The organism is Gordonia sp. 135, assembly GCF_009720185.1.
GTDB classification, from domain to species: Bacteria; Actinomycetota; Actinomycetes; order Mycobacteriales; family Mycobacteriaceae; genus Gordonia; species Gordonia alkanivorans.
Genome location: NZ_CP046257.1, coordinates 1669568 through 1900253, shown reverse-complemented (window position 1 = coordinate 1900253; position 230686 = coordinate 1669568). Strand labels below are relative to the sequence as shown.

The following is a 230686-nucleotide window of genomic DNA, read 5'->3' as shown; positions in this document are numbered from 1 at the left end:
TGTTCGCCACGGTACTCACCGTCGGCGGACCGTGCCGCCACATGTGGCGTGACCGTGCCCGCACGCAACGTCTCAGCTTATCCGAGTCAGACAACGACGCACGTCGACTCGTGGTTCCCCGGCTCCGCGGACGAGTTGTCCGAGGTGAGGCGTCCGACTATCGACCGACGCGGAGCGGCATGTCAGTTGTGCGCCCCGATGGCGACGGAACGGCTGCTGGTGTGCCCCTGGGCGGCGAGGGCGTCGCGGATGCTCTGCCGGCCACGGTGGATGCGGCTGCGGACGGTGCCGAGCTTGACGCCCAGCGTCGCGGCGATCTCTTCGTAGGACAGCCCCTCGATGTCACAGAGGACGACCGCGGCGCGGAAGTCGGGCGCGAGCGAGTCGAGGGCGAGCTGCAGATCGGGATCGAGGTTGGTGGCGTCGAAGATCTGCTGCGGGTCGGGGGTGTCGGCCGGCACGCGGTCGTACTCCTCGGGCAGCGCCTCCATGCGGATCTTGCTGCGGCGGCGGACCATGTCGAGGAACAGGTTGGTGGTGATGCGGTGCAGCCAGCCCTCGAAGGTCCCGGGGCGGTAGTTCGACAGCGATCGGAACACCCGGATGAAGGTCTCCTGGGTGAGGTCCTCGGCGTCGTGCTGGTTTCCCGACAGCCGGTAGGCCAGGCGGTAGACGCGGTCGGCGTGCTCGCGTACCAGTTCGTCCCATGACGGCATCAGCAGTTCGTCGCCGGTGGCGTCGAAACCGGCGGTGCCCGCCGGAACGGCAGGCACGTCGTCGATGGAATCGCGGGAATCGGTCATGGTGGGTGGTCGGTTCCTCTCTCGTGAACACAGCCCGGTGACCCAGAGCACTCACCGTGTGGAACAACGTCGCACCGATCGGGTATTCCCCATTCGGCCGACGTTCACACCGACCTGGAACGGAGATACCGTCAACCGGACGCCCTTACCCTCTCCTACCGGAGTGTGGTCGCCGTATGAGTCGGCTGAGTGTTCCCTGAGGATGTGGAGCGACCCGGATTCGCGCAGGTCGGCGTGCCATGTCCGGGTTGGCCCGACCGGCGGTTAACCTCGACGCGTGACCGAGTCAACCCCGTCCGCCGGCCCCGATCTGATCGCCTACGCCGAGTCGGCGATCGTCGAGGACGATGCCGTCATCGCCGCCCGTGCCCGCGCCGAGGAACTGGGCGCCACGCCCGTGAGCCCTGCGGTCGGTGCGCTGCTCGCGCTTCTGGCCCGTACCGCGGATGCCAAGGCGGTCGCCGAGATCGGGACCGGCACCGGCGTCAGCGGCCTGTGGCTTCTCAACGGCATGGCCGCCGACGGCGTCCTGACCACCATCGACCCCGAGCCCGAACACCACCGCGCCGCGCGGGCGTCGTTCGCCGGGGCCGACATCTCGCCCGGCCGGACACGACTCATCAACGGCACGCCCACCGACGTGCTGCCGCGCCTCTCCGACTCGTCGTACGACCTGGTCTTCATCGACGGCCCGCTGCTGGATCTCCCGCGTTTCGTGACCGAGGCGGTCCGCATGCTGCGCGACGGCGGCGTCGTCGTGGTGCACAACGCGACCGCCGACGGCACGGTGGGCGACCCGTCCCGCACCGACCCGCCCACCGCCGCTGCCCGCGAGGCGGCCCTGCTGATCGCCGACGACGAGCGCCTGCTGCCGGTCGTGATCCCACTCGGGCCCGGCGTGCTGGCCGCCGTCAAGACGCGCTGACCCGGACACGAACCGGGTTCTGGGGCCTCAGACGTCCGTCGAGAAGCGAATTCCGTTGTCGGGGATCTCGATTCCGGGCCACACGCGGGCGCCGCGCAGGAGTTCGCAGCGCGCACCGATGTCCGCGCCGTCGCCGACGACGGTGTCGCGGATCAGTGCCCGCGGGCCGATGCGTGCGCCGAAACCGATGATCGAACGTTCGACGACCGCGCCGGCCTCGATGACCGCGCCGTCGAAGACCACCGCGCCGTCGAGGCGTGCGCGGGGGCCGACCTCGGCACCGCGGCCGACGACGGTGCCGCCGATGAGCAGGGCACCCGGGCCGACGCCCGCACCCTCGTGGACCAGCGACTCACCGCGCCGGTCGCCGAGTGCCGGTGACGGGGCGATGCCGCGAACCAGGTCGGCCGAGCCGCGGACGAAGTCCTCGGGGGTGCCCATGTCGCGCCAGTAGGCGTGGTCGACGTGGGCGTGGACGTGCTTGCCCTCGGTGAGCAGACGCGGGAACACCTCGCGCTCCACCGAGACGGGCACACCGTACGGGATCGATTCGATGATCTCGCGCTTGAAGACGTAGGTGCCGGCGTTGATCTGGTCGGTCGGCGGGTCCTGCGTCTTCTCCAGGAAGGCTGTGACCCGACCGTCGGCGTCGGTCGGCACGCAGCCGAACGCGCGCGGATCGCTGACCCGCACGAGGTGGATGGTCACGTCGGCGTCGGCCTTGCGGTGGCTCTCGATGACGTCGCGGACGTCGGTGCCGCCGAGTACGTCGCCGTTGAAGACGACGATGGTGTCGGCGGTCAGCTCGTCGAGCACGTTGCGGATGCCGCCGCCCGTGCCGAGCGGCTCGTCCTCGGTGACGTAGCGCAGGCTCAGTCCGAGCTTGGAGCCGTCGCCGTAGTACTCGCTGAACGTCTCGGCTTTGAAGGAGGTGCTGAGGACGACGTCGCGGATGCCGGCGGCGTGGATTCGCGACAGCAGGTGGGTGAGGAAGGGCAGGCCCGCGGTGGGCAGCATCGGCTTGGGCGCCGAGAGGGTGAGCGGACGGAGCCGAGTGCCCTTGCCGCCGACGAGGACGACCGCCTGGACGTCCCCGGCGACCGGACCCGATCCCCCGACGGATTCACTCCCCACCGAGTCGCGCACGGTGTACTGATCCACTTGATCGGTCCCTTCTTCGTGATGATTCGGTACTCACTTCAGCACCTATCCGTTGTTTTCGCTCGTCGGGGTGTTCTGAGCCGACAATGCTCGGCGGGCGGCCCGTACTGCGAGGCGGGAGCGCACGGCCAACCCGGCCCGCAGCGCGAGCCGCAGCGGAGCGCGTAGGACGCCGGTGTTGCGGTCGGCCTGGAACCGGTATGCGCTCTCGTGGTGCGCGGGCAGCATCTTCTCCGGGTGCCGGCCCGCGCTGTGGCCCTTGGTGTGCACGATCTCCGCCGAGGGGACGTAGACGTTCTGCCACCCGGCCTTGCCGAGGCGGTCGCCGAGGTCGACGTCCTCCATGTACATGAAGTAGCGCGGGTCGAAACCGCCGACGGCGTCGAAGGCCTTGCGGCGCATCAACAGGCACGAGCCGGAGAGCCAGCCGACGGCCCGTTCCGACGGGGCCTCGTCGTCGGCGCGATAGGCCGCGGTCCACGGGTTGGACTTCCACACCGTGCCGAGGATGGCGTGACCGGTGCCGGAGACGAGGTCCGGGACGCGACGCGCCGACGGGTAGACGGTGCCGTCGGGTTCGCGGATCAGCGGTCCGAGGGACCCGGCACGCGGCCAGCGCTGCGCGGCGGCGAGCAACTCGTCGATCGAGCCGGGCTTCCACTCGACGTCGGGGTTGGCGATGAGCACGAACTCGATGCCGGGATCGAGTTCGGCGACCCCGCGGTTCATCGCACGCCCGTAGCCGAGGTTGCCGCCGGTGCGGACCAGCGTGACGGACTCGTAGTCCTGCTCGGCCTTCTCGGGTGCGCCGTCGTCGGAGCCGTTGTCGGCGATGATGACCTGCGGCATCACGTCGGTCACGGCGTCGAGACTGCGGAGGAATGTCGCGAGGTGATCACCGGAGGAGTAGGTCACCGTGACGACGGCTAGCTGAGCGGGCACCGGCTCAGGGTAACGAACCCTCTGACTCGGCGATCGACGCGTGCAGCGCGGCACGCCAGTCCCGCAGCGGGGTCAGCCCTGCCGCGGCCCAGGAACGCCCGGACAGCACCGAGTAGGCCGGGCGCGGTGCCGGGCGCGGGAACTCCGCCGTGGTCGTGGGCAGTACGCGTGACCGTTCGGCGCCGACCTCCTCGAAGACGGCCGCGGCCACGTCGAACCAGGTCGCGCGGCCCGCGTTGGTGGCGTGCAGGACGGCTCCGGCGACCTCGGCGCGGGGCCCGGCGGCCACGAGTTCCCACAACCCGTCGGCGAGGTCGATGCAATAGGTGGGTGAACCGAGCTGGTCGTCGACGACCGACACGGTCTCGCGCGCCTGCTCGAGACGCCGCATCGTCCCCACGAAGTCGCGGCTCTCGGGCCCGCCGGTGTACACCCAGGCGGTGCGCACGACGGTGGCGCGCGGGTCCGCATCGAGGACGGCGCGTTCGCCCGCGAGTTTGGTGGCCCCGTAGACGGTGGCCGGTTCGCCGCTCACGTCGTCGGGTTCGTAGCCATCGGGACGGTCTGAGGCGGGTGCGGCACCCGGGAACACGTAGTCGGTGGAGACGTGGATCAGCCATGCCCCCGCGGCGGCGGTGTGGGCCGCGAGCACGGCGGGACCGGTGGCGTTGACGCGGCGGGCGCCGTCGACGTCCGACTCGGCGCCGTCGACGTCGGTGTAGGCGGCGCAGTTGACGACGACGTCATCGGGCCCGAGGTCGCCGAGCGCGGCCGCAACCGACGGCTCGTCGGCGATGTCGATGTCGGCGGAGGTCAGGGGTCGACACACCACGGAGTCGGGCGCCTGGGCCGACCTCCCCTGGAGTGCGGTGCCGAGCTGACCGCCGGCGCCGACGATGTACACGGTGGGGGTGCTGGGCGTGACGCGCATGCGCACCATCGTGCCGCAGACCCTGGTGGGCCACGACTCCACGGTCATCCACGTGACGACCGCTACTCGACTCCTCGGCGTTGCGTTCTCGGATTCCCGAATCACTTCAGTAGCCTGACGACAGCACAACACCAACTTTCACTTCTGCACCGACAATCCCATGGCGCGGACCTACCGGCGCCACCGTCGAGCAGCATGACGAACTCGAAAGGGACCGCTGACCAGTGGATTCACCATCCGACGGCGCACGTGGGCGGCCGCGTCCCCGGCGTGCGGTACCGCCGGAGCCGGGCAGCCGGCGCACTCCGGATGCCGACAACGGCCGACGGCCGGTGCGCGGCGAACGCGCTGGTGAACCGGGGCGGCCTCCCCACGGTGCCCGCCCGCGTCCCGTGGACGCCGAGGCGGCCGGTCCCCGACGCCGCGTGGTTCGGCGTGCTCCCGAGGCACCGACGCGTGCCGATTCCGCGGAGCGGGCGCGACGCCAGCCACCTCCGGAACGTATCCCCGCCCGCGACGCCGAGGGCATGCCCCGACGACGCCCCGGCGAGGAGCGTGATCCTCGCCGGCGTGTCCCACCGCAGGATCCTGCGTCCCCCCGCCGTCCGCGTCGTGCCGACGAGCCTCTCGGTCGACGCTCGTCCGGCGAGATCCACACGCGCTCGAAGCCCGCCGAACGCCGGCGACCCGCACCTGAGGACCCCACACCTCGGGACACCGCCCGCAAGCGTCGACCCCGTCCCGACCCCGGGCAGGCTCCCGCGAAGAAGAGCGCCGCGAAGAAGGCAGCCCCGACGAAGGCAGCCGGACCGCGGAAGGCAGCGTCGCCGAAGTCGCCCGCCCGGAAGGCAGCCTCTCCCAAGGCGACTGCCGGTGAGGGCACGGTCGGGACCGGCTCCCCCGAGAAGGGCGCGCCGAAGTCCGGAACACCGAGGACGGGCGCACCGGCGACGCCGCCGACCGCACCGCCCGGCACCTCGACGCGCCCTCGCGCCGGTTGGGCGTCCGGAGCCGGCTGGGGCCGCGCGCTGATCGCGATCGCATCGGTCGCCGTGCTGCTGTGCACCGGCTACGCCTGGAACACGATGTCCGATCTGGAGACTCGCATCACGCAGCTCGGTGGACTCGGCCTGGGCGGCGCGAAGGACGGCGCCGTCGACATCCTGTTGGTGGGCACCGACTCCCGCACCGACGCGAAGGGCAACCCGCTCTCGCCGGAGGAGATCAAGCTCCTCCGTTCGGGCGAGGAGGTCGCCACCAACACCGACACCATCCTGTTGGTGCGCATCCCCGAAGACGGTTCGTCGGCCACCGCGATCTCGATCCCGCGTGACTCGTACGTCGACGTTCCCGGAATCGGCATGAGCAAGATCAACGCCGCCTACGGCACCACCCGCGAAGGCGTGCGCGCCCGTGCCGTCGAAGCCGGGCAGTCACCTGAGGAAGCGGAGAAGGAAGGCACGCTCGCGGGCCGGAAGGCGTTGGTGGACACCGTCGCCAACCTCACCGGCGTCCAGGTCGACCACTACGCGGAGGTCGGTCTGCTCGGTTTCGTCCTGCTGACCAATGCGGTCGGCGGCATCGACGTCTGCCTCAACGCACCGGTTCGGGATCCGTTGAGCGGCGCCCGATTCCGCAAGGGTGTCCAGACGCTCAACGGCCCCCGCGCGCTGAGCTTCGTGCGCCAGCGCCACGGACTCCCCCGCGGCGACCTCGACCGCATCACCCGTCAGCAGGCCTTCATGGCCTCGCTGACCCAGAAGGTGCTGTCCGCAGGCACTCTCACCGACCCGGGCAAGCTCTCCGAGATGCAGAACGCGGTGGCGCGCTCCATCGTGATCGACGACGGCTGGAACATCATCAGCTTCGCCGAGCAGCTGAAGGACCTCAGCGGCGGGCGGGTGAAGTTCGCGACGATCCCGATCGTCACCGAACAGGGCTGGAGCGAGGACGGTCTGCAGTCCGTCGTCGAGGTCGACCCGCAGGCGGTGAAGACCTACACCAGCGATCTCCTCACGCCCAAGCAGACGGGCGGTGACACCCAGCGCGGCGACTTCAAGGTCGACGTCGTCAACGCCGGCACGATCGACGGACTCGGGTCCAATGTGGCGAACATCCTGACCAACAAGGGTTATCAGTCCGGTGAGACCTCCAGCGGCAAGGCCGACACCAAGGACTCGGTGGTCTACGCCAAGGAGAACGGTGACGCCGCCCGGCTGCTCGCCAAGGATCTCGGCGGCGTGAAGGTCGTCGAGGACCCGAAGCTCGCCGACGACCGACTCAAGGTGATCCTCACCAACACCTACGCCGGTCCGGGCGGGCTCGGCGACACCGGTGACCAGACCGACAACACCCCGGCCAGTGAGCGCGTCGGCAACAAGCGGCCGCCGATCACCGCCGGGAACGAGGGGCCGATGTGCGTGAACTGAGCACTTACGACACCGTCGCCGACGCGATCTTCGGTGCGGTGACCGATCATTCGCGTCCGCTGCTGACCTACTACGACGAGGCGACGGGCGAGCGCACCGAGCTGTCGGCGGCCACCCTCGGCAACTGGGCGGCCAAGACCGCCAACTATCTGGTGGACGAGATCGGCGTGGACGCCGGGGATGTCGTCGTGGTGGACCTGCCCGAGCACTGGCAGACCGCCGGAATCCTGCTCGGCGCACTGTGGTCCGGCGCCGATGTCCGCATCCCGGGACCGGACGCCACCGCGGCCGCGTCGGAACCGCTGGTGGTCTTCACCTCTCGCGACCGTCTCGACGACCATCCCGATGCCGACGAGGTCGTGGTGGCATCACTCGATCCGTTCGCGCTGCCCCTGCGGGATCTCCCGCCCGGGGTCGGCGACTACGGCAGCGTCGTGCGGGTGCACGGCGACCAGTTCGTCTCGCGGTCCCCCGCCGTCGAGGCGCTCGACGGCACCCCGACGGCCGAGGTGATCTCCGAAGCCCGCACGGTCGCCGAGCGCGACGGCATCGCCGCCGGTACCCGCGTGGTGTCGACGCGCCCCTGGCACACCGCATCAGGCGTTCTCGCCCACCTGCTCGCACCGATGATCGCCGGAGGCAGTCTCGTGCACGTCGCCAACGCGACCGCGGAGCGGGTGACCGCGATCGCCGAGGTCGAGAAGGCCGGCGTCGTCTTCGCCGAATAGCCGCAAATCCCGCACGGCCCGCAAGATCGGAGCTGATACGGCACAGTGGGGACATGCGACTACCTGACGCACTGGCCCGATTCAACAAGATCGTCACCAATCCGATACAGCGGATGTGGGCACCTCACCTGCCACCGTTCGCCATGGTCGAGCACGTCGGCCGCAAGTCCGGGAAGACGTATTCGATCCCGGTGCTGGCCTGGGTCGACCGGGACAAGCTCACCATCGTTCTCACGTACGGCAGGCACACCGACTGGGTGCGCAACGTGCAGGCGGCCGGTTCCTTCGCCATCGTCCGCAAGGACAAGCGTTATCGGGTCACCGGGCCCCGCGTCGTGCCGTCGGACTCCCCCGACCTCGCCGGCGGCGCCAAGATCTTCGCGATGCCCTTCGAGTCGGCGCTCCTCGGCACCCTCCACAAGGACTGACCCGCGATGGCCGACGATCCGCTCGACGACTTCACCGCGGAGGACGTAGCGCTGCGCGGTGACACCCGCCGCGTCTACCGCAAGGGCACGGGCCCCGCGGTCATCGTGATCGCCGAGATGCCGGGCATCAGCCCGAAGGTCGCGAATGTGGCCCGACGCATCGCAGATCTCGGCGCAACGGCCGTCATGCCGTCGCTGTTCGGCGTCGACGGTCAGGACCCGCGACCGGACAATCTCGGCCGTGTGGGAGCGGTGCGCAACATGCTGGGCACCATCGCCAAGACCTGCATCACCCGCGAATTCACCATCCTCGCAACGGGAAAGACATCACCGGTCGCAGCATGGCTGCGCGAACTCGCCGCCCGCGAGCACGACCGCTGCGGCGGCCCCGGGGTGGGCGCGGTCGGGATGTGTTTCACCGGCGGCTTCGCGCTCGCGATGGCGACCGACGAACGGATGCTGGCGCCGGTGCTCTCGCAGCCGTCGTTGCCGTTCGCGGTGCTTCCCGGGCGCGCCCGCGCGATCGACGTCGACGCCGCCGATCTCGCCAAGGTGCAGGCGCGGTGCGCTCGCGGTCTCGAGGTGATGGGTCTGCGCTTCGCCGGCGATCAACTCTCGCCGCGGTCGCGATTCGCCTATCTCCAAGAGCTTCTCGGCGACTCGTTCATCGGGATCGAACTCCCCGACGACGCGGCGAACCCGGATTCGATGTTCCCCCGGCCGCATTCGGTGCTGACCGAGGACCTCTACGACGAACCCGGACAACCCACCAGGGAGGCGTTCGACCGGGTGCTGCACTTCTTCACCGACAAACTCGGTCTGCAGCCCACCACTCCGGAATCGCCTGCCGGACAGGGCTAGTCGCCGAGCAGTTCCTGCTGCAGGGCGGCATCCTTGTCGAGGACAATCTGCTCGAGGCCCTTCTGGAAGGACACCATCCGTTCCTGCAGGGCGGGGTCGGACGAGGCGAGGATGCGCACGGCGAGCAGACCTGCGTTGCGCGCGCCGCCGACCGAGACGGTCGCGACGGGCACGCCTGCGGGCATCTGCACGATCGACAGCAGCGAGTCGAGTCCGTCGAGGTGACGCAGCGGCACCGGCACACCGATGACCGGGAGCGGGGTCGCCGAGGCGACCATGCCCGGAAGATGCGCTGCCCCACCGGCTCCCGCGATGATGACCTCGATGCCGTTGGCGGCGGCGCCGGCGGCGTAGTCGAGCATCCGCTGCGGGGTGCGGTGCGCGGAGACGACACCCACCTGGAACGGCACGTCGAATTCGGCGAGCGCCTCCGCGGCGGCCTTCATCGTCGGCCAGTCGGAGTCGCTGCCCATGATCAGGCCCACGCGGGGACCCCGGAACTCTGCGGTCTCACTCATGAATGCACATCCCATCCGTCGGTCCACGTCGCGTGCGACATCCACTGCGCGGCACGCTCGGCGCGCTCACGCACCGATTCCATCGATTCACCCTGGCGGCCGACGACGTTCACGTGGCCGATCTTCCGGTCGCGACGCTCGCCCTTGCCGTACAGATGCACCTTCGCCTCGGGCATGCGCGCCATCAGGTGGTGAAGACGTTCGTCCATGGACATCTCCGGGGCGGTCGGCGCGCCCAGGATGTTGGCCATCACGGTCAGCGGCGAGGTCGGTGCGGTGTTGCCCAGCGGGTAGTCGAGGACGGCACGCAGATGCTGCTCGAACTGCGAGGTGACCGCGCCGTCCATCGTCCAGTGACCGCTGTTGTGCGGACGCATCGCGAGTTCGTTGACGACGAGTTCGCCGTCGACGGTCTCGAAGAGTTCCATCGCCATGACGCCGACCACACCGAGTTCGTCGGCGAGCCGCAATGCCATCTGCTGTGCCTGCTCGGCGACCGCGTCGGAGAGATCCGGTGCGGGTGCGAGGACGACGGCGCACTGGCCGTGACGCTGGATCGTTTCCACGACCGGCCACGCCGCGCCCTGCCCGAACGGGGACCGGGCGATCATCGCCGACAGTTCGCGCCGCATCGGCACCTTCTGCTCGGCCAGCAGCGCCGGAGCATCGGACGGGTACTCGTCGAAGACCGCGAGCGCCTCGTCGGCGCCGTCGACCAGCCAGACCCCACGGCCGTCGTAGCCGCCACGGACCGCCTTGATGACGATCTCCCAGTTGTTGGCCTCGCCGAACTCGATGAGACGCGCGCGGGCGGCGGCATGGTCGCCGGCGAGATCGGCGAACGCCGGTACCGGCAGACCCAGCTCGGCCAGGCGAACGCGCATGGCCAGCTTGTCCTGGGCGAAGTGCAGCGCCTTCGACGGCGGCAGGACCGCCACCCCTTCGGCTTCGAGTGCCTCCAGGTGGCGCAGCGGCACACCCTCGTGGTCGAAGGTCAGCGCGGCGGCACCCGCGGCCGCGCGGCGGAGGTCGTCGAGTTCGTCGTGCGAGCCGAGGACGATGTCGGCGCTCACCTGTGCGGCGGGATCGGACTCGGATGCGGCCAGGACACGCAGACACTGTCCGAGGGCGATCGCCGCCTGATGGGTCATCCGGGCGAGTTGTCCGCCACCGATCATCGTGACCTTCGGCATACCCGACGCCGCCCCGGCAGTGCGCGCCGTTTCAGGAGTGGGTGGCACCGTGGAATTCGAGGTCACAGGCCCGGGCACAGGCGCTCCATCCGGCTCGCGTGGATTCACGCGAACCATCGTGGCACGTCGGGTCGGTCATCCGCACAACCGCCCGGAGAACTGTCCCCGGTGTTTTGTTTCGTACACTCAGATCTTGTGCCATTGATCGACGAGCTGATCGCTCGCCTCCCAGCGCCGGTCCGACGGCTCGTGATGCGGCACCACGAACTCATCAAGTTCGCGATGGTCGGCGGCACCACGTTCATCTTCGACCTCGCCATCTTCTACAGCCTGAGCCTCACGATCCTCGAGACCAAGCCGGTGATCGCCAAGGTCATCGCCGGTGTGCTGGCGACGATCCTCAGCTACATCCTCAACCGCGAGTGGGCCTTCAAGAACCGCGGCGGCCGGGAACGGCACCACGAGGCGCTGCTGTTCTTCATCATCAGCGGGATCGGCGTCATCCTCCAGGCCGCACCGTTGTTCGTCGGGAACAACGTGTTCGACATGCGGTCCAACCTGAGTGTGTCCGAGGTCGTGGTCGTCGACTTCATCCTCGGTTACGTCATCGGCAACCTGATGCAGATGGCCTTCCGGTTCTGGGCGTTGCGCAAGTTCGCGTTCCCGGAGGAGCTCCTGCGCGGCGGCGATGCCGGGTCCACCGGCCTGCACCCGACGCTCGCCGAACTCAACGATGAGGAACTCGGTCACGCGTGACGTCGGTGTCCGAGTCGTCCTGACCCGGATCCTCCTGCTCGCCCGGCTCCTCGCCGTACCCGCTGGCATACCGGGCCGGGACGACGATCGCGAAGACCGGGGGACGTCGCACGGTGAGTTCCAGTCGTCCTCCGTCGGCCTCGATCAGCGCCCGCGCCAGAGACAGTCCGACGCCGCTGCGACCGGCGCCCGGCCGCTTCCCTGCCGAGAAACCGCGCCGGAAGATGTGCGCGGAGATCTCGTCGGCCACCCCCTCGCCCTCGTCGGCGACCGTGATACGGACCAGTTCGCCGGCCTGCAGCGTGCTCACGTCGATCCGACACATCCCGCGGCCGTGCTGTAGGGCGTTGTCGACCAGCACGCTGACCGCCTCGCGAAGCCGCCCGGACTGCGAGGTGAGTGCCTGCGGCGCCCCGTCGACCTCGACGGTCAGCTGACGGCCCTGTGCCTCGAAGGCGTGGCGGAAATCCTCGACCAGCGTGGTGAGCATCTCCCCGACGTCGATGAAGTGCGGTGCCGGTTCGTCGGCGCGCGAGGCCTCCACCAGTTCGTCGAGTTCGGTGGCGAGTCGTTCGACCTGATCGAGCGCGGCCTCCGCCTCGGTGACCACTGCCGGGTCGTCGTGCAGCGTCAGCTCCTCGAGTCGCAGCTGGATGGCGGTCAGCCGGCTGCGCAGCTGATGCGATGCGTCGCCGGCGATCTCGCGTTCCCGCTCGAGTCGCAGTGCTTGCGCGGTGTTGGCGTCGGCGAGCGCCCGAGACACCCGGTCGAGTTCGGCGATGCCGTACATCTTCCATTCGGTGCGGAAGTCGGCGCGCCCGAGTGTCGCCGCCCGGTCGGCGAGATCGGTCAGGGGGTCGACGATCCGGCCGGCGGTCACCGCGGCCACCACCGAACCGCCGATCACCGAGGTGAGGACGACCAGCAGGACGATCCCCGTCGCGGTCAGCTGGTCGTCGCGGACCTTGTCGCGCGGGATGGACAGGGTCAGCGTGCCGGCAGCGCCCAGGCCGATGGATTCCGACAGCCGGGGACCCCCGATGTCAGCACCCACGACCATCCGCTGACTCGTGCCCTCCAGATCGGGATAGGTGATCGTCAGGCGGCCGTTCGGCGGCAGGAGCAATTCGAACGACTCCCGGTTGACGGAGTCGCGCGGGATACGACCGTCGGCGCCCTCCTCGCGGATGAGCTGATCGGCGATGATCTTGAGCCGGTTGTCCAGATCCTGGTGGGCGTTCTCGGCGACCCACCACCAGGCCACCACGCTCAAGGGAATGCCGAGCAGACAGCCGACCGCGATCAGGACGGCGATCATCGTGGTGAGCAGGCGTCGGCGCATGGAAGCCGGGTGGCGCATCGAAGGCGGTCGGATGGGCATCGGCTCAGGGGTCGAAACGGAAACCGACACCGCGCACCGTCACGATGTGCCGCGGGCGACTGTGACGGTCGTCGCCGATCTTCCGGCGCAGCCACGAGATGTGCATGTCGAGGGTCTTCGACGACCGCAGATCCGCCGACCCCCAGACCTCAGTGAGGATCTCCTCGCGCGTCACGACCTCACCGGCACGCTCCATCAGGAATCGCAGAAGGTCGAATTCGCGGTTCGCCAGGGTGAGGTCCTGTCCGTCGGCGAGAACGCGGCGTGCCCGGGCATCCAGCCGGATCTCACCGCCCTCGAGCACCTCGTCACCGTCGCCGGGCTGGCGGCGCCGCAGTAGGGCGCGTACGCGGGCGAGGAGTTCGGCAAGCCGGAAGGGTTTGCCCACGTAGTCGTCCGCGCCGGCGTCGAGGCCGACGACGAAGTCCACCTCGTCGGTGCGCGCGGTGAGCATGAGGACCGCGAGTGCGGGCCGCTGGGCGCGTACCCGCCGGCAGACCTCGAGTCCGTCGAGGACCGGTAGCCCGAGGTCGAGGATGAGGAGTTCGTAACGGCTGTCGAGCGCCTTCTCGAGCGCGTCGGCGCCGGTGCTCACGACCTCGCACCCGTATCCCTCACGGGTCAGCGCGCGCGCGAGCGGTTCGGCGATCGCGGCGTCGTCCTCGGCGAGCAGCACGTTGGTCAACGCTCCCGCGCCCCTCTGTTCTCGGGACGGTCGGCGGGTCCGTCCGGGTCGCCGTAGCCGTCGTCGGGGTGATCGTCGTCGGCGTACATCTCGAGCACCTCGTGGTAGAGCAGCGAGTGGACCTTCTCCACCTGTGGGATGTCGTCGAAGGACAGCGGTTCGTCGGAGGCCGACTCGATGACCAGCGTGCCGGTCCGCAGCATCCGGTCGATGACGCCGTGGCGGAATTCGACGGTGTTGATGCGCCGGATCGGGATGTCGATCCCGGAGCGCGTGAGGATTCCGTTGCGGAACATCACCCGGCGGTCGGTCAGCACGAAGTGCGTTGTCTTCCAGGACAGCAGCGGCCGGACGAAGTACCAGGCGAGGCCGAGCGCCCACGCCACGCCGACGACGATCAGCAGCACCGTCCGCGGGGTCGGGCCCAGCGACGATCCGGTGATCACGCCGGCCAGGACACCCGCGGCCGCGGTGATGATCGCGAACAGCAGGAACGGGCCGAGCAGACACTTCCAGTGTGGGTGCCGGTGGAGAACCACACGTTCACCGGGCGCCAGGTTCTCCCGCGGGTAAGCCATGCGGCTCAGCATAATCGGGACGGGCGTGCCCGGGGGGCACGCTGAGTAGACTGCGAGGCACCAGTACCGATCGACTGCCGGGCACGTTGGGGCGGTCGGCGAGGAGAATGTGATGACCTACCAGGACCCGCGGGGCCCGCACCGCGATCCCGATCCCCGGACCGCCCGCTACGAGTCCGGCTACAACCCCGATTCGCGTGCCTACAGCCAGCAGGGTGCGCCCTACGAGGAACCGTCTCGCGACCAGTACCCCGCCGAGCCGTACGGCGGCGGGTACGCCGAGCAGCCGCGGCCGGACCGGGCGCCGCGACGCGGACCCGACGTCAACCCGGTGACCTTCGCCGGCGGGGTGGTGATGACCGGTGTGGTCACCGGCCTGGCGGCCTGGCTGGTCGCGTGGATCATCTCGGCCTTCGTCGAGAAGGTGAACGAGTCCGGCAAGCTCGGGGTGTGGAATCCGGTGGCGGCCAGCGAGATCTGGTTCGGCGTCGTGGGATTCCTGTGCGCACTCGCCGCGGGCGCCCTCTGGTACGTGCTGCAGCTGATCACGCCGGCGCCCAACCAGTTCTACCGGTGGATCGTCGGCCTGCTGCTGGTCGCCGCGGTGCTGATCCCGATCCTCACCTATCAGCAGACCTCGGTCGGCATCGAGACCGCGATCCTGCACTTCGTCATCGGCCTGCCACCGCTGACGATCATCCCCGCGATGGGCATCAAGAGCCTGCAACGCTAGGTCCCGCCTGTCGCCGGCTGAGCCCCGTCGAAGTCAGACCGGCCGCAGGTGCGTGACGTCGCCGGCGGCCGCGATCACCTGCCGCCCGTCGGCGTCGACGACGATCCGCCCGGATGCGTCGACGCCGGTCGCGGTGCCGACGACCTCCTCGTCGCCGGGCAGCACCAGACGTACTCGGCGCCCGATGGTGTCGCTGTCCTCCCGATACCGCGCCGCGAGTCCGTCGACGTCGTGCGGCCAGAGGTCGAGGAGCTCCGACAACGCCCGCAGGTACGACGCCGCGAGTTCGGTGAGCGGTATGTCCTTGCCGGTCACCAGCTGCAACGACGTCGCGGTCGGGACCGGCACCTGGTCCTGCGTCATCGTCGTGTTGAGGCCGGTGCCGATGACCGCCACTCCCCCGTCCCCGCCGCGGGTGTGGGGCGAACGCGTGTACTCCGACAGGATTCCGGCGGTCTTGCGCCCGTCGATCAGGACGTCGTTGGGCCACTTGAGGGTCGGCCGCACGTCCACCGCCTCGCCGATGCCCTGAACGGCGGCGAGCCCGGCCAGGAGCGACAGCCAGCCGAGGTGTTCGGTGTGCTCACCGACCTCGACCGCCGCCGACATCGCCAGCTGGGTCCCGCGCGGTGCGGTCCACGTCCGAGCGTGACGTCCGCGGCCCGCGGTCTGGTCGGTGGTCAGGCGCACCGTTCCGTCGATGGATTCGGTGGCCGCGCGTGTCACGAGATCGGCGTTGGTCGACCCCGTCGCGTCGACCACCTCGATCCGGTGCCAGCGCGTGTCGGCGAGTCGAGTCCGGAGCAGCTCGGCGTCGAGGGTCATGCCTGAAGAACCTACTGGGTGTTCGGCGTGGTGATGACCGCCGATGTGCGCCCCTCCGTGCCGCAGCCGGGTGAGACGAATCGCGCTGGACACGCGGGCCGATGGTCACGTGCAACCGTGCAGGCCGATCCCCACCGACCGATCGCTCGGGAACCTGAGGGATATCTCACGTTGATCCGGTTGACGTGGCTCACACTCAGGTAGTTAGCATCGACAGTCATGACCACAGCTTCACGCGACGATTCCGCCGCTCCCGACATCCACACGACAGCGGGGAAGCTCGCCGATCTGCGCAATCGTCTCGAAGAGGCGAAGCACCCCGTGGGCGAGGCCGCCGTCGAGAAGACCCATGCGAAGGGCAAGCTGACCGCCCGCGAGCGGATCACCCACCTGCTCGACGAGGGATCGTTCGTCGAACTCGACGCGCTCGCCAAGCACCGCAGCACCAACTTCGGTCTCGCCGAGCGTCGACCTGTCGGAGACGGTGTGGTCACCGGTTACGGCACGATCGACGGCCGCGAGGTCTGCATCTTCTCGCAGGACGCCACCGTCTTCGGCGGCAGCCTCGGTGAGGTCTACGGCGAGAAGATCGTCAAGGTCATGGATCTGGCCATCAAGACCGGCCGCCCGCTGATCGGCATCAACGACGGCGCCGGCGCCCGTATCCAGGAGGGCGTGGTCTCCCTCGGCCTGTACGGCGAGATCTTCCACCGCAACGTCCGCGCCTCGGGTGTCATCCCCCAGATCTCGCTGATCATGGGTGCCGCCGCCGGCGGCCATGTGTACTCGCCCGCACTGACCGACTTCGTGGTCATGGTCGACAAGACCAGCCAGATGTTCATCACCGGCCCGGACGTCATCAAGACCGTCACCGGTGAAGAGGTCACGCAGGAAGAACTCGGCGGCGCGACCACCCACATGGCAAAGTCGGGCACCGCGCACTACGTCGCCTCCGACGAGGAGGACGCGCTCGAGTACGTCAAGGAGCTCCTGAGCTACCTGCCGAGCAACAACCGCGCCGACGCACCTCGCCTGCCGGTCGCGCAGCCGGCCGCCGGGTCCATCGAGGACACCCTGAACGACGAGGACCTCGAGCTCGACACGCTCATCCCGGACTCGCCGAACCAGCCGTACGACATGCACGAGGTCATCCGTCGCATCCTCGACGACGACGAATTCCTCGAGATCCAGGCCGATTACGCGAAGAACATCATCGTCGGTTACGGCCGCGTCGACGGACGCAGCGTCGGCATCGTCGCCAACCAGCCGACCCAGTTCGCCGGCTGCCTCGACATCGACGCCTCGGAGAAGGCCGCCCGCTTCGTGCGCACCTGCGACGCCTTCAACATCCCGATCGTCACCCTGGTGGACGTGCCCGGCTTCCTGCCCGGTACCGACCAGGAGTACCGCGGCATCATCCGACGCGGCGCCAAGCTGCTCTACGCCTACGGCGAGGCAACGGTCGGCAAGATCACCGTCATCACCCGCAAGGCCTACGGCGGCGCATACGACGTCATGGGCTCCAAGCACATGGGCGCCGACGTGAACCTCGCGTGGCCGACCGCGCAGATCGCCGTCATGGGCGCCTCCGGCGCCGTCGGCTTCGTCTACCGCAACCAGCTCAAGGAAGCCGCCGCGAAGGGCGAGGACGTCGACGCACTGCGCCTCGAGCTGCAGCAGGAGTACGAGGACACCCTCGTCAACCCGTACGTCGCCGCGGCCCGCGGATACGTCGACGCGGTCATCCCGCCGAGCCACACCCGCGGCCAGATCGCGACCGCGCTCAAGCTGCTCGAGCGCAAGATGGTCAACCTGCCGCCGAAGAAGCACGGGAACATCCCCCTGTGAGCGAGAGCGGCGTGAGTGAGGCATCCGTGAACGAGAGCACCGAGAAGGCGGCCGAGAAGCCGTTCCTGACCGTCGTCAACGGCAATCCGACCGCCGAGGACCTCGCCGTGCTGGTGAGCGTCCTGGCCGGCGCGGGTGCCGGCGGTGGCGAGCCGGAACCGGAGATCCGCAACGACTGGGGTCGCCCCGTCGATCGTCTGCGTCCGCAGTGGGGCGCACCGTCGAGCTTCACCAACCTGCGCTACTGACACGTGCCTGATTCCCTGATCGGGTCGAGTACACACGAGACCGGGCCGGCCACCGCCGGCCCGGTCTTCGTGCTCGGGTCGGCGTCCCCGGCCCGCCTCCGGGTGCTGCGCGCCGCGGGCGTCGAACCGGTGGTCCGTGTCTCGGACGTCGACGAGGACGCGGTGCTTGCCCACTTGCCGCCCGGCACCCCCGCCGATGCCGTGGTCGCCGCCTTGGCGCGGGCGAAGGCCGAGGCCGTCGCCTCGCTCCCGGAGATCGCCGGTGCGGCCCAGAACGGCGAGACGGTCGTGGTCATCGGCTGTGACTCGATGCTCCTTCTCGGTGACCGCCTCCTCGGCAAACCGCACACCCCCGAACGTGCGCTGGCCCAGTGGGCCGAGATGCGCGGACGCAGCGCCGACCTACTCACCGGCCATCACCTCATCCGGCTGAACCCCACCACCGGGTCCGCCACCGCGACCGGGACCTCCTCCACCACAATCCATTTCACCGACGCCCACGACGACGTGATCGCGCGCTACGTGGACAGCGGCGAACCGTTGCAGGTCGCGGGTGCGTTCACCCTCGACGGCCTCGGCGGCTGGCTCGTCGAGCGCATCGACGGCGACCCGTCGTCGGTGATCGGGATCGGCCTACCGCTGGTGCAACGCCTGCTGACCGAGGTCGGGCTGTCGGTCACCGACTTCTGGCTGCACTGAGCTGATCGACCTCGAAGAACCCCGGCCGGTACCGCCCGGCGTGCTCGCGAAATTCGTCCCCGTGAGCACCCTCGGAGGGCACATTGCCCCCGTAAGCCCCTGAGGGGGACGAGATTTACGCCCCGCCGTGTGCAATCCCCCGAGGCCCGCTGCACGGCGGCCCAGGTTGACGTCGCGCGCGACCTCAACCTGTGGGAACGACGTCGGCCGAGGTCGAACAGCCGGGCCGATGTCGCATGCGATCTCATTCCGCCCGAGCCTCGAAGGGTCAGCTCACCTCGAAGAACTCCGGCCAGTACCGCTGGAGGCAGTCCACCGGCTGCCCCTGCCGATTGAACTGCGGGCCGGTGAGTCCGATGGTCAGCGCCCGCGCCCGTTCGACCGCCGATCCGTGGCCCATCGCGCCGCCGGTGTCACCGATGATCGGAAGAAGCGTCGCGACCTGCAGGATCTCCTTGGGTCCCAACCCGTCACGCTGGTAGGCGGTGGCAGCCCAGTTCGCGGCCAGGCAGTCGGCGAACAGCTCGCTGTTCTTGCCCTGCGGCAGGCGTCGTTCCGGGATGTCGAAGGCCTCGGTCATCCGGAAGACGACGTTGTGCCCGTACTCGTGGGCGACGACGATGGCCGCGGTGAAGTCGCCGACGATCGGCGACGGCACCCCGAAGACGTTCCCGTCCCAGATGGCGGCGAAGGTGTCGACCGGCAGCACGATGCTGCCCTCGGTCTCCTGCCCCTGCCCGTTGGGTTCCTCGTCCACACCGCAGAAGAAGGCGTTGGCCTCGTCGGACGGGATCCGGTTCGACGCCCCGTCCTCGTCGATGCACTCGGTGGCGAACGAGGTGCCCGACTCGATCAGCACGCGTCCCGGTGCGGGGTCACCCCAGCCGAGTTCGCCGAACCATCCGCCCCAGGTCGCATCGAGGTCGTCGAGCAGCGTGGTGAGGTACTTCGGTACCGCGGTGTCGACGTTGGACGAGTTCACCCCGCTGGTCATGAGTTCCGCCGACGGCGTCGCCAGCTCAGGGCAGTCGTCCGGACTGCAGCGAGTGGGGTCGGCGTTGCTCGGCGTCGACGACGTGATCCTCGACCGCGACGGCGAACTCGGGGTCGGCGACCCGGATGAGGAGGTCGATGCCGACGACGAGGGCGCCGGGCTCGACGAGTCGTCAGAGGAGATGAGCGAACACCCGCTCGTCGCGGCGAGCACCGCCACCGCCAGCGGGACGCCCCACCGCACCAGTCGCGAGACACTCCGGCACTCCACGCGAGCCCCACGTCGATCGATCATTGGGCGAACTTAGCAGGCAACCACCCCACTGACCTGCGGTTTGTCATCCAACCGAAGCACGCCGACACCGGGCGCGACAAACCGCAGCCGATCTGCCACCGGGCAGTCCCACACGGCCATGCCCTACCCTTTGTATCCGGGACCGGTCACGGTCCGCGCGATGAATGTCGAGACGCCCGAACGCACCAAGCTGGAGAACAGACCGTGAGTGTTGAAACCGACCCGAATCCGGCCTTCGCCGAGTACGCCCACCCCGAGCGGTTGGTGACCACTCAGTGGCTGTCGGCTCATCTCGGCTCCAAGGGCCTCAAGATCATCGAATCCGATGAGGACGTGTTGCTCTACGACATCGGCCACATCCCCACCGCGCAGAAGATCGACTGGCACCTGCACCTCAACGACCCGGTCACCCGCGACTACATCAACGGCGAGCAGTTCGCAGAATTGATGCGCAGCAAGGGAATCGAGCGCGACGACACCATCGTCATCTACGGCGACAAGTCCAACTGGTGGGCGGCTTACGCTCTCTGGGTGTTCACGCTGTTCGGTCACGAGGACGTGCGTCTGCTCGACGGCGGCCGCGACGCGTGGATGGCCGAGGACCGCGACACCTCCTTCGACGTCCCCGAGTACCCGCGGTCGGACTACCCCGTCGTCGAGCGTGACGACACCAAGATCCGCGCCTTCGCCCCGCAGGTTCTCGAGGTGCTCGGCACCGAGCCGCTCGTCGACGTCCGCTCGCCGCAGGAGTACACCGGCGAACGCACCCACATGCCCGACTACCCCGAAGAGGGCGCGCTGCGTGGCGGTCACATCCCCACCGCGGTGTCGATCCCGTGGGCCAAGGCGGCGGCTCCGGACGGCCGGTTCCGTTCCCGCGCCGAGCTCGACGAGATCTACGGCGACCTCGACAAGGACACCCCGACCATCGCCTACTGCCGCATCGGCGAGCGGTCCAGCCACACCTGGTTCGTCCTCACGCATCTGTTGGGGTACACCAAGGTTCGCAACTACGACGGATCGTGGACCGAGTGGGGCAACGCGGTTCGCGTACCCATCGCGGTCGGCGACACCCCGGGTGCCGCACCCGGCTCCAAGTGAGCCCTGATCGACGATGAGTTTGCCCCCAGCCCTGGCAGAGATCGTCGACGACTTTGCCGCGCTTGGTGATTCGGACAAGATCACCTTGCTCCTGGAGTTCGCCGACGAACTCCCCGACCTCCCTGAGCATCTACAGCAGGAGGCGATGGAACCGGTACCCGAGTGCCAGTCGCCGGTGTTCCTGTCCGTCGACGCCGGTGATCCGGGATCGGTGCGCCTGTACTTCACCGCACCGCGCGAGGCACCGACCACACGCGGCTTCGCGGCGATCCTGCACCAAGGACTCGACACCGCCTCGGCACAGGAGATCCTCGACGTCCCGTCGGACTTCTACTACGACCTCGGTCTGGGCAGCGTGGTCAGCATGCTCCGCCTCCGGGGTATGGCGGGCATGCTCGGCCGGATCAAGGCGCAGGTTCGCAATCAGACTTCCGATTCCGGGTCCGACACACCCGGGGCATGAAGTTCATCCAGATCCGCGATGAGCCCATCGCCCCGGGAGGGCTCGTCGAGTGGACTCCCTATGTCCCCGGCGGATTGGGCGCGTGGAACCACGACTCCCGCCTGACCTCGCACAACCACGAGCAGCACCTGCGTGCTGCCTTCGAGTACCGCGTGCAGACGCAGCGGGAGGGCGGGCGGGAGGCGTGGCTGGGACTGTCGATCGAGTTCGACGAGCCGTTGTCGATCCCGGCGATCCGCTCGGTGCTGACCCAGTGGATAGACCGCCATGAGGTGCTGCGCAGCCACGTGGTCATCAAGGGCACCGGTCTGCAGCGGCTCACCACCGACCCGGGCACCGTGAAACTCAAGATGGGCCGGATCGGCTGGTTCCGTGAGTCGGGGCCGCTCGTCGAGCAGCTCGGCGGCTCCTTCGACCGCGCCACCGCGCCGCTGCACTGGCCCGCCTACCTGTTCGCGACGGTGGGACGGGCCGATTCGTTCACCCTGCTGTTCGCCGCGGACCATTCGCTCGTCGACGGTTATTCGCTGATCATGGCCCAGCAGGAGCTCGTCTCGCTGTACCGCGCCGCGAGGGAGCACCGGAGTGCCAACCTGCCCGAGGTCGGCAGCTACGTCGACTTCAGCGCCGAGGAACGACGCCTGTCCGACCAGACCGGCGGCGACCATCCGGCGGTCGCCCTGTGGACGGAGTTCCTGCGCACGGGCGCCGGCGACATGCCCGCGCTGCTGCGGTCGCACGGCGGTGACGCCGAGGACGCCGATCGGCAGTACGTCGAAGAGACGACGATCCCGCAGGAATCGCTGTGGGGTGTCATCGCCGACGACGAGACGGCCAACCGCTTCACCGCGATCTGCTCGGAGGCCGGCGGCACCCTGACCGCGGGCATCCTCGCCGCGTTCGCGATGGTCCACCACGAGATGACCGGCGACGCGGACTTCCGTTGCGTGCTGCCCCGGCACACCCGCAACGACACCCAGTGGCTCACCGCCCTGGGGTGGTTCGTCGGCGTCGCGCCGTTCTGGGTGGACATGTCCGACTCCCCGACCTTCGACCAGGCGGTCAGCCGATCCACCGCCGTCCTGAAGCGGGGCCGTCAGGGCGCCGCGCTGCCGTTCCTGAGGGTGGCCGAGCTCATCGGCCATCGGGGGGAGCCGCGGTTCGTGATCTCGTTCATCGACACCCGGTACGCACCCGGCGCCGGAGCGGCCGATGCCGGCCGCGCGAAAGTGATCCGCAGTCGCAGCTACTCACCGCACGAGGTCTACATCTGGATCAACCGGACGCCGTCCGGTTTGCGCTATTCGGCCAGGTTTCCGCGAGAATCCCCGCTCCGCGACTTCGGCGTCGACGAGTCGTCGACCGACATGCCCGCAACCGGAGCGCCGCTGCCTGGTGCGTCACCTTTCCCTCGTGATTCCCAGGCGACCGACATCGATCCGACCGTCGGTCCCGTCCACGCCTACCTGCGCAGTTTCGCCTTACTGGTGCGTCACCTCGGTGACGCGAGCACGTTCTCTCCGGCGTTGTGACCCACGGCTCCACCGAACGATTGCTCGGTGGGCTACTGTATTTGCCGGAAGGTCGCGACGCCCGGACTCCCGGCGTCGTCCGCGCCCTCACCGTCCGCATCCCGGCCGGCGAAGGCTGCACCCCCGTCTTGACCGTTGTCCGACAACCGTGTCGCACGCGCCACCGCGCGTCGTGAGCACCTGAGTACGAGTAAGGCCCAGGAGAACAAGTGCCCAGTACCGCAATCAGCAAGGTCCTCATCGCCAATCGAGGCGAGATCGCTGTCCGTGTGATCCGCGCAGCCCGGGATGCGGGCCTCGCGAGCGTCGCCGTGTACGCCGAGCCCGACGCGGACGCACTGTTCGTCAAGCTCGCCGACGAGGCTTTCGCACTGGGCGGCCAGACCTCGGCCGAGTCGTACCTGGTTTTCGACAAGATCCTCGACGCCGCCGCCAAGTCGGGCGCCGACGCGATCCACCCCGGTTACGGCTTCCTGTCCGAGAACGCCGACTTCGCCCAGGCCGTCATCGACGCCGGGCTGATCTGGATCGGACCGTCACCCCAGTCGATCCGCGACCTCGGCGACAAGGTCACCGCCCGTCACATCGCGCTGAAGGCCGACGCCCCGATGGCGCCCGGCACCAAGGACCCGGTCAAGGACGCCGACGAGGTCGTCGCCTTCGCCGAGGAGCACGGCGTGCCCGTCGCGATCAAGGCCGCCTTCGGCGGTGGCGGTCGCGGCATGAAGGTCGCCTACACCATCGAGGAGATCCCCGAGCTGTTCGAGTCGGCGACCCGTGAGGCCGTCGCCGCGTTCGGTCGTGGTGAGTGCTTCGTGGAGCGCTACCTGGACAAGGCCCGCCACGTCGAGGCCCAGGTCATCGCCGACCAGCACGGCAACGTCATCGTCGCCGGCACCCGCGACTGCTCGCTGCAGCGTCGTTTCCAGAAGCTCGTCGAGGAGGCCCCGGCGCCGTTCCTGACCGCCGAGCAGCGCACCAAGATCCACGAGTCCGCCAAGGCCATCTGCCGCGAGGCCGGCTACTACGGCGCGGGCACCGTCGAGTTCCTGGTGGGCAACGACGGCCTGGTCTCGTTCCTCGAGGTCAACACCCGCCTGCAGGTGGAGCACCCGGTCACCGAGGAGACCGTCGGCATCGACCTCGTGCGTCAGCAGTTCCGCATCGCCAACGGCGAGAAGCTCGAGTTCACCGAGGACCCGGCCCCGCGCGGCCACGCTTTCGAGTTCCGCATCAACGGTGAGGACGCCGGCCGCAACTTCCTGCCGGCCCCCGGCCCCGTCACCGTCTACAAGGAGCCGACCGGCCCCGGCGTGCGCGTCGACTCCGGCGTGGTCGAGGGCGACGTCATCGGCGGCCAGTTCGACTCGATGCTGGCCAAGCTGATCGTCACCGGCGAGACCCGCGAGCAGGCGCTCGAGCGTTCGCGTCGCGCACTGGCCGAGTTCCAGGTCGAGGGCCTGGCCACGGTCATCCCGTTCCACCGCCACATCGTCTCCAATCCGGCGTTCATCGGCGACGGAGAGAAGTTCGACGTCTACACCAAGTGGATCGAGACCGATTGGGAGAACCCGATCGAGCCGTACACCGGTGGACAGCCGATCGAGGAGGACGACGCCGCACCGCGCCAGAAGGTCGTGGTCGAGGTCGGCGGACGCCGCGTCGAGGTCTCGCTGCCGGGCGATCTCGCCCTCGGTGGCGGCGGCGGTTCGACCAACGGTGTCATCCGCAAGAAGCCGAAGGCCCGCTCGCGCAAGAAGGGCGGCGGCGCAGCCGTTTCCGGTGACGCCGTGGCCGCCCCGATGCAGGGCACCGTCGTCAAGGTCGCCGTGGAAGAAGGCCAGGAGGTCGCCGCGGGCGATCTGGTCGTCGTCCTCGAGGCCATGAAGATGGAGAACCCGGTCACCGCCCACAAGGACGGCGTGGTCACCGGTCTGGCCATCGAGGCCGGTGCCGCGGTCACCCAGGGCACCGTGCTGCTCGAGCTGAAGTAACCCCCCGCCGCCTTCAGGAGCGAGGAACCACCCCCGCCGCCTTCAGGAGCGAGGAACCACCCCCGCCGCCTTCAGGAGCGAGGAACCACCCCCGCCGCCTTCAGGAGCGAGGAACCACCCTTGCTGCCTGAGGTGCGAGGTGCGATAGCGACGAGCCACGAAGGCCTGGTGAGGCAGCCTCGCCGACCTTCGTGGCTTCGCTCCCTGAGTAGCGAGCTTGCGAGCCACCCGCTCCCTGAGTAGCGAGCTTGCGAGCGTATCGAAGGGACATCGTGCAACCAGTCGAGATCAACGCCGGGTCGTGGTATCTGCGTTCGCTTCGTGCGGACGACCGGATCACCGACGTCCCGGCGTTGTCTCTTCTCGGGGTCGACTCCCCCGCCGATTACGTCGAGGCAGCCAACTCCGACTGGGACACCGAGACGCGTTTCGTGTGGGCGATCTGCATCCCCACGACCGGTGAACTCATCGCGTTGATCGGAGTCACGCCGGACGGCGCCGCCGGCCATCTGTGGGGTCAGGCGCGCGACGGCTACGACGCGACGCTCGACGCTGCGATCGGGCCGGTGTCGCGGTTCGCGGAGGGCGCACTGAATCTCGCTGTCGCCGAATCCCTCTCGCGATCCATCAACTGAGACCGATTAGCAGAGCGCCCAGGCGCCGTATTCGGATCGGTCCTCGTCGCGTTCTGCGATGCCACCGTTGATCCAGATCGCGCAGTACACGTAGCTCGCGTTGTCATTCTGGATGCTTGCCGAGATGTACTGCCCGTACTCCTTGTACTCGGTGAAGCTAGACGATCCACACCAGAGCCCATTGTTGCGCTCCGACAACTGAACTCTTTGGTCGTAGTGGCTGTTACCGCGGTCGTACTCGACCTCGTTCCCGTAGCGCTCGGTCGAACAGAACACCGTCTTCACGCGGTCGTACTGGTCGGTGATCACGGCGTGGGCGGGGATCGCCAACCCGAGCGCCGGTGCCGCCACGCTCGCGGCGATGGTGGTCAAGCGGATGAGAGTGCGCATGTATAGCTCCTTCAAAGAAAGCGCGCTGATCACTTCGATTGCACATAGTTCTGAGAACCGCTAGGGCGAGTCGGATGCAGACTCCTCTGCACGACCGACGCGGGCGGAGGAAAGTTCGTCCGAATGGGTGACGCCGCTACGGTCCGAAACAGTTCGACTTACGGTTCGGAGCAGAGCCCGCAAACCGCCCAGATACCCGCTGGGCTCTGCCGCACCTGTCCACGGCGGCCGCAGAACTCACATATGGTGCTCGACTCGTCGACGTTCGCGTCGACAAGTCGTTCACACACACCTCTCGTGAAGCTGTCGACGGTGTCGCCGTAGACGACATGGCACCGGAGAGTTCCGGCCTCTCTCCGGATATCCGCATACGCGAAGTCGGTGGTCACAGTGGAAAGCTGGCTGTGGAGCCGAGCCAGCAACGGGAACCATCCCCGCCCGATGGTCTGGTCGACGGCCGGGGCCATCGCAGCGGGGTAACCGGATGGCGCCGCAGGTCATCACGCCACACCTCGCTCCTGAGCTTCCGTGGACTCCGCAACCGCTGCATCGGAGTCCACTCCCGCGAGCGCGTTCAGTGCGTCGGCGAGCAGTCGATTAATGCTGGTGAAAATGGCGCCGCACGAGTTTTCGATCTTCCGTACGTTGTTCTGAATCGAGCCGGCCGCCTTCTTGATCTCCTCGATTTTGCCGAGCTCTTCGACGGCGGCGGTGATCTTCTCTTCGGCGGTCGCGATCTCGTGGGCGCCACTTCTGCCGGCTGCGGCGAGCGCGGATGTCCGGAGAAGCATCAGGGCTGCTCGGACGAGATCGGGATCGTCCGCGCCCGGATCGAAGGCAAGGACGATGCGCCGTTTGCCGAGGACCCGAATCGTCTCGCCGCAGTTCTGCTCAACCGTACGAACCAGGCCGATCGCGGCTTCGGCCTTGCGGTTGCGTTCCGCTTCGTCGAAGTACGCACCCCATCCGTCGCGCTTGGAGTCGGTCACCTCGACGACAACTCGTGCCGCACCACCCTCGGCGATGAGAACGCCATCCCCCTTCTTGGAGCGAGCGACCGCACCGACAGTCGTCCCGGTCTCCGCGTACTCATCCCCGAGTCCCGAAGCAATCGTCTGAAGAACCTCGTGAATCTCGGACTCATAGGCCCCACCTTTGATCGGCGACACCTTGGTGACCGAGGCTTTCGCCTCGGCGATCTTCAGGGCAGTGACCACCACGTCAAGTCGTTCGGTCAACTCCGCGTGCTGTTTTCCCATCTGTTCGGTCAGGGCCTCCTGTCGCTTCGTCAAGTCAGCCGTGTGCTTGGCCACCGGAGACGACGGATCGGTCGGGTCGAACTGTCTGGCTGCCTTCGTCAGAAGCTCAGATGTGTTGGCAGACGCCCGTTTGTCGAGGTTCGCGGCGAACTGTTCGAGCAACGGAGCGAAGCGATCTATGACTTCGGGGTCGGTGCCGCCGAAGAGTCGCTTGAGTTCGGCTTCTGTCTCGCGCTTCATCCCGGCTATTGCCTCGGTGAGCGCCTTGCGGGTCGCTTCATCCGCCTCCCGAAAGGCCTTCTGCGCGTCGGCTGCAGCCTTGCTTACCGACTCCGAGGCCGCCTTGACGCTGCGGTCGGTCATAGCCGCTGCTTCGGCGGTAGAAGTCGCAGCCTTCTCGCCGAGCTCGGCGATCATCCGCTCCAAGACCTGCGCTTCCTGTGCTTGTCCGGTAGCCGACAGCGCGTGCGCGCCGATCGTGATCGCCTTGGTGACAAACTGACCGAGGTCCGCTGCAGCAAGCGCCGATGCGTCGTCGACGACGCCACCGCGCTCTCCGGTTGCCCAGCGTTGCGCTTCCCGGACGACGTCCTTGTCGGCAACCGTCAGACCATCGATCACTACGGCTGTGCACGCCTCATTGAAGCGGGCGGCCGGGTGCGTGCTGCTCATACCCAACTCCTTGTGGTTCCGGCGACCGCGGGTCCGGCTGCCGATAGCCACATTCCCAGCACTACCCCGACTGCGCGACGTGGATCACTGTTAAGGCGGCTTAACAGTGATCCGAGTACGCGACGAGGACCCGGCCACTATGGTGTGAGAGTCAGCTGATCGCGCCGAGGAGGTGACGCCCGATGGGAACTCTGACCATGCAGGACGTCGCCGACCTAGCGAGGGTATCGCGGCCGGCGGTCAGCCAGTGGCGTAACCGACCCATCGTGCGCGGCGAGTCGATGCCGTTCCCCCCGCCGGTCGCCACAGTCAGCGGCGTCGAGCACTTCGACGAGCAGGAAGTCGTCGATTGGTTGCAGCGAACACGCCGAGGCAATAATCGTGACGAGCAACATCTCGACGTCGGTGCAGTGGCTGTTCCCCATGGCGTTCGGTATGACGACGTCCTCTGCCTCCTCGCCTTGTACGCACTCTCGGGAGTCGAACTTTCTTCTGCTACAGCCCAATCGCTCATCGATGTAGCGACAGAGGTCGACCCGGACGATCTATCGATACTCAGCGAGATCCGGGTGCTCGACGCCTCGGAGGACCTGGTGCACTTCACCGACCAACTCATCGACGCGTCGTTGGGGACCCCAGACGCCCTCGACCGCCTGGAGAAGGGACGACTGGGACGTTCACGCGGAGTCAGAGACCTCAAGCGTGAAGGATTCGAGGTTGTTCGCAGTATCGTCGGCGCCGCGCTTGCACATCTCGATGCCGATGACGTTGCGATCGTCCCGGCAGGTGATCCGACGTTGGCTCTGGCGTGCGTGAACGCCGAGGAGCAATGCGCGATCGGCGCCCACGTCGCAGATATCCGTAATCTACGGCGGCGTGCGGCAATCTGCCGCACTGAACTGCTTGACACTGCACCCGATGCCTCCGTGACGGTTGCATCCTTCGTCGGGTGTCCGGTGGCCGACGCCCTCGATGCGGTCGACAGCATTGTCCTGGATCTGCGAGACGGTGAGGTCGCCGTCGTCATGGCTTCGGCTAAAGCGTTGACCGATCATCTCGCCGGTGAACTTCAACTGCGCCGTTCGGAAACTCTCAAGATTGGCAATGTCGTGTGCGCCCTGCGCCTTCCACGAGGACTGTGGCGGGAGGCCCACCGGCAGAGTCAAGCTCTGTGGATCTGCCAGGGTGGCGCCGAGGCCGACCACGTCGCAGTCGCCGACCTCGACGCTGTCGGTTCCGCGGATCTAGACGACCTGGCCACAGACGTTTCCGCGGTGCTCGATCAGAATCGCGGCCGCGCACACCGATTCGTCCGCCGCCGCGACCTGCTCGACATCCGTGCAAGCGGAACTGTCGTTCCGCGCGGCGCCAACGCACCGAAGCTGCGGTCCCGCGCGCAGGACACTCACGCGGACCGCGTTCATCGTGCAACCTTGGAGACTTCGGCACCCATCCGGACGGTGGACATACTCATCGCACCGGCCTCGGGCCGGTTTCGGACACAGGACCATTCGCTCGCCGAACTGGTCGAACGGAAGATGATCACCGTGAACGGCGGCAGCCGTATCGATCCGCGCGACGCCAACGATGCCGGTACGGTCCGAGTACTTCCCGACGACGTACTGCGCCTGGACCCCTTCGACGCCGCCAAGTGCTATCCACGAGCGAGGCGCACCGAGCCCGGCGACATCGTCTTCGTCGAGAAACCCGCACCGAGAGCAGTGATCGATCCGGTCGGCGGATCGTTGGTGGGCGCACCTGCAAAGCTCCTCCGAATCGACCAGCGGGCACCCTTCAGGCCGCTGGTTCTCGCCGCCATCATCAACACCCGCTGCGAACCGGGAAGCGAGTGGCAGACCTGGCGCATCCCGGGCTTCACCCCAGAAGAATCGCAGCAACTCGAGAAGGCACTGGCCGAGATCGCCGACTATCAACGAGCGGTCGAAGCGAAAACGGCTGCAGCCCAAGACCTCGCGCTTGCGCTCATCGACGGCATTGCGGCCGGTGACATCTCGCTCGACGCGAACGAGACGACCCCGGGCATCGCCGCCGTGACCACGACCGTAACCACCAGATAGCACCAGAGACTCGGCCGAGGGCACGCCCCTCGCGTCCACCCATGAGAGAGGATTCACCACCGATGGCCGCAAGGCGCAAGACGGCGGAGCCGACCGCTCCGTCGACAATGAAAGAGCTCAAAGACACGCTGTGGAAGGCCGCAGACAAGTTGCGCGGATCACTGTCGGCGAGTCAGTACAAAGACGTGATCTTGGGCCTCGTCTTCCTCAAGTACGTTTCCGATGCATATGACGAACGGCGTGAGGAGATCCGGAACGAACTCGTCGCCGATGGGTTCGACGAGTCACAGATCGCAGATGTTATCGACGACGCCGGCGAGTACCAGGGTGCGGGCGTGTTCGTGGTGCCGCCGATCGCCCGATGGACGTACCTGGCCGAGAATGCCAAGGGTAAGCCCTCTGACGATGGCGGACCGGGCAAGAACGTCGGCCAATTGATCGACGAGGCGATCGACGCCGTCATCGCGGCCAACAAGTCCCTCGCCGGCACTCTTCCGCGAATCTACAACCGCGACAACATCGATCAGCGACGCCTGGGTGAGCTTGTCGACCTGTTCAACAGCGCACGATTCAGCCGTCAGGGCGAGCACAAAGCGCGAGATCTCATGGGCGAGGTCTACGAATACTTCCTCGGCAACTTCGCTCGCGCGGAGGGCAAACGGGGTGGCGAGTTCTTCACTCCGCGCAGCGTCGTCCGAGTGATCGTCGAGGTTCTCGAGCCCACCAAGGGACGTGTCTACGACCCATGCTGCGGTTCGGGTGGCATGTTCGTGCAGACCGAGCAGTTCATCTACGAACACGACGGCGATCCCAAACAGGTGTCGATCTATGGCCAGGAAGCCATTGAAGAGACCTGGCGGATGGCGAAGATGAACCTCGCGATCCACGGCATCGACAACAACGGGCTTGGAGCGAGGTGGGGCGACACCTTTGCGCGGGATCAACATGCCGACGTCCAAATGGATTACGTGATGGCCAACCCGCCGTTCAACATCAAGGACTGGGCGCGTAACGAGGAAGACGCACGCTGGCGCTTCGGGGTACCGCCTGCGCGCAATGCGAACTACGCGTGGCTGCAGCACATCCTGTACAAGCTGGCGCCGGGCGGCAAGGCCGGCGTGGTGCTGGCGAACGGGTCGATGTCGTCGAACAGCAACGGCGAGGGTGATATTCGGGCCGAGATCGTCGACGCAGACCTCGTGTCGTGCATGATCGCGCTACCCACCCAGCTCTTCCGCAGTACGGGCATCCCCGTGTGTTTGTGGTTCTTTGCCAAGGACAAGACCAAGGGGGTACAGGGCTCGGTCGATCGGACCGGTCAGGTCCTTTTCATCGACGCTCGCGATATGGGCTACATGGTGGACCGCGCCGAACGTGCGCTGACCGACGAGGAAATCGTCAAGATCGGCGACACATTCCGCGCGTGGCGCGGGTCGGCCTCGGCCGCAAAGAAGGGCATTACGTACGAAGACGTACCGGGTTTCTGTAAGTCGGCCACGCTGGAGGAGATCAAGGCTGCGGGCTATGCGTTGACTCCAGGGCGGTACGTGGGCGCACCAGAAGTCGAGGACGACGGTGAACCCATCGACGAGAAGATCGCCCGCCTGAAGTCGGAACTGTTTGCAGCGCTCGATGAGTCAGCACGGTTGGAAAAGGTTGTGCGTCAGCAGATGGAGCGGGTCGATGAGTGAATGGCATTACCGTCGACTAGGTGACGTGGTAGAGCTCCGGAGGGGCTTTGACCTTCCAGCTCGTCTTCGTGTAGGTGGACCGTTTCCAGTACTGTCAGCAGGAGCGACTGCTGGCTGGCACGACCAGGGCCCGGTGAAGGGTCCAGGCTTCGTCATCGGGCGTGCTACAAACTTGGGGCAGCCTACGTGGTCAGACATCGATTTCTGGCCGCTCAACACGACCCTCTATGCTGCCGACTTCAAGGGGAACTCACCTCGATTCCTGTTCCACCTATTCGAGTTCACGGACTTGGCGGGCTTCGACTCTGGCAGCGTTCAGCCGATGTTGAATCGCAACTACATTGCTGACGTACCGGTACTCATTCCGTCACTCTCAACTCAATGCGCGATCGCCGAAGTCCTCGGCGCCCTCGACGACAAGATCGCGGCAAACGAGCGGGTCGTGGTCGTGGGCGAGCAGCTCGTACAAGAACTTGTCGGGCGAGTTGGGGATCGAGTGGCACTCGAAGAACTAGCGACGCGGTCCAAGCAGTCCACCAAACCGGACCCGGCTGAGCATGTCACTCACTTCAGCCTTCCCGCTTTCGATGATGGTCAGTCTCCCAGCAGTGAGCGAGGCGAGGACATTAAGAGCAGCAAGTTCTTGCTCAACAGCCCGTGCGTTCTGATGTCAAAACTCAATCCTCGGATCTCGCGGGTGTGGAACGTCAGCGAGCTTCCCGAAGGTACCTGCATCGCGAGTACCGAGTTCGTTGTTCTGGTACCTCAAGTGGTGAGCACTCATGCTTTGTGGGCAACTCTTACGCATCCCCGGGTCAGGGACGAACTGATGGGTAGAGTCGCCGGCACATCGGGGAGTCATCAACGTGTGAAACCAGAGGAGATACTCGCACTCGATGTCACAGACGTTCGTTCACTGTCGGACACGAGCCGCGATCAAGTCGACGCAGTCGGCGCCTTGGGGCACCAGTTACGCGTCGAAAGCCGCACCCTTGCCCAAACCCGCGACCAACTCCTCCCCCTCCTGATGTCCGGCAAAGTGACAATCAAGGAAGCGGAGAACGAGATCGCCGATCTAGTGTGACGCGACACGGTAGCCAGACCACTTCAGAATGCCCAGAACCCGAAGGACCAACGCATGAGCGCAATTCCAGAAGCCGAGTGGGAGAACCTGGCTCTCGAGTGGCTGGCCGACCAGGAATGGCAACCCCTGAAGGGCTCCGACATCGCACCCGGCGTCGAAAACGGTCGTACCAGGTGGGATGACATCGTCCTCCCGGACCGGCTGCTCGCAAAGGTGCGGGAGTTGAATCCCGGTGTCCCCTATGAGTATCTCGTGCAGGCGCGGGCTGCGATCCTCGCACCCGAGTCGCAAGACCCGCTCGCCGAGAACCATCGGCTGCACGAGATCCTCGTCAAGGGGTACCGGGGTATCACGTATGTCGATCATGACGGCCTCGAACAGACACCGACCATCCTTCTGGTCGGAAATCGGCCGGAGGACAACGAGCTACTCGCCGTCCAGCAGGTCACGGTCCGCAACTCAGAACACCAGCGCAGATGCGATGTGGTGCTCTACCTCAACGGCCTGCCTGTGGCCTTCTTCGAGCTGAAGCAGGCAGGCGCCGCTCAGGCCGATCTCGCTTCAGCCCACGCACAACTGGGAACGTACCTGCGCGAGTTCCCACTGGTGTTCCGCTTCGCGGTGGTCTCCGTCGTCAGCGATGTCCTCAGCGCGCGATACGGCACACCGTTCACTCCGCTCGAGCACTACGCCCCGTGGAACGTCGATGACGACGGTAAGCCCCTCAGCATGGGCCATCCCACCGACCCGGCACAGCTGGGACTCGAACTCGAGTACCTCATCGACGGAGTGTTCAATCCCGAACGCTTTCTCCAGATCCTGCGCAACTTCACAGCCTTCGACGCGGGTGCCGACGGTTACGTCAAGCGAATCGCCAAGCCCCATCAGTACTTCGCGGTCACGAAAGCCGTCGGCAACACCGTCGCCGCTGCGGAGAGCAACGGCAAGGCCGGCGTCGTCTGGCACACACAGGGTTCGGGCAAGTCGATGGAGATGGAGCTCTACGCCCATCTCGTCGCGCGGCAGCCGAAGCTTAAGAACCCCACGATCGTGGTCGTGACTGACCGCCGCGAACTCGACGGACAGCTCTTCGAGACATTCAACCGTTCCGAGCTTCTCGACGAGTCACCGGTGAAAGTCACAACACGTGAGCAGCTGCGGGACGAACTGTCCAACCGCACCACCGGTGGCATCTACTTCACCACGCTCCAAAAGTTCAGCCGCACCCAAGCGGAGCGGGACGCCGGCGCCGACCATCCGCTCCTCACCGATCGCCGCAACGTCATCGTCGTTGTCGACGAGGCACATCGCAGTCACTACGACGACCTCGACGGCTACGCTCGCCACCTCGCGGATGCGGTTCCCAACGCCACCCTCATCGCGTTCACCGGCACTCCTATCTCGTTTGCCGAACGCAACACCCGCGAGGTGTTCGGCCCCTATATCGACATCTACGATCTCACCCGTGCCGTCGATGACGGCGCCACGGTGCCGGTCTATTTCGAGCCGCGTCTCATCCAGGTGACCCTCGCCGATGAGGTGACCGAAGACGATCTCGACAGAGCAGCCGACGAGGCGACCAAAGGTCTCGACGATGCCGAACGCGCACAGATCGAGAAGTCCGTGGCGGTCATCAACGCCGTGTATGGCGCTCCGGAACGCGTCAAGGCCCTCGCGAAGGACATCGTCGAGCACTGGGATGGCCGTTCGAAATCGTTGGAGACCTTCATCTCCACACCGGGAAAGGCCTTCATCGTCGCGGCCACTCGCGATATCGCGGCCCGGCTCTACGAGGAGATCGTTGCGCTGCGACCTGGCTGGCACGACGAGGCCGTCGACAAGGGCGTTATCAAGGTCGTCTACTCCGGCAGCGCGAAAGACCAAGGGCTCATCGCCAAACACGTCCGGCGCGACGCTCAGAACAAGATCATCCAGAAGCGGCTCAAGGACCCCGACGACGAACTGCAGATCGTCATCGTCAAGGACATGATGCTCACCGGCTTCGACGCGCCGCCACTGCACACCCTGTACCTGGACCGACCGCTCAAGGGCGCCCTCTTGATGCAGACCCTGGCGCGGGTCAACAGAACCTTCCGCGGCAAACCGTCGGGCCTCCTCGTCGCCTATGCACCGCTCGTCGACAACCTGCAGCAGGCGTTGGCCGAGTACACCGAGACAGACCAGGCCAGCCAACCGGTCGGCCGCAACATCGACGAAGCGGTGGCGCTGACGCAACAGCTGATCTCACAGCTGGACGATCTCTGCAGTGGGTACGACTGGCGCACGAAGGCGAAAGAGGCTGATCGAGGTTGGATTCGCGCGGCGATCGGTCTCACCGAATACCTTCGGTCACCGGAGACTCCAGGTAACAGCGTGCCGGAAGGCGAGGAAACGCTGGGCGGGCGATTCCGAACGCTCGCCGCACATCTCGCCAAAGCCTGGGCGCTTGCCGGCGGCAAGGACACCCTGGAAGAACTCCGCCCGACCGTGCAGTTCTACGAAGAGGTCCGGGTATGGATGGGCAAGTTCGACGCCGCGGACCGGCAAGCTGAGGGCCGACCCGTTCCCGAAGAGATCAAGAGACTCCTGTCCTCCTTGGTCGCGACCTCGACCGCCACCGGCCAGATCGTGGACATCTACGATGCTGCCGGGCTGCCCAAGCCGTCTCTCGCCGATCTCGGGCCCGACTTCGAGGCAAAGGCCAAAGCTGCGACGAATCCGCACCTCGCGATCGAGGCTCTGCGAGCGACGCTGACCGAGGAATCGGCACGTGCCACGCGTAACAACGTCGTCCGACAACGAGAGTTCTCGGAGCGCATCACCGAGCTCATGAACCGCTACACCAACCAACAAATCACCTCTGCCGAGGTGATCGCCGAACTCATCGCAATGGCGAAAGAGGTCGCCGCGGAAGGCGGCCGCGGGCAGAAGTTCTCCCCTCCATTGAACGACGACGAACTCGCTTTCTACGACGCCGTCGCCACAAACGAGTCAGCAGTCGAGTTCCAAGGCGACGACGTACTCGCCCAGATCGCGCGTGATCTCGTCCGGATCATGCAGCGTGACACCAAGTTCGACTGGACGGTCCGCGATGATGTCCGGGCGAAGCTGCGGTCGTCCATCAAGCGGCTGCTGGTGAAGTACAAGTACCCGCCAGACAAGCAACCCGCCGCGATCACGACAGTGTTCGAACAGATGGAGATGATGGCCCCGCGGTTTGCCGAAACCACCGCACCCGACGATCTGACCGCCGCACACTGAGCGAGGGTCGAGTTCAAATCCCCGCCCACTTGACTCGAACATATTTTCGAGTACTGTGGTGTCATGGCGCGGGGGGGGGCGAGCATCGAATCCACGGATTCGGCAAGCGTTGCTGACCACTCTGTCGAGCCCCGCCTTCGTCCCGATGCCGAGCTCTCGGCCACTGAGCTGATCGAGGTGTTGAACCACACCGCCGGACTCGCGGCGGCGACCGCCCACCGAATGATGACTGTTGCCAGCCTCATTCACGACGAGCGCGAGCTCGACTACGCCCAGCGTCGGGCCGAGATCCACGACGGACAACTCGACTCGATCGAGGCGTTCGACGACCTGGCCACCCGTGTCGCAGTCGGCGAGGACCCGTACGCCGAGTTCGGGCCGGACGGGCTCGAACAGGCCATCGCGGAGGTCGGTGCGACGCTGACCATCACGGCCGCGGAGGCCCGAGAACTCATCAGCGCCGGAGACGCCCTGCGCTACCGGTTGTCGTTCACGGGTCACGCCTTGGCGTGTGGACGCATCGACAAGCGGCGATTCCTCATCGCGCTCAAGCGAACCGAGCTCGTGACCGACCCCGACGAGATGCAGACCGTCGATGCCCACCTGGCGGAGGCGATCTTCGCTCGCGCACCGATGTCGACAACGCGGTTCACCGCAATGGTCGACACCATCGTTGCGAAGTGGGCACCAGACGCTGTCCGGAGGCGCAGAGAGCGAGCCACCGACGACCGCAAGGTCAACGTCGGACCCGATCGGTTCAACCCCGGGCAGTCACGTGTTTCCGGGTCGCTACCGGTTGCCGACGCCGCCGCGTTCGACGCACGTCTGTCTGCGATGGCCGCCGACGTTCATGCTGCCGACCCGCGCACGGTGGCACAGCGTCGCGCCGATGCGCTGGTTGCATTAGCGCGCGACGAGAACTCACTGTCCTGTGCGTGCGAAGCCTGCCTCTGCGCGACAACAGAAGTCGTCGAGAACGCTGCCCACGCTGACACCGGAGATGCGCCGTGCTCCTGCACCACAGACAAGAAAGCTCCGCACGCGTCCTACTACATCGTCGCCAACCTCTCCACCCTCATCGGCCTCGACAACGATCCGGCGTTTATCGACGGCCAGGGCATCGTCGATGCCGAGACCGCCCGGGCCCTGCTCGCCGACGCCCAACGCTCCTATCTGCATCCCACCACCGCACCCACCCCCGAATCGGCGCTGCGCTACGCCCCGTCGAAGAAGCTGCAAGCCCTGGTGCGGGCCGGCGAACTGTGCTGCACCTTCCCAGGATGCAATGCGCCGGTGTGGCAGATCGACCTCGATCACACCCGGCCGTGCGACCATCGGCATCCCGACCGTGGTGGACGCACCCTCGAACGCAATCTGAAACCACTCTGCCGGTTTCACCACCGGATCAAGACCTTCACCAGCTGGCAGGACTACCAGGACGAGTTCCTGACCGCCTGGTTCACCACGCCCACCGGACACGTGTTCGTCGGCAACGCCTACAACGGCCGTGACCTGTTCGGCCATCTCACGCCGATTCGCTCACCCGATCATCCGGCGCGCATCCGGCACGCCATGCAACGCAGCACCGACTCACGCCTGACCCGGCGCGCCGAACACCGGTGGAACCAGGCCAACCCACCACCGTTCTGATGGGCAGGTGACTGTTAGCCTGCCAGACTGATCGGCTGACGCGCGCCGCGGGTGGCGACCTCAGCGAGTGAGCCCACCACCCCGACCCGACCTAGGTCGTCGCGTTGGCGAACGCATCGAGATTGCCGGTCGCCTCGATGTACTCGGTCACCCAGCGTGCGATGACTGCCGAGGTCTTCTCGACCTTCTTGAACTGCCCGACGACCTGGCCGACGGGGTTGAACGCGACGTCGATGCTCTCGTCGGGATGCTTGTGCGTCGCGGCGACCGCCATACCGGAGACCATGTACTGCAACGGCATTCCCAGCGGATCGGGGTTCTCGGGATTCTCCCACGCCTCGGTCCAGTCGTTTTTCAGCATGCGGCACGGCTTGCCGGTGAACGAGCGGCTGCGCACTGTGTCACGGCTCGAGGCGTCGATGTAGGTCTGCTGCTGAACGGGGGTGTTCTCGGCCTCCTCGACCATCAGCCACTGCGAACCACTCCACGCACCCTGCGCACCAAGCGCGAGTGCGGCCGCGATCTGCTCACCGCTGCCGATGCCACCGGCAGCCAGAACCGGCACGGGTGCAACCTCTTTGACGACCTGCGGCCACAGCACGATCGAACCGACCTCACCGCAGTGACCACCGCCCTCGCCGCCCTGGGCGATGATGATGTCGACACCGGCGTCGGCGTGCTTGCGCGCCTGCTTCGGCGAGCCGCACAGCGCTGCGACCTTGCGTCCCGCGGCCTGGATCTTCGCGATCATGTCCTGCGGCGGCGTGCCGAGCGCGTTGGCGATCAGCGTGACCTTCGGGTGCTGCAGCGCGATCTCGACCTGCGGCGTCGCGGTCGCCTCGGTCCAGCCGAGCAGCTGCAGCGAGTTGTCGTCGCCGTCGGCGAGCGGCACCCCGTGGTCGAGGAGCAGCTTGCGGCCGAACTCCAGGGTCTCGTTCGGCACCATCGACTGCAGCAGCTTGGCCAGCTCCTCGCCCGACATGTTCGAGTCCATGCCCTCGTACTTGTTCGGGATGACGATGTCGACGCCGTACGGGTGATCGCCGATGTGCTCGTCGATCCAGTTCAGCTCGATCTCGAGCTGCTCCGGCGTGAAGCCCACCGCGCCGAGCACTCCGTAGCCACCCGCCTTGCTGACCGCGACCACGACGTCACGACAGTGGGTGAACGCGAAGATCGGGAACTCGATACCGAGTTCATCGCAGATCGGGGTGTGCATACAGACTCCTCGCCAGTGTCAGAATTAGAACGTGTTCTAATCTGGATACCAGGCTGCGCGTCGTCGGACAAGCGTTCCGCGGAACACTCGTCCCGGACCCAGGGCCAGCGACCGGCGAACCTCAACCCGACTCCCAGACTTCGATCGAGGTCTGGGAGTCGAGTTGAGGTTCGCCGGACGACAGCGCTTCCGGCCAAACTGTCGTACCCCTGCCCTATCGTGGCGAATGTCAGGTGATCCTCCCGGTTCCGGTGAGGCACCTTCCGCCCCGACTCGGGGCACTCCACACCGAACGCGCCGCCCCTGCGGCGCCGCACTACGTTCGAGAGGGCCAACAATGACAGACCACATTGCGAGACAACCCAAGAAGATTCTCTACATCGACATGGACAACACCCTCGTCGACTTCAAGTCCGGGATCGCCAAGCTCAGCGATGCCGAGCGCAAGCGTTTCGAGGGCGACCTCGACGACGTCCCCGGCATCTTCTCCCTGATGGACCCGATGGACGGCGCCATCGCGGCGTACCGCGAGTTGGCCGAACTCTTCGACACCTACATCCTCTCGACCGCCCCCTGGGACAACCCCCTGGCATGGACCGAGAAGTTGCTGTGGGTCAAGATGCACCTCGGCCGCGACGAGGACTCCCCCGCCTACAAGCGGGTCATCCTGTCGCACCATAAGAATCTCAACCGAGGCGACTTCATCATCGACGACCGAACCGCGCGCGGAGTCGACCAATTCGAGGGCGAACACATCCACTTCGAACAGCCCGGCTTCGAGAACTGGGGGAAGGTCGTCGCATACCTACGCGAGAAGGCCTGATCGCCCGTCGGACCGGAGACGACCTTCCGCGATCCAGCCGGCAACGAGGTGGGCGTCGGCGGCGGGCCGACGCCCGAGACCTTCTGACTAGTTCTGACTAGTTCGCCTCCCGGCGCGCGTACGGCGTCCTCGCGGTCTCGGTGTCGCCGTAGATGATCGCCCGCTCCCGGCGTGAGTCGGTCAGCAACGTTGCGCCCCAGGTCATCACGGTGCCCAGCCGGTTGCGGATTCCGGCCAGGAAGGCGATGTGGATGACGCCCCAGGCGACCCAGCCCGGGAACCCCGACATCTGGAACCGACCGGACTGCACGATGGCCCGACGCCGCGCGATGTAGGCGGCGGTGCCGAGGTCGCGGTACTTGAACGGCGCCCGTTCCTGCTGTCCTTCTACACTTTCGGCGATCACGCGGCCGACGTGGTGTCCGCCCTGCATAGCGACCTCGGCGACGCCGGCGAGGTCCTTGTACGCCATCATGTCGCCGGCCACGAACACCTCGGGATGCCCGGGGACCGAGAGGTCCGCCTCCACCGGGATCCGCCCTGCCCGATCCTGTTCGACGCCGAGTGCGGCCGCGAGGGTGTTGGCGAAAGGGACGGCCTCGACGCCGGTGGTCCACAACGTCGTTCGCGCCGGATACCGGTCCTTGTGCTTGTCGGCCTTGCGGGTGGTCTCCACGTAGTCGTCACCGACATCGGTGACATGCACGCCGAGGTGTGTCTCCACACCGAGGTCGTCGAGAGTCCGTTGCGCACCGGCCGAGAGCCGGGCGTCGAACGACGGCAACACCCGATCCCCACCGTGCAGCAGCAGGACCCGCGCCTGAGCGGGGTCGATGGCGTCGTATTCGCGTTCCAGCGCCCGGGTGGCGAGTTCGCGGATCTGACCGGCGAGTTCCACTCCCGTCGGCCCGCCGCCGGCGACCGCGAACGTCAGCCAGGAGCGCTGTTCCTCGGGGTCGGTGATCGTCTCCGCCATCTCGAAGGCGGCCATGATCTTGCGGCGGATCGTCAGCGCGTCGTCGAGGGTCTTCATCCCCGGTGCGTACTTCGCGAACTGGTCGTTGCCCCGGTACGCGGTCCGCATCCCGGTCCCGACCACGAGGTAGTCGTAGGGCAGGCGGAACGACGACCGGTCGAGACGGTCGACGACGATCTCACGCGTCGCGACGTCGATGTCGGCGGCCTCCCCCAGGACGACGTCGAGGTTGCGCTGGCGACGGGTCAGGTGCCGGATCGGGCTCGAGATCGCGCCTTCGGACAGCAACCCGGTGGCGCACTGGTAGAGCAGCGGCTGGAAGACGTGGCTGGTGCTGCGATCGACCAGCGTCACGTCGACCGCGGCCTTCCGCAACCGCCGGACGCAGTGCATGCCCGCGAATCCTGCTCCGATGACGACGACTCTGGGTCTCGAGGGGGCCATTCCGCCGATTGTTCCAGACGAATAGAGACCCGTGGGATTGGTTTGGGCTTCGCGTCGCCGGGTATCCGCGCCCTGTGGAAACCAGGGTTTCTCTCTCGGTCAACGGTGTGGCACACGACGTCGTCGTCGACACCCGCACCACCCTCCTGGACGGTCTACGTGACCGCCTCGGCATCTTCTCGCCCAAGAAGGGATGCGACCACGGCCAGTGCGGCTCATGCACGGTCCTCGTCGACGGCCGGCGCATCATCAGCTGCCTGTCGTTCGCGGTCAGCTACGAGGGCTCCGAGATCGTCACCGCGGAAGGACTCGCCGAACCCGGCGATCTCCATCCCCTCCAGCAGGCGTTCATCGACCAGGACGCCTTCCAGTGCGGGTACTGCACACCCGGCCAGGTGTGCTCGGCCGTCGGCATGCTCGACGAGGCGAAGAACGGCCACCCCAGTCACGCCACCGACGACCTCGATCCCGACGCGGCGGACGAGGCCCTCAGCGACGACGAGATCCGGGAGCGGATGAGCGGCAACCTGTGTCGCTGCGCGGCCTACCCCAACATCGTCGCGGCGATCCGGCAGGCGGCGGAAGGATGATCCCCTTCACCTACCAACGTGCCGACGACGTGGCCGGAGCTGTCGACTATCTCCGCGACCATCCCGGCGCGAAGCTGCTCGCCGGCGGCACGAACCTCGTCGACCACATGAAGCTCGGCGTCGCCAACCCGCCTGCACTCGTGGACATCTCGCGACTCCCCCTGGATCAGATCAGCGAGAACCCCGACGGCTCCCTGCGTCTCGGCGCAACGGCCCGCAATGCCGACACCGCCGCTCATCCCCTGGTTCGACGCCACTACCCGATCCTCGCCCGCGCTCTGCTCGCGGGAGCATCGCCGCAGCTGCGCAACCTGGCGACCAACGCCGGAAACCTGCTGCAGCGGACCCGATGCGTCTACTTCCAGGACGTCACGACGCCGTGCAACAAGCGCTCGCCCGGCAGCGGCTGCTCGGCGATCGGCGGTTACACCCGCCACCACGCGATCCTCGGCACTCCCGACGCCGACGCCCCGAACACGTGCGTGGCCACCCACCCGTCGGACATGGCTGTCGCGCTCACCGCATTGGACGCGCGGATCGTGGTGCAGGGTCCGGACGGCGAACGCGATCTCGACGTGCGCGCGCTGTACCGCCACCCGGGCGAACATCCCGACCGCGACACGGTTCTCGACCCACACGAGGTGATCGTCGCGATCGACCTCCCCGCACCGCCGCCCGGATCGGTGTCGACCTACCGCAAGGTCCGCGACCGGGCGTCGTATGCCTTCGCACTGGTCTCGGTCGGCGCGGAGGTCACCATGGACGGGGACACGACCGACGGGGCCACCATCGGCGAGGCGCGGATCGCCCTGGGCGGCGTCGCGCACAAACCCTGGCGCGCCGAACGCGCCGAAGCCGTCCTCCGCGGGCGGCAACCGTCGCGCGAGTTGTTCACCGAGGCAGCCGATGCCGAACTCGCCGACGCCCGGCCCCTGGACGGGAACGAGTTCAAGATCCCACTCGTCCGTCGCACCCTCAGCGCCGTCCTCGAGGAGCTGACCCGATGAGCGTCGTCGGATCGTCGCCCGCCCCCATCGGCCATGCGCGGATCGACGGCGTCGAAAAGGTCCGCGGTACAGCGCCGTACGCATACGAACACCTCACCGACGCAACCTACCTGTGGCCGATCACCGCGACCGTCGCCCGCGGCCGGGTGACCTCGATGGACACCGCCGCAGCGGAATCGACCGAAGGTGTCGTCGCGGTCCTCACCATCGACAATGCACCCCGGCTGGCCGACACCTCCGACGGCGATCTCACCATCCTGCAGACGCCGGAGGTCGCCTACCGCGGTCAACTCATCGGCGCTGTGGTCGCCGAATCTCCCGAAATCGCCCGGGAGGCAGCAGCTTCGGTGACCGTGTCCTACGACGAGGCACCCCATGACACCGAGTTCCGCGCCGACCATCCCAATCGGTACCGGCCGGAGAAGGTGAACGGCGGCTTCGAACCCACCTCCGAGAGCGGCGAACCCGACCGGATCCTCGACGACCCTCCGTCCGGTTCGGTGGTGGTCGACGAGTGGTACTCCACGCCGGAAGAGCACAACAACCCGATGGAACCACACACCGTGGTCGCGACGTGGGCGCCCGACGAGAAGCTCCTCACCCTGTACGACTCGACGCAGTCGACGCAGGGCGTGGTCTCCGCGTTGGCGCCCGTCCTTGGACTCGAACCCGCACAGATGCGGGTGATCGCGCCGCATGTCGGGGGCGGGTTCGGGTCCAAGGGTTCCCCTCATTCGCACGACGTGCTGGCCGCCATGGCCGCGATGCGGGTGCCCGGCCGGGCCGTGAAGTTCGCGGTGACGCGCCAGCACATGTTCGCCTACGTCGGCCATCGTGCGCCGACGCGTGCCCGGCTGCGCATCGCCGCGGACGGCGACGGCAACATCACCGCATTGATCCACGAGGCACACGCGCACTCCGCTCATGCGAAGGAGTTCGCCGAGCAGGCCGCCGTCTCGTCACGGATGATGTACGCCGCCCACAATCGGCGCACCGATCACCACGTGGTCCCCCTCGACGTCCCGCCGCCGTTCTGGTTCCGCGCCCCCGGCGAAGCGCCCGGGATGTTCGCCGGTGAGGTCGCGATGGACGAACTCGCCCACGCCGTCGGACTCGATCCGATCGAGCTGCGGATCCGCAACGAACCCGCCGACGACCCGGAGAGCGGGAAGCCGTGGTCGTCTCGCCAGCTCGTCCGATGCCTCCGCGAGGGCGCCGAACGGTTCGGCTGGGACCGTCGCCGCGCCGAGCCCGGCACGAACCGCGACGGGCGGCAGCTGGTCGGATTCGGCGTCGCGTCGTCGACGTACCCGCACATGGTGAACCCCGGCAACGAGGCCTCCGTCTCCTATCGGGACGGCCGTTACGCTGTGCGGATCGCGGCCACCGACATCGGTACCGGCGCCTGGACGGCACTGACGCTCATCGCCGCCGACGCGCTCGCGATCGAGCCGGAACAGGTCGACCTCCAGATCGGTGACAGCTCCCTGCCGAGCGGCTCCGTCGCGGGCGGCTCGTCGGGCACCTCGTCGTGGGGCTCGGCGATCGTCACCGCGGCACAACGATTCCGCACCCGGTTCGGCGACGATCCGGCCGACGGCGCCGAGGTCAGCGCGAAGACCGACGAGAACCCCGATCTGAAGAAGTTCCGGATCGCCTCGTTCGGCGCCCACTTCGTCGAGGTCCGCGTCGACGTCGACACCGGCGAGATCCGCATCCCCCGTATGCTCGGGGTGTTCTCGATCGGACGCGCCATCAATCCGCGCACCGTGCGATCCCAGCTCATCGGTGGGATGACGTTCGGCATCTCGATGGCGCTGCTCGAGGAGAGCGTCCGGGACCCCCGCTTCGGGCATGTCGTCACCCAGGACCTCGCCGAGTACCACGTCCCCGTCCATGCCGACATCGCCGATGTCGACGCCATCTGGCTGGACGACCCCGACGAACATGCGACGCCGATGGGATCGCGCGGTGCCGGCGAGATCGGCATCGTCGGCAGTGCCGCGGCAGTCGTCAACGCGGTCCACAACGCGACGGGTGTCCGCGTCCGGGACCTGCCCGTGCACCTCGACGACCTGCTGGAGGGTCTACCGGACCTCTGACTCAGCCGACGCCCGGATAGGTCGACCAGCCCGGGACCGCCGGCGACACCGGCCACGGCTCGTCGGCCTCGGCCGGAAGCCAATGCGGCATCCCCACCTGTCGCGTTGCCGCGCAGGCTTTCTGGTCGGTCGTCGGGGTGGGATACAGGGCGGAGAAGTCGTACCGCGAGGTGTACCAGGCGCCGAACACGTCTGTCTCCGGCGTGCGCTGACCACCCTGTGGAGCCGCCGGCGGCCGGTCGCCGATGCGCCGGATGTCGATCTCGACGGGGCGGGACGTGTCGTACCCGACCACCCACGTCCCGTCGCGTTCCACCGAGCGGTATCCCTGACGGCACAGTACGATTCGCGTCCAGTCGGCGTCGTCGACGCGGCGTAGCCCGGTATAGAACGCGGTGCCGACCTGACGTCGGGCCTCGGAGACCTCGGACGGGTAGGCGGTCACCATCTGATCGATGTTCGACGGCGAGGCCTCGGCGAACCCCGGGTATCCCCATTCGACCGACGCCCCGGCGTTGGCGATCTCGAACGACTCGACGTAGGCGCGGACAAAGGTCCCCTCATCGGACTGCGGGTCCAGCACCGGCGTGGACGACCAGCGGAAAGTGGTGTCGAAGCCGGGCGGAAGGTGGCCATCCTGGGCGGCGGGCCGCTCGGACGCGGCCTGGTCCGGCGATCCCGCGCACGCGGCCAGTCCGAGGCCCGCGGCCAGCGCGGCGACCAGCGCGACGATTCGACGGCGGTGTCCTCGCGCCACGTGATCACCTTCTTCGCCGGTGATGGTCTTCGACGGGCCCGGTTTTGCGTCGGCTCTGGCTGTACCGACGCGGGCTCTTCTCTGCACCCTATGCACGGACGATCAGCAGAAGCCGGATCCCCGTGCACCGGAACGGCGACGAGAAGGTCTCGAAATGGGCACGCCGGAGGCGGCGGCTCATTCCCTGGTGTCGATGTCCCGGCCCGTGGCCAGGTCGCCACATTCGACGCAAGTCACCTCGTGATCTCGCAGATACCGCTGCGCACCGACATCCCCGTGGATGACCTCGACTGCCGGACCGAGATGATCGGCGCCGATGTACACCGGATGCCCCCGCCGGCCGTCGAAGACCGCACGGACCAGATCCCCGCGCCGCCCTCCGGACGCGTCGACGATGCGACGCACCACCTCGGGTCCGACATCGGGCGTGTCGACCACGGTGAGCACCACGCCACCCACCCCGGGCCGGCGAGAAGCCCAGCCGAGCGCCGCCGATACCGACGCGCCGAGGCCGTCAGCCCAGTCGTCGACAACGAGCGCGGTGACGCCGACGGGTGGCGCGACGATTGCGGCCCCCATCGCGACCGCGATGTCCGCGCACCCACCGGCGCGCAGCGCGTTCGTCGACGCCTTCAGCCAGACGCCGTCGTGGGCAAGGATCTTGGGCATCCCGTACCGGCTACCCGCACCGGCGGCGAGCACCACACCGAGAACCTCACCGATCTCGCTGTCCTCACCTGACGCAGTCACTGTTCCATCTTCCACAATTCCCGGGGCCGCTGGTGACCGCCGGTCCGGACGCCGACCTCCTAGGCTGTACGCGTGCGCCCAGACGAAGACCTCGACCCCGGCGACCGAGGACAGCTCGACCGCTTCAACGTGCTGACCGCCGACGCATGTGTCGAGCGGCTCCTCGCCTGCTGCAGCTCGCCCACCTGGGCACGACGCGTCGCAGAGGAGCGGCCGTTCGCCGATCCACAAGAACTGCTGGATCGCGCCGACGAACTCCTGGTCGAGCTGACCGAGACCGATATCGACCAGGCCCTCGCCGGGCATCCCCGGATCGGGGACCGCCCGGACAATGCCTCGTCCGCCCGCGAACAGTCCGGGGTGTCCGGCGCAGACGCGGCAGTCATCGAGGAACTGAAGAAGTACAACGCGTCGTACGAGGACAAGTTCGGCCACGTCTACCTGGTCTTCGCCAACGGACGGCCGGCCGATGTGCTGCTCGGAATCCTCAAGGAACGCATGGACAACGATCCCGTGACCGAACGCCGCGTGCTGCGGGGAGAGCTGGCGAAGATCAACCGGAGCCGTCTGATCCGTATGCTGATGACACCAGACACCGACGAGGGAGCCTCCGCATGACCGGTCTGTCCACCCATGTCCTCGACGCGACGTCGGGCTCCCCGGCCGTCGGCGTGGAGGTGTTGCTGCAGGACGCATCGGGCACCGAATTGGCTTCGGGTACCACAGATTCGGACGGACGCATCGGCAAGGTCAACACCGAGGCCCTTGTCCCCGGCATCTACCACCTGGTCTTCGACACCGGGAACTGGTTCGCCGACAACGGCATCAAGGCGTTCTACCCGGAGATCGACATCTGCTTCGAGGTCGATGACGCCGACCGCCACTATCACGTCCCGGTACTGCTGAGCCCGTTCGCGTATTCGACATACCGCGGTAGCTGAACACGGATGACCGCCCCCGACGTCGCCGCGCTCCTCGAGACCGCCGACCGCGTGATGGTCGGCATCACCGGCCCGCCGGGAGCAGGAAAGACAACGCTGGCCCGGACCCTCGTCCATGAGTTCTCCACCACGCTGTGCGCCGACGCGGTCGGATACGTCCCGATGGACGGCTTCCACCTGTCGAACGCGGTACTCGAGCGACTCGGCCGCCGCGACCGCAAGGGCGCGCACGACACCTTCGACGCCGCGGGATTCGTTGCCACACTCGCACGCATCGCCCACGGCGGCGAAACCGTGTACGTCCCCGACTTCGACCACACCACCGGCGAACCGATCGCAGCGTCGCTCATCGTGCCCGCCACCGCGCGGCTCGTGGTCGTCGAGGGCAACTACCTCGGCCTCGACCAACCCGGGTGGCGCCACGTACGCCCCCTCCTCGACCGCCTGGTCTACGTCGACGCCGACGCGGAGGTCCGCCGCGAGCGGCTCCGGAAACGGCACATCGCCGCCGGTAAAACCGACGCCGAGGCGCGCGCCTGGATCGAGGCCGTCGACGAACCCAATGCGGAACTCATCGCCACGACCCGCGCGCGGGCGGACACGATCGTCGACTGACGCTCACGAATTCCGTTCCTGCGTAACCGTTTCCTTACCGCTCGCCTCTTCCTCTCGCGCTGGTGGGACATCACGAGCGAGAAGGAAATGGTGCCGCGTCAACAAATCCGCCGACTGTTCGCCATACGAAATATCTTGCAAATCATGATGATTCGCACCGTTGGTGCACACGAAAAGTGACAGCGATCGAACGTATGTTCCCGTAAAGTGGAGTCATGGCACCGCTGGACCAGATTCTCCACCAACTCATCGAGGTCACCCCACCCGCCGACGACCCGACCGGGGCAAAGACTTTCGCCCAACTCGAGACGATTCGACTGATCCGCAACGCGGCGGACCATCTACTCACCTCGCACACAGCCAATCTCGACGATCTCACAGTGGCGGAGCGACATGGTTCCACCACCGGGAGACTGTTGATCGAGATGGGTTTCCCGCCCGCCGTCGCCACACGCGCTGCCCGTATCGCCGAGAACATCGGCAACCTGGGCAAGGTCGAGGCCTACGCCGCCGACGGGCGCCTCTCAGGTGAAGTCGTCGACGCCATCGTGCGCGGACTCAGCACAATCCAGAAACGCTCACCCACAGCACTTTCCGACCACGATCGAACGATCTACGAAACCGAACCCTCACCCAGGCTCTGTCCGGTGCCACACCCGCCGAGATGCAGAAGCACGCTCGGACGATCGGCAATGCCATCGCCGACGACGATGACGGCATCCCCGCGTCCGACGACAAGTCTCTGGACACGTTGTCGCACCACACCACCGACGACAGCCGCGTCGAGATTCATGCCAACGTGACACAGGCCGTGGGCGAGAAGTTCATCGCCATGATCGACGAACGTGCTACACCACGCCCCGAACCCGACGGCGCCGACGACCGCCGCTCCGTCGATCAACGACGCGTCGACGCCCTCGAGTTCCTCCTCGACCAAGCAGCACAAGGCGCATCCCTGGACAGCATCGGTGCACCACGTACCCAGACCCTGTTGACCATCCCCGCCGACGGTGGTGATCCCGCCTTCCTACCTTGGACCGGGTCGGTTACCCAGGCCACCGCGCAGAAACTCTCCTGCGACGGCACGATCACCGAGATCATCATCGACGGCGAAACCGTGCCCCTGGAGATGGGTCGTGAACGACGCCTGTTCCCGGCACACATCCGCAAAGCCATCATCATCCGGGACAGATGTTGCATCAGTTGCGGTGCGCCGCACTCACATACCCAGGTTCATCACATCGTGCACTGGAGCGATGACGGTGAGACCGAGCTCGACAACGGCTGCCTGCTGTGCCAGCGCTGCCACACCCAGGTCCACCACAACGGGTGGGACATAATGATCGGCTTCGACCGCCACCCCTGGCTCATCCCGCCCGCCGACATCGACCCGCAACGGCGGCCACTACCTGCCTACAACCGACGCACCATGCGACTCGACGACGCCGCCTGACACACCATCAGCCGCGAAACCGCCTCGTTCTTTGACAACTCCACAGTGTGAAAGCGCTGCCGCTCACGAGTTCCGTTCCCGCTCACCCGAATCGGGTGAGCGGGAACGGAGCCGGTGAGCGAAACCCGGATGGGGTGCAGGTCAGCTGATCTCGATGAGCAGATCACCCGGCGACACCTGGGTGACCGGGCCGATCGCGACGCGCGTGACCTTGCCGCCGACGGGTGCGGTGATGGCGGCCTCCATCTTCATCGCCTCGATGGTGCCGATGGTCGCGCCGACGGCGACCTCGTCACCCACGTCGACCGACAGGGACACGACACCGGCGAACGGCGCCCCGACGTGCTTCGGGTTGGCACGGTCGGCCTTCTCTGCGCTGGCGACCGCGGAGTCGATGCTGTGGTCGCGGACCGCGATCGGACGGAGCTGACCGTTGAGCACGCACATCACGGTGCGCATGCCCTTCTCGTCGGGCTCGCTGATGGCCTCGAGACCGATCATCAGCTCAACCCCGGGCTCGAGGTTGACCCGATGCTCCTCGCCATAGCGCAGACCGTAGAAGAACTGGTTCGCCGACAACCGCGAGGTGTCACCGTAGGTCTCGTAGTGCTCCTCGAACTCCTTGGCGGGGCCGGGGAACAGCAGGTGATTGAGACGCACCTGGCGATCGCGGCCGGGCTTGTCCAGGAGCGCCTCGTCATCGGCGGTCAGCTGCTTGACCTCCGGTGCCGGCGCCCGACCCTCGAGCGCGAGGCTGCGCAGCGGCTCCGGCCAGCCACCGGGCGGGTCGCCGAGTTCGCCACGCAGGAACCCGATCACCGAATCGGGAATATCGTAGGAGCCCGGGTCGGCGGCGAAGTCCGACGCGGTGATCCCGCGACCCACCAGCGCCAGCGCCAGGTCACCGACGACCTTCGACGACGGTGTCACCTTGACCAGACGACCCAGCATCGAGTCGGCGGCGGCGTAGGCCTGCTCGACGGCCTCGAAGCGGTTGCCCAATCCCAGCGACATGGCCTGCTGACGCAGGTTCGACAGCTGACCGCCGGGGATCTCGTGCGAGTACACCCGACCGGTCGGGGCCGGGAGCCCGGACTCGAACGGCGCGTACACCTTTCGCAGCGCCTCCCAGTACGGCTCGAGGTCGCAGACACGGGCCAGGTCGATTCCGCTGTCGCGGTCGGTGTTCGCGGTCGCCGCGACGATCGCCGACAGCGGCGGCTGACTGGTCGTACCGGCCAGCGCGGCACTCGCACCGTCCACCGCGTCCGCACCGGCCTGCCAGGCAGCCATGTAAGTGGCCAGCTGACCACCCGGGGTGTCATGGGTGTGCACATGGATCGGCAGGTCGAAATTCTTGCGCAGCGCCGAGACCAGCTTGGTCGCCGCCGGCGCACGCAACAGACCGGCCATGTCCTTGATGGCCAGCACATGCGCACCGGCAGAGACGATCTGCTCGGCCAGACGCAGATAGTAGTCGAGGGTGTACAGATCCTCCGACGGCGACGACAGGTCACCTGTGTAGCTCATCGCCACCTCGGCCACCGCGGTCCCCGTCTCACGCACCGCGTCGATCGCCGGGCGCATCGCGTCGATGTTGTTGAGCGCGTCGAAGATCCGGAAGATGTCGATACCGACGTCGGTGGCCTCCTCGACGAAGGCCGTGGTGACCTTGGTCGGGTACGGCGTGTACCCCACGGTGTTGGCGCCGCGCAGCAGCATCTGCAGACAGATGTTCGGCATCGCTTCACGCAACTGCGCCAACCGATCCCACGGATCTTCCTTCAAAAAGCGCAGCGCCACATCGTAGGTCGCGCCACCCCAGCACTCCACCGACAGCAGTTCCGGGGTCAGCGCCGCGACATACGGTGCGACGTTGACCAGACCGGTGGTACGCACGCGGGTCGCCAGCAGCGACTGGTGCGCGTCACGGAACGTGGTGTCGGTGATGCCCAGACGCGGGTTCTCCCGCAGATCACGGGCGAATCCCTCCGGCCCCAACTGCAGCAGACGCTGCCGCGAACCGTCTTTCGGCGACGCGAGCACCGCGCGCTCGACGGTGGGCAGCTTGTCCCGCGGATACACCGTGGTCGGCCGCTCCCCGTGCGGCTTGTTGACCGTCACATCGGCCAGATACGACAGGATCTTGGTACCGCGGTCAGCCGACGACCGCTGGGTCAGCAGACCCGGACGCTCGTCGATGAACGACGTGGTGACCCGACCGGCACGGAAGTCCGGATCATCGAGCACGGCCTGCAGGAACGGGATGTTGGTCGCCACACCGCGGATGCGGAACTCCGCGACCGCGCGCCGGGCACGACGCACCGCGGTTGGGAAATCCCTTCCGCGACAGGTCAATTTGACCAGCATCGAGTCGAAGTGACCGCTCACCCCGGCACCGAGGTTGGCGCCACCGTCGAGGCGGACACCCGCGCCGCCCGGGCTTCGGTAGGCGGTGATCCGACCCACATCCGGGCGGAAGCCGTTGGCCGGGTCCTCGGTGGTGATGCGGCACTGCAGCGCAGCACCACGGATACGGATGGAGTCCTGCGACAGACCGAGATCATCGAGGGACTCCCCCGCCGCGATCCGCAACTGCGAACTCACCAGGTCGACATCGGTGATCTCCTCGGTCACGGTGTGCTCGACCTGGATACGCGGGTTCATCTCGATGAACACATGGCGTCCCTGCTCGTCGAGGAGGAACTCGACGGTGCCCGCGCACGTGTAACCGATGTGGCGCGCGAAGGCCACCGCGTCGGCACAGATCTTCTCCCGCAACTCATCCGACAGATTGGGTGCCGGCGCGAGCTCGATCACCTTCTGGTGACGACGCTGCAGGCTGCAGTCACGCTCATACAGGTGGATGACGTTGCCCTGGGTGTCGGCGAGGATCTGCACCTCGATGTGGCGCGGGTTGACCACGGCCTGCTCGAGGAACACCGTCGCATCACCGAACGCCGACTCCGCCTCACGAGATGCCGCGGCGATCGCCTCGGCCAGATCGGCGCGGTCGTCGACCCGACGCATACCGCGTCCGCCACCACCGGCAACGGCCTTCACGAAGACCGGGAAGTGCATGTCCTCGGCGGCGGCGAGCAACTCGTCGAGATCAGACGACGGCTCCGAACTCGCCAGCACGGGAATCCCCGCAGCCTTGGCCGCAGCCACCGCGGTGGCCTTGTTACCCGTCATCTCCAGAATGTCGGCACTGGGCCCGACGAAGGTGATACCCGCCTCGGCACAGGCGGCCGCCAACCCCGGGTTCTCCGACAGAAAACCGTAGCCGGGGTAGATCGCATCGGCGCCACACCGCACCGCTGCGGACACCACTTCCTCCACCGACAGATACGCCCGCACCGGATGGCCCGGCAGACCGATCTGATACGACTCGTCAGCCTTCAGACGATGGACCGAGTTGCGATCCTCATACGGGTACACCGCGACCGTGCGCGCCCCCAACTCGTAAGCGGCGCGGAACGCACGAATCGCGATCTCGCCTCGGTTGGCAACCAGAACCTTGTCGAACATCGGGTGTTCCCTCTTCTCCCGCAGCGGCATTTTTTTCGAATTGTCGCTGGTCCGTTCACTCGACGGACCAATGAAGTACATCACGTGATCGTACTCACGCCGCAACCCACCCCGAGCACCACCCACGACCTCCCCGAACCGCGCTGAAACAGACTGCCGGACAAGGTAACCGGAACAGATTTCGCCGGAGTTGTGAAACGCTCTCACCACAGGTGGGCAAGGTGAGAGATCACCAGCGCGAAATACGGCCGGAAACCGACCGATCGCTCTGTCGAAATCCGTTCGCGCAGAAATCCGGATTGCGAATTAATCGGTCCGATTTCCGCAATCCGGGTCGCGCTGCTGACCCGGCGCGGCAGTGACCCACGCCGCAGGCTTTGGTCCGGCGGGCCCGCCACAACTAGCGTCGATCCGGATTCGTCAGGACAGACCAGGAGGGTCAGCACCGTGGGCTTCACACGCTTCGTCGCGCTCGGGGATTCGTTCACCGAGGGCGTCGGTGACACGGACCCGACCCGGCCCAACGGTCTGCGCGGCTGGGCCGATCGCGTCGCCGAACAGCTCGCCGCACGGACCGAGGACTTCAGCTACGCGAACCTCGCGATCCGCGGCCGTCTCCTCGACGCCGTGATCGCCGAGCAGCTCGACGCGGCGGTCGCGATGAACCCCGACCTCGTCACCCTCTACGCCGGGGGCAACGACATCATGCGCCCGTCGATCGACCTCGACGCGCTGCTCGCCCGCTACGACGCCGCGCTGGGCAAACTGGTCGCCACCGGCGCCACGGTCGTCGTCTTCACCGCCTACGACACCGGCTGGGCCCCGGTGTTCCGCACGCTGCGCGGCCGCATCGCCATCTACAACGAACTGCTCCGCGAGGTCGCCGAACGGCACGACGTCGTCGTCTTCGACTACTGGCGACTCAAGGGCTACGACGACTACCGCATGTGGGACACCGACCGCCTGCACATGTCACCCCTGGGCCACACCCGCATGGCCGCCGAGGTCCTCGACCTACTCGGCATGGAGCACGACATCACGCCCGTCGAACTCGAGGCCGCGGCCGAGCTGACCCGTCGCGAACAGCGTCGACAGAACGCCGAGTGGGCGCGCACCTTTCTCGGCCCGTGGGTGATGCGGCGGGTGCGCGGCATCTCCTCCGGCGACGGCGTGACGCCGCGCTGGCCCGAACCGGTGTCCGGCGCGGATCTGCTCGCCCGCTGAGACCGCTCCACCCGGCCCCGGGGAGGACGCAAACGTTCTCTTCGGAGTGCGCCGGGATACGCTGGCCGTTCGGAGGTGTGAACCACACATGAGTACGACGGGCCGGATGAACGAGTGACCAGCAGGACCGCGACCAACGGATCGCAGGGCGAAGAGAAGCCGCACCCCGACACCTCCCCGGCCGCGACCGACGAGCACACGCATCCCCGTGCGGCCGTCGCGGTGCTCTGCCTGGCCGGCATCGTCGTCGCCCTGATGCAGACGATCATCGTCCCGCTGATCCCCCAGCTGCCGACCCTGCTGAAGGCCGACGCGTCCAACACCACCTGGGCCATCACCATCACCCTGCTGGTGGGCGCCGTCGCCACCCCGATCGGCGGTCGTATCGGCGACATGTACGGCAAACGGCTCGCCATCCTCGGCAGCCTCGGGTTCGTCGCGCTCGGCTCCGTCGCCTGCGCGCTCGCCACGTCACTTCCGGTCTTCATCCTCGGGCGCGGGCTTCAGGGCCTCGGGTTCGGCATCGTGGCGCTCGGGATCAGCGTCATGCGTGACATCGTCCCGGCGCGCTACCTCGGTTCGGCCGTCGGCACGATGAGCGCCTCCCTCGGCATCGGCGGTGCACTCGGTCTGCCGTTCGCCGCGGCGATCGCGCAGCATGTCAGCTGGCACGCCCTGTTCTGGTCCTGTGCGGCGGCCTCGGCCCTCGCGGCGGTGGGCGTCGCTCTCACCGTCCCGTCGACCACGCCCTCGTCGGGCGGGCGCTTCGACTTCCTCGGCGCGATCGGGCTCACTTGCGTGCTGATCTGCCTCCTGCTGCCGCTGTCGAAGGGCGCGGTGTGGGGCTGGAGCAACCCGCTCACCCTCGGTTGCTTCGCCGGGTTCGTCGTGCTGCTCGGCCTCTGGGCAGTCGTCGAACTCCGTCGTGCCAGTCCACTGATCGATCTGCGAATCCTCGGCGAGCGTCCCCTTCTCCTCACCAATCTGGCCTCGATCGCCACCGGCTTCGCCTTCTACGCGATGCAACTCATCCCGATCCAGTTGCTCATGGCGCCGACCAACAGCCCCAACGGCTTCGGTTACGACATGGTTCATGCGAGCCTGATCCTCGCGCCGAGCGGTCTGGTGATGTTCGTGTTCTCGCACATCAGCGGACGGATCAACGCCATGTTCGGCGCGCGGATCTCCCTCTCGCTGGGCGGCGTCATCATCGGCGTCGGCTACGTCGTCTTCATCGTCGGGCTGACCGGCCCCTGGGCGCTGACCTGGATTCACATGCTGGTCATCGCCTGCTGCATCGGCGCCGGCCTGGGCATCGCCTACTCCGCGATGCCGGCTCTCGTCATGCAGGCGGTGAGCGTCGAGCAGACCGGCGAGTCGAACGGCGTGAACGCCTTGATGCGGATCATCGGCACCTCGACCGCATCGGCGGTCGTCGGCATGCTCCTGACGTGGTCGATGATCGACGTCGCAGGCCCCGACGGTTCGACGATCGCGGTTCCGGCGGGCGACGGCTACCTGTGGGCCGCGGGCATCGCGCTGGCCACGTGCGTGATCGCCGCGGTGGTCGCGCTGGCCATCCCGGCCCAGCGCGGACTCGCCGAAACCCAGGTGTGACACCGGACCTCGCCGATCGCGGTCGCGGCTCTGCGACGCCGTGCACATCGAGATGCGCGGGTCGTCCGAGCCACGTAGCGTGACGCCGTGCCCCCAGCGACACTCATCGAGTACGCCGTCGTCCTCACCGTCGCGGTGTCCACCGACCCGGTCTGGGCCGGGATCGACGAGAAGACCTACTGTGCCGAGCATTTCGGTTCGGCGCCGCTCGAGTACACGGAGTCGGTCGAACTCGCGACCCGCGGCGGCGCACGGGTGTTGGGCCGCGAGGACGAGATCGGGTCGATCGAACCCGGGAAGCTCGCCGACCTCGTACTGTGGGATCCGTCCACCGTCGCCTACCGCGACACCGACGACCCGGTCGCCGACGGTGACCTGCTCACCATCGACACCGACCAGATGACCACCGCCGTCGCGACGCAGCACCGCCGCCTTCTCGACAAGGCACGCTGATGGACCTCACCGCCGTCACCCGGTACCGATTCGCGCGTTCGCGCGACGAGGTGTTCCCCGCACCCGGCGAACAGCTCGTCGCCGGCGGCACCTGGGTCTTCTCCGAGCCGCAACCGGCCACCACCGGCCTCGTCGACCTCAGCGAGATGGGTTGGCGACCGGTCGAAGACCTGCCCGACGGCGGCCTCCGCGTCGGCGCGACGTGCACCATCGCGGAGCTGGTCGCACTGCAGCCACGCCCCGGATTCCGCGCTCATCCGCTCTTCGCCCAGTGCGCGAACGCCCTTCTCGCGTCGTTCAAGATCTGGAACATGGCCACGGTCGGCGGCAACATCTGCCGGTCCTTCGCGGCCGCATCGATGGTGTCGCTGGCCGTTGCGCTCGACGCCACGGCGCACATCTGGACTCCCGACGGCGCCGATCGGGATCTGCCCGTCGCCGACCTGGTGATCGGCAACGGCATCAACATCCTGGGCCCCGGCGAGGTTCTCCGCGCCGTCGACTTCCCCGCCCACGCACTCGCCGCCGTCACCGGTTTCCGCAAGATCGCCCTCGCCGACCTGGGCCGCTCCGGTGCCGTCGTGACCGGACGCATCGATCCCGACGGCAGCACCGTCTTCGGGATCACCGCCGCCACCGAGTGGCCGACTGTGCTGCGTTATCCCCGACCGCCGGCCGCGGACCTGTTGCGTCACGACATCAGTACCGCGCCCGGCTACTACACCGACCCGCTCGGGTCGGCCGACTGGCGCCGCGGGGTGTCGGCGGTCCTCGCCGAGGAGATCCGCCTCGAACTCACAGGGACGAGGTAGACCGATGGAGTTCGAGGTCAACGGCGAGACGATCGATGCCGAACCCGCTGCGGGACAATGCCTCCGGATGCTGCTCCGCCAGCACGCGCACTTCGAGGTGAAGAAGGGGTGCGACGCAGGCGATTGCGGCGCGTGTTCGGTCCTCGTCGACGGACAACCCGTGCACTCCTGCATCTTTCCGGCGCAGCGCGTCGCCGGGAAGTCGGTGACCACGGTCGCCGGCCTCGGTACACCCGACGACCTGCACCCGGTACAGCAGTCCTTCGTCGACAGTTTCGGCTTCCAGTGCGGTTTCTGCACCGCGGGCATGATCGTCACCGCCTCGACCCTCACCCCGGACGACCTCGCCGACCTGCCACGGCGGATGAAGGGGAACATCTGCCGCTGCACCGGATACCGCTCGATCAGGGACGCGATCGGCAACGCCGTGGCGCCCGGCCGGACCCGGCCGGGCGGGAGCACCGGTGAAGCCACCGGTGTGGGCGACTCGGTGAACCCGCCCGCGGCGCGGCGCGTCGTGACCGGCACCGAGGCCTACACCTTCGACGTCCCGGTCGACGGCGCGCTGCACATCCACGTGCTCGGGTCGCCGCACCCCCACGCCCGTATCGTCTCCATCGACACGACCGACGCCTCGGCCCTCCCCGGCGTGGAGGTGATCCTGACCCACGAGAACGTCTCGACACCAAGGTTTTCCACGGGGCGCCACCAGAACCGGCTCGAAGACCCGGACGACACCCTCGTCTTCGATCGCATCGTGCGTTTCGTCGGGCAGCGCGTCGCGGCCGTCGTCGCGGCGACACCGGGAATCGCGGAACAGGCCGCCGCGCTGATCCGCGTCGACTACGAGGAACTGCCCGCGGTCTTCGACCCCGAGGAGGCACGCGCTCCCGGGGCTTCGGTCATCCACCCCGACCGCACCGCCGAAGACCGGGTGATGGATACCGAACGCAACCTCGTCGCCGCCTTCCACGAGGGCTTCGGCGGCGACGTCGACGAGGCGCTCGCCGCGGCGCCGACGACCGTGCACGGAACGTGGCGCACCGGACGGGTCACCCACGCACAGTTGGAAACCCACGGTTCGATCGCCTGGACCGATGCCACCGGACGTCTGGTCGTCCGCACGAGCACGCAGGTCCCCTTCCTGGTGCGCGACGAACTCGCCCGGCTTCTCGAGCTGCCGCCTGAGAAGGTCCGGGTGTTCAGCGGCCGCGTCGGCGGCGGTTTCGGCGGCAAACAGGAGATGCTGACCGAGGATCTCGCCGCCGTCGCCACCCTGCGTACCGGTCGCCCCTGCGTCTACGAGATGACCCGCACCGACGAGATGACGCGGACAACCTACCGCCACCCGATGCGGGTGACCGTGGATCTCGGCGCCGACGACGACGGTCTGCTCACCGCCCTCCGGGTCGACGTTCTCTCGGATACCGGCGCGTACGGCAACCACGCGATCGGCGTGATGTTCCATGCCTGCGCCGAGTCTGTCTCGGTGTACAACTGCCCGGTGAAGAGGATCGACGCCGAGGTCGTCTACACCAACAACCCGCCGTCGGGCGCCTTCCGAGGTTATGGCCTCGGACAGGTGATCTTCGCGGTCGAATCCGCGATGGACGAGCTCGCGGTCCGTCTCGGTATCGACCCCTTCGAACTCCGGCGACGCAATGCCGTCGCCGACGGCGATCCGCTCCTCATCGCACGCCCCGACCCCGAGATCGACCTGGTGTACGGCAGTTATGGTCTCGACCAGTGCCTCGACCTCGCCGAGTCCGCGATGCGCCGGGGCAACGGCGCCGTCCTCCCGCCCGCCCCGCGATGGCGGGTCGGTGAGGGAATGGCGATCTCCGCGATCGCCACGATGGCCCCGCGCGGCCATTTCGCCGACGTCACGGTGGCCGTCGACTCCGCCGGCACCTATCACGTCGGCGTGGGCACCTGCGAGTTCGGCAACGGCACCACGACGGTCCACACGCAGATCGTCGCGAGCGCACTGTCTACCGAGCCGGAGCGGGTCACGTTGTGGCACGGGGACACCGACGCCGTGCCACATGACACCGGCGCATTCGCCTCCGCGGGCACCACCGTCGCCGGAAAGGCCGTGTACAGCGCGGGTCTCGCGCTCCGCAGCATTCTCGTCGAGGCCGCGAGCCGCCTTACCGGCGCTGATCCCGACCAGGTCGAATTGGGCCCGGACGGAGCCGTCGCCGGCGACCGGCTGGTCGGTTTTCGCCACCTGATCGACGCGGTCGACGACAGTCACCGCGCGCTGTTCCCGGACGGCCCGCGGGCCGTGGCGACCGGCGAGGAACGGGGCGAGATGCGTTCCATCGCCTTCGACGTGCAGGCCTTCCGGGTCGCCGTCGACACCGAGACCGGCGCCGTCGCGATCCTGCAGTCCGTCCACGCGTCCGACGCCGGCACCGTGATGAATCCCGAGCAGTGCCGGGGACAGGTGGAAGGCGGTGTGGCGCAAGGCATCGGCGCGGCCCTCTTCGAGGAGATCATGCTCGACAACGGATCACCGGTGACCAAGGTGTTCCGCACCTATCGTGTCCCCCAGATGGCGGACATCCCGTTCACCGAGGTCTACTTCGCCGAAACCGCCGATCAACTCGGCCCTTTCGGCGCGAAGTCGATGTCGGAGTCACCCTTCAATCCTGTTGCTCCCGCGCTCGCCAATGCCATCCGGCGCGCCGTCGACGTCCGCCCCTATGAGACGCCGATGTCACGAGACCGGATCTGGCGGCTCACGCACCCTGAAGTCGTCGAGAAGGAAAGCGACGTAAAGGCGTGCCAAACATTCGACAAACAGTCGGTAAACAATTGTTTTCATCCCTAACAATCTGGCGCCCAACCTATTTCGTTTCAGCGCGCAATTCGGGACCAGATATCGAACAGTTCGCCGGAAATCCTGCGAATTCACCTGTCAGAGTCGCACACTCCTCACTATCCACTGTCCAGAGGAGGGCGTCATGACACATACTGCACCCGGAGAAGAGCGCGGAACCCTGTCTGCCAAGCAGGGAATCGCCGCCGGGACGTCCATCGGCGCGGCGATCATCCTGATCGTCGTCGGAGTCGTCCAACTCGCCCAGGGAATCGCCGCGGTAGCCGAAGACGAGGTCTTCGTCCGCGGGGTCGAATACGTCTACAAGTTCGACTTCACGACGTGGGGCTGGATTCACATCGTGCTCGGAGCCATCGCGATCATCGTCGGTGCCGGACTCGTCAGCGGGGCGGGTTGGGCCCGGTTCACCGCCATCGTCATCGCCGGCCTGTCCATCATCGCCAACTTCCTGTGGCTGCCGTACTACCCGTGGTGGTCGATCCTGATCATCGCGCTCGACGTGGTCGTCATCTGGGCCGTATCGACCTGGAACCCCCGGGCCGAGTACTGACGCCGACCGGCGCCGGCCCATGAACACGGAGAACCCTGGGCCCGATCAAGATCCCCCCGGGAGTACCGGCTCGATCAGCGCGTCGGAACGTGCCGAACTCGAGCAGTTGCGCGCCGAGGTCGCGACACTGCGCGCGAGTGCCGACACCGGTGGGACCGCACCGCCGGAGACCACCAAACGGCGCACGACCTGGCGCTGGGTCGCGGTGGGAATCTTGTGTGTCCTGGTCGCCCTGCTGGCCATCCTCTCGGTGACGTCCCGATTCGTCCGCGGCGAGATCCTCGACACCGACCGATACGTGACGACAGTCGCACCGCTGGCCTCGGATCCGGCGCTGCAGCAGGAGATCACCAACACCGTCACCGACGAAATCTTCACCCGCATCGACGTCGAGGCGCTGACCGCGTCCGCGCTCAACGCACTGACCGATGCGGTACCGGCCACGGAGACCGCCCCCCGCGTGGACCGTGCCATCGACGGATTGGCGCCCGTTCTCGCCGCTCAGGCCCGCACCTTCGTGCAGCAGACGGTGGCGTCCCTGGTCGAGAGCGACCAGTTCGAGACCCTGTGGGTGGAGGCGAACCGCCGGGGCCACACCGCCCTGGTCTCCGTGGTGACCGGTGAGGTGGGGCCGTCCTCGGTCTCCGTCGACGAGTCGGGAACGGTGAGCATCTCTCTGGGCACCGTGATCGACAACGTCAAGCAGCGTCTTCTGGACCGCGGATTCACCTTTGCCGAGAAGATCCCGGCGGTCGACAAGGAATTCGTCCTGTTCCGGTCACCCGAACTGGTTCGGGCGCAACGCGCGGTGTCCGCGCTCGACACCGCCGCCGACGTGCTGCCGTGGCTGACGATCGCCTGCGCGCTCGGGGCCGTCGCGGTGGCTCCGCGGGGTCGGCGCCTACGCTCGCTGTCCGTGGTCGGCCTCTCGCTGGTTCTCGCCATGCTGACCCTGGCCATCGCGCTGATCGTCGCGCGCGCACTCTATCTCGACAACATCCCGCCCGACATCCTCTCCCCCGACGCTGCAGCCGCCATCGCCGACACGGTCACCGGCCCCCTCCGCCTCGCGCTGCGCGCCGTGGCCGTGCTGGGCCTCGTGGTGGCGATCGGCGCCTTCCTGATCGGTGGCTCCGCATCGGCGGTCGCGGTCCGGCACGGATTCTCCGGCGGACTCGACAAACTCCAGAACCTTCGGAAATCACGACCTCCGAATGCCTTCGAGACGACCGCCTATCGTGCTCGAATCGCGTTACGGGCCGCGATCATCGGCGTCGGCGTACTGCTGCTGATGTTCTGGAACTATCCCACCGGACTGGTGGTGTTGCTCATCGTCATGTGTGGGCTGATCGCACTGCTCGTCGTGGAGATCGTGATCCGCCCGGCCCGGGCGGGCCCGGACGACGCGGCGACATGACCGAGGCTGCGGCGTCATGAACGTGGAAACGGCGGCGGCCGTCGACGAGCGTCCCGTGTCCCGACGATGGTGGGCCCGCGCCGCACTCGCGGCCGTGATCGTCGCGATCCTCCTGCCGATCGCGGTATCGGGACTGCGGGCACTCCTCACGCTTCTGCTGGTCTGCGTGATCTGCACGGTCGTCATCGTCGTAGCGGCCTACTGGTTCCTGATCAGCCGCGGCGCGGTCCGTGCACTGGCCGCTGTCGTCGTCGTCCTGCCACTCCCGTTCGTGGCGATCTACCTGATCCGCGAAGGTCAGCTCTGGGTCGTGATCGTGTCCGCGGCGCTCGTCGTCGTCGCGATCGCCTGCGCGCGGCGAGCGTTGCGACCGACTCCGGCCCAGTCGCTCATGCCGGAGCATCCGGCCCCGCCGGTGCTCCATCCCTTCCTGGTGATGAATCCGCGCTCGGGTGGCGGTAAGGTCGTCCGCTTCGACCTGCCACGCCGTGCCGAGGCACTCGGCGCCGAGGTCGCACTGCTGAGCGGGCCCGAGCATCTCGACGTCACGGAGTTGGCGGGGGACGCGGTCCGCCGGGGAGCCGACCTGTTGGGCGTGGCGGGCGGCGACGGCACGCAGGCGCTGGTCGCGGCTGTCGCAGCGGAGTACCACGTGCCGTTCCTCGTGATCAGCGCCGGCACACGTAACCACTTCGCCCTCGACCTCGGGCTGGACCGGAAGGACCCCGCACGCTGCCTGGACGCCCTCCACGACGGGGTCGAGGTGCATGTCGACCTCGGCTGGATCAACGGGCATCCATTCGTCAACAACGCGTCGTTCGGCGTCTACGCAGAGGTCGTGCAGAGTCCGCAGTACCGGGACGACAAGACCCGGACGGTCCTGCGGATGCTGCCGGACCTCCTCGGCGGCGTCACCGGCACCGGCCTGCGCGCCCGCATCGGCGACGACACCGTGACCGGGCCGCAGGCGATCCTGGTGAGCAACGGCCCCTACGCCACGAATGACGTGGCCGGCCTGGGGCGGCGCACGCGCATCGATTCCGGCCTGCTCGGTGTGGTGACGGTGTCGGTCGCCGACACCCGGCAGGCGGTGGGGCTGCTCCGACGCGGCCACGGACAGGGACTCGTACAGCGGACGGCGACCGAGGTCGTCGTCGAGGCCGACGCCGCGGAGATCCCGGTCGGCATCGACGGCGAGTCGGTGCGACTCCGGACACCGGTGCGCTGCACCATCTCCCCCGCGGCACTGCGGGTCCGTGTTCCACGCGAGCGCCCGGAGATCCGCGTCGCACCACCGCAACTGGACTGGGTCCGACTGTGGAATCTACTCCGGCCCGGAGCGGTCAGGGGTTGAGTCGGGGGCCGACCCGGGCGGCGATTGGACGCTCCGATATGCCTCGACAGCCGACTCGACCGTCGGGAAGAACCGGTCCTCGTCGAACCGGCCGTCGACGACGAAGCGGATGAGTTTGTCCTTCACCGGTCCCTTCAGCTCCGCGAACACCAGACGGATCGAGGACGATTCGAGTGCACGGTCGAGATCGATGAGCTCGTCGACGGCGGTGGTGTCGAGACCGGTGATCGGTTCGGCTGCGACGACGACCCACTTGACCGGTGGCTCGCTGTACGCCACCACATCCCGGACGTGCGCGGCGAAGATCTTGCCGTTGGCGAAGAACAGCGGTGCGTCAAAGCGGACCAGCACGAGCCCGGGAATCCGGTGTCCCTCCGGATGCCGGGTGACATCGAGAAAGCCCGTTCCCTCCAGCTCCACCAGCTCCGTACGATAGGGCTGCCAGGCCCTCGCCACCACGGCCACGAAGGACAACCCGATCGCGACCAGGATGCCCTCGAGCACACCCACGAGCGCGACGCCGACGAAAGCGGCTGCCGCCAAACCGAATTCGAGCTTGCTCAACCGCCAGATCCGGACCATGCCGGATATGTCGATGAGCGCGGTCGCCGCGACGATCACGACCGCCGCCAGCGTGGCGTCGGGTAGATAGGCGGTGACGCCGGGAGCCACGAGGACGAAGACCAGCACCGCGGCCGCCCCGACCGCTCCCGCGAGTTGCGTGCGTGCGCCGGCCTGTTCGGCGACCGGCGTACGTGAACCGCTGGCGGAGATGGGGAATCCGCCGAACAGGCCGGAGGCGATGTTGGCCGTGCCGATCGCCTTCATCTCCGTACTCCCGTCGACATCCTCACCGCGCCGGGCGGCGAATGTCCGTGAGAGCACGCCGGAGTCGGCGAAGGCGATGAGCGCGATTCCCGCGGCCGGCCCGAGAAGCGAGAGCACGTCATTCCAATCGGTCCCGCCGTACTGCGGAAGGGGCAGACCTGCCGGCAGGGCGCCGACCATGCCGATGTCGTCGTCGAGCCCGAGCACGGCCGTCACCACGATCGAACCGACCACGGCGACGAGGACACCCGGTACCCGTGCGAGCCACCGCCGGAACGCGACGATCACGACGAGACCGGCGAATCCCATCGCGGCGGCAACCGTGTCGGTCTTTCCGTCCAGCACCGAGGTGACGATCTCGCCGACCTCCTCGAACAGACCCGAGGCGTCGACCGAGAAGCCCAACAGCTTGGGCAGCTGTCCGATGACGACGATGAGCGCGATCGCGTTGAGGTACCCGAGTCTCAGCGGCTTGGAGAGGAGTTCGGTGACGAAGCCGAGCCGGAGGAATCCACCCAGGACGAGAATCGCCCCGACCAGTACGGCGAGGATCCCGGCGAGTGCCAGAGCGTCCTCCGGGTCACCGACGGCGGCCAGCGGCAGCACCGCTGCGGCGATCAGCGGCGCGAGCGACGAATCCGGGCCGAGCACAAGGATCTTCGACGGTCCGACCACGGCGTAAGCCGTCAGCGGCACGATCGTCGCCCACAGCCCCGCATACGCGGGCAGCCCGGCGGCTTCGGCGTAACCCATCCCGGCAGGGATCAGGAGCGCGGTCAGCACCAGCCCGGCGGTGACGTCTGTACGAAGCCACTCGCGTTTGTAGCTCCGGGCCGTCGCGAGCCCTGGAAGGCGCCACAACGCGGCGACGCCGCTCATGCGCGTGCCCGCCGCGGTGCGACGGCGACGCACTGATCACCGGTCATGTCACCGCTCCTAGTAGGGAGTGGGAATCCAGTGCAGCGCCTGGTCCGGCTGTCGGTAGCCGTGCGCCTTCTGCCGCTTCGGCAACGTGACCTCCGGACGTTCCAACGGGTCGTAGGGCACCTGACCGAGGAGATGGCTGATCACGTTGAGCCGACCGCGCTTTTTGTCGTCGTTGGAGGTGACATACCAAGGTGCCCAACCGGTGTCGGTGTAGCGGAACATCTCGTCGCGAGCCCGGGAGAAGTCGTACCAACGGCTGTAGGATTCGAGATCGGTCTTCGACAGCTTCCAGGTCTTGCGCGGATCGTCGATGCGACTCTGCAGGCGCTGGTTCTGCTGCTCCTGGCTGACCTCGAGCCAGTACTTCAGGAGGATGATCCCCGACTCGACCATCGCCCGCTCGACACTCGGGGTGTATTCCAGGAACTGGTGGACCTGTTCCTCCGTACAGAATCCGAGCACACGCTCGATCCCGGCACGGTTGTACCAACTCCGGTCGAAGATGACGACCTCACCCGCTGCCGGAAGGTGCGGTACATACCGCTGGAGATACAGCTGCGACTTCTCACGTTCGGACGGGACGGGCAGCGCGACGGTGCGGAACACTCGCGGGCTCACCCGCGCCGTGATCGCCTTGATGACACCCCCCTTGCCCGCCGTGTCCCGACCCTCGAAGACCACGCACACCTTGGCCCCCGACGACCTGACCCATTCCTGCATCGCCACCAGTTCGGCATGCAGGGGTTTGAGCGCCTTCCGGTATGCCTTGTCCGACATCGGACCGGCGGACCCGTCCGGTCGACCACCGACCAGCTCTCCGGTCGCTGACAGTTCGGGAGACATCTCCCGGTGCTTCTTCCCACCCATCGTTCACCTCACCATCGCGGAACGGCATGGGCAGCACAGCGAGGTCCCGAACTCCAGACACGAAGAGAAATACCGGAAACCTACGATTTGCCCGATTTGACGAATGCGACCGGAAACGAGCTTCGTCGCCACCGGATACGCGCGGTACCCACCTGCTGACATCGCCACCTCTTTCCTCGAAGGACTGGGCGAGTCACGTCGCATTGTCGACCGCCGGGCGCACGGTCACATCCGAATGCGCCGAACCGGGCCCAGAATTGCGCCGGTCCGCAATCGGGCCGTGAAAAAACGGCCCCGGCAGAGCTGCCGGGGCCGTCACCTCTCCCGGTGCATCAGCCGCGCAGCAGCCCCTTGGCGACGTGGGTCACCTGGATCTCGTTGCTGCCGGCGTAGATCATGAGCGACTTGGCATCTCGCGCGAGCTGCTCGACGCGGTACTCGGCCATGTAGCCGTTGCCGCCGAAGAGCTGGACGGCCTCCATCGCGACATCGGTGGCGGCCTTCGACGAGTAGAGCTTCATCGCCGACGCCTCCGACAGGCTCAGCGGCTTACCCGCCTTGCCGCGCTCGATCGCGCTGAAGAGCATGTTCTGCACGTTGATCCGGGCGATCTCCATCTCGGCGAGCTTGAGCTGGATGAGCTGGAACTGGGCGATCTCCTGACCCCACAGCTTGCGCGTCTTGGCGTAGTCGATCGACAGTCGTTGTGCCTCGTTGATGATGCCCAGCGAGAGCGCGGCGATGCCGACGCGTTCGGCGGTGAACCCAGCCTTGGCGCCTTCGGAGCCGCGCGAATCCTCACCGGTGTCCTCGGTCTCGCCGAGCAGACGGTCCTTGCCGACCCGGACGTTGTCGAAGAACAGCTCACCGGTCGGCGAGCTCATCATGCCCATCTTCTTGAACGGCTTGCCCTGCGTCAGGCCCGGCATCCCCTTGTCGAGGACGAAGGACAGCACCTTGCGGTCACGCATGGGGGTGCCGCTGCCGTCGTCGAGCTTCGCGAACACGACGATGGTGTCGGCGTACGGGCCGTTGGTGATGAACGTCTTCTGGCCGTTCAGGATGTAGTCGTCACCGTCGCGGCGGACGGTGGTCTTCATGCCGCCGAGAGCGTCGGAGCCCGAATCGGGTTCGGTGATCGCCCAGGCGCCGACCTTCTCCATGGTGACCAGCTCGGGCAGCCAGCGCTTCTTCTGGGCGAGCGTGCCCTTGCCCCGGATCGTCGAGGCGGTCAGGCCCATGCTCACACCGAGCGAGGCGACGAGGCCCAGGCACACACCGGCAAGCTCGATGTTGACCATCATGAACATCGAACCGCCCATGCCACCACCCTCGCCGGACGATTTCTTCTTCTCCCCGTTGGCCTCTGCCTCGAGTTCCTTTTCCAGCGCGTCCTTGGCCATCGCGTCGACCCCGAAGGTCGACAGCAGCTTGCGGGTGATGTCGTACGGAGGCAGCACGCCGGACTCGAGCTCGTCGAGATGTGGCCGGATCTCCTTGTCGATGAACGCGCGCAGCGCATCCCGCACCATCAGATCTTCATCGGACCACTCGAACATCGTCACTCTCCCCAGACAGTGCCCGCCGGGGGCGAACACGTTTCAGTTTTGCCGACTCAACTGTGTCAGGAGTCACTCACGATGTCTAGGTACGTCCGCCCGATTCTGTTTCTTCAGGGCGAATTCTCAGGGGCGGCCAGTGGTAGCAGGCCGCCGGCCGGACCTCGCACCGGAAGTATCCCGTGGCGTCGTCGCACAGAAGTGCCTGCGCGACGGGCATGGCCACGACGATCGACGCCCCGACGGTGATCGTGCGGTCGCGCCAGTCGTGCACCCGTCGCACGAACGCCTCGACACTCTCGCCGCCATGGGGCCGGGCCGCCGGATCGGTGAAGAAGGCCGCGAGCTCGCGTGGATCGATGTCCTCGGGCGCCGATCCCGCCCAGTTCCCGACATCGAGCGTGCGAAGCGCGTCGTCGACCTCGACCCGACCACCCAGGAGCCGGGCGCTCTCGAGTGTCGCGGGCTCGGGCCCGCAGAAGGACACCGGCCCGACGAGGGACGCGGCGAGCGCTTCGACGTCACGGCGGCCGCGGTCGTCCAGCGACGCGTCACCGCCGAAGCGCACCGATCGATTGGGACCGGTGCGCCCGGCGGTGATGATCTGCACAGGAATGGCAGTGCGCGGTCAGCTCTACACGGCGTCGACCGTCGGCGACGTGCTGGAGCTCTTCGACCGCGCCATCGCGCCGAGGATCAGCGCGAAGGTCACCGTCAGCACCGTCCAGAGGATCACCTGGTTGGTGATCGTGTACACGCGGAAGTCGGCGACGACGTCCGCCGGGAAGCCGGGGAACACGATCTGGCCGGCGTCGGTGCGCACCGGCTCGGGCACCTCGTCGAACGACGGCAGCAGCGCGATGGTGACGCCGACCGCGATCACGTACGCGGCACCGCCCACGACGGCCGACACCAGTCCGCCGATCCTCGGCCGCAACCACAGCTCGAGTGCGACGGCCACGATCATCAGCACGACCGACGCGATCGTGACGGTCAGGAATGCACCCGTCCGTTCCCCGATCGTGTCGTCGTCCCCGACCGCAGGCGGGTTGGCCGGGTAGGCGAAGAACGGAACACCGAAGACGGCGACGAAACCGATCGCGCCGAGCGCCCCGGCGACCGCGCGGGCATCGGTGGCCGGATACCGGTTGCCGAGGTAACTCCACAGCACGGTGAAGGCGACCCCGAAGAACGCGCCCATGCACAGGGCGAACACCAGGTTTCCGACGCCGGCGCCCAGATTCTCCTGCATGGCGCGGGTGAAGACCTCGCCGCCGTCGCCGTGCGAATGGCCGCCGACCGTATGTGCCAGCGCCTCTTCGGCTTCCGAGCGTTCACCCTCGTAGTCGACGGCCTTCGACACCACGGGTTCGAGGTAGAACCGTGCGAAGACGAACGAGATGATGCCGGCGATCAGGCCCGAGAGCAGACCTGCGCCGATGAGTTTCTTCTCCATGTGAACTTGTCCCTACGTTGTGAGAGTCAGGCCGACGCAGTGCGGTGAACGCTCAGTGGCAGGGAAAGCCGAGGAAGTGGCGGGAGTCGTGCACGAACTCGTGCACATAGGTGTTCTCCCCGAAGACCGACACGACACCTTGGTCGTAGCCGAGGAAGTAGTAGGCGAGCCCGGCCAGGAGGACCGTGAGGCTCAGCCAGAGCGCTGCGCTCGCGACCGACAGGTTCGGTACCGAAATCGCACGGGTGGGTGACTTGACTGCTTCGGCCGTACGGGGAGACGTCATGGGATTGTCCTTTCGCCGATCTCGCGTCGGTGAGTGTGTCGGATCTTTTGGCGCCGGCACGGCATCCTGACTCACGTCTTCCCCAGGCGCCGTCGAAATCCTCGACCGCGTCCGGCGTTGTCGTTCACAGTGGCGCGACCGCTCCGGATTCTCACCGGATTCCCCGTACAGGCGTGTATCGACTGTATACCCAGACCTGTCGCACATGTGAGACATAGTGGAGAGATGCCCCGCCCCTCGGTTCTCGATCGCTTCACCGCCCCCACCCGGCGATGGTTCACCGGAGCGTTCACCAAGCCGACCGCGGCCCAGAAAGGCGCCTGGACCTCGATCGCCGACGGCGCGAACACCCTGGTCATCGCCCCGACCGGGTCCGGCAAGACGCTCGCGGCATTCCTCTGGGCGCTCGACCGGCTGGCCGCCGACGCCGCCACCCGCCGTCCGGGCACGAAGGTCGTCTACATCTCGCCGCTGAAGGCGCTCGCCGTCGACGTGGAGCGCAATCTACGCGCGCCCCTCACCGGGATCACCCGTGCGGCGCAGGAATTGGACCTGCCCGAACCGAACATAACGGTCGGTGTCCGGTCCGGCGACACCTCGGCCGCTGACCGCCGCGCTCTGGTGAAGACCCCGCCCGACATCCTGATCACCACGCCCGAGTCGCTCTACCTGATGCTGACCTCCGCGGCCCGGGAGAGCCTCACGAATGTCGAGGCGATCATCGTCGACGAGGTCCATGCGGTCGCCGCCACCAAACGCGGCACACATCTGGCCCTGACCCTCGAGCGCCTCGACGAGCTGCTCGAGAAGCCCGCCCAACGGATAGGCCTGTCGGCGACCGTGCGGCCTCCCGAGGTCGTCGCCGGGTACCTGTCCGGCTCGGCGCCCTGCCAGGTCGTCAAGCCCAAGGCCGACAAGACCTTCGATCTCCGCGTCGACGTGCCGGTCGAGGACATGGCGAACATCCCGCCGGCACCCGGCCCGGACGGCGCCGACCCGGCCGAGCTCGACGACGCATTCTCCCCCACGGCCGGTTCGCTGTGGCCGTACGTGGAGGCGTCGATCGTCGACCAGATCGAGGCCAACCGGGCGACGATCGTGTTCGCGAACTCCCGTCGGCTCGCCGAGAAGCTGACCGCGCGGCTCAACGAGATCCACGCCGAGCGGCAGGGTGTCACGCCCGAGCCCACCGCCAACCCGACGGTCGCGGGCGGGGCTCCCGCGTTCGTGATGGGCAGCGGGGCGAGTTCCGGCGCCGAGGCGGTCCTCGCGCGGGCACACCACGGTTCGGTGAGCAAGGAGCAGCGCGCGCAGATCGAGGACGACCTCAAGGCCGGTCGCCTGTCCTGCGTCGTGGCGACCAGCTCGCTCGAACTCGGTATCGACATGGGTGCGGTGGATCTCGTGATCCAGGTGGAGGCCCCGCCGTCGGTGGCCAGCGGCCTGCAGCGCATCGGCCGCGCCGGCCATCAGGTGGGCGAGATCAGCCAGGGCATCCTCTATCCCAAACACCGCACCGATCTGCTGCACTGCACGGTCACCGTCGGGCGCATGCTCGACGGTGCGATCGAGGAGATCAAGGTTCCCCAGAATCCCCTCGACATCCTCGCGCAGCAGACCATCGCGGCCGCCGCCGTCGACGATCTCGAGGTCGACCACTGGTACGAGGTCGTTCGCCGGGCGGCTCCCTACCGCGACCTCGGACGCGGGGTCTTCGACGCCACCCTCGATCTCATCGCCGGGCGGTTCCCCTCAGACGAGTTCGCCGAACTCCGGCCGCGGGTCAACTGGGACCGCGACGCGGGCGTGATCACCGGCCGCCGTGGCGCCCAACGACTCGCCGTCACCTCCGGCGGGTCGATCCCCGATCGCGGACTGTTCGGCGTCTTCATGGTCGGCGAGAAGTCCACGCGCGTGGGCGAACTCGACGAGGAGATGGTGTACGAGTCGCGGGTCGGCGATGTCTTCGCCCTCGGCGCGACGAGCTGGCGCATCGAGGACATCACCCACGACCGCGTCCTGGTGTCGCCGGCCTTCGGGCAGCCCGGCAGGCTGCCGTTCTGGATCGGCGACGCGATCGGACGTCCCGCCGAACTCGGTGCGGCGATCGGCGCGTTCACCGGGGCCATCGCCGATCCCGGGAAACTCGACGCCCATGCCGAGAGGCTCGGACTCACCGAGAACGCCCGCACCAACCTGGCCACGCTCATCGCCGAACAGCGCGAGGCGACCGGTCACCTCCCCACCGACCGGACGCTCGTCGTCGAACGGTTCCGCGACGAACTCGGCGACTGGCGCGTCATCCTGCACTCCCCCTATGGCTTGCGTGTCCACGCGCCGTGGGCGAGCGCCATCTCCCAACGACTCCTCGCGACACTGGGTATCGAGGGCGCCACCACCGCCTCCGACGACGGCATCATCCTGCGTCTGCCCGACACCGACGACGCACCCCCGGGTGCCGACGTCTTCCTCCTCGATCCCGACGAGGTCGAACAGCTCGTGACCGACGGTCTCGCCGACTCGTCGATGTTCGCCTCGCGGTTCCGCGAATGTGCCGCGCGCGCACTGCTCCTGCCGCGGCGCGATCCCGGCCGGCGCGCGCCGCTGTGGCAGCAGCGGCAGCGCAGCGCCCAATTGCTCTCCGTCGCATCCAAGTTCCCGGACTTCCCGATCGTCCTCGAAGCGGTTCGCGAGTGCCTGCAGGACGTGTACGACCTCCCGGCACTGCTCGACCTGCTCGGCCGCATCCGGTCGCGCCGGATCCGCGTCGTGGAGACCGAGACCCCGAGTCCGTCGCCGTTCGCGGCGTCGCTGCTGTTCGGCTACGTCGGCGCCTTCATGTACGCCGACGACGCGCCGCTCGCCGAACGTCGAGCCGCCGCCCTGTCCCTCGACACCAGCCTCCTCGCGCAGCTGCTCGGCCGCGTCGACCTGCGTGAGCTCCTCGATCCCGGCGTCATCGCCGAGGTCATCGCCCGCCTGCAACGCCTGTCACCCGACCGCCAGGCACGCGACGCCGAGGACGTCGTCGACCTCCTCCGCTGGCTCGGACCGCTGACCACCGAAGAGGTCGAGCCGAGATATCGGGGAGAAGCGGCGGTGGCCGAGGTGCTGGCCGAGCTGCACCGCAGCGGGCAGATCATCTCGGTCAACCACAACCGGCGCGCGCTGTGGGCGTCGATCGACGACACCGCACGACTCCGCGACGCACTCGGAGTCCCTGCACCGATGGGCATCCCGGCGGCCTACCTCGAACCGGTACCCGACCCGGTCGGCGACCTCATCGGGCGCTACGCCCGCACCCACGGGCCCTTCACCGTCACCGACGCGGCGGCGTCCCTGGGCATCGCGACCGCCGTCGTCCGCGACACCCTGGCCCGCCTCGCCGCGGAACGACGCGTCGTCGAAGGTGATTTCCTGCCCGAGACCGGCACCGCCGATCCGGCCCAGGGAGCGGCACCGACCACCCAGTGGTGCCACACCGACGTCCTCGGTCAGATCCGGCGCGGGTCGCTCGCCGCGAGCCGGGCCGAGGTCGCACCGGTCGGCACCGAGGTTCTCACCCGCTTCCTCGTGGAATGGCAGCACGGTTCGCCCGGAACGCAGCTCCGCGGGGTCGACGGCCTCGCCACCGTCATCGACCAGCTGGCCGGTTACCCGCTGCCGGCGTCGGCCTGGGAGTCGCTGATATTGCCCGCGCGCGTCTCGGACTATGCCCCGTCCATGCTCGACGAGCTACTGAGCAGCGGCGAGGTCGTGTGGTCGGGGCACGGCCGCATCGGCAACGCCGACGGCTGGGTGGCCCTGCACCCCGCCGACGTGGCCGCGTTCACCATCTCCGAGGCCGACACCATCGACACCACGGCCCTGCACGATGCGATCACCACCGCACTCCACCCCGGTGGTGCACTGCGGTTCCCGCAGATCGCCGCGGACATCAGCACCGGCACCACGACGCCGGCCGCGGACATCGAATCCGCACTCTGGGACCTGGTCTGGGCGGGACAGGTCAGCAATGACACGTTCGCACCCGTCCGCGCACTGCTGCATCCCCGGCGCAGCCCGACGACGCCACGGTCGGCGCCCGCCCACCGCGCCCGCGGCAGGGCCCCACGACTCCGCGCCGGTCGCCTCTCCGCGCGCTACCTGACCGAGCACGCCTCCGGGCCGCCGGTGTCGCCGACCGCGAGCGGCCGGTGGTTCGCCCTGGACCGACCCGAGATCGACCCGACCATCGCCACGCAGGCACTGTGCGACCAACTGCTCACGCGCTACGGCGTGATCACGCGGGGCAGCGTCACCGCCGAGGAGGTGACCGGCGGATTCGCCCGGGTGTACAAGGCGCTCACCATTTTCGAGGACAACGGCCAGGTCCGCCGCGGCTACTACGTCGACGGCCTCGGCGGCGCGCAGTTCGCCTCCCCGGCCACGGTCGACGAGTTGCGGCGTCACGCTCTCCCCGACCGCAAGCCGCCGCGCGAGGCGACCATCCTCGCCGCCACCGACCCCGGCAACCCATACGGCGCGGCGCTGGAGTGGCCACGATCCCGCGACGCCGACGCGGGACACCGCCCGGGCCGCAAGCCCGGCGCCCTGGTGGTGCTCGTCGACGGCGAACTCGTGTGCTTCGTCGAGCGTGGCGGCAAGACGCTGCTGACGTTCACCGATTCGATCCCGGCGCTGGAATCCGCCGCCGGCGCGCTGGTGGCCCTGGTCCGCGCCGGCCGGATCTCCCGGCTGACCATCGACGCGATCGACTCCGAACCGGTGCGCGGCACCGATTTCGGGAAGGTGCTCGTCGAGGCCGGTTTCTCCACGACCCCGCGCGGCATCCGACTCCGGTACGGAACCCATGCCTGAGGGCGACACCGTCTTCGCCGCGGCCGCGCGGCTGCGTCAGGGGCTGGAGGGACGAACCCTCACGTCGACGCAGTTCCGCATCCCGTCGCTCGCGACGTCGGACCTGTCGGGACGGACCGTCGTCTCCGTCCGATCGAGGGGCAAGCATCTGCTCATCGACGTCGGCGAGAGCGAGCCCGGCGCGGGCGACGCGCTCAGCATCCACTCGCATCTGAAGATGGAGGGCGTTTGGCACGTGCATCGCCGGGGCCAGAAGTGGCGTCGCCCCGCCTATCAGGCGCGCGTCGTGCTGCGCACCGACGACCACGAGGCCGTCGGCTTCGACCTCGGCACGCTCGAACTGCTCGCCGACCCGGACGCCGCCCTCGCGTATCTGGGACCGGACCTGCTGGCCGACGACTTCGACCGCGAGGCGGCGATCCGACGCCTCGCCGCCGACCCCGACCAGACGATCGGCGCGGCACTCCTCGACCAGCGCCTCATGGCCGGCGTCGGCAACGTCTTCCGCAGCGAGATCTGTTATCTGCGTGGCGTTCTCCCGACCCGACCGGTCGGCGAGGTGGATCTCGGTCCGATGGTCGATCTCAGCCGACGTCTGTTGTGGGCCAACCGAATGGGCTCGGCTCGCACCACCACCGGCCAGACCTCACCGAACGGGCGGATGTGGGTCTACGGCCGCAAGGGACAGCTGTGCCGCCGCTGCGCGACGATCATCAAGCGCGGCGAGATCCCGTCGACCGGCGGCGATCGATCCATCTACTGGTGCCCGCGCTGCCAGACCTGATGCGTAAACCCAGCCCTGTTCCGTAGAGCCACCCCCGGCAAGTGGGCTGGGTTCACGGATAAGGGCTGGGTTTGCGATGGCGGCCGGGTTTGCGGAGCTCAGACGGGATAGCGCTCGGGTTCGGGCCCGAACTCGAAGCGGCGCGCGGTGATCTCCTCGACGGCGATCTCCACGTAGTTGTATTTCACCGTCGCGATCCACGGGCGCAGGGGCAGCTTGTCGGCCGCCTCGATGTCGCCGAACGACGTCAAAACGCGTGCCGTTCCCTTGGCGACGACGCTCCAGCCGCCGGTGTCGGTGTGGGCGTCGGTCTCGAACGCCACGCGGTTGTTCACGACGACTTCGGAGAGTTTCGTCCCCTCACCGGTGCGCAGCGTGATCTTGCCGTCCGCGGCGTGGTAGTTGACGGGGAAGATGTCGGGTGAACCGTTGACGCTCAACGCGATACGACCCAGCTCGGCGGAGCCGAGTAGTTCCCATGCCTCTTGCGGGCCGAGGACCTGAACCGGAGTCTCTGTCATGACCAGTCCCTTCTCTCCCCCACCCTCGATCCTGCCTCGGGGACGTCGGACCGAACAGAGGCCAACGGCCCACTCATCCGGAACACAATGTCACCGAACCGGCGAAACCGGCGATCTCACTCCGGGACGGGTACCGGCTCGAGAATCTCCGAACGCGCCTCGGGCGCGGCCGCCCGCAGTGCGTCGGCGGAATCGTCGTCGGGTTGCTGTTGCGACGCCACCTCGGCCTCGACGCGCGCGATGTAGTTGGCCACCTCGAAGTCGCGCTTCTCGGTGGTCCACCCGAGAAGGGGTGCGAGCAGATCGGCGACCTCGCCGGCGCAGTCGACGCCGCGGTGCGAGTACTCGATCGCGATCCGGGTGCGCCGGGCCAGCACGTCCTCGAGATGGAGCGCGGCCTCGGCGACCGCTGCGTACACCACTTCGACGCGCAGATACTGCGGCGCGGCGGCCAGCGGTGCGAGCAGCGACCTGTCCTCCTGCGCGTAGTAGAGCACGTCGTCGATCAGCGAGCCGTAGCGGTTGAGCAGTCGCCGAACCCGGTACGGGTGCAGGCCGTATCGCTCCCCGAGATGTTCGCACTGGTTGATCAGCGCGAAGTATCCGTCCGCACCGAGCAGCGGCACCCGCTCGGTGATCGACGGCGCCACCCGGGTGGGAATGAAGTCGTTGCACGCGTCGACGGCGTCGGCGGCCATGACCCGGTAGGTGGTGTACTTGCCACCCGCGATCGACACCAGACCCGGTGCCACGGTGGCGACGGCATGCTCACGCGAGAGCTTCGACGTCTCGTCGTCCTCGCCCGCCAGCAGCGGTCGCAAACCGGCGTAGACGCCCTCGATGTCGTCGTGGTTCAGCTTGGTGACCAGCACCTCGTTGACGCGTTCCAGGATGTAGTCGATGTCCGCCCGGGTGGCGGCCGGGTGCGCGAGGTCGAGGTTCCAATCGGTGTCGGTGGTGCCGATGATCCAATGCGTCTCCCATGGGATGACGAACAGCACCGAGTTGGCGGTGCGGAGGATGATCGCGGTCTCGCTGACGATCCGGTCGCGCGGCACCACGATGTGCACGCCCTTCGACGCGCGCACCTTGAAGTGGCCGCGCTGCTTGGACAATGCCTGCACCTCGTCGGTCCAGACCCCGGCGGCGTTGATGACGCAGTGGGCGCGCACCTCGGTGACGTCGCCGTTCTCGGTGTCGCGCACACGGACTCCGAGGACGCGGTCGGATTCGCGCAGGAAACCGATCACCTGTGTCGAAGTGCGGATGACCGCGCCGTAGTTCGCCGCGGTGCGGGCCACCGTGAGGCTGTGCCGCGCGTCGTCGACAACCGTGTCGTAGTAACGGATTCCGCCGATGAGCGAGCTGCGCTTGAGCGCCGGAGCCACGCGCAGGGCACCCGAGCGGGTCACATGTTTCTGCCCGGGGACCGATTTCGCGCCGCCCATGCGGTCGTAGAGGAAGATCCCCGCCGCGACATACGGCCGCTCCCAGACCCGCTGCGTCAGCGGGTAGAGGAACGGGAGGGGTTTCACCAGGTGCGGGGCCAGCAGCCGTAGCGAGAGTTCGCGCTCCTTGAGTGCCTCACGGACGAGCCCGAATTCGAGCTGTTCCAGGTAGCGCAGACCGCCGTGGAACATCTTCGACGACCGGCTCGACGTCCCCGAGGCGATGTCACGCGCCTCGACCAGGGCCACCCGCAGACCGCGCGTGGCGGCGTCGAGTGCGGCACCCACGCCGACCACCCCGCCGCCGATCACGACGACGTCGAACTGTTCCTCACCGAGCCGCCGCCACGCTTCGGCTCGGTAGAGCGGGCCCATGTCCGCCGGCCGGTCCGGGTTGAACTCGGTGTTCATGTTCGCCGAGCCTAATTGATCTCGGCCCGCACCACAGCGTGCGACACTGACGGCGTGGGCAGTTCAGGCAAATACGTGGCGGCGATCGACCAGGGCACCACCTCCACCCGGGCGATGATCTTCGACCACCAGGGACGCGTCGTCGGCGTCGAGCAACTCGAACACGAACAGATCTTCCCGCGGGCCGGCTGGGTCGAACACGACGCCGCCGAGATCTGGCGCAACACGCGCCGCGTGGGTGCCGCCGCGCTGGCCTCCGCCGAGCTGACCGCCAAGGACATCGTCGCCTGCGGCATCACCAATCAGCGCGAGACCACGGTGATCTGGGACCGTGAGTCCGGGAAGCCGGTCCACAACGCGATCGTCTGGCAGGACACCCGCACCGGTGACGTGTGCACGGAGCTCGCCGGCGACGTCGGCGTCGACCGTTACCGCGAACGCACCGGCCTGCCGCTGTCCACCTACTTCGCCGGACCCAAGGTCCGCTGGCTGCTCGACAACGTCGACGGTCTGCGCAACCGTGCCGAGGCGGGTGAATTGTGCTTCGGCACAATGGATTCCTGGATCGCGTGGAACATGACCGGTGGTGTCGACGGCGGGCAGCACGTCACCGACGTCACCAACGCCTCACGCACCATGCTCATGGACCTGCGGACGTTGAGCTGGGATGAGGAGATCTGCAAGGAGATGGGCATCCCGATGTCCCTGCTGCCGGAGATCCGCAGCTCGTCCGGCGAATTCGGCTCGCTGCGCGGGAACGGCCCCCTCCCCGACGTCCCGCTGACCGGCATCCTCGGCGACCAGCAGGCCGCCACCTTCGGTCAGGCGTGCCTGTCACCCGGCGAGGCCAAGAACACCTACGGGACCGGGAACTTCCTGCTGCTCAACACCGGCACCGAACCGGTCTTCAGCGAGCACGGCCTGCTGACGACGGTCTGCTACCGCATCGGCGACCAGCCGGCGCGCTACGCGCTCGAGGGGTCGATCGCGGTGACCGGGTCGCTCATCCAGTGGCTTCGGGACAATCTCGGCCTCTTTTCCGCGGCATCGGATGTCGAGAAGCTGGCCGCGGAGGTCGACGACAACGGCGGCGCGTACTTCGTACCCGCCTTCTCCGGTCTGTTCGCGCCGCGCTGGCGCTCGGATGCCCGCGGCGTGATCGTCGGCCTGACCCGCTTCGTCAACAAGGGCCACCTGGCGCGGGCGGCACTGGAGGCCAGTGCTTTCCAGACCCGCGAGGTCATCGAGGCCATGCAGGCCGACGCCGGCATGGAGCTGTCCACGCTCAAGGTCGACGGCGGGATGGTGGTCAACGAACTGCTCATGCAGTTCCAGGCAGACATCCTCGACGTCCCCGTCGTGCGTCCCGTGGTCAACGAGACCACCGCGCTGGGTGCGGCCTACGCCGCCGGTCTGGCTGTGGGGTTCTGGGAGAGCGAGGACGACATCCGCGCCAACTGGGCCGAGGACAAGCGCTGGAAGCCCACGATGGCCGAGGAGGAACGAGGCCGCCTGTACGGCGAATGGAACCGGGCCGTCGAGCACAGCTTCGGTCTGGCGTGACTCGGGCGACCGTGGTTCAGACGATGAAGTCGGCGAGAACACCGACGACGCCCGCGCTGCCACCGAGGGCAGCGGCAGCTTCGTAGGCGGCCTCCCGCAGTGCCGTGCGCGGAGCCTCGGCCGTTGTCGACACCGACATCGCGGCGAGGATGCAGTCGAGGGCCCGGGCCCGCCGGAAGCTGTCCAGCTGTGCGTCGACGTCACCGCGACGCTGATGCGCGAACGCGTCGAAGTCGTGTTGCGCGGCAACCACTCTCAGTGCGGCCACACCCGCCGGGTCGGCACTTCCCTGCTGGCGCCACTGCCTGATCACGTCGCGGATCTCGGGGGTCGACGCCCCCGTCACGTCCATCACCGTGGCGACGAGGAGGTGCAGACACCGGATGATGTCCTCGTCGGGTACGGCAGAGGCGAGCCGGGCGACGCCTCCGGGCAGCCGGTCGACCCGGTTCAGCATGTCCGGCCCCGTGTGTTCGACGACGGTTCGTCACCGCCGTCGGCGCGCGTGTCGGGAGTCCCCGGCGAACGATCCGGCGGGGTGAGCACCTCCCCCGGCGTCGGCCGGAAAGCCGGGGTCTCGGACAGGGGCGAGGCCGGGCGGGGAATCCAGTCGCCGATGACCGGCGGCCCGACGAGCGGCAGATCGCCGACGATCTCCGCGCCGTGCTCACGATTGTGCAGATAGGGTGCGGCTTTGTGCTGGTCGTCGTTCTCGGCCCCGGGTCGGCGGCCTGTCGGCGGCGCGCCGGCGGGACCCACCGGTGGTGTGATCCCGGCACGCGGTGCGGCAGCGCTCGCGGCGGGCGGCGTCGACGCCGTGGGCGTCGCAACACCCGGCGCCGACGTCGACAGCGGGAGTGGTCCGACGACCGGGCTCGGCACTGGTCCTAATCCCGACCCGGAACCTGCTCCCCCGGAACGGGATTCGTTCCCGGTTCCCGATCGTCCGGAGTCGGCGAGACCGTGCGTGCCGCTTCCCGGGGTGCCCCGGCCGCCGCGGAGAAGACCGTCGGGGTCGTCGGCACCCCCGCGGCCGGACGATCCCGACGACGACGAGGACGAGGACACCGGAGTCACCGGGGTGGGTCCGCCGCCCGCCGGGCCCGGAGCCGCCCCGGTGGTCGCGACTGGGATCGCGCCGCCACCAGAACGGCCGAAGTCCCCGGCGTCGACGGTGTTCGCGGCCTGCCCCCGGGGTGCCTCGGAACCCGAACCCGAGCCGACTCCGGCTGCCGACATGCCACCCACTCCGCGAACCATGTCGTCCGGTCCGGTGGGCTCGGGAAGCGAGTGCTGGACCCGTTGCATCGGTGACGAATACGTACCCGACATGGTCCGGTCCGCCTCGAACCGCACCGTCGGCGCGTCCTCGGGATTGTCGCGGAGGTGCTGCTGCAGTTCGCGCAGCCGTCCTTCCTGCCCCCGTGTCGCACCGACGATCCCGACCGCGCTGCTCAGTGCCTCGCCGACGACGGTTGCCGTCTCCAGGCTGCGCTGCATGGCGTCGGACAACAACTTCCCCGCCTCGAGGGCGGTGTCGGAGGCGAGGCCGCGCAGGTCGTCACCGAACATCGCCGCCATCCGCTCCGACGCACGGCGTACCGCGTCGATCGCCTTGAGGATCGTCTCGACGTCACCGGCCGCCTGTCCGGGCTCCATGGTGCGGAGGGTGTCGATGATCTCGTCGATGCCCATCCCGGCCCAGTCGGTGCGTCCGCCGCCGAAGGACGGGGCGTTCGACACGCCCCGGTTGTTCTGGGCGAACGGTCCTGTCACGACATCTCCCCCCACGTCGCGGTGTGCCCGGTTCCGGGCGGATTCTCGACGACCCTACCGTGATCGAGGGGGCTCGCCGGTTGTCAGTCCAGATCGTCGTGACGGACGAGCTGACGCGCCGCCTCGGTGATCGACCCGGACAGCGACGGGTACACCGAGAAGGTCTGTGCGAGATCGCCGACCGTCAGTTTGTTCTGCACCGCGAGGGCGAGCGGGAGGATGAGCTCGGAGGCGTTGGGGGCCACCGCGACACCACCGATGACCACGCCGGTGGCGGGGCGGCAGAAGATCTTCACGAAGCCGCGGCGCAGGCCGCTCATCTTGGCGCGCGCGTTGGTCGCCAACGGCAGCATCACGGTGCGGGCGGGGTACTCGCCGGCGTCGATGGCCTTCTGCGACACCCCGACGGTGGCGATCTCTGGACGCGTGAAGATCGCCGACGCAACGGTTTTCAACTTGATGGGGCTGACGCCCTCGCCCAGTGCGTGGTAGACCGCGATGCGGCCCTGCATGGCGGCCACCGAGGCGAGCGGTAGCAGGCCGGTGCAGTCGCCGGCGGCGTAGATGCCGGGCACCGAGGTCCGCGACACCCGGTCCACCTGGATGTAGCCGCCCTTGTCGACCTCGACACCGGCCCGCCCGAGTTCGAGGTTCGCGGTGTTGGGGATCGAGCCGACGGTCATCAGCACGTGGCTGCCGGTGACGGTGGACCCGTCGGCGAGATGCGCGGTGACGGTGTCGCCGTCGCGGACGACCTTGTCGGCGCGGGCATGCTTGACGAGTTCGACGCCCCGTTCGGCGAGGGCGTCCTCGAGCACCAGGGCGGCGTCCTCGTCCTCGTGCGGGAGCACGCGGTCGCGGCTCGACACCAGCGTCACCTTCACCCCGAGTTCGGTGTAGGCGTGGACGAACTCGGCGCCGGTGACACCCGAACCGATGACGACGAGATGCTCGGGCAGCTCCTCGAGGTCGTAGAGCTGACGCCAGGTGAGGATGCGTTCACCGTCGGGCTGGGCGTCGGGCAGGATGCGCGGCGACGCACCGGTCGCGATCAGGACGACGTCGCCGTCGAAGCGTTGGGTGCTGCCGTCGGCGAGGGTCGCGAAGACGCTGTGGGTCGAGACGCCGACCTGCGTCTCGTCGAGCACGGCGGTACCGGAGACCAGCTTGACGCCCTCGCTGACGAGTCGTGACTTGATGTCGGCGGACTGGGCGAAGGCGAGGTCGCGCACACGCTGATGGATCTGCGGAAGCGTGATCAGGGTGTCGTCGGCCTTGATGTTGATGCCGAGATCGACGGCGCGACGGACCTCGGTGCGGATGCCGGTGGAGGCGATGAAGGTCTTGGAGGGCACGCAGTCCCACAGCACACAGGCGCCACCGATGCCGTCGGAATCGATCACCGTGATGTCGGCTCCGTACGCGGCCGCGGCGAGCGCCGCCTCATATCCCGCTGGGCCACCGCCGATGATGACGATCCTGGTCACTGTGCACTCCTGTCCTTCACCGGTCTCGCCGCGGCTGCCCTCGTGGGGCACCGCGCGCCCGATGTGGTGTTGTCGAATGGGCGAACTGGCTGGCGCCGGACCGGCGGGCGTCCGACCGAATGGTGTCCGACGGCAGATCCGACTGGGTCGAGCCCCGCGGGGTGGTGCGTCGCTCTGGTGTGGCGGACCGTCGCATGGTGTCGCGCCATGTACCAACCTAGTCCGGATCGTTCCGCAACACTCAGGTGGTGGCCCCGCATGCGTCGTACGCCACTCCTTCGCCCCTGCCTGTCGCCTTCCGGAGTCGCCCCCGACCCACTAGGCTCCATCCGTGCCGATTTACGCAGCCTACGGAAGCAACATGCATCCCGAGCAGATGGCGGAACGTGCGCCACACTCGCCGATGTCGGGTACCGGATGGCTTCGCGGGTGGCGTCTGACCTTCGGTGGCGGCGACATCGGCTGGGAGGGATCCCTGGCGACGGTCACCGAGGATCGTGATGACCCCGACGCCCGTGTCTTCGTCGTCCTGTACGACGTGACCACCGAGGACGAGGAGCTGCTCGACCGCTGGGAGGGCTCCGAACTCGGCATCCACCGCAAGATCCGCGCCCGCGTCGACACCGCCGACGGCCCCGTGCTGGCCTGGCTCTACGTGCTCGACGCCTACGAGGGCGGTCTCCCCTCGGCCCGCTACCTCGGTGTCATGGCCGAGGCGGCGGAGATCGCCGGTGCCCCCGCCGACTACGTGCAGGACCTGCGGTTGCGCGAGTCGCGCAACGTCGGCCCCGGGCCGGGGCCCGTCGAATCCTGAGGCCAGGGCCCGTCGAATCCTGAGGCCAGGGCCCGTCGAATCCTGAGGCCAGGGCCCGTCGAATCCTGAGGCCAGGGCCCGTCGAATCCTGAGGCCGGGGCCCGTCGAACCCTGAGGCCTAGGGCGCGAACGGCGGCGTGAGCTCCGGCGGTTCGCCGGCGGCGCTGCGCGCGTTGAGGACGACGCCCGCGAGGGTGCGGACACCGATCGCCAGGGCACGTTCGTCGAGGTCGAAGTTCGGTGCGTGCAGATCGACCTGCGGGCCGAAACCGTCCCACACGCCGAGCCGGGCCATCGCGCCCGGCACCTGCTCGAGGTACCAGGAGAAGTCCTCGCCGCCGGGTGACTGCGGGGTGGCGGCGACGGCGTCGGGGCCGATCGCGGCGACCGCGCGTTCCAGCATGCCCACGGCGATCTCGTCGTTGACCACGGGCGGCACACCCCGGAAGTAGGAGAGGTCGTAGCGCACGCCGAGCGGCGCCAGGAGTTCGCCGACGACGCTGCGGACCAGCGGTTCGAGCGCGGCCCAGGTGTCGTGGTCGCCGGTGCGTACCGTGCCGCGCATCCTGCCTTCCTGCGGGATGGCGTTGGCGGCGCTGCCGGCGTTGGCCGCACCCCACACCATCACGGTTCCCGAGCGCGGGTCGACGCGCCGCGACAGAACCCCGGGCAGCCCGGTGATCACGGTGCCCATCGCGTAGATCAGGTCGCCGGTCAGGTGCGGGCGGGACGTGTGGCCGCCCGCGGAGTGGAGTTGCAGGTCGATGTGGTCGGCCGCCGAGGTCAGCGGACCCGACCGCAGGCCGACGGTGCCGACGGGCAGACGCGGATCGCAGTGCAGCGCGAAGATGCGTCCGAGCCCGCTGGTCACTCCGGCCTCGATGGCGTCGAGCGCACCGCCGGGCATGACCTCCTCGGCCGCCTGGAAGATCAGCCTGACCCCCACCGGGAGCGGTCCGGCCGAGGCCAGGAGCTTGGCCACGCCGATCAGGACCGCCGTGTGGGCGTCGTGTCCGCAGGAGTGGGACGCACCCTCGACCGTCGAGGTGAACGGGAGGCCGGTGTGTTCGGTGACGGGCAGCGCGTCCATGTCGGCGCGCAGGCCGATCCGCGGTTCGCCGGCCGGCCCGAGGTCGCAGACGACGCCGGTACCCAGCGGGAGCCGACGCGGGTCGAGCCCCGCGGCCGACAGCTCGGCCATCACCAGTTCGGTGGTGCGCACCTCTTGCCGGGACAGTTCGGGGTGGGCGTGGAGGTCGCGCCGCCAGGCGATCAACCGAGGACCGTGCGCGGCCAGCCATGCGTCGATGATCTTCGACGCGTCGGGCAGGCTGCCCGCCTGCGCACCGGTCACGACAGGACCCCGGCGGGAGTCGGGACGGCGAGGTCGGCGAGCAGCGGTCCGCGGAGTCCCCGCTTGATCAGCGCGAGGTTGGGACCCACCGTCGCGGCACGGGCTGTGGCGATCTCGGCGGCGCGGGCGGTCAGTCGATCCGCCTCCACCGCCTCGTCGACGATGCCGGCGGCGACCGCATCGGCGGCACCGTAGCGGCGGCTGGTGTACATCGCCTCGGTCGCGGTCCGGTCGGTGAGTCGCGTGCGCAGGAGCGTCGACATGCCGCGGGTGAACGGCATGTTCAGGGCCGCCTCGGGCAGCGACCAGAAGCCGCGCTCGGTGCGCATCACCAGGTGGTCGGCGCAGAGGGCGAGCATGGCGCCGGCGCCGAAGGCGTGCCCGTTGACGGCCGCGACCGTCGGCACCGGGAGGGTGAGGATCGTGGCGTACAGCGCGTGCACCCGGTCGAGGTATGCGGGCAGCTGATCCGGCGCGGCGAAGATGTGGTCGGTGTCGAGCCCGTTGGTGAAGAACTTGCCGGTCGCGGTCAGCACCAGCGGACGCGTCGGGTCGGCGCTCACCTCAGCGAGCAACCGTTCCACCTCGTCGAGCCATTCCAGACGGAAGCGGTTCTCGGGGTTCGACTCGTCGAGCTCGGCGCCCTTGGCCCCGAGATGGAGTTCGACGACCTCCCCGACCTCGTTGAGATATGGCATGAACTGACCTTATCGCTCCGCGGAGTCCACTCCGCGCACGGCGCTCGCACGACGCCGCAGTGCCGCACCGGCGTCGGGATCACCGTTTAGGGTTGGCGCATGGATCCCACTGCCGACGCCGACGCCGCGGCCATCGTCGCGGCCGCCACCATCGCCGCCGAGACCGACGCCGCCGCACACGATGTGGCCGTGATCCTCGGTTCCGGGTGGGCCCCGGCGGCCGACGCGTTCGGTGCACCGATCCGTTCGCTGCCGATGTCCTCGATCCCCGGCTTCACCCCGCCCAAGGCTGCCGGCCACGGTGGCGTGATCCATTCCGTGCGGGTCGGTGACCGCCGAGTCCTGTTGATGCTCGGCCGGATTCACGCCTACGAGGGTCACGACCTCGCGCGGGTCGTGCATCCGGTGCGTACCGCGGCGGCCGCCGGCGTCCACACGGTCGTGCTCACCAACGCCGCCGGTGGTCTGCGCGAGGACATGTCGGTGGGTCAGCCGGTGCTCCTCTCCGACCATCTCAACCTGACCGCGCGTTCCCCGCTGGTCGGCGCGCAGTTCGTCGACCTCGTGGACGCCTACTCCCCGCGGCTGCGCGGGATCGCCCGCCGCGTGGACCCGGCGCTCGCCGAGGGTGTTTACGCCGGCCTGCCCGGACCGCACTACGAGACCCCCGCCGAGATCCGCATGCTGCGCACGCTGGGCGCCGACCTGGTCGGCATGTCCACGGTGCACGAGACCATCGCCGCCCGGGCCGCGGGACTCGAGGTCCTCGGGGTCTCGCTGGTGACCAACCTGGCCGCCGGGATGACCGGTGAACACCTCAGTCACGCCGAGGTACTCGAGGTCGGGCGTACATCGGCGACGCGTATGGGCGAACTGCTCGCCCAGATCATCGGCGAGCTGTAGAACCGATCCCGGCGGCGATTCCTTCCCCGACGAGTCCCGACAGAACTCGAGGAGCACCATGACCTACCCACCCGACGGTTCCGGCGGTTACCCGCCCGGCGGGTACCCGGGCGCCTACGGGCCGGGTGGCCATCCGCAGGGTCCGCCGCCCCCACCGCCGCGTTCGCCGTGGACATCACCCGCGGTCCTCGTGGCCATCGGCGCCGGCATCCTGCTGGTGGTCGCGGGCGTGCTGGCCGCATTCCTGCTGATACCTGCCGACGAGGAATCGTCCGACGAGGTCGCCGCGAGTTCCACGACCTCGGAGCTCCCGACGGTCACGAGCACGGTCACCCAGTCCCCGCCGACGACCCAGACCACCATCACAACCACGCCGTCGCCGCCGACGAACCGTCCCGCCCCGCCCGTGGCGGGCGCCGATTGGCAGGGATTCGTGACCGGCCCGCGCTGCAACGCCGCCGACGACCCGGCGGTCGCGATCGGTCAGACTTCCCGGTCGCGCGTGGTCATCTGCCAGGTCGGCAACCAGACGGGTCGCTGGTACTACAAGGGGCAGGCACCCGAGGGTGGCATCGAGCTGCAGTTCCCGACCCGTGTCGGCAACACCTTCGAGGCACGCAACGGAGCCGTCCGCTACCTCGTGTCCCCGGCGAGTCTCACCATCGTGGAGGGCGGTTCGGTTCTGGCGAACGAACCGATGCTCGCCTACTGGTCGTCACTCGGCTGACCGATCACGACCGGCCGGCCCGGATCTCCGTCAGCGCGGGCCGAACTGACGGTCGCCGGCGTCGCCGAGTCCCGGCACGATGTAGTTGACGTCGTCGAGGCCCTCGTCGATCGCGGCCACGACGAGACGGCACGGATGGCCCGACTTCTCGAGCAACTCCACACCCTGGGGTGCCGCGACGACGCAGACCGCGGTGATGTCGGTGGCGTTGCGCGCGACGAGCAGTTCGATCGTGTGCAGCATCGACCCGCCGGTCGCGAGCATCGGGTCGAGGACGAAGACGGGCAGCCCGGAGAGGTCCTCGGGCAGGGACTCGAGATACGGCACCGGCTGGGCGGTCTCCTCGTCGCGGGCGATGCCCACGAAACCGACCCGGGACTCGGGCACCATCGCATGCGCCTGCTCGACCATCCCGAGGCCCGCACGCAGGACCGGGACCAGCAGCGGCGGCTTCGCCAGCCGTGATCCGGTGTGCGGGACCAGTGGCGTCTTGATCTCGAGGTCGGCACGGGGCGCGGCCGCCAGAGCCTCATAGATCAGCATCTGGGTGAGATCCGAGAGTGCCGCACGGAATCCGGCGTTGTCGGTGGTCTCGTCTCGCATCGTCGTCAGACGAGCGGCGGCGAGAGGATGGTCGACGATCAGGCGTTCCATGCCGACCAGACTATTTCCTGTGCCTCACCCACGTGCGCATTGAGGTATCGCGCAACGCCGCCGACGAGGTTCGATCGCACCCGATGGAACCGAACCGGCGCCCGCCGCGTCAGAAACCCATGAGCCCGCGATCCACGGCCCCATCCGCCGTCCTCCCCCCTCCCGGGAATGCCCGGGAAACCGTCCTGATGACGAAATCACCGGCGCTGCAGGAATTCTCGTCGACGCACCGCGCCGGGAGCGTGCTGGTCGGCGATCAGGCCCGCACCGACGAGGCGGCTCTGGTCGACCTCGCGATCACGTTCGGGATCATCGGCGCGGAGTTCCTCGCCGCGGTGGTCGAGTTCCTGCGGGTCCACCGGAGCAACCTCGAGACGACGGCGGCGCGGCAGCAACAGGTCGCGTCGGCCACCCGCCGCGCCGACGAGACCTACCTCGCCTGCGACTGCGCGGCCGCCGACCGGGGGTTCACCCTCTGATGCTCGACGCCGCGATGTTCGCCGAACCCCTACGACAGCTCGTCGCCGCGCTGGGCACCGGCGTCCTCACGCCGGGCAATCCGGCGGAGACGATCCGTGCCGCAGCGGATGCTGTCGACGCCGCACGCCGTGGATCGACCGCCGCCACCGAAGCGGTGCGCACGCACTGGGAGGGCTCCGGCGCCGCGGCGGCCGTCGACGCCACGGGACGAGTTCAGCAGAGCATGGGCATGCTGACCGACGACGCCGACGACTTCGCCCGCCTCGTCGAGAGCGCCGGCGGAAAAGTGCAGTCGGCGTCGACCCGACTCCTCGGCCTGGTGGACTCCCTCGAACGTCGGGCTCGCGCCTTCGGGAGCGAGCTGTTCACCCCGGCCGGGCTGCTGACGATGCTGCCGGTGGCGGCCGGGCATCTCGGCCGTGGTCTCGAGATCGTCGCTCGCACACGTGCCGACCTCCGCTCCGACACCGATGCGATGGAGGCCCTCGGCCGGCGGATCGCACCCGCATCGGTCACGACCACCCGCGGCCCGGCCACCGCTGAGCGACTGTCGGTGTCGCCGGTGTCCGGAGGCGTGCCGATCACGCTCCCCGACGGTTCGGTGGCGTACGCGCCGAACGAGCGGGCGGCGAAGGCAGTGCGCGCGGCACTGAGCCAGCGGGGTGTTCCTTATCTCTGGGGCGGGACGACGCCCGCCGGTTTCGACTGCAGCGGTTTCACCAGATGGGCATATCGGCAGGCCGGTCTCGATCTCCCCCGCCTGGCCCAGGATCAGGACACCGCCGGAATCCGCGTGTCACAGGCCCAACTACAGCCCGGCGATCTCGCCGTGTGGTCCGGGCACGTGGCCATGTACATCGGCAACGATCAGATGATCGAGGCCGGCGATCCGGTCGGCGTCTCACCGGTTCGGACCACGAATCTCGACCAGACCTTCGAAGGATTCTTCCGGCCCCGATGACGACTCGGCACGAAAACCGTTCGGCCTCTGTGGGGGCACTACTGGATCCACGGCGATCAATCGCTAGGCTGTGTCCCCATGGCCGGAGACATCGTCCCGATTGAGCTCGGACTCACCGACGGAAACAGCTTCACCCTGTGGGCACCCCGCTGGCGTGAGGGTGACGACGAGTGGGAGGCGTTCCTCGGTCTCGACGAGGATCTCTACGTCCTGCCCGGCGTCGCCGAGCTCGCGGCCTTCGTCCGCACCAATGACGACAACGACCTCGTCGAGCATCCGGCGTGGCCGACCATCGTCGGCGTGCAGGCCGAGGAGTTGATCCCGGACGAGCGCCACACCTACGACCTGGTGGGCGTGCCCGAGCTGGCCGCCGAGGATCCGACCCCCGAGGTCATCGCCGAACTCGAGGACGCGCTCGAGATCGTGCGCATCCTGGGTGAGGTCTGCGAACTGACCGCGATCACGAAGTTCTTCAACGGCAACCCGATCCTGGGTGCGGTCACCACCGGTACCCGCAACTTCGAGGGCCGCGAGGGCACCGACCTCTGGGTCCGCATCGGCCGTCTCATCGCCAAGCACTGGGACGACGTCCTCGACGCCATCGACGAGGTCATCACCACGCCGAAGGTCGACGCCAAGGCAGTCGAGACCGCCGAGGCCGAACTCGAGGCCGCCGCCTCCGCCGAAGACGAAGACGAACCGGACGACGACGACATCGAGATCGTCGAGACCGCGGACGACACCGTCGACGAAGACGAGGACGACGACGAAGATGACGATTACGACGACGACGATTTCTGGGCGTCGGTCGGCATCGACCCGATCAAGATCGTCACGAGCGGCAACGAGTACCTGACGCTGCGCTGCTACCTCGGCGACGACCCGGTGTTCCTGGGCGCCAAGGGCAAGATCTTCGTGTTCACCTCGGCGCGGTCGCTCTCACGTTTCCTCGCCGACGACAACGCCCACGATCTGGCCGAGCTGACGACGTTCGAGGACATCCGGACCGAGGCCACCAACGGCTCACTCGAATTCGACGTCATCGACGACAACGTCTACGTGCTGCCCGGCCTCGCCGAGGACATCGCCGACGGACCCCGCCGCATGGACCGCGATCAGCTCGACCTCGCCGTCGAACTGTTCACCGACGCAGCCGACTACGCCGGCGACGACACCGTCAACGAGGCACTGGGCACGTCGACTCCCCTCGGCTGGTTCGTCGACTACACCGTCAACCCCGACCCGAAGCGGATGGCCCCGAGCGGACCGTTCGACAACGAGGCCGAGGCCTGGCGCGCGCTCGAACACGACTTCGAGACCCGGCTCGTCAAGAAGGGCTAGCCCGAGCCGAGCAGTACCGCGTAACCCGGCTTGATCACGTCGTCGATCACATCGAGCCGTTCGTCGAAGTGGATGAACGCCGACTTCATGGCGTTGACCGTGAAGCGTTCGAAATCGGCCCAGCCGTAACCGAACTGGTCGGCGAGCAGGCCGAACTCCTTGCTCATCGTGGTGTCGCCCATGAGCCGGTTGTCGGTGTTGACGGTGACCCGGAACCGGAGTCGGGCCAGCACGTTGAACGGGTGCTCGGCGAGCGAGCTGACCGCCCCGGTCTGCACATTCGAACTCGGGCACAGCTCGAGCGGAATCCGCTTGTCGCGCACGATGTTCGCGATCAGACCGAGCTTCGCCCCGGTGAAGGAGTGCGCTGCGAGGTCGACGCCGTCGGGGAGTTCGACGTCGTCGAAGACGCGCACTCCGTGGCCGAGACGGTCCGTGCCGCAGAAGCCGATGGCCTCGTGGATCGACGGCAGGCCGAATGCCTCGCCCGCGTGGATGGTGAACGGCGCGGAGTTGGCGCGCATGTACTCGAAGGCGTCGAGATGACGGGTTGGCGGGTGACCGGCCTCGGCGCCGGCGATGTCGAAGCCGACGACGCCGCGATCGCGGTAGCGCACCGCGAGTTCGGCGATCTCCCGCGAGCGGGCCGCGTGTCGCATCGCGGTGACCAGACAGCGGACGATGATCGTCTTCCCGCGGTCGGCGGCGATCCGCTCACCGTCGGCGAATCCGCGCAGCACCGCCTCGACCACCTCGTCGAGGGTGAGCCCGGCCTCGAGATGCTGTTCGGGTGCGTAGCGGACCTCGGCGTAGACGACGTTGTCGTCGGCGAGGTCCTCCACGCACTCACGCGCCACCCGCTCGAGAGCGTCGACGGTCTGCATGACGGCGACGGTGTGGGTGAAGGTCTCCAGATATCGCTCGAGGGACCCGCTGTCGGCGGCCTCGCGGAACCAGCGGCCCAGCCCGACCGCGTCGTCGACCGGCAGTCCGTCGTAGCCGACGTCGTGCGCGAGTTCCAGGACGGTCGCCGGCCGCAGCCCGCCGTCGAGGTGGTCGTGCAGGAGCACCTTGGGCGCGAGGGTGAGATGCGCCGGATCCAGCGTCGTCATCTTGTGAACCTAACCGAATCGATGATCAGTGGCCGGTCGCCGACGCCGCTCGTGTCGCCATCGGTGTCCTCGATCCGCACCGCACCACCGAGACTCGAGCGCGCGCCCGCGATCCGGTCCTCATCCTGCGTGTGCAAGGTGAACAGCGGTTGGCCGGCGCGGACACGGTCGCCCGGTTTGGCGTGGATCATGACACCCGCCTCCGCCGAGACCGATTCACCGGGCTTGGACCGTCCACCGCCCAGTCGCCAGGCCGCGTCCCCCACCGCACGCGCGTCCATGCCGGTCACGACGCCGTCGCGGGCGGCGGTGAACACATCCTGATGCCGGGCAACCGGGAGCGGGGCATCCGGGTCGCCACCCTGCGCGGAGATCATCGACCGCCAGGCGTCCATCGCCCGGCCGTTGGCCAGATGCTCGGCGGGATCGGCGTCGGGAAGGCCTGCGGCGTCGAGCATCTCGCGAGCGAGTGCCAGGGTCAGCTCGACGACGTCGGCGGGTCCGCCGCCGGCGAGCACCTCGATCGATTCGGCGACCTCGACGGCGTTGCCGACGGTCAGGCCCAGCGGAACGCTCATGTCGGTGATCAGCGCCCGGGTGTCGACCCCGGCGTCGTGTCCGAGTTCGACCATCGTCGACGTCAGTTCGCGGGCATCGGACTCGTCGGGCAGGAAAGCGCCCGATCCGGTCTTAACATCGAGGACCAGCGCGCCGGTGCCCTCGGCGATCTTCTTGCTCATGATCGAGGTGGCGAGCAGCGGGATGGACTCGACCGTCCCGGTGACGTCACGCAGCGCGTAGAGCTTGCGGTCGGCGGGAGCGAGGTCGGCGCCGGCGGCGCAGATGACCGCGCCGACGCGTTCGAGCTGGGTGAACATCTCCTCGGTGCTCAACTCGGCCCGCCAGCCCGGGATCGATTCCAGCTTGTCGAGGGTGCCGCCGGTGTGGCCCAGACCCCGACCGGACAGCTGCGGCACCGCGACGCCGAACGACGCGACGAGCGGCGTCAGGGGCAACGTGATCTTGTCGCCGACGCCGCCCGTGGAGTGTTTGTCGACCGTGATCAGCCGACGGCCGTCTCGACGCAGGCCCGTCAGGTCCATTCGACGTCCGCTGTCGATCATGGCGCGGGTCCAGGTCGCGATCTCCCGGCGGTTCATCCCGCGTAGATAGACGGCCATCAACAACGACGACATCTGCTCCGGAGCGACCTCGCCGCGGGTGTAGCCGTCGACCATCCACGCAATCTGCGCGTCGCTGAGTTCGCCGCCCCCACGCTTGATCGCGATGACCGAGACGGCGTGGATCACCTCGTCGGCGGTCTCGATCTCCGACGTCACGACACGACCTGGGCGATGTCGTCGGGCCCGAAGGCGTCGGGCAGCAGGTCGGAGAGGAGACGCGGACCGGCGGGATGATCGACGAGGAGGTCACGGCCGCCGTGTTCGAGGAGCACCTGCCGGCACCGCCCGCACGGCATCAGGACCTTGCCGGAGGCGTCGGTGACGGTCACCGCACGCAGGGACCTGTCACCTTGTGAGATCAACTGTGCGACCAGCGAGACCTCGGCGCAGATCCCCAGACCGTATGAGACATTTTCCACATTGCAACCTGCGACGACACGCCCGTCGGAGGTGACTCCCGCGGCCCCCACGGGGTAGTGCGAGTACGGGGCGTAGGCATGGGACAGCATCTCAGTTGCTCTGTGTCGCAGGACATTCCACTGGATTTCGGTACTCACGCCCACCTCCTGGCAAATGGTGTAACCAACCGGACATGCGCAGTTCATCGGCGCAAAGGCTTGGGTAAGGCAAACCTAAGTCGTAATGTCTTGTGCCTCAAATCGGTTCGGGCAATTTATCACCGGAATGGGCATGGGTTTAGAGTCTCTTGTCATGGGTCCATGGTCGAGTCGGAGCATGCCGATTCGACGCGTCCATCGACGATGTTGGAGGCCACTTTTCCGATGAGCACCTCGACCGAAGTCGCACCTGACCCGGTGCGTCGACGTTCCCTGTATCGCGGCGACCCGGGCATGTGGTCCTGGGTTCTGCACCGCATCACGGGCGTCACCATCTTCTTCTTCTTGTTCGTACACGTGTTGGACACCGCGGTCATCCGCGTCGATCCCAACCAGTACGACCAGATCATCGAAACCTACAAGACCCCGATCATCGGTCTCATGGAGATCGCGCTGGTCGCGTGTGTCCTGTTCCACGCCTTCAACGGCGTGCGCCTGATCCTGGTGGACTTCTGGTCCAAGGGTCCCAAGTACCAGCGGCAGATGCTGTGGGTCGCCCTGACCCTGTTCGTCGTCGTGTTCGGTGCCGGCGCGATCCGCCTGCTGCAGATCCTGTTCAGCCACCTGTAGGAGACACCAGAGATGACCACCTCGGAAGCCACCGGTGTCGCCAAGACCCTCGGCAAGGAACACGACCGTCCGGCGAGCCTGGACAATCCCCGTTCGCCCCGCAAGCCCAAGGGCGGCAACTTCGAGAAGAACGCATGGATGTTCATGCGCTTCTCCGGCCTGATCCTCGTCTTCCTGACCATCGGCCACATGTTCATCATGCTGGCCTGGGACGGCGGCGTGCACCGCATCGACGCCTCGTTCGTCGCCGCTCGCTGGAGTTCACCCGGCTGGCAGATCTGGGATCTGACCATGCTGTGGCTGGCCCAGCTGCACGGCGGCAACGGTGTCCGCACCGTCATCGCCGACTACTCGCGCAAGGACTCGACCCGATTCTGGCTCAACGTGCTGCTGGCCGTGTCGATGATCCTGACCCTGGTGCTGGGCACCTACGCGATCCTCACCTTCGACGTCAACAGCGTCGGCTAAAGGAGACCAAGAACATGCAGGAACACCGCTACGACGTCGTCATCGTGGGCGCCGGCGGCGCCGGGATGCGCGCGGCGATCGAAGCCGCACCGCGTGCCCGCACCGCGGTTCTGACCAAGCTCTACCCCACCCGTAGCCACACCGGCGCGGCTCAGGGCGGCATGTGCGCCGCGCTGGCCAACGTCGAGGAGGACAACTGGGAGTGGCACACCTTCGACACCGTCAAGGGTGGTGACTACCTCGCCGATCAGGACGCCGTCGAGATCATGGCCAAGGAGGCCATCGACGCGGTGCTCGATCTGGAGAAGATGGGTCTCCCGTTCAACCGGACGCCCGAGGGCAAGATCGACCAGCGTCGCTTCGGCGGGCACACCCGCGACCACGGCAAGTCGCCCGTGCGTCGTGCCTGCTACGCCGCCGACCGCACCGGTCACATGATCCTGCAGACGCTGTACCAGAACTGCGTCAAGCACGACGTCGAGTTCTTCAACGAGTTCTATGCGCTCGACATCTGCCTCACCGAGAACGAGGACGGCGAGCAGGTCGCGACCGGTGTCGTCGCCTATGAGCTGGCCACCGGCGAGATCCACGTCTTCCACGCCAAGTCGATCGTCTTCGCGACCGGCGGCTCGGGCCGCATGTACAAGACGACGTCGAACGCGCACACGCTGACCGGCGACGGCATGGGCATCATCTTCCGCAAGGGCCTGCCGCTCGAGGACATGGAGTTCCACCAGTTCCATCCGACCGGCCTGGCCGGCCTCGGCATCCTCATCTCGGAGGCCGTCCGCGGTGAGGGCGGCATCCTGCGCAACGCCGACGGCGAGCGTTTCATGGAGCGCTACGCCCCCACCATCAAGGACCTCGCGCCCCGCGACATCGTCGCCCGCTCGATGGTTCTCGAGGTGCTCGAGGGCCGTGGCGCCGGACCGAACAAGGACTACGTCTACATCGACGTGACGCACCTCGGCGAGGACGTCCTCAACGAGAAGCTCCCGGACATCACCGAGTTCGCCCGCACCTACCTCGGCGTCGACCCGGTCACCGAGTACGTGCCGGTGTTCCCGACCTGCCACTACGTCATGGGCGGCATCCCGACCAACATCAACGGTCAGGTGTTGCGCAACAACGACGAGGTCGTCCACGGCCTGTACGCCGCCGGTGAGTGTGCCTGCGTGTCGGTGCACGGCGCCAACCGCCTCGGCACCAACTCGCTGCTCGACATCAACGTCTTCGGACGCCGCGCCGGCATCGCCGCCGCCGAGTACGCCAACAACGCCGAGTTCGCCGAGCTGCCCGAGCAGCCGACCGAGATGGTCGACAGCTGGCTCGACCTGCTCCTGTCGGATCACGGCCACGAGCGTGTCGCCGACATCCGCACCGAGCTGCAGGCGTCGATGGACAACAACGCGTCGGTGTTCCGCACCGAGGAGACCCTCAAGCAGGCACTGACCGACATCCACCGCTTCAAGGAGCGTTACGCGCACATCCGCGTCCACGACAAGGGCAAGCGTTTCAACAGCGACCTCCTCGAGGCGATCGAGCTGGGCTTCCTGCTCGAGATGGCCGAGGTCACCGTGGTGGGCGCCCTCAACCGCAAGGAGTCGCGCGGCGGACACGCCCGCGAGGACTACCCGGATCGCGACGACGTGAACTACAAGCGTCACACCATGGCGTACAAGAAGGGCACCGACCTTCTCGCGGACATCGAGTTGGACTACAAGCCAGTGGTCGAAACCCGTTACGAGCCGATGGAGCGTAAGTACTGATGACATCTGTTCTGGACAAGCCCGCACCGTCCTCCGACGAGCCGCCGCTGCCCCCGGTGCCCGAAGAGGCCACCATGGTGACGCTCAAGATCGCCCGGTTCAACCCGGAGAATCCGGATGCCCAGGGCTGGGAGAGCTTCCGCGTCCCGGCGCTCCCGACGGACCGCCTGCTCAACCTGCTGCTGTACGTGAAGGGCTACCTCGACGGCACCCTGACCTTCCGCCGCAGCTGCGCGCACGGCGTGTGCGGCTCGGACGCCATGCGCATCAACGGCGTCAACCGTCTCGCCTGCAAGCTCCTCATGAAGGACATGCTCCCCAAGGACAAGTCCAAGGAGATCACCATCACCATCGAGCCGATCCGCGGCTTGCCGGTGGAGAAGGATCTCGTGGTCGACATGGAGCCGTTCTTCGACGCCTACCGCGCCATCAAGCCGTTCCTGATGACCACGGGCAACGAGCCGACCCGCGAGCGCATCCAGAGCCAGAGCGACCGCGCCCGCTTCGACGACACCACCAAGTGCATCCTCTGTGCCTGCTGCACCACGAGCTGCCCGGTGTTCTGGACCGAGGGTTCCTACTTCGGCCCGGCCGCGATCGTCAACGCGCACCGCTTCATCTTCGACAGCCGTGACGAGGGCGCCGTCGAGCGTCTCGACATCCTCAACGACGTCGACGGCGTGTGGCGCTGCCGCACGACCTTCAACTGCACCGACGCATGCCCCCGCGGCATCCAGGTCACGCAGGCGATCTCGGAGGTCAAGCGCGCACTCATGTTCTCGCGCTAATCGATTCTGCTTTCTCTGCAGCCCGGCAACGGCCCGCACCGATTTCGGTGCGGGCCGTTGTTCGTCGACGCCTCGCCCTGGAAGATCCCCGCGATGATCGAGTCCACCAGCGCCGCTTCTTCCTCGGGAGCCGCCGGCCAGAGCAACATCGTCAGGACTGACCGGATCGCGAACCGTGCGGCGACGGCGTCGTCGGGGTCGATGCCGATGAGTTCCGCGGCGACGGCCAGCACGGTCGGTGAGGCGAGCACGGTCGGTGTCGTCGCGATCAGACTTCCCGGCCGGAGGAACTGGCGGATCACCCGGTCTGCACGCAGGGCGCCGACCGCCGCGGTGATCGCGATCCGTGCGCGCTCATCCCCTGTCGTGCCGGCGGCCTCCTCGCGGATCGATTCCAGGACCGGGGCGGCGGTCATCGACAGCACCGCCTCGATCAGCTGGGCACGGCCGCCCGCATGGCGGTAGATCGTCGCTCGTGAGCAGTGCGCTCGGACGGCCAGTTCGTCGACGCTGAACGCGTCGAGTCCACGGGAGGCGATCAGCGCCGCGGCCTGGGAGACGAGCCTCCTCCGTGCCGCGTCGCCACGATCGCCGCCCACGAGCCAGTCAGCCATGCACGCCCTCCGTCGTCGAATCTCATCATGAGACAAGGAACAGCTGGCTGGGTGCGTTTTCTGGCAGGTCAAGAAGGGTTCGTGAGACATCGAATCCCGGCGCCACGATCTCCCCGTGTCGACTTCGGCGAGAACCGTTGTCCCCGCCGCGCCCCGTCGGAGACGCTGGGTGCATGCTCGCACTCGACGACCCCGCCTTCCTCTCGCGTTTCCACACCGGGTCCCCGGTGCAGCAGGTCGGCGACTCCCCGTTCTTCGCCGTTGGTTCCTGGGAGCTCATCGCCGAGGTGGTGCGACGACCCGGGGACTTCTCGTCGAACCTGACCGCCACGATGGTCTGCCACGACGACGGGTCGGTGTCGGAGTTCCCGGTCGCCGGACTCGGCGATGCGATGCACGTCCTGGCCACCGCCGACGGCCCGCGCCACCGCCTCCACCGGTCGCTGGTCATGCCGTCGCTGACACCTGCTCGCATCCGGGCCCTGGAGCCCTTTGTCGCCGAGGTCGTGGACACCGCCTGGTCCGAGGGACTCGACGGCGACACAATCGACTGGACAACAGCTGTGGCACAACGTGTCCCGATCACCGTGGTCACCGGGCTGCTCGGCCTGCCACACGAGGACATCGACGATCTCGCCCGCTGGGCCGGTGCGACCAACGTGCTGATCGACGGCGTCATCACCCCCGGCCAACTCACCACCGCGATCACGGCGGTCGCCGAACTCACCGCCTATCTCGGCGACGCGCTGGACTCGGCGCTACGGAACGAACGGGAGGGCACGCCGGGACGAGGGGTCCTCGACGACATCGCGTCGGCCGTGGCCCGGGCCGACCTGGACCGTCCGGCGGCGGTGATGATTCTCCTGCAACTCGTCGCGGCGGGGTCCGACTCCACTGTCAGCCTGCTGACCGATGCGGTCCGGCTTCTGGCGCGACACCCCGAGGTCGCCGCACGGTTGCGCCACGCGCCCGACCTCATCCCGGCCTTCGTCGAGGAGGCCCTGCGCCTGGAATCCCCGTTCCGGGGCCACTTCCGGCACGTCGTCGCCGACACCACGCTGGGTGACGCCCGCCTCCCGGCCGGCTCGCACATCTTTCTCATGTGGCGCGTGGGCAACCGAGATCCCGAGCACTTCGACGCCGCGCCGGCCATCGACCTCGACCGTGCGACCGCGCGGTCCGGGCACGGCTCGCACCTGGCGTTCGGCAAGGGACTGCACCTGTGCGTGGGAGCCGGCCTGGCCCGCCTGCAGGGTCGTCTGGCGATCGCCCGGTTACTCGGCGCCGCAACGGATTTCCGGCAGACCGCGACCCGCGAACTGACACTCGTCCGATGACCCGGGGAACCGATCGGCACCCAGCTGCGTCCAAGAAGGACCCAGTCACCCCGCCGAACGGAGCGCCGTCGTGGTCCGAATCCTGTACCTCCGCCTACTCCTCACCCTCCTGACCGGCACCGCCCTGTGTCTGGCGGTGTTCTCACCCGCCACGGCGGCACCGGCCCCCGCCCCCGAGCCCCAACGGATCACGATCACCCTGACCTCGGACCGGCAGCAAAACGGCGCCGCCGTATGGTTCGACGCAGCCGCCCGTCTCCGCACCCAGACCCACGTCCCGCTCACGCACCAGGACGGCCACACGAGGTTGTGGTCGGCATCGCTGGTGTACACGAGACATTCGCCGGGCGAACCACTCGACGCGCTATTCCAGTCCGGCGGAGGCTTTTCCAGATGTCAGATCTGGGTTGAGTCCGAACTCGTCGCCGAGGATTCCGCCCGCGGACACGAACCGACGAGCAGGTGCCGAGCGCGCAATTGAGCCGGGTTTCGTACTTGCAGGGAGGAATCGGGAGCAGAATCGTACTCTGTCTTTCGTCGTGATCATGTGAGCGGAGAACCAGCATGGCGGAGCGCATCGAGACCGAGGCGGTCGGAGGCGGCGGCGAGGCCGGCCTCGTGGGCGATCCCGGCAACAAGGGCCTGCGTCTCGGTTCGATCGGGCTGATGGGCAACGTCATCATCGGCTTGTCCGCCGTCGCACCGGCTTACAGCCTCGCTGCCACTCTCGGTTTCGTGGTCGACAGCGTCGGCGCAAAGGCCCCGGCGATGTTCGTCCTCGCCTTCATCCCGATGTTGCTCGTGGCCTTCGCCTATCGCGAACTGTCCCGCGACACCCCGGACTGCGGCACGACGTTCACTTGGGGCACAAAGGCTTTCGGGCCGTGGATCGGCTGGATTGGCGGGTGGGGCCTGGCCGTGTCGGCGATCATCGTGCTCGCCAACGTTTCCGAGATCGCCGCGCTGTACCTGTTCAAGTTCCTCGGCCTCCACGGCCTGGCCGACAGCCTGCTGGCGAAGATCCTGCTCGGCAGTTTCTTCATCATCGCCATGACCTGGATCAGCATCCGCGGCATCGTCATCAGCGAACGCATGCAGGCGATCCTGATGTTCGTCCAGTTCGCCGTGCTCATCATCGCGAGCGTGATCGCGCTGGTGAAGGTCGGCGCGGGCCGGGCCGGCGAGCAGGCGGTCACACCGGAGTGGTCCTGGTTGTGGCCCAGTGGTCTCGACCAGTCGCAGATCGCTGCGGCGGTCATCCTGTGCATCTTCATCTACTGGGGCTGGGATGCGTGCCTGGCGATCAGCGAGGAGACCAAGGACCCCGACAAGACCCCGGGCCGAGCCGCCCTTCTCACGTGCGTGATCCTGGTCGCCACCTACGTGTTGGTCGCCTACGCGGTCCAGTCGTTCGCCGGGTTCGGCGACACCGGGATCGGACTGGGGAACGACGCGAACGACGAGGACGTCCTGACGATCCTGGGAGACCCGGTAGCGGGCGCGGTCTTGTCGTCGGCACTTCTGTTGACGGTCTGCGTCTCCGCGCTGTCCTCGACCCAGTCCACGATCCTGCCCACCGCACGCGGCAGCCTGTCGATGGCCGTCTACAAGGCACTGCCCGAGAAGTTCGCCTCGATCCACCCGCGCTACATGACCCCCGCCTTCGGTACCGGCGTCATGGGTGCCGCGGCCCTCACCTTCTACCTGGTCCTGTCACTGCTCAGCCAGGACACCCTCGCCGACTCCATCGCGTCTCTCGGGCTCGCGGTCGCCTTCTACTACGGGATCACCGCCTTCGCCTGCGTGTGGTACTTCCGCTCGAGCCTGTTCGCCTCCGCACGGAACTTCTTCCTGCGCGGCCTCTTCCCGTTCCTCGGCGGCCTCGCAATGGCGGCGGCCTTCATCCGCTCGGCGATCGACATGATCTCGCCGGACTACGGCGCCACCTCGGTCGGCGGGATCGGTGGCGTCTTCGTCCTCGGGGTGGGCATGCTGGTTCTCGGAATCCCGCTGATGCTCGCCTGTTTCGCCCACAACAGCGACTTCTTCCGGGGCAAGACACTGACCGCGACCACCGAGGTGAAGGTTCCCGATGTCTACTGAGACCGCCGCAACCCGCCCTGACGCAGAGACGCCCATCGACCCGACCGACGATCCGGGCACTCCCCGGCTCACCGTCGGATACCTCGCGACCCCCTCGGGCGCCGACGGGGTCGTCCTCGCCGTGGCGCTCGCCCGGGTCACCGGCGCGGCCATCGACCTGGTGTGCGTGGTTCGCCCGACGCCCTACGACGGCCAGCCCGGGCTCGCCCAGTATCAACAGCGCATCGAGGCGCAGGCCGCCGACTGGCTCCGCGAGGGCGCCGAGCTGATCCCCGCCGGCTTCTCCTATCGCACCGTCGTCACGGTCAACGAGTCCTTTGCCGACGGGCTCGCCTCCCACGCGGTCGACACCGAGGCCAAGATGATCGTCGTCGGCGGCACGGGCGACGGGTTGCTGAGTCGCCACACGCTCGGCACCGTCAGCAACGAACTCGTCCACTCCTCGCCTGTTCCGGTCGCGTTGGCGCCGCGCGGATATGCGGATCGGGTGGACGCGGTCCTCGACATGGTGACCGTCGCCGTCCCGGTCAGACCCGGCGAAGACAATCCGCTCCCGTTCGCCGAGAAGCTGGCCGAACGCGCCAAGCTCGACCTCCGACTGCTCTCGCTGGTCTCCATCGAATCGCCCTTCGACGACGACTCGTCGAGGGACATCCGCGCCGCCCAGATCGCCGTCGCGCGTGAACTCCTCGAGAAGACCCGCTCCGAGGTGAATCCCGAACTCGAGGTCGACGTCCTCGTCGCCGACGGCACAACGCTCGACGAGGCGCTGGCCAATCTCCCCTGGGACGCCAACGACATCGTCGCCATCGGCTCCGGTCACCTCGGATCACCCAACCGGGTCTTCCTCGGCAGCACCGCCTCTCGTATCCTCCGGTGGACGACGGCACCGGTTATCGTGGTCCCCAAGAGCGGCTGACCGAACCCGCACCGACCACGGAGACCGACACCGACTTGACCGACCAACGTGCGCGAGTGCTCGAGATCCGCCATGCCGACTCCGAGCCTCCGGGTTTCTACGGCCCACCGCTGACCGACCTCGCGGACGTCACCACCTTGCGGATCTGGCGCGAACCAGTACCCACCGACCTGACCGGATTCGACGCCGTAGTGACCCTCGGCGGCGCCATGGGAGTCGGCGACGCCCAACGCATTCCGTGGATAGACGACGAGATCGCGCTCCTGCGCCGGGCGCTCGACCTGGACATCCCGATCTGGGGCGTATGTCTCGGCGCCCAGATGCTGGCCGCCGCGCTGGACGCCGACGTGTACACGGCCTCCTCACCGGAGGTCGGCATCCACACCGTCACATTGAACGATGCGGGCGCCGCCGATCCGGTCTGGGGCACCGCGCGCGACGACACGTCCGGAACGGTGCCGCCGGAATTCGACGTCGTGCAATGGCATTTCGACACATTCACACTCCCGCCGGGGGCCACGCTGCTGGCGTCGTTGTCGACGTGTGTCAATCAGTTGTACCGCCACGGGAAGTCGTACGGCGTGCAATTCCACCTCGAGGCCGGCGGTGAGCTCGTCGGCGAATGGCTCGACTCCACCGAGTCACGATCGCTGATCACCGAGACCATCGGCGCCGAGGCCACCGATCGTTTCCCCGGCGTCGCCGCAGCCACCGAACCCGTCACCATCCCGCTCGCGCGCACCGTGCTGACCCGGTGGCTGACCGGAGTGGTCCGCGGCTGACGGCATCAGCTGTCGAATCCCAGTCCGATCCGGTCCAGCAGCGTGAGCCATGCGCCACGGCGACCGTTGCGACGTTCGCTGCGCGCCATCTGATGTCGGGTGAAGGCTATTCCGGCCCAGCGGATCGGTTCCGGCGGGAACGGTAAGGGCTTGCGGCGCACCATCTCCAGGGCGGTGCGTTCGGTTCGTAGGCCGTCGACGAGGTCGAGTGCGGTGGCAGCCGCGAAATGCGAGGCGCCGACGCCGAGTCCGGTGAATCCGACCGCCGTCACCACGCGCCCACCGTGGGAGGTGTCCCAGAAGGCGCAGAACCGCGAGCAGGTGTCGATCACCCCGCCCCAGGTGTGCGTCGCAGTGATCCCGTCGAGCTGCGGAAACATCTGCAGGAGATGCTCACCGAGCAGCGCCCATTCACCGGGTTGGTGGGCGCGGCGGGGGTCGTCGTCGGACCCGAAGTGATACGGGGCATCCCAACCGCCGAACAGCATCCGGTTGTCGGCGGTGAGCCGAAAGTAGTGGAAGCGTGGACCACTGTCGGCGAGTCCCTCGCGCCCGGCCCAGCCCAGGGAGGCGAGCTGATCGTCGGACAGCGGTTCGGTCATCAGTGCGTAGTCCCACACCGGGACCGTGTAGAGGCGCAGTCTGCGGACCAGCGATCGGCTCGCCGACGTCGCGACGACGACCCGACCGGCGCGAACGTGCCCGAAATCCGTCCGGGCGCAGATCTCGTCACCCGACGAATCCGAGGTCAGATCCAGAACCTCGGTGCTCTCGAAGATCTGCACGCCGAGCCGTTCGGCTGCCTCGGCGAGGCCGAACGCGAGTTTGGCGGGGTCGAGGATCGAGACATGCGGGTCGTAGAGGGCGCCGCGGACCATCGGGGAGTTGACGCGTTCCCGGGCCGCGGATGCGTCGAGCAGGACGAGATCCTCGCCGAGTGCCTGCCCGGCGGCCGCGGTCTCGGCGAGATCGTCGAACTGCCAGTCGGTGGTCGCGAGGTCGAGTTCCCCGGTGTGCTCGACGTCGGCGTCGATGCCCAGACGTGTCAACGTGTCCTGGATGGCGTCGAGTGTCTCGCGACCCATGCGCAGCAGCGTGGGCATCTCGTCGGGGAACCGCTGCAACCCGTTGCCGAGTCCGTGCGTGAGGCTGGCGGCACAGAAGCCGCCGTTGCGTCCGGAAGCATGTTCGGCGATGCGGTCACGTTCGACGAGCACGATCGATCGGGACGGATTCCGTTCCGCGGCCTGCACCGCCGCCCACAGGCCGGTGAAGCCGCCGCCGATCACCAGCAGATCGGCACCGGTCTCGCCGACGAGTCGGGGCCGGGGTTCGGGACGCAGGTCGCGGTCGAGCCAGTAGGGGCGGGCCGCGGCCTGCGCGACCATCTCGACGCCCCGGTCGGTCGGCCGCGAGGCCCACGTCCGGCCGGTCACGCCGTCGGGCCGTCCAGGCTGAAGATCGTTCGGTGCCATTCCTTTTCGGCGACGCCGTGGATGTCGCTCATGACGTGCTTGATCAGCAGGTACTCGTCGAGCGAGTAGGTCGACATGTCCTTGCCGAAGCCGGAGGCACCGAATCCGCCGTGCGGCATCTCGCTGATGATCGGGATGTGGTCGTTGATCCAGACGCACCCGGCGTGAATCTCACGCGAAGCACGTTGCGCGCGATACACATCGCGCGTCCATGCCGACGCCGCGAGGCCGTACGGGGTGTCGTTGGCGCGACGGATCGCGTCGTCGTCATCGGTGAAACGACTGACCGCGAGCACCGGCCCGAACACCTCGTCGCGGTAGATCTCCGAGTCCTCGGCCACGTCGGCGACGAGCGTGGGCGGGTAGAAGGCGCCCGGACCGTCGGGGACGCCACCGCCGGTGACCACACGCGCGCCGGCCGCCCGCGCACGGTCCACCATCCCGGCCACCTTGTCGCGGTGCCGCCGGGAGATGAGGGAGCCCAGATCGGTTGCCGGGTCGGTCGGATCGCCGATGACAACCCGCGACATCAGGTCTGCGACGCCGCCGACGAAGTCGTCGTAGAGCGCGGGCGCGACGATCGCGCGGGTGGCCGCGGTGCAGTCCTGACCGCCGTTGATGATCGAGCCCGCGACCGCACCGTGGATCGCGGCCTGCAGGTCGGCGTCGTCGAAGACGACGAACGGCGCCTTGCCGCCGAGTTCGAGCTGGATGCGGGCCCCGTTGGTGGCGGCCTGCGCCATCACCTGCCGGCCGACCGCGCTCGAGCCGGTGAAGGTCACCATGTCGACGTCGGGATGCCCGGCGAGATGGGCGCCGGCTTCCGGTCCGGTGCCGACGACGATGTTGAGGACACCGTCGGGCAGTCCGGCCTCGGTGGCGATGCGGGCCATCGTCAGCGTGGTCAGCGGCGTGATCTCGGCGGGTTTCAGCACCACCGCACAGCCGGCGGCGAGTGCCGGGATGACCTTCCACACCGCCATCTGCAGCGGATAGTTCCACGGCGTGATGGTGCCGACGACCCCGACGGGTTCCCGGCGGATCGACGAGGTGTGGTCACCTGAGTATTCCCCGCTCGCCTTGCCCTCGAGATTCCGTGCGACTCCGGCGAAGAAGTCGACGTTGTCGATCGATCCGGGGATGTCGAACTCGGTCGCGAGCCGAACCGGTTTACCGGTGTGGGCGACCTCTTCGGCGATCAGCAGGTCGGACTCGGCGTCGAGCGCCCTGGCCAACGCGAGCAGGACTCCCGCCCGTTCGGCCGGGGTCGCACGACCCCAGGCGGGCTGCGCGGCGCGAGCACTGGCCACCGCGGTATCGACGTCACCGCGACCTGCGAGTTTCACGGCCGCGACCGGCTCATCCGTGGCAGGATTGATCACGATGTGATCGGCACCGGTCGAGTGATGGGGCTTTCCGTCGATCCAGCCGGACGGAATGCTGGTTGGAGAGGACATACCCCCAGATCCTACCGCCGCCGTTGCGGATTCACGTGTCGAAATCCGGTTTCGTTGCGGATTCAGTCGTCTGTGTTGCGGTCCGCTGCGGAATCCGTCACGATCATGGGGTGGCTGACCCTGCATCCACACAGTTGGACGCAACTGCGAAGAAGATCATCGAACTCCTGCAGGCCGATGGTCGGAGTAGCTATGCCTCCATCGGCAAGGAAGTCGGCCTGTCCGAGGCCGCCGTCCGCAACCGGGTCCAGAAGCTCAGCGAGAGCGGACTCATGCAGATCGTCGCGGTCACCGATCCCCTCAAGCTCGGGTTCGCCCGCCAGGCGATGATCGGAATCCGCTGTGTGGGTGACACCCAGGCTCTGGCGCAACACCTCGCCGAACACCCCGAGATCGACTACGTCCTGCTGACCGCGGGATCGTTCGACATCCTGATCGAGGTCGTCTGCGAGAACGACGACCATCTCCTGGAGATCCTGAACAAGAAGGTGCGCGTGCACCCGGAGGTCGTCGGCACCGAGACCCTCGTCTATCTCAAACTCGTCAAACAGCAATACAACTGGGGAACCAGATGACCGACTGGAAGTCACGATGACACTGACCGCACCCTCGACACCACCCGATTCCGCCCGGTCGCTCGGCGAGCGCAGTGCGGCGCACCTCTGGGGACACTTCGCCCGGCACGGCGACGCCATCACGCCGCCGGTGATCACCCGCGGCGAGGGTATGCGCATCTTCGACGATCAGGGACGCAGCTACCTCGATGCGCTCGCCGGACTATTCGTCGTGCAAGTGGGTCACGGTCGGGAGGAACTGGCCGAGGCCGCCGCCAGGCAGGCCAAGGATCTCGCGTTCTTCCCGTTGTGGTCGTACGCGACTCCCCCGGCGATCGAACTCGCCGAACGCCTCGCCGCCTATGCACCCGGCGACCTCAACCGAGTCTTCTTCACCACCGGTGGCGGCGAAGCCGTCGAGAGCGCTTGGAAGCTGGCCAAGCAGTACTTCAAGCTCGTCGGGAAACCCGGTAAGCACAAGGTGATCTCGCGTGCGGTCGCCTACCACGGCACACCGCAGGGCGCGCTCGCCATCACCGGTGTGCCGGCCCTCAAGGAGGCCTTCGAGCCGTTGACGCCCGGGGCCTTCCGCGTGCCGAACACCAACATCTACCGGGCGGCCGACGACATGTCCGCCGACCCGAAGAAGTTCGGCCGCTGGGCCGCCGACCGCATCGCCGAGGCGATCGAGTTCGAGGGCCCGGACACGGTGGCGGCGGTCTTCCTCGAGCCCGTCCAGAACGCCGGCGGGTGCTTCCCGCCGCCGCCCGGCTATTTCGAGCGGGTCCGCGAGATCTGCGACGAGTACGACGTTCTCTTGGTCTCCGACGAGGTGATCTGCGCGTTCGGCCGCATCGGGTCGATGTTCGCCTGCGACGACTTCGGTTATGTCCCCGACATCATCACCTGCGCCAAGGGCATGACATCGGGCTACTCCCCGATCGGCGCGATGATCGCCAGCGACCGCCTGTTCGAACCGTTCCGCGACGGCACCACGACGTTCGCCCACGGTTACACCTTCGGCGGGCACCCGGTGTCGGCGGCAGTCGCGCTGGCCAACCTCGACATCTTCGAGCGCGAGGGCCTCAACGAGCACGTCAAGACCCAGGCACCGGCGTTCCGGACGACCCTCGAGAAGCTCCACGACCTGCCGATCGTCGGCGACGTACGCGGCGAGGGGTACTTCTACGGGATCGAACTCGTGAAGGACAAGGCCACCAAGGAGACGTTCACGGCGGCCGAGTCCGAGCGCATCCTGCGCGGATTCCTCTCCACCGCACTGTTCGACGCAGGGCTCTACTGCCGCGCCGACGACCGCGGCGACCCCGTCGTGCAGCTCGCCCCACCGCTCATCGCGGGCCAGGCCGAGTTCGACGAGATCGAGCAGATCCTGCGGTCGGTACTGGGCCAGGCGTACTCGCTGCTGTAGTCCACGCGGCCGAACGTCTGACACGGCCGCTCCGCGCGTCCTGAGCCTGCGCGGTTGCGCTGGTAATTTGCGGTCGGTGACCTCGGGGTGGACTCGCCGGACCTCATCGGCGCTCGTCGCCGCCCTGCTCGGGCTACTACTGTGCGTGATCGCCGCAGGTCCGACAAGTGTCGGACGAGCCGGCGCGGTTCCCGTCCCGACCGGTGCACCGCCGGCCTTCACGACGCCCGTCACCGACCACTGTCCGCACAAGACCGGCACCCCACCGGCCGTCGACGAGTCCGAGGTCGTCGCACCCGGTTCGACGACCCCGCCCCCGCTGCCGGTCCCCACTCCGCCGATCGGGGGCGAGGACCTCGGGTACTGCGGCGTCGTCGCCGATCCCGCCGCGGGTCCGGTTCCCCCTCGGCTCACCTCGGCCGGGTGGCTGATCGCCGACCTCGACTCCGGCAATGTCATCGCGGCCAAGGATCCGCACGGGCGGTACCGGCCGGCGTCGACGATCAAGGTGCTGCTCGCGCTCATCGTGCTCGACGAGCTCGATCTCGACGCGACGGTCGTCCCGACCGCCGAGGACTGGAGCACCGAGGGCGACTCCTGCGGGATGGGGCCCGGCGGTCGCTACTCCGTCCGCGACCTGCTGACCGGACTGCTCATGGTGTCGGGCAACGACTGCGCCAACGCCCTCGCGCGCGAACTCGGCGGTGTGGAGACCACGCTGGAAAAGATGAACGAACGCGCCCGCGAGCTGGGCGCCGCCGACACCCGCGCGGCCAGCCCGTCGGGTCTCGACGCCGCCGGGATGTCCTCCTCGCCGTACGACCTCGCCCTGATCTACCGGGAAGCGATGGCACAGGGGACCTTCCGTGAGTTGATCGCCAAGCCCACGTTCCGGTTCCCCGGTTATCCCCGCCGACCCGACGTTCCCGGCGACAAGGACCATCCGCCGTACGACATGTACAGCAGCAACCGCCTTCTGGTGGACGGCTACCCGGGCATGCTCGGTGGCAAGACCGGGTACACCGACGATGCACGGAAGACCTTCGTCGGCGCGGCGGAGCGCGACGGAAGACGCATCCTCGTCGTCCAGATGTACGGACTGTCGGTCGAGGGCGACATGTACTGGGATCAGGCGCGGGAGATGTTCGAGTACGGATTCCGGGCCGGGCCGGAGATCACCGTCGGACGTCTCGTCGAATCGTCCGGTGAGGCGGCCGAAACCACCGCACCGCGCGCCGCATCGTCGGCGGACTCCCACCTCGCGAGCACCGGTTCCGACGCCGCCTCCCCCATCTCGGTCCGCATCCTCATCGGACTCCTCGCAGCACTCGCCGCCGTGGTCCTGTTGCTGCTGGGATTGAGGCTCTTCGGGCGTAGGTGACGGATCAGATCCGTTCCCACTCAGCGCGCTCGACTCGACAACCATCCGATCAGCACGCTGATCCCCGCACCAACGCCCGCGGCGGCTGCGAGTGCCGCGGGCCGTGGCGTCGGATTGACCTCGACGGTCGGTGAGATGACCACAGGCCGACGCAGTTCCGCGTCCGGGTCCTCCTCGACCTGGAACCCGGCGTTCGCCGGGTCGGTCGCACACCAGGCGGCGGCGTAGAGCACGATGCGTGACGCGAGGTAGGCGAACACCATGACACCGAGGATCGGGCCGAAGGCCACTCCGGCGGGGCTGCTCAACACCGACTGGAGGTAGAGCCCGCCGACCGTCTTGACGATCTCGAAAGCGACCGCGGTGATCAGACCAGCTTTCAGGGTGTTGCGGAATGGCAACTGCACCAAGGGAAGCCGCGCCATGATGAATGTGAACAACGCCCAGGTGGCAAGGATCGAAACCGCGATGGACACCAGTCGGACGAGGACCGGCGCCCACGACGCATCGTCGAGGCCGACCCATCCGAGCACGGTCCGCGTGAGACCCGAATTTCCCAGGGCGGTAAGGGCCATCGTCACTGCGAACGCGACACCGAGTCCGGCGAAGGTCACCAGGTCCCAGACCTTCGACATCACCGCGTTGCGTTGCACCCGGCCGCCCCACATCTCGGTCATGCCGGTGCGTACACCGGAGATCCAGCCGATGCCGGTGAACGCGGCACCGAGCAGACCGACCACACCCACCGTGGTGCGGGAGTCGATGGCCGAGGTGATGATGTCGGATACCTGGTCGCCGAGCTGCCCCGGCATCTTCTCGACGACGGCGTCCTGGATGCTCTGCAACAACTCGGGCTGCCGGGCCAGCACGAAGCCGGCCACCGCGAACGCGACCATGATGATCGGGACGAGCGCGAGGATGCCGTTGAAGCTGATGCTCGCGGCATACAGGTTGCCGCGACGGTCGTTGTAGCGATCGACCGTCCGGAGAAGATGGTCGAGCCACGTCCAGCGTTCGCGCCGGTCCTCGTAGATCGACTTCGCCCGGGTGACGAGCGACTTCCCCGAATCGACCACCGAACTCACCGCACGCCTCCTCGTCGGGTCGCCGAGGGCGCCGGACTCTCGCAGACCGTGTCAGCGCCTCGGTGACAGGAAACCCACCTTGTCATAGACCGACTCCAGGGTCGCCGAGGCCACCGCCCGGGCGCGCTCCGCGCCACGCGCGAGGATCACGTCGAGCTGGGCGGGGTCGTTCATGTACTCGGTGACGCGGCCGCGTAGCGGCGTGACGAACTCGGCGAGGACGTCGGCGGTCTCGACCTTCAGATCGCCGTATCCCTTGCCCTGGTACTTGTCGACGAGGACGTCCACCGGGGTGCCGCTCAACGCCGACTGGATGGTCAGCAGGTTGCTGACACCGGGCTTGTTCTCCGGGTCGAAGCGGATCTCGGTCTCGGTGTCGGTCACCGCGGAACGAATCTTCTTGGCGGACCTCTTCGGCTCGTCGAGCAGATTGATGAGGCCCTTGTCGGTCTCGGCCGACTTGCTCATCTTCGCGGTCGGGTTCTGGAGGTCGTAGATCTTGGCGAACTCCTTGACGATGTACGCCTGCGGGACCTTGAGAACCTTGCCGAACCGAGAGTTGAAGCGCTGCGCGAGATCGCGGGTGAGTTCGAGGTGCTGACGCTGGTCCTCACCCACCGGAACCTGATCCACCTGGAACGCGAGGATGTCCGCGGCCATCAGGATCGGATAGGTGAACAGCCCGACGCCCGCGGCGTCGACGCCCTGCTTGGCCGACTTGTCCTTGAACTGCGTCATCCGGCTCGCCTCACCGAAACCGGTGATGCACGACAGCACCCACGTCAGCTCGGCGATCTCCGGGATGTGCGACTGGACGTAGATCGTGGAGCGCTCGGGGTCGACGCCGACGGCCAGCAGCTGAGCTACCGACAGTCGCGTGCGCTCGGCAAGGGTCTTCGGATCGAACGACGCCGTGATCGCGTGCATGTCGGGGATGAAGTAGAAGGCCTCGAAGTCGTCCTGCAGGGCCACCCACTGGCGAACCGCACCCAGGTAATTGCCGAGGTGGAAGGAATCGCTGGTGGGCTGGATTCCCGACAGTACGCGGGGGCGGGCGGCGCCGGATGCGGAGACGTCAGAACTCATCGGTCCATTTTCGCAGACCCGCAAAGCCCTTTTCCGCCGGTGCCCGCATCACTCGTAGACGACGGTGACCGGCGCGTGATCCGACCAGCGCAGGTCGTAGGCGGCTGCCCGATCCACTGTCGCCTTCACCGCACGCTCGGCGAGCGAACGGTTGGTGAGTTGGTAGTCGATCCGCCATCCGGAGTCGTTGTCGAACGCCTTGCCGCGCCACGACCACCATGAATATGGACCGCTCTCGCCGGGATAGAGCTCGCGGGTGACGTCGTGCCACCCGGCTTCGAGGAGGCCACCCACCCACGCGCGCTCGTGCGGCAGGAAGCCCGGGCTCTTGAGGTTGCCCTTCCAGTTCTTGATGTCCTCCTCGGCGTGGGCGATGTTCCAGTCGCCGCCGACGACGACGTGGCGGCGACGGCGGACGAGCCGGCCGAGGTGCGCGCCGAACTCGTCGAGGAACCTCATCTTCTCCTCGTACTTGACGACGTCCTTCTCGGCATCGGTGAGCGCCGCACCCTTCGGCAGGTACAGACTGGCCGCGGTCACCGGCCCGAGGTCGGAGTCGAGGTCGACCTCGAGGTAGCGGCCGAGGTCGTCGAATTCCGCACTGCCGAAGCCGAAGCGGACGGCGGCCGGCTCGGTACGGGTCAGCACGCCGACACCGGCATGTCCCTTGACCGAGGACTCGCTCATCGTGAGATGCCAGCCGGCGTCGAGCGCAGGAGCCAGGGCGTCCCGGGCGAGGTCCTCGCTCGCCCGCACCTCCTGCAGCAGCACGACGTCGAGCGACGAGTCCTCCAACCAGGGCAGGAAGCCGCGGTTGGTCTCGGAACGATGTTTGACCGCCGCGCGGATTCCGTTGACGTTGACCGTGGAGATGGAGAGTGGCACGGGGCCACATCCTACGGATGCGGTCCGACAGACCAACGCCCGCAAGCCTTCTTCGCGGACGGTTCCCGACGTCTCGGATTGAGACGAAAAAGAGGTAAGGCAACCCTTGTGCATCCCGGGAGAGATATGTAAGCATTACCTAATCCAGGCACTACGTTAGGTCCGAAGATGTTCGTTTGTATTTGCCGCGCTGTCACCGTCGACGAGGTCCACGAGCACTGCGATGCCGGTGCCTACACCATCGACGACATCAGCGACCGCTGCGGCGCGGGCGAGGGCTGCGGAACCTGCCTGGAGAAACTCGACAGCATCCTGAGCGAAAGGCTGGCCACCTCGACGAGCGCTGCATGACCTGACTTCAGACAACTCCAGCAACAACCTCGCCCGAGTACGCGCGCGGGGCGTTTTGCCGTGTTAGCTTCATCACTACGATTGTCCGGCTAACGGGAGGCTGTCATATGCGTGGCGACGACGAGGTCATTGCACTGCTCAACGAGCAGCTCACGAGCGAGCTCACCGCGATCAACCAGTACTTCCTCCACGCGAAGATGCAGGAGAGCTGGGGTCTCACGGAGATCGCGGCCAAGACGCGCGCCGAGTCCATCGAGGAGATGACGCACGCCGAGATCCTCACCGACCGCATCCTCTTCCTCGACGCGCTGCCCAACTACCAGCGTCTGCTGCCGCTGCGCATCGGTCAGTCCATCCGCGAACAGTTCGAGTCGGACATGGCGATCGAGGTCGAGGTCGTCGAACGACTGCGCCCGGGCGTCGCGATGTGCCGCGAGAAGGGCGACATCACCAGCGCGAACCTCCTCGAGAAGATCCTCGCCGAGGAGGAAGAGCACATCGACTACCTCGAAACCCAGCTCGAGCTGATCAACAAGATCGGCGAACCGCTCTACCTGTCGAAGACGATGGCGACGCCGCCGACCAACGGCTGACGTTCCGCGCTCAGGCGGGGACCGGGCGGCGACGCGCCGTCATGAACGCGACGACAGCGACCGCGATGCCGCCGACAGCGAGGACCGCGCCGATCACCGCCGGTGACAAGAATCCCCATCCGGCACCGACGACCACGCCTCCGAGGAACGCGCCCGCGGCATTGGCGATGTTGAGCGCCGAGTGATTGAGGGCGGCGGCCAACGTCTGGGCGTCGGCTGCGACGTCCATCAGACGTGTCTGTAGCGCGGGGATCATCGTCGTTCCGGTCAGCGCGACGAGGTACGTGAGTATCAGTGCCGCCCACGCATTCTCGGCGAGTACGGCGAAGGCGGCGAGCGCCACCGCACTGGTGGACAATCCGGCGAGGATCGCGGTCGAGACGTTGCGGTCGGCCGCCCAGCCGCCGACGAAGTTGCCGGTCACCATGCCCAGGCCGTACAGCATCAGGGCGATCGGCACGATCGAGACCGGCAGCCCCGTCACCGAGGTGAGAGCCGAGTTCAGGTACGTGTAGAAGGCGAACATCCCGCCGAAGCCGACGACACCGATCACCAGCGTGAACCACACCTGAGATCGCCGAAGCGCGCCGAGTTCGGTCAGCGGGTCGGTGATCGTCATGCCGGACAGGCTCGGGAGCACACGGACCAGTGACACGACGGTCGCGATGCCGATGGCGACGACGATCGCGAACGCGGTGCGCCACCCGAACGTCTCCCCCAGCCAGGCCGCCGCCGGTACGCCGACGACGTTCGCGACCGAGAGACCGAGCATCACCTGCCCGACCGCCTTGGCGCGATGACGCGGACCGGCGAGGTGCGCGGCGACCAGTGCCGCGACGCCGAAGTACGCACCGTGCGGAAGACCGGCGACGAACCGCGCCACGAGAAGGAGTCCGTACGACGGCGCCAGGACCGTGGCGAGGTTGCCGATCGTGAACGCCACCATCAGGGCGATCAGGAGCACCCGCCGCGACATCCGCGCGGTGAGCGCCGCGATCAGCGGAGCGCCCACCACCACGCCGAGTGCGTAGGCCGAGATGACGTGACCGGCGGTGGGCTCGGAGACGCCGAGGGAACCGGCGATGTTCGGTAGCAGACCCATCGCGACGAACTCGGTGGTTCCGATACCGAAACCGCCGAGGGCGAGCGCGAGGATGGTCAGCCTGCGGGCTCTGCTCGAGATCCCCGAGGAGGGGCGCTCTGCGACGTCCGACGTCGCGTCGTCGAGCACGTCGATGGCGAGGTCGTCCGGTGCACCGGTGGTCGTCGTGGGGGCTTCAGGCACGCCTCATGCCAACCGGCCCTCCGACACCACCATTCCCCGACGGCCGGTGAGTTCGTTCACACAGCGAACGACCAGTCGTTGTACAGCGCCTACTCCGAGCCGGAATCACCGCCGGAAGAACTGTCCGAACCGCCACCGCTGCCGTCGGAGCTGCTGGAATCCGAGCCACTGCCACCGGAGTCCGACTTTGAACCTCCGCTACTGCTGTCGCCGCGGCCGGAAGCGCTCGAATCCGAGCCCCCGGAGCCCGAGCCGCTGTCGGAACCGCTCGAATCCGAACCACCCGAATCCGGGGCCCCGGAGTCGGTGCTGCCGGAATCGTCGGTGTCGCTGTCAGGACCACCCGCACCCGAGGCGCCGTCATCCGACGACGGCCCGGCCGACGAGTCGGTCTCCGACCGCGTGACGCCCGGGTCGGTGCCTCCGGTCGACGAGTCGGTCCCGTCTCCACCACCGGCCGGGGTGTTGTCGTGGTCGGTGACCGGCGCCGAGGTGTCCGTGCCCGCAGACGGGTCGCCGATCGACTGACCGTCGGCCACCTCGGTGACCGCGGGCGAACCGCTACCGCTGCCCGACGCCTCGACTTCTGGAGCCGTGGTCTCGGGATCGTCGTCGACCGTGGCGACGAACCGGGCCAGCGCCACCGATGCCGAGGAGTCATCGTCGGCCGGCAGTGCAAGGGTGTTCGGCTGCGAGGTGATCGACGGTCCGACGATCGCGCCCGCCCAGTACCGCACGAAGTTCACCGGCAGCAGCACGATGCTGCGCACACTCGCGGCGAGAGCATTCACACCACGCATGAGTCGTGCCGGGGACAGACTGACGATGCCCTGCAGGATGTCCTCGAACACGAAGAGGTCGGGCAGGTAGGCGCCGTAACCGAGTTGCGGCAGCGGGGGCAGGAATCCCTGGACCAGACGGACGACGGGCTGCAGGTTGGCCAAGGTGATGCCCAACGGGAGGCCGATCGTCGGACGACCGGACAGGAAGTCGCCGATCTCGCCGGTGTACCCGAGGTCGTTCGCCCAGCCCTGGACCAACTCGGCGAAAGCGGACTTCGCCCCCACCATGCAGACCGTCCCGGTCGCGGTCCCCGCGCCGCTGCACGAGACCGGCCGCGTCGCCCACTGCGACGCGGGGTCGCGATACATCGCGTACGGGTAGAGGAAGTGCTTCGTCTGGTATCCGAGGATGCCGTCGATGGCACCGATGGGGTCGTACAGCGGATCCGGCAGGTCACAGATGGGGTCGCCGTCGATGCACACCGACACCACCCGATCGGACACCGTTCCGAACCCCGCATCCGCACCGTTCGCGCCGCGCGGCCCAGACATCGTCAGACCTGGGATCACACCGATCATCGACAGCTCGATACCCCGCCCGGTCTTGTCCCCGGCACGTCGCGGATCGGAGTACAGCTCGCCGCTGATGACATCCGGGTCGATGGTCACCATCACCGGGTTGCCGTCGTCGTCGAGCAACGGTTCACCGTTCTCGTCGATCGCGACGACCTCACCGGCCGTGCCGTTCCCGATCTCGGACAGCACGTCACCGGCCACACGGGCGCCCTGCGAGTACCCGGCCACGACGACGGGCTTGCCCTGGCACTGCGACTGGTAGCCGGCGATCGTCGACTTGGTCGCTGCGGTCCCCTGCGCGACGCTCGAGTCGTATCCCGTCGCACCCAGTGGCCACAGGGTCGTCGGATAGTCCGCATAGATGACCTGGTAGGCGTTGTCGCTGGCGTACGGCGAGTTCGGATCGGGCTGATTGTCGGGCCCGAGCCCTGTGTAGCGCTGTTTCACGCCGACGAGGTACTGCCCCTCCGGGTCGTTGGTGCCGCCCACGATGACGACCGCGCCCGCGCCGCACGAGTCCGCCTTCGCCTCGGGGACCCCGCCGACCAGGCCGAAAGACGCGGCCACCGCCACGCCGGTCGCGGTTGCGATCAGAAACGACGTCCGACGCGACCTGAGATGCTTCATTGCCTTCATGAGGCCCACTCCTCACCACACCCGGAAACGCTTCAGGGATGAAGAGGCGTCCTCCGCCGGGATTGACCCGAACGTTAGGGCATCGAAGCGAACCTGACAGGACGCTGAGAACTGCTAATGATCTTGTACTGGCGATTCACGCTGAACATCTACCGATTTCAACCGCTCGGAGGACACGCTCAGTACACGTTTCGGAACGCTGATGAGGAGTTCGATTCGGCGTGACCGGGAGGGTTCTCTGGCACTCACATCCGTGTTATATCCTTGTCGCCAGGTCATGAGTATCAGCGACAAGCCCCGGCTTGCTGATCGGCAACCCTCCAACCGCGGTGGGGTGCTCCGGGTGATGACCGGGTTGTGGGATCGCGGAAGCGAAGCCCCGGCAAGCGCGGGTCCGAAGGTCGGACCCCAACAGGGTCGAGTTTGGCCCTGCCGACCGTAGAAAGTGATCAACAGTCATGTCTGATGCCAACGAAGGCACCAATCCAGCCGACACGTGGAGCTTCGAGACCAAGCAGATCCACGTAGGCCAGGCCGCCGACGCAACCACGAACGCCCGGGCGCTGCCGATCTACCAGACCACCTCCTACGTCTTCAACGACACGCAGCACGCGGCGAACCTCTTCGGTCTCGCGGAGCCGGGCAACATCTACACCCGCATCATGAACCCGACCCAGGACGCGGTCGAGCAGCGGATCGCGGCCCTGGAGGGTGGCGTCGCGGCCCTGCTCGTGTCGTCGGGTCAGGCTGCCGAGACCTACTCGATCCTGAACATCGTCGAAACCGGCGGTCACGTGGTGTCGAGCCCGCGTCTGTACGGCGGCACCTACAACCTCTTCCACTACACCCTGCCGAAGCTGGGCATCGAGGTGAGCTTCGTCGAGGATCCCGAGGATCCCGCGTCGTGGCAGGCGGCCATCAAGGACAACACCCGAGCGCTGTACGGCGAGTCGATCTCCAACCCCAACAACGAGATCCTCGACATCAAGGGCATCTCCGAGGTCGCACACCGCAACGGCCTGCCGCTGATCATCGACAACACCGTCGCCACCCCGTACCTGATCAACCCGCTGGCCCACGGCGCCGACGTCGTCGTCCACTCGGCCACCAAGTACATCGGCGGACACGGCACCGCGATCGGCGGCGTGATCGTCGACGGCGGCACCTTCGACTGGCGCGTCCAGCGTGACGGTGAAGACCTGTTCCCCGGCTTCACCACCCCGGACCCGAGCTACCACGGTGCGGTGTTCGCCGACCTCGGCGCCCCGGCCTTCGCGCTCAAGGCCCGCGTCCAGTGGCTGCGCGACACCGGTGCCGCCATCGCACCGTTCAACGCCTTCCTGCTCGCCCAGGGCCTCGAGACCCTGAGCTTGCGCATCGAGCGCCACGTCGCCAACGCGCAGAAGGTCGCGAAGTTCCTCGAGGGTCACGCGCAGGTCGAGTCCGTCGCCTACGCCGGCCTCGAGTCCTCGCCGTGGTACCAGCGCGGCCAGGAACTCGCCCCCAAGGGCCAGGGTGCGATCATCGCCTTCGAGATCAACGGCGGTGTGGACGCGGGCAAGAAGTTCGTCGACGCCCTGAGCCTGCACAGCCATGTGGCGAACATCGGCGACGTCCGTTCGCTGGTCATCCATCCGGCCTCGACCACCCACAGCCAGCTGACCCCCGAGGAGCAGCTCGCCGCGGGTGTCACCCCGGGCCTGGTGCGCCTGGCCGTGGGCATCGAGGGAATCGACGACATCCTGGCGGATCTCGAACAGGGCTTCGCAGCCGCCAAATAGGACAGGTGAGGCAGTTTTGTCGGTGAGTATCGACCTGAACGCGCAAGCGTCTGATCAGCCCGACTGGGAATCGGTCCCGGACGGGAAGCTCGTCGGCATGAGCATCGGCTCGCTGCCTCTCGACAGCGGTGAACGGATCGACAACGTCACCCTGGCGTTCCAGCGCTGGGGGACGTTGTCGCCGTCCCGCGACAACGTCATCCTCACCCTGCACGCACTCACCGGCGACTCCCATGTCACCGGTCCCGCCGACGCCGAGCACGAGACACCCGGCTGGTGGGACGGCCTCATCGGCCCGGGCCAGGCCATCGACACCGACGAGTGGTGCGTCATCTCGGCCAACGTGCTCGGTGGGTGCAAGGGATCGACCGGTCCCGGGTCTCTCGCCTCCGACGGTCGGCCCTGGGGATCACGCTTCCCGCAGATCACCGTGCTCGACCAGGTCCGCGCCGAGGTCGCGCTCCTCGACCGCCTCGGAATCCGCAGCGTCGGAGCCGTTCTCGGCGGATCGATGGGCGGGGCCCGCGCACTCGAATGGGCCATCGAATACCCGGAGCGCGTTCGCAGCGCACTGGTGCTGGCCGTCGGTGCCCGCGCCACCGCCGACCAGATCGGCATCCAGACCACTCAGATCGCCGCCATCAAGTCCGACCCGGCCTGGCACGGCGGCAACTACCACGGAACCGGCCAGACGCCGCTGACCGGGATGGGCATCGCCCGTCAGATCGCGCATCTGTCGTACCGCAGCGAGCCCGAACTCGACGAGCGCTTCGCCAACGAACCGCAGGGCGACGAGCAGCCGCTGCTCGGCGGCCGGTACGCCGTCCAGAGCTACCTCGAGCACCAGGCGTCGAAGCTGATGCAGCGCTTCGATCCAGGCAGCTACGTGGTGCTCACCGAGGTCCTCAACCATCACGACGTCGGCCGCAACCGCGGCGGCGTGCAGAAGGCGCTCAACGAGTGCAAGGTCCCGGTCATCGTCGGCGGAATCGACTCGGATCGCCTGTACCCGTTGCGGTTACAGGCCGAGCTCGCCGAAGAACTGGGCAACTGTGTCGGCGGTTTGCAGGTCGTGCGCTCCGACACCGGACACGACGGCTTCCTCACCGAGTTCGACGCCATCAGCGACCTGCTCAAGCGCACGGTCGAGCTCGCTCGCCGCGACGCCTGACTTTTCGGATCCTCCCCGGTCTGAAACCGGCCGTCTGCGCTCAGCGCGGGACTGGTACCGGGGTACTCGACGACGCCGGTGGTGCCGTCCGCACGGCTCCGGATTCCGGTGTCTCTTCGCGAGGCGCTGACCCCGACGACCGATTGGGTACCGATCTGTTCGGTGTCGGCGTCAGCGGCGGCGGAGCCGGCGTGGTGTTCCGCGGCCGGATCTCCTTGGGCAACAGCGTCGGCGGGATCGGGGGTGTCGAGCCCGGCGCGAACGGCAGCGTCGGCCACGGGAACGGCGACAACGTGCGTGTGCTCGTCCCGGTCGACGGCGCGGTCGGCGGCAATTCGGTGGTGGCCCAGCCCGGCTGCTGGTTCCACGCCGGCGGCTCAACCGGTTGCAGCGGTTGGGTGGGCTGCTCGTAGGTCTGCTCGACCGGCTGGTCCGGGATCTGCGTCACCGGGGCCGAGGTGGTCGTCGGCGCCGGCTCGGAGCTCCGCTCGCTCGTCGTGGCGGCGGCGGGGACGCTACTCACCGTCGACGACGGCTCGGTGATCTGACGTTCGGCGAACGAAGAGCTGACCGCATAGACGGTGATCAGGGCCGCGGCGATGATCGCGCCCGCAACCGCGAGCGGTGTGGCCGACAGCCACTCGCGCTGCCGTTGTCCGCCGATGAAGGCGAGCCGGGTTGTGCCCGAATAGGTTTCGCCGGCCAGAAGAGCCGCACCAGTCGCCGCGACCAGTTCCGGGGTCGACGGGCAGACCGTGTCGAAGTCGTGGCCGCGGGCCAGGTCGCGGACCGCAGGGAGATTGGCGAGACCGCCGACGAAGACCACCGCATCGGGGTCGACTCCGCGGGCGGACGCTTCGGCGACGTATCGGTCGAACACCTCGCGCGCCTCGCGGACCATCGGCGCCACCGCGTCCGCCACATGGGATTCGGTCAGCGCGACCCGCCCGGCACCGCCCGGGAGTGCCACCGAGGGACCGCCGGACCCCGAATGTCCGTAGGAGATCTCTTCTTTCGCCGTCCGGCAGGCGCTGAGCAACTCGCTGCGACCGGCGCGGGTGCGCGAGGCGTCCCCGAGCGACGGATTGTCGGCGGTGAGGTTCGCGGCGATGGCACGGTCGAGACGACGTCCGCTGAGGACCGTCGAGCGTTCCACACCCGTGATCCGGCGACTGCGCGGATCGACGGTGTAGATCGACATGCCGGTGTCGCCGCAGTCGACGACGACGGCGGTGGAGAATCGATCGATCTCGCCGGTGTCGGCGAGGTAGGCGACCACGGCCTCGTCCTCGGCGACCAATCGGATCTGGCGACGGGGGCCGCTCCCCCGCGATCGCAGGTGGCGTCGTTGAGCGGCGGTCCGGGCAGCCACTCCGATCGGACCCACCCGGGCGCCGGCCTCGCGGGCGGCGCCGAGCATGACGTCGATGCCGGCGTTGACGCGGCCCGCACCGTCGAGACCGTCGGTCGGGTCGACGTCGATGACGCGGGAATCCACCACGCTGCGGCCGAGATCGTCACGCGTCAGCAGGACGTAGTGGATCATGCCGGCGCCTGCCGACACGCCCATCGACGTCGCTTCGTTCACATGGTCATCGGTCGGTGTTGCGGTGATACGTACTCCAGCGGTCGGTGCGTCTGCCCCAGCGTCGTACTCGGTGCTGCTCGGCAGAGAGTTGCCTGGTCAGGCGCGACCACTCGTTCTGAAGGTCACGCTCAGGTCTCTATTGTAATCAATCCGTGCCCAGAGAGTCGATCGATGTGGCGAGCCAGAGCATCACACCGCCGACCGTCGCCATCACCGATACGTCGAACAATTTCCCTCTGACCTGCAGCAATCCCGCCTGAGACGACGGGATGAACGCACGGAGCAGCGCTCCGACGAGAAGCGCCGCACCGAACACGAAGGATCCGCGTCGCCATCGGTCGAACATCACGAGCAGGGCAGCCGCCAGGACACCCAGCATGACCAGCAGGTACGGGATCTGAACGAGAACCGCACGCACCCCCCGCACCGGCTCGGGCCCGGGCTCGGCATCGTGATGTCCGTCACCCGAGGCCGGCGGCCGCAACCGATTCGGATCCGACGAGGGCAGATCCGCTCCGGTGGGACCGACGCGCGGCTCGTCCGGGCTCACGCCGTGCCGCCGCCCTCAACCCCGGCGACGGCGCCGGCAGCGGCCTGCTGGGCGGCGAGCTGCTGCTCGGCCCGTTCGACGACGTTGACGAGCAGGAACGCGCGCGTCAGCGGTCCGACGCCGCCGGGGTTCGGCGAGACGTGTCCGGCGACCTCCCACACGTCGGGATGCACGTCGCCGACCAGGCCCTCGTCGGTCCGGCTGACGCCCACGTCGATGACCGCGGCACCCGGCTTCACCATGTCCTTGGTGATCAGATGCGGCACGCCGGCGGCCGCGACGACGATGTCGGCGCGCTCGACCTCCGACCGGAGATCCGCGGTGCCGGTGTGGCAGAGGGTGACCGTGGCGTTCTCGCTGCGGCGCGTCAGCAGCAGACCGATAGGCCGGCCGATGGTGACACCGCGACCCACGACGGTGACGCGGGCACCGGCGATCGGGACGTCATAACGACGAAGGAGGTGGATGACGCCGCGCGGTGTACACGGCAGCGTCGACTCCTTGCCGAGTACGAGTCGCCCGAGGTTGATGGGGTGGAGTCCGTCGGCGTCCTTGAGCGGGTCGATCCGCTCGAGCGCCGCGTTCTCGTCGAGGTGCTTGGGCAGCGGCAGCTGCACGATGTATCCGGTGCAGGCCGGGTCGGCGTTGAGTTCGTCGATCGCGGCGTTGAGCTGCTCGGTGGTCGTGTCGGCCGGGAGGTCCTTGCGGATGGAGGCCACCCCGATGCGGGCGCAGTCCGAGTGCTTGCCTTTCACATAGGACTGCGAGCCCGGGTCGTCGCCCACGAGCACGGTGCCCAGACCGGGGGTGATGCCCTCCTCGCGCAGTGTGTTCACCCGTTCGGTGAGATCTGCGAAGATCTCGTCGCGCGTGGTCTTGCCGTCCAGTCGTATCGCGGTCACGCCCGACATTCTTCCATCCACGGCGACTCTGCTGTGAGCCACTACTGTCTGTGCCGTGAGAGCAACACGGGCCGACGTCGACCTCGCTGCGGCAACCATCTCCCCGCTCGTGCGGCGGACACCGACGCTGCGCACCGCCATCGAGTCCGTCGACGGCCCCCGGGACGTCGTCTTCAAACTCGAATACCTCCAGCTCGGCGGCTGTTTCAAGGTGCGGGGCAGCCTGTGGGCGACGCTGCACGCACGCGCGGAGGGAACACTGACCGACGCCGGGGTTCTCGTCGCATCGGGAGGCAACGCCGCGATCGGCGCCGCCTGGGCCGCACGGATCGCCGGCGTGCCGTGCACCGTCGTGATCCCGGAAACCGCGCCCGAGGTCAAGGTCCAGACGTTGCGAACCCTGGGTGCGCAGGTGCACCTCGTCGGGCTGCGCTATCAGGACGCCGCCGACGCCGCCGTCGAACTCGCCGCCACCACCGGCGCGCTCCCGCTGCATGCCTACGACCTGCCCGACATCGTCGCGGGTGCGGGCACGATCGGCCTCGAGGTGACCGAGGACATCCCCGGTCCGCTCACCACCGTGGTCTGTGTCGGTGGCGGTGGCCTCATCGCGGGCCTCGCGGCGACCCTGCGTCCGGGCGACCGTCTCGTGGGTGCCGAACCCCTCGGGGCGTCATGTCTTCACCAGGCGCGGGCAGCGGGGTCGCCGGTCCCGGTCGAACTCGAGAGCGTCGCCGCCGACTCCCTCGGCGCCACCCGCGTCGGTGACATCTGCTGGGAGACCGCCGCGCAGCACCCCGGCGTCGACAGCGTGCTGGTGACCGACGACCAGCTCATCGCCGCGCGGCGGATGCTGTGGGACTCGCACCGCATCCTCGTCGAACACGGCACCGCTGCCGCCGTCGCCGCGGTGACCACCGGAGCGGTTCGGCCGGAACCGGATTCGACGCTGTGCATCGTGCTGTGCGGGGCAAACACGGGCTCCGACCTGTAGCGGCGCCGTCATCGACGCCGAGCCGTGCGACTACGCTGGGCACATCATGTTCCGGATCATGTTCTATCAACCCTGCATCCCGCCGAACACCGGAAACGCGATCCGGCTGGCCGCCAACACCGGGTGCGAACTGCACCTCATCGAACCGTTGGGGTTCTCGATGTCCGACGCCCAGGTCAAGCGGGCGGGGCTGGACTATCACGAAATGGCCAATGTAACCGTGCATCCCAACCTGGTGACGGCGTGGACCACGCTGAAGCCCGAGCGGGTGTTCGCGTTCACCGCACACGCAGAGCGCTATCACACCGATGTCGACTACCGGCCCGGCGATGTGCTGTTGTTCGGTCCGGAACCCACGGGTCTGCCCGACGAGGTTCTCGCCGAACCCGAGGTCACCGACCGGGTGCGCATCCCGATGCTCGCCGGCCGTCGATCACACAACCTCGCCAACGCGGCGAGCATCGTCGTCTACGAGGCATGGCGGCAGAACGGTTTCGCCGGCGCCGTTTAGTCGACGCGGTACCGCTTGGTGCGGGCGGTGGCCCCGCCGATGAGCGCGACCTTGCTCTTGGGTACGCCGAGATGTGAGGCGAGCAGTTCGGCGACCGCCTTGTTGGCACGACCCTCGGTGGCGGGTTCGCGAACGTAGATGGTGAGGGTTCCGTCGGGGCCGGCTTCCACCAGCGGCCCCTTGCTGCTCTTCGGCTTGACGGTCACCACGACCTGCTGCGACATCGATGTCCCCGATTCGTAGTTTGTCACTCCGGCAGGCCCTCACGGGCTACTGCCAGTCTCTGGATCTGGTTCCCACTCGAAGATCCATGCGCTGCAAACGATCTGCGACGACGGTCACGGCGCCTTCGGCATTCTGTACCCGACCGCGCACCAGCAATGCCGGTGCGGTCTGTGCCAATACACGGTACCGCGCCCAGAGGCCGACGGAACACACCACGTTGACCATTCCGGTCTCGTCCTCGAGGTTGATGAAGGTCACGCCGGAGGCCGTCGCAGGTCGTTGGCGGTGGGTCACCGCGCCGCCGATCAGTACGCGCGCGCCGTCGGGCACCGACAGCAACCGGTCCGCGGCCACCACCCCCATCGCGTCGAGCCGAGGGCGCAGGAACTGCGTCGGATACGACTTCGGGGTGATACCGGTGGCCCAGGCGTCGGTGGCCGCCAGCTCGATGTCGGACAGGCCGGGCAGCGTCGGCGTGGCACCCGCCGATCGCAGTTCCAGCTGGTCGTCACGAACGGTCGCGGCCGCCCCGGCCTCCCAGAGCGCCTGTCGCCTGCTGAGACCGAAACCGTCGAAGGCCCCGGCCCCGGCGAGACCCTCGAGTTCCTTGGCGCTCAACGCGGCCCGGCGGGAGACGTCGGTGATGTCGGTGTACGGGCCGTCGGCGCGCCGGTCGACGATCCGCTGGGCCACCTCCTCCCCGACCCCGCGCACCTCGTCGAGCCCCAGCCGCACGTCGAGGCCCTCGTTCTCCAGCGTCGCGTGAGCAAGAGAAGCGTTGATGTCGGGGCGATGGACCGCCACCCCGTGCCGGCGGGCGTCGGCGACCAGGGTCTGCGGCGAGTAGAAACCCATCGGTTGCGCCCGCAGCAGCGCCGCGCAGAACGCGGCCGGGTGATGCAGCTTGAACCACGACGAGTAGAAGACCAGCGACGCGAAACTCTGCGAATGACTCTCCGGGAAGCCGAAGTTGGCGAAGGCGGCCATCTTCTCGAAGATGCGGTCGGCGGTGTCCCCGGTGATGCCGTGGAGCTTCTCCATGCCGGCATAGAAGCGTTTGCGCAGGCGTTCCATCTTCTCCGGCGACCGTTTGGAACCCATCGCCCGACGCAGCTGGTCTGCCTCGGAGGCGTCGAAACCCGCGACGTCGACGGCCAGCTGCATCAGCTGCTCCTGGAACAGCGGCACACCCAGCGTCCGCTCGAGGGCCTTGTGCATCGACGGGTGTTCGACGGTGACCGGCTCGTCTCCGTTGCGCCGTTTGATGAAGGGATGCACCGAACCGCCCTGGATGGGTCCGGGGCGGATCAACGCCACCTCGACGACCAGGTCGTAGAAGCAGCGCGGTTTCAGCCGCGGCAGGGTCGCCATCTGGGCGCGGGACTCCACCTGGAACACACCGACCGAGTCGGCGCGGCACAGCATTTCGTAGACCGCCGGTTCGGCGAGGTCGAGCGTGGCGAGATCGACCTCGATGCCCTTGTGCTCGGCGACCAGATCGATCGCGTAGTGCAGCGCCGAGAGCATCCCGAGACCGAGCATGTCGAACTTGACCAGCCCGATGGCCGCGCAGTCGTCCTTGTCCCACTGCAGCACGCTGCGGTTCTCCATCCGCGCCCACTCCGTGGGGCAGACGTCGGCGATGGGCCGGTCACAGATCACCATGCCACCGGAGTGGATACCCAGATGCCTTGGCATACCGAGGATCTCACCGGCCAGATCGGTCACGTCGGATGGCGCGGCGTCCGGGGACTTGGCCCAGGCATCCTGCTGCCCGGGCGCATATCCCAGCGCCCTCGCCATGTCCCGGATCGCCGACTTGCCTCGGTAGGTGATGACGTTGGCCACCTGCGCGCTGCGATCCCGGCCGTACCGGCGGTAGACGTACTGGATGGCCTCCTCACGACGGTCGGACTCGATGTCGACGTCGATGTCGGGCGGCCCGTCGCGTTCGGGGGCGAGGAACCGCTCGAACAGCAGCTTGTTGGCGACCGGGTCGACGTTGGTGATCCCCAGGGCGTAACAGACCGCCGAGTTGGCGGCGCTCCCCCGGCCCTGGCACAGGATGTCGTTGGCCTTGCAGAAGTCGACGATGTCGGCGACGACGAGGAAATAGCCGGGGAACGTGAGGGTTTCGATGATGGCGAGTTCGTGTTCGATCTGCCGGTAGGCCTGCGGATGTTCGACGGGTGTGCCGTATCGGCGCCGGGCGCGGGTCATGGTGAGTTCGCGCAACCAGCTGGCCTCGGTGTACCCCTCCGGCACGTCGAACGGCGGCAACTCCGGCGCGATCAGACCGAGCCGAAAGGCGCAGTCTGCGGCGATGCCGACCGCGTTGTCGATCGCGTCGAGGTGAGCGGGCATCAGCCGGGCCATCTCGTCGCCGCTGCGCAGGTGTGCGCCGGCGACCCCCGGCATCCAGCCGGCGATGGTCTCGATGTCGGTGCGTGCCCGAACCGCCGCCATCGCCATCGCCAGCCGGCGGCGTCGGGGTGCGGCGAAGTGCGCACCCGTGGTGGCGACCGTCGGCACCCCGGCGCGTGCGGCGAGACCGGCGAGCACCGCATTGCGTTCGTCGTCGTCGGGCATGCCCTGGGCGGTGAGTTCCAGGACGACGTTGCCGTGACCGTAGGTTTCGATCATCTCCCGCAGCGCGATCTCCGCGGCCGGGACACCGCCGCGGTCCAGCGCCCGCCGGACCGCGCCCTTCCGGCAGCCGGTGAGGATCAGCCAGTGTCCGTCGCCGGCGCCGGACAGGGCGTCGCGGTCGTAACGCAGCAAGCCCTTCTCGCCCGCCACCATGTGTGCCTCGGCGATGGTCCGCGACAGCCGCCGGTAGCCCTCGCCGTCGCGGGCGAGGACCAGCAGGTGTTCTCCCGGTGGATCGTTGAGGCCGCTCCGGGCGATGTCGGGTTCCAGCGACAGCTCGGCACCGAAGACCGTCGGCATGCCGAACTCGCGGGCGGCCTCGGCGAACCGGACGATGCCGTAGAAGCCGTCGTGATCGGTGACGGCCAGCGCTTGCAGTCCGAGCCGTTCCGCCTCCTCGACCAGCTCCTCCGGCATCGACGCGCCGTCGAGGAAGCTGTACGAGCTGTGGGCGTGGAGTTCGGCATAGGCCACCGACGACGAGCCGCGCGCGATGTCCTCCGCCTGGTAGGCGCCTCGTTTGCGCGACCAGGCCGGGCTGTCGCCGCCGTCGCCCGGGAACATGGCGTGGTCGCTGTCATCGGGGCCGAAAGCGGTACCCGGACGCCCGCCGTCGGGTGCCCGACCGGAGAGCACCCGCTCCATCTCCGACCACGTCGGTGGTCCCTGATCCCAGCCCACCCGAGCAGTCTATCGAACATGCATTCGAATGGACATCTCGATTCCCGCCCCGCGGTCGTTGCGCTCGGCACAAGTAAGTGCAACTCTGAGTATCAGACAGATTCCATCTCCCATCGGGGGGACGAGGACATCCAGCGGGCGACATGCCCGCTCACATGATGGGATCCCAACATGACCAGCTACTTCATCACCGGAGGCAGCGGATTCATCGGCCGACGCGTCATCGATCGACTTCTGACCGTCGACCCCGGCGCGACCATCCACGCCCTGGTTCGCGAATCCTCACGATCGGCGTTCGACGCCCTGCTCGACGAGCTCGGTGCCACCGGTCGGGTGACCCCGGTCGTCGGGGACCTGACCAGCCCGGGCCTCGGCCTCGACACGCATGACCTGCCGGAGTTCGACCACGTGGTCCATCTCGCCGCGATCTACGACATGGCCGCCGACGCCGAGTCGCAGCGCGCGGCCAACGTCATCGGCACCTCTCGCGTCGCCGACTTCGCCATCACCCACGACGCCCTGTTCCACCACGTGTCCTCGGTCGCCGTCGCCGGCGATCATCGCGGCCGGTTCACCGAAGCCGATTTCGAAGTCGGCCAAGGTTTTCCGACGGCATATCACCGGACAAAGTTCGAGGCGGAGCGGGTCGTCCGCGAGCGCGAGGGCCTGCGGTGGCGCGTGTATCGGCCGTCGATCGTGGTCGGCGACTCGCGAACCGGCGAGATGGACAAGATCGACGGTCCCTACTACTTCTTCGGGCATCTCGCCGCGCTCGGCCACCTGCCGTCGAGACTGCGGTTGCCGATGCCCGACCTCGGCACGCTCAACATGGTGCCCGTCGACTTCGTCGCCGCCGCGATGGTCGCGCTCATCGCCGTGGACCCCGAACGCAGCGGATTGGTGTTCCATCTCGGCGACCGGCGTTCGCTCACCACCACCGAGATGTACAACGCCCTCGCCCCGGCATTCGGAGCGCCCCGCGGTTTCGACGTCATCCCGCACTCGGTGGTCGAGCCCGCGCTCGCTCTGTCGGCCATGGGACCCGCCCGCGTCGGCCGCAATCTCCTTGCCGCCCAACAAGGTATCCCGTCAGCGGTGCTCGACGCGGTGTCGTTGCCGGTGGACTTCTCCTCCGACGCCACCCACGCCGTCCTCCACGAGCACGGGATCAGCGTTCCCGACTTCACCGAGTACGCACCCGGCCTGTGGCAGTACTGGTCTGCCCACCTCGACCGCTCCCGCAACCGGCGCCGTGACCCCCGGGGTCCGCTGGTGGGCAAGAACATCCTCATCACCGGCGGGTCGAGCGGTATCGGCAAGGCCACCGCCCGGATGTGTGTCGCCCGCGGCGCCAACGTGATGATCGTGGCCCGGTCTGCCGAGGAACTCGATTCCGCCGCAGACGAATTGAATTCGACGACCAGCAAGAAGGGCATCCCGCCGGGCCGGGCGGTGGCCTACCAGTGCGACATCACCGACGAGGAGTCGGTCAACGCACTGATCAAGTCGGTGCTCGCCGAGCACGGTCACGTCGACGTGCTGGTCAACAACGCCGGCCGGTCCATCCGGCGCGCCACCGTGAACTCTGTACAGCGCTCGCACGACTACCACCGGGTCATGGCGGTCAACTACTTCGGCGCGGTCAACCTCATCCTCGGACTCCTGCCGCACATGGTGGCCCGGCGGTCGGGACATGTGGTCAACGTGACCTCGATCGCGGTGCAGTCCCGCGGACCGCGCTTCGGTGCCTACGCGGCGTCGAAGGCGGCACTGGAGGCGTTCAGCGACGTCACCGGCACCGAGACCGTCTCCGACCACGTCACATTCTCCAATGTGCGTCTGCCGCTGGTGAAGACGCGGATGATCTCGCCCACCGAGGCCTACGACAACCAGCCCGGCACCTGGGATGTGGACAAGGCCGCGTCCCGCGTGTTGCACGCGATCGTCGACCGGCCCAAGCGGGTCAGCTCGGTCGTCGGGACGATCGCCGAGATCGGGCACCGCTTCACGCCCGACCTGACCACCCGCATCCTGCATCTGGAGTACCTGCTGTTCGGCGAGTCGGCGGCAGCGATGGGGCGTGCCCGCCGTTCGGGTGGTCGCGACGCGTGATCGACACCCCGTACCTCGAGGTCGACGTCGACCGCCTGGACCGCAACCTCGCCGCCCTCGCCGGAGCAGCCCGGAGCGTCGGGGTCGACGTGCGGCCACACGCCAAGACTCACAAATGCGCCGAGATCGCCCGCCTGCAGATCGAGCACGGCGCGGTCGGCCTGACCGTGGCGACCATCGGCGAGGCCGAGGCATTCGCCGATGCCGCGGATGTCACCGGGTGCACCGACATCTTCATCGCGTACCCGTTGTGGCCGACCGCTGGCCAGGCAGCTCGACTCCGCGCCCTCGCCGAGCGGGTCACCCTGCGATTGGGGATCGATTCGCTCGCCGGCGCACGGCATCTCGCCTCCGCGGTGGGTCCGGCCCGGTTGCAGGTGCTCGTCGAGGTCGACTCCGGCCAGCACCGCACCGGCGTCACCCCCGAACTGGCCGGTTCGGTCGGCGCGGCGGGTGTCGCGGAGGGACTCGACGTGATCGGCGTGTTCACCTTCCCCGGCCACTCCTACGGCCTCGGCGACACCCGACGCGACGCGGCCACCCAGGAGCTGGCCGCACTGGCGACGGCGGCAGACGGATTGCGCGCCAACGGAATCGAACCGCGGGTACGCAGTGGTGGCTCGACCCCGACGGTCGGCCTGCTCGACGCCGAGCAGGCGAACGTCCTGACCGAGATCCGGCCCGGCGTGTACCCGTTCAACGACGCACAGCAGGTGGAGATCGGCTCGTGCGGCTTCGACGAGGTCTCGTTGACCGCGGTCGCGACGGTGGTGCGCCGTGACAACCACCGGGTCGTCCTCGACGCGGGCAGCAAGATCCTCGGTGCCGACCGCGCCGCCTGGGCGACCGGGTACGGCCGGCTCCTCGATCATCACGACGCCCGCATCGTGATGCTGTCGGAACATCATGCGGTGGTGGAGTTCCCGGCCGGGTCGTCCGACGAGCGCATCCCCGGTATCGGGAGTTTTGTTCGCGTGGTGCCGAATCACGTGTGCAACGCGGTCAACCTCGTCGACGAGCTGGTGGCGATCGACGGCTCGGACACCCGTTGGCCGGTGATCGCGCGGGGCCGCAACAACTGAGGCCCTCACTCGTAGACCCCTTCGACGATCCACTCACCGCCGCGGTAACAGAGCAGCAGGGCGCGTGAGTCGTCGAGCAGCACCTGAGCCCGCGCGATCAGTTCGGTTCCCGCCGCGGATGCGCGGTCCATTCCGACCGGCCACGGACCGGCCCACCAGCACAACCCCCAGCTCGTCTTCCGGCCTTTTCCGCCACCCGTCGTCTCCGACAGCCGGACGGTCACCGGTTCGGCGGTGAACGCTCCCCGGTCGGTCACCCGCACGGGTTGACCGAGGGCGTCGAGCACGCTGATCGCCGTCTCCACCAGAACCGTCGGGGTGGGTTGCGGCAGGTGCCCGGGCCACGGCGCGGACGGGTCGCGACGCGGTGTCCGTTCGTCGCCGAGGGACACCATCGTGATCCGTTCGGCTGGTCCGCGGCCACCGCTGAGCACCGGGATGCGCACGGCATCGCCGCCCAGCAACCCCTGGATGCGGACCAGGGAACGTCGAGCGCGTTCTTCGACGTCGGGGTCGACCGCCGAGCCACCCGCGAGCGTTTCCGTGAGCTGGTAGTGCAGGGCACCGGCCTCGACGACCTCCACCGGCTCCAGCCGCAGGCGCACGATCGGCGAGTCGGGGCGGGTGTCCTTGACCTGCCCTCTCGCCCGGCTGTTCCCTCGCCGGCCACCGGTCAGCCAGCCCTCCAACTGCCATCGGATACGGTCCGCGGTGGTCTCCGGGGTCAGCGGCTGCGCACAATTCCACGTCCTCGAATGCTGTTGTCCGCGTTCGGTGGTCGCCTCGATGGTGAGTCGGGTGCAAGCAACGGCGGCGTCGCGCAGTCGTTGGTGGAGCTTCTCGGCGAGGGTGCGGCCGATGAACGCCGCGGCATCGATGCGGTCGACTGGCGGATCGCAGGTGTGGTCGACATCGAGTTCGGCCGGCAGGTGGCGGCCCGACGGCACGCGGCCCGGCAACGCGTTGGCCAGACGGTGCGCGAGCACCGCGTCCCGGGCGAAGCGGGTCGCCACGTCGGCGATGTCCATCTCGGCGAATGCGCCGATGGTGCCTATCCCCAGACGCCGCAACAGATCCACCAGCTCGACACGCGACGGGTCGCTCATGCTCGGTTCGAGGGCGAGATCGGCGATGGGCCGGCCGGCGAGATAGGCCCGGTCCCCACCCGGCTCCACCTGGTGGCCGCGCCGCGCGGCCAGGACCGCGGTGAAGATCTCGTCGGCGATGCCGACCTGCGATTCGATGCCGCAGGCCGACACGACGTCGACGAGCTCCTCGGCGAGCGCCTCCATGCCGCCGAAGTAGCGAGCCGCCCGATCACCGGGGATCACCAGCAGACCCGGCCGGAGCACCTCGAGGGTCGGGATCACGTCGGCCACCGCGGCCACCACCGGATCGAACAGCCGGCCGTCGCGGACCTCGTCGGCCGCGACGACGGTCATCTCCGGGCACAGCGCCTGCGCCTGGCGTTTGCGCATGCCGCGCCGGACGCCGACGGCCCGGGCGGTCGACGAGCAGGCGACCACCCGGTTCGCCGACAGCACCGCCACCGGATGCAGCGGCGGCAGGTCGGCCTCGGCGGCCGCCGCCATCGCCGGCCAGTCCGGGCACCAGAGCGCGAGAGTCCGCCTGGTGAGTTCCTGCCGTGTCATCAGTTCGCGACCGCGAGGACCGGACGAGTGCTCGTCGTCGAGACCATCTCCACCGAGCGGTCGGCACCCTGACCTCGTGCCAGGAGGTCGACCTCGGTGCTCTGGGTCTGTCTGCCGCGTCCTGATGCCGTGACCTGCAGTCTCATTCCGCCGATGCGGCCGTATCCGCTGCGTGCGGAGTCCAGGTCGGTGGCGCCGGACAGCAGCGGACTGTGCCGGTAGGTGAGCACTCGCGCCTCGATGGTCAGCTGCGCACCCGGCCAGGTACCACCGGCGACCAGCAGGACCGACGACTGCTTGCGGACGCGTCCCATCACCACGCGTGCACGCGACGGGGCGACCGCATCCGCCGTACCCGGCCCCACACGGCCGAGCACCACCAGGTCCATGCCGTCGAGCAGGACCGCGGCGACCTCCACCGGATCGAGGCCGGGATCGGGAATGGTGGCGATGCGCGAGAGGTCCGCACCCATCTCCACCGCCGACAACAGGCTCAGCCGGGGCATCCCGACGATCCCGACCTGGCCACCCGCACGGGTGGCCGACGCGATCATCGCGATCAGCAACGAGTTGGCACCGTCGAACCGGGCGACCGTTCCGCGAGGAATCCCATTGTGCGGCAGTATCTCTGACAGCGGCTCCGGAATCGGCAGCACGCCGGTGGCCGGATCGCGCGTCTCCACTGCATGCCGGTCGGGACGTCCCGACATCGCCGCCATGCGTCGGCGGAGGCCGGCCAACTCATCCGTACGGGACGACACATCCATGACACTCTCCAGTCGCGTGGTGGTTCTCGAGCGAGCCGGGAAGGTGCTGCGCCATCTGGTTCTCGAACCGCCGTGGGAATGATCCGAGAGGGTGATCTCGTCCGCCGATCATTCGAACATTGTTTCGATGATCAGAGAGTAGGACCACCCACCGACAAGCGTCAACCGAGACCGATCGGCGACCCGCGACCAGACATAACACGTTGCACTGGAGCATCTTTCGTCACAGAAGAAGGCGAACAGCTGCGTATCCCCGCCTCGCTGCTTCAGGCGCGGGGAGCAAGGGCCGTCAGAACAGGGTGAGTGCGTGCTGCAGTTCGGGTGCGGCCACGGACCCGGGCGACCCCGCGTCCGAGCCGGACTGCCGCAGGCCACCAGAGCCGGCCAGCCCGTGCCGCTGAACCATCGGTTGCATCCGCTCCCGCAACCACGACGAGTACTCCGGCGTCACGTAGGCACCGCGCCCGTAGAGACCGCGGTACCTACGGATCAGCGCCGGATGTTCCTCGGCCAGCCATTCCAGGAACCACGGCTTGGTCGAGGACCGCAGGTGCATCGGGAACGCGGTCACGCCCGCCGCCCCCGCGTCGGCGAGCGCCCCGAGCAGCTCGTCGAGATGAGATCTCGCATCCGTCAGATACGGGATGACCGGTGCGACCATCACGTGCGGGGCGAGGCCGGCGTCGGCGAGGTCGCGGATCAGCGAGAGCCTGGCCTGCGGCGACGGGGTGCCGGGTTCGACCTTCCTCTGCAGATCCGGGTCGATGATCGCCAGCGAGATGCCGATGCCCACCGGGACCTGACCCGCCGCCTGTCGCAGCAGCGGCAGATCGCGCCGGATCAGCGTCCCCTTGGTGAGGATCGAGAACGGGGTCCGGGACTCCGCGAGCGCGGCGATCACACCCGGCATGAGCTTGTACCGACCCTCCGCGCGCTGATACGGGTCGGTGTTGGTCCCCAGGGCGACGGTCTCCCGCGTCCACGAGCGGCGTTTGAGCTCCTTGCGCAGCACCGCGGCCACGTTCAGCTTCACGACCACCTGGGAGTCGAAGTCCTTGCCCGCGTCGAGGTCGAGGTACTCGTGCGTCGGCCGGGCGAAACAATAGCGGCACGCGTGAGTGCATCCGCGAAAAGTGTTGACAGTGAACTGAAACGGGAGATGAGATGCTTCCGGGACACGATTGAGAGCACTCTTCGCCAGCACCTCGTGGAAGGTGACACCCTCGAAGTCGGGCGTCCGCACCGACCGCACCAGGCCGGAGCGGCTCAGCCCGGGGAGCGCCCCGTCGTCAGCCTCGACCGCCTGCTCGGACCATCGCATGAGAGCGAGTCGAACACATGTGCGATCCGGCTGTCAAGCGGAGTGCCCGCCGACGACCCCTCGCGGCTATCATCGCCGTATGCCACCGTCCGTCGGAACCCATCATGCCCCAGGTCCCCAGTACCTGGTGGCCGGCCGATACCGCCTGAAGTCGCGGATCGGTGGCGGCGGCATGGGCACGGTGTGGCTGGCCCGCGATCAGCTCCTCGATCGCGAGGTGGCCGTCAAACAGGTCATCTCCACCGAGGGCCTCACCGAGGATTCCGCGGACAACGTCCGCAAGCGGGCCATGCGCGAAGGTCGCATCGCGGCGAAGCTCTCGCATCGCAACGCCATCGCCATGCACGACGTCGCCCTCGACCGCGGTGAGCCGTGGCTGGTGATGGAATACCTGCCGTCGCGCAGTGTCGCGCAGATCCTGCATGCCACAACGACACTCGAGCCGAGGGAAGCAGCCCAGATCGGCGCACAGGTTGCCGATGCGATGGTCGAGGCCCATGCGGCCGGCATCGTGCACCGCGACATCAAGCCGGGCAACATCCTGATCGCCGAGGGCGGCCGTAACGCCGGGCTCGTCAAGATCACCGACTTCGGGATCTCGCGGGCCAAGGACGACGTGACCCTCACCCAGACCGGCGTGATCACCGGCACCCCAGCCTATTTCGCGCCCGAGGTGGCCCGCGGCGCGGAGCCGATGGAGGCCTCCGACGTCTACTCGCTGGGCGCCACGATCTACACGATGGTCGAGGGTCAACCACCGTTCGGCGTCGACGACAATTCGATCACCTTGCTGCACAAGGTCGCTCGCGCGCGGATCAATCCGATGACGAAGGCCGGCGAACTCGAACCCGTCCTGCTGCGCCTGCTCGAACCGAGTCCGACCAAGCGGCCGACGATGGCGGAGGCGCGCGATGCCCTCACCGCGTTCGCGGCGGGTTCGCGCGGTACCAAGGACCAGGTGCTCACCGGCCTCATCACCCGCCCCGGCACCGGTACGCCGGTGTGGGCACAACGTAACAACCGTTCGTCGACGACGGGACCTCACCGCCCGGTGGCGGGCGCGACGCTGCCGCCCTACGCCCCCACGATCGCCGGCGACCGCGGCTCACGCGATGTCCCGCACACCCGGCAGGAGCACCACTCCCCGACCCTGATGTCGACGCCGCCGCCGTATTCGGTGACGTCCCGGTCGTCTTCGTCCCACCGTCAACCGATGAACCCCGGCTACGGGGAACCGACCCGGACCCCGGTGACCTCGAGCACCGCGCTCGCGGTGTCGGTGTTCGTGTTCTTCGCGGTGCTGGCGGTGCTCGTGGTCCTCGCCATCGCACTGTTGCGGTAATACGCAATCCCGCGGGACCATTTCCTTCCCGCTTTCCGGCTAGCGCCCGCGGGAGGGAAATGGACCCGCGGGAGGTCAACGCTCCCGCGGGGTTACCCGATGTGGCGCGTGGCCGCCCAGCGGGTCAGCGCGTTCCGGTTGGACTGCTGGGTCTTGCGCAGCACGTTCGACGCGTGCGTCTCCACTGTCTTGATCGAGATGAAGAGTTCCTCGGCGATCTCCCGGTAGGTGTAGCCGCGGGCGAGCAGCCGCAACACCTCGAGTTCACGGCGGGTGAGGGAGTCGAGTTCGGGGTCCAGCGGCGGTTCGGGCGCCGACGACTTCCCGGTGAACGAGTCCAGCACGAATCCGGCCAGCCGGGGGCTGAACACCGCATCGCCCTCGGCGACCCGGCGCACCGCGTCGGCCAGTTCGGCGCCGTCGATCGTCTTGGTGACATACCCGCGGGCGCCTGCCCGGATCGTCGCGATCACGTCCTCGGCGGCATCGGAGACGCTGAGGGCGAGGAAGACCGGCGCCGTCTCCGCATCGGCGCCGACCCGGTCGAGGACGCCCCGCAGCACCGCGACCCCGCCGCCGGCGGGCATGTGGACATCGAGGAGCACCACATCCGGTGCGGTAGCCACGATCCCGGCGATCGCCTCCGGCACGGCGCCCGCCTCCCCGACCACACGTAGCCCCGACTCGTCGGCCAGTTCCGCGCGCACCCCGGAACGGAACACGGCGTGGTCGTCGACGAGGTACACGGTGTAGGTCGACGCCGCGGCGTCGGCGTTGTACGACGCTGCCGCGTCGGCCGTCGTGTCCGTCGGGTTCGGGGTCTGCTCGGGGGTCGTCATCTCACCTTCCGGTCGTCCGTCGGTTCGTTCTCTGACTGCAGCTGTTCCACCGGGGACGCCGCGACCTCGCCCGCGACCTCGGTCCCCGCCACACCGTCGATGCGCGGCATCGTGAGCGCGACGTTGGTGCCGCGCCCCGGTGTCGAGGTGATCGCCACGCGGCCACCCATCCGTTCCATCCGCGCCCGGATCGACCGGGTGATGCCCTGGCGATCGTCGTCGACGACGTCCGGGTCGAAGCCGACGCCGCGGTCGCGGACGAACACCTCGACCTGATCGTCGGTCACCTCGCTGTACACGTCGACCGTGCGCTCACCGGAATGTTTGGCCGCGTTGACCAGCGCCTCCCGGGTCGCGCCCGCCAGCGCCGACCAGCGCTTCGCATCACGTGCGTCGCTGGGCCGCAGGTCGCCGACGGTGATGATCTCGACCTCGACCCCGTAGGCGTCCTCGACCTCCGCGCCGACGCTGCGCAGCGCCGCGGCGAGCGAGCCGCGCTCCTGGGCGGGGTCGCCGAACAGCCACGCACGCAGCTCGCGTTCCTGGCTGCGGGCGAGGCGCGCGACCTCCTCCGGGCGATGGGCCTTCTTCTGGATCAGTGCGAGGGTCTGCAGCACCGAATCGTGTAGGTGCGAGGCGATCTCCTCGCGTTCGGCATTGCGGATGCGTGCGGCACGTTCCTCGTTGAGGGCGCGCCACATCCGCATCCACAGCGGCACGGTGAGCAGCACGACGCCGATCAGGGTCGCGATCACCGCGAGGATCGTCGAGTTGAGTCCGCCGAAGCTGCGATCGCCGGCGAGGACGATCACCACCAATCCGCCGACCACCAGCAGCACCCCGCCGATGAGCCGTGTCCAGGTGAGCAGCGGGGCACGCGGCGCGCGGTGAGAGGTGTCGAACTCGCGCCACACCAGGCTCGCGCCGATGGCGACGAACACGAAGGGGACGAGGTATTCCGCGGGCGTGCCCGACGCGGCGAAGCCGACGACCGACATCGCCACGAGCCCGATCACCGCGAGTCCGAGTGACTGCCGGCGCTCGCCCGGTGCGGGCGGTGCGGTGTCCTTGCCGGGTGGGCAGAAGAACCACAGCAGCCCGTAGGCCGCGACCCCGGCACCGGCCAGCGCGGCGAGCACCACGAACACGATCCGGACGCGGAAGACGTCGACCCCCAGATGGTCGGCTATGCCACCGGCGACCCCGGCGACCACCCGGCCGCCGTCCCGTCGTACCAGCCGCGGGGCAGGCTCCACCTCCGTTCCACTCACCCCTCGATGTTCCCACGGGCGACGAATCCGGACATCGGGGTTCACCCCTGTTTCTGTGCCCGCGGTCTCGGGGTGGAGGTTCGTCCCCCCGATCACCCCCGGGCGGAAATCAGGGGATCACCCGATGTGCTGCGGGTGCCCGGGAGAGCACGATGATCGCCATGGACACCAAGGAGTTCCAGAATCAGCTCAGGGAGATGTGGTCGACACGCCCCTACCGTCCGGAGAACCGGACCATCGCCGGCGTGTGCAGTGGCATCGCGGCCCGCTACCGCGTCGATCCGACCCTCGTGAAGATCGCCTTCGTGGTGTCCGCCTTCTTCGGCGGCAGCGGGCTGATCCTGTACCTGGCCGCGTGGATCGCGTTCCCGGGCCGGCAGCGCGCCCACGCCGAGGCCCTTCGCGCCGCCCACTCCGGTGGTCGCGGCGGCCACGGCTGGGGCAACCCGCAGTTCATCGTGCTGGCCGTCCTCGCGATCGTCATCGTCACCTCGGTCGGCCCGAACCGCACCTGGGGATCGGGCGGACTGGTCGGCGCGATCCTCATGCTCGGCGGGTGGTACCTGCTCCACCTGCGCACCCCGACGCCCCCGCCCGGCACCAGCATCGACACCGTCGCCGTCACCGACGTCGTGGTGCCGCCGCCGACGGCGGGGCAGTTCGAACGCTGGGTCCCGCGCGCCATGGCCGGCACCGAGACCACCGGTGTCCCGGCGAACACGCCGACCCCCACGAACACCCCGGGCGTCGACTTGCAGAAACCCACCCACGGCCCCGGAACGCAGCCGAGTCCGGCGACGAACGTGACCCCCACCACCGAGCCGGCCGTGAACTTCGCGGCGACAGAGGAGACGGGCTTGAGCCAGAACGACGTCGACACCGCTTCGGCCGGCACGCAACGCTGGTCTCCCCTGCCGACCCCGGTGCCCGCCTCCGACGACATCGACACCGCCCCGCCGGCCTGGGATCCGCTGGGAGTCGCCCCGTTCGCCTGGGATCTGCCCGAACCCGCCACACCGGTGAAGCCGGTCGAGCAGCGTCGTCGCCGGTCACCGTTGACGCTGATCGTCCTCGGGCTCGCGGTCATCGTCGGAGCGATCGGCACGGCCCTGCATCAGGCTGGAGTCGATTGGTTCACCGTGCCACGCATCCTCTCCCTGTCTCTGGCGGTCGTCGGTGCCGGCCTCGTGCTGGCCGCGACACTGCGCCGGCGCACCGGCGAGCACAGCACCGGCCTGCTGCCCGTCGCCATCCTGCTGGGTATCGCGACCATCGTGACCACCACGGTCTCCGGTGTCACCCTGCCCACCGGCGGGGTCGGCGATCGCAACTGGAAGCCGCTGAGCGAGAACGACATCCAGACCGAGTACACCCTCGGGATGGGTGAGATGACCCTCGACCTACGGGAGATCGACCTCACCGCCGACCGGCGGGTGGAACTACGGAACGGGATCGGCGTCATCGAGGTCGCGTTGCCCGAGAACATGAACGTCCGCGTCACCTGCGACACCGGCGTCGGCGACATCGAGTGTCCCGCCGGACTCGACGGCGGCCGTGACGGCACCGACGGGCCCGTTCTCGAGATCGACGCACACACCGGCATGGGAGAGGTTCGGGTCACCCGATGAACGAGCAAACCGACAGCGGCCCGAACGCCGCCGACGACTACGCCGAATCAACCCATCGTGCACCGGGATTGGGGATCGTGGGCATCGCGGCCCTGGCGGTCGCGGGCTGGGGACTCGCCGGCGGACCGGCACTCCCCGACGCCGCCGACCTCGGCTGGGCCGCCGTCGGCGTCGGACTGCTGATCGGCCTGATCCTCATCATCTCCGGAACGCGTAGCCGGGGATGAGGGACGAGGGGTGAACGCAATCAGGCCGGCGCGATGATCACGCCGGCCTGATTGCGTTCGGTCATTCCCACTCGATGGTGCCCGGCGGCTTGCTCGTCACGTCGAGGACGACGCGGTTGACGTCGGGAACCTCGTTGGTGATGCGCGTCGAGATGACCTCGAGGACCTCGTAGGGCACGCGGGTCCAGTCGGCGGTCATCGCGTCCTCGCTCGAGACGGGACGCAGCACGATCGGGTGTCCGTAGGTACGGCCGTCGCCCTGGACGCCGACGCTGCGGACGTCGGCCAGCAGCACCACCGGGCACTGCCAGATCTGGGCGTCGAGGCCGGCGGCGGTCAGCTCCTCGCGGGCGATGAGGTCGGCCTTGCGCAGCATCTCCAGGCGATCGGCGGTCACCTCGCCGACGATGCGGATAGCCAGACCCGGGCCCGGGAACGGCTGGCGTGCCACGATCTCCTCGGGCAGGCCGAGCTCGCGACCGACGGCGCGGACCTCGTCCTTGAACAGCAGGCGCAGGGGCTCGACGAGGCTGAACTCGAGGTCGTCGGGCAGGCCGCCGACGTTGTGGTGGCTCTTGATGTTCGCGGTGCCGCTGCCGCCACCGGATTCCACGACGTCGGGGTACAGGGTGCCCTGGACCAGGAACTCGACCTTCTCCCCCGACTCGGCCTCCTCGCCGAGGACCTCGCTCACCGCGCCCTCGAAGGAACGGATGAACTCGCGGCCGATGATCTTGCGCTTGGTCTCCGGGTCGCTGACACCGGACAATTCCTTGAGGAACACCTCGGCGGCGTCGACGGTCACGAGCTTGGCGCCGGTCGCGCCGACGAAGTCGTGCTGGACCTGCTCGCGCTCACCGGCGCGGAGCAGTCCGTGGTCGACGAAGACACAGGTGAGGCGGTCGCCGATGGCGCGCTGCACCAGCGCGGCGGCCACCGCGGAGTCGACACCGCCAGACAGACCGCAGATCGCCCGGCCGTCGCCGATCTGATCGGCGACCGCGTCGATGAGGGCGTCGGCGATGTTCGCCGCGGTCCAGGTGGCCTCGAGACCGGCGACCTCGTAGAGGAAGCGGGTGAGGATCTGCTGGCCGTGCGGGGTGTGCAGCACCTCGGGGTGGTACTGGACGCCGGCCATGCGGCGCTCGAGGTTCTCGAACGCCGCGACGGGGGCGCCGGGCGTCGAACCGGTGACGGTGAAGCCCTCCGGCGCCTGCTGCACCGCGTCGTTGTGGCTCATCCACACCGGCTGGGTGTCGGAGAGACCCTGGTGCAGGATGCCCTCGCCGTTCGCCGTCAGGGTGGTGCGGCCGAACTCGCGACCACCGGTGTTCGCGACCTCGCCACCGAGCTTCGCGGCCATCGCCTGGAAGCCGTAGCAGATGCCGAAGACCGGGATGTCCAGGTCGAACACGGCGGGATCGAGTTCGGGGGCGTCTTCGGCGTACACCGACGCCGGTCCGCCCGAGAGGATGATCGCGACCGGGTTCTTCTCCTGGATCTTCGCCAGCGGCGCGTCGTGGGAGATCACCTCGGAGTAGATCCGGGCCTCACGCACTCTCCGTGCGATCAGCTGCGCGTACTGCGCTCCGAAGTCGACGACGAGTACGGGCCGCGGGCCCTCGAGGAAATCCTCTGCAGAAGAGTCTGTCACCCGGCCGAGTCTAGTGGTCGACCACGACGTGAAATACTTCGACACCGACATGACTGCATCTCCCCGTACCACCGCATGGTCGCTGAGCATCGGCGATCTCACCCAGGCCGCCGTTTTCGCCGCGCTGATCGCCGCACTCGGCCTGCCCGGGACCATCAACATCGGCACCAGTGGCGTGCCGATCACGTTCCAGACCCTTGGTGTGATCCTGGCGGGAGCCGTCCTGGGACCCAGGAAGGGCACCCTCGCCGTCGTCATCTTCATGGTGCTGGCCATCGCCGGACTCCCCATCCTGTCGGGCGGACGCAGCGGCCTCACCGCGCTGGCCTCCCCGACCGCCGGCTACTTCGTCGGCTTCCTGCCCGCGGTCATCGTGATCGGCGTGCTCACCGCGGCGATGATGTCCGTCGGCGACAAACCGCGCTACCGCGTTCTCTGGGGCATCGGGATCAACGCGCTGGGCGGGATGTTCGTCCTGTACCTGTTCGGGGTGATCGGATTGGTCCTGCGCACCGACCTGACGGTGTGGGCGGCGATCACGTCGAACGGCCCGTTCATCATCGGCGACGTCATCAAGGTCGTCGTCGCCGCGGTGGTGGCCGCGCAGATCCATCGCGGTCGCCCCGGCCTCATCGAGCCGCTCCGACTGTCCCGGCGCGCCGGCGCCGGCAGCTGAGCCGCTCCGCGATCGCCCCGCTTCGATGATCGAGTTCACGAACGTCTCCCACGCCTACGACGACCGGGTCGTGCTGCGTGACGTCTCGCTGAATCTCACCGAGAACCGGATCGGCATCGTCGGGGCCAACGGCAGCGGGAAGTCGACCCTGGCGCGGATGATCAACGCGCTCGTCGTGCCCGGGACGGGCATGGTGACGGTCGACGGTCTCGACGTCTCCCGCAACAAACGTGAGGTCCGTCGCCGCGTCGGGTTCATCTTCTCCGACCCCGACCGGCAGATCATCATGCCGACGGTCATCGAGGACATCGAACTGTCGTTGCGCCGCACCGACCTAGACAAGAAGCAGCGCGCGATCCGGGCTCTCGAGGTGCTCGAGCGTTTCGGGCTGGGCGAGCACGCCGACCATCCCGCCCAACGGCTGTCCGGCGGGCAGAAACAGCTCCTCGCGCTCGCATCGATCTTCGTCACCGACCCGGCGATCATCGTCGCCGACGAGCCGACGACACTGCTCGACCTCCGCAACACGCGCATGCTCACCGACGTCTTCGCGACGCTCGACGAGCAACTCATCGTCGTCAGTCACGACCTCGACATCCTCGACGGCTTCGACCGCGTCATCGTCATCGACGACGGCCGGGTGGTCGCCGACGACGAGCCCTCGCCGGCGCTCGCCTACTACCGCACACTGATGTCGTGAACGTCCTCGGCGTCTACCGTCCCGGGAACACCCTGGTGCACCGGCTCCCGCCGGGGGTCAAGTTCGTCGCGATGGCCGTGGCGATCCTGGTGATGTCGCTGACCGTGCGGACGCTGCCCGCGTTGGGGATCGCGACCCTCGCGGTCGCGGCGACGTTCGCGCTCGCCGGGATCGGCCCGGTCGAGGCCTGGCGTCAACTCCGCCCGCTGCTCTGGATGTTGTTGTTCATCTTCGCTTTTCAGGTGATCTTCACCGATTGGCGACGCGCCGTGGTGATCTGCGGCGTGCTGGCGTTGTCGGTCGCGCTCGCCACGATAGTCACACTGACGACCCGCACCACCGACATGCTCGACGCCATTGTCCGCGGCCTGGGTCCGCTGCGCCACGTGGGCGTGCGCACCGACCTGATCGCCATCGCTCTGGCACTGACGATCCGAGCGATCCCGCTGATGGTCGAGGTGGTGCGCGAGGTCGACGAGGCACGCAAGGCGCGTGGGCTGCGGCCGGGTCCGCGCATCCTGGTGGCGCCGGTGGTGCTCGCCGCGCTCCGCACCGCGGACGGGTTCGCCGACACCCTCACCGCCCGCGGGCTCGACTAGCCGCAACCCGTAGAAGTCATGCGTGCCATGCACAGCCACATTTCTTCTCCGGAGTCCGGTCAGGCGGTGACGCCCGGCCGGGTGATCGGCGTGATCGGCAGGCGCAGCGCCCCGGGCGCATCCGCGGGGACGACCGGCGCCTTGGGCGTCGAGGGATCGATGCGCTGGTACGACTGCCCCTGCGACGGCCGGCGGTCTTCCTCACCCTTGTTCGGCCACAACGCGATCGCGCGCTCGGCCTGGGCACAGATCGTGAGCGACGGGTTCACACCGAGGTTCGCCGAGACCGATGCACCGTCGGTGACGTGCAGCGTCGGGTAGTTCCACACGCGCTGGTAGGGGTCGATGACGCCGGTGGACGGGTCGTCGGAGATCGCACACCCGCCGAGGTAGTGGGCGGTCAGCGGCATGTTGAAGATGTCGCCCCACGTGCCACCGGCGATGCCGCTGTTCATCTTGGCGGCGATCCGGCGAGTTGCCTCGTTGCCCTTGGGGATCCACGTCGGGTTCGGCTCGCCGTGCCCCTGCTTGCTGGTGACGTAGCGCAGCGGTCCCCGCTTGCGCACGAAGGTCGTCAGCGAGTTGTTGTTGTTCTGCATGACCAGCGCGATCACCGTACGTTCGCTCCACTGCTTCACGACGAGCAGCCGAACCAGCAGGAACGGGTTCTTCGCGACCTGCTTCAGGAACTGCCCGAACCGGTTGCGGCGCGTGCCGCCGTCGGTGAGCAACGTCTGCAGGTAGGCGATCGCGTTGGAGCCCTTGCCATATCGCACCGGCTCGATGTGGGTGTTCGGCTCCGGGTAGAACGACGAGGTGATCGCGACGCCGCGCGAGTAGTCGTTCTCCGGATCGATCCGCGAACCCATCGCGCCCAGGATCGACTCCGAGTTCGTACGCGTCAGCTGTCCCATCGCATCCGAGATCTGCGGCAGCGTGGTCAGTTTCGCGTGATGCATCAGACGCTGGGTGTTGAACGTTCCGGCGGCGAGAATCACGTGACCGGCGGTGAAGGTGCGCTTGCGTCGTCCCAGCGGTCCCCACGAGGACGAGTGGTGTGTGCCGACCTGCCACGAGCCGTCGGCACGCCGGACGAGCGAGTCGACCGTGGTGCGGTCGACGATGGTGGCACCGTTGCGTTCCGCGAGTCCGAGGTAGTTCTTCAGAAGCGTGTTCTTGGCGCCGACGCGGCAGCCGGTCATGCAGGCTCCGCATTCGGTGCAGGCAGTGCGGTCGGGTCCCGCGCCGCCGAAGTACGGGTCGGGCACCGTCTCTCCGGGTGCGCCGGCGAGTCCGGTCTTGGCTCCGAAGAACACGCCGACGGGCGTGGGGGTCACGGTGTGGCCGACGCCCATCTCCTCCGCCACCTCGGCGACGATCCGGTCGGAAGAGGTGACAGTCGGGTTCTTGACCACGCCGAGCATCCGCCGGGCCTGGTCGTAGTACGGCGTGAGCTCGTCCTCCCAGTCGGTGATGTGGTTCCACTGGGGGTCGGTGAAGAACGGCGTCGGCGGCTTGTACAGCGTGTTCGCGTAGTTCAGCGAACCGCCGCCCACACCCGCACCGGCCAGGATCATCACATCCTTGAGCGCGTGGATGCGCTGGATTCCGTACAGGCCCAGCTTCGGCGCCCACAGCCAGCGGTTGAGACGCCATGAGGTCTTCGCGAACTCGTCGTCCTCGAAACGGCGACCCGCCTCGATGACGCCGACGCGGTAACCCTTCTCCACGAGTCGCAGCGCGCTCACGCTGCCGCCGAAACCGGATCCGACGATGAGGACGTCGAAGTCCGTGGAGCTGTCGGATCGCTTCTTCACACCCATGAATACGATGCTAATGGTCGTTGTCACATGGGATGACTCAGGTCACCCTAACTAGGCGTGGACGGAAAGCCCCACCCGCTGGAACTCCTTGAGGTCGCAGTATCCGGCCTTCGCCATCGCGCGACGCAGGGCGCCGACGAGGTTGAGCTCGCCGAACGGGTCGTCGGACGGACCGTTGAGGACGCGCTCGAGGCTCGGGCGGTCGGCGTTGCCGGCCACCTGCAGGAGCGCGCCGCGCGGGGTGTCGGGGTGGGCGGCGGCCGACGGCCAGTACCAGCCACCACCGGGAGCCGACGCGGAGGCGGCGAGCGGCGTACCGAGCACAGCGGCGTCGGCACCACAGGCGATGGCCTTGATCAGGTCGCCCGAGTTGTGGATGTCGCCGTCGGCGATGACGTGGACGTACCGTCCGCCGGTCTCGTCGAGGTAGTCGCGGCGGGCGGCGGCGGCGTCGGCGATGGCGGTGGCCATCGGCACGCCGATGCCCAGCACCTCACCGGTGGTGGTCGCGCCCGCGGCCGAGCCGTAACCGACGATCACACCGGCCGCACCGGTACGCATCAGGTGCAGCGCGGTGCGGTGGTCGTGCACACCACCCGCGATGACCGGGATGTCGAGATCGGCGATGAACGTCTTGAGGTTCAACGGTTCCCGGGCACCCTCGCCGTCGACCTGGGCGACGTGCTCGGCCGAGATGATCGTGCCGTGCACGACGAGGAGCTCGACACCGGCCTTGAGCAGCGCCGGGGTGAGTTCCGGCGCGTGCTGCGGGCTGACGCGGACCGCGGTGGTGACACCGGCGTCGCGCACCTGCGCCACCGCCTCGGCGAGCAGACCGCTGTCGAGGGGTGCCGCGTGCAGCTTCTGCAGATGACGCACCGCGGCATAGGGATCGGGATCGCCGGCGGCGATGGCGGCCAGCTCCTCGAGCTTGGCGTCGACGTCGCGATGCCGTGCCCACAGTCCTTCACCGTTGATGACGCCGAGCGCGCCGAGCTTGCCGAGTTCGATGGCCACCGACGGCGACACCAGGGCGTCGGTCGGGTGGCTCAGGATCGGCGACTCGAACCGGTAGGCATCGATCTGCCACGCGGTGGAGACGTCCTTGGAGGAACGGGTCCGACGGGACGGGACGATGCTGATGTCGTCCAGTTCGTAGGTCCGTCGGGCCGTCCGGCCCATGCCGATTTCGACGAGGTCACGCACCAGTGCGCCTTTCTGAGTGTTCAGGCTCCGGGGAGTTCAGCTGCACAACGACCCTACGGTGTCCCCGGTCCGGGCGGACCGGCGGGAACGACCGAGGAGACGTCAGCGGGAATAGTAGTTGGGCGCCTCGGCGGTGAGGGTGATGTCGTGCGGATGCGACTCCTTGAGCCCGGCCGCGGTGATCTGGACGAACCGCGCCGTCTGCAGATCGGTGATCGACGACGACCCGGTGTAACCCATCGCGGCGCGCAGGCCACCCACCAGCTGGTGGATCACCTGGGACAGCGGGCCGCGGAACGGCACCCGACCCTCGATGCCCTCGGGGACCAGCTTCTCCTCCTTGAGGACGTCGTCCTGGAAGTAGCGGTCCTTGGAGTACGACTTGGCCTGGCCGCGTCCCTGCATCGCGCCGAGCGAACCCATGCCGCGGTAGCTCTTGAACTGCTTGCCGTTGACGAGCACGAGTTCGCCGGGAGCCTCGGCGGTCCCGGCGAGCAGCGAACCGAGCATCGCGGTCGACGCACCGGCCGCAAGGGCCTTGGCGATGTCGCCCGAGTACTGCAGACCGCCGTCGGCGATGACCGGTACGTCGGCCTTCTGGCAGACGGCGACGGCCTCGAGAATCGCGGTGATCTGCGGTGCGCCGACGCCGGCCACGACGCGGGTTGTGCAGATGGAGCCCGGTCCGACGCCGACCTTCACCGCATCAGCACCGGCGTCGATGAGGGCCTGAGCGGCCTCACGGGTGGCGACATTGCCGCCGACGACGTCGACGCGGTCGCCGACCTCGGCCTTGAGCTTGGCGACCATGTCGAGCACCAGACGATTGTGCGCGTGGGCGGTGTCGACGATGATCACGTCGACGCCGGCATCGGTCAGCGCCATCGCACGGTCCCACTGGGGTCCACCGGTGCCCACGGCCGCGCCGACGAGCAGACGGCCGTCGGAGTCCTTGGTGGCGTTCGGGTGCTGCTCGGTCTTGACGAAGTCCTTGACGGTGATCAGACCGGTGAGGCGACCGTTGCCGTCGACGATCGGCAGCTTCTCGATCTTGTTGCGACGCAGCAGCCCCAGGGCGGCCTCGGCGGAGACGCCCTCCTGCGCCGTGATGAGCGGCGCCTTGGTCATGACCTCGGCGACCGGACGGTTCTGGTCGACCTCGAAGCGCATGTCGCGGTTGGTGATGATGCCGATGAGCTCGCCCTTGTCGTCGACGACGGGCAGGCCGGAGATGCGGTACCGCGCGCACATCGCGTCGACCTCGGCGAGGGTGTGGGTCGGCGAACAGGTGACGGGATCGGTCACCATGCCGGCCTCGGACCGCTTGACGGTCTCGACCTGGGCCGCCTGCGCCTCGATGGACAGGTTGCGGTGCAGCACGCCCATACCGCCGGCGCGCGCCATCGCGATGGCCATGCGAGACTCGGTCACGGTGTCCATCGCCGAGCTCACCAGCGGCACGCGAAGGGTCACGTTCTTGGTCACCCGCGAGGAGGTGTCGACCTCGCTGGGGATCACGTCCGAGGCCGAGGGCAACAAGAGGACGTCGTCGAAGGTCAGGCCGAGCATTGCGACCTTGCCGGGATCGTCTCCACCGGTGCGAACATGCGTCATCGGTCCATCGTATCGACTCGATGGATGCGGCGATCGTCACACGTGCACTGTGCGCCGGGGACGCGTCCGGGAGGCCGTGTTCCCGCCTCCCCGGCGCCTGCCGTATATCGCCTGAATACCTTCGGATGCCTGCGGCGTGACAGCCCCGGGATCGGCTACGGTGGTGGGGTGCGTGACCACCTGCCACCCGGCCTCCCGCCGGACCCGTTCGCCGACGACCCGAGCGACCCCGCTTCCGCATTGGACAGCGTGGAGCCGGGCATCCCGTTGGACGAGAACGAGCGGCTGGCGGTCGAAGAAGACCTGGCCGACCTCGCCGTCTACGAGGCGCTGCTCGCCCACCGCGGCGTCCGGGGCCTCGTCGTCGTGTGTGATGACTGCCACGAGGACCACTACCACGACTGGGACATGCTCCGCGCGAACCTGATCCAGCTCCTCATCGACGGCACCGTCCGCCCCCATGAGCCGGCCGTCGACCCGCGCCCCGACGCCTACGTCACCTGGGACTACTGCCGCGGCTACGCCGACGCCCGCAACCACTACGACGAAGGCCGCTGACCCCCTCGGGGCCCACAGACCACCGATCCCTCTCACACGACTGCGCCCGTACCGATCTCGGTACGGGCGCAGTCGTCTGTGGTCGCGCGGGTCTAGCGGGGACGACCCTCGGACGCGTCGACGCCGGGCGGCGGCGTCCACGGGAACGCCGGGAAGTCGGCAGGTGTCCGCGTCATCGAGGAACTCGTGGGCGGCACCTCTTCGGTCGGCTCGCTCGGCGGGCTCGACGGCACCGGCTCCTCGCTCTGACCGGGCTCCTCGACCGGGGTGGGCACCTTGGTCGTGGGAGTCGTGGTCACGGAGGTGTCGGAGGGCGACGGCTCCCCGGACCGGTTGCGCACGTCCGGATTCGTGGTCGGCTCACCCGACTCGGTCACCGCGGGCTCCGACCGATCGGCCGACGACGTGGCCTCCCTGGTGGTCGGCAGACCGGCCCCGGCGCGCAGCCGGTTCATCCAGTCCGACATCTCCTCGCGGGTGTCCTTGTCGCGCATCGGCCCCATGCTGCCCTGGGCCTTGGCGATGAAGCTCGCGGCCGCCGCGGTGTCGCCGGCGGCGATGGCCGCCTCGGCGCGTTCGAGGTTGGCGCGTACGTCGTGGGCCGCCTGGGTCTCGGAGGCGGCCTCGGCGAACACGACCTGCTTGACGCCCCACAGCGGGTCACCCGGCTGCGAGCCCTCGGACAGGACGGTCAGGCCGGCGGCCGCCACGATGACGATCGCGGCCGCGCCGGACACGACGCGGAGGTGGCGCACCATGCGACGGCCACGACTCGCGCGTTCGGTGCTCTCGATGGCCCGCTCGACGTCGTCGACGGAGACCAGCTCCGGCACCGGGGCCGACACGGTCTCGTTGCGCCAACCCGAGAGAAGTTCGGCGAGTTCATATTCCGCGTCGTCACGCGTGGGGACGGGAACGTCGTGGGAAAGCGCCTCGAGGAAGTTCTCGTCGAAGCCGACCTCGGCGAGGTCCAGCGACTCCCCGCCGAGCACGCTCGCTTCGCGCTCGAGGGCGTCGTCGCCGGATACGGGACCACCGGTGGACGGGCCACTCGGACCGGGTCCCCGACCATGGGCCGGCGGCCGGCCGGGACGGCCGAGCTGCTCACGCCCGTGGACGGAGCGACGATGACGCCAGTCAGATCCTCCGCTCATCGTGACCTCCTGTCCGTTTCAACTCGTCCTTCAACTTGGCCAGCGCCCGGTGTTGGGCGACTCGAACCGCACCCGCGGTGCTTCCGATCATCTGGGCCGTCTCCTCGGCTGACATGCCGACGACCAGCCGGAGTACCAGCACCTCGCGCTGCTTCTCCGGAAGTATGTCGAGCAATGCGCGCATCCGCCTGCTGCTGTCGGCGTCGAGAGCCGACTGCTCCGGCCCACCGGTGACGTGTCCGACCTCGGGCACGTCCTCCACCGGATCGGCCTTGACCCGGGCGGCGACCCGCATGGCGTCGGCGACTTTGTGTGAGGTGATGCCGTAGACGAAGGCCATGAACGGCTTGCCCTGGTCCCGATAACGGGGCAGCGCGGTCATCACCGCCATCAAAGCCTCCTGCGCGATGTCATCTGCGGAGAACAGATGACGTTCTCCGATTCCGATTCGCCCTCGGCAATAGCGCAGGATCGGTTCCTGCACGCTTTCGAGAACTGATGTGAGAGCTGCACGATCGCCCTGGCCCGCGGCCCGGACGGCGTCGTCCAACTCACCACCTGTCAGCTTCATCGCGCGTAGGAATCCCCGTGTTACAGATCGGTTGACCGTTTGTGAGCCGGTCCTGTTACGGGCCCCGACACCCCGGAACGTCGTGACAACGCCGAGGCAGACCCTCAAACACCTTAGCCATCAGCCCTCGGGCATCAGTGCCATGCCCTTGCCGATCAGCGTGGCGCGAAGGTCCCGGTGCCTCTTCTCCTCTGAATCAGACGCCGCGACCATCCCGGTGAGCAGGCTCAGTCCCGCCCACTCCAGCGGCAGCAGACCGTGTTCACCTGCGTCGACGACTACGTTGCGGGCCCGGGCGGCCGACGCCTCGACCTCCCCCACACCCGCGAGGGCTGCCGCATGGATGAGAGAGGTCTTCACGCGGTGCCGCGCCGGTACGTCGGAGGTGTCGGACAGATGCCGGACCAGCAAGTCGCCGGCCTCCGCGTGGGCCAACCCCGCCGCGACGTCTCCGGAGTACAGGCCGAGTTCGGCGCTGACCCACTCCCAGCGAAGCCGGCACCGGCCGTGGGTGGGCCAGTCGACCGGCGGTGCCGAGACCCAGTCTTCGGCGGGATCGGACAGCAGTGACCGCGCACGATCGAGGACTCGCGCCGACGCTCCGAAACGAAGGAGACCGAGGTTGTCCGCGGCCAGCCCGATGAGGGCGTCGGCGCGTGCGGCCCGCACCGGGTCGACACCTGCCTCGCCGCCCGGTGCCGGATCGATCCCCGCGACGGTCGCGAACGCGAGACCGTCGAGCCCCAGCGAGAGGTCGTGGCGTCCGCCCTGACGCAGTAGAGAGGCCGTCGTGCTGCGGCACAGTGACAGCAGTGCCGCGGCCCCCGGTCCGCGCGGCATCGACCCGTGCGCGGACCGCACGTCCTCGCCCAGCCGGGCCAGCTCGGTGAGCGCCGCGGCGTACTCACCGCGTCCTCCCGCCTCCACGGCCGCCTTCCAACGCAGTTCAGGGGCCATGTCGAGGCCCTGCGAAGTGGTCTTGATCACTACGTCTCTTTTGGTTTGCATGAATTTAACGAACGATTCCCAACGTTAATCCTGAGACCAGATCACCGGCGGATAAGAAGCAGATTTCCTCGGTGTTAACCGTTGACATGGTCGTCGTTTGATGGTCGTTGCGTTCCCACCCTCCAGACAAACGCCATTTTGCTGAATACTCGCAGCTCATCGATCGTTCCTTTCGTCCGGTCGGAGGGCACGCCGACCGCTGGGCAGCACTGTGCTCTCGCCTTCCGTTCATCTAACGCGCCGTTAACATTTCCGAGACTTTCACCCGGCGGATCGCCGATTTCAACGGTATTGACGCCATTTCTCACACCCGCTTAATGTGAGCCCCAGCGTTGCAGGAAATCGACGTTTCTCCACCGAGCACCTCGGTGCGGCCCTAGACAAGGAGCAGCTGCCATGCCTCAGCCCAACCATCTCCCCGGCCCCAACGCAGACATCTGGGACTGGCAGATGTCCGGCCTCTGCCGCGGCGTCGACTCCTCGATGTTCTTCCATCCTGACGGTGAACGCGGCCGTGCGCGCGCTCAGCGTGAGCGTCGGGCCAAGGAACTGTGCCACCAGTGCCCCGTCATCGCCCAGTGCCGCGAGCACGCGCTCGCCGTGGCCGAGCCCTACGGGATCTGGGGCGGGCTCTCGGAGTCCGAGCGCAGCATGCTGATGAAGCGCGGTGTCGGCCGCCGCATGGCGAGCTGAGCAGTCCGTAACCGCCGGCGGAGAGGGACCCGCCGACGATCAGGGCCACCGCGGCACCACCGCACACAACACAGGAGCCGGGCATCCGCAGAGGATGCCCGGCTCCTGTGTTGTGTACTACCGGCGCGATGCGCTCAGCTCAGTGCGCGTGACCGTGTCCGGCGTGACCGGCCGGCTCCTGCGCGGGCTGATCGGTGATCGCGGTCTCGGTGGTGAGCACCATGCGGGCGACCGACGCGGCGTTGACAACCGCGGAACGGGTCACCTTCACCGGGTCGATGATGCCCTCGCCGACGAGGTCACCGTAGGTGAGGCTCGCGGCGTTGAAGCCCTCGTTCTTGCCGAGGTCGACGACCTTGGACACCACGACGGCACCGTCGAGACCGGCGTTGGAGGCGATCCAGAACAGCGGGGCCTTGGCGGCGTCCCGGACCACGCGGACGCCCAGCGCCTCGTCGTCGGTCAGCGAGGCGGCGAGCTCGTCGAGCACCTTCGATGCCTGGACGATGGCCGAACCGCCGCCGGGGATGATGCCTTCCTCGACCGCGGCCTTGGCTGCGGCGACGGCGTCCTCGACGCGGTGCTTGCGCTCCTTGAGGGAGGTCTCGGTGGCCGCACCGACGCGGATGACGGCGACGCCGCCGGCCAGCTTGGCCAGACGCTCGGCGAGCTTCTCCTTGTCCCAGTCGGAGTCCGACGCCTCGATCTCGCGACGCAGCTGCGCGGCGCGACCGGCGATGGCCTCCTTGGTGCCCGCACCCTCGACGATGGTGGTGGCGTCCTTGGTGACGACGACACGACGCGCCGAACCGAGAACCTCCAGGCCGACGGTCGACAGGGTCAGGCCCACGTCGGAGGTGACCACGGTGCCGCCGGTGACGACCGCCAGGTCCTCCATGAACGCCTTGCGACGGTCACCGAAGAACGGCGACTTCACCGCGACGGCGCGGATGGTCTTGCGGATCGAGTTCACCACGAGGGTCGACAGCGGCTCGCCCTCGACGTCCTCGGCGACGATCAGCAGGGACTTGCCCGCCTCGACGACCTTCTCCAGCAGCGGCAGGAACTCCGGCAGCGAGCTGATCTTGTCGCGGTACAGCAGCACGAGCGCGTCCTCGAGGACCGCTTCCTGGCTGTCGACGTCGGTGACGAAGTACGGCGAGAGGAAGCCCTTGTCGAACTGCACGCCCTCGGTGATCTCGAGTTCGGTCTGCAGACCCGAGCCCTCTTCGACGGTGACGACGCCGTCGGCGCCGACCACGCTCATCGCCTTGCCGACCATCTCGCCGATCTCCTCGTCACGCGAGGAGACGGTGGCGATCTGGGCGATGGACTGCTCGCCGTCGACCGGGGTCGCGGCGGCCAGCAGGGCCTCGCTCAGTGCGTCGGCGGCCTTGCTGATGCCCACGCCGAGTGCGATCGGGTTGGCACCGGCGGCGACGTTGCGCAGTCCGGCCTTGACCATCGCCTGCGCGAGAACGGTTGCGGTGGTGGTGCCGTCGCCTGCGACGTCGTTGGTCTTGGTGGCAACCGACTTCACCAGCTGGGCACCGAGGTTCTCGAAGGGGTCCTCGAGGTCGATGTCACGAGCGATGGTGACGCCGTCGTTGGTGACGCTCGGTCCGCCGAATGCCTTGGCCAGCACCACGTGCCGGCCGCGCGGGCCCAGGGTGACCTTGACGGTGTCGGCGAGCTGATCGATGCCTCGCTCGAGCGCCCGCCGCGCGGTTTCGTTGAATTCAATCTGCTTGGCCATGAATCTCTTTCTTCACGGGAGTCGTCCGACACAACGCACACCGCCCCGGTACCCCTGCACGGGGAGCCGGGGCGGTGCGTCGAGTCGCGAGACGACTCGCGGGGTCTGTGTGGCCCGAGTCCTACTTGCCGATGACGGCGAGGACGTCGCGCGCCGACAGGATCAGGTACTCCTCGCCGGCGTACTTGATCTCGGTGCCGCCGTACTTGCTGTAGATGACGGTGTCACCTTCCTTGACGTCCACGGGGACGCGGTTGCCCTGCTCGGTGACCCGGCCCTCGCCGACGGCGATGACGGTGCCTTCCTGCGGCTTCTCCTTGGCGGAGTCCGGGATGACCAGGCCCGAGGCGGTGGTCGTCTCGGCCTCGACGGCCTGCACCAGGATCTTGTCCTCAAGCGGCTTGATGTTCACGCTCGCCACGATGTGAGTCCTCAACTTTCGTACTGAGAAAGAATCTGCACGTTCATGGCCCTGGGACAAAACCTCGTCGTCGCGGGTGTCCGAGGCTTCACTCAGCGCCGACTAGCACTCTATACGTGCGAGTGCCAGCACTCAAGAGTGGAGGGTGCAAAATGCCGGAGTTTCGCTCGCCGCGAATACAGCTCGGCGCGTCGGGGCCCCCGAAGAGGCCTCAGAGCTGACTGACCCGCACCGACATCGCCGGGTCGGATGCGACCGTGAGCGGCGACGGCGCCGCGCCTCCGGCGATCACGTGCGCGCCCAGCGTCGCGATCATGACCCCGTTGTCGGTGCAGAGTCGCGGCTTGGGCACGCGCAGCGTGATGCCGGCGGCCGCGCACCGCTCCTCGGCGAGCGACCGAATCCGCGAGTTGGCGGTCGCACCACCGCCGAGGACGAGCGTGTCGACTCCCAGATCACCGCACGCACGAACCGCTTTCATGGTGAGCACGTCGGCGACGGCCTCCTGGAACGACGCCGCGACGTCGGCCACCGGGACCGCCACCCCGTCGCGCTCACACTTCTCCACGTACCGCGCGACCGCCGTCTTGAGACCGCTGAACGAGAAGTCGTGGCGGGCGTCGCGCGGGCCGGTCATCCCGCGGGGAAAAGCGATGGCCTCAGGGTCGCCGTCGCGGGCGGCACGGTCGAGGGCCGGGCCGCCGGGGAATCCGAGGTCGAGGAGTCGGGCGACCTTGTCGAAGGCCTCCCCCGCCGCGTCGTCGACCGTGGTGCCGAGTTCGACGATCGGCTCGGCGAGATCGGTGACGTGCAGCAGATGAGTGTGTCCGCCGGACACGAGCAGGGCGACGCACTCGGGCATCGGGCCGTGCTCGAGGGTGTCCACCGCGACGTGCCCGCCGAGATGGTTCATCGCGTACAGCGGCACATCCCAGGCGAGCGCATAGGCCTTGGCCGCGGCGACGCCGACGAGCAGCGCGCCCGCGAGCCCGGGCCCGATGGTGACGGCGATGGCGTCGGGCCGGTCGATGCCGGCGGCCTCACGAGCACGGCGCATCGTCGGCACGATGGCCTCGAGGTGTGCGCGCGAGGCGATCTCGGGGACGACGCCGCCGAAACGGGCGTGTTCGTCGACGCTCGAGGCGACCTCGTCGGCGAGCAGCGTCGCGTGGCCGGGGGTGTCGCCGTCGGCCGGCGTCCAGCGCACGATGCCCACTCCGGTCTCGTCGCAGGAACTCTCGATGCCCATGACGATCATGCCGGGCCCTCCTCGGGGTCGAGCGGCCGTCCCGAACTCGGGACCCGCAACATCGTGTAGGCATCCGCACCGGACGGCTGATAGTAGTTCCGGCGGATTCCGGCGGTGCTGAAGCCATGCCGGGAGTACAGGGTGATCGCGACGTCGTTGTCGGTGCGGACCTCGAGGAACACCGGGGCGTCGACGGCGTCGGCCACCGCCAGCATCGCCTCCAGCAGGTCCTTGCCGATCCCCCGCCCGCGATGGGCGGGATCGACTGCGATCGTGTGGATCTCGCATTCGTAGGCGTCGGGCTGACCGAGCGTGGAGATCCCGGCGTAGCCGATGACCTCGCCGCCCGCGCGTTCGCGCGCCGCGAAGTAGGTGTTGTAGGGCGCGTTCAGTTCGGCCCGGAACGCCGACGCCGGCCACGGCGAGTCCTCGGCGAACATCAGCTTCTCCAGCGCCGCGCACTGCGGGATGTCGCCGTAGGTCAGCGCATCGATGATCAGCTCCGGCGCCGTCACCGCGCGGCCCCCAGTTTCCGGGCCTTCTGCTCGACCGCATCGGGACGTCGGAGATACAGCGGCACAAGGGGTTCGGGGATCTCACCGGCGATGATCGCGGGAGCGGCCGCCGCGACGAGTCCGCGAGCCGACGGCACGGTGGCCTGCGGCGGCGCGCCCGTCCAGCCGACCAGTTCGAGATGGGACGCCGAGCCGGACGCCGCCCCGACCTCGCCTGCGGTGAATACCGGGGACAGTTCCTCGGCGACCGTCGCCGGGGCGGTGACCTCGGGTCCGCGCACCCGCGCACCGTCGCGGTACAACGCCCAGTACACCTCTCGGCGCCGGGCGTCGGTGACGACGAGGACGTCGGAACCCTCGCCGGGCGGGGTCGTGTCGAGGTTGAGCGCGTCCAGCGAACACACGCCGTGGGCGGGGATGCCGAGTGCGTCGGCGAAGGCCGCGCCGGTGGCCATGCCCACGCGCAGACCGGTGAACGGCCCGGGGCCGCATCCGACGACCACCGCGGCCAGCGAGTCGCGGGAGATCCCGGACTCGGCAAGGCATTCCGCGATCAGGGTGGTGAGCAGTTCGGCATGCCGACGGTGGTCGGTGACCACGCGTTCGGCGAGCACCCGCACATCGGCGATCGTGTCGCCGGTCAGTTCGACGACCCCGGTGACCACCGAGTCGGTCGCGGTGTCGATCGCGAGCACCGTCCGGGCCGCGCCGAGACCCCCTTCACCGGAACTCATTCCTCACCTCACCCACTCCCACTCCACATGTCGCACATCGGTGTCCACATCCCGGCGCAACCGCACCACGAGATAGCGCTGCGCCAGCCGCTCGGCCACACCCTCACCCCATTCGACCACGACGACCGCATTCGTCAGCTCCGTGTCCAGGTCCAGGGCGTCGAGCTCGTCGAGACCGCCTCGCGCCAGTCCCCCGTCCCCGTCGCCGCCTGCCAGCCCGAGCCGGTACGCGTCGACGTGAACCATCGCCGGCCCTCCGGGACGGCCCGGCCGGTGCTCGCGCGCGATGATGAAGGTCGGCGAGGTGACCCGGCCCTCGATCCCCAGACCTGCGCCGATGCCGCGCGCCAGGGCGGTCTTGCCCGCACCGAGCGGGCCGTCGAGGATCACCAGGTCGCCCGGCGACAACACGGTGGCGAGTTCGGCGCCGAACGCCTCGGTGTCGGCGACCTCCGGTAACTCGCGGGTCCCGGTGCGGTCGGTGACCGGCGTCGGGCGGGTTCCGCCGGCGTGCGGCCTCTCCGGGCTCATGCCTTCGCCCGTCGCTTCCACCAGCGACGCCGGGGCGCAGGCAGCGCGACCCGGGCGCGGTCCACGAGATCGACGATCGCGTCGCTGACCAATCGGGGTTCCTCCATCTGGACCATGTGACCGGCTCCCTTGACCACCACGAGACGAGAATCCGGGCCGAGCTGGGAGTACATGCGCACCGAGTTCGGCAGCGGCGTCAGCCGGTCCTTGTCGCCGCACACGACGGTCGTGGGCACCTGCGCCAGCACCGGAAGCGCCGTCGACTCGTCGTGGATCTCCAAGGCGTGCAAGAAGTTCACGATGGTCTCGATCGGCGTGGACTGGATCATCTTCTCCACGGCGCTACCGAGCGCCGGACTGAAGAACGCCGGGCCGAAGCTGGCCGCGACGAGCACCGGTTCGAGGGCCTGGCGGGTCAGTCCGCGGCCGGCCTGGACCAGGCGCGGTGCGCGGCGGACGCTCAGGCGGAAGGCGTCGATCACCGGATTGCCCAATCCCTCACCGAGTCCCGCCTCGGTCAGGCCCCGCGAGGCGGTCGCGACCAGGCCGACCCCCGCAACCGGTCCGGTGGACGAGAACAGCGCCGGGTGCCGGCGCGCCAGACCCATCACCGTCATGCCGCCCATCGAATGCCCCACCACCACAACGGGTCCGCTGGTCACCGTCGAGCGGATCACCGCCGCGGCGTCGTCGGCGAGTTGCGCGATCGTGCAGGTCTCGGCCGGCGCGGGATCGCTCTCGCCGTGGCCGCGGTGATCGTAGAAGACGAAGCGGTAGTTGCGGTCGGCCCACTCGGCGGCAAGCTGTTCACATTGGAAGTGCCAGCTCGCCAACCGCAGGCTGAACCCGTGCACGAAGACGATGGTGAGCTCGGGATATGCGCCGTTCGGGACGTCACCGAGGTCGATGGTCCGGACCGCGAGATCGAGGCCGTCGTCGGTGGTCACGGTCCGTGCGTGCTCGTCGTACATCGTGGTGAGGTCGATGTCGGCGTGGGGATCCGACCTGCCGACGACGCTCTTGCGCGCCATGTTGCGCGCCGCGCCGATCGCCGCCAGGCCGCCCAGTGCCGCGACACCCGCCAACCCGGCCAGCAGCCCGACGCGTTCGGAATCGTCCACCACGCTCACCCCGCTCACTCGTCGGCCACCGCGTCACCGCGGGCCGGGCCCGCGTTCAGGTAGCGCCGGACCGCACGGTTGCCGACCTGGGAGACGATCTCGTAGTCGATGGTGCCGATGGCGTCGGCCCAGTCCTTGGCCGTGACGCCGCCGCGGGCGCCGGTGCCGAAGAGTTCGACCTCGTCGCCCTCCCGCACCCCGGCCCCGTCTGGTCCGAGGTCGACGACGAACTGGTCCATGCAGATGCGCCCGATGCCGTCGAACAGGCGATCGGCGATGCGCACCCGGATGCGGCCCGACAGCAGTCGCGGCACCCCGTCGGCGTAACCGGCCGGGACGATCGCGACGACGGTGTCGTGCGGTGTGATCCAGGTGTGACTGTAGGAGACGCCCTGCCCGGCAGCGACCTTCTTGACCAGGGCCACCCGCGCCGACAGCGTCATCGCCGGGATGAGCCCGAAGTCGCCGAGTTCGGGGACCGGGGTCCGGCCGTACAGTGCGATACCGGGGCGGACGAGGTCGCGCGCCAGGTCCGGACGGGTCAGTGCCGCAGGAGAGTTCGCGATGTGCATGATCTCGGGCGCCGCGCCGAGGCGGGCGAGGTCGGCGGCCGCGGCGTCGAGCCGGGCGGCCTGCTCGCTGTTGAGGGGATGGTCGGGTTCGTCGCCGCGGGCGAGGTGACACATCACCGCGCGGACGGTGACCGCTCCCTCGGCGTGCGCCTTCGCGAGCTTCTCGGCGAAGTCGTCCCATTCGTCGACGGCGACGCCGCTCCGGTTGAGGCCGGTGTCCACCTTGGCCGTCACGCTCGCCTCGACACCGGTGGCCCGGGCGGCGGCGACCACCGCGTCGAGCTGCGCGGCGGAAGACAGGGCGATCTCGATGCGATCGGTGACGGCACCCGAGAAGTCCGCCCCCGGTGTGTGCAGCCAGGCGGTGATCGGCGCGTCGATCCCGGCGGCGCGCAGTGCGCGCGCCTCGGTGATGTGCGCGACGCCCAGCTCGGCGGCACCCGCGGCGATCGCGGCCTTCGCGACCGGCACGGCGCCGTGGCCGTAGGCGTCGGCTTTCACGACCGCCATCACGGCAGCGTTCGAAGCAGTACGCAACACATCGAGGTTGTGCGCGATGGCGCCGAGGTCGACGGTCGCGGTCAGGGCAGCGGAAGTCATCGCCGACCATTCTCCCAGATCGTCACCACCGATTTGTGCGCGGCGACCCGCGGAACGCCATGACCAGCCATTTCACCCGGCCGTGTATGAGTAATCACACCGATGCGGCCGTCGCGGGGACGCGGTTGGCTGAACGACAGATGCAGCTCACCTCTTCAGAAAGCGGCCATGTACGCCACCATGAATCCCGTGTCCGGTCACCCCGACCCCGGTTTCCCCGATGACTTCGTCCCCGTGGACCCGCTCGTGTACGGCCCCGCCGATCCCGCTCTCCCCGCCGGCCGCACCCCCGGCATGCGCGAATCGGTGACGGCCTGGGTGTCGAACGGCCTCGCCTGGGTCTCCCTGTTCACCAGCGCGGTCCTGTTCTTCGTCGCGATCCTCGAGGCGCTGGGTGAGAACGACGCGGACGGCTGGGTGTTCGCGGCGATGGTCCTGTACGTGGTGGGCGTCGTCGCGACCGTCGGCGCGGTGGTCGGGCTGCTCGTCTCGTTTGTCAGACGTCTCGGCGCCGACGAGCTGCACCGGGCGGGGCCGATCGTCGATCTGGTGCTGCTCTCGATCGTCACGCTGATCAGCGTGGCGGGGTCGGCGTCTCCGCTGCTGTTCTTCCTGTAGCGAACTCGCGGATCGCCGGGCGCAGCGCGGCGAGCAGCGCGGACGCACCGATGGGGGCTCCCCGGCTCGCCAGCAGCGCGGCGTGGGCGTGGACGCGAGCCGCCCAGGCACCCGCCTCCTGAGGTGACCGGCCGGCGGCGAGCAGCGAGCCGGCGATCCCGGCGAGCACGTCGCCGGCGCCCGCGGTCGCGGCCCAGGACGATCCGGCGTCGTTGCCGGCGACCCTTCCCGACGGATCGGCGACCAGCGTGATCCGGCCCTTCAACAACACCGTGACACCCCACCGGGCGGCGAGGTCGGCGACCGCGGACACCCGATCGGCTCCCACCTCGGACCCGGTCAACCGCGCGAACTCACCCGCATGCGGGGTCAGGAGCGTCGGTGCCGCGCGACCGGCGACGAGTCCGGGTTCGTTCGAGACGATGGTGAGCGCATCGGCATCGACGAGGACCGGTAGATCGGAGTCGAGAACGGTACGCAGCAGCGCCGTCGCGGCGGCGTCGGTACCCATGCCCGGGCCCACCACCCACGCCTGGACCCGGCCGGCGTCGGCGAGGTCCGGCGCGGCGACCACCTCGGGGAAGTGCGACACCACCTCGGCGTGCGCCGAACCGACGTACCGGGTCATACCCGAGGTCGCGGTGACCGCGGCCCCGGAGGCCAGGATCGCCGCACCCGGGTAGCGGTGTGAGCCGGCGATGACCCCGACCACGCCCTGGGTGTACTTGTCGTCCGCGGGACCCGGTACGGGCCAGTCGATCTCGGCGTCGGAGTACGAGATGAGCTGTCGCACAGCTGGTTCGACGGGATCGCCGATGCCGATGTCGATGACGACCACCCGGCCGCACCGCGGTGCCGCGAGGAGGTGTGCGCGACGAGGGAAGCCGAAGGTGACGGTGACATCGGCACGGACCGACGGGGTGTGCACCTCGCCGGTGTCGGCGTCGACGCCGGACGGCAGATCGACTGCGACGACAATTGTCTCGGGATCGAGGCCGGCGAAGACCGCCGCGGCGGCGGGCCGCAACGGTCCCCGGCCACCGATGCCGACGACCCCGTCGATGACGGCGTCGAGCCCGGCGGGCAACGCGTCGTCGACACGACCGCCGGCCGCCCGGAACGCCCGCAGCCCGGCCGGGTGCGCCTTGTCGGCGGCGAGCAGCACAGCGTGAGCAGCCACTCCGCGACGGGCGAGTTCGGCGGCGGCGAAGAGGGCGTCACCACCGTTGTCGCCGGCGCCGACGACGACACCCACGGACCGGCCGTAACAACCGCCGGTCCGGTTCAGCTCGCCGACGACGGCCTGCGCGACCCCATGCGCGGCACGGCGCATCAGCGTCCCGTTGGCCAGCAGGTCTCCCGACGCCCGCTCGGCGTCGCGGACCTCGTCGGCGGTCAGGTACCGGGTCGGCATGGGTGCCGGTCTATTCGACGGTCACCGATTTGGCCAGGTTGCGCGGTTTGTCGACGTCGTAACCGCGGGCCTGGGCGACGCTCGCGGCGAACACCTGCAGCGGCACCGTGGAGACCAGCGGCTGCAGGAGCGTCGGCGTCTTCGGGATCGGGATGAATTCGTCGGCGACCGCGCGGGCGGCCGCGTCGTCGGCTTCGGCGATGACGATCGTGCGCGCACCGCGGGCCTGGATCTCGCGGATGTTGCTGACCATCTTCGAATGCAGCACCGCGCGACCCTCCGGGGACGGCATCACGGTGATGACCGGCAGGCCGTCCTCGATGAGAGCGATGGGGCCGTGCTTGAGTTCACCGGCGGCAAAGCCCTCGGCATGCATGTACGCGAGCTCCTTGAGCTTCAATGCACCTTCGAGTGCCACCGGGTAGCCGACGTGGCGACCGATGAACAGCACCGTGTTGTGGTGGGACAGCGACTGGGCGAGCTCGCGGACGGGCTCCATGGTCCCGAGAACCTCGGCGACCGAATCGGCCATGGCCTCGATGGCGGCGAACTCGCGGGCCACCTCGTCGGCGTACTTGGTGCCGCGCGCCTGTGCGAGAGCCAGACCGACCAGGTACGCCGCGACGATCTGCGCGAGGAAGCACTTGGTCGACGCGACGCCGATCTCCGGACCGGCGTGGGTGTAGAGCACCGCGTCGGATTCGCGCGGGATCTGCGCACCGTTGGTGTTGCAGATGGCCAGCACGCGGGCCTTCTGGTCCTTGGCGTGCCGGACGGCCTCGAGGGTGTCGGCGGTCTCGCCCGACTGGGAGATCGCCACGACCAGCGTCGACCGGTCGAGGACCGGGTCGCGGTAGCGGAACTCGCTGGCCAGCTCGATCTCGACCGGCAGCCGCGTCCAGTGCTCGATCGCGTACTTCGCCAGCAGACCGGCGTGGTACGCCGTGCCGCAGGCGACGACGAAGACCTTGTCGACGTCGCGCAGGTCGTCGTCGGTCAGCCGCTGCTCGTCGAGCACGATGCGCCCGTTCTGCAGGTGACCGAGCAGGGTGTCGGCGATCGCGCGCGGCTGCTCGGCGATCTCCTTCAGCATGAAGAAGTCGTAGCCGCCCTTCTCGGCCGCGGCGAGATCCCAGTCGATGTGGAACGGCTTGCCCGCGCGCTCGTTCCGGTCGAAGTCGGTGATCGTGTAGGTGTCGGCGGTGATGACGACGACCTCGTCCTGGCCCAGCTCGACGGCTTCGCGGGTGTGCTCGATGAACGCGGTCACGTCGGACCCGACGAACATCTCCCCCTGACCGACGCCCACCACGAGCGGGGTCGACCGGCGGGCGGCGACGATGGTGTCCGGATGGTCGGCGTGGGTGAACACGAGGGTGAACGCACCTTCGAGCCGCCGCAGCCCCGCGTAGGCACTCGCGACGAAGTCACCGGCGGTGGGACCGAAGGTGTAGTACTTCGAGACCAGGTGGACGGCGGTCTCGGTGTCGGTCTCCGACCCGAACTCGACGCCGTCCTGCTCCAGCTCGGCCCGCAGCTCGGCGTAGTTCTCGATGATGCCGTTGTGGACGACCGCGATCTTGCCGTCATCGCTGGCATGCGGATGCGCGTTGCGGTCGGTCGGCTTGCCGTGCGTGGCCCACCGCGTGTGGCCCATGCCCGTGGTCCCCGACAGCGACTCGCGGCCGACGGTCGCGATCTGCTTCTCCAGGTTCTCCATCCGGAGGGCCTTTTTCTGGATCGCGGTGTTACCGGCGCCGTCGAGGATGGCGACGCCGGCCGAGTCGTACCCGCGGTACTCCATCCGTCGCAAAGCCTCGACGACGATGTCCAGGGCATCGCGCCGCCCCACGTATCCGACGATTCCACACATAGCTAGTCAGCGTACCTGCGTGCTGACGGAACGACGCGCCCGCGCGGGGGAACGACGCGCCCGCGCGCTGACGAACGACGTGCCACCGTGCGGGGCGTCACTCCAGGGTCTTGGGGACCACGACATTCGGTGCCGCGGCGGGTACCGGAGACGCTGCTCGACGACGCTTGCGTTCCTTGGCGCCGAGCAGTTTGGCGATGCGGTCCTGCACCTCCGGCGGGTCGTCGAGGTCGACGGCCGGCACCTTGCCGAGAACGGTGTCGGGGTCGGAGAACGCCTGGTACTCGGCGTCCTGCGTGAGCGTGTGCAGCAGGAAACCGGTGGTCAGAGCACGCACGGCGGTGTGCGTCTTCTTGTCTGCGCCGTTGCTCCCCCACAGCGCACCGATCGTCCGGTGCTCGACGAGGCCGCGCGACGTCGCGCCGGGCGGCGTGCGCAGCACCACACGACGCTCGTCGTCCGAGGTGTGGTCGGCGCCGTAGGCCTGGGCGAGCGGGAGTGCGTTGCCATCGATCGTGTCGAGTTCGCCGATCGCGGAGACGATGAGACCGGGTGCGCTGACGCTACGTGCGGCGGGCAGGAGTCCGGCGGTGGTCGGCGCCGGGAACAGCGCGGCCACTCCTCGGACCTCCGGCTGCGGCTGACCGTGCAGGATGCCCTCCGACGCGGCGATGACCGCCGCCGACGCCCCGAACCCGTGACCGGCGAAACCCACCTTGGCCGGGTCGACGGTGATCTCACCGAAGCCCAGCCGGACCCGCGTCACGATCGACAGCGCCGAGCGCAGCTGAGCGGCCATCGCATCGTCGGAGACCAGTACGCCCCGCTGACCGGCCGGGATCGCCACCACGATGCCCCACGAGGCCAGGTGGTGGCACAGGTCGCGGTAGCGGCTCGGCGAGGACAGCCAGCCGTGGCCGAAGGCGATGGCGGGCAGTCGTTCCCCGCTCGCGGGGGTGAACACCTCACCGCGTGTACCGACGATCCCGAGATCGCCGCGCAGGACTCGGTGCGGCCCCCGACGGCCGAGCGCGGCCATCAGCTTCGCGGGCGGCTGCGATGGTTTCGAACGCTTCTTGCCTGGCACAGCAGACAGCCTATGCGTTCGGTGGCGGCAGATGCGGACTGGCGTCGGCCATGTCGGCGGGCAGCATGATGCCGGGCAGCGCATCGGCGGCGTCGGCCTCGTGCTCGAGTTGGGCACGCAGCCGGTCGGTCTCCGATTGCGCGGCGGTGCGCCGGTGTTCGGTCATCGCGAGGTCGAGATCCCGCTGAGCAGCGGAGAAACGGTGCGAGGCGTCGGCGACCTCGGCGGTGGCCGAGCGCGCGAGCGCCTCGATCTGGTCGGCGAGGCTCACTGGTCACCTGCCAGGGCCAGGTCACCCGCGGACCGCTCGGGCGTGGCGGCGGTGTCGGGATCGGTCGATGGGGTGCTGCCGCCGCGGGTGTCGGCGACGACGTGGGTCGGGGTCGGCGTTCCCCCGCCGGGACCGGCCGCCGGCCTCCCCTCGACGGCACCGGCTGCTTCGGCTCCGGGGACGCTCTGCGCGACTTCGGTTTCCACGGCCGGCGAACCGCTCAGCCGGAACGGGATGTCTTGCTGCTCCTGTTCCTCCTGCTGCTCCCCGGACTCCGGCGCCGCCAGTACCGTCTCGGTCGGCACGGCAGGCGGCTCGGCCGGAACCGGTTGCGGACGGGCCGACTCGACCGGATAGGGGTCGTCGTCGATCCCGTCGAGGGACCGGTTGAGGATGTCGAGGATCCCGGCGATCCCGCGCAGCGTTGCGTCGACCGAGGTGGTGAACAGCTCGACACGCGACCGGATGTCCTCGACCGCGACGTCGAGCGGGACAAGCCCGGTCAACACGGCCTGAGGTAGCTCGGCCGGCGGTGTTCCCGCGGCGCTCGGCGCCGACAGCCGGGCGATCGCGAGGTAGAAGGTGCGGAGCAACCGGTCGATCCCCGATGCGGCCGCGGAGGTGGCGTCGGTGACGGTGTGCAGAAGGTAGAGGTCGGATTCCGCGCGCCGCTGATGGTCGACGACCGCGCCGATCGCGAGTGACGCGGACCTGCCGTGCCAGCCGTCGAGCCGAACCCGCTGTTCGGGCAGGTGATGCAGCTGTTCGGCGACGGCTCGGTGGGCTGAGACCAGAACCCGGCTGTCCGCCGACAGCGCGGTGATGTCGAAGTCGTCCACCGCTCGGAGGCCGGCACGGACCGAGGCGTCGTCGGGGACGGGTACGCCCATCAGCCGCCCGGCCGCGAGCAGCCCGGTCAGCGCCGCGGCGCCGTCCTGCGCGTCCGTCCGCAACGCGGTCAGGGAATCCTGGCCCCTCCTCATTGCGCGGCCACCCCGGAACCCGGTGTCGGACGCGCGATCTCGCTCGCGGCCCGCGCGTCACCGTCGGCCATGGCGATCGCGGAGTCGCGCAGGTTCTGCGCGAGCACGGCCGCGGCCTGCGACTGCGTCCGGAGGCGGGCGGACAGCGTGGCGCTCATCTCGGCGTAGGTCGCGGCGGACGGCCCCAGCGACGACGCCGCGCCGGGGCCGGCATCGGTGCGCGCCCACCGGCCGAAGTCGTGCGCGGCGAGGTCGTCGGCGACGGCGTTGAGGACCAGCGACGAACGCCGGTAGTAGACCGAGACCGCGGACACCTGCTCGACGTCCATCGCGATCCGGTTCGGCTCGACGCCGCCCATCTGCTCACCCCCGTTCATCCCCTGCCCCCGATCCTCCCGGTCGCGGACGATGCCTGATCGTACCCATCCGGAGTGCCGTCGTCCCGGCCCGGCGACCTGCCAACTTGGACGCGCACGAGCCGATCTCGGTTCCATCCTTCCGGTAACCGGGATCGGCGTCCTTGGGATTTCCGACAACGACCCGGTCGGCGACACCTTCCCGTCGTCACATTCTTCACCGAGAGTGACACCGACCACACCGTCGGTGAAAGGACCATGCAATGAGTACGTCGGACGTCAACTTCGGACTCTGGTACGACTTCCGCAATCCGCCCGGGAACTCGCGCGGTTTCGGCGACTTCTACCGCGCAACACTCGACCAGATCACCTGGGCGGAGTCGATCGGGATCGACTCGGTCTGGCTGACCGAGCACCACTTCATGGAGGACGGTTACACGCCGTCGCCGTTCCTGCTCGCCTCCGCGATCGGCGATCGGACGACGACGATGAAGATCGGCACCAACCTCGTCGTGTCGCCGTTGCACAACCCCATCCGCCTCGCCGAGGACTCGGCCACGCTGTCCCTGCTGACCGGGGGACGATTCTCGCTCGGTGTCGGGCAGGGATACTGGGAACCGGAGTTCGAGGCTTTCGGACGGCGCCTGATCAACCGGCCGAGCCTGCTCGAGGAAGGCGTGGAGATCGTGCGTCGCTGCTGGTCCGGATCGGCCGAACCGTTCGACGGCAAACGCCTGCGCAAGCCCGCCCTGCCCGTCACTCCCACCCCGGAGACGACGCCCGACCTCCTGGTCGGTGCAATGGCCGACCCGGCCATCGAACGGGCCGCCCGCATCGGCGACGGCTTCCTCAGCACCCAGAACGCGCACCACGCTTCGTACCTGGACGCGCTCGAACGACTCGGCCGGTCCCGTGACGAGGGCCGGATCTTCGCCGGGCAGTGGACGATCATCGCCGACGATCCCGAACGGGAATGGTCGCGTATCGGCACCCACGCGCTCTACCAGATCAACAAGTACATCGAGATGGGCGCGTTCGGTCCCATCCCGCAGTTCACCGACCCCGGCCAGCTCGTCGACGCCGGCTCGTTCACCCTCTGGGAGCCGGCCACCGCCGTCGACGAGCTCACCGCGTTGCTGACCGCCACCCCGCAGATCGAGGACGTGCACTTCTGGGCGCAGCTGCCCGGTGAGTCCATCGACAGCGGCAGCGCTCGCATCGAGCTCCTCGCCGGCAAGGTCGTTCCGGAGGTCCGGGCCCGTCTGGCCGCGCGATCGTCCGTGGAGGTCCCTGCATGAACCACGGTCCGTCGGCCCACCCGCTGCTGATCACCGACTTCCTGTACCGGGCACGAGACATGTTCGCCGACAAGGAGATCGTCGATCACGTCGACGGCGCCGAGGTCCTCCGGTACACGTACCGGGACTATGCCGACCGGGTCCTGCGGCTCGCGTCGGCCCTCGTCGCGAGCGGCATCCGGCCGGGCGACCGGGTCGGCACGCTGGCCTGGAACCATCGGCGGCACCTGGAGCTGTACCTCGCGGTGCCGCTCGCCGGAGCGGTGCTGCACACGATCAACATCCGGCTCTCCCCCGACGAGATCGCCTACATCGTCGACCACGCCGACGATGCGATGATCTTCGCCGATCCCTCGCTGGATCACCTGCTGTCCACCGCCCGCGAACGCCGTCCGGGCATGCCGGTGATCCCGATCGACACCGACGACCAGGGCGCGCCGACGGGAACGACTCTCGACTCGATGGTCGCCTCGGCGGAAGCGATCGCGGCACCGGTCGCCCGCGCGGACGACGATCTGGCCGTCCTCTGCTACACGTCGGGTACGACGGGAGCGCCGAAGGGCGTTGGATATTCCCACAAGTCCCTGTACCTGCACACCATGGCGGCCTGCCTGGCCGACGGGCACGCGATCTCCGAACGCGACCGCGCCCTGCTGGTGGTCCCGATGTTCCACGCCAACGCGTGGGGAGTCCCGTTCGCGGCCTTGATGTCCGGGGCGTCGCAGATCCTGCCCGGACCACATCCCACACCCGCGCAGATCGCCGGCATCATCGCCGCCGAGCGGGTGACCTACACCGGGATGGTGCCGACGGTGGCGGTGGACCTGCTCGCCCACGCCCAGACCGCGGGTACCGACCTGAGCAGTCTCCGCGCGCTGGTCCTGGGCGGTTCGACGCCGACCCTCGGCCTGATCCGCGACCTCGAGGCACTCGGCATCCCGGTGTTCCAGGGCTGGGGCATGACCGAGATCTCGCCGATGGCGACGTTCTCCCGTCCCCCGGCATCCACCGACGACGACCCGGAACGCCGCTGGGCGTACATCCGGAAACAGGGGCGGCTCCTGCCGGGTCTGCAGTGGAAACTCGTCGACGAGGACGGCCGGGTCATGCCCCACGACGGGATCAGTCGCGGCGAGATCCTGATCCGTGGCCCGTGGGTCGCCACCGGCTACTACCGTGCCGATCATCCGGACAAGTTCGACGACGGCTGGTTGCGCACAGGCGACATCGGCGTCGTCGACGAACACGGTTACCTGACGATCGTCGACCGCACCAAGGACCTCATCAAGTCCGGTGGCGAGTGGATCAGCTCTGTCGCGCTGGAGGAGGCGCTGATCGAACACCCCGCCGTCCATCAGGCAGCGGTGGTCTCCGTTCCGCATCCGCGCTGGCAGGAGCGTCCTGTCGCGTACGTCGTCGGCGACGAGGGCCTCGACGTGGAGGCGGTGAAGGCCGAGCTCGCCGACCGCGTCCCGCGCTGGTGGGTGCCCGAATTGATCGTCGCCGTCGATGCCCTCCCGCGGACCAGCGTCGGAAAACTCGACAAACGGCGACTCCGCGAACAGGCGGCCGGTACACCCGACTTGTGGGAACCCACAACCGCCGCGGATTCTCCCGTTCCCGTGACGCACGCCGATTCCTAACGTCGACAGTGTGAAGTTCAGCCTGTTCTACGTGTTGGAGAGTCCGGACCGGGACTTTCGGCGGGCCTACGACGAGATGCTCTCGCAGGTCGAGATCGCCGAGCGTCTCGGCTTCGACGGGGTCTGGCTCGCCGAACACCACGGCAGCGCCTACGGTTCGATGCCGTCGCCGCAGGTCGCGGCGGCGGCCATCGCGGCCCGCACCTCCCGGATGCGCATCGGTATCGCGGTCAGCAATCTGACGCTCGCCTGGCCGGTCCGGATCGCCGAGGACTTCGCGATGGTCGACGTGATCTCCGGCGGCCGGCTCGACTTCGGTGTCGGACGCGGCTACCAGCCCCACGAGTTCCGTGCGATGGGTGTCGCCGACAAGCAGGACGTCAGCCGTGAGGTCTTCGACGAGGCGTTCCAGATCGTCACCGGACTGTGGACCAAAGCGGTCGGCGAGCCGTACACGTTCCACGGCAGGCACTTCCACATCGACAGCGTGGACTGCCGGCCGGCACCACTCCAGCAGCCGACGCCTCCGATCTATGTGGCGTCGATCAGCCCCGAGACGTTCGACCTGGTCGCCGACCACGGACACAACATGCTCGTGACGCCGACGCTGATGACCCTGCCCGAGCTGAACGGCTTCGTCGTCAACGCCAAGCGCACGCTGATGCACCGCGGCCGCGATCCCCTCTCCCTCGACTTCCCGATGAACTGGCAGATCCATCTCGCCGAGGACGACGAGCAGGCCGTCCGCCGGGCCCGGCCGAGTCTCGAGTGGTACTTCGACAACGTCATGTCCGCCGTGCCGCAGGGTGCCGCGACCCCGGCGGGCTACGAGCGCTACGCGGCCTTGGCGGAGGCCGCGGCCGAGGGCGCGATGTCGCTGACCGGCCTGCGCGAGGGCGGCATCTGTTACGTCGGCGACCCCGACGGACTCATCCGCGAGATCGAGATCCTGCGCGAGGAAACGGGTCTCGACCATCTCATCTGCTGGATGCGGTTCGGCGGGATGCCCCACGACGACGTCGTGCGGTCGATGGAGCTCCTCGCCGAGCACGTCATCCCGCGTTTCGCCGACGCCCCACCACTCGTCCCCCGTGCCCTTCGGCACGAGGAACCCACCCAGACCGACAAATATTTCGAAATCGAGTTCGACGATGAAGGAGAAGTCCATGAGCTATCTCGCGGTTGAGAACGATCGCCGGATCTACTTCGAGCACCACCGCGGGGACGCGCGTCCCATCGTGCTGATCCACGGCTGGGGCGCCAACACCCGCTGCTGGGACACCACCGCCCCCGCGCTCAAGGCCGCGGGTCACGAGGTCGTGCTCGTCGATCTGCGCGCATGTGGCCGCTCCGACAAGGACTTCGAAGACGTCTCGATCGCGGCCCTGGCCGAGGACATGGTCAAGGTGGTCGAGCATCTCGGCCTGACCTCTCCCGTCATCAACGGTTGGTCTCTCGGCGGAGCCGTCGCCACGGCCGCCGCGGCGTCCCTCGGCTCGCGTGCCGGCGGCCTGGTCCTGACCGGTGGTGCGTCGCCGCGCTACACCGCGACCGACGACTGGCCCTACGGCGGCTCCGCCGAAGACGTCGAGGGAGTCCTCGCCGGTGCCGCCGCCAACCGCGCCGACACCTTCCGCGGCGTGGCCGGCGCGGTGTGCGCGACTCCTCCGAGTTCCGATGTCCTGGATTGGATCTGGGGGATGTTCCTGGAGATGGGTCCGGCCGGGGACGACTCGCTGCGTGACCTCGCCCGTACCGACCTGCGCAAGGAGCTGGGCGGACTCGACATCCCGATCCTGCTCCTGCACGGCCGGGACGACGCCTTCGTCCCGTTCGCCGGGGCCGAGGCCGTCCTCGAACTCAACTCCCGTGCTCGTCTCGTCCCGTTCGACGCCTGCGGTCATGCCCCGTTCCTCGAGGACCGGGACCGCTACCTCGCCGAACTGACCGGTTTCCTGAAGTCATGAGCGCCCAACCCCGGGTCTGGATCGTCACCGGCGGGTCGCGCGGCATCGGCCGGGCCGTCGTCGAGACCCTCACGGCCCGAGGCGATTCCGTCGTTTCCCTGGCGCGCGGCGTGGCGACCACGCCGTTCACCAGGCCGACACAGGTCCTGGAGCTGAAGACCGACATCACCGACTCCTCGTCGGTGGCCCGCGCACTGGCCACCGTCAAGGAGGAGTACGGCGGCGCCCACGGCCTGATCAACGTCGCCGGCGTGCACCGCGGTGGACGGGTCGACGATCTGAGTCGCGAGGACTGGGATCTTGTGCTGACCACCAACCTCACCGGCGCCTTCGAGATGTGCAAGGCCACGGTCCCGATCCTCGAACCGGGTTCGTCGATCGTGAATGTCGGTGCGGTGGTCGGCTTTCGGGGATTCCCGGGCGACGTCGCCTACGGCTCGGCGAAGGCCGGTCTCAGCGGTCTGACGCAGGTCCTCGCCGCGGAACTCGCCCCGCGCGACATCCGGGTCAACCTGGTCATCCCCGGTTTTGTGGATACCGACATGACCTCCGGACTCAGCGACCGGGCTCGGGCACGCATCGTCTCGTCCATCCCCGCCGGGCGGACCGGCCGGCCGGAGGAGATCGCGCAGGTCATCGTCGATGTCGCACTGTCCACCTACATGTACGGCGCGATCGTGCCCGTCGACGGTGGACTGATGAACACCTTCAGCGGCGGCGGCCGGTGACGTGGGGCCGGGCCGCCTCGGCCCGGTTGTGACAACCCACAAGAGGCGCGAAACACGAGGGTGACTCACGCCACACCAACCCATAACGTCGTTGTTGCACACAGTTTCTCGCCTTCCTCGGAGGGTGACGGTCAGAAGGAGGCCAATCGGTGTCAACCAGTACAGCGAGCGTCAGCACGGAGCAGCAGAACAAGGCTCTGGTCGCGGAGTTCATGGAGGTGTTCTCCCGCGGCGACGTGGACGCCATCCTGTCCTTCCTGGCGCCGACGGCCACCTGGTGGGTGGGCGGAGAGATCGACGGTATCTCCGGAACCAAGAACAAAGAGGAATTCGGCGCAATGCTGGCCGGCCTCTCCGCCACCACCAAGACCGGCGCCATCGCGCTCACCCCGCTCGCCTTCACCGCCGAGGGAGAACGCGTGGCGGTCGAGACCGAGTCGTACTCGGAGATGAACAACGGCAAGGTCTACAACAACCTCTACCACTTCGTCTTCGTGGTCCGCGACGGAAAGATCCACGAGGTCAAGGAGTTCCTGGACACCGAGCACACCCGCGCGGTCTTCCTCGGCTGAGAACTCCTCCTCGGAGTTCCCAACACCCCCGTCCCCTGATTCTCCAATCCCCTCAATCTCCAACCCAACTGAACCAAGGAGTCAATGCAATGGATGTCGGCGTACTTCTCGTCTTCCAGAACTACCACGAGAACGTGAGCGACGAAGAGGTCTTCCTGCGCGACCTCGAGCTCGGCGTACTGGCCGAGAAGGCCGGTTTCGACTCGGTCTGGTCGGCGGAGCACCACTTCGACGACTACTCGATGTGCCCGGACAACTTCGCGATCCTGTCCTACCTCGCCGGCCGCACCTCGAAGGTCAAGCTCGGCATCGGCGCTACCATCCTGCCGTGGAACGATCCGCTGCGCGTCGTGGAGAAGGCCATCATGCTGGACCAGATGTCCGGTGGCCGTGTGCTTCTCGGCATGGGCCGCGGCCTGGCGAAGATGGAGTACGAGGCCTTCGGCATCCCGATGGACGAGGCCCGCCCGCGCTTCAACGAAGCCGCCGAGATGGTGCTGCGCGGCCTCCGCACGGGCGTCGTGTCCGGCGACGGCCCGATGTACCCGCAGAAGGAGATCGCGCTGCGACCGGCCCCGAACCCGAACACCTCATGGGACGGTCGGCTTTTCGCCGCGGCGATGTCGCCCGACTCGGTTCCGGTGGTCGCCGACCTCGGCGTCCAGATGATGACCTTCATGCAGTTCCCGTTCGAGCAGCACGCCGAGGCCATCAACGGCTGGAAGCAGATGTTCCGCGACGCCCAGGGCGTCGAGCCCGGCCCGCCGGTCATCCAGGACTTCGTCATCTGTCACGAGGACGAAGAGGAAGCCCGCCGACTGGCCTACGAGCACATCAACCGCTACTTCCTGTCGGTCATCAAGCACTACGACTTCGCCGGCAAGCACTGGCGTGAGACCAAGGGCTACGAGACCTACCAGGCGGGTGCGGACATGATCCGCGAGGCCGGCATGGAGGCCGCGGCCGATGCCTACGTCGAGGCGAACATCTACGGCACGCCCGAACAGTGTGTCGAGAAGTACGCCTACCGCCACGAGCTCATCGGCGACTTCCTCCCCAACGCGGCCTTCGCCTTCGGCGGTCTGCCCTTCGACGAGGCCGAGAAGAGCCTGAAGCTCTTCGGCGAGAAGGTCGTCCCCGAGGTCCACAAGATGAAGGCCAAGGCGCCCGCGGCGGTCTGATCCGCCGAACGACATCGCTGCGGCGCCGGCCCCTTCCCCGGCGCCGCAGCGACTCCAACCCCCAGATCATGCAGGAGGATCGGTGAACGAAACCGTTCTCGACCAGGTGGCCCTCGAGTTCCGTGAGGTCATGGCCAAGGTCTGCACGCCCGTCGCGGTCATCACGGCCTTCGACGACCAGCGACCGCACGGCACCACGGTCAGCGCGTTCACGTCGCTGTCGATGGGACCGCCGATGATCCTGGTCTCCCTCGACCGCGGCTCCGACCTCCTCGCGATCATCCGCCGCACCGGACGATTCGGTGTGAACGTGCTCGCCCACGATCAGGCCGACGTCGCGATGCGGTTCGCCCGCAAGGGCGCCGACAAGTTCGACGGGGTCGACTGGTCGGACTCCGCGCAGCTCCCCCGCCTCGACGGTGCCGCAGGCTGGCTGGGCTGCACCACCGCATCCCTGGTCGACGGCGGCGATCATGTTGTCGCACTGGGCAACATCGTCGAGACCGGCGTCACCTCCACCGCACCCCTCACCTACCACGACCGGGTGTTCGGCACCCACCGAGCATTCGAGGTCGCCCGATGAACACGACGCCCCTCCCCCAGGATCCCGACGCCCCGACGCCCATCGCGACGGAGGCGTCGACCCAGGCCGTCGCCCGCGCGGTCGCGGCCGTTGCCGCAGGCGGTTTCGTCGTCGTGGTCGACGACGACGACCGCGAGAACGAGGGCGACCTCATCTGCTCGGCGTCGTCGATCACCGACGAACAGATGGCGTTCCTGATCCGCCACACCACCGGCATCATCTGTGCCCCCATGACCGCCGACCGAGCCCGCCGGCTCGAGCTGCCGCAGATGGTCGAGGACAACCGGGACGCGCACGGCACCGCCTTCACCGTCACCGTGGACCACAAGGACGCCGGCACCGGGGTCTCCGCGCACGACCGAGCCCTGACCGTCCGGGCCCTCGCCTCCGACGGCACCGCGGCCGGCGAACTGCGTCGCCCCGGACACGTCTTCCCGCTGCAGGCGCGTGACGGCGGGGTCCTCACCCGCGCCGGTCACACCGAGGCCGCCGTCGACCTGGTCACCCTGGCCGGTGCCGGCGAGGTCGGCGTCATCGGAGAGATCATCGCCGACGACGGGTCGATGCGGCGTGGCGACGACCTCCTCGCGTTCGCCGAACACCACGGACTGCCCGTGCTGCGGATCGCCGACCTCGTGGCCCACCGGACCGCCGCCGGTTCGTTCGTCCACCAGATGGCCACCGCGGCGATGCCGACCCTGTTCGGCGATTTTCGTGCGGTCGCCTACCGCTCGGACATCGACGACACCGAACACCTCGCCCTCGTCATGGGCGACGTGGCCGCCGCCGGGGCCACCGCCGAGGGCGCGCTGGTCCGCGTGCACAGCGAATGCCTGACCGGCGACATCGTCGGGTCGCTGCGCTGCGACTGCGGAGCGCAACTCGAGCAGGCGCTGTCGGCCATCGCGGCGGAGGGCTGCGGAGCGGTCGTCTACCTGCGCGGACACGAGGGCCGCGGGATCGGACTCGGTCACAAGATCCGCGCCTATGCACTCCAGGAGCAGGGCCTCGACACCGTCGACGCCAACACCGCACTCGGACTCCCGGTGGATTCGCGCACCTACGGCACCGGCGCCGCGATCCTGAAAGACCTGGGCATCCGCCGCGTCCGCCTGATCACCAACAACCCCGCGAAGTACGGCGGACTCGGTGGCCACGACCTCGACATCGTCGGGCGCGTCGGCCTGCCGACCGTCTCCACCCCCCACAACGTCCGGTACCTCCGCACCAAGAAGGAGCGGATGGGCCACGTGCTGTCGGGCGACACCGTCGTGCGAGAGGCGCCGACCGGGACGACAGGTGCATGAATCACCTCACACGACATTGCTACTGTGAGGTTCATCATGATCTGTCGGTGAGGAGGCCGTGCCGATGACATCCATCGCGGAGCGAGGAGTCGATACCGGTCTCGACTCCGAGGGCGGGTCGGCACGTGCCACTGGCCGCGAACGCGATGTCATCGCGGCCTTCGCCGAGATCACCACCGAGGCCATCACCGACACCAAGCTCGAGGATCTCCTCAGCCTGGTGGGCCAGAAGCTCTGCGCACTCCTCGGCGTCACCCGCTGCTCGGTGTACCTGCGGCACGCCAACGGCAGCTATCGCGGTGCGGCGGGCTTCTGCGAGGACGCCGGCGACATCACCGAGGCCGTGAAGAGGCAGATCTCCGGCTTCGACGGCGACCTCTTCAGCCAGGAGGTCATCAACACCCGCGCGCCCGTCGTCATCGCCGACGCCCTCAACGACCCGCGTCCCCACCGCCGGACGATGACGCACTGGGACGTCCGCGCGATGCTCGGCGTCCCGCTCACCTTCGACGGCGCGGTGATCGGGCTGATCTTCGTCGACAGCCGCGGCCGCGAACACGAGTTCACCCCCGAGGACATCGAGGTGGCCGAACTGTTCGCCCGCCTCTCTGCCCTGTTCATCAGCCAGGCGATGCTCAACACCCGCCTGCGTGGTCAGGCCGCCGAGATCGCGCGCAACAACGCCACCCTGGCCTACCTCGCCGACGTCCACCACCGCCTGACCAGCGCGGTGCTCGAGGGCGCCAACATCCACCGCGTCGTCGAACTCCTGTCGGAGCTGTCGGCCAAGCCTGTGGTTCTCTACAACAACTCGTTCGACGTGCTCGCCTGGGCCGCGCCGGAGGCGCTCAAGCTGACCGCTCCCCCGGTGATGAGCGAGAAGGTGCGGGCCACCACCTCGGTGCGCCAGGCTCTCGCCGAACTGTCCGTCAGTACCCCGTCGGCGATCGTCCCCGCGCAGCTCGCGGTCGGGCTCGGTCGCCGGCATCTCATGTGCCGCCTGGTGATCGAGGGCAGGCAGACCGGTTTCCTCGGCATCGTCGAGGTGGGCCGCAGCCTCGAGGCCCTCGACGCGAACATCGCCGAACGCGGCGCGACCGTCCTGGCGCTGCAGATGCTCTCCGAGCGCCGGCAGATCGAGACCGAGGGTCAGGCGCGCGACGACTATCTGTCGGACCTGCTGCGCAACAGCCGCGACAAGGAACACCTGGTCCGGCGTGGCCCGCAGTTCGGCATCGACCTCACCAATCCCCATGTCCTGGTTCGGTTCACCGTGGACGACGCGACCGACCGGCTGACGGCGTCGGCGATCCAGTCGCTGGTCACCCGTACCTTCGCCTCGGTCATGTCCATCTCGCCGCCGCCGGCCGTCCGGCTGCCCGGGGCGGTCATCGTGATGGTCCGCCTGGAGTCCGACGACCTCGACGAGGTCGGGAGCGTCCGCGACCACGTGTCGACGATCCGCGAGCGGCTCTCCGGTGACCTCTCTCTCGGCGCGACCCTCATCTCCGGGATCTGCCGTACCCCCGCCGACTATCCGCACGCCCATCGCGACCTTCGCGAGATGGGTTCGGTGGCAAAGTCGTTCGGTTGGAACGAGCGGGTGATGACGCTCGACGAGCTCGGCCTGTTCCGGGTGATCGTGTCCAGCGGTCACGTCAAGGAGGCCCTGCACTTCGCACACTCCTTCGTCGCACCCGTCCGACAACACGACGACGGCACGCTCCTCGCCACGTGGCGGGCCTTCGTGGCCGCCGACGGCAAGGTCCAGGCCACCGCGACGGCACTCGACGTTCACGAGAACACCATCCGGTACCGCCTCGGACGGATCAAGGAGATCGCACGACGCGATCCGACGTCGCTGGACTGCCTGCTGTCGGCGAAGATGGCCTTCCAGGTCCTCGACCTCGCAGGTCAGTGACCTGCGACGACACCCATTGGAGATTCCTCCAACGGGCTCGCAGGACGACGGTTCTCCCCGGGGCGGACACGCCATAGGTTCATCTCATGGCCCGCAGCACGATCCCCGACCGCCCCGCCCCCGATCAGATCCGGGTCGACACCGAGGAGATCCCGGTGGACACCGCGGCACTCGCGGTGTGGATGGACGACGAGGGCCTGCCCGGTGGGGACGGCATCGACCTCCGGCCGCTGCACGGCGGCACCCAGAACATCATGGTGATCGTCAGCCGCGGCGGACGGGACTACGTGCTCCGGCGCGGTCCCCGACACCTGCGCCCGCAATCGAACGCCGCGATCGCACGCGAGATGACGCTGCTGTCCGCGCTGAGCTCCACCGACGTCGCACACCCCCGGTTCGTCGCCGGCACCACCGACACCGACGTTCTGGGGGCCACCTTCTTCCTGATGGAGCCCGTGCAGGGGTTCAACGCGGCCGACAGCCTGCCGGCCGCCTACGCCGCGACCGCCGAGGGACGCGAGGCGATGGGTTACGCCCTCGTCGACGCGCTCGCCGGGCTGGCGGCCGTCGACCACTCCGCCATCGGCCTCGACGACTTCGGCAAACCGGACGGCTTCCTCGAACGGCAGGTGCCGCGGTGGCTCGCCGAACACGAACGGTACGCCGCCACACCGGGATACCCGGGCGGGACGTTCCCCGACCTCGACCGGATCGCCGGCTGGCTCGACGACCACCGCCCCGCTGATTTCCGGCCCGGTCTGCTGCACGGCGACTACCACGTGGCCAACGTCCTCTACGATCACCGCACCCCCGACGTCGCGGCCATCGTCGACTGGGAGATGGCGACGGTCGGCGACCCACTGCTCGATCTCGGTGTGCTGCTGGCCATCTGGCCCGATGACCCGCGGCAGCCGGACCTCTACGAGAGCGCGCTCGGCCAGGCCGGCGATCTACCGAACCGATCCGCGGTCATCGCCCGCTATGCCGAGCGCTCCGAGAGGAACCTCGACGCGCTCGACTGGTACACCGTTCTCGCGAGTTTCAAGCTCGGCATCATCCTCGAGGGCACCTATGCCCGCTCCTGCGACGGCAAGGCACCCCGCAAGGTCGGCGAGCGACTGCATCGCTACGCCGACGGCCTCTTCGTGCGCGCCCGCGAGATCATCGCCGGCTCCTGACACAGCCCCTCCCCCGGATCGGACCACGATCCCCTTCTCGTCAGACCCCCACAGAAACGGAGCACACCACCATGGCCTGGGATTTCTCCACGGAACCCGACTTCCAGAAGAAGCTCGACTGGATGAAGGACTTCGTCCGCACCGAGGTCTTCCCGCTCGAGACCCTCGACCTCGACTGGGACCAGCTGCGCAAGGCGATCGCCCCGCTGCAGGAAGAGGTCAAGGCCAACGACCTGTGGGCCGCCCACCTCGATCCCGAACTCGGCGGACAGGGATACGGCCAGGTGAAGCTCGGCCTGATGCAGGAGATCCTGGGTTCCACCCCGTACGGACCGCTCGTGTTCGGTTGCCAGGCACCGGATTCCGGAAACTGCGAGATCCTCGCCGCGGTCGGCACCGACGAGCAGAGGAAGCGGTGGCTCGAGCCGCTGCTCGCCGGCGAGTACTACTCGTCGTTCGCGCTGACCGAACCCGACAACGCCGGCGCCGATCCCACCAACCTCACGACCACCGCGGTCCGGGACGGGGACGAGTGGGTTCTCAACGGCCACAAGTGGTTCATCAGCAACGCGGCCACCGCCGACTTCATGATCGTCGTCGCTGTCACCGATCCCGACGCCGAACGCCACCGTCGCACATCGCAGTTCATCATCCCCATCGACGCCCCGGGTCTCGACGTGGTCCGCGACATCGGTTCGGTCGAGAACCCCCGCCCGCGCCCGTACACCTACGGCTCGCACTGCGAGGTCGTGTTGCGCGATGTCCGGGTCGACGACTCGGCACTGCTGGGCAACCGGGGCGACGGCTTCCTGATCGCGCAGAAGCGCCTGGGCCCCGGCCGAATTCACCACTGCATGCGCTGGATCGGCCAGGCGAGCCGCGCCTTCGACATGATGTGCGAACGCGCCACCTACCGGTACGCCCACGGATCGGTCCTCGCCGACAAGCAGACGGTCCGCAACTTCATCGCCGACTCCGCGGCCGAGATCCAGGCCCTGCGACTCATGACTCTGCACGCGGCCTGGCGCATCGACGAGGAGGGCACGGCGGCCGCCCGCAAGGACATCGCGCTCATCAAGTTCTTCGGCGCCAAGATCCTGCACGACGTCATCGACCGCGCGCTCCAGGTGCACGGCTCACTCGGGTACAGCGCGGACCTGCCGCTGGAGTCGATGTACCGGGCCGCCCGCGCCGCCCGCCTCTACGACGGCCCCGACGAGGTCCACCGCGACAGCGTCGCCCGCCAGTATCTGAAGGGGTACTCGCGGCCGGCCGACGACCGCCCCACCGAGCACATCCCCACCCGCCGCGCGGCCGCACAGCGTCGGTTCGCCGACCTCCTTGCCGAGCAGCCCTGACACCAGCCGCATTCACCCGTCCCGTCCCCTCACCAGAAAGCGAACACACATGTCTCTCAACGGAAAAACCGCGATCGTCACCGGCGCGGCACAGGGCATCGGTCAGGCCACCGCCATCCGCCTCGCAGCCGACGGCGCCCACGTCGTCGCCGCCGACATCCAGGACTGTGAGGTCACCCTCAAGGAGATCGCCGAAGCGGGCGGCTCCGCAGAAGCGATTCGTCTTGACGTCCGCGTAGCCGATGACTGGTCGGCCGCCGTGGAGCAGATCACCGCCTCCCGCGGGTCGATCGACTGCCTGGCCAACGTCGCCGGCGTCGTCAACATGATCAGCGAGGACACCGTCGTCGGCCTCACCGAGGAAGCGTGGGATCACGTCGTCGGCACCGACCTCAAGGGTGTGTGGCTCGGCATGCGGGCGGTCATCCCGGGCATGATCGCGGGCGGCGGCGGCCGCATCGTGAACATCTCGTCGATGGCCGCGCTGCGGGGTCTGCCGAACCTGGCGTCGTACTCGGCGGCCAAGGGCGGCGTCGTGGGTCTCACCAAGCAGGCGGCCTACGAGTACGGACCGCAGAACATCCTGATCAACGCCATTGCGCCGGGCACCATCGACACCCCGATCCTGGCCGACATCACCGAGGAGATGCGGCAGGCGAATGCCAACGCCCACATCGTGCGTCGGCTCGGCCGTCCGTCGGAGATCGCGTCGATGGTCGCCTACCTCATGCGTGAGGGCGACTTCCTGACCGGCGAGATCTACCCGGTCGACGGCGGCTGGGCCGCCAAGGGGAACTTCTGAGAGGAGATCTCAGGCGCGCAGTTCGATGCCGTGAGCCGTCACGGCATCGAGCAGCGCGGTCGGGCGATCGGCCGACGGCACGTCGTGCACCAACGCGAAGGAACATCCGAGCGTACGGGCACCGCCGTCGGCCTTGTCGCTGTCCCCGACCATCAGCACGTCGCCGGCCGGCACACCGATCGGGTCGAGTGCGGCGCGGAAGATGCGCGGGTCGGGTTTGATCGCGCCGACCTCATAGGAGAGCGCGTAGGCGTCGACGAGGTGGTCGATGCCGTGCAGCGCAAGGACTTTGCGCAGATCGAAGGCGATGTTGCTGACGATGCCGATCGGGATCCCGGCGCCGGCCAGGCGCGTCAGCACCTCGACGGTGTCGGCGAAGGGCACCCACGAGTCCGGGTCGAGGACCCGGTCGTAGAGCGCGTTGGCGTGACCGGCATTGCTCAAGCCGACCGTACGCAGCAGGGCAAGATACCCGACCCGATGCAGTTCCGGGTCGAGATCCCTTCGCTCCCAGGCAGTTCGGTCGTCGCCCTCGACACCTTCGGGCAGGCCGACCGGCGCAACCATCCGGCGGATGATGTCTGCCTGGCGTTCCGGGGTGAACGACTCACCGGCGTCGTCGAGGAGATCGACGAACCAGTCGTCGCGCGCCTCGAAGCGGAACAGGGTGCCGGAGAAGTCGAAGAGGACCGCCCGCGCCGTGTTCGTCTCACCCGGGGTCATGCGCCGGCAGCCGCGACGACGTCGGCGAGGCCACGGGCGACCGCGCCCGCCTGCTCCGCCGTGCCGGCCTCCACCATGACGCGAACAAGTTGCTCGGTTCCCGAGGGACGCAACAGAACCCGACCGGAGTCTCCCAGTTCGGCCTCGGCGTCGACCACCGCCTGCTTGACCGTCTGCGACTCCGCGACCGCATGCTTGTCGGCGACGCGGACGTTGATGAGCTCCTGCGGCAGCACCGTCACGATGCCGGCGAGGTCGGCCAGACGCGACGACGTGGCCGCCATGCGGGCCATGATCATCAGGCCGGTGAGGATGCCGTCACCGGTGGTTCCCGAACCCGGGACCACGATGTGGCCGGACTGCTCGCCACCGAGGGAATACCCGCCACGACGCAGTTCCTCGACCACATAGCGGTCGCCGACAGCGGTCGTGCGCACCGTGATCCCCGCCTCGCGCATCGCGATGTGCAGACCGAGGTTGCTCATCACGGTGGCGACGAGGACGTTCTCGTGCAGACGCCCCTTGTCGGCGAGCGACGTCGCCAGGATCGCCATGATGGCGTCGCCGTCGACGATCTGACCGGTGGAATCCACTGCCAGACAACGGTCGGCGTCGCCGTCGTGCGCGAGACCGAGATCGGCGCCGTGCTCGAGGACGGCCGCCTGCAGCTTGTCCATGTGGGTCGAACCGCAGTCGGCGTTGATGTTCAGACCGTCGGGATCGGCGTGGATCGTGATGACGTTGGCACCTGCGTCGGCGTAGGCCAGCGGCGCGAGTTGCGACGCGGCACCGTGTGCGCAGTCGACGACCACCGTCAGACCGTCGAGACGCTCGTCGATGGCCTGCGCCAGGTGACGGCGGTAGCGGTCCCCGGCGTCCGGTGCATCGAGGACGCGACCGACCGCGGCACCGATGGGCCGGACGAAATCGTCGTCCATCGCCGCTTCGATGCGGTCCTCGATCTCGTCGTCGAGCTTGTGCCCGCCGGCGGAGAAGAACTTGATGCCGTTGTCCGGCATGGGATTGTGCGACGCGGAGATCATCACGCCGAAGTCGGCGCGGTAGTCCGCGGTGAGGAACGCGACCGCCGGGGTGGGCACGGTGCCGACGCGGATGGCGTCGACGCCGGTCGCGGCGAGTCCCGCACACACGGCGGCTTCCAGCATCTCGCCGGAAGCACGCGGGTCACGACCCACCACCGCACGCGGACGGCGTGTGGCAACCGAATCATCCGGGCCGCTCGCTTCGCTCCCGGCGCCGGTGGAAATGTCTGAGAAAACGACCGCGGCGGCCGAGGCCAGGCGCAACGCGAGCTCGGGAGTGAGCTCGGCGTTGGCCAGGCCTCGGACGCCGTCGGTACCGAAAAGGCGTGCCAAGATCAGCGCTTGGAGTACTGCGACGCCTTGCGGGCCTTCTTCAGGCCGTACTTCTTGCGCTCGACCGCACGCGGGTCACGGGTGAGGAATCCGGCCTTCTTGAGGGCGGGACGATCATCCGGGGTGACCTCGATGAGGGCACGGGCGATGGCCAGACGCAGCGCGCCGGCCTGGCCCGAGGGGCCGCCACCGACGAGCTTGGCGAAGATGTCGAACGACTCGGTGCGCTCGACGAGAACCAGCGGAGCCTTGATCAGCTGCTGGTGCACCTTGTTGGGGAAGTACTCCTCCAAGGAGCGGCCGTTGAGCTTGAACTCACCGGTGCCCGGCATCAGGCGAACGCGGACGACGGCTTCCTTGCGGCGGCCGACGGTCTGGATCGGGCGGTCGATCACGATCGGCTCGCGGGCCTCTTCGACGGCCGGAGCGGCGTCGTAGTCATCGGCTGCAGCCTCGACGGCCTCCACTGCCTCCACGGCCTCGATGACCTCGACAGCTTCTTCGACGGCCTCGACGGCCTCGTTGATGTTCTCGTTGGTCACTGGGCCACCTGCTTGATCTCGAAGGGGACGGGGCGCTGGGCCGCGTGCGGATGATTCGGGCCTGCGTAGACCTTCAGCTTCGAGGCCATGGCGCGACCGAGCTTGTTCGAAGGCAGCATGCCCTTGATGGCCTTCTCGATGACGCGCTCGGGGAAGGTCTCGAGCAGCTCAGCGGTGGTGCGGGACTTCAGGCCACCGGGATGCCCCGAGTGGGTGTAGTTCAGCTTGCGCTCGGCCTTGTTGCTGGTCAGCGCAACCTTCTCCGCGTTGATGATGATGACGAAGTCACCACCGTCCATGTGCGGGGCGTAGGTCGGCTTGTGCTTGCCGCGGAGCAGGTTCGCGCTCTGCACGGCCAGCCGGCCGAGCACCACGTCGGTGGCGTCGATGACGTGCCACGTACGCGTGATGTCACCGGCCTTCGGGGTGTAGGTAGGCACAGTTGGTCCTCAACTCTTGTCTTTAGGGTGCTGGTCGGGCGCATGGCGGAGGTTGTTCCCGGCGACCAGTGGGGACCCGGGCCTCTTCTGCCCGTACACACGCGTGTGTGACAGGCGCCGAGCACCAGCGATCCAGGTTACGCGACCGTGCAGGTCAGGGTCAAAACGCCCACCCAGGTCACTCCACCCGTACCGAGCGAACGGCTCGCGCGCACTCGTCGTCGACCGACTCGGCGGTCGTCCCGGCCTGACATCCGATGGACACCTGCAGACCGTCGTCGACGATGACGTACCAGCGGATGGCGCTGCCCGAGGCAGGTGCCTCGCGATAGCTGATGACATCGCGTCCGGCGTACTGCGTGTCCGCGGAGAACTCCGTGACGACGTCGTCGCCCCGCTGCCCGATCCGGTTGCGGAGGCTGCTCGCGACCGATTGCGGGGTCGACCCGTCCCGCAGTTCGGTCAGCACCGCGATGATCCGCCCGCCGTCGGCCTCGGAGACGAAGACCGCGCGCCTCGTGGTCGGGTCGTCGGTGGCGTCGCTGGGCGTGTCCTGCCCGCTCTGCCGCCAGTCCCCGGGAACCGACAGCGTGGCGCGGCCGACGGCGACCTCGGAGTGCGCGGGTGCCGGGTCGTCCCGCTGCCACCAGCCGACCGCGAATGCGCCGGCCACGACCAGTACCGCCGCGGCCGCCGCACCGGCCAGCACCCGGCGACTGCGCCGCGTCGACACGCCCGCCGCCGGTTCCGCCGGATCGCCGGCCACCGGCACGGCGTCGTCCGCGGCACCGCCGGTCCGCCCGCCCAGACGGACGACGAGGTCGCGGTCCACCGGCACGACCCGGCCCGCGATCGCGTGCGCGGCGACCAGGTCGATCGCCGCCGACACCTCGACCGGGTCGTCGCCGTCGACGAAAACGGCCTCGACCGCGTCGTCGATGATCGCGAGTCCGTCGGCCTCCTGGTCCCCCTGCTCGATCAGCCCGGAGCGTTCGAGAAGCCAGCCCTCGGGGTGGCGTCGCACGATCTGTACGTCCCACGCCGCGGGCCGCGGACGGGCAGGATCGGCGGGCGGTTCCGGGATGTGGGTGGTCTCCACCACGGCACAGCGCTGCACGGTGATGTCGGCGTGGCTGCGCGCGATGAGGACCGCGCGCGGAAGAGACGTCAGCAGTGTCTCCCCCGCCCTCCCGCCGCCGACATCGGCCAGCGAGGACGCGCGTCGCGGTCCCCAGGTGCTCGGGTGCCCGACGATGAGCGGGCGATCGGGGTCGGCCGCGATCCCCAGGTCGGCGAAGGCCATCTGCCACGCCTGCCGCAGATGACGCCGACGGCCGTCGGCCACGACCGTCATCTGGTCGACGGCGTCCAGGAGCGGTCGCAGGTCGATCCCGGGATCCCGGATGCCGGTGGCGGGTTCGAAGATGCGGGGCCGGCCGTACGCGAGGTCGACGACCGTGCCACGACCCGGGTTCACCCCGCTCACGCCCGCACCTGTCTCACCCGACGCCGCTCAACGCTGGTCCTCGGCCGGTACGAGAGCGACCTGGATCATCTCCTGCGGACGCACGCGGGAGACCAGCTCACCGCGTCCGGGGACCAACCGCTGCATGCGGCTGCGACCGGCGATGAAGCCTTCGTCGCGATCCCCGCTCATGAGCAGGATGTCCGACGACAGGTCCTTCAGCCGGGCGATCACCGGGTCGAACATCGCCCGGCCGAGGCCACCGGAGCGGCGGGCCAGGATGATGTGGAATCCGATGTCCCGGGCGTGTGACGCGAACTCGATGACCGGCAACAGCGGATTTCCCGCCGAGGTGGACACCATGTCGTAGTCGTCGACGACGAGGTAGACCTCCGGCTTGCCCTCCAGCCACGAACGCTCCCGCAACTGCTGAACGGTCACGTCGTCCGGGGGCATGCAGCCCTTCAGGTACACCGCCAGCTGGTTCATCAGCGTCATCGCGTTGTCGTGCGAACTCGCATAGCCCGCGAGGTGATCACCGTCGACGATGCCGAGCATCGTGCGGCGGTAGTCGATGAACGCGATCTTCACCTGCTCCGGGGTGCCACCGGCGACGAGTCCGCGGACGATCGCTCGCAGCACGTTGGTCTTCCCGTGCTCGACGTCGGCGAAGACCATGAAGTGCGGCTGGGCGTTGAAGTCGAGGACCACCGGGGCCAGCTCCAGTTCGCCGACACCGATCGCGACCTGGTTGAGCGACAACGTGACCCCGGCCGCGGTGAGTCCGTTCTGCACCGCCGCCATCTCTATCTCGGTGCTCAGCTTGCGCACCGGCATCGCCGAACGGCCCGGATACGCGGCGGCGAGCTTCTCCGCCGAGGCCGCGACGCCGGCGGGCAGTGACTCGGCGCTGCTGACCGGGTCGAGACGCGGCAGCGCGATGAGCATGTGGAGTTCCTCGGCGGTGAGACCGCGGCCGGGACGGTTCTGCGGGACACCCGCGGCGGCGCGACGACCCATCTCGGAATCCGTCGGATCGCCGAGGCGCAGTTCGATGCGCGTGCCCAGGAGGTCGCGGACCGCCGGGCGGATCTCGGCCCACCGCGAGGCACTGACGATGACGTGGACGCCGAAAGACAGACCCTGGGAGACGATCGTGGTGATCTGCTCCTCCAGCGACTCGAGTTCGGAACGCAGGACGCTGATGCCGTCGAGCACGAAGAAGACGTCGCCGAAGCGGTCACCGGCCAGCGGATCGTCGGGGGCGAAGGTCCCGGTGGCGAACCAGTCCGCACGGCGGGCCCGGTAGTCGCGCATCGATTCGACGCCCAGGCGGGCGAACAGCATCTCACGGGCCCGGATGATCGCCCCGACCTCGGCCACCGTGCGGCGAACGGCATCCATGTCCCCACGGGACGCCACCGAACCCACATGTGGGAGTCCGGCGAGGCCGGCGAGGCTGCCGCCGCCGAAGTCCAGGCAGTAGAACTGCACCTGTTCCGGGGTGTGCGTGGCGGCCGCGGTCATGATGATCGTGCGCAGCGTCGTCGACTTTCCCGATTGCGGCCCGCCGACCACGGCGACGCTGCCGGCCGCGCCGGACAGGTCGACGACGAGCGGGTCGCGTCGCTGGTCGTAGGGGCGGTCGACCAGACCGATGGGCAGGGCCAGGTTGCCGGGGACCGCCGGTTTGGTCCAGTCCCGCGCACCCACGAGGTGTTCCACGGTCGGCGAGTTCTCGAGCGGGTCCAGCCACACGCGGTGTGCCGGCGGGCCGGCGCTCTCCATGCGGCCGATGATGGTCTGCATCAGCGTCGGCACCGACACCGAAGCGGATTCGAAGTCGGCGGGCCCGTCGGGCGCGGCGTCGAGGGCCGGGGGCTCCTCGTCGAGCAGGCTCGCCGCCTGGTCCAGCAGCGACCGCGACGAACCCTCGTCGAGCGGGACCGGCAACGCGGTGAAGACCTTGAGATTCCCCAGTCGCGGGGACCCCGGCGCCGCGGAGTCCACGGAGTCCTCGGCCACGGATGGCGAGTAGTACGGACCCGAGACGTACGAGGTGTTGAAGCGAACCGGGTCATCCGAGTCGCACTTCAGATACGCCGAGCCGGGAACGCTCGGCAGGTGGTAGGCGTCGGGGACACCGAGCACCGAACGGGACTCGTTGGCGGAGAAGGTCTTCAGACCGATGCGGTAGGACAAGTGTGAGTCGAGGCCGCGCAGCTTGCCCTCCTCGAGTCGCTGCGAGGCCAGCAGCAGGTGGATGTGCAGCGACCGGCCCAGACGGCCGATCGCGACGAACAGCTCGGCGAAATCCGGTTTCTGCGACAGCAGTTCGGAGAACTCGTCGACGACGATGAACAGCGCCGGCAGCGGATCGAGACGCACGCCCGAGGCGCGGGCGCGCTCGTAGTCGGCGACGTTGGCGTAGTTGCCCGCCGCACGCAGGACCTCTTGGCGGCGGTTCATCTCACCCGACAGCGCATCCTTCATGCGGTCGACCATCGACAGTTCCTGCTCGAGGTTGGTGATGATCGCCGCGACGTGTGGAGCGGACTCGAGTCCGAGGAACGTTGCGCCGCCCTTGAAGTCGACGAGGACGAGGTTCAGCTCGGTCGGCGAATGCGTCGCCAGCATGGCGAGGACAAGCGTTCGCAGGAACTCGGACTTGCCCGAGCCGGTCGCACCGATGCACAGGCCATGCGGTCCCATGCCGCCGTGGGCGCTCTCCTTGATGTCGAGTTCGACGGGCGCGCCGCTCGGTGTGTAGCCGATCGGCACCCGCAGACGTTCGCGGCCGGTGCGCCCGCGCCAGGCGGTGGCCGGGTCGAATCGGGCGGCGTCGTCGATGCCGAGAAGTGCGGGCAGGCCCGGATCGGTGGACGTCGCCTCGGATTCCAGGTTCGCCAGGGTCGCCGCGGTCGCCAGGCGGTACCGGGCCATGCGGCGGGCGATCGCCTCCGCCTCGGCGATGGTCAGCGAGTCCATGTCGGCGAATTCCTCGACGCCCGCGGCACTTCGGGCCGACACCTTGCCGCCGCGCACCACGAGCTGCAGGCCGCGCCGGACCGCGAGACCGTCCGGCGGTGCGGTCAGGTCGAGGACCGTGACACCCTCCATGCCGGCCGAGCTGAGGACGCGTTCGTCGCCGGCGACGTAGCCGTCGTCGATGATGACGACCAGGTGGGCACGATTCCCGCTCGGCGGGGCGGACCGGCTGAACCGGCCGCGTTCGAGAAGGTCCGCGGCCAGTGCGTTCTCGAGATCGGCGAGCGTCGGATAGATCATCCGCATCGGGCCGATCCCGTCGCGCAGCGTCGGATGACCTACGTGCGGAAGCCATTTCGCCCAGTCCCAGGCCTCGCCGGCCGGGTCGCCGGTGACGATGCCGATGTGCAGATGGTCGGGACCGTGGAAGGCGCACAGCTCGACGATCATCGAGCGGACGAGTTCGCGGGTCTCCTGCCGCGCGCCCTCGATGTTGATCGCCGGGAAGCCGCGCAGCGAGATCGACCGGGGCAGGCTGTAGACCGCCGAATGGGTGCGCACGAACCGTCGCAGAGCGACCATCGACACCGGTTCGATGTCCTCGAGCGGGCCGGTCTCCGGCGGCATCAGACGGGTGGCCAGGCGCTGGACGCCGACTCCCACACGCACATGGGCGAAATCGTTGTCGGCGGGACGCCGCTCCCACATGCGCCGGCTGCCGACGACGTCGAGCAGTGCGTGCGGGTCGGGATGACTCCACGTGCGTGCGGCGCGCTGGTTCTCGACGGTGTCGAAGACCTGGCCGCGCAACTGCCCGAGGTAGCGGAAGTAGTCCTTGCGTTCCTCGTTGAGTTCCGCGGCACGCTTGCCGCCGCTGCGCCCGCCGGCGGCGAACATGCCGAACATCGACATGAGCATCATCAGCGGGAACATCATGAACAGCGGGTTGGTCAGGATGTTGCGGCCACCGGTGACCATCATCAGCGCGATCATGCCGACGACGGCGACGATCATCACCACCGGCAGCAGCTTCATGAGCAGGTTGCCGGGTACCACGCGAGGGACGTCGGGCGGCGCCTGGATGTTGACCTCGCCCCCGGGCATGCGCGGCGGCGTGATGCGTGGCCGACGCACGAACCCCTCAGTGGTCGTGACCACTCGATCCCCCTGACACCCTCGAGCTGTGTATCCCCGGGCGGGCGAACCCGCTGAAGTTGGCTATGTTAGCTGCTGAACCCTGGGGGAGGATTGACCTGTATGTCACCTGTGGACGGATTCGCACCGGGATACCCGACGACCACCGCGGACGGCACCGCCGGTGACCGGTCACGCTCGGACACCGCGATCGAGCCGCAACTCGTACGCGTGTCGGTGCTGGGCGGCAACACCCAGCTCGACGTCGGCCTACCCGCCGGCATCCCGATCGCCGGTCTCATCGGTGACCTCGTCGCGCAGATCGAGTCGCGCAACCCAACCCGGCACGACCCGGACGACCCCGACGCCGATTCGCGCGGCCGCGGCCGTCCGCACGACCGGCAGAACCGCTGGACCCTGGCGCTCGTCGGGCAGGAACCGCTGCCCCTGCACCGCTCGCTGTCGGAATCGGGGATCCGCGACGGCGACCTGCTCCTGCTGACCTCGACCCGCACCGATGAGTCGCCGGTCCTCTTCGACGACGTGGTCGATGCCGTTGCGCGGCTGAACGAATCACAGTTCGTGGGTTGGACCGCGACGTCGGCGCGATACGTGGGACACGCGCTGGCCCTCGTCGCGGCGGTCGTTGCCGCGGCGGGGCTGGCCGCGAGCCGGATCGACAGCGGCGCGCTGTGGCTCTCGGGATTGTCCGGCCTCGCCGTGATCGGTCTCGTGACCGCGGCAACGATCGTCGCGCGCTACTACCGTGATCAGCTCAGCTCGACGATCCTGTCGGTCTGTGCGGCGCCGATGGCGTTCGTGACCGGCATGATCCTCACGCCCGGTTCCTACGGTGCCGCGCATCTGACACTCGGATTCGCCCTCACCCTGGTCACCGCCGTCATCACCTACCGGATGACCGCGGTCGGCGCGACCGCACACAGCGCGGTGACCGGCGCCGCTGTCCTCGGTGCACTCGGATGCGGTGCGCGTCTGCTCCTCGACGCCGACACCTCCGATGTCGCGGCCGTGATGGCGGCGGTGGGACTCCTGCTGATCGGACTGTCCCCCCGACTGACGATCCTGCTCGCCAAACTGCCGCTGCCGCCGGTGCCGACCGCGGGAGCTGCCATCGACATCAAGGACATCGAGCCGCAGCCGTCCATCGAAGGCATCGGCGCGATCGGGGCCACGGCACTGCCGAAGGCCGATGCGCTGGAACGACGCTCGTACATCGCCAACGCGTACCTGACGGGCATCGTCGGCGGCCTCACCGCCATCGTGGCGATCTCGGCGGTGCTCACCGCCGCTCCCCTCGCCGGCTTCGAGTGGAAGAGCGCCGCCTACGCCGCGATCATCGGCGTGGTCCTCTGTCTGCGCGGTCGCTCCCACAGCGACCTCTTCCAGGCGGCGATCCTCATCATCGGCGGCTCGCTCGTGGTGCTCACCCTGCTGGCGGGCCTGGCGTTCGGGGACGGCCGGTGGCCGATCATCTCCTTCGCGCTGGGCGGCGTCGTCCTCGTCGCCGCGCTCGTCTTCGGAGTCGTTGCGCCGCACCAGGATTTCTCCCCGGTAATGCGCCGCTGGGCGGAGATCGGCGAGTACATCCTCGTCGCGCTCATCGTCCCGCTGCTGCTGTGGTTGCTCGACCTGTACCGGATCGTCCGGGAGATCTGATGTCCCGGACGACGACCCGGGCTGCGGCGCCCGTCGCGCTGGCGCTGACCGCGACCCTGCTCGGGTTGACCTCCTCCCCCGCCGCCGCGGTGACCCCGCCGCGCGTCGACGCGTCGGCGCTGATCCGGTCGGCCCCGGTGGCACCGCCGGAACCGACCGAGCAGAGCCATCTCTGCAACACCGCGACCCTCACCCGCAGCACCGCGAATCCGACTGCTGCACAGTCGATGATGAACCTCGAGGAGGCCTGGCGCTTCAGTCGCGGCGCCGGGCAGCGGGTGGCCGTCATCGACACCGGCGTCACCCCGCACCCACGTCTGGGACGCGTCACCGCCGGCGGCGACTACGTCTCCGGCGGCAGCGGACTCGAGGACTGCGACGCCCACGGCACGCTGGTCGCCGGGATCATCGCCGCGCGGCCGAGCAGCTCCGACGCCTTCGCCGGGGTCGCGCCCGCGGCGTCGATCATCGCAATCCGCCAGTCCAGCAGTGCGTTCAAGGCCAAGAACAATCGTCGCGGCGACGATGCCGCACCGTCCGTCGGCTCCGGTTTCGGGTCCGTCCGCACGCTCGCCCACGCGATAGTCCGCGCCGTCGACCTGCGGGCCACGGTGATCAACATCTCCGAGGTGGCCTGCGCTTCGTCGGCGGCCAAGGTCGACGACCGCGCTCTCGGGGCGGCGATCCGGTACGCCTACGACCGTGACGTCGTCGTGGTGGCGGCGGCCGGCAACGTCACCCGGGACGGCGCCTGCCGTTCACAGAATCCGGCGCCCGCAGCCGGCAATCCTGACGACTGGAGTTCGGTCTCGACCGTCGCGAGTCCCGCGTGGTACTCACCCTACGTCCTGACCGTCGGCGCGGTCGACGCCGCCAGTGGCAGACCGAGCGAGTTCAGTCTGCACGGGCCGTGGGTCGGGGTGGCCGCGCCGGGCACCGACATCGTGAGCCTCGACAGCGCGAGGGGGTCGAACCGGCTGGTGTCGGCGCAGACAGCCGAGGAGGGTCCGCTGCCGCTGATCGGGACGAGCTTCGCCGCGCCCTACGTCGCCGGCACCGCGGCGCTCGTTCGGGCACGGTTCCCCGGACTGAGCGCTCGCGAGGTGATGGATCGCATCACCTCGACCGCCCACTCCCCGGGCACCGGGCACGACCAGCGGATCGGCCACGGCGTCGTCGACCCGGTCGCGGCCCTCACCGCGGAGCTGTCCGCCGAGGAACAGGCCAGGCAGCAATCGGCCCCGATCGCCGCGCCCGCACCGCCGACGCCGCCGGATCACACCGCCCGCAACATCGCCATCGCCGGAGCGGGGATCAGCGCCGCGGTCATCGCGGCTGTCCTGGCCGTCGCTCTTCCCCACCGTCGGGTGCGCAAGCTCGATCCCGACGAGTTCTGATCGGGGAGGTTCTCAGCCGGATGTCCGCGCGGGACGCAGCTCGCGCGGCAGCGCGAAGGTGAGGGTCTCGTTGGCCGTGTTGACGGTCTCCACCGTGTCGTAGCCGCGCTCGGCGAGGTAGTCGAGCACGCCGCGGACGAGGACCTCGGGCACCGATGCACCGGAGGTGACGCCGACGGTGTTCACACCCTCGAGCCAGGTGTCGTCGATCTCACGGGCATAGTCGACCAGATGACCTGCCTTGGCACCGGCCTGCAGGGCGACCTCGACCAGGCGAACCGAGTTCGACGAGTTCTGCGAACCGACCACGATGACGAGATCGCACTCGGGCGCCATCGCCTTCACGGCGACCTGACGGTTCTGGGTGGCGTAGCAGATGTCGTCGCTGGGCGGATCGTTGAGCAGCGGGAACTTCTCCCGCAGGCGACGCACCGTCTCCATGGTCTCGTCGACCGACAGCGTCGTCTGCGACAGCCAGACCAGCTTGGACTCGTCGCGCACGGTCACCGAGTCGACGCTGTCCGGGCCGTCGACGAGCTGGATGTGCTGGGGGGCCTCACCGGCCGTCCCCTCGACCTCTTCGTGGCCCTCGTGACCGATCAGCAGGATGTCGTAGTCGTCCCGCGCGAATCGCTTGGCCTCCTGGTGCACCTTCGTCACCAGCGGGCAGGTCGCGTCGATGGTCCTCAGATTCCGTTCCGCGGCGGACGCATGGACCTGCGGCGACACGCCATGGGCCGAGAACACGACGATCGCACCCTCGGGCACCTCGTCGGTCTCCCCCACGAAGATCGCCCCGCGGTCGGCAAGGGTCTCGACCACGTGCCGGTTGTGCACGATCTCCTTGCGGACGTAGACGGGAGCGCCGTGCTTGTCAAGGGCGCGCTCGACCGTCTCCACCGCGCGGTCGACACCCGCGCAGTAACCGCGGGGTTCGGCGAGCAGGACACGCTTCGTCTCAGACATGTCTCCAGGGTACGGGTTACAGACGAGTGCCCTTTGATGGCAGAGTGTTGGCATGGATCGCGCACCCTACCCGGCCCGTATCGCCGCAGGTCTGATCGTCACCGCCCTCGAGGAGACGCGCAAGCTTCCCGCGCTGCTCGTCACCCTCCCGATGACAGCGGTCAGCCAGACCCTGCAGGCAGGTATGCGGGCGCAGCAGAACATCGCCGAACTCGCCATCAAGGGCGACGCCGCCCTGGGGATGCTGTTCGACAAGCCCAGCGAGCAGCCCGCGTGGGCCCGCTTCGACGAGGACGACGAGACCCCGGAACCCGGCGCCGACGCCCACGCCGGTGACGTACCGATCGAGAAGCCCACCAGCATCGTCGACGAGGTCGAGGCCGCCGCCGACGGCAACGATCCGGGGGACCAGCCCGGCGAGGCCGTGACGTCCACCAAGCCCGCAAAAGTGACCAAAGCCACCAGGACCGGCGGTGCCACCAAGACCACCGAGGTCGACGCGGAGGCCTCCGACGCCGACCTGGCCGCGCCGCCGCGCGCCGACGCCGGTCGTTTCGCGCTGTACAGCTCGGCACCCGAGGACGTCGTGGACGCCGCCGAGAAGAAGCCGGCGACGCGTGCGGACAAGCCGAAGAACGGGGCGGCACCCGAGATCGTCGTCCTCATCGACTACGACACGCTGACCCTGGCACAGCTGCGTGCACGTCTGCGGACGGTCGACACCGACGACCTCGAGAGCCTCGTCGACTACGAGAAGGCCAACCGTGGCCGCGCGCCGTTCGTGACGATGCTGGAGAACCGGATCGCCTCGCAGAACAAGCGCTCCACCGAGGCGTGACCGGGACCTCGCCGAACTCGGCCGAGAATCCGTGGCCGGTACGCACGGTCAACACCAAGATCGCCGACTGGATTCACCGGTTGGGCCAGATCTGGGTGGAGGGTCAGGTCACCCAGATCAGCCGGCGCCCCGGTACCCGCACGGCGTTCCTCACTCTGCGGGACCCGGCTGCCGACATCTCCATCTCGGTGACATGCAGCCCGGACCTGTTGTCGCGCACCGAGGTTCCGCTGACCGACGGCAGTCACGTCGTCGTACTGGGCCGGCCGAGCTACTACACCGGCCGGGGCACGGTGTCGCTGCGGGTCAGCGACATCCGTGCGGTCGGCGTCGGTGAACTGCTCCTGCGGATCGAACGCCTCCGGCAGTTGCTGGCCGCCGAGGGCCTGTTCGACGCCCGGCTCAAACGTCCGCTGCCGTTCCTCCCGCGCTCGATCGGATTGATCAGCGGGCGGGCCAGCGCCGCGCAGCGTGACGTGGTCAGCGTCGCCACCGACCGGTGGTCGGCGGTCCGCTTCGACGTCCGTGAGGCACCCGTCCAGGGGCCCACGGCGGTGGCGCGCATCCTCACCCATCTCGCGGACCTCGACGCGCATCCCGACGTCGAGGTCATCATCATCGCGCGCGGCGGCGGCAGCGTCGAGGATCTGCTGCCGTTCTCCGACGAGGCATTGCTGCGCGCGGTGTCCCGGTGTCGCACACCGGTGGTCAGCGCGATCGGGCACGAGCCAGACAACCCGCTGCTCGATCTCGTCGCCGATCTGCGTGCGGCGACTCCGACCGACGCCGCCAAACGAGTGGTTCCCGACGTCGAGGCCGAACTCGCCGGGATCGACGAACTGCGCCGGCGCAGCGCACAGGCGTTACGCAACTGGGTGCGTCGCGAGACCGGGGTCATCGACGGACTCCGACGACGCCCGGTTCTGGCCCGGCCCGGTGTGATCGTCGACCAGGAGTCCGTGAACGTAGCCGAGCTGCTGCGCGCGCTGCGGCGCGACGTCCTGCGTCATGTCGACACCGAGGACCGCCGCCACGAGCATCTGGCCGCCCGGCTGTCGACGCTGGGCCCGGCGCAGACCCTCGCTCGCGGTTACGCCGTGGTGCAGCGCACCGACACCGACGTGACCCACGTGGTCAGCACGCTCGACGATCTGCCCGCGGGCGCCGAATTGCGTATCCGGGTCGCCGACGGCGCGGCGCGGGCCACCGTCACCGCGACCGAGGCACACACCTCCACTTCCCCTGACGACGAAGGAGATTCGTGAGCACCGACAGTGACGACACCGGCGAGGAGTACACGCCGGTTGCCGAACTCGGCTACGAGGAGGCGCGCGACGAGCTCGCCGACATCGTCGGCACGCTCGAGCACGGCGGCCTCGATCTCGACACCTCGCTGGCCCTGTGGGAGCGGGGCGAGGCGCTCGCGACGCGCTGCGAGGAACACCTCCGCGGGGCGCGTGAACGCATCGAAACCGTGATCGCGCAGAAGAATTCGGCCGATCCGGACGACAACGAGTAGGTCACCCGAATCCGAGTAGTGCCTGCCGGTCGATGGTGGTCGCGTGGAATCGACCCTCCGCGGCGCGATGACCGACGACCAGCAGCGATTCCCGCCGGTCGGCCGGCGAGTCGACGCGCGCACACGGCACGCTGATCACCCGACCGCCGGTCGTCGCAGCGGCCGCACCGGCCCCGTACGCCGGGACCACGATCACGAGCAGCGCGACGAGAACCGCGACGAGAACGAGCCGTGCCCACACGACCGACAGCCATGCGTCGGCGTGGGCAGACAGCGACGAGGCCGGTGTCCACATGTACCTGTGCCAGATTCTCGCGGACATGAGCGCCTCCCGAACCAGACGCTATGACCGGACGCAGGAGATCTCGCGAGTAGTCGGCTACTCGATCACGCGACTCTCGCCCTCGCAACTGCAAACCGCCCCTGGACAGCACCCTGTGCAGAAGCGCCGACGACATATCGTCGTCGGAGACTCTCTGGAGGGTGCTCTTGGGGGGCGGTTCTCAGCGGCGCTTTCCGCGGGCGGTTCTCCGCGCTCAGGCGTCGAGCGGCTGCTGCGTCGCCACCGACGCCGCGATCGTCTCGATGTCGGCGTCGGGTCCGCGGGACAGCACGCCCACGCGCACGTTGCCGAAATCGGTGATCCAGAACTTCTTGCCCTCGGCGGTCTCGTAGGTCACCCATTGCCGGCCGCCCGCCTCGCGGGTGCCGGTTGCACCGACGTCGCCGTAGTCGGTCCCGCTGCCACCGAGGTACGGCACCAGCAGGTCCTCCGACGCGTCGGTCTGGCTCAGCTGCACGTAGGCCTTACTCGCGCTGAGCCAGCCGACCGTGCTGACCCGGTGTCCCTCGATCGCGTCCGACGAGCCGGAGTTCGGCTTCCATCCCTCCGGTGTCGGCGGGCGGCGGATCGGGAACGGCATCTGTCGGGCGTCGGCGTCCAATGCGGTGACCACGTCGAACGCGGGCACCTTGCTGTCCGCCGGGTCCTGGTTCAGTCCGACCGAGCAATTCCCCGACGCGATCGCCACCAACGCGATGAGCGCGAGCAGCGGCACCAACGACCAGAACATGTCCTTGCCGTTGATGAGAATGCGCGGTTTGTCTGCCATGAGGCCGAGTATCCCACCACCAGGGTCAGTCACCGAACGGCCGGTGTGACATGCAAGGATGATCCCTGAGATCACCGCCACACCCACGGATCCCAAGGGCTGCGCCCCACTGGGATCCGGGCCACACCTGAGGAGCCGAAGCCGATGACAGCCAGCAGCCACCAAGCACCCGATCGCAACCTCGCGATGGAACTGGTCCGCGTGACCGAGTCGGCTGCACTCGCTGCCGGCCGGTGGGTTGGTCGCGGCGACAAGAACGGCGGCGACGGCGCGGCGGTCGACGCGATGCGTCAGCTCCTTTCGACGGTGTCGATGCGCGGCGTCGTCGTGATCGGCGAGGGCGAGAAGGACGAGGCGCCGATGCTGTACAACGGCGAGGAGGTCGGCAACGGCGAGGGCCCCGACTGCGACGTCGCGGTCGACCCCATCGACGGCACCACCCTGATGGCCGAGGGCCGGCCCAACTCGATCTCGGTGATCGCGGTCAGCGAGCGCGGCACCATGTACGACCCTTCGGCCGTCTTCTACATGGACAAGATCGCCGTCGGTCCCGACGCCAAGGGCGCCATCAACATCAACGAGTCGGTCGAGTGGAACATCAACTCGGTCGCCAAGGCCAAGGGCATCGACGTGGCCGACCTGACCGTCATCGTCCTCGATCGCCCCCGTCACGCCGACCTCATCGGCGAGATCCGCCAGGCCGGCGCCAAGATCCGCCTCATCTCCGACGGCGACGTGGCCGGAGCGGTCGCGGCCGCCGACGACTACTCGACCGTCGACATGCTCATGGGCGTCGGCGGCACCCCCGAGGGCATCATCACCGCCGTGGCGATGAAGTGCATGGGCGGCGAGATCCAGGGCAAGCTGTGGCCGCGCAACGACGAGGAGCGCCAGAAGGCCATCGACGCCGGCCACGACCTCGACCGCGTCCTCACCAACGACATCCTGGTGAGCGGCGAGAACTCCTTCTTCTGCGCGACCGGCGTGACCAACGGCGACATGCTGCGCGGCGTCACCTACCGCCCCAACGGTGCGACGACCCGTTCGCTGGTCATGCGCTCCAAGTCGGGCACCGTCCGCCGCATCGAGGCCGTCCACAAGCCGGCGAAGCTGCGCGAGTACGCCCGCATCAATCTCTGACACCTTCGTCTCAGACCCAGCACCGGCCCCGCGTCGGGGAGCCGTGACCGTGATCCACCTCACGAGTCCGGTCACCTCTGACGTGGGGCCGTTCTGCTGGGGCGATACGATCCGGTGCGTGAGTAAACCAGCCTCAGCCCCCGAGTTTCTCTACTCTGATCTGCTCCCCGTCGGCGCCGACGAGACCCCTTACCGGCTCATCACCACCGAAGGCGTCTCGACGTTCGAAGCCGGCGGACAGACCTTCCTCAAGGTGGAGCCGGAGGCGATCCGCAAGCTCACCGCCGAGGCGATGCACGACATCAGCCACTACCTGCGTCCGGCTCATCTCGCGCAGCTCCGCAGGATCATCGACGACCCGGACGCGTCGGGCAACGACCGCTTCGTGGCGCTCGACCTGCTCAAGAACGTCAACATCTCCGCAGGCGGCGTGCTGCCGATGTGCCAGGACACCGGCACCGCGATCGTGATGGGCAAGAAGAGCGAGGGCGTGCTGACCGGCACCGACGACGCCGAGGCGATCTCGAAGGGTGTCTACGACGCCTATACCCAACTCAACCTGCGCTACTCGCAGCTCGCTCCGCTGACCACGTACGAGGAGAAGAACACGGGAACCAACCTCCCGGCCCAGGTGGAGATCTACGCCACCGAACAGGGACCCAAGGGCCCGGAGTACAAGTTCCTGTTCATGGCCAAGGGTGGCGGTTCGGCCAACAAGTCCTTCCTGTTCCAGGAGACCAAGGCCATCCTGAACCCGAAGTCGATCCTGAAGTTCCTCGACGAGAAGATCCGCTCGCTGGGCACCGCGGCCTGCCCGCCGTACCACCTCGCCGTCGTGATCGGTGGCACCTCAGCCGAATTCGCACTCAAGACCGCGAAATACGCCTCGGCGCACTACCTCGACAACCTGCCGACGCAGGGTTCGATGTCGGCGCACGGCTTCCGCGACCTCGAACTCGAGGACGAGGTCTTCACACTGACCCAGTCCTTCGGTATCGGCGCCCAGTTCGGCGGCAAGTACTTCTGCCACGACGTCCGCGTGGTCCGCCTGCCGCGCCACGGCGCGTCGTGCCCGGTGGCCATCGCGGTCTCGTGCTCGGCCGACCGTCAGGCTCTCGGCAAGATCACCGCCGACGGCGTGTTCCTCGAGCAGCTCGAGACCGACCCGGCCAAGTACATGCCGGCTGCCGGTGTGGCCGAGGACATCTCGGGCGGCGAGGTGGTCGAGGTCGACCTGAACCGCCCGATGTCGGAGATCCTGGCCCAGCTGTCGCAGTACCCGGTGAAGACGCGCCTGTCGCTGACCGGCCCGCTGGTGGTGGCCCGCGACATCGCCCACGCCAAGATCAAGGAACGCCTCGACGCCGGCGAGCCGATGCCCGATTACCTGCGCGACCATCCCGTCTACTACGCCGGTCCGGCCAAGACGCCCGAGGGCATGGCGTCGGGTTCGTTCGGCCCCACGACCGCCGGCCGCATGGACTCCTACGTCGAGCAGTTCCAGGCCGCGGGCGGCTCCATGGTCATGCTCGCCAAGGGCAACCGATCCAAGCAGGTCACCGAGGCGTGCAACTCGCACGGCGGCTTCTACCTGGGCTCGATCGGCGGCCCGGCGGCCCGTCTGGCGCTCGACTGCATCAAGAGCCAGGAGATTATCGAGTACCCCGAACTGGGTATGGAAGCGGTGTGGAAGATCGAGGTCGAGAATTTCCCGGCCTTCATCGTTGTTGACGACAAGGGCAACGACTTTTTCACCGACCCGAGCGGGTCCGTCAACGTCCCGCTGAGCGGCATAAGGATTCGATCGAAGGAGTAGAACACCTATGACCCAGGCACAGGGCAAGCAGGAATTCCGCACCGAGCACGACACGATGGGCGAGGTGCAGGTCCCCATCGATGCTCTGTGGCGCGCCCAGACCCAGCGCGCGGTGGAGAACTTCCCCATCAGCCACCGCCCGCTGGAACGGACGCAGATCCGCGCGATGGGCCTGTTGAAGGCGGCCTGTGCCACGGTCAACTCCGATCTCGGACTGCTCGACGCGGAGCGGGCCGACGCGATCATCGCGGCGGCCACCGAGATCGCCGACGGCAAACACGACGACCAGTTCCCGATCGACGTCTTCCAGACCGGATCGGGCACGAGTTCGAACATGAACACCAACGAGGTCATCGCGTCGATCGCGAAGGCCAACGGCGTCGACGTGCACCCCAACGATCACGTCAACATGTCGCAGTCGTCGAACGACACCTTCCCCACCGCCACCCATGTCGCGGCGACCGAGGCGGTCGTCACCGATCTCGTCCCGGCACTCGAGCATCTCCGGAAGTCCCTGGCGGACAAAGCGACCGAGTGGCGTGACGTCGTCAAGAGCGGCCGCACCCACCTGATGGACGCGGTGCCGGTGACCCTGGGTCAGGAATTCGCCGGATACGCACGGCAGGTCGAGGCGGGCATCGAGCGCGTCACCGCGACCCTCCCGCGTGTCGGCGAACTGCCCATCGGCGGCACCGCGGTCGGCACCGGGCTCAACGCCCCGGCCGGGTTCGGCACCAAGGTGGTCGCCGAACTCGTCCGCCGCACCGGCGTCGAGGAACTCTCCCTCGCCAAGGACAACTTCGAGGCGCAGGCCGCCCGCGACGGCCTCGTCGAACTGTCCGGGCAGCTGAAGACGATCGCGGTATCGCTCACCAAGATCGCCAACGACGTCCGGTGGATGGGCTCGGGACCGCTGACCGGCCTGGGCGAGATCCTGCTCCCCGACCTCCAGCCGGGCAGCTCGATCATGCCGGGCAAGGTCAATCCCGTTCTGCCCGAAGCGGTCACGCAGGTCGCCGCGCAGGTCGTCGGCAACGACGCGGCGGTCACCTGGGGCGGCGGCAACGGCGCCTTCGAGCTCAACGTCTACATCCCGATGATGGCCCGTAACGTGCTCGAGTCACTCAAGTTGCTGGCCAACGTGTCCCGGCTGTTCGCCGACCGCTGCATCTCCGGGTTGGAGGCCAACGTCGATCGCCTCCGCACCCTCGCCGAGAGCTCCCCGTCGATCGTCACACCGCTGAACAGCGCGATCGGCTACGAGGAGGCCGCCGCGGTCGCCAAGCAGGCGCTCAAGGAGGGCAAGACGATCCGGCAGACCGTCATCGATCGCGGCCTCGTGGGCGACAAGCTCAGCGAGGAGGAACTCGACGCACGTCTCGATGTGCTCAAGATGGCCAACCTCGACCGGGAACGCTGAGTACCGTCTGGTCATGACCTCACCGGAGCCCTTCCCCACGGACTGGCAGACAGCGCTCGTCCTCGTCGCCCATCCCGACGACCCGGAGTACGGCATGGCCGCCGCGGTCGCGCGCTGGACCGGCGAGGGCAAGCGTGTGGTCTACGCGCTCGCCTCCAGCGGCGAACGCGGGATCGAGGGCATGACACCGGCGGAATGCGGCCCACTCCGGGAAGCCGAACAGCGTGCGTCGGCGAAGATCGTCGGGGTCGACGAGGTGGAGTTCTGGGGTTTCCCCGACAGCGACATCCGCAACACCCCCGAACTGCGCGCGAAGATCACCGAGACCGTCGAACGCATTGCGCCGCAGGTCATCCTGTCGCTCTACGGCGGACCGGAGTGGGCGCCCGGCCAACCGAACCAGCGCGACCACATGGAGTTCGCCGCGGCGGTGCTCGACGCCTACGACGCCTTGACGGCCCATTCCGGCGAGGTTCCGGCGTGGCTGTTCGAGAACGGGCCGGCGGCAACCCATGCGGTCGACGTCGACGCGCAGTTCGAAGTGGCCGTCCGGTCCCTCGCCGCGCACGACCGCTACCTGTCGGTCCTCGACCCGGATACGCCCGTCCTCGATCAGGCCCGCGCCCAGATCGACCGGGCGACCGCGCCACGGGACGACGTACGGGTCGCCGGGTTCGAGCTCAAGCGAACCCGCTGACCGGCCCGGACACCAGCAGGGTCCCGAGGTTGGCCCTGTCGACTTGTGACCTTGGGCCCTCCCGGAAACGCCGTCGACACGAGAAGGTAGGGGGGTCAGTCTCTCGAACGCCCGGGAGAGTCCCCTCCGAGACAGTCGGGAGGTGACCGGTCATCACGCTCACCGGTGTGCTCGTCGTTTTCCTCGCAGCCTTCGCGGTCTGCGCGCTCGTCGGCCTGTCCATCTGGCTCATCGTGCTCTTCGGCCTCCTTTCAGGAGTGCAGGCCGTGGCATGGGTGACCGAACGGACCTCGGCCTGGCGACTGCCGGCCGAACCGGGCACCGGTCCGTGAACCGTCCTCACCCGGCAGCGCTGTCTCCCTAGAGCGGTACCGCCCACCGCACGGACAGGCCGCGGCCCGAATCGGGTGTGTTCAGGGCGAATGCCCCGCCCAACTGTTTCGCGCGGTGTCGGAGGTTCTTCAGCCCACTGGGCGTGACGTCCTCGGGCAGCCCGACTCCATCATCGGTGACCTCGACGGCCAGCTCGTCGCCGACCGAGATCGCCACCGTCACCGTCGTCGCGTGGGCATACCGGACCGCGTTGCTCAGGGCCTCACGCACCACCGCGACCACTTGGTCGGCGAGGCGCGGCTCGACGATCGACAGCGGGCCCGCCATCCGCACATGGGTCTGTATGGGCAGGTCGTCGATCTGCTGGTCGATCGTCTCCTGCACCCGCTGACGGAGCCGGGTGGTCTCGGTTTCCTCCGCCTGCAGGTCGAAGATCGTCGAACGCACGTCCTGCACGATGTCCTGCAGATTGTTGATGGACCGCGTCAGCCGCGCGCGGATCTCGGACGACTGGGTGCGTTGGAGCGTCGCCTGCAGGGTGAGCCCCTCGGCGAAGATCCGCTGGATCACGTGGTCGTGCAGGTCACGGGCGATCCGTTCACGATCCTCCAGGACCCGCATCTCGTGGGCCTGGTTCGTCGCGCTGGCCAGCTGCAGCGCCAGGGCCCCCTGGTCGGCGAAGTTCGCGCTCAGGCTCAGCAGGTCCTCCGCGAACCCGTCGCGCCCTTTGGACCGCACGGCGATCAGCACGCCGCGGGTCGATTCCGCCGTACGCAGCGGCGCCACCATCACCGGGCCGTGCTGCGTGGACGAATCCCCGGAGATGTCGTACTCGAGCTCCTCGCGAAGGACCGGCCGACGTCGAACGAAGGCGTCGCCCGAGGTCGACCCCTTGATCGGCACCGTTCGTCCGCGGAAGACCTCGGCGTCGACCCCTTCGGCGACCGTGACGACGAGTTCCTCTACCGATTCCGCCGGCATCTCGTGGTCGTGGGGTTCGGCAATGCAGACCAGATCGGCGTCGGCCAGCGTGAGGACCTTGCGGGCGATCGATTCGAGGACGTCCTGCTGATCGGCCCCGGTCAACAGCTCCGCGATCACGTCGCGATTCGCCTCGATCCAGGCGAGCTGGGTCTGCGCCTGTTCGTACAGCCGGGCGTTCTCGATCGCGATACCTGCCGCCGACGCCAGTGCCTGGATGACGAGTTCGTCGTCCTCGGTGAACAGGGCACCGTTCTTCTTCTCCGTGAGGTACAGGTTTCCGAAGATCTCGTCGCGCACCCGGATCGGGGCGCCCAGGAAGCTCGTCATCGGCGGGTGGTTCGGCGGGAATCCCACCGACGCGGGATGCTCGGACAGGTCGGTGAGCCGTAACACCCGGGGGTCGTCGATGAGCTGCCCCAGCACGCCGCGGCCTGTCGGCAGGTGCCCTATCTCGGCACGGACGTCCTCGCCGATGCCCTGCGCCAGAAAGGCCGACAGGTCGTGTCCGCTGCCGAGGACGCCGACCGCCCCGTACTCGGCGTCGACCAATCGTGTGCCCGCAGACACGATGGCCTCGAGCGTGGTTTCCAGATCGAGATCGGAACTGACCATCAGCATGGCCTCGAGCAGACCGTCGATGCGGTCACGAACATCGGCGATCTGCGTTATCCGGTCGCGGACCTCATCAAGGAGCTCACGTAATCGCATCTGCGACAACTCATTCTGCACCTCAAAAGACCCCACACCGCGTTCCCGGGATTCGCGGACCATATTTCGAATGATATACCCTCCGCTTCGTTGAGTATTGGGTTGACCAATTCTCGCCAGATAGTCTGAAAGCCCTCGAATCATCCTCCCCGCAAAGCAATTCGGATTTCCGTGACCTCGTTTTCCTCGTTGAATCGGACATTTCGGGTATAGGTGGAAATCCGCCAGTCCGGGCAATCCGGGTGAAACACGTCGGGGGTCGACCTACAATTCGTCTCACGGCACCTGCGCCGGAGGGAGGTGTGGCCGATGTTCTCGGTTTTCCTCGTCGATGACCACGAGATCGTCCGGCGGGGTCTCGTCGAACTCCTGGACCACGATGACAACGTCCGGGTCGTCGGCGAGGCCGCGACCTGCGCGCAGGCCCTCGCCCGCATACCGACCGTGCAACCGGACGTCGCGGTCCTCGACGTCCGCCTACCCGACGGCAACGGGATCGAACTGTGCCGCGACTTGCTCAGCCGAGTCGACGGGTTGCGCTGCCTGATCCTGACCTCGATGACCGACGACGAGGCCATGATGGACGCGATCCTCGCCGGCGCCAGCGGGTACGTCATCAAGGACATCACCGGCATGGAACTCGCCCGCGCCATCACCGATGTCGGCGCCGGACGGTCGTTGCTCGACAACCGCGCGGCCGCAGCCCTGATGGACCGGTTGCGCACCCAACGCGAGAAAGAGGAAAAGCCCGGCGACGGATTGAGCGAGCAGGAGAGCACCCTGCTCGCCCTCCTCGGCGAGGGCCTGACCAATCGGCAGATCGCCGCCCGGATGCATCTCGCGGAGAAGACCGTGAAGAACTACGTGTCCCGGCTGCTGGGCAAACTCGGCATGGAGCGCCGTACGCAGGCGGCGGTGTACGCCACCAAAGCGGCGCGACGGGGTCACGCGCACTGAGTCGAGGCTCGCGAGTGATTCGCGTACCATATCCCGCGGGTTAGAGCACGACACGTGTCATTGGTCCCCATCCAACGGGACTCTTTACCCGGTGACTCACCCCTCGCCGGGGCATCTACTGGATTACACGGGCGATGCCGGCACCCCGGCACCCGATGCGTGGACCTCCAGGGGGACTGCCGTGTGACCGCATCCAGATTCACCGACGGACCTGTCGTCGTCGGCGTCGACGGGTCTGCCACCGCCCGCGCCGCCGCCCGCTGGGCCGCGCGCGACGCCGCCCTCCATCGGTCGGAGATCGAGATGATCGCGTCGGCGAATCTCTCGGCGGACGATCCGTACGTCCTCGAACCGCTACGAGCCCGATGCGAACGCGCCCTGGCGGAGGCACGCCGCGTCGCCGAGGACTCGAGCGACTCAACCGACCCGCTGAAGATCACGACCCAGGTCGTCGACTCCCCGCCGGTCACCGCCCTGCTCGAGGCATCGGATCGAGCCCGACTGCTCGTAGTCGGCAACCGCGGGCACATGGCCGGTCACCGCGTGGCCCTCGGCACGATCACCACCGCACTCGCCGAGCACTGCAGATGTCCGCTGACGGTCGTCCGGGACTCCACGTCGAACTGGTCCCAGGCGAGCATCGCGGTCGGCACCGACGGCTCCCCGGGCGGTCGAGTCGCCGTCGACGCCGCGTTCGCCGCGGCCGACCTGCGCGGCGTCCCGGTCACCGTCGTCCACGCCTGGTGCGACACCGATGTCGCCGACATGTCCGTGCCGTGCACGATGTCCGAGTGGCCGAGCCGCCGCAGCCGCGCCGACGCCTGGCTCGACGCCGAACTCGACGAGGTGCGCCGCCGATATCCGCAGGTCACCGTCCGCTGTGCCGTGACCAGGGACCGCCCTGCCCGCGCCTTGCTCGACCACGCCCAGGCTGCGCAACTGCTCGTCGTGGGCGCGCGCGGTCGCGGCGGTTTCGCGGCCATGAGACTGGGCTCGACGAGCCTCTCGGTCCTGCGTTCGGCCCGAGGCCCGGTGATGGTGGTACCCCGCGACCGCTGACCTGCACTCGGTCCGCCGAACCATGTGCCATTCGGCCCTATGAGATCTACGTCACACCCGGTGACACTGAGGTGGTCGCTCGTCCGAGTCCGCCGACGAACCGACGGGACCGATTCGACACAGCGAGCACCAGAGGTCCACCGCCATGACAGTCATATCTCCGCTGTTCGCCGAAACCGAGGGTTCGGCCGACCGGAACTGCGACAGCTGCGGGCGCAGCTTCGTCCTACGACGACCACTCGCCGAGCCCGATCGGGATCAGTGGGCCAGGGTCAACGGCTGGCACATCGGGGTCGAGGAGACCTTCTGCCCCGCCTGCCGGCACGCTCGCTCCGAGATCAGCGACCCGTGAACTGCCCGAACAGGGCGGGAACCGCACCGACCAGCTGCGAGAGCAGTCCGGTCAGCATGTCGGCGGCCGGCACGTCGGGAGTCGACGGCGTGGCACCCGGAGTTGTCTGAGGGGTTGCTCCGGGCGCCTCGCCGGTCGGCGCACCCTGATTGACGCCGATCGTGATCTTCGGGCTCTTCGCGGGGTCGAGCCAGACGAGGATCTTCTTCATCAGCTCGCGCTCGATGGCGACGCAGCCCAGCGTCGGCTGGTCGTTGGTCACATGCAGGAACATCGCCGTCGCCTTGCCGGGCGTGCGCTGCGGATTGTGCGCGATGTTGACCGCGTAGTCGTAGACGGGACCCGAGTTGTACAGGTTCTCGCTGTCACCACCGGGACTCTGGGGCTGACGCACGTGGGTGTTGTAGGTCGGCGACTTGGGATCGGAATCCCACCAGTCCTGCGTATCGACCTTGAGGTAAGGCATCTTGGTGCCCGGATTCTCCTGGCGACCGAAGGCCTGGTCGAGCGGGAACGTTCCCTCCGGGGTGCGGGGCACGTTGTCCTGCGGCTCGCCCATCCCCAGGGAGCCGAGGAATGCCTTGGTCGGGCCGAGACCGGGGACCGGCTTCCAACTGCCGTCGTTCCCCTTCTCGAAGGCCGTGAGCGTGGCGGTGGTGTCCGACGCCTTGGGCGCGGTCACGACGATCATCTGACCGGTCGGGCCCCCGGCGCCCCCGACGCCGCCGGGCGCATCCGCGGAACCGTTGTCGCCCGACAGTTGGTTGAGCACCTCGTCGAGCAGTGGGATGCCGAGGCCCTCCCCCATTCCCGGCAGCGACGGGCTGCCCGGGGTGGTCGGTGGCGTGATCGGTGTCGTCGTCTCCGGATCGGCGAGGGCCTGACCCGCACCACCAGCGCACGCGGCCAGCACCGCAATCACCAATAGTCCCAGCAGTCTCATTCGCCTCATCAGTAACTTCAGCACCACAACAGTGTGACAGCGCGCAAGACCCCGTAAGTCACGTGATGGTCACGGTGCAGTGAGGATCGGATCAAGCGCTCCGACCCGCCCGACTGTCCGCGACCGCCGGATCACCCGTCGATTGTCGAAGGAAAATCGGAAATGATCCATTGTTCGACGCGCAGGACAACGGCCCGAAAATGCGTTGACGCGTTGCGGGCACGCAGAATTCACCGACCTTTTCTTTGCGGAAACGAAACATAATCGTTAGCGTCAGTAACGGCGTTGATCGAGCAGCGACCTCGCCGAACGGAAAGTCACCGACAAAGGAGAGAAATGGGTTCCCTCGAGAACATCGAAGTCCTCACCGCACTCGTCGACCTGCTCAACGCGCTCAGCGACCTCGGCGGCACCGCCGCCTGACCCGACCCCTGAGACCGGCCCACCACCGAGAAATCCGTTGCGAGAGCAGCAGACTCAGCAGTGGGCCACCGTGACGGAAGGCCGCGACGATTCACTCCCCTCAGCGAATCGTCGCGGCCTTCCTCCTCTGAACACTCGCTACGCTCCCGGCGCGGACACACCCCGCCCGCTCGCTACGCTCCCGGCGCGGACACACCCCGCCCGCTCGCTACGCTCCCGGCGCGGAAGGCCCGAACTCCTCCAACATCTCCGTCACCAACGCCGCGATCGGCGACCGCTCGCTGCGGGTGAGCGTGATGTGCGCGAAGAGCGGATGCCCCTTCAGCTTCTCGATGACCGCGGCGACGCCGTCGTGCCGGCCGACGCGGAGGTTGTCGCGCTGAGCGACATCGTGGGTCAGCACCACACGCGAACCCGAGCCCAGGCGCGACAGCACCGTCAGCAGGACGTTACGTTCCAGCGACTGCGCCTCGTCGACGATCACGAACGAGTCGTGCAACGACCGGCCGCGGATGTGCGTCAGCGGCAACACCTCCAGCATCCCGCGGCTCAACACCTCCTCGATGACCTCCGGTGAGGCGAGCCCCTCGAGGGTGTCGAACACCGCCTGCGCCCACGGGCCCATCTTCTCGGCCTCACCTCCGGGGAGGTAACCGAGCTGCTGGCCGCCGACCGCGTACAGCGGCCGGAAGACGACCACCTTGCGCTGGGTCCGTCGTTCGAGAACCGCCTCGAGGCCCGCACACAGCGCCAGCGCCGACTTGCCGGTGCCCGCCTTGCCGCCGAGCGAGACGATGCCGACGCTGTCGTCGAGCAGCAGGTCCAGGGCGACCCGCTGCTCCGCGGAACGGCCGTGCAGGCCAAAGGCCTCACGATCTCCCCGCACCAGTTGCACACGCTTCTCCGCGTTGACGCGTCCGAGGGCGCTCGACGACGGACTGAGCAGACGAATGCCGGTGTGACAGGGCAACTCCCTCGCCTCGTCCAGGTCGATGGCGCCGTCGGCGAACAGTGCGTCGATCGCCGAGGTCTCGACGTCGAGTTCGGTCATCCCCGACCAGCCGGAGACGACGACGTCCTGCGCGTGGTACTCGTCGGCGGCCAGACCGACCGCGCCGGCCTTCACACGCAGCGGGGTGTCCTTGGACACCAGGGTCACGTCCTTGCCCTCGGCACGAAGGTTGAGGGCACAGGCCAGAATCCGGGAATCGTTGCTGTCGGTGCGGAAACCGGCCGGCAGGACGGCCGGATCGGTGTGGTTGAGCTCCACCTGGAGGGTGCCGCCCTCCTCGCCGATCTCGATCGGTAGGTCGAGCCGACCGTGCGCGAGCCGCAGGTCGTCGAGCATGCGCAACGCCTCACGTGCGAACCAGCCGAGCTCGTGGTGGTGGCGTTTGCCCTCGAGTTCGCTGATGACCACCAGTGGCAACACCACTGAGTGCTCCGCGAAGCGCATGACCGCCCAGGGGTCGGACAGCAGCACGGAAGTATCGAGGACGTAGGTGCGTGTGGTCACGTGGAGCTCCTACGTTCGTGCGGCGCCCGCACAAACCTGTTCTCGCCGTTGACCGGCCGGGTCGAAGTCCGTTGCCCTCGGCGTCAGCCGAGGTGGACGAGGACCGGGGCCGGTCCCCTCGCGCTGCTGGTGCAATACACGAATCGAACCTCCCGGACGAACCGCTTCCCCGCGGTCCGTACCGTCAACGTACGCGCAGACCTCGCCGGCGGCGCGCCGGAGTCAGGTGTGTCGGCGTGAATTTCGCGTTAACCGCAGTATCGTCTGACCCAGGGACGCAAACGGCGCCACCAGGACATTTGTCGTCCTGATGGCGCCGTGCGCGCGTGTAGGGAAAGTGTCCCGGTGTCTAGCCGCGGGCGCGGGAGAGGATGCGCTGACGCGCCGCCTCGGCCTCGTCGCCCAGACCCTCGATGGAGTCGAGCTTGACCGCATCGGCGAGGGTCGCGGCGATCTCGCGCCACGTGTCCTCGTTCTCGTAGTCGGCCAGGAGCGCCCGCTCCGCATCGAAATCATCGATGTCGTGGCCGATCGCCTCGGCCCGACCCAGCGCCAGGGCCGAGTCGATCGCGATGACGGTGGCGTCCTGATCGGCGATGATGCCGGCGTTGAGGAACGCACCGAAGGTGTTGGCCTGCTGCTGGTCGTCGGCGGCGATCTTGGTGAGGATCTGCTCCAGGACGTCGTCGGCGGCGATCGCGCTGAGTCGCTTGATGAAGCTGACGCACTGGTTCTCGTGCACCGCCATCAGTGCGAGCACATCGAGCGGTCCGAGCGGGTCGACCTGCTCGGGGGTCTGCCGGTAACCCTTGGTGACGTGGACGAGTCGCCGGTTCTCGGCATCCACCGGATCGATCGCGCGGCGCACGACGAGGTAGTCGCGCAGGACGATCGAGTGCCGGTTGTCCTCCGCGGTCCAGACACCGATCAGCTGACGCCACTCGGAGAAGGCCGGGAAGTGCTTCGCCAGCACGCGGTGGTACGACGGCAGGTTGTCCTTGGTGAGGAGCAGAGCCAGCAGCCCGGCACGCGCCTCGTCCGACAGTGTCGCCTGCGACGGGTCGTAGTCGTCGCCGCCGAGGAAGGCGAAGTTGCGTCCCTCGTCCCACGGCACCCAGTCGTGCGGGTTCCACGGAGTGGCGGCCGACTGGTGGTCTTCCGCGATCTCGGGAAGAGCCTTCTCGAGCGCGATGATCAGGTCGTCTTCAGTGAGTGCGTTCATCGCTGCAAGGATACGGACGCCGCTCGGCGCGGGGCAATTCAGGTCACATCCGAGCGGTCGGCCACGGCTCAGATGCGGCTCATCAGTCCCCACTCCTCGAGTCCCTCGTACAGCGGGAAGTCGAGGGCGAGCTTGGAGACCCGGCCACGCAGGGCCGAGACGTCCGCCGACGAACCTGCGGCGAGCGCCGTCGCGATGATGTCGGCGACCTCGGTGAACTCCTCGTCGCCGAAGCCACGGGTGGCCAGCGCGGGGGTGCCGATGCGCAGACCCGAGGTGACCATCGGCGGACGCGGGTCGAACGGCACCGCGTTCCGGTTGACCGTGATCCCGACCTGGTGGAGCAGATCCTCGGCCTGCTGGCCGTCGAGGTCGCTGTTGCGCAGGTCGACGAGCACGAGGTGGACGTCGGTGCCGCCGGTCAGGACCGAGACGCCGGCTTTGGCGACGTCCTCACCGTTGAGGCGTTCGGCGAGGATGCTCGCGCCCGACAGGGTGCGGCGCTGCCGCTCGGCGAACTCCTCGGTACCGGCGATCTTGAGCGCGACGGCCTTGCCGGCGATCGCGTGCATGAGCGGTCCGCCCTGCTGGCCGGGGAACACGGCCGAGTTGAGCTTCTTGGCCCACTCCTGCTTGGCGAGGATGATGCCGGAGCGGGGTCCGCCGAGGGTCTTGTGCACGGTCGAGCTGACGACGTCGGCATGCGGCACCGGCGACGGGTGCAGGCCCGCGGCGACGAGCCCGGCGAAGTGCGCCATGTCGACCCACAGGTGTGCGCCCACCTCGTCGGCGATCGAGCGGAACGCCTCGAAGTCGAGGGTCCGCGGGTAGGCCGACCAGCCGGCGACGATGACCTTCGGCTTCACGTCGAGGGCGATCTTGCGCACCTCGTCCATGTCGATCCGGAAGTCTTCCTTGCTCACGCCGTAGAAGGCGTTCTCGTAGAGCTTGCCGGAGAAGTTCAGGCGCATGCCGTGCGTGAGGTGACCGCCGTGGGCGAGATCGAGACCGAGCATGGTCTCCCCCGGCTCCATCAGCGCCTGCAACACGGCCGCGTTGGCCTGCGCGCCCGAATGCGGCTGGACGTTGGCGAAGTCGGCGCCGAACAGTTCCTTGGCGCGATTGCGGGCAATGTCCTCGACCACGTCGACGTACTCGCAGCCGCCGTAGTAACGACGTCCCGGGTAACCCTCGGCGTACTTGTTGGTGAGCACGCTGCCTTGCGCCTGCAGCACCGCGCGCGGCACGAAGTTCTCCGAGGCGATCATCTCGAGAGTGTCCCGCTGACGGCTGAGTTCGCCGTTCATGGCGGCGGCGACGTCGGGGTCGAGCTCCGCCAGGGACATCGAGTTCACGGATGACGAGTTCGCGGTCATGGCGACAAGTCTAGGGACCTGCGCCGCGATCCCCTAACCCGCTACCAGCTCACGGCGCAGGCTCGCCGGGATGAGCGGTTCGTCGAGCAGCCGTCCGAAGGCCGCGGCACGGTCGTCCGCGGCGTCGAGCCAACTCTCGAGCAGTCGGTAACCCTCGACGTAGGTGCTGATGTACGCCCGCCACAGCGGCGAGGTGAGGAAGCGCAGCATCTGCCGGGCACGCTCGGGCGGTGCGAGCAACCACGTCTGGAGGAAGTCGGCGACGGTGTCGGCGTCGGCGTGCTGGTCGTGCAGCATCAGGGCCGCGTCCTGACGGACGGTGAGGAGCCCGGAGGTCGCCCGTCCCACCCGCGTCGCCCGGTCGGCGTCGAAGCGCAGGCCGAGGTCGGCGTAGATCTCCTGCGCCCAGCCGCCCCACTCCTTGCCCATGATGGCGGTCAGGGCATGGTCCGCGAGCCCTTCGGCCATCAGGCATTGCGGGGTGTTGACGAGGAAGATCGACTGCTCGTGCTGCCCGGCGCCCACGAGCAGTTGTTCCTTGCGGCAGTGCTCGGTGTGGTGGCCGGGGTAGGCCTCGTGGGCGATCAGGTGTGGGAGCGACGACATGTACTGCGTCAGATCGGCGTTGATCGCGACCCGCGACCAGTAGTCGCCGAGGTAGTAGTTGAACCCCGACCACGGCTTGTCGGTGACGACCTCGAAGTCGACGATCTCGTTGTCCGGCAACGGATACTGCGCGCGGACACGTTCGCGAAGGGCACCACTGAACGCCCGGACGCATTCGTCGACCTTGTCGGCGGGGATCTCGTCGGCCCGACGATGAGCGGCGTAGGCGTCGCGGAGATCCTCGCCGCTGGCATCGGCGATACCGAGTGCGTCGGCGAGTTCGGTGTGGGCCTGCCGGTAGCGGTCGGGGTCGGCGAGGGCGATGTCGACGTCGAAGTAGGCGTTGACCTCGTCGACGAAGGAGATGTCGTCGCCGGCGAACTTGCGGGCCGAGCACTCGAGCGCCCGCAGGTGGGACCCGATGAACTCCGCCCGGTCCGCGGGGAGATCACCGGGGAGGTCGGCGCGCAGGGCCCGCGCCTGTGCGGCCAGGTGCGCCGGGTCGGGTGCGGGTCCGTTGGCGATCTCGGCGCGCAGTGCCGGGTCGCCGGTGAACGCGTCGACGAAACCTTCTTCGAGCCGATCGAACGCCAACCCCAGCCGCAGGTAGTCGGTGACGAGGTCGGGGGTCGCGTGATCGGCCGGCATACCGGGCACGTTACCGCGAGCGGACGCACCGCGCGGACCCACCGCGTCGCGGCGAGAGGTGGGCCCTAAGCTGTTACGCATGACGACCCGGGCAGCCGCGCTCACCATGACCCCGGAGCTGCGCTGATGGCTCGCAATGCCAGTGATCGGGACCCCAGTCTGTACCTGGAACTCGACCGCCGGCAGTGGCGCGAACTGCGTGAGTCGATGCCCCTCGTGCTGAACGAGGACGAGCTCGCCGAACTCGTGGGTCTCGGTGAGCAGATCGACCTCGAGGAGGTCGCCGACGTCTACCTGCCCCTCTCGCGTCTGATCCATCTGCAAGTCGCTGCGCGCCAACGACTCTTTGCGGCCACCTCGACCTTCCTCGGCGAGCGTCAGGTCAACCGGCAGGTCCCGTTCGTCATCGGTATCGCCGGCAGTGTCGCAGTCGGCAAGTCGACGACGGCTCGCGTGCTCGCGGCGTTGCTCGCCCGGTGGGAGTCGCATCCGAAGGTCGACCTGATCACCACCGACGGCTTCCTGTTGCCGACGGCGGAGATGCAGCGTCGAGGGATCTTGCATCGCAAGGGTTTTCCCGAGTCGTATGACCGGCGTGCGCTGCTCCGGTTCGTGACCGAGGTGAAGTCGGGTGCGCGCGAGGTGGCCGCGCCGGTCTACTCGCACCTCGCCTACGACATCGTGCCGAGCGTCTATCACTATGTGCGGCAACCCGACATCCTCATCCTCGAGGGATTGAACGTCCTGCAGACCGGCCCGACGCTGATGGTGTCGGATCTCTTCGACTTCTCGATCTACGTCGACGCCAAGATCGAGGACATCGAGGAGTGGTACATCTCCCGGTTCCTGCAGATGCGGACCACGTCGTTCGCCAACCCGGACTCCCACTTCCACGCCTACGCCTCGCTCACCGACGAGCAGGCCACGGCCGCGGCGCGGGACCTGTGGACCTCGATCAACCGGCCGAACCTCATCGAGAACATCCTGCCCACCCGCCCGCGGGCCTCGCTGGTGCTCCGCAAGGACGTCGACCACGCCATCAACCGGGTACGCCTGCGCAAACTGTGAGCATCAGGCCGACGTGACCATCATGTCGGTGTGAGCATCAGGTCCACCAGTTCCGCGCTGTGGCGTCCGGCGGACGCGCGGTCCTCCTCGGAGTAGGACAGGTGCAGCGCCCCGATGCCCATCGCGAAGATCCAGTTGGACCGGACCGACGCGGTCTTCGGATCCATTCCATGGTCGAGGAGACACCGGCGCACCGCTTCTCGCGCACGACGATCGGACGTCCGGATACTCGCCTCGGCATTCGGATCCGAGCGTGCCCATTCCCGCATCGCCCGTTCGATCATCCAGTGCCTCGGGCTCGTCAGTTGGGCGATCAAGCCCAGCAGGCGGTCGCGCGGCGGTAGGTCGGCCAGGGCCGCGAAGTTCTGGTGTTCCTCGTCGTTCCACTCGCCCCACCGTGCGACCAGCGCCGAACGATAGGCCGCGATGTCCTTGAAGTGCCAGTAGAAACTGCCCTTGGTGACTCCCATGCGTTTGCAGACGGTGTCGATCTTGATCTGCTTGAATCCGTCCTCGGCCAGGATCGCGTACCCGAGCTCGATCCAGTCGTCGGCCGACAGGTGGCCGCCGCCACCCTCCTGCGCTCGCCCCATTCCCTCACCCTAACCGCGGTTCTGGCCCGAACCAGACACCCCATACTTTTTTGTATGTTACGTTCCGATCCGTGGACACCCCGACATCCGGCACGGTGCTGATCACCGACGAATTCATCGCCTCCCTGGCCGAGCGCGCGGGCCGGGCGGAGGAACTTCGGCAACTGCCCGCCGAGACCATCCGCGACGCGACCGACTCCGGCCTCTTGGATCTGTTGATCCCCAGTAGGTTCGGCGGACTCGAGGCACCCTTCCCCGAGATCCTCGACCATGTCCGGCGGCTGGCCCACGGCTGCACGTCGAGCGCCTGGACGCTGGGCTTCTATACGTTGCACGGCTGGATCACCGCACTGTTCAGCGAGGCGGCGCAGGAGGAGGCGTTCGCCGACCGCCCGTACCTCGCACCGGCACCTCTGGCACCGACCGGCACCGCGGAGCCGCGGGATGGCGGTTTCTCCGTGTCCGGGCGCTGGTCCTGGGCGACCGGCATCATGGAGGCCAACTGGGTGATGGTGGGTGCCATCGTCACCGGCGACCGACCCGACGCCGTCCTCGCGCTCCTGCCGATCGACGACGCGCGGGTGGAGGACGTCTGGCACACCGACGGCATGCGGGCGACCGGGTCCAACGACGTGGTCGTCGAGAACGCCTTCGTACCGGCGCACCGCACCGTCCGAGTTCGAGATCTCTACGCGGGCAGGACACCTGGCGCGACCCTGCACGACAACTACTCGTATCGCTGGCCGATGGTCCCCGCTCTCGCCCTGCTTGCCGCGATGCCCGCCCTGGGCACGGCCGAGCGGGTCGCCGACCTGTACGCCGCACGACTCTCCGAACGGGTCCTCGCCTACCAGATGGTCAAGCAGAAGGACAAGCCAGCAGCGCGGATTCGCCTGGGCGACGCGCGAATCCGGCTACAGGCTCTTCGGGGCCTGCTTGCGCAGACCACGGCGACCATCGACGAAATCCTCGCTGCCGGAGGGACGGTCGACATCCGCACGCGTGCGCAGGCGCGTCTCGCCGCGGCCCGGATCGTGAACGAATCGAGAGCGGTGATCGGCACCCTGCTCGAGGCATCGGGCGCAAGCGTGCATTTCCTCGACCACCCGATGCAGCGTGCGCGCCGAGACGTCGACGTCCTGTCCGGCCACGTCGTCTTCGATTACGACGAGATCCGGGAGATCGCCGCTTCTCTCGAGATCGGCATGGAGATCTCGCCGTTCGCAATGGTGTAACGCGGCTGATGCGCGTAGCGCAGGATGATGAGCCCACTGCCGGATGAGGTGAGAGGAGCGCCGCGGACACCCGCCGGCGACAACCAGCGGTCAGCCGGCGGCCTGCGACACACGCCGTTCGTCCAGGCCCGCGGGGTACCCACCGGCAACGGCGATCCGGTTCCAGGCGTTGATCATCACGATCGCCGCGACCAGCTGGCCGGTGGTGGCCGCGTCGAAACATGTTCGTACATCGTCGAACACCGCGTCGTCGACACCACCCTCGCCGAGTCGCGTGAGTTGTTCCGCGAGCGCGAGGACCGCCCGCTCCCGTGACGAGAACAGCGACCCCGCCTCACGCCACGTGGCGAGCATCAGCAGCTTGTGCGGGTCGATCTGTGCGGCCAGCGCGTCCCCGGCATGCATGTGCAGGCAGTACGCACAACCGTTCAGCTGCGACACCCGCATCGAGATCAGCTCGCCGATCTCGACGTCGACACCCGCCGACGACGCCCGCTGCAGCGCGACGAGCGCCTTGTAGACGGCGGGATTGTCCTGCGGGATCCACATGCGTGTCGACGGGCGCGGGCGCACGCTCATCTCGCACTACCCGCGTGCGCGCCGGAACGCTGGGCGAGCCATTGTTCGAGCGTGGTCGGGGTGATCACGTCCGGATTCGCGGGCACGAGTCCCCCGCCTCGGATCGCCGATCCGCCTACGGCCGCCCCGATGATCCAGCGCGGCGATCCTCGCTGCGCCGCAACGGCTTTCGCCACGTCGACGAGGTTCATCTCGGCGGGCCCGGCGACCTCGATCTTGCGAACACCGCCGGCGTCGGCGGTCACCGGACCCGCCGTGGCGGTGTCCGCGACCACCTTCGCCACGTCCTCGGCGGCCGCGGGGCGACACCGCATCTTCGGCACGATCGCGACGGGACCGACAGCCATTCGTCCCATCATCTGTTCGGCGAGTTCGAACCACTGCACCGACGCCAGGATGGTCAGCGTCGCCGGGTCGACGACATCGCGGTAGGCGGCTTCCTGAGCCGCCTTGCCCTGGTAGTAACCGAATTTCGCGTTCACCGTCGGATCGTCCGCGTTGACGATCGAGACGCAGACGACGTGCCCGACCGCGGCTGCGGTCGCCGCTCGCCCGATGTTGCGCGCCGTCGTCCGGAAGAAGTCGACGGCCTTCTTCGCGCTCAGCGTCTCGACACTGAGGCAGTCGACCACGACATCGGCACCGGACATCGCCCGGGCCAGCCCCTCCCCGGTGTAGGCGTCGACCCCGGCGCCTCGGTTCGCCCGCACCACCTCGTTGCCGCGCTCGGCGAGCAGGTCCGCCACCCGGCTCCCCAGTACCCCGCTTGCCCCGATCACCACGATCTTCATCTCGCCCCTCCTCACCGACATCGTCGGCCTCTTGTCTGTTCTTCGGTTTCAGGACTTAGGCTAGTGCGGGATTAGCACAAGAAAGTGGTCCAATCCGATGGAAGAAAACAGGGTCAATCCGAGCGCGACCGCCACCGACCCGTGGGCGGAGGTGGCTGCGCGCCTCGGCGCCGATCTGTTTCTCGACCTGCAACCGGACCCGGGGGCCAGCGCACGCGGTCGCGGCGCGACGCTGCGCCGAACGCTCACGGAGGCCCTGCGATCGGCCATCCTTGACGGCCGCCTGCCCGCCGGAACCGCACTGCCGCCGTACCGTTCGCTGGCCGCCGACCTCGGCCTCGCCCGCGGCACGGTGTCGGCCGTGTATCAGGAGTTGATCGCGGAGGGTTGGCTGACCGCCCGCCAGGGTTCCGCCACACGCGTGGCCGACGGCGCGGCACATCCCGAGACCGCGAGCAACCGGAAAGCCGATGAACGCCCCTCGACGCCTTCGCCTTTCCGCTTCCCGCACGACTTCTCGCTCGGACAACCATGCGCGGGAATGTTCCCGCGAACCGACTGGATTCGCGCAACCCGTCGGGTTCTCACCGGTGCCGGGGACGAGGTGTTTGCACCGACCCACCCTCAGGGCCGGGCCGAACTGCGTCGCGCCCTCAGCGGGTACCTGAGCCGGACGCGCGGCGTCCGGACCACCGCCGACCTGATCGTGCTCGGCACCGCGGTCCAGTCCGCATTGGAACTGTTGTCACGCACTGTCTTCGGCGACGTCCTCGCCGTCGAGGGTCACGGCCTGCCCTTCCATTGGCAGGCAGTCGTACGGGGCGGCACCAGAGTGGTCCCGATCGCCGTCGACGACGAGGGGATGGTGATCGACGACCTCGAACGCAGTGGCGCCGCGGCGGTCCTGCTGTCCCCGAGCCACCAGTTCCCGACCGGGGTCCCACTGTCCCCGGCGCGACGCATGCAGGTGATCGAGTGGGCTCGGCGCACCGGCGCGGTCATCGTCGAGGACGACTACGACGGCGAGTTCCGCTACGACCGCGACCCGGTCGGTGCACTGCAGGCACTCGGCCCGGATGTGGTGATCCACGCCGGTTCGATGTCCAAGAGCCTCTCCCCCGCCGTGCGCGCCGGGTGGCTCGCACTGCCACCTCATCTGATGGATGTCGTGATGAACGCCAAGGGAGTACGAGAAGGCGACGCGAGCATCGTCGACCAGCTGATCCTCGCCGACCTGATCGACTCCGGCGCGTACGACCGACACATCCGCCGCAGCCGGCAGGTGTATCGACAGCGCCGCGACGCACTCGTCGAGGCCGTCACCGCGTGCGGTCTGGGTCTACCCGGCATCGCCGCCGGACTGCATGCCGTCATACCCGTCGACCACGCGGACGAGGGTGCACTCGTTCACGAAGCGTTCAGGCGAGGGATCGGGCTCGTCGGACTGTCGCTGTTCCGTCACCCGGACGCCGACCCCCTGCCGCACGGCGGTCTGGTCGTCGGGTTCGGTACGCCTGCGGCGTCGACCTTCACCGCCGACCTGCAGGCCCTTCGCGACCTACTTGCCGAATCGCCTGCTGCGCGCCGAGTAGTCCCGTAGCGCGCGCAGGAAGTCGACCCGGCGGAACTCCGGCCAGTACGCGTCGGTGAACCAGATCTCCGAGTAGGCGCTCTGCCACAGCAAGAATCCCGACAGCCGCTGTTCTCCGGAGGTCCGGATCACGAGGTCGGGATCGGGCTGCCCCTTGGTGTAGAGGTTGGCGTCGATCGCCTCGACGGTGACCGCCTCGATCATCTCCTCGGCAGTGGCGCCGGCGGCACGCTTCTCGTCGAGCAACGCCCGCACCGCGTCGACGATCTCCTGCCGTCCGCCGTACCCGACGGCGACGTTGACGTTCATGCCGTCTCGTTCGCTGGTGCGCTCGGCCGCGACCCGCAGGCGCCCGGCGACGGCCTCGGGCAGGGCGTCGAGGGTGCCGACGATGCGGATGCACCAGTCGCCGTCGGGCGAGGAGATCTCGTCGACGATGTCGGGCACGATCTCGAGCAGAGCGTCGAGCTCGTCCGACGAGCGGTTCAGGTTCTCGGTGGAGAGGAGATAGATGGTGACGGCCTCGATGCCCAGGCCCGCGCACCAGCCGAGCATGTCGGCGATGCGCTGGGCACCCACGCGGTGTCCGTGACTGACGTCGTCGAATCCCGCCTCGCGCGCCCAGCGACGATTGCCGTCGCAGATGATCGCGACATGCCGCGGTAGGCGCTGGGTGTCGAGGAGTTGGATGAGTCGACGTTCGTAGATGGTGAGAGCTGGACGGCGCACCCGATCCGGCAGCAGCTTCATCCTTCGCGGCCTCGTGTCACGTGGGACACCTTACGCGCCGCGATGCGAGCAGAATGACCCCGCCGACCTCCGCGAGCCTCCCTACAGTCGAGTAACTTACGGTACCGTAGGTTTGTGAACACACTGTCGAGCCCGCCCCCGGACGTGGCCGATCGACCACGCCTGCGCGGCGTGATCCACCACTACTCCGCCTATGTGGCAGCGGTCGCCGGTCTCGCGCTGGTCATCGGGGCCGCGATCCTCGACGGCGCCGTCGCCGCGCTGACGTGTGGGATCTATGCGATCACCGTCGTCGGACTCTTCACCGTCAGCGCCACCTATCACCGCATCCCGTGGAAGACGGCGCGTGCCCGCATCCGGATGAAGCGAGCCGACCACGCGATGATCTTTCTCTTCATCGCCGGCACTTACACACCGTTCTGCGCCCTCGGCCTGCCGTCGCCGGTGAGCTGGTGGGTGCTCGGCATCGTGTGGGCGGGTGCGCTCGGCGGCTCGCTGCTGAAGATCCTCTGGCCGGGCGCCCCGCGCTGGCTGGGCGTCACGCTCTATATCCTGCTCGGCTGGGTCATCGTCGTGGTCGCCCCGGCGCTGGTCGAACAGACCGGCTACCTGATCATGATCCTGCTGGCCCTCGGCGGCGTCCTCTACAGCGTCGGCGGAGTCCTGTACGCGGTGCGCTGGCCCAACCCGTGGCCGCGAACCTTCGGTCACCACGAGGTCTTCCACCTCTGCACCGCGGTCGCCGCACTACTCCACTACGCCGCCGCCTGGCTGGTCGTCGCGGGGTAGTATCCGCTCGCCGACCCGCACCGAGGGTTCACATGTGCATCGGCGGCATCATGCCCATACCGTGCATCCACATCGTCATGTGGTGACACATCTGCATCATCTGGTCCATCATCTCGGTTCGCCTCCCTCCACCACTCCGCGACCCCAACCCCGCGGCCCCCCCTTCGTAATCCCACCCCGGATCGGCGCCCGGCGGTAGGGCCGACCGTCGTCCCCCTGAGGGACCAGGTACCCACCGCCGCCTGTGCCGCGCACACAAACCCTTCTTCACCCGAACATCATGTGCCCGATTCCTGCCGGTGCCGTGGAGGTCAGCCGTGGGTGATCGGGTGGGGCCGTGACGAGAACTGATCGTGGTCCGTCCGGTGCCGCACTACGGGTGGACCCCGACCTCACTCTTCGTAGCGGCGCCACCCGTCGACGATTCCTCACCGCAACAGGACTGGTGACGGGACTCGCGTTCACCCCCGGGCTTCTCGGCGCCACCCCACCTGCGACCCCCACCCCGGGGTCGTCCGGATCATTGTTCGCGCTCGGCGTCGCCTCCGGCGATCCCCTGCCGGACGGCATCGTGTTGTGGACGCGACTGGCGCGCAACCCATTCGCCCCAGGAGGAGGGATGGGTTCACGTCCGGTCCGCGTCGACTGGGAGATCGCGACAAACGCATCGATGACGCGTGTCGTGCGCCGGGGGACCGCCCACGCGACGCCGGAATGGGGCCACAGCATCCACGTCGATGTGCGCGGACTCGCCCCGGCCGCCGACCACTTCTACCGCTTCCGGGCACTCGGCGAGATCTCGCCGATCGGCCGGACCCGCACCGCGCCGGCCCCGACCGCCCGGCCGGGTGCGCTGTCGATCGCCGTGGCGTCGTGCCAGAACTGGGCTGACGGCTACTACCACGCTTTCGCCGACATGGCGGCGCACGCACCGGATCTGGTGCTGCACCTCGGCGACTACATCTACGAGAAGCCGATCCCGCTCGACGCCCGCCGCGGCGCGACCCGGCCGGCATCGGCGACCCACGAGGCAGTCGGCCTCGACGACTATCGGGAGCGGTACGCGCTCTACAAGTCCGACCCTGACCTGCAACAGGCCCACGCGATGTCGCCGTTCGTGATCTCCTTCGACGACCATGAGGTCGACAACAACTGGGCCGCAACGATTCCCGAGGATGAGACCACCATGTCGCAGTTCGCTCTCCGGCGCGCCAGTGCATTGCGGGCATGGTGGGAGAACACCCCGGTGCGGACCACCGCACGACCCGACGGCACCGTCATCCGCGCTCATCGGCGTCTCGCCTTCGGCGACCTCGCGGAGATCAACGTCCTCGACACCCGCAGCCACCGCGACGATCAGGCCAACGGGGACAACGACTCCCCGCAGAACGCCCGCACCGCGGATCCGTCCCGGACGATCCTCGGTGACGCGCAGGAACGCTGGCTACTCGACGGCCTGGCGTCGAGTAACGCCCGATGGGATGTCCTCGCCCAGCAGGTCCCGATGGCCGACCTCGCGCGCGGCGGGTCGCGGGCGGTCAGCATGGACGGGTGGAGCGGCTACGAGGCATCGCGACGACGCGTCCTAGACGGGGCGGCACGCCGCGGCGTACACAACCTCGTCTCCCTCGCCGGCGACATCCACCGGAGTGTCGTCGCCGACCTACGGGCCGACTACGTCGACGACTCCCCCACCCGCGGAATCGAACTCGCCACGACGTCGATCACCTCCGGCGGCGACGGCGAGGACAGCGACGACGGCGACCGCGCATTGAAGGCCGCCTCGCCGCACGTGCGGTTCGGCAACTCCCAGCGCGGCTACCTGCTCAATCGCGTGTACCGCGACCGCTGGGAGGCCGAGTTCCGCGTGGCGCCATCGGTGCGGTCACCACGCGGCTCATTGCGACGACGCGCCGTCGTCACGATTCCCGACGCCTCTCCCGAAGTCGACGTAGGCCAATCCGCTCCCTGAGTAGCCCCGGAGCTTGCGGAGGGGCGTATCGAAGGGTCAGGCGCGCGCGAGCGCGTCGAGGACGGTGGCGCTGGCCTCCCAGCCCATGCACTTGTCGGTGACGGACTTGCCGTAGACCAGCGGGGTGGCGTCGGTCGACTGCGCGCCGGGCTCGAGGAAGCTCTCCAGCATGACGCCGCTGATGTTCGACGCCTCGCCGGCCTCGCGAGTGGCACGCAGGATCGCCGCGATCTCGGTCGCGACCTCCGCCTGGCGGATGTGGTCCTTACCGGAGTTGGCGTGCGAGCAGTCGATCATCACGCGTGCGGGCAGACCGGCCTTGTCCAGGGCCGCAGCCGCAGACGCGATCGACTCGGCGTCGAAGTTGGGTCCGCGGGTGCCGCCACGCAGGATGATGTGGCAGTCCTCGTTGCCCGCGGTCTCGACGACCGCGCCGTTGCCGAAGTCGTCGACTCCGAAGAAGACATGTTCAGCCGCAGCGGCTTTCACACCGTCGATGGCGACCTGGACGTTTCCGTCGGTGCCGTTCTTGAAGCCGATCGGCATCGACAGGCCCGACGCGAGCTGGCGGTGCACCTGCGACTCGGTGGTGCGGGCGCCGATGGCGCCCCACGCGACGGCGTCGGCGATGTACTGCGGGCTGGTCGGTTCGAGGAACTCACAGCCGACGGGCAGTCCGAGGTCGATGATGTCGAGCAGCAACGACCGGGCGGTCCGCAGACCGCGCTCGACGTCGAAGGTGTTGTCCATGCCGGGGTCGTTGATCAGACCCTTCCACCCGACCGTGGTGCGCGGCTTCTCGAAGTAGACCCGCATGACGATCTTCAGACGATCGGCGTAGGCCTCGGCCAGCGGCGCCAGACGCCGTGCGTAGTCGATCGCGGCGATCGGATCGTGCACCGAGCACGGTCCGGCGATCACGAGAAGACGGTCGTCGCGGCCGGCGAGGATGTCGGCGATCTCGTCACGGTCGCGGGCAACGGCGAGCGCACGACGCGCGGTCAGGGGCAGTTCGGCGCGGACGGTGTCGGGAGACGGGATCGGACGGAAGGACTTGATCCGACGATCAGAGGTCGATTCGGCCTTGTCTGCCGTACGCGTGGAATCCGGGAGAGTGGTCACGGTGTGTGCCTTTCGAGGTCATGCCCTGTCGGTGGTCCAACCGGGGCACGCCTAGTGGTGGAGCCCCGCTCAAAACGACAAGAGCAGCGACCGTAGGGTCGCTGCTCGGGCTCCGGGTGTTACGTGCGCGCGCTTGGTCAGCGCTTCATCGTGGCCCCACCCGGAGCCTCGATAAAGCGCCAATATGCGCGCACGGTGCTGATCACGGCGACAACACTAACACAACGCGGTCTACGGGTGACCGCGGTCTATCAGTTCACTGAGGACGATGATCGACTCGGACTTGTCCACCGGACCGGCGGCACGGATGCGTTCGAGTGCCTGCTCGAGGTGGCGCACGTCGCGGGCCCGCACCCGCAGGATGGCGTCGGCCTGACCCGAGATGGTCGCCGCGCTGACCACCTCCGGGATCGGTTCCCACGACGCCTTGAGCTCGTCCGGCGAGATGTTGCCGCGGCAGTACACCTGCACATAGGCCTCGGTCGTCCACTGCATCGCGTGCGGATCGACGATGGCGGTGAATCCCCGGATCACCCCGTCGTCGAGTAGACGGTCGACCCGACGCTTGACCGCGGGGGCGGAGAGCCCGACCTCGTCACCGATCTGGGCATAGGTCGCGCGGGCGTCACGGGTGAGGCAGGCGATCACCTTCTCATCCAGATCGTCGAGCGTACGCAATGGATGACCACTCCCCTCTAGTGCTGTGACGTTTTGTTGCACTCATACGCAATCCACGGCGATTGTTTGCATAGATTGCCGACGATACGCTCGATTCATGACGCTGACGAGCCCGGGTATCGCCGCGCCCCCGGTACGCCAGGCGCGGCCAAGGACCTACGCGATGACCCCGCCCGTGCACTTCACGGTGTCCTATGCGATCAATCCCTGGATGGACACCTCGGTTCCGGTGGACACCGACCGGGCCCTCGCCCAATGGCACACCCTGCGATCGGTGTACGAACCCTCGAACTTGTCGACCCGCGGTTCTACCACCTCGACACCGCGCTGGGCGTCCTCGACGACCGCACGATCGCCTACCACCCCGCCGCATTCTCCGCACGCTCACGCCGACTGCGCGACGAGCTGTTCCCCGACGCCATCATCGCCACCGACGCCGACGCGGCCGTGCTCGGCCTCAACCTGGTCTCCGACGGACTCGACGTCGTGATGACCGATCGCGCACCGCATCTCGAGGCAGAGCTGCGCGAGGCCGGGTTCCGGCCGGTGACCGTCGATCTCTCCGAGTTGCTCAAGGGCGGCGGCAGGGTCAAGTGCTGCACATTGGAACTCCAGGAGATACGCTCATGTCCGACACGCTCATCCCCCACGGTGTGACATCTTCTGCAGGTTCCACGACCGACGCCGAACCGCATGTGGCACACAACTACTCCCCGATCCCGGTCACCGCTGCGACCGCCGAGGGTGTGTGGATCACCGACGTCGACGGCAAGCGCCACCTCGACTGTCTGGGCGCGTACTCGGCGGTCAACTTCGGACATCGCCATCCGCGGATCGTCGCCGCGGCACTCGAACAGATCGAACGGGTCACCCTCACCAGTCGTGCGTTCCGTTCGGATCGTCTCGAACCGTTCTGCGCCGCACTCGCGGAACTGTGCGGCAAGGAGATGGTGCTGCCGATGAACACCGGCGCCGAGGCCGTCGAGTCTGCGATCAAGGTCGCCCGAAAGTGGGGTTACGACGTCAAGGGCGTCCCCGACGGCCGCGCGACGATCGTCGTCGCCGGCGGTAATTTCCACGGCCGCACCACGACGATCATCTCGTTCAGCGACGACCCTGATGCTCGCGCCGGATTCGGTCCGTACACACCGGGTTTCGTCCGTGTCCCGTACGGCGACGTCGAGGCGATCGCTGCCGCGATCGACGAGACGACCGTCGGCATCCTGCTCGAACCCATCCAGGGCGAGGCCGGGATCATCGTCCCGCCCGATGACTACCTCCCGCGGGTACGTGCTCTGTGTACCGACAACGACGTCCTGCTGATCGCCGACGAGATCCAATCGGGCCTGGGTCGCACGGGACGTACCTTCGCCGTCGAACACTGGGGCGTCGTACCCGATGTCTACCTGCTCGGCAAGGCGCTCGGTGGCGGGATCGTACCGGTCAGCGCGGTGGTGGCGAACCGCGATGTCCTCGGCGTCCTCCACCCCGGACAGCACGGCTCGACCTTCGGCGGGAACCCCCTCGCCGCGGCGATCGGCCACACCGTCGTCGACATGCTCGCCGACGGCACCTGGCAGGAACGCGCCACCGACCTCGGCGACCACTTACACACGCGGCTGAGGGAGTTCGTCGGCCGCGGCATCGTCGCGACCCGCGGTCTGGGACTCTGGGCTGGTATCGATCTCGATCCGGTGCTCGGCACCGGCAAGGACTTCTGCCTCCGCCTCGCCGAGCACGGCGTCCTGGCCAAGGACACCCATGGATCGACGCTTCGGCTCGCGCCTCCCCTCGTCATCACCGTTCAGGAGATCGACTGGGCGATCGAACGATTCGCCGAATCGCTGGACGAGCTGCGATCCCGGTCAGTGTGATACGCGCTCACGGTCGCGGTTGAGCCACCAGGTCGACGTCGACAGGACCGTGGCGAAGGCGCACCACGCCGGGTAGGCGGCGAGCGCGGCCCCGGCCGGCGGATTCACGGCCGCGGTACGCCGGGCCAGGTCGGCGCTGCTGACCGTGAGGGCCGCGGCGGCCACCGACGCGGTACCCAGCGCCCCTCTGCCGAAGTAGATCCAGCTCCACGCCCCGTTGAGAGCGAGATTGGCACCGAGCGCGGCGAGGTACGCCTGCTTCTCTTCTCGGGCCGGCGACTCGCCCAAACCGTCGATCGCGGTGGCGGAGGTGACCGCGATGTCGGCATAGAGGGCGGTCCAGGCCACCGGGAACACCCAGGTCGGCGGCACGAACGACGGCTTCTTCAGCCGCGGATACCAGGTCTCGACAGCGGGTTTGGTCACCACGCTGCCGATGGCACCGGCTGCGGCGGTGGCGAGCGAGGTCCCGATCAGAGTGGAGATGCGCATACTCATCAATACCCGTCCGGACGGATCCGACACCTGCGTGGTCTGCCGGCCTCACCCCAGCTGCGCGACGAGCGATTCCTCGTCCGTGACCGGCAGCCCGCAGACCGTTCCCCGGCACACGTAGGCGGCGTCGCGTCCGTCGATCGGGCCCCGCGCGACGAGCAGCGGGTGTGAATCCTGTTCGCCGGCAACGACGACCGCTCCGCCGGGGACGTGCGACCACGCCGCCCGGGTCAGCGCATGGTTCGACGCCGACCCTTCTGCCACGGCTATCTGCACCGGCCCGGCGACCCGCGCCGACATCACCGACATCCAGTGCCCGGCCGATCGCGGCAGCTTGGCGACGATCACCGATGCGCGGGACAGACTGTGCTCCAGCAGTTCTGCATAACCGACCGCCTTGGCCGGGTCGGCGAGCATGGATGCGGTGAGCAGCGCCTCGGCCATGAGCGACGCCCCCGCCGGGGTGGCACCGTCGATCGGATCACGGGGCCGGGCGATGAGCCCTTCACCGGTGGCGTCGAACCAGGCGCCGGGCGCCTCCTGATCCGCGAACAGTTCGATCGCGGTGTCGAGCACTCCCGCTCCCGCTCCCAAAAACCGGGTTTCACCGGTGACCTGGAACAGCGTCAGCAGAGCCGTGCTCAGCGTCGCGTGGTCGTCGAGCCCGCCGTCGGTCTCGCCCACGTGTCCGCCGAGCGAGGAACGACGGAGCCGCCCACCGACCAGGTGGTTGCTCAGCAACTCGTCGGCGCAACGAACTCCCTCGTCGACGTAGCCGGTGTCACTCAGCCCGGCACCGGCCTCGGCGAGTGCGGTGCTCGTCATGGCATTCCACGCGGTGACGACCTTGTCGTCGCGGGTGGGCTGGACACGCCTACCCCGCGCCTCGAGGAGCGCGGCACACACGGCAGCGAAGCGCTCGCGGTCGTCCGGGTCGGTCGGGAGCTGCAGCGTCGAGCGACCGTGTTCGAAGGTGCCCCGCTCGGTCACGACGAACAGCTCGGCGGCCCAGCGTCCGGTCTCCGGTCCGAGGACCTCGGCGAGTTCGTCCGGCGTCCACACGTAGGTGGACCCCTCCACGCCGTCGGCATCGGCGTCGAGAGACGAGGCGAATCCGCCCGGCACCCGCAGGTCCCGCCGGAGGAACGTGACCGTCTCCTCGACGACGCGGCGTGCCAACGGATCTCCGGTCCGCCGTGCCAGATGTGCGTAGGCCCGCAGCAGTTGCGCGTTGTCGTAGAGCATCTTCTCGAAGTGGGGTACCACCCAGCCGGCGTCGACCGAGTACCGGGCGAAACCACCGGCGAGCTGGTCGTAGATGCCGCCCCGGCCCATCGCGTCCATGGTTCGGGCGGCGGTCTCGATCGCAGCGGTGTCGCCGGTGCGTTCGGTGTGCCGGATCAGCGCTTCGAGGAGCGCCGAGGGCGGGAATTTGGGTGCGCCGCCGAATCCGCCGAATTCACGATCCTCGTCGTCGAGCACGGTGCGGACGCCGTGCGCGAGCAGTCGGTCGTCGACGGCGACGGTGCCCGCCGGCAACGGGGAGGTGTTCACCACGATGTGCTCGCGCACCTTCGCGGCGGTGTCGTCGAGGTCGGCGCGACGCTGCGTCCACGCCTCGGTGACCGCGGTCAGCACCTGACGGAAGGAGGGGATCTGCCCGCGCGGCCGCGGCGGGTAGTAGGTGCCGGTGTAGAACGGGTCGCCGTCCGGGGTGAGGAAGCAGGTCATGGGCCAACCACCCTGCCCGGTCATCGCGACGGTGGCGCTCATGTAGATGGCGTCGATGTCGGGACGTTCCTCCCGATCGACCTTGATGCAGACGAAGTCGCGGTTCATCTGGGCCGCGGTCGCGTCGTCCTCGAAGGACTCGTGCGCCATCACGTGACACCAGTGACAGGCCGCGTAGCCGACCGACAGCAGCACTGGCACGTCGCGTTCGCGTGCCAGGTTCAACGCGGCGTCGGACCACTCCTGCCAGTGGACCGGATTGTCGGCGTGCTGCCGGAGATATGGGCTCGTCGCCGAGCCCAGCATGTTCGACGAACCGTCAGGTGTCCGCCGGGCGTCGCTCATCGGTCCCGGTCGTGCTCGTCGCGTCCTGGCTTCCGGGTGCAGCGTCGTCGGTGGCAGCGATCGGCCCCGATGGGTCGGTGCCCTCGTCGAAGGCCTGATCCGCCTCGGGGTGCTCGGTGTCGAAGGACTCCGGCAGTTTCTTGAGCTGACGACTCATCGACCAGATCAGGAACGCGGTCCCGACCAGCAGCAACAGGATCACCAGGAGCCCGAGCGGGGACGACTTGCCGAATTCCGGTCCCTGCGGCTCCTCGGCCGCGACGACCATCACGGTGTTGACGATGTCGATGTTCATCACGTCTCGATTCCGGTGAACAGATCGGTTTCGGGGAGGGCGGTCTTCACGCGGGTCTTGGCCAGCTCGAACTCCTCGGTCGGCCACAGTCGCTGCTGCCATTCCAACGGTACGGCGAAGAACATGCCGTTGGGATCGATCTGCGTCGCATGCGCGCGCAGTGCGTCGTCACGCTGTGGGAAGTACTTGGCGCACTCGATCTGGGTGGTCACCCGACCCATCAGGTCACCTCGGCTCGGGTCCCACTTGCTGAGCCACTCGGTGAACGGGCTCTCCTGGCCGTGGCACTCGAACTCGTCGGAGAAGAGCACCATCCGGTCGCGGATGAAACCGTGTGTGTAGTAGAGCTTCGACACCATCCACGGCTCACCGGTTCCCGGGAACGCGTCGGGGTCGCCGGACTGGTCGTAGGCCGCGACCGACACCTCGTGGCACCGGATGTGATCCGGATGCGGGTATCCGCCGTGCTCGTCGTAGGTGATCATCACGTGCGGGCGGAACTCACGGACCAGTCGGACGAGGGACTCGGTGGCCTCCTCCAGCGGGACTGTCGCGAACGAGCCCTCCGGCAGCGGCGGCAGCGGGTCCCCTTCGGGGAGTCCGGAGTCGACGAAGCCAAGCCAGGTCTGCTTCACGCCGAGAGCCTCGGCGGCCCGGGCCATCTCCTCGCGGCGGACCTCGGTCATACGTTCTTTGATGCCGGGACGGTCCATCGCCGGGTTCAGGATGTCGCCGCGCTCGCCACCTGTCAGGGTGACGACGAGCACCTCGTTGCCTTCGGCCGCATACTTGGCGGTCGTGGCCGCACCCTTGCTCGACTCATCGTCGGGGTGCGCGTGGACCGCCATCAGACGGAACACACCCGGCTGCGGGTCGTCGGCGTGGGATTCGGTCACAGTTCCTCACCTTCGGATCGCTACTGCTCCCATGGTAGGTATTGACGCGTGAACAGTTCGGATGGGGGCGCCGCGGAGCGCCCTCGCAGCGGCCCGCGCGCGACCTACCCGGAGGATTCCGCGTCCGCACAGACCCGTCGGCGCTGGTTTCGCGCCCTGTCGATACTCGTAGTCGTGGCCGGCGTCACGCTGGCGGCGATCGGTTACAGCAAGTTCGGCACCGCCGATGTCTCCGGCGAGGCGACCGGTTACGAGATCCTCGACGACAACACCGTCGCCGTGCAGTTCACCGTCGACCGCTCCGACCCGGGCAAGCCCGCGGCCTGTGTGGTGCGCGGACGATCGAAGGACGGCAGCGAGACCGGTCGTCGCGAGATCCTGATCCCGGCCGGCTCCGTCGAACGGATCGGCGTCCGCACCGAGGTCACCACCTCCAAGCCTCCGGTCATCGGTGAGGTCTTCGGCTGCACCGTCGACGTGCCCGCCTACCTCCAGCCCGAGTCGTGAGCACGCGGCAGACCGCACCGGGCGACGCCGCCGCACCCCGCGCCGCGTTCGCCTCCATCGGCAGCCGCCATTTCCCGCTCCTCGTCGCACTGTTCGTCGGTGTGATGCTGATCAGCAACGTCACCGGCACCAAGGGTGTCGTGCTGTTCGACGACTGGCTCAACCTCGACCTGGGGCCCATACACATGCAGGGCCTGGTCACCGACGGTGCCTTCTTCCTGTTCCCGCTCGCCTATGTCCTGGGCGATGTGATCAGCGAGGTGTACGGCTTCCGCGCGATGCGCCGCACGATCCTGGCGGGCTTCGCCGTGCTCATCCTGGCCTCGCTGTGCTTCTGGCTGACCATTCATCTACCCGCCGCCGATTTCTACGAAGGCCAGGAGGCTTTCGCAACCGTCGCCGGCGTCGTTCCGCAATTCCTGCTCGCCGGACTTGCCGGATATGTGGTGGGCGAATTCCTGAATTCATTCGTGTTGGTCAAAATGAAAGAGCGCGCCGGTGAGCGCCATCTCTGGGCACGCCTTCTGGGATCGACCATCGTCGGCGAATTCGCGGACACCCTCGTCTTCTGTTCGATCGCGGCAACCGCCCTCGGTATCTCCACCTGGGGAGATTTCGTCAACTACACGATTGTCGGATTTGTCTGGAAGACCCTGGTGGAGATCGTCATCATGCCGGTGACGTATTTCGTTGTGGGATGGTTGAAACGAGCCGAACCCACCTATCAGGAAGCACTCGACGCGGCAACGGCTGGAACAACGGATGTGCCATAGGTCTCATCGGCTGGTACGATGATCGGATACACGGCTCCGCGAGGGGTCGTGTTGCTGCATTTATAGCAGTCCATATGCCGCGCGGTGAAAGAGTCGCATCGCGGCGCGGACAACACGAAGGAGTGACCGATGACCGACACCCAGGTGACCTGGTTGACCCAAGAGTCGCACGATCGCCTCAAGAGCGAACTCGACTCATTGATCGCCAATCGTCCGGTCATTGCTGCCGAGATCAATGAGCGAC

207 protein-coding genes, 2 pseudogenes and 2 riboswitches (1 of these 211 only partly in view) are annotated in these 230686 nt (G+C 68.2%); of the genes and pseudogenes, 110 read left to right on the top strand and 99 right to left on the bottom strand.

Going from position 1 to position 230686, the window contains the following annotated elements; genetic code table 11:
* Positions 1-182: 182 nt before the first annotated feature.
* Positions 183-803: an RNA polymerase sigma factor SigE gene (sigE, locus tag GKZ92_RS08705; protein ID WP_155225196.1), complete on the bottom strand. Its 621-nt coding sequence runs from the start codon at positions 801-803 to the stop codon at positions 183-185.
* A 277-nt stretch (positions 804-1080) separates the two neighbouring features.
* Here sigE and GKZ92_RS08700 point away from each other — a divergent pair, with 277 nt between their 5' ends.
* Complete coding sequence (locus tag GKZ92_RS08700) at positions 1081-1728, top strand: O-methyltransferase (RefSeq protein ID WP_006360466.1); 648 nt, start codon at positions 1081-1083, stop codon at positions 1726-1728.
* Between the two features lie 27 nt (positions 1729-1755).
* Here the strand turns inward: GKZ92_RS08700 and GKZ92_RS08695 are convergent, their stop codons facing one another.
* From GKZ92_RS08695 to rfbD, 3 genes are read right to left on the bottom strand one after another with little or no spacing between them, the layout of a single operon-like run.
* The gene (locus GKZ92_RS08695) at positions 1756-2889 is read right to left on the bottom strand and encodes a sugar phosphate nucleotidyltransferase (protein ID WP_155225195.1); all 1134 of its coding nucleotides are present in this window, start codon (positions 2887-2889) and stop codon (positions 1756-1758) included.
* A 45-nt stretch (positions 2890-2934) separates the two neighbouring features.
* Positions 2935-3831 carry a glycosyltransferase family 2 protein gene (locus GKZ92_RS08690; RefSeq protein ID WP_006360464.1) on the bottom strand — a complete coding sequence of 299 codons (897 nt, stop codon included), beginning with the start codon at positions 3829-3831 and terminating at the stop codon, positions 2935-2937.
* 4 nt (positions 3832-3835) lie between these two features.
* Positions 3836-4771, bottom strand: a complete 936-nt coding sequence (rfbD, locus tag GKZ92_RS08685) for a dTDP-4-dehydrorhamnose reductase (protein ID WP_155225696.1) — start codon at positions 4769-4771, stop codon at positions 3836-3838.
* A gap of 215 nt (positions 4772-4986) precedes the next feature.
* Here rfbD and GKZ92_RS08680 point away from each other — a divergent pair, with 215 nt between their 5' ends.
* From GKZ92_RS08680 to GKZ92_RS08665, 4 genes are read left to right on the top strand one after another with little or no spacing between them, the layout of a single operon-like run.
* Entirely contained in the window at positions 4987-7191 is a 2205-nt protein-coding gene (locus GKZ92_RS08680) for an LCP family glycopolymer transferase (protein WP_442903337.1), read from the top strand.
* Positions 7179-7919 carry a TIGR03089 family protein gene (locus GKZ92_RS08675; RefSeq protein WP_127963364.1) on the top strand — a complete coding sequence of 247 codons (741 nt, stop codon included), beginning with the start codon at positions 7179-7181 and terminating at the stop codon, positions 7917-7919. The genes GKZ92_RS08680 and GKZ92_RS08675 overlap by 13 nt, the downstream gene beginning before the upstream one ends.
* Positions 7920-7972: 53 nt before the next feature.
* Positions 7973-8347: a nitroreductase family deazaflavin-dependent oxidoreductase gene (locus GKZ92_RS08670; protein WP_035750728.1), complete on the top strand. Its 375-nt coding sequence runs from the start codon at positions 7973-7975 to the stop codon at positions 8345-8347.
* A 6-nt stretch (positions 8348-8353) separates the two neighbouring features.
* Positions 8354-9208 (top strand): dienelactone hydrolase family protein, encoded by an 855-nt coding sequence (locus GKZ92_RS08665; protein WP_035750727.1) that lies wholly within the window; start codon positions 8354-8356, stop codon positions 9206-9208.
* Here GKZ92_RS08665 and purE read toward each other — a convergent pair.
* Positions 9205-9726: a 5-(carboxyamino)imidazole ribonucleotide mutase gene (gene purE / locus GKZ92_RS08660; protein WP_155225194.1), complete on the bottom strand. Its 522-nt coding sequence runs from the start codon at positions 9724-9726 to the stop codon at positions 9205-9207. The two genes, GKZ92_RS08665 and purE, sit on opposite strands and share 4 nt — an antisense overlap.
* Positions 9723-11036, bottom strand: a complete 1314-nt coding sequence (locus GKZ92_RS08655; RefSeq protein WP_155225193.1) for a 5-(carboxyamino)imidazole ribonucleotide synthase — start codon at positions 11034-11036, stop codon at positions 9723-9725. The genes purE and GKZ92_RS08655 overlap by 4 nt, the downstream gene beginning before the upstream one ends.
* Before the next feature lie 78 nt (positions 11037-11114).
* Here GKZ92_RS08655 and GKZ92_RS08650 point away from each other — a divergent pair, with 78 nt between their 5' ends.
* Positions 11115-11675, top strand: a complete 561-nt coding sequence (locus GKZ92_RS08650) for a GtrA family protein (protein ID WP_196222038.1) — start codon at positions 11115-11117, stop codon at positions 11673-11675.
* On the opposite strand, the gene GKZ92_RS08645 is transcribed toward GKZ92_RS08650, so the two are convergent.
* The 3 genes from GKZ92_RS08645 to GKZ92_RS08635 are packed head-to-tail and all read right to left on the bottom strand — an operon-like array spanning position 11647 to position 14331.
* The gene (locus GKZ92_RS08645) at positions 11647-13017 is read right to left on the bottom strand and encodes a sensor histidine kinase (protein WP_035750722.1); all 1371 of its coding nucleotides are present in this window, start codon (positions 13015-13017) and stop codon (positions 11647-11649) included. The two genes, GKZ92_RS08650 and GKZ92_RS08645, sit on opposite strands and share 29 nt — an antisense overlap.
* A 43-nt stretch (positions 13018-13060) precedes the next feature.
* Positions 13061-13741: a response regulator transcription factor gene (locus GKZ92_RS08640; RefSeq protein WP_006359261.1), complete on the bottom strand. Its 681-nt coding sequence runs from the start codon at positions 13739-13741 to the stop codon at positions 13061-13063.
* Positions 13738-14331, bottom strand: coding sequence for a PH domain-containing protein (locus tag GKZ92_RS08635; protein WP_006359260.1), 594 nt, complete (start codon positions 14329-14331; stop codon positions 13738-13740). Before GKZ92_RS08635 ends, GKZ92_RS08640 begins: the two co-directional genes overlap by 4 nt.
* A gap of 100 nt (positions 14332-14431) precedes the next feature.
* Between GKZ92_RS08635 and GKZ92_RS08630 the strand changes: the two genes are divergently transcribed.
* A complete protein-coding gene (locus GKZ92_RS08630; RefSeq protein WP_155225192.1) occupies positions 14432-15052 on the top strand; it encodes a hypothetical protein in 621 nt (206 codons plus the stop codon).
* A gap of 33 nt (positions 15053-15085) precedes the next feature.
* On the opposite strand, the gene GKZ92_RS08625 is transcribed toward GKZ92_RS08630, so the two are convergent.
* Positions 15086-15877, bottom strand: coding sequence for a biotin--[acetyl-CoA-carboxylase] ligase (locus GKZ92_RS08625; protein ID WP_155225191.1), 792 nt, complete (start codon positions 15875-15877; stop codon positions 15086-15088).
* Positions 15878-16096: 219 nt separating this feature from the next.
* Between GKZ92_RS08625 and GKZ92_RS08620 the strand changes: the two genes are divergently transcribed.
* Genes GKZ92_RS08620 through GKZ92_RS08610 form a run of 3 tightly spaced genes read left to right on the top strand, consistent with a single transcriptional unit; the run spans position 16097 to position 18672 of the window.
* On the top strand, positions 16097-17725 hold the full coding sequence (locus tag GKZ92_RS08620; RefSeq protein ID WP_006359257.1) for an acyl-CoA carboxylase subunit beta: 1629 nt from the start codon (positions 16097-16099) through the stop codon (positions 17723-17725).
* Between the two features lie 11 nt (positions 17726-17736).
* A complete protein-coding gene (locus GKZ92_RS08615) occupies positions 17737-17973 on the top strand; it encodes an acyl-CoA carboxylase subunit epsilon (protein WP_230461920.1) in 237 nt (78 codons plus the stop codon).
* 3 nt (positions 17974-17976) lie between these two features.
* On the top strand, positions 17977-18672 hold the full coding sequence (locus GKZ92_RS08610; protein WP_155225189.1) for a Maf family protein: 696 nt from the start codon (positions 17977-17979) through the stop codon (positions 18670-18672).
* Positions 18673-18940: 268 nt separating this feature from the next.
* On the opposite strand, the gene GKZ92_RS08605 is transcribed toward GKZ92_RS08610, so the two are convergent.
* Positions 18941-19666, bottom strand: a complete 726-nt coding sequence (locus GKZ92_RS08605) for a metalloprotease (RefSeq protein ID WP_155225188.1) — start codon at positions 19664-19666, stop codon at positions 18941-18943.
* Here GKZ92_RS08605 and GKZ92_RS08600 point away from each other — a divergent pair.
* The 6 genes from GKZ92_RS08600 to GKZ92_RS08575 all read left to right on the top strand — a co-directional run bounded on the left by GKZ92_RS08600 (position 19665) and on the right by GKZ92_RS08575 (position 25685).
* A complete protein-coding gene (locus GKZ92_RS08600) occupies positions 19665-19973 on the top strand; it encodes a hypothetical protein (RefSeq protein WP_155225187.1) in 309 nt (102 codons plus the stop codon). The genes GKZ92_RS08605 and GKZ92_RS08600 overlap by 2 nt on opposite strands.
* 191 nt (positions 19974-20164) lie before the next feature.
* Positions 20165-21061: a sulfurtransferase gene (locus tag GKZ92_RS08595; protein WP_155225186.1), complete on the top strand. Its 897-nt coding sequence runs from the start codon at positions 20165-20167 to the stop codon at positions 21059-21061.
* A gap of 13 nt (positions 21062-21074) precedes the next feature.
* Positions 21075-21524: a SufE family protein gene (locus tag GKZ92_RS08590; protein WP_155225185.1), complete on the top strand. Its 450-nt coding sequence runs from the start codon at positions 21075-21077 to the stop codon at positions 21522-21524.
* Positions 21521-23056, top strand: coding sequence for a condensation domain-containing protein (locus GKZ92_RS08585; RefSeq protein WP_155225184.1), 1536 nt, complete (start codon positions 21521-21523; stop codon positions 23054-23056). The genes GKZ92_RS08590 and GKZ92_RS08585 overlap by 4 nt, the downstream gene beginning before the upstream one ends.
* Positions 23057-23265: 209 nt before the next feature.
* Positions 23266-25050: an acetyl/propionyl/methylcrotonyl-CoA carboxylase subunit alpha gene (locus GKZ92_RS08580; RefSeq protein WP_155225183.1), complete on the top strand. Its 1785-nt coding sequence runs from the start codon at positions 23266-23268 to the stop codon at positions 25048-25050.
* Positions 25051-25322: 272 nt separating this feature from the next.
* Positions 25323-25685 carry a hypothetical protein gene (locus GKZ92_RS08575; RefSeq protein ID WP_155225182.1) on the top strand — a complete coding sequence of 121 codons (363 nt, stop codon included), beginning with the start codon at positions 25323-25325 and terminating at the stop codon, positions 25683-25685.
* 6 nt (positions 25686-25691) lie between these two features.
* Here the strand turns inward: GKZ92_RS08575 and GKZ92_RS08570 are convergent, their stop codons facing one another.
* Together GKZ92_RS08570 and GKZ92_RS08565 are read right to left on the bottom strand one after the other, a co-directional pair.
* Positions 25692-26075: a hypothetical protein gene (locus tag GKZ92_RS08570; RefSeq protein WP_154882855.1), complete on the bottom strand. Its 384-nt coding sequence runs from the start codon at positions 26073-26075 to the stop codon at positions 25692-25694.
* Positions 26076-26575: 500 nt separating this feature from the next.
* Positions 26576-28006 carry a Fis family transcriptional regulator gene (locus GKZ92_RS08565; protein WP_155225181.1) on the bottom strand — a complete coding sequence of 477 codons (1431 nt, stop codon included), beginning with the start codon at positions 28004-28006 and terminating at the stop codon, positions 26576-26578.
* Between the two features lie 182 nt (positions 28007-28188).
* On the opposite strand from GKZ92_RS08565, the gene GKZ92_RS08560 reads away from it, so the two are divergent.
* The 5 genes from GKZ92_RS08560 (at position 28189) to GKZ92_RS08540 (ending at position 37770) form a co-directional block, all read left to right on the top strand.
* Positions 28189-30084: a hypothetical protein gene (locus tag GKZ92_RS08560; RefSeq protein WP_155225180.1), complete on the top strand. Its 1896-nt coding sequence runs from the start codon at positions 28189-28191 to the stop codon at positions 30082-30084.
* Between the two features lie 62 nt (positions 30085-30146).
* Positions 30147-31775 carry a class I SAM-dependent DNA methyltransferase gene (locus GKZ92_RS08555; RefSeq protein ID WP_155225179.1) on the top strand — a complete coding sequence of 543 codons (1629 nt, stop codon included), beginning with the start codon at positions 30147-30149 and terminating at the stop codon, positions 31773-31775.
* Positions 31717-32859: a restriction endonuclease subunit S gene (locus tag GKZ92_RS08550; RefSeq protein ID WP_155225178.1), complete on the top strand. Its 1143-nt coding sequence runs from the start codon at positions 31717-31719 to the stop codon at positions 32857-32859. The genes GKZ92_RS08555 and GKZ92_RS08550 overlap by 59 nt, the downstream gene beginning before the upstream one ends.
* A gap of 54 nt (positions 32860-32913) precedes the next feature.
* A complete protein-coding gene (locus GKZ92_RS08545; protein ID WP_155225177.1) occupies positions 32914-36120 on the top strand; it encodes a type I restriction endonuclease subunit R in 3207 nt (1068 codons plus the stop codon).
* A gap of 63 nt (positions 36121-36183) precedes the next feature.
* Positions 36184-37770 (top strand): HNH endonuclease signature motif containing protein, encoded by a 1587-nt coding sequence (locus tag GKZ92_RS08540; RefSeq protein ID WP_155225176.1) that lies wholly within the window; start codon positions 36184-36186, stop codon positions 37768-37770.
* 91 nt (positions 37771-37861) lie between these two features.
* Here the strand turns inward: GKZ92_RS08540 and GKZ92_RS08535 are convergent, their stop codons facing one another.
* Positions 37862-38989, bottom strand: coding sequence for a nitronate monooxygenase (locus tag GKZ92_RS08535; RefSeq protein ID WP_155225175.1), 1128 nt, complete (start codon positions 38987-38989; stop codon positions 37862-37864).
* Positions 38990-39326: 337 nt separating this feature from the next.
* On the opposite strand from GKZ92_RS08535, the gene GKZ92_RS08530 reads away from it, so the two are divergent.
* Complete coding sequence (locus tag GKZ92_RS08530) at positions 39327-39812, top strand: 5' nucleotidase, NT5C type (protein ID WP_155225174.1); 486 nt, start codon at positions 39327-39329, stop codon at positions 39810-39812.
* A 97-nt stretch (positions 39813-39909) separates the two neighbouring features.
* On the opposite strand, the gene GKZ92_RS08525 is transcribed toward GKZ92_RS08530, so the two are convergent.
* Positions 39910-41232 carry an NAD(P)/FAD-dependent oxidoreductase gene (locus GKZ92_RS08525; RefSeq protein WP_155225173.1) on the bottom strand — a complete coding sequence of 441 codons (1323 nt, stop codon included), beginning with the start codon at positions 41230-41232 and terminating at the stop codon, positions 39910-39912.
* A 74-nt stretch (positions 41233-41306) separates the two neighbouring features.
* Between GKZ92_RS08525 and GKZ92_RS08520 the strand changes: the two genes are divergently transcribed.
* Genes GKZ92_RS08520 through GKZ92_RS08510 form a run of 3 tightly spaced genes read left to right on the top strand, consistent with a single transcriptional unit; the run spans position 41307 to position 44931 of the window.
* Positions 41307-41822: a (2Fe-2S)-binding protein gene (locus GKZ92_RS08520; RefSeq protein ID WP_155225172.1), complete on the top strand. Its 516-nt coding sequence runs from the start codon at positions 41307-41309 to the stop codon at positions 41820-41822.
* Positions 41819-42829 (top strand): FAD binding domain-containing protein, encoded by a 1011-nt coding sequence (locus tag GKZ92_RS08515; RefSeq protein WP_155225171.1) that lies wholly within the window; start codon positions 41819-41821, stop codon positions 42827-42829. The genes GKZ92_RS08520 and GKZ92_RS08515 overlap by 4 nt, the downstream gene beginning before the upstream one ends.
* Positions 42826-44931 carry a xanthine dehydrogenase family protein molybdopterin-binding subunit gene (locus GKZ92_RS08510; RefSeq protein WP_155225170.1) on the top strand — a complete coding sequence of 702 codons (2106 nt, stop codon included), beginning with the start codon at positions 42826-42828 and terminating at the stop codon, positions 44929-44931. The genes GKZ92_RS08515 and GKZ92_RS08510 overlap by 4 nt, the downstream gene beginning before the upstream one ends.
* Position 44932: 1 nt before the next feature.
* Here GKZ92_RS08510 and GKZ92_RS08505 read toward each other — a convergent pair whose 3' ends face one another.
* Together GKZ92_RS08505 and GKZ92_RS08500 are read right to left on the bottom strand one after the other, a co-directional pair.
* Positions 44933-45655, bottom strand: coding sequence for a hypothetical protein (locus tag GKZ92_RS08505; RefSeq protein ID WP_035750907.1), 723 nt, complete (start codon positions 45653-45655; stop codon positions 44933-44935).
* A gap of 210 nt (positions 45656-45865) precedes the next feature.
* A complete protein-coding gene (locus GKZ92_RS08500) occupies positions 45866-46438 on the bottom strand; it encodes a nucleotidyltransferase family protein (RefSeq protein ID WP_006359240.1) in 573 nt (190 codons plus the stop codon).
* A gap of 72 nt (positions 46439-46510) precedes the next feature.
* Between GKZ92_RS08500 and uraD the strand changes: the two genes are divergently transcribed.
* The 4 genes and pseudogenes from uraD (at position 46511) to GKZ92_RS08480 (ending at position 49447) form a co-directional block, all read left to right on the top strand.
* A complete protein-coding gene (gene uraD / locus GKZ92_RS08495) occupies positions 46511-47056 on the top strand; it encodes a 2-oxo-4-hydroxy-4-carboxy-5-ureidoimidazoline decarboxylase (RefSeq protein WP_035750679.1) in 546 nt (181 codons plus the stop codon).
* Positions 47053-47379: a hydroxyisourate hydrolase gene (gene uraH, locus GKZ92_RS08490; RefSeq protein WP_035750676.1), complete on the top strand. Its 327-nt coding sequence runs from the start codon at positions 47053-47055 to the stop codon at positions 47377-47379. Before uraD ends, uraH begins: the two co-directional genes overlap by 4 nt.
* A gap of 6 nt (positions 47380-47385) precedes the next feature.
* On the top strand, positions 47386-47994 hold the full coding sequence (locus tag GKZ92_RS08485) for a nucleoside/nucleotide kinase family protein (protein WP_006359237.1): 609 nt from the start codon (positions 47386-47388) through the stop codon (positions 47992-47994).
* Between the two features lie 215 nt (positions 47995-48209).
* A pseudogene (locus tag GKZ92_RS08480) lies at positions 48210-49447 on the top strand (DUF222 domain-containing protein).
* A gap of 141 nt (positions 49448-49588) precedes the next feature.
* Here the strand turns inward: GKZ92_RS08480 and GKZ92_RS08475 are convergent.
* Positions 49589-52978 (bottom strand): pyruvate carboxylase, encoded by a 3390-nt coding sequence (locus GKZ92_RS08475; RefSeq protein ID WP_155225169.1) that lies wholly within the window; start codon positions 52976-52978, stop codon positions 49589-49591.
* Between the two features lie 447 nt (positions 52979-53425).
* Here GKZ92_RS08475 and GKZ92_RS08470 point away from each other — a divergent pair, with 447 nt between their 5' ends.
* From GKZ92_RS08470 to GKZ92_RS08435, 8 genes and pseudogenes are all read left to right on the top strand, one after another.
* Complete coding sequence (locus GKZ92_RS08470; protein ID WP_035750670.1) at positions 53426-54202, top strand: SGNH/GDSL hydrolase family protein; 777 nt, start codon at positions 53426-53428, stop codon at positions 54200-54202.
* A gap of 114 nt (positions 54203-54316) precedes the next feature.
* Positions 54317-55819, top strand: a complete 1503-nt coding sequence (locus GKZ92_RS08465; RefSeq protein ID WP_035750668.1) for an MFS transporter — start codon at positions 54317-54319, stop codon at positions 55817-55819.
* A 195-nt stretch (positions 55820-56014) separates the two neighbouring features.
* Positions 56015-56272, top strand: a pseudogene (locus GKZ92_RS08460) (amidohydrolase family protein); the annotation flags it as partial.
* Positions 56272-57084, top strand: a complete 813-nt coding sequence (locus GKZ92_RS08455; protein ID WP_035750662.1) for an FAD binding domain-containing protein — start codon at positions 56272-56274, stop codon at positions 57082-57084. The pseudogene GKZ92_RS08460 and the gene GKZ92_RS08455, both read left to right, overlap by 1 nt.
* A gap of 4 nt (positions 57085-57088) precedes the next feature.
* Complete coding sequence (locus tag GKZ92_RS08450) at positions 57089-59920, top strand: molybdopterin-dependent oxidoreductase (RefSeq protein WP_035750658.1); 2832 nt, start codon at positions 57089-57091, stop codon at positions 59918-59920.
* 133 nt (positions 59921-60053) lie between these two features.
* Positions 60054-60479, top strand: coding sequence for a DUF7144 family membrane protein (locus tag GKZ92_RS08445; RefSeq protein ID WP_006359229.1), 426 nt, complete (start codon positions 60054-60056; stop codon positions 60477-60479).
* Positions 60480-60498: 19 nt separating this feature from the next.
* Complete coding sequence (locus tag GKZ92_RS08440; protein ID WP_035750656.1) at positions 60499-61896, top strand: hypothetical protein; 1398 nt, start codon at positions 60499-60501, stop codon at positions 61894-61896.
* 16 nt (positions 61897-61912) lie between these two features.
* Positions 61913-63250, top strand: a complete 1338-nt coding sequence (locus tag GKZ92_RS08435; protein ID WP_006359227.1) for a diacylglycerol/lipid kinase family protein — start codon at positions 61913-61915, stop codon at positions 63248-63250.
* On the opposite strand, the gene GKZ92_RS08430 is transcribed toward GKZ92_RS08435, so the two are convergent.
* The 6 genes from GKZ92_RS08430 to GKZ92_RS08405 all read right to left on the bottom strand — a co-directional run bounded on the left by GKZ92_RS08430 (position 63221) and on the right by GKZ92_RS08405 (position 69173).
* The gene (locus tag GKZ92_RS08430) at positions 63221-64957 is read right to left on the bottom strand and encodes a SulP family inorganic anion transporter (RefSeq protein WP_035750654.1); all 1737 of its coding nucleotides are present in this window, start codon (positions 64955-64957) and stop codon (positions 63221-63223) included. The genes GKZ92_RS08435 and GKZ92_RS08430 overlap by 30 nt on opposite strands.
* Before the next feature lie 57 nt (positions 64958-65014).
* On the bottom strand, positions 65015-65872 hold the full coding sequence (ppk2, locus tag GKZ92_RS08425) for a polyphosphate kinase 2 (RefSeq protein ID WP_042377563.1): 858 nt from the start codon (positions 65870-65872) through the stop codon (positions 65015-65017).
* 332 nt (positions 65873-66204) lie between these two features.
* A complete protein-coding gene (locus GKZ92_RS08420) occupies positions 66205-67431 on the bottom strand; it encodes an acyl-CoA dehydrogenase family protein (RefSeq protein WP_042376776.1) in 1227 nt (408 codons plus the stop codon).
* A gap of 85 nt (positions 67432-67516) precedes the next feature.
* The gene (locus tag GKZ92_RS08415; protein ID WP_006359223.1) at positions 67517-68041 is read right to left on the bottom strand and encodes a histidine phosphatase family protein; all 525 of its coding nucleotides are present in this window, start codon (positions 68039-68041) and stop codon (positions 67517-67519) included.
* Between the two features lie 24 nt (positions 68042-68065).
* Positions 68066-68887 (bottom strand): CbtA family protein, encoded by an 822-nt coding sequence (locus GKZ92_RS08410; RefSeq protein ID WP_155225168.1) that lies wholly within the window; start codon positions 68885-68887, stop codon positions 68066-68068.
* A 52-nt stretch (positions 68888-68939) separates the two neighbouring features.
* On the bottom strand, positions 68940-69173 hold the full coding sequence (locus GKZ92_RS08405; protein ID WP_006359221.1) for a CbtB domain-containing protein: 234 nt from the start codon (positions 69171-69173) through the stop codon (positions 68940-68942).
* 38 nt (positions 69174-69211) lie between these two features.
* Positions 69212-69389: riboswitch (cobalamin riboswitch) on the bottom strand.
* 9 nt (positions 69390-69398) lie between these two features.
* On the opposite strand from GKZ92_RS08405, the gene GKZ92_RS08400 reads away from it, so the two are divergent.
* Together GKZ92_RS08400 and GKZ92_RS08395 are read left to right on the top strand one after the other, a co-directional pair.
* Positions 69399-74033, top strand: coding sequence for an ATP-dependent helicase (locus tag GKZ92_RS08400; RefSeq protein ID WP_042376763.1), 4635 nt, complete (start codon positions 69399-69401; stop codon positions 74031-74033).
* Positions 74026-74817 (top strand): DNA-formamidopyrimidine glycosylase family protein, encoded by a 792-nt coding sequence (locus tag GKZ92_RS08395; RefSeq protein ID WP_042376761.1) that lies wholly within the window; start codon positions 74026-74028, stop codon positions 74815-74817. Before GKZ92_RS08400 ends, GKZ92_RS08395 begins: the two co-directional genes overlap by 8 nt.
* Before the next feature lie 98 nt (positions 74818-74915).
* Here GKZ92_RS08395 and GKZ92_RS08390 read toward each other — a convergent pair whose 3' ends face one another.
* Together GKZ92_RS08390 and glpD are read right to left on the bottom strand one after the other, a co-directional pair.
* Positions 74916-75338, bottom strand: coding sequence for a pyridoxamine 5'-phosphate oxidase family protein (locus GKZ92_RS08390; protein ID WP_006359218.1), 423 nt, complete (start codon positions 75336-75338; stop codon positions 74916-74918).
* Between the two features lie 116 nt (positions 75339-75454).
* Positions 75455-77197 (bottom strand): glycerol-3-phosphate dehydrogenase, encoded by a 1743-nt coding sequence (gene glpD / locus GKZ92_RS08385; RefSeq protein WP_006359217.1) that lies wholly within the window; start codon positions 77195-77197, stop codon positions 75455-75457.
* Between the two features lie 75 nt (positions 77198-77272).
* On the opposite strand from glpD, the gene glpK reads away from it, so the two are divergent.
* Entirely contained in the window at positions 77273-78760 is a 1488-nt protein-coding gene (gene glpK / locus GKZ92_RS08380; protein WP_155225693.1) for a glycerol kinase GlpK, read from the top strand.
* Positions 78761-78776: 16 nt separating this feature from the next.
* On the opposite strand, the gene GKZ92_RS08375 is transcribed toward glpK, so the two are convergent.
* From GKZ92_RS08375 to GKZ92_RS08365, 3 genes are all read right to left on the bottom strand, one after another.
* Positions 78777-79217 carry a hypothetical protein gene (locus tag GKZ92_RS08375; protein WP_035750639.1) on the bottom strand — a complete coding sequence of 147 codons (441 nt, stop codon included), beginning with the start codon at positions 79215-79217 and terminating at the stop codon, positions 78777-78779.
* Positions 79211-80536, bottom strand: coding sequence for a hypothetical protein (locus tag GKZ92_RS08370; RefSeq protein WP_035750637.1), 1326 nt, complete (start codon positions 80534-80536; stop codon positions 79211-79213). Before GKZ92_RS08370 ends, GKZ92_RS08375 begins: the two co-directional genes overlap by 7 nt.
* 83 nt (positions 80537-80619) lie before the next feature.
* Complete coding sequence (locus GKZ92_RS08365; RefSeq protein ID WP_155225167.1) at positions 80620-82023, bottom strand: NAD(P)H-quinone dehydrogenase; 1404 nt, start codon at positions 82021-82023, stop codon at positions 80620-80622.
* Positions 82024-82354: 331 nt separating this feature from the next.
* Here GKZ92_RS08365 and GKZ92_RS08360 point away from each other — a divergent pair, with 331 nt between their 5' ends.
* Positions 82355-82837, top strand: a complete 483-nt coding sequence (locus GKZ92_RS08360; RefSeq protein ID WP_006359212.1) for a gamma-glutamylcyclotransferase — start codon at positions 82355-82357, stop codon at positions 82835-82837.
* Between the two features lie 118 nt (positions 82838-82955).
* Here GKZ92_RS08360 and GKZ92_RS08355 read toward each other — a convergent pair whose 3' ends face one another.
* Together GKZ92_RS08355 and GKZ92_RS08350 are read right to left on the bottom strand one after the other, a co-directional pair.
* Positions 82956-84191 (bottom strand): amidohydrolase, encoded by a 1236-nt coding sequence (locus GKZ92_RS08355; protein ID WP_155225166.1) that lies wholly within the window; start codon positions 84189-84191, stop codon positions 82956-82958.
* Complete coding sequence (locus GKZ92_RS08350) at positions 84188-84889, bottom strand: enoyl-CoA hydratase/isomerase family protein (RefSeq protein ID WP_155225165.1); 702 nt, start codon at positions 84887-84889, stop codon at positions 84188-84190. Before GKZ92_RS08350 ends, GKZ92_RS08355 begins: the two co-directional genes overlap by 4 nt.
* Before the next feature lie 99 nt (positions 84890-84988).
* Here GKZ92_RS08350 and GKZ92_RS08345 point away from each other — a divergent pair, with 99 nt between their 5' ends.
* Positions 84989-85792, top strand: a complete 804-nt coding sequence (locus GKZ92_RS08345; RefSeq protein WP_006359209.1) for a purine-nucleoside phosphorylase — start codon at positions 84989-84991, stop codon at positions 85790-85792.
* A gap of 58 nt (positions 85793-85850) precedes the next feature.
* Complete coding sequence (locus GKZ92_RS08340) at positions 85851-86519, top strand: hypothetical protein (protein ID WP_075862870.1); 669 nt, start codon at positions 85851-85853, stop codon at positions 86517-86519.
* Positions 86520-86549: 30 nt separating this feature from the next.
* Here the strand turns inward: GKZ92_RS08340 and upp are convergent, their stop codons facing one another.
* Complete coding sequence (gene upp / locus GKZ92_RS08335) at positions 86550-87173, bottom strand: uracil phosphoribosyltransferase (protein ID WP_006359207.1); 624 nt, start codon at positions 87171-87173, stop codon at positions 86550-86552.
* A gap of 188 nt (positions 87174-87361) precedes the next feature.
* Between upp and GKZ92_RS08330 the strand changes: the two genes are divergently transcribed.
* The 3 genes from GKZ92_RS08330 (at position 87362) to GKZ92_RS08320 (ending at position 89955) form a co-directional block, all read left to right on the top strand.
* A complete protein-coding gene (locus tag GKZ92_RS08330) occupies positions 87362-87652 on the top strand; it encodes a type VII secretion target (protein ID WP_155225164.1) in 291 nt (96 codons plus the stop codon).
* On the top strand, positions 87652-88614 hold the full coding sequence (locus GKZ92_RS08325; RefSeq protein WP_155225163.1) for a C40 family peptidase: 963 nt from the start codon (positions 87652-87654) through the stop codon (positions 88612-88614). The genes GKZ92_RS08330 and GKZ92_RS08325 overlap by 1 nt, the downstream gene beginning before the upstream one ends.
* Positions 88615-88692: 78 nt before the next feature.
* Positions 88693-89955, top strand: coding sequence for a primosomal protein (locus GKZ92_RS08320; RefSeq protein ID WP_155225162.1), 1263 nt, complete (start codon positions 88693-88695; stop codon positions 89953-89955).
* On the opposite strand, the gene GKZ92_RS08315 is transcribed toward GKZ92_RS08320, so the two are convergent.
* The 3 genes from GKZ92_RS08315 to GKZ92_RS08305 are packed head-to-tail and all read right to left on the bottom strand — an operon-like array spanning position 89952 to position 92808.
* Positions 89952-91067, bottom strand: a complete 1116-nt coding sequence (locus GKZ92_RS08315) for an adenosine deaminase (protein ID WP_006359203.1) — start codon at positions 91065-91067, stop codon at positions 89952-89954. The genes GKZ92_RS08320 and GKZ92_RS08315 overlap by 4 nt on opposite strands.
* The gene (locus tag GKZ92_RS08310; protein ID WP_042376746.1) at positions 91064-92407 is read right to left on the bottom strand and encodes a thymidine phosphorylase; all 1344 of its coding nucleotides are present in this window, start codon (positions 92405-92407) and stop codon (positions 91064-91066) included. Before GKZ92_RS08310 ends, GKZ92_RS08315 begins: the two co-directional genes overlap by 4 nt.
* Positions 92404-92808 (bottom strand): cytidine deaminase, encoded by a 405-nt coding sequence (locus tag GKZ92_RS08305; RefSeq protein WP_006359201.1) that lies wholly within the window; start codon positions 92806-92808, stop codon positions 92404-92406. Before GKZ92_RS08305 ends, GKZ92_RS08310 begins: the two co-directional genes overlap by 4 nt.
* Before the next feature lie 225 nt (positions 92809-93033).
* Between GKZ92_RS08305 and sdhC the strand changes: the two genes are divergently transcribed.
* The 4 genes from sdhC to GKZ92_RS08285 are packed head-to-tail and all read left to right on the top strand — an operon-like array spanning position 93034 to position 96463.
* Positions 93034-93438, top strand: coding sequence for a succinate dehydrogenase, cytochrome b556 subunit (gene sdhC / locus GKZ92_RS08300; RefSeq protein ID WP_006359200.1), 405 nt, complete (start codon positions 93034-93036; stop codon positions 93436-93438).
* 12 nt (positions 93439-93450) lie between these two features.
* Entirely contained in the window at positions 93451-93906 is a 456-nt protein-coding gene (locus GKZ92_RS08295) for a succinate dehydrogenase hydrophobic membrane anchor subunit (protein ID WP_005195959.1), read from the top strand.
* A gap of 14 nt (positions 93907-93920) precedes the next feature.
* Positions 93921-95675, top strand: coding sequence for a succinate dehydrogenase flavoprotein subunit (gene sdhA / locus GKZ92_RS08290; RefSeq protein ID WP_006359199.1), 1755 nt, complete (start codon positions 93921-93923; stop codon positions 95673-95675).
* Positions 95675-96463 (top strand): succinate dehydrogenase iron-sulfur subunit, encoded by a 789-nt coding sequence (locus GKZ92_RS08285; protein ID WP_006359198.1) that lies wholly within the window; start codon positions 95675-95677, stop codon positions 96461-96463. The genes sdhA and GKZ92_RS08285 overlap by 1 nt, the downstream gene beginning before the upstream one ends.
* Here GKZ92_RS08285 and GKZ92_RS08280 read toward each other — a convergent pair.
* A complete protein-coding gene (locus tag GKZ92_RS08280) occupies positions 96460-97077 on the bottom strand; it encodes a TetR/AcrR family transcriptional regulator (RefSeq protein ID WP_042376743.1) in 618 nt (205 codons plus the stop codon). The two genes, GKZ92_RS08285 and GKZ92_RS08280, sit on opposite strands and share 4 nt — an antisense overlap.
* 173 nt (positions 97078-97250) lie before the next feature.
* Between GKZ92_RS08280 and GKZ92_RS08275 the strand changes: the two genes are divergently transcribed.
* The 4 genes from GKZ92_RS08275 (at position 97251) to GKZ92_RS08255 (ending at position 102218) form a co-directional block, all read left to right on the top strand.
* Positions 97251-98414 carry a cytochrome P450 gene (locus GKZ92_RS08275; RefSeq protein ID WP_075862868.1) on the top strand — a complete coding sequence of 388 codons (1164 nt, stop codon included), beginning with the start codon at positions 97251-97253 and terminating at the stop codon, positions 98412-98414.
* 564 nt (positions 98415-98978) lie between these two features.
* Positions 98979-100517 carry an APC family permease gene (locus GKZ92_RS08265; RefSeq protein WP_042376737.1) on the top strand — a complete coding sequence of 513 codons (1539 nt, stop codon included), beginning with the start codon at positions 98979-98981 and terminating at the stop codon, positions 100515-100517.
* The gene (locus tag GKZ92_RS08260; protein WP_042376735.1) at positions 100507-101436 is read left to right on the top strand and encodes a universal stress protein; all 930 of its coding nucleotides are present in this window, start codon (positions 100507-100509) and stop codon (positions 101434-101436) included. The genes GKZ92_RS08265 and GKZ92_RS08260 overlap by 11 nt, the downstream gene beginning before the upstream one ends.
* A gap of 35 nt (positions 101437-101471) precedes the next feature.
* Complete coding sequence (locus GKZ92_RS08255) at positions 101472-102218, top strand: type 1 glutamine amidotransferase (protein WP_155225161.1); 747 nt, start codon at positions 101472-101474, stop codon at positions 102216-102218.
* A gap of 5 nt (positions 102219-102223) precedes the next feature.
* Here the strand turns inward: GKZ92_RS08255 and GKZ92_RS08250 are convergent, their stop codons facing one another.
* Positions 102224-103654, bottom strand: coding sequence for an NAD(P)/FAD-dependent oxidoreductase (locus GKZ92_RS08250; protein ID WP_084813154.1), 1431 nt, complete (start codon positions 103652-103654; stop codon positions 102224-102226).
* The gene (locus GKZ92_RS08245) at positions 103651-105150 is read right to left on the bottom strand and encodes a gamma-aminobutyraldehyde dehydrogenase (RefSeq protein WP_042376732.1); all 1500 of its coding nucleotides are present in this window, start codon (positions 105148-105150) and stop codon (positions 103651-103653) included. The genes GKZ92_RS08250 and GKZ92_RS08245 overlap by 4 nt, the downstream gene beginning before the upstream one ends.
* A 110-nt stretch (positions 105151-105260) precedes the next feature.
* Here GKZ92_RS08245 and GKZ92_RS08240 point away from each other — a divergent pair, with 110 nt between their 5' ends.
* From GKZ92_RS08240 to GKZ92_RS08230, 3 genes are all read left to right on the top strand, one after another.
* On the top strand, positions 105261-105725 hold the full coding sequence (locus tag GKZ92_RS08240; protein WP_006865946.1) for an Lrp/AsnC family transcriptional regulator: 465 nt from the start codon (positions 105261-105263) through the stop codon (positions 105723-105725).
* 16 nt (positions 105726-105741) lie between these two features.
* Positions 105742-107133 carry an aspartate aminotransferase family protein gene (locus GKZ92_RS08235; RefSeq protein WP_042376729.1) on the top strand — a complete coding sequence of 464 codons (1392 nt, stop codon included), beginning with the start codon at positions 105742-105744 and terminating at the stop codon, positions 107131-107133.
* Positions 107134-107209: 76 nt separating this feature from the next.
* The gene (locus GKZ92_RS08230; RefSeq protein WP_042376727.1) at positions 107210-108514 is read left to right on the top strand and encodes a D-alanyl-D-alanine carboxypeptidase family protein; all 1305 of its coding nucleotides are present in this window, start codon (positions 107210-107212) and stop codon (positions 108512-108514) included.
* A gap of 20 nt (positions 108515-108534) precedes the next feature.
* Here the strand turns inward: GKZ92_RS08230 and GKZ92_RS08225 are convergent, their stop codons facing one another.
* From GKZ92_RS08225 to GKZ92_RS08215, 3 genes are read right to left on the bottom strand one after another with little or no spacing between them, the layout of a single operon-like run.
* Positions 108535-109599 (bottom strand): YhjD/YihY/BrkB family envelope integrity protein, encoded by a 1065-nt coding sequence (locus GKZ92_RS08225; protein WP_042376725.1) that lies wholly within the window; start codon positions 109597-109599, stop codon positions 108535-108537.
* 51 nt (positions 109600-109650) lie between these two features.
* On the bottom strand, positions 109651-110685 hold the full coding sequence (gene trpS / locus GKZ92_RS08220; RefSeq protein ID WP_042376723.1) for a tryptophan--tRNA ligase: 1035 nt from the start codon (positions 110683-110685) through the stop codon (positions 109651-109653).
* A gap of 48 nt (positions 110686-110733) precedes the next feature.
* Positions 110734-111570 (bottom strand): exodeoxyribonuclease III, encoded by an 837-nt coding sequence (locus tag GKZ92_RS08215; protein ID WP_042376721.1) that lies wholly within the window; start codon positions 111568-111570, stop codon positions 110734-110736.
* A gap of 168 nt (positions 111571-111738) precedes the next feature.
* Between GKZ92_RS08215 and GKZ92_RS08210 the strand changes: the two genes are divergently transcribed.
* Both GKZ92_RS08210 and bfr read left to right on the top strand, forming a co-directional pair.
* Positions 111739-111921: a (2Fe-2S)-binding protein gene (locus tag GKZ92_RS08210; RefSeq protein ID WP_006359176.1), complete on the top strand. Its 183-nt coding sequence runs from the start codon at positions 111739-111741 to the stop codon at positions 111919-111921.
* A gap of 107 nt (positions 111922-112028) precedes the next feature.
* A complete protein-coding gene (gene bfr / locus GKZ92_RS08205; RefSeq protein ID WP_035750583.1) occupies positions 112029-112514 on the top strand; it encodes a bacterioferritin in 486 nt (161 codons plus the stop codon).
* A 10-nt stretch (positions 112515-112524) separates the two neighbouring features.
* Here the strand turns inward: bfr and GKZ92_RS08200 are convergent, their stop codons facing one another.
* Positions 112525-113799: an MFS transporter gene (locus GKZ92_RS08200; RefSeq protein WP_042376719.1), complete on the bottom strand. Its 1275-nt coding sequence runs from the start codon at positions 113797-113799 to the stop codon at positions 112525-112527.
* Positions 113800-113888: 89 nt separating this feature from the next.
* Positions 113889-115793 carry a cutinase family protein gene (locus GKZ92_RS08195; RefSeq protein WP_155225160.1) on the bottom strand — a complete coding sequence of 635 codons (1905 nt, stop codon included), beginning with the start codon at positions 115791-115793 and terminating at the stop codon, positions 113889-113891.
* Between the two features lie 273 nt (positions 115794-116066).
* A riboswitch (SAM riboswitch) is annotated at positions 116067-116188 on the top strand.
* 63 nt (positions 116189-116251) lie between these two features.
* Between GKZ92_RS08195 and GKZ92_RS08190 the strand changes: the two genes are divergently transcribed.
* Together GKZ92_RS08190 and metX are read left to right on the top strand one after the other, a co-directional pair.
* Complete coding sequence (locus tag GKZ92_RS08190; protein ID WP_006359172.1) at positions 116252-117574, top strand: bifunctional o-acetylhomoserine/o-acetylserine sulfhydrylase; 1323 nt, start codon at positions 116252-116254, stop codon at positions 117572-117574.
* Positions 117575-117590: 16 nt separating this feature from the next.
* Positions 117591-118745 carry a homoserine O-acetyltransferase MetX gene (gene metX, locus GKZ92_RS08185; RefSeq protein WP_006359171.1) on the top strand — a complete coding sequence of 385 codons (1155 nt, stop codon included), beginning with the start codon at positions 117591-117593 and terminating at the stop codon, positions 118743-118745.
* 40 nt (positions 118746-118785) lie between these two features.
* Here the strand turns inward: metX and GKZ92_RS08180 are convergent, their stop codons facing one another.
* The 3 genes from GKZ92_RS08180 to GKZ92_RS08170 all read right to left on the bottom strand — a co-directional run bounded on the left by GKZ92_RS08180 (position 118786) and on the right by GKZ92_RS08170 (position 121785).
* The gene (locus GKZ92_RS08180; protein WP_155225692.1) at positions 118786-120315 is read right to left on the bottom strand and encodes an Hsp70 family protein; all 1530 of its coding nucleotides are present in this window, start codon (positions 120313-120315) and stop codon (positions 118786-118788) included.
* 163 nt (positions 120316-120478) lie between these two features.
* Positions 120479-120712 (bottom strand): DUF3017 domain-containing protein, encoded by a 234-nt coding sequence (locus GKZ92_RS08175; RefSeq protein WP_210735478.1) that lies wholly within the window; start codon positions 120710-120712, stop codon positions 120479-120481.
* A gap of 167 nt (positions 120713-120879) precedes the next feature.
* Positions 120880-121785 carry a bifunctional methylenetetrahydrofolate dehydrogenase/methenyltetrahydrofolate cyclohydrolase gene (locus GKZ92_RS08170; protein WP_187346476.1) on the bottom strand — a complete coding sequence of 302 codons (906 nt, stop codon included), beginning with the start codon at positions 121783-121785 and terminating at the stop codon, positions 120880-120882.
* Positions 121786-121840: 55 nt separating this feature from the next.
* Here GKZ92_RS08170 and GKZ92_RS08165 point away from each other — a divergent pair, with 55 nt between their 5' ends.
* A complete protein-coding gene (locus GKZ92_RS08165) occupies positions 121841-122779 on the top strand; it encodes a serine/threonine dehydratase (RefSeq protein WP_035750580.1) in 939 nt (312 codons plus the stop codon).
* Positions 122780-122825: 46 nt separating this feature from the next.
* Entirely contained in the window at positions 122826-123290 is a 465-nt protein-coding gene (locus GKZ92_RS08160; RefSeq protein ID WP_006359166.1) for a tRNA (cytidine(34)-2'-O)-methyltransferase, read from the top strand.
* Here GKZ92_RS08160 and GKZ92_RS08155 read toward each other — a convergent pair.
* Together GKZ92_RS08155 and GKZ92_RS08150 are read right to left on the bottom strand one after the other, a co-directional pair.
* Positions 123287-123514: a DUF167 domain-containing protein gene (locus tag GKZ92_RS08155; RefSeq protein WP_006359165.1), complete on the bottom strand. Its 228-nt coding sequence runs from the start codon at positions 123512-123514 to the stop codon at positions 123287-123289. The two genes, GKZ92_RS08160 and GKZ92_RS08155, sit on opposite strands and share 4 nt — an antisense overlap.
* Before the next feature lie 46 nt (positions 123515-123560).
* Positions 123561-126845, bottom strand: coding sequence for an error-prone DNA polymerase (locus GKZ92_RS08150; RefSeq protein WP_006359164.1), 3285 nt, complete (start codon positions 126843-126845; stop codon positions 123561-123563).
* A 171-nt stretch (positions 126846-127016) separates the two neighbouring features.
* Here GKZ92_RS08150 and GKZ92_RS08145 point away from each other — a divergent pair, with 171 nt between their 5' ends.
* Positions 127017-128957 (top strand): SDR family oxidoreductase, encoded by a 1941-nt coding sequence (locus GKZ92_RS08145; RefSeq protein ID WP_127963405.1) that lies wholly within the window; start codon positions 127017-127019, stop codon positions 128955-128957.
* Positions 128954-130039: an alanine racemase gene (locus GKZ92_RS08140; RefSeq protein ID WP_006360740.1), complete on the top strand. Its 1086-nt coding sequence runs from the start codon at positions 128954-128956 to the stop codon at positions 130037-130039. The genes GKZ92_RS08145 and GKZ92_RS08140 overlap by 4 nt, the downstream gene beginning before the upstream one ends.
* 5 nt (positions 130040-130044) lie before the next feature.
* Here the strand turns inward: GKZ92_RS08140 and GKZ92_RS08135 are convergent, their stop codons facing one another.
* The 3 genes from GKZ92_RS08135 to GKZ92_RS08125 form a co-directional block, all read right to left on the bottom strand.
* Entirely contained in the window at positions 130045-131691 is a 1647-nt protein-coding gene (locus GKZ92_RS08135; RefSeq protein ID WP_006360739.1) for a DNA polymerase Y family protein, read from the bottom strand.
* Positions 131691-132458, bottom strand: coding sequence for a hypothetical protein (locus GKZ92_RS08130; protein ID WP_035750570.1), 768 nt, complete (start codon positions 132456-132458; stop codon positions 131691-131693). The genes GKZ92_RS08135 and GKZ92_RS08130 overlap by 1 nt, the downstream gene beginning before the upstream one ends.
* Before the next feature lie 289 nt (positions 132459-132747).
* Positions 132748-133779 carry an Rv2578c family radical SAM protein gene (locus GKZ92_RS08125; RefSeq protein ID WP_006360737.1) on the bottom strand — a complete coding sequence of 344 codons (1032 nt, stop codon included), beginning with the start codon at positions 133777-133779 and terminating at the stop codon, positions 132748-132750.
* 79 nt (positions 133780-133858) lie between these two features.
* Here GKZ92_RS08125 and GKZ92_RS08120 point away from each other — a divergent pair, with 79 nt between their 5' ends.
* The gene (locus GKZ92_RS08120) at positions 133859-135121 is read left to right on the top strand and encodes a serine/threonine-protein kinase (RefSeq protein ID WP_035750568.1); all 1263 of its coding nucleotides are present in this window, start codon (positions 133859-133861) and stop codon (positions 135119-135121) included.
* Between the two features lie 92 nt (positions 135122-135213).
* On the opposite strand, the gene GKZ92_RS08115 is transcribed toward GKZ92_RS08120, so the two are convergent.
* Both GKZ92_RS08115 and GKZ92_RS08110 read right to left on the bottom strand, forming a co-directional pair.
* Positions 135214-135960 (bottom strand): LuxR C-terminal-related transcriptional regulator, encoded by a 747-nt coding sequence (locus GKZ92_RS08115; RefSeq protein ID WP_006360735.1) that lies wholly within the window; start codon positions 135958-135960, stop codon positions 135214-135216.
* The gene (locus GKZ92_RS08110) at positions 135957-137231 is read right to left on the bottom strand and encodes an ATP-binding protein (protein WP_035750566.1); all 1275 of its coding nucleotides are present in this window, start codon (positions 137229-137231) and stop codon (positions 135957-135959) included. Before GKZ92_RS08110 ends, GKZ92_RS08115 begins: the two co-directional genes overlap by 4 nt.
* Positions 137232-137383: 152 nt before the next feature.
* Here GKZ92_RS08110 and GKZ92_RS08105 point away from each other — a divergent pair, with 152 nt between their 5' ends.
* Positions 137384-138859, top strand: a complete 1476-nt coding sequence (locus tag GKZ92_RS08105) for a PspC domain-containing protein (RefSeq protein ID WP_155225159.1) — start codon at positions 137384-137386, stop codon at positions 138857-138859.
* Positions 138856-139086, top strand: coding sequence for a hypothetical protein (locus GKZ92_RS08100; RefSeq protein WP_006360732.1), 231 nt, complete (start codon positions 138856-138858; stop codon positions 139084-139086). Before GKZ92_RS08105 ends, GKZ92_RS08100 begins: the two co-directional genes overlap by 4 nt.
* Positions 139087-139147: 61 nt before the next feature.
* Here GKZ92_RS08100 and guaA read toward each other — a convergent pair whose 3' ends face one another.
* Positions 139148-140740 carry a glutamine-hydrolyzing GMP synthase gene (gene guaA / locus GKZ92_RS08095; RefSeq protein WP_155225158.1) on the bottom strand — a complete coding sequence of 531 codons (1593 nt, stop codon included), beginning with the start codon at positions 140738-140740 and terminating at the stop codon, positions 139148-139150.
* A gap of 49 nt (positions 140741-140789) precedes the next feature.
* Between guaA and GKZ92_RS08090 the strand changes: the two genes are divergently transcribed.
* Genes GKZ92_RS08090 through GKZ92_RS08080 form a run of 3 tightly spaced genes read left to right on the top strand, consistent with a single transcriptional unit; the run spans position 140790 to position 142715 of the window.
* Positions 140790-141416 (top strand): biotin transporter BioY, encoded by a 627-nt coding sequence (locus GKZ92_RS08090; protein ID WP_035750894.1) that lies wholly within the window; start codon positions 140790-140792, stop codon positions 141414-141416.
* Positions 141417-141441: 25 nt separating this feature from the next.
* Positions 141442-142116 carry an energy-coupling factor ABC transporter ATP-binding protein gene (locus tag GKZ92_RS08085; protein ID WP_006360729.1) on the top strand — a complete coding sequence of 225 codons (675 nt, stop codon included), beginning with the start codon at positions 141442-141444 and terminating at the stop codon, positions 142114-142116.
* Entirely contained in the window at positions 142113-142715 is a 603-nt protein-coding gene (locus GKZ92_RS08080) for an energy-coupling factor transporter transmembrane component T family protein (RefSeq protein ID WP_006360728.1), read from the top strand. The genes GKZ92_RS08085 and GKZ92_RS08080 overlap by 4 nt, the downstream gene beginning before the upstream one ends.
* Positions 142716-142774: 59 nt before the next feature.
* On the opposite strand, the gene GKZ92_RS08075 is transcribed toward GKZ92_RS08080, so the two are convergent.
* The 3 genes from GKZ92_RS08075 to guaB form a co-directional block, all read right to left on the bottom strand.
* Positions 142775-144538, bottom strand: coding sequence for a GMC family oxidoreductase N-terminal domain-containing protein (locus GKZ92_RS08075; RefSeq protein ID WP_042376705.1), 1764 nt, complete (start codon positions 144536-144538; stop codon positions 142775-142777).
* Between the two features lie 51 nt (positions 144539-144589).
* On the bottom strand, positions 144590-145744 hold the full coding sequence (locus GKZ92_RS08070) for a GuaB3 family IMP dehydrogenase-related protein (protein ID WP_005195872.1): 1155 nt from the start codon (positions 145742-145744) through the stop codon (positions 144590-144592).
* Between the two features lie 102 nt (positions 145745-145846).
* Entirely contained in the window at positions 145847-147358 is a 1512-nt protein-coding gene (gene guaB, locus GKZ92_RS08065; RefSeq protein ID WP_035750559.1) for an IMP dehydrogenase, read from the bottom strand.
* A 168-nt stretch (positions 147359-147526) separates the two neighbouring features.
* Between guaB and GKZ92_RS08060 the strand changes: the two genes are divergently transcribed.
* A complete protein-coding gene (locus GKZ92_RS08060) occupies positions 147527-147916 on the top strand; it encodes a DUF5319 domain-containing protein (RefSeq protein WP_005195870.1) in 390 nt (129 codons plus the stop codon).
* Between the two features lie 92 nt (positions 147917-148008).
* Here the strand turns inward: GKZ92_RS08060 and GKZ92_RS08055 are convergent, their stop codons facing one another.
* The 3 genes from GKZ92_RS08055 to GKZ92_RS08045 form a co-directional block, all read right to left on the bottom strand.
* Positions 148009-149070 carry an anti-sigma-D factor RsdA gene (locus GKZ92_RS08055; protein ID WP_006360724.1) on the bottom strand — a complete coding sequence of 354 codons (1062 nt, stop codon included), beginning with the start codon at positions 149068-149070 and terminating at the stop codon, positions 148009-148011.
* Positions 149054-149641 carry a sigma-70 family RNA polymerase sigma factor gene (locus GKZ92_RS08050; RefSeq protein ID WP_035750555.1) on the bottom strand — a complete coding sequence of 196 codons (588 nt, stop codon included), beginning with the start codon at positions 149639-149641 and terminating at the stop codon, positions 149054-149056. The genes GKZ92_RS08055 and GKZ92_RS08050 overlap by 17 nt, the downstream gene beginning before the upstream one ends.
* Before the next feature lie 120 nt (positions 149642-149761).
* Positions 149762-150628, bottom strand: a complete 867-nt coding sequence (locus GKZ92_RS08045) for a hypothetical protein (RefSeq protein ID WP_081790133.1) — start codon at positions 150626-150628, stop codon at positions 149762-149764.
* A 417-nt stretch (positions 150629-151045) separates the two neighbouring features.
* Between GKZ92_RS08045 and GKZ92_RS08040 the strand changes: the two genes are divergently transcribed.
* Positions 151046-151342, top strand: a complete 297-nt coding sequence (locus GKZ92_RS08040) for a WhiB family transcriptional regulator (protein WP_006360721.1) — start codon at positions 151046-151048, stop codon at positions 151340-151342.
* Between the two features lie 139 nt (positions 151343-151481).
* Here GKZ92_RS08040 and groL read toward each other — a convergent pair whose 3' ends face one another.
* The 8 genes from groL to alr form a co-directional block, all read right to left on the bottom strand.
* Positions 151482-153098: a chaperonin GroEL gene (gene groL / locus GKZ92_RS08035; RefSeq protein ID WP_006360720.1), complete on the bottom strand. Its 1617-nt coding sequence runs from the start codon at positions 153096-153098 to the stop codon at positions 151482-151484.
* A gap of 121 nt (positions 153099-153219) precedes the next feature.
* The gene (groES, locus tag GKZ92_RS08030; RefSeq protein ID WP_004019185.1) at positions 153220-153519 is read right to left on the bottom strand and encodes a co-chaperone GroES; all 300 of its coding nucleotides are present in this window, start codon (positions 153517-153519) and stop codon (positions 153220-153222) included.
* Between the two features lie 211 nt (positions 153520-153730).
* A complete protein-coding gene (gene tsaD / locus GKZ92_RS08025; RefSeq protein WP_006360718.1) occupies positions 153731-154777 on the bottom strand; it encodes a tRNA (adenosine(37)-N6)-threonylcarbamoyltransferase complex transferase subunit TsaD in 1047 nt (348 codons plus the stop codon).
* Positions 154774-155283, bottom strand: coding sequence for a ribosomal protein S18-alanine N-acetyltransferase (gene rimI / locus GKZ92_RS08020; protein WP_006360716.1), 510 nt, complete (start codon positions 155281-155283; stop codon positions 154774-154776). Before rimI ends, tsaD begins: the two co-directional genes overlap by 4 nt.
* A complete protein-coding gene (tsaB, locus tag GKZ92_RS08015; RefSeq protein WP_075862857.1) occupies positions 155280-156017 on the bottom strand; it encodes a tRNA (adenosine(37)-N6)-threonylcarbamoyltransferase complex dimerization subunit type 1 TsaB in 738 nt (245 codons plus the stop codon). Before tsaB ends, rimI begins: the two co-directional genes overlap by 4 nt.
* Positions 156018-156020: 3 nt before the next feature.
* Positions 156021-156548 (bottom strand): tRNA (adenosine(37)-N6)-threonylcarbamoyltransferase complex ATPase subunit type 1 TsaE, encoded by a 528-nt coding sequence (gene tsaE / locus GKZ92_RS08010; protein ID WP_075862856.1) that lies wholly within the window; start codon positions 156546-156548, stop codon positions 156021-156023.
* Positions 156545-157687 carry an alpha/beta fold hydrolase gene (locus GKZ92_RS08005; protein WP_075862855.1) on the bottom strand — a complete coding sequence of 381 codons (1143 nt, stop codon included), beginning with the start codon at positions 157685-157687 and terminating at the stop codon, positions 156545-156547. Before GKZ92_RS08005 ends, tsaE begins: the two co-directional genes overlap by 4 nt.
* Entirely contained in the window at positions 157684-158841 is a 1158-nt protein-coding gene (gene alr, locus GKZ92_RS08000; RefSeq protein ID WP_035750551.1) for an alanine racemase, read from the bottom strand. The genes GKZ92_RS08005 and alr overlap by 4 nt, the downstream gene beginning before the upstream one ends.
* Positions 158842-159009: 168 nt before the next feature.
* Between alr and GKZ92_RS07995 the strand changes: the two genes are divergently transcribed.
* Positions 159010-159459 (top strand): hypothetical protein, encoded by a 450-nt coding sequence (locus GKZ92_RS07995; RefSeq protein ID WP_006360711.1) that lies wholly within the window; start codon positions 159010-159012, stop codon positions 159457-159459.
* Here the strand turns inward: GKZ92_RS07995 and GKZ92_RS07990 are convergent.
* From GKZ92_RS07990 to GKZ92_RS07965, 6 genes are all read right to left on the bottom strand, one after another.
* On the bottom strand, positions 159416-160873 hold the full coding sequence (locus GKZ92_RS07990; RefSeq protein ID WP_035750547.1) for a bifunctional ADP-dependent NAD(P)H-hydrate dehydratase/NAD(P)H-hydrate epimerase: 1458 nt from the start codon (positions 160871-160873) through the stop codon (positions 159416-159418). The two genes, GKZ92_RS07995 and GKZ92_RS07990, sit on opposite strands and share 44 nt — an antisense overlap.
* 10 nt (positions 160874-160883) lie before the next feature.
* Positions 160884-162746 (bottom strand): glutamine--fructose-6-phosphate transaminase (isomerizing), encoded by a 1863-nt coding sequence (glmS, locus tag GKZ92_RS07985; RefSeq protein WP_006357761.1) that lies wholly within the window; start codon positions 162744-162746, stop codon positions 160884-160886.
* Between the two features lie 97 nt (positions 162747-162843).
* Complete coding sequence (locus tag GKZ92_RS07980; RefSeq protein ID WP_042376694.1) at positions 162844-163833, bottom strand: dienelactone hydrolase family protein; 990 nt, start codon at positions 163831-163833, stop codon at positions 162844-162846.
* Between the two features lie 10 nt (positions 163834-163843).
* On the bottom strand, positions 163844-164104 hold the full coding sequence (locus GKZ92_RS07975; protein WP_006357759.1) for a hypothetical protein: 261 nt from the start codon (positions 164102-164104) through the stop codon (positions 163844-163846).
* Positions 164101-165087 carry a hypothetical protein gene (locus GKZ92_RS07970; protein ID WP_042376692.1) on the bottom strand — a complete coding sequence of 329 codons (987 nt, stop codon included), beginning with the start codon at positions 165085-165087 and terminating at the stop codon, positions 164101-164103. The genes GKZ92_RS07975 and GKZ92_RS07970 overlap by 4 nt, the downstream gene beginning before the upstream one ends.
* Entirely contained in the window at positions 165084-165446 is a 363-nt protein-coding gene (locus GKZ92_RS07965; RefSeq protein ID WP_006357757.1) for a hypothetical protein, read from the bottom strand. Before GKZ92_RS07965 ends, GKZ92_RS07970 begins: the two co-directional genes overlap by 4 nt.
* A 260-nt stretch (positions 165447-165706) precedes the next feature.
* Between GKZ92_RS07965 and GKZ92_RS07960 the strand changes: the two genes are divergently transcribed.
* The 13 genes from GKZ92_RS07960 (at position 165707) to GKZ92_RS07900 (ending at position 179981) form a co-directional block, all read left to right on the top strand.
* Complete coding sequence (locus GKZ92_RS07960; RefSeq protein ID WP_006357756.1) at positions 165707-166741, top strand: LLM class flavin-dependent oxidoreductase; 1035 nt, start codon at positions 165707-165709, stop codon at positions 166739-166741.
* Positions 166738-168384, top strand: a complete 1647-nt coding sequence (locus GKZ92_RS07955) for a long-chain fatty acid--CoA ligase (protein ID WP_006357755.1) — start codon at positions 166738-166740, stop codon at positions 168382-168384. Before GKZ92_RS07960 ends, GKZ92_RS07955 begins: the two co-directional genes overlap by 4 nt.
* A 10-nt stretch (positions 168385-168394) precedes the next feature.
* Positions 168395-169570, top strand: a complete 1176-nt coding sequence (locus tag GKZ92_RS07950) for an LLM class flavin-dependent oxidoreductase (RefSeq protein ID WP_006357754.1) — start codon at positions 168395-168397, stop codon at positions 169568-169570.
* On the top strand, positions 169551-170351 hold the full coding sequence (locus GKZ92_RS07945) for an alpha/beta fold hydrolase (RefSeq protein ID WP_035750542.1): 801 nt from the start codon (positions 169551-169553) through the stop codon (positions 170349-170351). The genes GKZ92_RS07950 and GKZ92_RS07945 overlap by 20 nt, the downstream gene beginning before the upstream one ends.
* Positions 170348-171079, top strand: coding sequence for an SDR family NAD(P)-dependent oxidoreductase (locus tag GKZ92_RS07940; RefSeq protein ID WP_006357752.1), 732 nt, complete (start codon positions 170348-170350; stop codon positions 171077-171079). Before GKZ92_RS07945 ends, GKZ92_RS07940 begins: the two co-directional genes overlap by 4 nt.
* A gap of 149 nt (positions 171080-171228) precedes the next feature.
* Complete coding sequence (locus GKZ92_RS07935) at positions 171229-171651, top strand: nuclear transport factor 2 family protein (protein WP_005195822.1); 423 nt, start codon at positions 171229-171231, stop codon at positions 171649-171651.
* Between the two features lie 89 nt (positions 171652-171740).
* Entirely contained in the window at positions 171741-172832 is a 1092-nt protein-coding gene (locus GKZ92_RS07930; protein ID WP_006357751.1) for an LLM class flavin-dependent oxidoreductase, read from the top strand.
* Between the two features lie 82 nt (positions 172833-172914).
* Positions 172915-173415 (top strand): flavin reductase family protein, encoded by a 501-nt coding sequence (locus GKZ92_RS07925; RefSeq protein WP_006357750.1) that lies wholly within the window; start codon positions 172915-172917, stop codon positions 173413-173415.
* The gene (locus tag GKZ92_RS07920; RefSeq protein ID WP_006357749.1) at positions 173412-174722 is read left to right on the top strand and encodes a bifunctional 3,4-dihydroxy-2-butanone-4-phosphate synthase/GTP cyclohydrolase II; all 1311 of its coding nucleotides are present in this window, start codon (positions 173412-173414) and stop codon (positions 174720-174722) included. The genes GKZ92_RS07925 and GKZ92_RS07920 overlap by 4 nt, the downstream gene beginning before the upstream one ends.
* A 64-nt stretch (positions 174723-174786) precedes the next feature.
* Positions 174787-176643, top strand: coding sequence for a GAF domain-containing protein (locus GKZ92_RS07915; RefSeq protein ID WP_006357748.1), 1857 nt, complete (start codon positions 174787-174789; stop codon positions 176641-176643).
* 86 nt (positions 176644-176729) lie between these two features.
* The gene (locus GKZ92_RS07910; protein ID WP_006357747.1) at positions 176730-177821 is read left to right on the top strand and encodes a phosphotransferase family protein; all 1092 of its coding nucleotides are present in this window, start codon (positions 176730-176732) and stop codon (positions 177819-177821) included.
* Between the two features lie 71 nt (positions 177822-177892).
* Entirely contained in the window at positions 177893-179179 is a 1287-nt protein-coding gene (locus GKZ92_RS07905) for an acyl-CoA dehydrogenase family protein (RefSeq protein WP_006357746.1), read from the top strand.
* Positions 179180-179228: 49 nt separating this feature from the next.
* Positions 179229-179981, top strand: coding sequence for an SDR family NAD(P)-dependent oxidoreductase (locus GKZ92_RS07900; protein ID WP_006357745.1), 753 nt, complete (start codon positions 179229-179231; stop codon positions 179979-179981).
* A 9-nt stretch (positions 179982-179990) separates the two neighbouring features.
* On the opposite strand, the gene GKZ92_RS07895 is transcribed toward GKZ92_RS07900, so the two are convergent.
* From GKZ92_RS07895 to GKZ92_RS07870, 6 genes are all read right to left on the bottom strand, one after another.
* Positions 179991-180704, bottom strand: a complete 714-nt coding sequence (locus tag GKZ92_RS07895; protein ID WP_006357744.1) for an HAD family hydrolase — start codon at positions 180702-180704, stop codon at positions 179991-179993.
* Complete coding sequence (glmM, locus tag GKZ92_RS07890) at positions 180701-182080, bottom strand: phosphoglucosamine mutase (protein WP_006357743.1); 1380 nt, start codon at positions 182078-182080, stop codon at positions 180701-180703. Before glmM ends, GKZ92_RS07895 begins: the two co-directional genes overlap by 4 nt.
* Positions 182081-182082: 2 nt before the next feature.
* A complete protein-coding gene (gene rpsI, locus GKZ92_RS07885) occupies positions 182083-182622 on the bottom strand; it encodes a 30S ribosomal protein S9 (RefSeq protein ID WP_006357742.1) in 540 nt (179 codons plus the stop codon).
* Entirely contained in the window at positions 182619-183062 is a 444-nt protein-coding gene (gene rplM / locus GKZ92_RS07880; RefSeq protein ID WP_035750536.1) for a 50S ribosomal protein L13, read from the bottom strand. Before rplM ends, rpsI begins: the two co-directional genes overlap by 4 nt.
* Before the next feature lie 178 nt (positions 183063-183240).
* On the bottom strand, positions 183241-184548 hold the full coding sequence (locus GKZ92_RS07875) for a type VII secretion-associated protein (protein WP_035750533.1): 1308 nt from the start codon (positions 184546-184548) through the stop codon (positions 183241-183243).
* Between the two features lie 27 nt (positions 184549-184575).
* Positions 184576-188673, bottom strand: a complete 4098-nt coding sequence (locus GKZ92_RS07870) for a type VII secretion protein EccC (RefSeq protein ID WP_035750530.1) — start codon at positions 188671-188673, stop codon at positions 184576-184578.
* Positions 188674-188772: 99 nt separating this feature from the next.
* Between GKZ92_RS07870 and eccD the strand changes: the two genes are divergently transcribed.
* Both eccD and mycP read left to right on the top strand, forming a co-directional pair.
* Positions 188773-190326 carry a type VII secretion integral membrane protein EccD gene (gene eccD, locus GKZ92_RS07865; protein ID WP_035750527.1) on the top strand — a complete coding sequence of 518 codons (1554 nt, stop codon included), beginning with the start codon at positions 188773-188775 and terminating at the stop codon, positions 190324-190326.
* Positions 190326-191723, top strand: coding sequence for a type VII secretion-associated serine protease mycosin (gene mycP, locus GKZ92_RS07860; protein WP_006357737.1), 1398 nt, complete (start codon positions 190326-190328; stop codon positions 191721-191723). Before eccD ends, mycP begins: the two co-directional genes overlap by 1 nt.
* Before the next feature lie 12 nt (positions 191724-191735).
* Here mycP and GKZ92_RS07855 read toward each other — a convergent pair whose 3' ends face one another.
* Positions 191736-192689 (bottom strand): 4-hydroxy-3-methylbut-2-enyl diphosphate reductase, encoded by a 954-nt coding sequence (locus GKZ92_RS07855; protein ID WP_035750524.1) that lies wholly within the window; start codon positions 192687-192689, stop codon positions 191736-191738.
* Positions 192690-192741: 52 nt separating this feature from the next.
* On the opposite strand from GKZ92_RS07855, the gene GKZ92_RS07850 reads away from it, so the two are divergent.
* From GKZ92_RS07850 to GKZ92_RS07840, 3 genes are read left to right on the top strand one after another with little or no spacing between them, the layout of a single operon-like run.
* Complete coding sequence (locus GKZ92_RS07850) at positions 192742-193527, top strand: lipid droplet-associated protein (protein ID WP_006357735.1); 786 nt, start codon at positions 192742-192744, stop codon at positions 193525-193527.
* Positions 193524-194792, top strand: coding sequence for an exodeoxyribonuclease VII large subunit (gene xseA / locus GKZ92_RS07845; protein ID WP_006357734.1), 1269 nt, complete (start codon positions 193524-193526; stop codon positions 194790-194792). Before GKZ92_RS07850 ends, xseA begins: the two co-directional genes overlap by 4 nt.
* The gene (locus tag GKZ92_RS07840) at positions 194789-195046 is read left to right on the top strand and encodes an exodeoxyribonuclease VII small subunit (protein ID WP_006357733.1); all 258 of its coding nucleotides are present in this window, start codon (positions 194789-194791) and stop codon (positions 195044-195046) included. The genes xseA and GKZ92_RS07840 overlap by 4 nt, the downstream gene beginning before the upstream one ends.
* Before the next feature lies 1 nt (position 195047).
* On the opposite strand, the gene GKZ92_RS07835 is transcribed toward GKZ92_RS07840, so the two are convergent.
* Both GKZ92_RS07835 and GKZ92_RS07830 read right to left on the bottom strand, forming a co-directional pair.
* Positions 195048-195368: a hypothetical protein gene (locus tag GKZ92_RS07835; RefSeq protein WP_006357732.1), complete on the bottom strand. Its 321-nt coding sequence runs from the start codon at positions 195366-195368 to the stop codon at positions 195048-195050.
* Between the two features lie 214 nt (positions 195369-195582).
* Complete coding sequence (locus tag GKZ92_RS07830; RefSeq protein WP_006357731.1) at positions 195583-196158, bottom strand: DUF4245 domain-containing protein; 576 nt, start codon at positions 196156-196158, stop codon at positions 195583-195585.
* 144 nt (positions 196159-196302) lie between these two features.
* On the opposite strand from GKZ92_RS07830, the gene glpX reads away from it, so the two are divergent.
* The 5 genes from glpX to GKZ92_RS07805 all read left to right on the top strand — a co-directional run bounded on the left by glpX (position 196303) and on the right by GKZ92_RS07805 (position 201563).
* A complete protein-coding gene (gene glpX / locus GKZ92_RS07825) occupies positions 196303-197298 on the top strand; it encodes a class II fructose-bisphosphatase (RefSeq protein WP_006357730.1) in 996 nt (331 codons plus the stop codon).
* Positions 197299-197416: 118 nt separating this feature from the next.
* On the top strand, positions 197417-199114 hold the full coding sequence (locus GKZ92_RS07820) for a fumarate hydratase (protein ID WP_006357729.1): 1698 nt from the start codon (positions 197417-197419) through the stop codon (positions 199112-199114).
* 7 nt (positions 199115-199121) lie between these two features.
* Positions 199122-200534, top strand: coding sequence for a class II fumarate hydratase (locus tag GKZ92_RS07815; protein WP_006357728.1), 1413 nt, complete (start codon positions 199122-199124; stop codon positions 200532-200534).
* Between the two features lie 13 nt (positions 200535-200547).
* Positions 200548-201231 carry a PIG-L deacetylase family protein gene (locus GKZ92_RS07810; RefSeq protein WP_006357727.1) on the top strand — a complete coding sequence of 228 codons (684 nt, stop codon included), beginning with the start codon at positions 200548-200550 and terminating at the stop codon, positions 201229-201231.
* A gap of 167 nt (positions 201232-201398) precedes the next feature.
* A complete protein-coding gene (locus GKZ92_RS07805) occupies positions 201399-201563 on the top strand; it encodes a hypothetical protein (RefSeq protein ID WP_006357726.1) in 165 nt (54 codons plus the stop codon).
* A 28-nt stretch (positions 201564-201591) separates the two neighbouring features.
* Here the strand turns inward: GKZ92_RS07805 and GKZ92_RS07800 are convergent, their stop codons facing one another.
* Positions 201592-203319, bottom strand: a complete 1728-nt coding sequence (locus GKZ92_RS07800; RefSeq protein ID WP_006357725.1) for a GAF domain-containing sensor histidine kinase — start codon at positions 203317-203319, stop codon at positions 201592-201594.
* Between the two features lie 246 nt (positions 203320-203565).
* Between GKZ92_RS07800 and GKZ92_RS07795 the strand changes: the two genes are divergently transcribed.
* The 3 genes from GKZ92_RS07795 (at position 203566) to GKZ92_RS07785 (ending at position 205624) form a co-directional block, all read left to right on the top strand.
* Positions 203566-204213 (top strand): response regulator, encoded by a 648-nt coding sequence (locus GKZ92_RS07795; RefSeq protein WP_006357724.1) that lies wholly within the window; start codon positions 203566-203568, stop codon positions 204211-204213.
* 183 nt (positions 204214-204396) lie between these two features.
* A complete protein-coding gene (locus tag GKZ92_RS07790) occupies positions 204397-205272 on the top strand; it encodes a universal stress protein (RefSeq protein WP_035750519.1) in 876 nt (291 codons plus the stop codon).
* Between the two features lie 145 nt (positions 205273-205417).
* Positions 205418-205624 (top strand): hypothetical protein, encoded by a 207-nt coding sequence (locus GKZ92_RS07785; RefSeq protein WP_035750516.1) that lies wholly within the window; start codon positions 205418-205420, stop codon positions 205622-205624.
* Here the strand turns inward: GKZ92_RS07785 and GKZ92_RS07780 are convergent.
* The 5 genes from GKZ92_RS07780 to GKZ92_RS07760 form a co-directional block, all read right to left on the bottom strand.
* Entirely contained in the window at positions 205611-206567 is a 957-nt protein-coding gene (locus GKZ92_RS07780; protein WP_035750513.1) for a L,D-transpeptidase family protein, read from the bottom strand. The genes GKZ92_RS07785 and GKZ92_RS07780 overlap by 14 nt on opposite strands.
* A 631-nt stretch (positions 206568-207198) precedes the next feature.
* A complete protein-coding gene (locus GKZ92_RS07775) occupies positions 207199-208506 on the bottom strand; it encodes a PhoH family protein (protein ID WP_006357721.1) in 1308 nt (435 codons plus the stop codon).
* Positions 208507-208855: 349 nt separating this feature from the next.
* Positions 208856-209728 (bottom strand): acyl-ACP desaturase, encoded by an 873-nt coding sequence (locus GKZ92_RS07770; protein WP_006357720.1) that lies wholly within the window; start codon positions 209726-209728, stop codon positions 208856-208858.
* A gap of 68 nt (positions 209729-209796) precedes the next feature.
* Positions 209797-211104, bottom strand: a complete 1308-nt coding sequence (gene glyA, locus GKZ92_RS07765) for a serine hydroxymethyltransferase (RefSeq protein ID WP_035750511.1) — start codon at positions 211102-211104, stop codon at positions 209797-209799.
* A gap of 33 nt (positions 211105-211137) precedes the next feature.
* Positions 211138-212358, bottom strand: a complete 1221-nt coding sequence (locus tag GKZ92_RS07760) for a hypothetical protein (RefSeq protein WP_006357719.1) — start codon at positions 212356-212358, stop codon at positions 211138-211140.
* A gap of 126 nt (positions 212359-212484) precedes the next feature.
* On the opposite strand from GKZ92_RS07760, the gene coaA reads away from it, so the two are divergent.
* A complete protein-coding gene (gene coaA, locus GKZ92_RS07755; protein ID WP_006357718.1) occupies positions 212485-213426 on the top strand; it encodes a type I pantothenate kinase in 942 nt (313 codons plus the stop codon).
* A gap of 20 nt (positions 213427-213446) precedes the next feature.
* Here the strand turns inward: coaA and GKZ92_RS07750 are convergent, their stop codons facing one another.
* Entirely contained in the window at positions 213447-214019 is a 573-nt protein-coding gene (locus GKZ92_RS07750; RefSeq protein WP_006357717.1) for a TetR/AcrR family transcriptional regulator, read from the bottom strand.
* Positions 214020-214090: 71 nt separating this feature from the next.
* Between GKZ92_RS07750 and GKZ92_RS07745 the strand changes: the two genes are divergently transcribed.
* On the top strand, positions 214091-215254 hold the full coding sequence (locus tag GKZ92_RS07745; RefSeq protein WP_006357716.1) for an acyl-CoA dehydrogenase family protein: 1164 nt from the start codon (positions 214091-214093) through the stop codon (positions 215252-215254).
* Positions 215255-215344: 90 nt separating this feature from the next.
* Here the strand turns inward: GKZ92_RS07745 and GKZ92_RS07740 are convergent, their stop codons facing one another.
* Both GKZ92_RS07740 and GKZ92_RS07735 read right to left on the bottom strand, forming a co-directional pair.
* Positions 215345-215833 carry a carboxymuconolactone decarboxylase family protein gene (locus GKZ92_RS07740; RefSeq protein WP_006357715.1) on the bottom strand — a complete coding sequence of 163 codons (489 nt, stop codon included), beginning with the start codon at positions 215831-215833 and terminating at the stop codon, positions 215345-215347.
* Positions 215830-216624 (bottom strand): SDR family oxidoreductase, encoded by a 795-nt coding sequence (locus GKZ92_RS07735; RefSeq protein ID WP_006357714.1) that lies wholly within the window; start codon positions 216622-216624, stop codon positions 215830-215832. Before GKZ92_RS07735 ends, GKZ92_RS07740 begins: the two co-directional genes overlap by 4 nt.
* Before the next feature lie 97 nt (positions 216625-216721).
* Here GKZ92_RS07735 and pdxR point away from each other — a divergent pair, with 97 nt between their 5' ends.
* Positions 216722-218224, top strand: coding sequence for a MocR-like pyridoxine biosynthesis transcription factor PdxR (gene pdxR, locus GKZ92_RS07730; RefSeq protein WP_006357713.1), 1503 nt, complete (start codon positions 216722-216724; stop codon positions 218222-218224).
* Here the strand turns inward: pdxR and GKZ92_RS07725 are convergent.
* A complete protein-coding gene (locus GKZ92_RS07725; protein WP_006357712.1) occupies positions 218183-218965 on the bottom strand; it encodes an isoprenyl transferase in 783 nt (260 codons plus the stop codon). The two genes, pdxR and GKZ92_RS07725, sit on opposite strands and share 42 nt — an antisense overlap.
* 114 nt (positions 218966-219079) lie before the next feature.
* Between GKZ92_RS07725 and trhA the strand changes: the two genes are divergently transcribed.
* Positions 219080-219754, top strand: coding sequence for a PAQR family membrane homeostasis protein TrhA (gene trhA / locus GKZ92_RS07720; RefSeq protein WP_006357711.1), 675 nt, complete (start codon positions 219080-219082; stop codon positions 219752-219754).
* A gap of 337 nt (positions 219755-220091) precedes the next feature.
* Positions 220092-221726 (top strand): alkaline phosphatase D family protein, encoded by a 1635-nt coding sequence (locus GKZ92_RS07715; RefSeq protein ID WP_035750507.1) that lies wholly within the window; start codon positions 220092-220094, stop codon positions 221724-221726.
* 36 nt (positions 221727-221762) lie between these two features.
* Here GKZ92_RS07715 and GKZ92_RS07710 read toward each other — a convergent pair whose 3' ends face one another.
* Both GKZ92_RS07710 and GKZ92_RS07705 read right to left on the bottom strand, forming a co-directional pair.
* Positions 221763-222848, bottom strand: coding sequence for a 3-deoxy-7-phosphoheptulonate synthase (locus GKZ92_RS07710; RefSeq protein ID WP_006357709.1), 1086 nt, complete (start codon positions 222846-222848; stop codon positions 221763-221765).
* Positions 222849-223079: 231 nt separating this feature from the next.
* Complete coding sequence (locus GKZ92_RS07705; RefSeq protein ID WP_006357708.1) at positions 223080-223526, bottom strand: Lrp/AsnC family transcriptional regulator; 447 nt, start codon at positions 223524-223526, stop codon at positions 223080-223082.
* 255 nt (positions 223527-223781) lie between these two features.
* On the opposite strand from GKZ92_RS07705, the gene GKZ92_RS07700 reads away from it, so the two are divergent.
* Positions 223782-224183: a hypothetical protein gene (locus GKZ92_RS07700; RefSeq protein WP_006357707.1), complete on the top strand. Its 402-nt coding sequence runs from the start codon at positions 223782-223784 to the stop codon at positions 224181-224183.
* Positions 224153-225400: an ornithine--oxo-acid transaminase gene (gene rocD, locus GKZ92_RS07695; RefSeq protein WP_006357706.1), complete on the top strand. Its 1248-nt coding sequence runs from the start codon at positions 224153-224155 to the stop codon at positions 225398-225400. The genes GKZ92_RS07700 and rocD overlap by 31 nt, the downstream gene beginning before the upstream one ends.
* Here the strand turns inward: rocD and GKZ92_RS07690 are convergent.
* Genes GKZ92_RS07690 through mca form a run of 4 tightly spaced genes read right to left on the bottom strand, consistent with a single transcriptional unit; the run spans position 225392 to position 229162 of the window.
* On the bottom strand, positions 225392-225892 hold the full coding sequence (locus tag GKZ92_RS07690; protein WP_006357705.1) for a TspO/MBR family protein: 501 nt from the start codon (positions 225890-225892) through the stop codon (positions 225392-225394). The genes rocD and GKZ92_RS07690 overlap by 9 nt on opposite strands.
* Before the next feature lie 51 nt (positions 225893-225943).
* A complete protein-coding gene (locus GKZ92_RS07685; protein ID WP_155225691.1) occupies positions 225944-227932 on the bottom strand; it encodes a thioredoxin domain-containing protein in 1989 nt (662 codons plus the stop codon).
* A 13-nt stretch (positions 227933-227945) separates the two neighbouring features.
* Positions 227946-228266 carry a hypothetical protein gene (locus GKZ92_RS07680; RefSeq protein WP_006357703.1) on the bottom strand — a complete coding sequence of 107 codons (321 nt, stop codon included), beginning with the start codon at positions 228264-228266 and terminating at the stop codon, positions 227946-227948.
* Positions 228266-229162, bottom strand: a complete 897-nt coding sequence (mca, locus tag GKZ92_RS07675) for a mycothiol conjugate amidase Mca (protein WP_006357702.1) — start codon at positions 229160-229162, stop codon at positions 228266-228268. The genes GKZ92_RS07680 and mca overlap by 1 nt, the downstream gene beginning before the upstream one ends.
* A gap of 48 nt (positions 229163-229210) precedes the next feature.
* On the opposite strand from mca, the gene GKZ92_RS07670 reads away from it, so the two are divergent.
* From GKZ92_RS07670 to greA, 3 genes are all read left to right on the top strand, one after another.
* Positions 229211-229669 carry a DUF4307 domain-containing protein gene (locus tag GKZ92_RS07670; protein WP_006357701.1) on the top strand — a complete coding sequence of 153 codons (459 nt, stop codon included), beginning with the start codon at positions 229211-229213 and terminating at the stop codon, positions 229667-229669.
* Entirely contained in the window at positions 229666-230442 is a 777-nt protein-coding gene (locus GKZ92_RS07665; RefSeq protein ID WP_006357700.1) for a queuosine precursor transporter, read from the top strand. Before GKZ92_RS07670 ends, GKZ92_RS07665 begins: the two co-directional genes overlap by 4 nt.
* A gap of 129 nt (positions 230443-230571) precedes the next feature.
* Positions 230572-230686, top strand: the start of a protein-coding gene (greA, locus tag GKZ92_RS07660) for a transcription elongation factor GreA (protein ID WP_005195705.1). 380 nt of this gene lie beyond the right edge of the window; only the first 115 of its 495 coding nucleotides appear in the window; its start codon is at positions 230572-230574; its stop codon lies off the right edge, out of view.

What these genes read in the sequence shown, in the direction of transcription:
- sigE (WP_155225196.1), bottom strand. Translation starts at nt 803, where the DNA reads ATGACCGATTCCCGCGATTCCATCGACGACGTGCCTGCCGTTCCGGCG.
- rfbD (WP_155225696.1), bottom strand. Translation starts at nt 4,771, where the DNA reads ATGGTGCGCATGCGCGTCACGCCCAGCACCCCCACCGTGTACATCGTC.
- GKZ92_RS08670 (WP_035750728.1), top strand. Translation starts at nt 7,973, where the DNA reads ATGCGACTACCTGACGCACTGGCCCGATTCAACAAGATCGTCACCAAT.
- GKZ92_RS08665 (WP_035750727.1), top strand. Translation starts at nt 8,354, where the DNA reads ATGGCCGACGATCCGCTCGACGACTTCACCGCGGAGGACGTAGCGCTG.
- purE (WP_155225194.1), bottom strand. Translation starts at nt 9,726, where the DNA reads ATGAGTGAGACCGCAGAGTTCCGGGGTCCCCGCGTGGGCCTGATCATG.
- GKZ92_RS08655 (WP_155225193.1), bottom strand. Translation starts at nt 11,036, where the DNA reads ATGGTTCGCGTGAATCCACGCGAGCCGGATGGAGCGCCTGTGCCCGGG.
- GKZ92_RS08645 (WP_035750722.1), bottom strand. Translation starts at nt 13,017, where the DNA reads ATGCGCCGACGCCTGCTCACCACGATGATCGCCGTCCTGATCGCGGTC.
- GKZ92_RS08635 (WP_006359260.1), bottom strand. Translation starts at nt 14,331, where the DNA reads ATGCTGAGCCGCATGGCTTACCCGCGGGAGAACCTGGCGCCCGGTGAA.
- GKZ92_RS08630 (WP_155225192.1), top strand. Translation starts at nt 14,432, where the DNA reads ATGACCTACCAGGACCCGCGGGGCCCGCACCGCGATCCCGATCCCCGG.
- GKZ92_RS08625 (WP_155225191.1), bottom strand. Translation starts at nt 15,877, where the DNA reads ATGACCCTCGACGCCGAGCTGCTCCGGACTCGACTCGCCGACACGCGC.
- GKZ92_RS08620 (WP_006359257.1), top strand. Translation starts at nt 16,097, where the DNA reads ATGACCACAGCTTCACGCGACGATTCCGCCGCTCCCGACATCCACACG.
- GKZ92_RS08600 (WP_155225187.1), top strand. Translation starts at nt 19,665, where the DNA reads ATGAGTTCCGCCGACGGCGTCGCCAGCTCAGGGCAGTCGTCCGGACTG.
- GKZ92_RS08605 (WP_155225188.1), bottom strand. Translation starts at nt 19,666, where the DNA reads ATGACCAGCGGGGTGAACTCGTCCAACGTCGACACCGCGGTACCGAAG.
- GKZ92_RS08590 (WP_155225185.1), top strand. Translation starts at nt 21,075, where the DNA reads ATGAGTTTGCCCCCAGCCCTGGCAGAGATCGTCGACGACTTTGCCGCG.
- GKZ92_RS08585 (WP_155225184.1), top strand. Translation starts at nt 21,521, where the DNA reads ATGAAGTTCATCCAGATCCGCGATGAGCCCATCGCCCCGGGAGGGCTC.
- GKZ92_RS08570 (WP_154882855.1), bottom strand. Translation starts at nt 26,075, where the DNA reads ATGCGCACTCTCATCCGCTTGACCACCATCGCCGCGAGCGTGGCGGCA.
- GKZ92_RS08565 (WP_155225181.1), bottom strand. Translation starts at nt 28,006, where the DNA reads ATGAGCAGCACGCACCCGGCCGCCCGCTTCAATGAGGCGTGCACAGCC.
- GKZ92_RS08560 (WP_155225180.1), top strand. Translation starts at nt 28,189, where the DNA reads ATGGGAACTCTGACCATGCAGGACGTCGCCGACCTAGCGAGGGTATCG.
- GKZ92_RS08555 (WP_155225179.1), top strand. Translation starts at nt 30,147, where the DNA reads ATGGCCGCAAGGCGCAAGACGGCGGAGCCGACCGCTCCGTCGACAATG.
- GKZ92_RS08550 (WP_155225178.1), top strand. Translation starts at nt 31,717, where the DNA reads ATGAGTCAGCACGGTTGGAAAAGGTTGTGCGTCAGCAGATGGAGCGGG.
- GKZ92_RS08545 (WP_155225177.1), top strand. Translation starts at nt 32,914, where the DNA reads ATGAGCGCAATTCCAGAAGCCGAGTGGGAGAACCTGGCTCTCGAGTGG.
- GKZ92_RS08540 (WP_155225176.1), top strand. Translation starts at nt 36,184, where the DNA reads ATGGCGCGGGGGGGGGCGAGCATCGAATCCACGGATTCGGCAAGCGTT.
- GKZ92_RS08535 (WP_155225175.1), bottom strand. Translation starts at nt 38,989, where the DNA reads ATGCACACCCCGATCTGCGATGAACTCGGTATCGAGTTCCCGATCTTC.
- GKZ92_RS08530 (WP_155225174.1), top strand. Translation starts at nt 39,327, where the DNA reads ATGACAGACCACATTGCGAGACAACCCAAGAAGATTCTCTACATCGAC.
- GKZ92_RS08525 (WP_155225173.1), bottom strand. Translation starts at nt 41,232, where the DNA reads ATGGCCCCCTCGAGACCCAGAGTCGTCGTCATCGGAGCAGGATTCGCG.
- GKZ92_RS08515 (WP_155225171.1), top strand. Translation starts at nt 41,819, where the DNA reads ATGATCCCCTTCACCTACCAACGTGCCGACGACGTGGCCGGAGCTGTC.
- GKZ92_RS08510 (WP_155225170.1), top strand. Translation starts at nt 42,826, where the DNA reads ATGAGCGTCGTCGGATCGTCGCCCGCCCCCATCGGCCATGCGCGGATC.
- uraH (WP_035750676.1), top strand. Translation starts at nt 47,053, where the DNA reads ATGACCGGTCTGTCCACCCATGTCCTCGACGCGACGTCGGGCTCCCCG.
- GKZ92_RS08485 (WP_006359237.1), top strand. Translation starts at nt 47,386, where the DNA reads ATGACCGCCCCCGACGTCGCCGCGCTCCTCGAGACCGCCGACCGCGTG.
- GKZ92_RS08475 (WP_155225169.1), bottom strand. Translation starts at nt 52,978, where the DNA reads ATGTTCGACAAGGTTCTGGTTGCCAACCGAGGCGAGATCGCGATTCGT.
- GKZ92_RS08455 (WP_035750662.1), top strand. Translation starts at nt 56,272, where the DNA reads ATGGACCTCACCGCCGTCACCCGGTACCGATTCGCGCGTTCGCGCGAC.
- GKZ92_RS08450 (WP_035750658.1), top strand. Translation starts at nt 57,089, where the DNA reads ATGGAGTTCGAGGTCAACGGCGAGACGATCGATGCCGAACCCGCTGCG.
- GKZ92_RS08445 (WP_006359229.1), top strand. Translation starts at nt 60,054, where the DNA reads ATGACACATACTGCACCCGGAGAAGAGCGCGGAACCCTGTCTGCCAAG.
- GKZ92_RS08440 (WP_035750656.1), top strand. Translation starts at nt 60,499, where the DNA reads ATGAACACGGAGAACCCTGGGCCCGATCAAGATCCCCCCGGGAGTACC.
- GKZ92_RS08435 (WP_006359227.1), top strand. Translation starts at nt 61,913, where the DNA reads ATGAACGTGGAAACGGCGGCGGCCGTCGACGAGCGTCCCGTGTCCCGA.
- GKZ92_RS08430 (WP_035750654.1), bottom strand. Translation starts at nt 64,957, where the DNA reads ATGAGCGGCGTCGCCGCGTTGTGGCGCCTTCCAGGGCTCGCGACGGCC.
- ppk2 (WP_042377563.1), bottom strand. Translation starts at nt 65,872, where the DNA reads ATGGGTGGGAAGAAGCACCGGGAGATGTCTCCCGAACTGTCAGCGACC.
- GKZ92_RS08420 (WP_042376776.1), bottom strand. Translation starts at nt 67,431, where the DNA reads ATGTTCGAGTGGTCCGATGAAGATCTGATGGTGCGGGATGCGCTGCGC.
- GKZ92_RS08410 (WP_155225168.1), bottom strand. Translation starts at nt 68,887, where the DNA reads ATGGAGAAGAAACTCATCGGCGCAGGTCTGCTCTCGGGCCTGATCGCC.
- GKZ92_RS08405 (WP_006359221.1), bottom strand. Translation starts at nt 69,173, where the DNA reads ATGACGTCTCCCCGTACGGCCGAAGCAGTCAAGTCACCCACCCGTGCG.
- GKZ92_RS08400 (WP_042376763.1), top strand. Translation starts at nt 69,399, where the DNA reads ATGCCCCGCCCCTCGGTTCTCGATCGCTTCACCGCCCCCACCCGGCGA.
- GKZ92_RS08395 (WP_042376761.1), top strand. Translation starts at nt 74,026, where the DNA reads ATGCCTGAGGGCGACACCGTCTTCGCCGCGGCCGCGCGGCTGCGTCAG.
- GKZ92_RS08390 (WP_006359218.1), bottom strand. Translation starts at nt 75,338, where the DNA reads ATGACAGAGACTCCGGTTCAGGTCCTCGGCCCGCAAGAGGCATGGGAA.
- glpD (WP_006359217.1), bottom strand. Translation starts at nt 77,197, where the DNA reads ATGAACACCGAGTTCAACCCGGACCGGCCGGCGGACATGGGCCCGCTC.
- GKZ92_RS08375 (WP_035750639.1), bottom strand. Translation starts at nt 79,217, where the DNA reads ATGCTGAACCGGGTCGACCGGCTGCCCGGAGGCGTCGCCCGGCTCGCC.
- GKZ92_RS08350 (WP_155225165.1), bottom strand. Translation starts at nt 84,889, where the DNA reads ATGCCATATCTCAACGAGGTCGGGGAGGTCGTCGAACTCCATCTCGGG.
- GKZ92_RS08345 (WP_006359209.1), top strand. Translation starts at nt 84,989, where the DNA reads ATGGATCCCACTGCCGACGCCGACGCCGCGGCCATCGTCGCGGCCGCC.
- GKZ92_RS08340 (WP_075862870.1), top strand. Translation starts at nt 85,851, where the DNA reads ATGACCTACCCACCCGACGGTTCCGGCGGTTACCCGCCCGGCGGGTAC.
- upp (WP_006359207.1), bottom strand. Translation starts at nt 87,173, where the DNA reads ATGGAACGCCTGATCGTCGACCATCCTCTCGCCGCCGCTCGTCTGACG.
- GKZ92_RS08330 (WP_155225164.1), top strand. Translation starts at nt 87,362, where the DNA reads ATGACGAAATCACCGGCGCTGCAGGAATTCTCGTCGACGCACCGCGCC.
- GKZ92_RS08325 (WP_155225163.1), top strand. Translation starts at nt 87,652, where the DNA reads ATGCTCGACGCCGCGATGTTCGCCGAACCCCTACGACAGCTCGTCGCC.
- GKZ92_RS08320 (WP_155225162.1), top strand. Translation starts at nt 88,693, where the DNA reads ATGGCCGGAGACATCGTCCCGATTGAGCTCGGACTCACCGACGGAAAC.
- GKZ92_RS08315 (WP_006359203.1), bottom strand. Translation starts at nt 91,067, where the DNA reads ATGACGACGCTGGATCCGGCGCATCTCACCCTCGCGCCCAAGGTGCTC.
- sdhC (WP_006359200.1), top strand. Translation starts at nt 93,034, where the DNA reads ATGAGCACCTCGACCGAAGTCGCACCTGACCCGGTGCGTCGACGTTCC.
- GKZ92_RS08295 (WP_005195959.1), top strand. Translation starts at nt 93,451, where the DNA reads ATGACCACCTCGGAAGCCACCGGTGTCGCCAAGACCCTCGGCAAGGAA.
- sdhA (WP_006359199.1), top strand. Translation starts at nt 93,921, where the DNA reads ATGCAGGAACACCGCTACGACGTCGTCATCGTGGGCGCCGGCGGCGCC.
- GKZ92_RS08285 (WP_006359198.1), top strand. Translation starts at nt 95,675, where the DNA reads ATGACATCTGTTCTGGACAAGCCCGCACCGTCCTCCGACGAGCCGCCG.
- GKZ92_RS08280 (WP_042376743.1), bottom strand. Translation starts at nt 97,077, where the DNA reads ATGGCTGACTGGCTCGTGGGCGGCGATCGTGGCGACGCGGCACGGAGG.
- GKZ92_RS08275 (WP_075862868.1), top strand. Translation starts at nt 97,251, where the DNA reads ATGCTCGCACTCGACGACCCCGCCTTCCTCTCGCGTTTCCACACCGGG.
- GKZ92_RS08265 (WP_042376737.1), top strand. Translation starts at nt 98,979, where the DNA reads ATGGCGGAGCGCATCGAGACCGAGGCGGTCGGAGGCGGCGGCGAGGCC.
- GKZ92_RS08260 (WP_042376735.1), top strand. Translation starts at nt 100,507, where the DNA reads ATGTCTACTGAGACCGCCGCAACCCGCCCTGACGCAGAGACGCCCATC.
- GKZ92_RS08245 (WP_042376732.1), bottom strand. Translation starts at nt 105,150, where the DNA reads ATGTCCTCTCCAACCAGCATTCCGTCCGGCTGGATCGACGGAAAGCCC.
- GKZ92_RS08235 (WP_042376729.1), top strand. Translation starts at nt 105,742, where the DNA reads ATGACACTGACCGCACCCTCGACACCACCCGATTCCGCCCGGTCGCTC.
- trpS (WP_042376723.1), bottom strand. Translation starts at nt 110,685, where the DNA reads ATGAGTTCTGACGTCTCCGCATCCGGCGCCGCCCGCCCCCGCGTACTG.
- GKZ92_RS08210 (WP_006359176.1), top strand. Translation starts at nt 111,739, where the DNA reads ATGTTCGTTTGTATTTGCCGCGCTGTCACCGTCGACGAGGTCCACGAG.
- bfr (WP_035750583.1), top strand. Translation starts at nt 112,029, where the DNA reads ATGCGTGGCGACGACGAGGTCATTGCACTGCTCAACGAGCAGCTCACG.
- GKZ92_RS08195 (WP_155225160.1), bottom strand. Translation starts at nt 115,793, where the DNA reads ATGAAGGCAATGAAGCATCTCAGGTCGCGTCGGACGTCGTTTCTGATC.
- GKZ92_RS08190 (WP_006359172.1), top strand. Translation starts at nt 116,252, where the DNA reads ATGTCTGATGCCAACGAAGGCACCAATCCAGCCGACACGTGGAGCTTC.
- GKZ92_RS08180 (WP_155225692.1), bottom strand. Translation starts at nt 120,315, where the DNA reads ATGGGCGTGTCGGCAGGCGCCGGCATGATCCACTACGTCCTGCTGACG.
- GKZ92_RS08175 (WP_210735478.1), bottom strand. Translation starts at nt 120,712, where the DNA reads ATGCTGGGTGTCCTGGCGGCTGCCCTGCTCGTGATGTTCGACCGATGG.
- GKZ92_RS08160 (WP_006359166.1), top strand. Translation starts at nt 122,826, where the DNA reads ATGTTCCGGATCATGTTCTATCAACCCTGCATCCCGCCGAACACCGGA.
- GKZ92_RS08155 (WP_006359165.1), bottom strand. Translation starts at nt 123,514, where the DNA reads ATGTCGCAGCAGGTCGTGGTGACCGTCAAGCCGAAGAGCAGCAAGGGG.
- GKZ92_RS08145 (WP_127963405.1), top strand. Translation starts at nt 127,017, where the DNA reads ATGACCAGCTACTTCATCACCGGAGGCAGCGGATTCATCGGCCGACGC.
- GKZ92_RS08135 (WP_006360739.1), bottom strand. Translation starts at nt 131,691, where the DNA reads ATGACACGGCAGGAACTCACCAGGCGGACTCTCGCGCTCTGGTGCCCG.
- GKZ92_RS08130 (WP_035750570.1), bottom strand. Translation starts at nt 132,458, where the DNA reads ATGGATGTGTCGTCCCGTACGGATGAGTTGGCCGGCCTCCGCCGACGC.
- GKZ92_RS08125 (WP_006360737.1), bottom strand. Translation starts at nt 133,779, where the DNA reads ATGCGATGGTCCGAGCAGGCGGTCGAGGCTGACGACGGGGCGCTCCCC.
- GKZ92_RS08120 (WP_035750568.1), top strand. Translation starts at nt 133,859, where the DNA reads ATGCCACCGTCCGTCGGAACCCATCATGCCCCAGGTCCCCAGTACCTG.
- GKZ92_RS08115 (WP_006360735.1), bottom strand. Translation starts at nt 135,960, where the DNA reads ATGACGACCCCCGAGCAGACCCCGAACCCGACGGACACGACGGCCGAC.
- GKZ92_RS08105 (WP_155225159.1), top strand. Translation starts at nt 137,384, where the DNA reads ATGATCGCCATGGACACCAAGGAGTTCCAGAATCAGCTCAGGGAGATG.
- GKZ92_RS08100 (WP_006360732.1), top strand. Translation starts at nt 138,856, where the DNA reads ATGAACGAGCAAACCGACAGCGGCCCGAACGCCGCCGACGACTACGCC.
- GKZ92_RS08090 (WP_035750894.1), top strand. Translation starts at nt 140,790, where the DNA reads ATGACTGCATCTCCCCGTACCACCGCATGGTCGCTGAGCATCGGCGAT.
- GKZ92_RS08085 (WP_006360729.1), top strand. Translation starts at nt 141,442, where the DNA reads ATGATCGAGTTCACGAACGTCTCCCACGCCTACGACGACCGGGTCGTG.
- GKZ92_RS08075 (WP_042376705.1), bottom strand. Translation starts at nt 144,538, where the DNA reads ATGGGTGTGAAGAAGCGATCCGACAGCTCCACGGACTTCGACGTCCTC.
- guaB (WP_035750559.1), bottom strand. Translation starts at nt 147,358, where the DNA reads ATGACGCATGTTCGCACCGGTGGAGACGATCCCGGCAAGGTCGCAATG.
- GKZ92_RS08055 (WP_006360724.1), bottom strand. Translation starts at nt 149,070, where the DNA reads ATGAGCGGAGGATCTGACTGGCGTCATCGTCGCTCCGTCCACGGGCGT.
- GKZ92_RS08050 (WP_035750555.1), bottom strand. Translation starts at nt 149,641, where the DNA reads ATGAAGCTGACAGGTGGTGAGTTGGACGACGCCGTCCGGGCCGCGGGC.
- GKZ92_RS08040 (WP_006360721.1), top strand. Translation starts at nt 151,046, where the DNA reads ATGCCTCAGCCCAACCATCTCCCCGGCCCCAACGCAGACATCTGGGAC.
- groL (WP_006360720.1), bottom strand. Translation starts at nt 153,098, where the DNA reads ATGGCCAAGCAGATTGAATTCAACGAAACCGCGCGGCGGGCGCTCGAG.
- tsaD (WP_006360718.1), bottom strand. Translation starts at nt 154,777, where the DNA reads ATGATCGTCATGGGCATCGAGAGTTCCTGCGACGAGACCGGAGTGGGC.
- tsaB (WP_075862857.1), bottom strand. Translation starts at nt 156,017, where the DNA reads ATGAGTTCCGGTGAAGGGGGTCTCGGCGCGGCCCGGACGGTGCTCGCG.
- tsaE (WP_075862856.1), bottom strand. Translation starts at nt 156,548, where the DNA reads ATGAGCCCGGAGAGGCCGCACGCCGGCGGAACCCGCCCGACGCCGGTC.
- alr (WP_035750551.1), bottom strand. Translation starts at nt 158,841, where the DNA reads ATGACTTCCGCTGCCCTGACCGCGACCGTCGACCTCGGCGCCATCGCG.
- GKZ92_RS07995 (WP_006360711.1), top strand. Translation starts at nt 159,010, where the DNA reads ATGTACGCCACCATGAATCCCGTGTCCGGTCACCCCGACCCCGGTTTC.
- GKZ92_RS07990 (WP_035750547.1), bottom strand. Translation starts at nt 160,873, where the DNA reads ATGCCGACCCGGTACCTGACCGCCGACGAGGTCCGCGACGCCGAGCGG.
- glmS (WP_006357761.1), bottom strand. Translation starts at nt 162,746, where the DNA reads ATGTGTGGAATCGTCGGATACGTGGGGCGGCGCGATGCCCTGGACATC.
- GKZ92_RS07970 (WP_042376692.1), bottom strand. Translation starts at nt 165,087, where the DNA reads ATGAGGAGGGGCCAGGATTCCCTGACCGCGTTGCGGACGGACGCGCAG.
- GKZ92_RS07965 (WP_006357757.1), bottom strand. Translation starts at nt 165,446, where the DNA reads ATGGGCGGCGTCGAGCCGAACCGGATCGCGATGGACGTCGAGCAGGTG.
- GKZ92_RS07960 (WP_006357756.1), top strand. Translation starts at nt 165,707, where the DNA reads ATGAGTACGTCGGACGTCAACTTCGGACTCTGGTACGACTTCCGCAAT.
- GKZ92_RS07955 (WP_006357755.1), top strand. Translation starts at nt 166,738, where the DNA reads ATGAACCACGGTCCGTCGGCCCACCCGCTGCTGATCACCGACTTCCTG.
- GKZ92_RS07945 (WP_035750542.1), top strand. Translation starts at nt 169,551, where the DNA reads ATGAGCTATCTCGCGGTTGAGAACGATCGCCGGATCTACTTCGAGCAC.
- GKZ92_RS07940 (WP_006357752.1), top strand. Translation starts at nt 170,348, where the DNA reads ATGAGCGCCCAACCCCGGGTCTGGATCGTCACCGGCGGGTCGCGCGGC.
- GKZ92_RS07930 (WP_006357751.1), top strand. Translation starts at nt 171,741, where the DNA reads ATGGATGTCGGCGTACTTCTCGTCTTCCAGAACTACCACGAGAACGTG.
- GKZ92_RS07920 (WP_006357749.1), top strand. Translation starts at nt 173,412, where the DNA reads ATGAACACGACGCCCCTCCCCCAGGATCCCGACGCCCCGACGCCCATC.
- GKZ92_RS07915 (WP_006357748.1), top strand. Translation starts at nt 174,787, where the DNA reads ATGACATCCATCGCGGAGCGAGGAGTCGATACCGGTCTCGACTCCGAG.
- GKZ92_RS07910 (WP_006357747.1), top strand. Translation starts at nt 176,730, where the DNA reads ATGGCCCGCAGCACGATCCCCGACCGCCCCGCCCCCGATCAGATCCGG.
- GKZ92_RS07905 (WP_006357746.1), top strand. Translation starts at nt 177,893, where the DNA reads ATGGCCTGGGATTTCTCCACGGAACCCGACTTCCAGAAGAAGCTCGAC.
- GKZ92_RS07900 (WP_006357745.1), top strand. Translation starts at nt 179,229, where the DNA reads ATGTCTCTCAACGGAAAAACCGCGATCGTCACCGGCGCGGCACAGGGC.
- GKZ92_RS07895 (WP_006357744.1), bottom strand. Translation starts at nt 180,704, where the DNA reads ATGACCCCGGGTGAGACGAACACGGCGCGGGCGGTCCTCTTCGACTTC.
- eccD (WP_035750527.1), top strand. Translation starts at nt 188,773, where the DNA reads ATGTCACCTGTGGACGGATTCGCACCGGGATACCCGACGACCACCGCG.
- mycP (WP_006357737.1), top strand. Translation starts at nt 190,326, where the DNA reads ATGTCCCGGACGACGACCCGGGCTGCGGCGCCCGTCGCGCTGGCGCTG.
- GKZ92_RS07855 (WP_035750524.1), bottom strand. Translation starts at nt 192,689, where the DNA reads ATGTCTGAGACGAAGCGTGTCCTGCTCGCCGAACCCCGCGGTTACTGC.
- GKZ92_RS07850 (WP_006357735.1), top strand. Translation starts at nt 192,742, where the DNA reads ATGGATCGCGCACCCTACCCGGCCCGTATCGCCGCAGGTCTGATCGTC.
- GKZ92_RS07835 (WP_006357732.1), bottom strand. Translation starts at nt 195,368, where the DNA reads ATGTCCGCGAGAATCTGGCACAGGTACATGTGGACACCGGCCTCGTCG.
- GKZ92_RS07830 (WP_006357731.1), bottom strand. Translation starts at nt 196,158, where the DNA reads ATGGCAGACAAACCGCGCATTCTCATCAACGGCAAGGACATGTTCTGG.
- glpX (WP_006357730.1), top strand. Translation starts at nt 196,303, where the DNA reads ATGACAGCCAGCAGCCACCAAGCACCCGATCGCAACCTCGCGATGGAA.
- GKZ92_RS07815 (WP_006357728.1), top strand. Translation starts at nt 199,122, where the DNA reads ATGACCCAGGCACAGGGCAAGCAGGAATTCCGCACCGAGCACGACACG.
- GKZ92_RS07810 (WP_006357727.1), top strand. Translation starts at nt 200,548, where the DNA reads ATGACCTCACCGGAGCCCTTCCCCACGGACTGGCAGACAGCGCTCGTC.
- GKZ92_RS07800 (WP_006357725.1), bottom strand. Translation starts at nt 203,319, where the DNA reads ATGGTCCGCGAATCCCGGGAACGCGGTGTGGGGTCTTTTGAGGTGCAG.
- GKZ92_RS07795 (WP_006357724.1), top strand. Translation starts at nt 203,566, where the DNA reads ATGTTCTCGGTTTTCCTCGTCGATGACCACGAGATCGTCCGGCGGGGT.
- GKZ92_RS07785 (WP_035750516.1), top strand. Translation starts at nt 205,418, where the DNA reads ATGACAGTCATATCTCCGCTGTTCGCCGAAACCGAGGGTTCGGCCGAC.
- GKZ92_RS07780 (WP_035750513.1), bottom strand. Translation starts at nt 206,567, where the DNA reads ATGAGACTGCTGGGACTATTGGTGATTGCGGTGCTGGCCGCGTGCGCT.
- GKZ92_RS07770 (WP_006357720.1), bottom strand. Translation starts at nt 209,728, where the DNA reads ATGAACGCACTCACTGAAGACGACCTGATCATCGCGCTCGAGAAGGCT.
- glyA (WP_035750511.1), bottom strand. Translation starts at nt 211,104, where the DNA reads ATGACCGCGAACTCGTCATCCGTGAACTCGATGTCCCTGGCGGAGCTC.
- GKZ92_RS07760 (WP_006357719.1), bottom strand. Translation starts at nt 212,358, where the DNA reads ATGCCGGCCGATCACGCGACCCCCGACCTCGTCACCGACTACCTGCGG.
- coaA (WP_006357718.1), top strand. Translation starts at nt 212,485, where the DNA reads ATGGCTCGCAATGCCAGTGATCGGGACCCCAGTCTGTACCTGGAACTC.
- GKZ92_RS07750 (WP_006357717.1), bottom strand. Translation starts at nt 214,019, where the DNA reads ATGGGGCGAGCGCAGGAGGGTGGCGGCGGCCACCTGTCGGCCGACGAC.
- GKZ92_RS07740 (WP_006357715.1), bottom strand. Translation starts at nt 215,833, where the DNA reads ATGAGCGTGCGCCCGCGCCCGTCGACACGCATGTGGATCCCGCAGGAC.
- GKZ92_RS07735 (WP_006357714.1), bottom strand. Translation starts at nt 216,624, where the DNA reads ATGAAGATCGTGGTGATCGGGGCAAGCGGGGTACTGGGGAGCCGGGTG.
- pdxR (WP_006357713.1), top strand. Translation starts at nt 216,722, where the DNA reads ATGGAAGAAAACAGGGTCAATCCGAGCGCGACCGCCACCGACCCGTGG.
- GKZ92_RS07725 (WP_006357712.1), bottom strand. Translation starts at nt 218,965, where the DNA reads ATGAAGCTGCTGCCGGATCGGGTGCGCCGTCCAGCTCTCACCATCTAC.
- GKZ92_RS07700 (WP_006357707.1), top strand. Translation starts at nt 223,782, where the DNA reads ATGGCACACCCTGCGATCGGTGTACGAACCCTCGAACTTGTCGACCCG.
- rocD (WP_006357706.1), top strand. Translation starts at nt 224,153, where the DNA reads ATGTCCGACACGCTCATCCCCCACGGTGTGACATCTTCTGCAGGTTCC.
- GKZ92_RS07690 (WP_006357705.1), bottom strand. Translation starts at nt 225,892, where the DNA reads ATGCGCATCTCCACTCTGATCGGGACCTCGCTCGCCACCGCCGCAGCC.
- GKZ92_RS07685 (WP_155225691.1), bottom strand. Translation starts at nt 227,932, where the DNA reads ATGCTGGGCTCGGCGACGAGCCCATATCTCCGGCAGCACGCCGACAAT.
- GKZ92_RS07680 (WP_006357703.1), bottom strand. Translation starts at nt 228,266, where the DNA reads ATGAACATCGACATCGTCAACACCGTGATGGTCGTCGCGGCCGAGGAG.